At 56.8% G+C, this 228,096-nt stretch carries 167 protein-coding genes, 2 tRNA genes and 2 pseudogenes; 99 read left to right on the forward strand and 72 right to left on the reverse strand.

Annotated features, from left to right (window positions below):
• Positions 1-92: 92 nt before the first annotated feature.
• The 3 genes from IE099_RS03105 to IE099_RS03115 all read left to right on the forward strand — a co-directional run bounded on the left by IE099_RS03105 (position 93) and on the right by IE099_RS03115 (position 5,326).
• Positions 93-356: a hypothetical protein gene (locus tag IE099_RS03105; RefSeq protein WP_189567265.1), complete on the forward strand. Its 264-nt coding sequence runs from the start codon at positions 93-95 to the stop codon at positions 354-356.
• A 54-nt stretch (positions 357-410) separates the two neighbouring features.
• Entirely contained in the window at positions 411-1,280 is an 870-nt protein-coding gene (locus IE099_RS03110; RefSeq protein ID WP_189567266.1) for a hypothetical protein, read from the forward strand.
• Positions 1,281-1,912: 632 nt separating this feature from the next.
• Positions 1,913-5,326 (forward strand): sulfatase-like hydrolase/transferase, encoded by a 3,414-nt coding sequence (locus tag IE099_RS03115; RefSeq protein ID WP_189567267.1) that lies wholly within the window; start codon positions 1,913-1,915, stop codon positions 5,324-5,326.
• Positions 5,327-5,427: 101 nt separating this feature from the next.
• Here IE099_RS03115 and IE099_RS03120 read toward each other — a convergent pair.
• The 8 genes from IE099_RS03120 to folP all read right to left on the reverse strand — a co-directional run bounded on the left by IE099_RS03120 (position 5,428) and on the right by folP (position 12,682).
• Positions 5,428-5,504: transfer RNA gene (locus IE099_RS03120), tRNA-Pro, on the reverse strand.
• Between the two features lie 211 nt (positions 5,505-5,715).
• A complete protein-coding gene (locus tag IE099_RS03125) occupies positions 5,716-6,066 on the reverse strand; it encodes a hypothetical protein (protein ID WP_189567268.1) in 351 nt (116 codons plus the stop codon).
• Positions 6,067-6,086: 20 nt separating this feature from the next.
• A complete protein-coding gene (locus tag IE099_RS03130) occupies positions 6,087-8,672 on the reverse strand; it encodes a DNA topoisomerase 3 (protein ID WP_189567269.1) in 2,586 nt (861 codons plus the stop codon).
• A gap of 69 nt (positions 8,673-8,741) precedes the next feature.
• Positions 8,742-8,933, reverse strand: coding sequence for a hypothetical protein (locus tag IE099_RS03135; RefSeq protein ID WP_189567270.1), 192 nt, complete (start codon positions 8,931-8,933; stop codon positions 8,742-8,744).
• 81 nt (positions 8,934-9,014) lie between these two features.
• On the reverse strand, positions 9,015-10,154 hold the full coding sequence (gene dprA / locus IE099_RS03140; RefSeq protein ID WP_229809364.1) for a DNA-processing protein DprA: 1,140 nt from the start codon (positions 10,152-10,154) through the stop codon (positions 9,015-9,017).
• Positions 10,148-11,536, reverse strand: a complete 1,389-nt coding sequence (locus IE099_RS03145) for a DUF2851 family protein (RefSeq protein ID WP_189567271.1) — start codon at positions 11,534-11,536, stop codon at positions 10,148-10,150. Before IE099_RS03145 ends, dprA begins: the two co-directional genes overlap by 7 nt.
• Before the next feature lie 25 nt (positions 11,537-11,561).
• The gene (locus IE099_RS03150) at positions 11,562-11,822 is read right to left on the reverse strand and encodes a DUF167 domain-containing protein (RefSeq protein ID WP_189567273.1); all 261 of its coding nucleotides are present in this window, start codon (positions 11,820-11,822) and stop codon (positions 11,562-11,564) included.
• Entirely contained in the window at positions 11,819-12,682 is an 864-nt protein-coding gene (gene folP / locus IE099_RS03155) for a dihydropteroate synthase (protein ID WP_229809365.1), read from the reverse strand. The genes IE099_RS03150 and folP overlap by 4 nt, the downstream gene beginning before the upstream one ends.
• Before the next feature lie 171 nt (positions 12,683-12,853).
• Here folP and IE099_RS03160 point away from each other — a divergent pair, with 171 nt between their 5' ends.
• Positions 12,854-16,489, forward strand: coding sequence for a pilus assembly PilX family protein (locus IE099_RS03160; RefSeq protein ID WP_189567275.1), 3,636 nt, complete (start codon positions 12,854-12,856; stop codon positions 16,487-16,489).
• A gap of 10 nt (positions 16,490-16,499) precedes the next feature.
• On the forward strand, positions 16,500-17,303 hold the full coding sequence (locus IE099_RS03165; RefSeq protein ID WP_189567277.1) for a hypothetical protein: 804 nt from the start codon (positions 16,500-16,502) through the stop codon (positions 17,301-17,303).
• On the opposite strand, the gene IE099_RS03170 is transcribed toward IE099_RS03165, so the two are convergent.
• A complete protein-coding gene (locus IE099_RS03170) occupies positions 17,290-18,084 on the reverse strand; it encodes a TIGR03943 family putative permease subunit (RefSeq protein ID WP_189567280.1) in 795 nt (264 codons plus the stop codon). The two genes, IE099_RS03165 and IE099_RS03170, sit on opposite strands and share 14 nt — an antisense overlap.
• A gap of 132 nt (positions 18,085-18,216) precedes the next feature.
• Between IE099_RS03170 and IE099_RS03175 the strand changes: the two genes are divergently transcribed.
• Positions 18,217-18,984, forward strand: coding sequence for an ABC transporter ATP-binding protein (locus IE099_RS03175; RefSeq protein ID WP_189567282.1), 768 nt, complete (start codon positions 18,217-18,219; stop codon positions 18,982-18,984).
• 7 nt (positions 18,985-18,991) lie between these two features.
• Here the strand turns inward: IE099_RS03175 and IE099_RS03180 are convergent, their stop codons facing one another.
• From IE099_RS03180 to IE099_RS03195, 4 genes are all read right to left on the reverse strand, one after another.
• Positions 18,992-19,420, reverse strand: coding sequence for a hypothetical protein (locus IE099_RS03180; protein WP_189567284.1), 429 nt, complete (start codon positions 19,418-19,420; stop codon positions 18,992-18,994).
• Positions 19,421-19,449: 29 nt separating this feature from the next.
• The gene (locus IE099_RS03185; protein WP_189567286.1) at positions 19,450-20,436 is read right to left on the reverse strand and encodes a DUF3500 domain-containing protein; all 987 of its coding nucleotides are present in this window, start codon (positions 20,434-20,436) and stop codon (positions 19,450-19,452) included.
• Between the two features lie 318 nt (positions 20,437-20,754).
• Positions 20,755-21,291 (reverse strand): lipocalin family protein, encoded by a 537-nt coding sequence (locus IE099_RS03190; RefSeq protein ID WP_189567288.1) that lies wholly within the window; start codon positions 21,289-21,291, stop codon positions 20,755-20,757.
• 4 nt (positions 21,292-21,295) lie between these two features.
• Entirely contained in the window at positions 21,296-22,462 is a 1,167-nt protein-coding gene (locus tag IE099_RS03195; protein ID WP_189567290.1) for a cysteine desulfurase family protein, read from the reverse strand.
• Positions 22,463-22,565: 103 nt separating this feature from the next.
• Between IE099_RS03195 and IE099_RS03200 the strand changes: the two genes are divergently transcribed.
• On the forward strand, positions 22,566-22,784 hold the full coding sequence (locus tag IE099_RS03200; protein WP_189567292.1) for a hypothetical protein: 219 nt from the start codon (positions 22,566-22,568) through the stop codon (positions 22,782-22,784).
• Positions 22,785-22,873: 89 nt separating this feature from the next.
• Here IE099_RS03200 and IE099_RS03205 read toward each other — a convergent pair whose 3' ends face one another.
• Entirely contained in the window at positions 22,874-23,824 is a 951-nt protein-coding gene (locus IE099_RS03205) for an autotransporter domain-containing protein (RefSeq protein ID WP_189567294.1), read from the reverse strand.
• A 161-nt stretch (positions 23,825-23,985) separates the two neighbouring features.
• Between IE099_RS03205 and IE099_RS03210 the strand changes: the two genes are divergently transcribed.
• Positions 23,986-26,841, forward strand: a complete 2,856-nt coding sequence (locus IE099_RS03210; RefSeq protein WP_189567296.1) for a PSD1 and planctomycete cytochrome C domain-containing protein — start codon at positions 23,986-23,988, stop codon at positions 26,839-26,841.
• A 9-nt stretch (positions 26,842-26,850) separates the two neighbouring features.
• A complete protein-coding gene (locus IE099_RS03215; RefSeq protein ID WP_189567298.1) occupies positions 26,851-28,278 on the forward strand; it encodes a DUF1501 domain-containing protein in 1,428 nt (475 codons plus the stop codon).
• Here the strand turns inward: IE099_RS03215 and IE099_RS03220 are convergent, their stop codons facing one another.
• Complete coding sequence (locus IE099_RS03220; protein ID WP_189567300.1) at positions 28,279-31,422, reverse strand: glycoside hydrolase family 2 TIM barrel-domain containing protein; 3,144 nt, start codon at positions 31,420-31,422, stop codon at positions 28,279-28,281. It abuts the gene before it with no gap.
• A gap of 256 nt (positions 31,423-31,678) precedes the next feature.
• On the opposite strand from IE099_RS03220, the gene IE099_RS03225 reads away from it, so the two are divergent.
• Both IE099_RS03225 and IE099_RS03230 read left to right on the forward strand, forming a co-directional pair.
• The gene (locus IE099_RS03225; protein ID WP_189567303.1) at positions 31,679-33,076 is read left to right on the forward strand and encodes an alkaline phosphatase; all 1,398 of its coding nucleotides are present in this window, start codon (positions 31,679-31,681) and stop codon (positions 33,074-33,076) included.
• 187 nt (positions 33,077-33,263) lie between these two features.
• Positions 33,264-33,689, forward strand: coding sequence for a hypothetical protein (locus IE099_RS03230; RefSeq protein ID WP_189567304.1), 426 nt, complete (start codon positions 33,264-33,266; stop codon positions 33,687-33,689).
• Positions 33,690-34,324: 635 nt separating this feature from the next.
• Here the strand turns inward: IE099_RS03230 and fabV are convergent.
• Genes fabV through IE099_RS03260 form a run of 6 tightly spaced genes read right to left on the reverse strand, consistent with a single transcriptional unit; the run spans position 34,325 to position 40,518 of the window.
• The gene (fabV, locus tag IE099_RS03235; protein WP_189567305.1) at positions 34,325-35,509 is read right to left on the reverse strand and encodes an enoyl-ACP reductase FabV; all 1,185 of its coding nucleotides are present in this window, start codon (positions 35,507-35,509) and stop codon (positions 34,325-34,327) included.
• A gap of 60 nt (positions 35,510-35,569) precedes the next feature.
• Complete coding sequence (locus IE099_RS03240) at positions 35,570-36,520, reverse strand: metal ABC transporter permease (protein WP_189567306.1); 951 nt, start codon at positions 36,518-36,520, stop codon at positions 35,570-35,572.
• A gap of 1 nt (position 36,521) precedes the next feature.
• The gene (locus tag IE099_RS03245) at positions 36,522-37,883 is read right to left on the reverse strand and encodes a metal ABC transporter permease (protein ID WP_189567307.1); all 1,362 of its coding nucleotides are present in this window, start codon (positions 37,881-37,883) and stop codon (positions 36,522-36,524) included.
• Between the two features lie 5 nt (positions 37,884-37,888).
• Positions 37,889-38,695 carry an ATP-binding cassette domain-containing protein gene (locus IE099_RS03250; protein ID WP_189567556.1) on the reverse strand — a complete coding sequence of 269 codons (807 nt, stop codon included), beginning with the start codon at positions 38,693-38,695 and terminating at the stop codon, positions 37,889-37,891.
• A gap of 37 nt (positions 38,696-38,732) precedes the next feature.
• The gene (locus IE099_RS03255; RefSeq protein WP_189567308.1) at positions 38,733-39,506 is read right to left on the reverse strand and encodes a transporter; all 774 of its coding nucleotides are present in this window, start codon (positions 39,504-39,506) and stop codon (positions 38,733-38,735) included.
• A gap of 28 nt (positions 39,507-39,534) precedes the next feature.
• On the reverse strand, positions 39,535-40,518 hold the full coding sequence (locus tag IE099_RS03260) for a metal ABC transporter solute-binding protein, Zn/Mn family (protein WP_189567309.1): 984 nt from the start codon (positions 40,516-40,518) through the stop codon (positions 39,535-39,537).
• 185 nt (positions 40,519-40,703) lie between these two features.
• Between IE099_RS03260 and IE099_RS03265 the strand changes: the two genes are divergently transcribed.
• The 5 genes from IE099_RS03265 to IE099_RS03285 all read left to right on the forward strand — a co-directional run bounded on the left by IE099_RS03265 (position 40,704) and on the right by IE099_RS03285 (position 46,976).
• Positions 40,704-41,195, forward strand: a complete 492-nt coding sequence (locus IE099_RS03265; RefSeq protein ID WP_189567310.1) for a hypothetical protein — start codon at positions 40,704-40,706, stop codon at positions 41,193-41,195.
• Between the two features lie 165 nt (positions 41,196-41,360).
• Positions 41,361-42,953 carry a c-type cytochrome gene (locus tag IE099_RS03270; protein WP_189567312.1) on the forward strand — a complete coding sequence of 531 codons (1,593 nt, stop codon included), beginning with the start codon at positions 41,361-41,363 and terminating at the stop codon, positions 42,951-42,953.
• Entirely contained in the window at positions 42,950-45,340 is a 2,391-nt protein-coding gene (locus tag IE099_RS03275) for a ThuA domain-containing protein (RefSeq protein ID WP_189567314.1), read from the forward strand. The genes IE099_RS03270 and IE099_RS03275 overlap by 4 nt, the downstream gene beginning before the upstream one ends.
• A gap of 49 nt (positions 45,341-45,389) precedes the next feature.
• A complete protein-coding gene (locus IE099_RS03280; RefSeq protein WP_189567316.1) occupies positions 45,390-46,232 on the forward strand; it encodes an endonuclease/exonuclease/phosphatase family protein in 843 nt (280 codons plus the stop codon).
• A 9-nt stretch (positions 46,233-46,241) separates the two neighbouring features.
• Positions 46,242-46,976: a phosphodiester glycosidase family protein gene (locus tag IE099_RS03285; RefSeq protein WP_189567318.1), complete on the forward strand. Its 735-nt coding sequence runs from the start codon at positions 46,242-46,244 to the stop codon at positions 46,974-46,976.
• 23 nt (positions 46,977-46,999) lie between these two features.
• Here the strand turns inward: IE099_RS03285 and IE099_RS03290 are convergent, their stop codons facing one another.
• The 4 genes from IE099_RS03290 to IE099_RS03305 form a co-directional block, all read right to left on the reverse strand.
• The gene (locus IE099_RS03290) at positions 47,000-51,643 is read right to left on the reverse strand and encodes a S8 family serine peptidase (RefSeq protein WP_189567320.1); all 4,644 of its coding nucleotides are present in this window, start codon (positions 51,641-51,643) and stop codon (positions 47,000-47,002) included.
• A 135-nt stretch (positions 51,644-51,778) separates the two neighbouring features.
• Complete coding sequence (locus IE099_RS03295; RefSeq protein WP_189567322.1) at positions 51,779-52,255, reverse strand: low molecular weight protein-tyrosine-phosphatase; 477 nt, start codon at positions 52,253-52,255, stop codon at positions 51,779-51,781.
• Positions 52,256-52,792: 537 nt separating this feature from the next.
• Positions 52,793-55,327, reverse strand: a complete 2,535-nt coding sequence (locus IE099_RS03300; RefSeq protein ID WP_229809366.1) for a ligase-associated DNA damage response DEXH box helicase — start codon at positions 55,325-55,327, stop codon at positions 52,793-52,795.
• A gap of 161 nt (positions 55,328-55,488) precedes the next feature.
• A complete protein-coding gene (locus tag IE099_RS03305) occupies positions 55,489-60,183 on the reverse strand; it encodes a beta strand repeat-containing protein (protein WP_189567324.1) in 4,695 nt (1,564 codons plus the stop codon).
• 418 nt (positions 60,184-60,601) lie between these two features.
• Here IE099_RS03305 and IE099_RS03310 point away from each other — a divergent pair, with 418 nt between their 5' ends.
• From IE099_RS03310 to IE099_RS03320, 3 genes are all read left to right on the forward strand, one after another.
• Entirely contained in the window at positions 60,602-61,273 is a 672-nt protein-coding gene (locus tag IE099_RS03310; protein ID WP_189567326.1) for a 3-keto-disaccharide hydrolase, read from the forward strand.
• A gap of 113 nt (positions 61,274-61,386) precedes the next feature.
• Positions 61,387-62,646 (forward strand): hypothetical protein, encoded by a 1,260-nt coding sequence (locus IE099_RS03315; protein ID WP_189567328.1) that lies wholly within the window; start codon positions 61,387-61,389, stop codon positions 62,644-62,646.
• Positions 62,643-63,638 (forward strand): phosphotransferase, encoded by a 996-nt coding sequence (locus tag IE099_RS03320; protein ID WP_229809367.1) that lies wholly within the window; start codon positions 62,643-62,645, stop codon positions 63,636-63,638. Before IE099_RS03315 ends, IE099_RS03320 begins: the two co-directional genes overlap by 4 nt.
• A gap of 6 nt (positions 63,639-63,644) precedes the next feature.
• Here IE099_RS03320 and IE099_RS03325 read toward each other — a convergent pair whose 3' ends face one another.
• The gene (locus IE099_RS03325; protein WP_189567330.1) at positions 63,645-64,433 is read right to left on the reverse strand and encodes a dienelactone hydrolase family protein; all 789 of its coding nucleotides are present in this window, start codon (positions 64,431-64,433) and stop codon (positions 63,645-63,647) included.
• Positions 64,434-64,584: 151 nt separating this feature from the next.
• Here IE099_RS03325 and rtcR point away from each other — a divergent pair, with 151 nt between their 5' ends.
• The gene (gene rtcR / locus IE099_RS03330) at positions 64,585-66,189 is read left to right on the forward strand and encodes an RNA repair transcriptional activator RtcR (RefSeq protein ID WP_189567332.1); all 1,605 of its coding nucleotides are present in this window, start codon (positions 64,585-64,587) and stop codon (positions 66,187-66,189) included.
• On the opposite strand, the gene IE099_RS03335 is transcribed toward rtcR, so the two are convergent.
• On the reverse strand, positions 66,186-66,986 hold the full coding sequence (locus tag IE099_RS03335) for a PEP-CTERM sorting domain-containing protein (RefSeq protein ID WP_189567334.1): 801 nt from the start codon (positions 66,984-66,986) through the stop codon (positions 66,186-66,188). The genes rtcR and IE099_RS03335 overlap by 4 nt on opposite strands.
• Positions 66,987-67,077: 91 nt before the next feature.
• On the opposite strand from IE099_RS03335, the pseudogene IE099_RS03340 reads away from it, so the two are divergent.
• Positions 67,078-68,121: pseudogene (locus IE099_RS03340) on the forward strand (STM4014 family protein); the annotation flags it as partial.
• Here IE099_RS03340 and IE099_RS03345 read toward each other — a convergent pair.
• From IE099_RS03345 to IE099_RS03360, 4 genes are all read right to left on the reverse strand, one after another.
• Positions 68,084-68,917: a hypothetical protein gene (locus tag IE099_RS03345; protein WP_189567338.1), complete on the reverse strand. Its 834-nt coding sequence runs from the start codon at positions 68,915-68,917 to the stop codon at positions 68,084-68,086. The pseudogene IE099_RS03340 and the gene IE099_RS03345 sit on opposite strands and share 38 nt — an antisense overlap.
• Complete coding sequence (locus tag IE099_RS03350) at positions 68,907-72,227, reverse strand: hypothetical protein (RefSeq protein ID WP_189567339.1); 3,321 nt, start codon at positions 72,225-72,227, stop codon at positions 68,907-68,909. Before IE099_RS03350 ends, IE099_RS03345 begins: the two co-directional genes overlap by 11 nt.
• Positions 72,228-72,756: 529 nt before the next feature.
• Positions 72,757-73,065 carry a redoxin domain-containing protein gene (locus tag IE099_RS03355; RefSeq protein ID WP_189567341.1) on the reverse strand — a complete coding sequence of 103 codons (309 nt, stop codon included), beginning with the start codon at positions 73,063-73,065 and terminating at the stop codon, positions 72,757-72,759.
• Positions 73,066-73,080: 15 nt separating this feature from the next.
• The gene (locus tag IE099_RS03360; protein WP_189567343.1) at positions 73,081-73,284 is read right to left on the reverse strand and encodes a thioredoxin domain-containing protein; all 204 of its coding nucleotides are present in this window, start codon (positions 73,282-73,284) and stop codon (positions 73,081-73,083) included.
• A gap of 196 nt (positions 73,285-73,480) precedes the next feature.
• Here IE099_RS03360 and IE099_RS21130 point away from each other — a divergent pair, with 196 nt between their 5' ends.
• The 5 genes from IE099_RS21130 (at position 73,481) to IE099_RS03380 (ending at position 79,351) form a co-directional block, all read left to right on the forward strand.
• Positions 73,481-73,627, forward strand: coding sequence for a hypothetical protein (locus IE099_RS21130; RefSeq protein WP_377047606.1), 147 nt, complete (start codon positions 73,481-73,483; stop codon positions 73,625-73,627).
• Between the two features lie 67 nt (positions 73,628-73,694).
• Entirely contained in the window at positions 73,695-74,189 is a 495-nt protein-coding gene (locus tag IE099_RS03365) for a hypothetical protein (protein ID WP_189567346.1), read from the forward strand.
• Positions 74,189-77,170, forward strand: a complete 2,982-nt coding sequence (locus IE099_RS03370) for a DEAD/DEAH box helicase (protein WP_189567348.1) — start codon at positions 74,189-74,191, stop codon at positions 77,168-77,170. Before IE099_RS03365 ends, IE099_RS03370 begins: the two co-directional genes overlap by 1 nt.
• Before the next feature lie 23 nt (positions 77,171-77,193).
• Positions 77,194-78,027: an alpha/beta hydrolase gene (locus IE099_RS03375; protein ID WP_189567349.1), complete on the forward strand. Its 834-nt coding sequence runs from the start codon at positions 77,194-77,196 to the stop codon at positions 78,025-78,027.
• Positions 78,028-78,199: 172 nt separating this feature from the next.
• Positions 78,200-79,351: a hypothetical protein gene (locus IE099_RS03380; RefSeq protein ID WP_189567351.1), complete on the forward strand. Its 1,152-nt coding sequence runs from the start codon at positions 78,200-78,202 to the stop codon at positions 79,349-79,351.
• Between the two features lie 9 nt (positions 79,352-79,360).
• Here the strand turns inward: IE099_RS03380 and asnB are convergent, their stop codons facing one another.
• From asnB to IE099_RS03400, 4 genes are all read right to left on the reverse strand, one after another.
• Positions 79,361-81,316, reverse strand: coding sequence for an asparagine synthase (glutamine-hydrolyzing) (asnB, locus tag IE099_RS03385; RefSeq protein ID WP_189567563.1), 1,956 nt, complete (start codon positions 81,314-81,316; stop codon positions 79,361-79,363).
• A 113-nt stretch (positions 81,317-81,429) separates the two neighbouring features.
• Complete coding sequence (locus tag IE099_RS03390) at positions 81,430-82,542, reverse strand: aspartate/ornithine carbamoyltransferase family protein (RefSeq protein ID WP_189567353.1); 1,113 nt, start codon at positions 82,540-82,542, stop codon at positions 81,430-81,432.
• 138 nt (positions 82,543-82,680) lie between these two features.
• Positions 82,681-84,114 (reverse strand): sodium:solute symporter family transporter, encoded by a 1,434-nt coding sequence (locus IE099_RS03395; protein WP_189567355.1) that lies wholly within the window; start codon positions 84,112-84,114, stop codon positions 82,681-82,683.
• Positions 84,115-84,318 carry a hypothetical protein gene (locus IE099_RS03400; RefSeq protein ID WP_189567357.1) on the reverse strand — a complete coding sequence of 68 codons (204 nt, stop codon included), beginning with the start codon at positions 84,316-84,318 and terminating at the stop codon, positions 84,115-84,117.
• A 397-nt stretch (positions 84,319-84,715) separates the two neighbouring features.
• On the opposite strand from IE099_RS03400, the gene IE099_RS03405 reads away from it, so the two are divergent.
• Genes IE099_RS03405 through IE099_RS03415 form a run of 3 tightly spaced genes read left to right on the forward strand, consistent with a single transcriptional unit; the run spans position 84,716 to position 87,819 of the window.
• Positions 84,716-85,996, forward strand: coding sequence for a Zn-dependent hydrolase (locus IE099_RS03405; RefSeq protein ID WP_189567358.1), 1,281 nt, complete (start codon positions 84,716-84,718; stop codon positions 85,994-85,996).
• A 2-nt stretch (positions 85,997-85,998) separates the two neighbouring features.
• Entirely contained in the window at positions 85,999-86,730 is a 732-nt protein-coding gene (locus tag IE099_RS03410; protein ID WP_189567359.1) for a cysteine hydrolase family protein, read from the forward strand.
• A 51-nt stretch (positions 86,731-86,781) separates the two neighbouring features.
• Positions 86,782-87,819, forward strand: a complete 1,038-nt coding sequence (locus tag IE099_RS03415; protein ID WP_229809369.1) for a tRNA dihydrouridine synthase — start codon at positions 86,782-86,784, stop codon at positions 87,817-87,819.
• A gap of 226 nt (positions 87,820-88,045) precedes the next feature.
• Here IE099_RS03415 and IE099_RS03420 read toward each other — a convergent pair whose 3' ends face one another.
• Positions 88,046-88,402 (reverse strand): hypothetical protein, encoded by a 357-nt coding sequence (locus IE099_RS03420; RefSeq protein WP_189567360.1) that lies wholly within the window; start codon positions 88,400-88,402, stop codon positions 88,046-88,048.
• A 303-nt stretch (positions 88,403-88,705) separates the two neighbouring features.
• Here IE099_RS03420 and IE099_RS03425 point away from each other — a divergent pair, with 303 nt between their 5' ends.
• Genes IE099_RS03425 through IE099_RS03440 form a run of 4 tightly spaced genes read left to right on the forward strand, consistent with a single transcriptional unit; the run spans position 88,706 to position 94,123 of the window.
• Positions 88,706-91,858: a sialate O-acetylesterase gene (locus IE099_RS03425; protein ID WP_189567361.1), complete on the forward strand. Its 3,153-nt coding sequence runs from the start codon at positions 88,706-88,708 to the stop codon at positions 91,856-91,858.
• Positions 91,859-91,878: 20 nt separating this feature from the next.
• Positions 91,879-93,195 carry an acyltransferase family protein gene (locus IE099_RS03430; RefSeq protein WP_189567362.1) on the forward strand — a complete coding sequence of 439 codons (1,317 nt, stop codon included), beginning with the start codon at positions 91,879-91,881 and terminating at the stop codon, positions 93,193-93,195.
• Positions 93,196-93,253: 58 nt separating this feature from the next.
• A complete protein-coding gene (locus tag IE099_RS03435) occupies positions 93,254-93,718 on the forward strand; it encodes a hypothetical protein (protein WP_189567363.1) in 465 nt (154 codons plus the stop codon).
• 51 nt (positions 93,719-93,769) lie between these two features.
• On the forward strand, positions 93,770-94,123 hold the full coding sequence (locus tag IE099_RS03440; RefSeq protein ID WP_189567364.1) for a cupin domain-containing protein: 354 nt from the start codon (positions 93,770-93,772) through the stop codon (positions 94,121-94,123).
• A 9-nt stretch (positions 94,124-94,132) separates the two neighbouring features.
• Here IE099_RS03440 and IE099_RS03445 read toward each other — a convergent pair whose 3' ends face one another.
• The 6 genes from IE099_RS03445 to IE099_RS03470 all read right to left on the reverse strand — a co-directional run bounded on the left by IE099_RS03445 (position 94,133) and on the right by IE099_RS03470 (position 102,878).
• A complete protein-coding gene (locus IE099_RS03445) occupies positions 94,133-97,480 on the reverse strand; it encodes an alpha-amylase family protein (protein WP_189567366.1) in 3,348 nt (1,115 codons plus the stop codon).
• 147 nt (positions 97,481-97,627) lie between these two features.
• On the reverse strand, positions 97,628-99,124 hold the full coding sequence (locus IE099_RS03450; RefSeq protein ID WP_189567368.1) for a DUF7133 domain-containing protein: 1,497 nt from the start codon (positions 99,122-99,124) through the stop codon (positions 97,628-97,630).
• A 23-nt stretch (positions 99,125-99,147) separates the two neighbouring features.
• On the reverse strand, positions 99,148-100,113 hold the full coding sequence (locus tag IE099_RS03455; protein WP_189567370.1) for a c-type cytochrome: 966 nt from the start codon (positions 100,111-100,113) through the stop codon (positions 99,148-99,150).
• A gap of 79 nt (positions 100,114-100,192) precedes the next feature.
• Positions 100,193-100,930 carry a hypothetical protein gene (locus tag IE099_RS03460; RefSeq protein WP_189567372.1) on the reverse strand — a complete coding sequence of 246 codons (738 nt, stop codon included), beginning with the start codon at positions 100,928-100,930 and terminating at the stop codon, positions 100,193-100,195.
• 6 nt (positions 100,931-100,936) lie between these two features.
• The gene (locus tag IE099_RS03465; protein ID WP_189567374.1) at positions 100,937-101,824 is read right to left on the reverse strand and encodes an SDR family oxidoreductase; all 888 of its coding nucleotides are present in this window, start codon (positions 101,822-101,824) and stop codon (positions 100,937-100,939) included.
• A 127-nt stretch (positions 101,825-101,951) separates the two neighbouring features.
• Positions 101,952-102,878: a hypothetical protein gene (locus IE099_RS03470; protein ID WP_189567376.1), complete on the reverse strand. Its 927-nt coding sequence runs from the start codon at positions 102,876-102,878 to the stop codon at positions 101,952-101,954.
• A gap of 526 nt (positions 102,879-103,404) precedes the next feature.
• Between IE099_RS03470 and deoA the strand changes: the two genes are divergently transcribed.
• Entirely contained in the window at positions 103,405-104,718 is a 1,314-nt protein-coding gene (gene deoA / locus IE099_RS03475) for a thymidine phosphorylase (RefSeq protein ID WP_189567379.1), read from the forward strand.
• A 235-nt stretch (positions 104,719-104,953) separates the two neighbouring features.
• Positions 104,954-106,129 (forward strand): aminopeptidase, encoded by a 1,176-nt coding sequence (locus tag IE099_RS03480; protein WP_189567381.1) that lies wholly within the window; start codon positions 104,954-104,956, stop codon positions 106,127-106,129.
• Between the two features lie 12 nt (positions 106,130-106,141).
• Here the strand turns inward: IE099_RS03480 and IE099_RS03485 are convergent, their stop codons facing one another.
• Positions 106,142-111,634 (reverse strand): choice-of-anchor Q domain-containing protein, encoded by a 5,493-nt coding sequence (locus IE099_RS03485; RefSeq protein ID WP_189567383.1) that lies wholly within the window; start codon positions 111,632-111,634, stop codon positions 106,142-106,144.
• Between the two features lie 359 nt (positions 111,635-111,993).
• Between IE099_RS03485 and IE099_RS03490 the strand changes: the two genes are divergently transcribed.
• Entirely contained in the window at positions 111,994-112,710 is a 717-nt protein-coding gene (locus tag IE099_RS03490) for a hypothetical protein (RefSeq protein WP_189567385.1), read from the forward strand.
• Between the two features lie 271 nt (positions 112,711-112,981).
• On the opposite strand, the gene IE099_RS03495 is transcribed toward IE099_RS03490, so the two are convergent.
• The 4 genes from IE099_RS03495 to IE099_RS03510 form a co-directional block, all read right to left on the reverse strand.
• The gene (locus tag IE099_RS03495) at positions 112,982-113,839 is read right to left on the reverse strand and encodes a hypothetical protein (RefSeq protein WP_189567387.1); all 858 of its coding nucleotides are present in this window, start codon (positions 113,837-113,839) and stop codon (positions 112,982-112,984) included.
• 81 nt (positions 113,840-113,920) lie between these two features.
• A complete protein-coding gene (locus tag IE099_RS03500) occupies positions 113,921-114,592 on the reverse strand; it encodes a PEP-CTERM sorting domain-containing protein (protein ID WP_189567389.1) in 672 nt (223 codons plus the stop codon).
• Between the two features lie 32 nt (positions 114,593-114,624).
• Positions 114,625-117,237 carry a cytochrome c peroxidase gene (locus IE099_RS03505; RefSeq protein WP_189567391.1) on the reverse strand — a complete coding sequence of 871 codons (2,613 nt, stop codon included), beginning with the start codon at positions 117,235-117,237 and terminating at the stop codon, positions 114,625-114,627.
• A gap of 355 nt (positions 117,238-117,592) precedes the next feature.
• Positions 117,593-118,009: a hypothetical protein gene (locus tag IE099_RS03510; RefSeq protein ID WP_189567393.1), complete on the reverse strand. Its 417-nt coding sequence runs from the start codon at positions 118,007-118,009 to the stop codon at positions 117,593-117,595.
• 328 nt (positions 118,010-118,337) lie between these two features.
• Between IE099_RS03510 and IE099_RS03515 the strand changes: the two genes are divergently transcribed.
• The 10 genes and pseudogenes from IE099_RS03515 to IE099_RS20755 all read left to right on the forward strand — a co-directional run bounded on the left by IE099_RS03515 (position 118,338) and on the right by IE099_RS20755 (position 129,166).
• A complete protein-coding gene (locus tag IE099_RS03515; RefSeq protein WP_189567396.1) occupies positions 118,338-119,687 on the forward strand; it encodes an efflux transporter outer membrane subunit in 1,350 nt (449 codons plus the stop codon).
• Between the two features lie 31 nt (positions 119,688-119,718).
• Positions 119,719-120,930: an efflux RND transporter periplasmic adaptor subunit gene (locus tag IE099_RS03520; RefSeq protein WP_189567399.1), complete on the forward strand. Its 1,212-nt coding sequence runs from the start codon at positions 119,719-119,721 to the stop codon at positions 120,928-120,930.
• Positions 120,923-124,021 (forward strand): efflux RND transporter permease subunit, encoded by a 3,099-nt coding sequence (locus IE099_RS03525; protein ID WP_189567401.1) that lies wholly within the window; start codon positions 120,923-120,925, stop codon positions 124,019-124,021. The genes IE099_RS03520 and IE099_RS03525 overlap by 8 nt, the downstream gene beginning before the upstream one ends.
• 72 nt (positions 124,022-124,093) lie before the next feature.
• Positions 124,094-125,599 carry a sialate O-acetylesterase gene (locus IE099_RS03530; protein WP_189567403.1) on the forward strand — a complete coding sequence of 502 codons (1,506 nt, stop codon included), beginning with the start codon at positions 124,094-124,096 and terminating at the stop codon, positions 125,597-125,599.
• A gap of 102 nt (positions 125,600-125,701) precedes the next feature.
• On the forward strand, positions 125,702-126,424 hold the full coding sequence (locus IE099_RS03535; protein WP_189567405.1) for a DUF2293 domain-containing protein: 723 nt from the start codon (positions 125,702-125,704) through the stop codon (positions 126,422-126,424).
• Between the two features lie 74 nt (positions 126,425-126,498).
• Positions 126,499-126,984, forward strand: coding sequence for a DUF4365 domain-containing protein (locus IE099_RS03540; protein WP_189567407.1), 486 nt, complete (start codon positions 126,499-126,501; stop codon positions 126,982-126,984).
• Positions 126,981-128,102 carry a hypothetical protein gene (locus IE099_RS03545; protein WP_189567409.1) on the forward strand — a complete coding sequence of 374 codons (1,122 nt, stop codon included), beginning with the start codon at positions 126,981-126,983 and terminating at the stop codon, positions 128,100-128,102. The genes IE099_RS03540 and IE099_RS03545 overlap by 4 nt, the downstream gene beginning before the upstream one ends.
• A gap of 214 nt (positions 128,103-128,316) precedes the next feature.
• Positions 128,317-128,502 (forward strand): hypothetical protein, encoded by a 186-nt coding sequence (locus tag IE099_RS03550; RefSeq protein ID WP_189567411.1) that lies wholly within the window; start codon positions 128,317-128,319, stop codon positions 128,500-128,502.
• Positions 128,503-128,574: 72 nt separating this feature from the next.
• Positions 128,575-128,772: a hypothetical protein gene (locus IE099_RS03555; protein ID WP_189567413.1), complete on the forward strand. Its 198-nt coding sequence runs from the start codon at positions 128,575-128,577 to the stop codon at positions 128,770-128,772.
• A gap of 9 nt (positions 128,773-128,781) precedes the next feature.
• Positions 128,782-129,166, forward strand: a pseudogene (locus IE099_RS20755) (deiodinase-like protein).
• A gap of 192 nt (positions 129,167-129,358) precedes the next feature.
• On the opposite strand, the gene IE099_RS03570 reads toward IE099_RS20755, so the two are convergent.
• Entirely contained in the window at positions 129,359-129,703 is a 345-nt protein-coding gene (locus IE099_RS03570) for a helix-turn-helix domain-containing protein (protein ID WP_189567419.1), read from the reverse strand.
• Between the two features lie 80 nt (positions 129,704-129,783).
• On the opposite strand from IE099_RS03570, the gene IE099_RS03575 reads away from it, so the two are divergent.
• On the forward strand, positions 129,784-130,308 hold the full coding sequence (locus IE099_RS03575; RefSeq protein ID WP_229809370.1) for a hypothetical protein: 525 nt from the start codon (positions 129,784-129,786) through the stop codon (positions 130,306-130,308).
• 30 nt (positions 130,309-130,338) lie between these two features.
• A complete protein-coding gene (hrpA, locus tag IE099_RS03580) occupies positions 130,339-134,124 on the forward strand; it encodes an ATP-dependent RNA helicase HrpA (RefSeq protein WP_189567421.1) in 3,786 nt (1,261 codons plus the stop codon).
• Between the two features lies 1 nt (position 134,125).
• Here hrpA and IE099_RS03585 read toward each other — a convergent pair whose 3' ends face one another.
• From IE099_RS03585 to IE099_RS03610, 6 genes are all read right to left on the reverse strand, one after another.
• Entirely contained in the window at positions 134,126-134,710 is a 585-nt protein-coding gene (locus IE099_RS03585; RefSeq protein ID WP_189567423.1) for a hypothetical protein, read from the reverse strand.
• 12 nt (positions 134,711-134,722) lie between these two features.
• Complete coding sequence (locus IE099_RS03590) at positions 134,723-135,265, reverse strand: hypothetical protein (RefSeq protein ID WP_189567425.1); 543 nt, start codon at positions 135,263-135,265, stop codon at positions 134,723-134,725.
• A gap of 12 nt (positions 135,266-135,277) precedes the next feature.
• A complete protein-coding gene (locus IE099_RS03595) occupies positions 135,278-135,901 on the reverse strand; it encodes a hypothetical protein (protein ID WP_189567427.1) in 624 nt (207 codons plus the stop codon).
• A 27-nt stretch (positions 135,902-135,928) separates the two neighbouring features.
• On the reverse strand, positions 135,929-144,592 hold the full coding sequence (locus IE099_RS03600; protein WP_189567429.1) for an immunoglobulin domain-containing protein: 8,664 nt from the start codon (positions 144,590-144,592) through the stop codon (positions 135,929-135,931).
• Between the two features lie 428 nt (positions 144,593-145,020).
• Positions 145,021-145,650 (reverse strand): LuxR C-terminal-related transcriptional regulator, encoded by a 630-nt coding sequence (locus IE099_RS03605; protein ID WP_189567431.1) that lies wholly within the window; start codon positions 145,648-145,650, stop codon positions 145,021-145,023.
• Positions 145,650-147,830: a sensor histidine kinase gene (locus tag IE099_RS03610; RefSeq protein WP_189567434.1), complete on the reverse strand. Its 2,181-nt coding sequence runs from the start codon at positions 147,828-147,830 to the stop codon at positions 145,650-145,652. The genes IE099_RS03605 and IE099_RS03610 overlap by 1 nt, the downstream gene beginning before the upstream one ends.
• Positions 147,831-148,102: 272 nt before the next feature.
• On the opposite strand from IE099_RS03610, the gene IE099_RS03615 reads away from it, so the two are divergent.
• The 6 genes from IE099_RS03615 (at position 148,103) to IE099_RS03640 (ending at position 155,626) form a co-directional block, all read left to right on the forward strand.
• Positions 148,103-151,573 carry an InlB B-repeat-containing protein gene (locus tag IE099_RS03615; protein WP_189567436.1) on the forward strand — a complete coding sequence of 1,157 codons (3,471 nt, stop codon included), beginning with the start codon at positions 148,103-148,105 and terminating at the stop codon, positions 151,571-151,573.
• A gap of 222 nt (positions 151,574-151,795) precedes the next feature.
• Complete coding sequence (locus tag IE099_RS03620) at positions 151,796-152,638, forward strand: PEP-CTERM sorting domain-containing protein (protein ID WP_189567438.1); 843 nt, start codon at positions 151,796-151,798, stop codon at positions 152,636-152,638.
• A 73-nt stretch (positions 152,639-152,711) separates the two neighbouring features.
• On the forward strand, positions 152,712-152,855 hold the full coding sequence (locus IE099_RS03625; RefSeq protein ID WP_229809371.1) for a hypothetical protein: 144 nt from the start codon (positions 152,712-152,714) through the stop codon (positions 152,853-152,855).
• 199 nt (positions 152,856-153,054) lie between these two features.
• On the forward strand, positions 153,055-153,636 hold the full coding sequence (folE, locus tag IE099_RS03630; RefSeq protein ID WP_189567442.1) for a GTP cyclohydrolase I FolE: 582 nt from the start codon (positions 153,055-153,057) through the stop codon (positions 153,634-153,636).
• 61 nt (positions 153,637-153,697) lie between these two features.
• Positions 153,698-154,225, forward strand: a complete 528-nt coding sequence (gene msrA, locus IE099_RS03635) for a peptide-methionine (S)-S-oxide reductase MsrA (RefSeq protein ID WP_189567444.1) — start codon at positions 153,698-153,700, stop codon at positions 154,223-154,225.
• Between the two features lie 27 nt (positions 154,226-154,252).
• Complete coding sequence (locus IE099_RS03640) at positions 154,253-155,626, forward strand: dihydrolipoyl dehydrogenase family protein (protein ID WP_189567446.1); 1,374 nt, start codon at positions 154,253-154,255, stop codon at positions 155,624-155,626.
• 36 nt (positions 155,627-155,662) lie between these two features.
• On the opposite strand, the gene IE099_RS03645 is transcribed toward IE099_RS03640, so the two are convergent.
• Positions 155,663-156,577, reverse strand: a complete 915-nt coding sequence (locus tag IE099_RS03645; protein WP_189567447.1) for a nucleotidyltransferase family protein — start codon at positions 156,575-156,577, stop codon at positions 155,663-155,665.
• Positions 156,578-156,665: 88 nt separating this feature from the next.
• Between IE099_RS03645 and IE099_RS03650 the strand changes: the two genes are divergently transcribed.
• Positions 156,666-159,800: a DUF7133 domain-containing protein gene (locus IE099_RS03650; protein ID WP_189567448.1), complete on the forward strand. Its 3,135-nt coding sequence runs from the start codon at positions 156,666-156,668 to the stop codon at positions 159,798-159,800.
• 119 nt (positions 159,801-159,919) lie between these two features.
• Positions 159,920-160,549, forward strand: a complete 630-nt coding sequence (locus IE099_RS03655; RefSeq protein ID WP_189567449.1) for a peroxiredoxin — start codon at positions 159,920-159,922, stop codon at positions 160,547-160,549.
• A 1,165-nt stretch (positions 160,550-161,714) separates the two neighbouring features.
• On the opposite strand, the gene argF is transcribed toward IE099_RS03655, so the two are convergent.
• Positions 161,715-162,623, reverse strand: a complete 909-nt coding sequence (gene argF / locus IE099_RS03660) for an ornithine carbamoyltransferase (protein ID WP_189567450.1) — start codon at positions 162,621-162,623, stop codon at positions 161,715-161,717.
• Positions 162,624-162,707: 84 nt separating this feature from the next.
• Complete coding sequence (locus tag IE099_RS03665) at positions 162,708-163,217, reverse strand: protein-tyrosine phosphatase family protein (protein WP_189567451.1); 510 nt, start codon at positions 163,215-163,217, stop codon at positions 162,708-162,710.
• Between IE099_RS03665 and gluQRS the strand changes: the two genes are divergently transcribed.
• Positions 163,216-164,190: a tRNA glutamyl-Q(34) synthetase GluQRS gene (gene gluQRS, locus IE099_RS03670; RefSeq protein WP_229809372.1), complete on the forward strand. Its 975-nt coding sequence runs from the start codon at positions 163,216-163,218 to the stop codon at positions 164,188-164,190. The genes IE099_RS03665 and gluQRS overlap by 2 nt on opposite strands.
• On the opposite strand, the gene IE099_RS03675 is transcribed toward gluQRS, so the two are convergent.
• From IE099_RS03675 to IE099_RS03685, 3 genes are all read right to left on the reverse strand, one after another.
• Positions 164,187-165,017 carry a phytoene/squalene synthase family protein gene (locus IE099_RS03675; protein ID WP_189567452.1) on the reverse strand — a complete coding sequence of 277 codons (831 nt, stop codon included), beginning with the start codon at positions 165,015-165,017 and terminating at the stop codon, positions 164,187-164,189. The two genes, gluQRS and IE099_RS03675, sit on opposite strands and share 4 nt — an antisense overlap.
• Before the next feature lie 75 nt (positions 165,018-165,092).
• Positions 165,093-166,364, reverse strand: coding sequence for a signal peptidase I (gene lepB / locus IE099_RS03680; protein WP_189567454.1), 1,272 nt, complete (start codon positions 166,362-166,364; stop codon positions 165,093-165,095).
• Positions 166,365-166,444: 80 nt separating this feature from the next.
• Complete coding sequence (locus IE099_RS03685) at positions 166,445-167,803, reverse strand: UTP--glucose-1-phosphate uridylyltransferase (protein ID WP_189567456.1); 1,359 nt, start codon at positions 167,801-167,803, stop codon at positions 166,445-166,447.
• Positions 167,804-167,941: 138 nt separating this feature from the next.
• Between IE099_RS03685 and IE099_RS03690 the strand changes: the two genes are divergently transcribed.
• Positions 167,942-168,628, forward strand: a complete 687-nt coding sequence (locus IE099_RS03690) for a hypothetical protein (protein WP_189567458.1) — start codon at positions 167,942-167,944, stop codon at positions 168,626-168,628.
• Positions 168,629-168,831: 203 nt separating this feature from the next.
• Positions 168,832-170,865 carry an ATP-dependent DNA helicase gene (locus tag IE099_RS03695; RefSeq protein ID WP_189567460.1) on the forward strand — a complete coding sequence of 678 codons (2,034 nt, stop codon included), beginning with the start codon at positions 168,832-168,834 and terminating at the stop codon, positions 170,863-170,865.
• A 9-nt stretch (positions 170,866-170,874) separates the two neighbouring features.
• Here the strand turns inward: IE099_RS03695 and IE099_RS03700 are convergent, their stop codons facing one another.
• On the reverse strand, positions 170,875-171,567 hold the full coding sequence (locus tag IE099_RS03700) for a type I 3-dehydroquinate dehydratase (protein WP_189567462.1): 693 nt from the start codon (positions 171,565-171,567) through the stop codon (positions 170,875-170,877).
• A 156-nt stretch (positions 171,568-171,723) separates the two neighbouring features.
• Between IE099_RS03700 and IE099_RS03705 the strand changes: the two genes are divergently transcribed.
• From IE099_RS03705 to gyrA, 10 genes are all read left to right on the forward strand, one after another.
• On the forward strand, positions 171,724-172,338 hold the full coding sequence (locus IE099_RS03705; RefSeq protein ID WP_189567464.1) for an Amuc_1102 family pilus-like protein: 615 nt from the start codon (positions 171,724-171,726) through the stop codon (positions 172,336-172,338).
• An 86-nt stretch (positions 172,339-172,424) separates the two neighbouring features.
• Complete coding sequence (gene mul2B / locus IE099_RS03710) at positions 172,425-174,299, forward strand: Amuc_1101 family PilM-like pilus complex protein (RefSeq protein ID WP_189567466.1); 1,875 nt, start codon at positions 172,425-172,427, stop codon at positions 174,297-174,299.
• 18 nt (positions 174,300-174,317) lie between these two features.
• Positions 174,318-175,316 (forward strand): Amuc_1100 family pilus-like protein, encoded by a 999-nt coding sequence (locus IE099_RS03715; RefSeq protein WP_189567467.1) that lies wholly within the window; start codon positions 174,318-174,320, stop codon positions 175,314-175,316.
• Between the two features lie 15 nt (positions 175,317-175,331).
• Positions 175,332-176,357 (forward strand): Amuc_1099 family pilus-like system protein, encoded by a 1,026-nt coding sequence (locus tag IE099_RS03720; protein ID WP_189567468.1) that lies wholly within the window; start codon positions 175,332-175,334, stop codon positions 176,355-176,357.
• 72 nt (positions 176,358-176,429) lie between these two features.
• Positions 176,430-179,009, forward strand: a complete 2,580-nt coding sequence (locus tag IE099_RS03725) for an Amuc_1098 family type IV pilus outer membrane protein (RefSeq protein ID WP_189567469.1) — start codon at positions 176,430-176,432, stop codon at positions 179,007-179,009.
• A gap of 95 nt (positions 179,010-179,104) precedes the next feature.
• On the forward strand, positions 179,105-181,000 hold the full coding sequence (gene rho, locus IE099_RS03730; protein ID WP_189567470.1) for a transcription termination factor Rho: 1,896 nt from the start codon (positions 179,105-179,107) through the stop codon (positions 180,998-181,000).
• Between the two features lie 181 nt (positions 181,001-181,181).
• Positions 181,182-183,539, forward strand: a complete 2,358-nt coding sequence (locus IE099_RS03735) for a hypothetical protein (protein WP_189567471.1) — start codon at positions 181,182-181,184, stop codon at positions 183,537-183,539.
• A gap of 9 nt (positions 183,540-183,548) precedes the next feature.
• Positions 183,549-184,598 carry a ribonuclease D gene (locus IE099_RS03740; RefSeq protein ID WP_189567472.1) on the forward strand — a complete coding sequence of 350 codons (1,050 nt, stop codon included), beginning with the start codon at positions 183,549-183,551 and terminating at the stop codon, positions 184,596-184,598.
• Between the two features lie 640 nt (positions 184,599-185,238).
• Positions 185,239-187,818, forward strand: a complete 2,580-nt coding sequence (gene gyrB, locus IE099_RS03745; RefSeq protein ID WP_189567473.1) for a DNA topoisomerase (ATP-hydrolyzing) subunit B — start codon at positions 185,239-185,241, stop codon at positions 187,816-187,818.
• Between the two features lie 35 nt (positions 187,819-187,853).
• Entirely contained in the window at positions 187,854-190,472 is a 2,619-nt protein-coding gene (gyrA, locus tag IE099_RS03750; RefSeq protein WP_189567474.1) for a DNA gyrase subunit A, read from the forward strand.
• Positions 190,473-190,570: 98 nt separating this feature from the next.
• Here gyrA and IE099_RS03755 read toward each other — a convergent pair whose 3' ends face one another.
• Positions 190,571-191,239, reverse strand: coding sequence for a lamin tail domain-containing protein (locus tag IE099_RS03755; RefSeq protein WP_189567476.1), 669 nt, complete (start codon positions 191,237-191,239; stop codon positions 190,571-190,573).
• Positions 191,240-191,697: 458 nt separating this feature from the next.
• Between IE099_RS03755 and IE099_RS03760 the strand changes: the two genes are divergently transcribed.
• The 28 genes from IE099_RS03760 to map all read left to right on the forward strand — a co-directional run bounded on the left by IE099_RS03760 (position 191,698) and on the right by map (position 211,994).
• Positions 191,698-193,956, forward strand: coding sequence for an autotransporter-associated beta strand repeat-containing protein (locus IE099_RS03760; protein WP_189567478.1), 2,259 nt, complete (start codon positions 191,698-191,700; stop codon positions 193,954-193,956).
• Positions 193,957-194,067: 111 nt separating this feature from the next.
• Complete coding sequence (locus IE099_RS03765) at positions 194,068-194,763, forward strand: PEP-CTERM sorting domain-containing protein (RefSeq protein ID WP_189567480.1); 696 nt, start codon at positions 194,068-194,070, stop codon at positions 194,761-194,763.
• An 847-nt stretch (positions 194,764-195,610) separates the two neighbouring features.
• On the forward strand, positions 195,611-195,985 hold the full coding sequence (gene rpsL, locus IE099_RS03770; protein WP_189567481.1) for a 30S ribosomal protein S12: 375 nt from the start codon (positions 195,611-195,613) through the stop codon (positions 195,983-195,985).
• Between the two features lie 20 nt (positions 195,986-196,005).
• On the forward strand, positions 196,006-196,479 hold the full coding sequence (rpsG, locus tag IE099_RS03775; protein ID WP_189567482.1) for a 30S ribosomal protein S7: 474 nt from the start codon (positions 196,006-196,008) through the stop codon (positions 196,477-196,479).
• A 34-nt stretch (positions 196,480-196,513) separates the two neighbouring features.
• Positions 196,514-198,664: an elongation factor G gene (gene fusA, locus IE099_RS03780; RefSeq protein WP_189567483.1), complete on the forward strand. Its 2,151-nt coding sequence runs from the start codon at positions 196,514-196,516 to the stop codon at positions 198,662-198,664.
• A 30-nt stretch (positions 198,665-198,694) separates the two neighbouring features.
• Positions 198,695-199,003 (forward strand): 30S ribosomal protein S10, encoded by a 309-nt coding sequence (gene rpsJ, locus IE099_RS03785; RefSeq protein WP_189567568.1) that lies wholly within the window; start codon positions 198,695-198,697, stop codon positions 199,001-199,003.
• A 13-nt stretch (positions 199,004-199,016) separates the two neighbouring features.
• Positions 199,017-199,655, forward strand: a complete 639-nt coding sequence (rplC, locus tag IE099_RS03790) for a 50S ribosomal protein L3 (protein ID WP_189567484.1) — start codon at positions 199,017-199,019, stop codon at positions 199,653-199,655.
• A 33-nt stretch (positions 199,656-199,688) separates the two neighbouring features.
• A complete protein-coding gene (gene rplD, locus IE099_RS03795) occupies positions 199,689-200,294 on the forward strand; it encodes a 50S ribosomal protein L4 (protein WP_189567485.1) in 606 nt (201 codons plus the stop codon).
• A gap of 24 nt (positions 200,295-200,318) precedes the next feature.
• Positions 200,319-200,603 carry a 50S ribosomal protein L23 gene (rplW, locus tag IE099_RS03800; protein WP_189567486.1) on the forward strand — a complete coding sequence of 95 codons (285 nt, stop codon included), beginning with the start codon at positions 200,319-200,321 and terminating at the stop codon, positions 200,601-200,603.
• Positions 200,604-200,651: 48 nt separating this feature from the next.
• Positions 200,652-201,491, forward strand: coding sequence for a 50S ribosomal protein L2 (gene rplB / locus IE099_RS03805; protein WP_189567487.1), 840 nt, complete (start codon positions 200,652-200,654; stop codon positions 201,489-201,491).
• Between the two features lie 30 nt (positions 201,492-201,521).
• Positions 201,522-201,791: a 30S ribosomal protein S19 gene (rpsS, locus tag IE099_RS03810; protein ID WP_189567488.1), complete on the forward strand. Its 270-nt coding sequence runs from the start codon at positions 201,522-201,524 to the stop codon at positions 201,789-201,791.
• 32 nt (positions 201,792-201,823) lie between these two features.
• Positions 201,824-202,525, forward strand: a complete 702-nt coding sequence (locus IE099_RS03815; protein WP_189567490.1) for a hypothetical protein — start codon at positions 201,824-201,826, stop codon at positions 202,523-202,525.
• Between the two features lie 12 nt (positions 202,526-202,537).
• Positions 202,538-203,245 (forward strand): 50S ribosomal protein L22, encoded by a 708-nt coding sequence (gene rplV, locus IE099_RS21040; RefSeq protein ID WP_189567492.1) that lies wholly within the window; start codon positions 202,538-202,540, stop codon positions 203,243-203,245.
• Between the two features lie 48 nt (positions 203,246-203,293).
• Positions 203,294-204,073: a 30S ribosomal protein S3 gene (gene rpsC, locus IE099_RS03825; protein ID WP_189567494.1), complete on the forward strand. Its 780-nt coding sequence runs from the start codon at positions 203,294-203,296 to the stop codon at positions 204,071-204,073.
• A gap of 62 nt (positions 204,074-204,135) precedes the next feature.
• Positions 204,136-204,552, forward strand: coding sequence for a 50S ribosomal protein L16 (gene rplP, locus IE099_RS03830; RefSeq protein ID WP_189567496.1), 417 nt, complete (start codon positions 204,136-204,138; stop codon positions 204,550-204,552).
• A gap of 39 nt (positions 204,553-204,591) precedes the next feature.
• Entirely contained in the window at positions 204,592-204,795 is a 204-nt protein-coding gene (rpmC, locus tag IE099_RS03835) for a 50S ribosomal protein L29 (protein ID WP_189567498.1), read from the forward strand.
• A 21-nt stretch (positions 204,796-204,816) separates the two neighbouring features.
• Positions 204,817-205,095 (forward strand): 30S ribosomal protein S17, encoded by a 279-nt coding sequence (gene rpsQ, locus IE099_RS03840; protein ID WP_189567500.1) that lies wholly within the window; start codon positions 204,817-204,819, stop codon positions 205,093-205,095.
• Positions 205,096-205,146: 51 nt separating this feature from the next.
• Entirely contained in the window at positions 205,147-205,512 is a 366-nt protein-coding gene (rplN, locus tag IE099_RS03845; protein ID WP_189567502.1) for a 50S ribosomal protein L14, read from the forward strand.
• A gap of 23 nt (positions 205,513-205,535) precedes the next feature.
• A complete protein-coding gene (gene rplX / locus IE099_RS03850) occupies positions 205,536-205,769 on the forward strand; it encodes a 50S ribosomal protein L24 (RefSeq protein WP_189567504.1) in 234 nt (77 codons plus the stop codon).
• Between the two features lie 65 nt (positions 205,770-205,834).
• The gene (gene rplE / locus IE099_RS03855) at positions 205,835-206,404 is read left to right on the forward strand and encodes a 50S ribosomal protein L5 (RefSeq protein WP_189567506.1); all 570 of its coding nucleotides are present in this window, start codon (positions 205,835-205,837) and stop codon (positions 206,402-206,404) included.
• A gap of 28 nt (positions 206,405-206,432) precedes the next feature.
• The gene (gene rpsH / locus IE099_RS03860; protein WP_189567508.1) at positions 206,433-206,831 is read left to right on the forward strand and encodes a 30S ribosomal protein S8; all 399 of its coding nucleotides are present in this window, start codon (positions 206,433-206,435) and stop codon (positions 206,829-206,831) included.
• Positions 206,832-206,856: 25 nt separating this feature from the next.
• Entirely contained in the window at positions 206,857-207,396 is a 540-nt protein-coding gene (gene rplF, locus IE099_RS03865) for a 50S ribosomal protein L6 (protein WP_189567510.1), read from the forward strand.
• Positions 207,397-207,407: 11 nt separating this feature from the next.
• Positions 207,408-207,764: a 50S ribosomal protein L18 gene (gene rplR, locus IE099_RS03870; protein WP_189567511.1), complete on the forward strand. Its 357-nt coding sequence runs from the start codon at positions 207,408-207,410 to the stop codon at positions 207,762-207,764.
• Positions 207,765-207,774: 10 nt separating this feature from the next.
• Entirely contained in the window at positions 207,775-208,497 is a 723-nt protein-coding gene (gene rpsE / locus IE099_RS21055; RefSeq protein ID WP_189567512.1) for a 30S ribosomal protein S5, read from the forward strand.
• Positions 208,498-208,523: 26 nt separating this feature from the next.
• Positions 208,524-208,970 carry a 50S ribosomal protein L15 gene (rplO, locus tag IE099_RS03880; RefSeq protein ID WP_189567513.1) on the forward strand — a complete coding sequence of 149 codons (447 nt, stop codon included), beginning with the start codon at positions 208,524-208,526 and terminating at the stop codon, positions 208,968-208,970.
• A 79-nt stretch (positions 208,971-209,049) separates the two neighbouring features.
• The gene (gene secY, locus IE099_RS03885) at positions 209,050-210,549 is read left to right on the forward strand and encodes a preprotein translocase subunit SecY (protein ID WP_189567514.1); all 1,500 of its coding nucleotides are present in this window, start codon (positions 209,050-209,052) and stop codon (positions 210,547-210,549) included.
• Between the two features lie 5 nt (positions 210,550-210,554).
• Positions 210,555-211,175, forward strand: coding sequence for an adenylate kinase family protein (locus IE099_RS03890; RefSeq protein ID WP_189567515.1), 621 nt, complete (start codon positions 210,555-210,557; stop codon positions 211,173-211,175).
• Positions 211,176-211,994, forward strand: a complete 819-nt coding sequence (gene map / locus IE099_RS03895; RefSeq protein WP_189567516.1) for a type I methionyl aminopeptidase — start codon at positions 211,176-211,178, stop codon at positions 211,992-211,994.
• A 99-nt stretch (positions 211,995-212,093) separates the two neighbouring features.
• Here the strand turns inward: map and IE099_RS03900 are convergent, their stop codons facing one another.
• The 10 genes from IE099_RS03900 to IE099_RS03945 form a co-directional block, all read right to left on the reverse strand.
• Complete coding sequence (locus IE099_RS03900) at positions 212,094-212,747, reverse strand: alpha/beta hydrolase (protein ID WP_189567518.1); 654 nt, start codon at positions 212,745-212,747, stop codon at positions 212,094-212,096.
• A gap of 96 nt (positions 212,748-212,843) precedes the next feature.
• Positions 212,844-213,587 carry a hypothetical protein gene (locus tag IE099_RS03905; protein ID WP_189567520.1) on the reverse strand — a complete coding sequence of 248 codons (744 nt, stop codon included), beginning with the start codon at positions 213,585-213,587 and terminating at the stop codon, positions 212,844-212,846.
• Between the two features lies 1 nt (position 213,588).
• Positions 213,589-216,906 (reverse strand): hypothetical protein, encoded by a 3,318-nt coding sequence (locus IE099_RS03910; RefSeq protein WP_189567522.1) that lies wholly within the window; start codon positions 216,904-216,906, stop codon positions 213,589-213,591.
• A gap of 292 nt (positions 216,907-217,198) precedes the next feature.
• Positions 217,199-218,209 carry a chorismate-binding protein gene (locus tag IE099_RS03915; RefSeq protein ID WP_189567524.1) on the reverse strand — a complete coding sequence of 337 codons (1,011 nt, stop codon included), beginning with the start codon at positions 218,207-218,209 and terminating at the stop codon, positions 217,199-217,201.
• A gap of 33 nt (positions 218,210-218,242) precedes the next feature.
• The gene (tpiA, locus tag IE099_RS03920; RefSeq protein WP_189567526.1) at positions 218,243-219,016 is read right to left on the reverse strand and encodes a triose-phosphate isomerase; all 774 of its coding nucleotides are present in this window, start codon (positions 219,014-219,016) and stop codon (positions 218,243-218,245) included.
• Positions 219,017-219,121: 105 nt separating this feature from the next.
• A complete protein-coding gene (locus IE099_RS03925) occupies positions 219,122-220,774 on the reverse strand; it encodes a LamG-like jellyroll fold domain-containing protein (protein WP_189567528.1) in 1,653 nt (550 codons plus the stop codon).
• Entirely contained in the window at positions 220,771-221,355 is a 585-nt protein-coding gene (locus IE099_RS03930; RefSeq protein WP_189567530.1) for a sigma-70 family RNA polymerase sigma factor, read from the reverse strand. The genes IE099_RS03925 and IE099_RS03930 overlap by 4 nt, the downstream gene beginning before the upstream one ends.
• 82 nt (positions 221,356-221,437) lie before the next feature.
• On the reverse strand, positions 221,438-222,190 hold the full coding sequence (locus tag IE099_RS03935) for an NIPSNAP family protein (protein ID WP_189567532.1): 753 nt from the start codon (positions 222,188-222,190) through the stop codon (positions 221,438-221,440).
• A gap of 51 nt (positions 222,191-222,241) precedes the next feature.
• Positions 222,242-222,775 (reverse strand): MauE/DoxX family redox-associated membrane protein, encoded by a 534-nt coding sequence (locus IE099_RS03940; protein ID WP_189567534.1) that lies wholly within the window; start codon positions 222,773-222,775, stop codon positions 222,242-222,244.
• Between the two features lie 8 nt (positions 222,776-222,783).
• Complete coding sequence (locus IE099_RS03945) at positions 222,784-225,765, reverse strand: S8 family serine peptidase (RefSeq protein WP_189567535.1); 2,982 nt, start codon at positions 225,763-225,765, stop codon at positions 222,784-222,786.
• A gap of 139 nt (positions 225,766-225,904) precedes the next feature.
• Here IE099_RS03945 and IE099_RS03950 point away from each other — a divergent pair, with 139 nt between their 5' ends.
• Positions 225,905-227,653, forward strand: a complete 1,749-nt coding sequence (locus tag IE099_RS03950; protein ID WP_189567536.1) for a ShlB/FhaC/HecB family hemolysin secretion/activation protein — start codon at positions 225,905-225,907, stop codon at positions 227,651-227,653.
• 204 nt (positions 227,654-227,857) lie between these two features.
• Positions 227,858-227,948, forward strand: a tRNA-Ser gene (locus IE099_RS03955).
• Positions 227,949-228,096: the final 148 nt, after the last annotated feature.

Consider the following 228,096-nt stretch of genomic DNA (forward strand, 5'->3'; position numbering starts at 1 on the left):
GGCGGTCGTCCAATGCAGAATGCGGTCACCCGCAAGGTGGGCGGCGGCGGAGTTTTCTTGAGAAAGAAGTCCCTTGGGTTAGAACTAGTAGGATGATGAAGTCTCTATGTGCGCTTTTGGTGTTTCTGGTCGCTGCTGCCGAGGGTCAGGGTTTGAAGGGGCAGTGGGAGGTCCCCACCGTTTCCGCGAAGAACTTGGACCAATGGCAGGAGTTCATCTTTCCCAGTGGTCAGGAACTCGCTTGGCGCAACATCCGCTGGCATCGGGAATTGGAGTTCGCGGCGGATGAGGCCAAGGAGCTGGGGCGTCCCGTGTTGCTGTGGACCATGAATGGTCATCCTGCGGGCGAAACCTGAAACAATGGCGTCAAAGGACGCTGGGAGGTCTGGTCAGACCCCGAGGTGCAGGCGTTGGCGAAGGAGTTCGTTTGTGTGGCGGATGAGTGCTGGGATCTTTCCCCGCCGGATTGGTTCAATCGCGAGTGGCTGAAGACCCCGCGCAGCACCCGGCTTTTCGAAAGCTATCTCAAGAAGGCTCCCGAGGGTCTGATTCCGCAGGGCACTTCGACCTTTCAGGGCTCTTACTGCATGACCGCGGAGGGCGACTATCTGGGTGGGGCCTTTGCCTGGGTGGACCGGGACCGCACGGTGCAGTTGCTGAAAAGCTCCTTGGAAAATTTCCGGAAAAAGTCGGATGGCGAGATGAAGCCGGTGCCGGAAAATGAGTTGCCCCTCTACGTGGGCCCCGCGCCCGCGAAGGGTGGCTTGAAGATTCAACTGGCCTACCGCGATTTGCCCCGGGGCAGCAATCGTTACCCCCAGACCGACCGAATCGAGCGTCCCGTCAATCTGGGCTTCTTGGACCTGAAGCCGGAGGAGGTGCGCGAGTTTTTACCCGAGGGAAAGGAGGCCAAGACTCTTTCCCAAGCATTGGTGAAGAAGATCTCGCAGGATTGCCTCAAGGATTGCGCGCGCGGACAATGCAATGTGGATAAAAAGGCCTTCCGAAGCGGCGAGTGGACGGTGAAGGAGTCGGGGCGGCAAGGAAACCTGCGGACTATCGAGTTGCGCGGAACTTCGAGCCTGGATGGCGGGGGAGTGCGCTTCGAGCCGACGATCTACGGTCAGCTGGAATATGATGAGGGGGAGGGAAAGTTCGTGCACTTCGACCTTGTTGCGGTTGGTCAACGCAGTGGGGCCAGTGAGTTCAACTTTCGTCGGGGAGACGAGGATGCGGCCCCGCTGGGAGTGGCATTCCGGCTCTTTGCGCAGAAAAAATGAAAAAGATTCAGAATCTTTGAACGTCAGGCGGGGTTGAGGGTCTTAACCTTTGAACAGCGAGTTGAACGCCGCTGTTCGTCTTCATAAACAAGGGTAATAGCACGTCAGTTTCATCCTTCCGCGAGTGCGGATTTCGGATTGTTTTGACAAGCCGCCAGCTCCGCAAGGACCTGGCGGCTGCTTTGTTTTAAGAGGGAGGGTTATCGCCTCCGATTGGATCTTGCTCGGGGCCCTCTGATGAGAATTTTGGTGTAAAAAGGGAAAAAGATAAAAAAGATCCGGAATCTTTGAACATCAGGTTGAGTTGAGGGTCTTAACCTCTGAACAGCGAGTTGAACGCCGCTGTTCGTCTTCATAAACAAGGGTAATAGCACGTCAGTTTTTCCTTCCGCGAGTGCGGAATTCGGAATGTTTTGACAAGCCGCCAGCTCCGCAAGGATCTGGCGGCTGCTTTGTTTGGAGCGGGAGGGTTGGAAAGGCCTCCATGATTTTACCCTGTGAGACTCGCGGTGCTGAGGAAACAGGGCTATGGGAGAAATTCCAAGGGCGGGTATAGATTGGTCGACTCCGGAGTGTTGATTCCGGTAGTCCGAGTGATCGAATGGTCCGGACTTTTTCAAATCCTCCTTCTAATGCGCATTTTTTTCCTCCTTTTCGGCCTGGTCTCAGCTCTCCAGTCGGCCCCCAATGTGATTTTCATTCTTTGCGACGATTTGGGCTATGGAGATGTCTATAATCTGCATCAGCACACCCGTGACAATGGGGCGGGCGGCGGGATCGCGGGGGATGGTCTCATCAATGGGAGCGAAGAAGCCTTTATCTACACTCCTCACCTCGACCGGATGGCGGCAGAGGGGGCGAGGTTGATCCAGCACTACACAAGCGCCCCTGTCTGCGCTCCGGCGAGGGGGTCGATCTTGCAAGGCCGCGATCAGGGGCATGCGAACATCCGCAACAACTCCTTCGACAAGGTGATCGAAGACAATCACACCCTCGGAACGGTGATGAAGGAGGCTGGCTACTACACAGCCTGCATTGGCAAGTGGGGGGTTGGAGGGGGGACCGCTCCCTACGCCGGGCATCCCAATCGACGAGGATTCGACTACTTTTACGGCTACATGAAGCATGGGCAGGGTCACGAGCATTACCCGGGCAATGGTGGGACGGTCTTGGACCAAGAAGAGCCCGTCACAAGTGGTCTCGATCATGCCTACACCACGGACTTGTGGACTGCTCGTTCGAAGAAATTGATTCAAGAACATCATGCCAACGACCCGGAAACGCCCTTTTTCCTCTATCTCGCCTACGATGCGCCTCACGCCAAGTTGCAGGTCCCGACCCAAGCCTATCCAGCGGGAATGGGGGCGAGTGGAGGGCTGTCCTGGCCACTGAACACGAACTCGGGAACCAACGATTCGTGGATCCATCCCGATTATTCCAGCCTCTCGGATTCACCCGCGCGCCATGCGACCATGGTGCGGCGACTGGATGACTGCGTGGGGGATCTCTTGCAAACCCTTCGCGACCTGGGGATCGATGATGAGACCCTGGTGGTCTTTTCCTCCGACAATGGAACTCACAATGAGGCGGGAGGGGGCGGGACGGTGAAGCATGATCCCCAGAACTTCGACTCCTACGGCATTTTGGAGGGAATCAAGCGCGACCAATGGGAGGGGGGCATTCGAATGCCGACCTTCGCATGGTGGCCGGGTCAGATTGGGGACAACGATGCCACGACTCCCGCGATGGACTCCACCAGGCCCTCCGCCTTTTGGGACTGGATGCCGACATTTGCCGAGGCGGCAGGGCTGACTCCTCCCGCTTGGAGCAACGGTGTTTCTTTGCTGCCTGAGCTGACGGGGAGCGGAAGCCAGCAGGACAAGGGCTATCTTTACTTTGAGTATTATAATAACGGGTCCACGCCGAATTATGCGGATTTCCCAGTCCACCGGCAGACCCGGCGCAATCAGATGCAGGCCATCTTTCTCGATGATAGCGACGGGAAGCGCTACAAAGGCATTCGTTACAACGTGGGGGATCATGAGGGTGATGATTTTCTGATTTACGACGTCTCCACCGACCCAAGTGAGTCCACCGACCTCGCGGCATCGAAGATCGCTTTGCAGCAAAGGATGAAGGACGAGGTCTTGCGCGTGCGGGTGGATGGCGATTATAACCGGAGTTATTTGACCTCGGAATTTGCTCCGCCGGTCACCTTGCCAAGTATCGTCAATGGCCTGAACTACCGGGCTTACGAGGGCAGCTGGCCTTGGGTGCCCGAAACGGACTATCTCACGGCAGTTTCCCGTGGAGAAAGTAGTGGGCTGGACCTGAGCAAGCGTCCGCGTGATGCGCAGTTTGCCCTTGAGTTCACGGGATATCTCCTCGTGCCTTTGGAAGGAGAATACACTTTCGAGATGACTGCCGATGCGGCGGTCGGCACCGATGCTTCGGGGGCGATGCTTTGGATTCACGATGCCAACGTGATCGCGGACGACTTCAATCGTGATGGAAGCGCGCGCACAGGTAGCATGCGTCTGCAGGCTGGCTTGCACCCGATTCGAGTGGCTTATAAACATGAGACGGGAGCGCGAAGCCTGTCTCTCCAGTATTCTGGCCCGGGGGTGCCTTTGCAGGAAATTCCCGCGGAGTCGTTTTTCATCGAGGGCGATGCAGGGCCCGAGCCCGTGGCGAGACCAGACCAAGCGGTCACGACGGAATCCGCTTCCGTATTGATTCCGGTGCTTTTCAATGACACCGATGATGGTGCCCCGGCGGAATTATCAATCTCCGAGATCGGCGAAGCCTCTCTGGGAACGGCAAGCATCAGCGGCAATCGCATCCTTTACGATCCCGTGCCGGGAAAGTTTGGAGTGGACCAGTTCACCTATACGATTACGGATGGGGAGAATCCGGTTCAGTCGCTGGTCACAGTGACGATTGAAGGAAAGGGATCGGTCTTGTCGTCAGACTTCAATGGTCATGGTTCGGTGGATGGGTCGGGTCAATTCACAGGAATTATCTGGCAGACTGATGGCGTCAGCACCCCATCCAGCACGCTGACTCTCAGTGCGGATGCAGAGGTTCAGACTGATGGGGCGAGTGCGAATGTGAACCGGATAGCGGTGGATCGGAATATTGATAAACAGGGGCCCTGGAGTGTGGATATCGGATTCACCGCTTCGCAAAATCTAACCCTTTCCGATCTCACCTTTGATTATGAGTTCATCAGTGGAGCGGGGAATCTCCAGGGGAATGCGCATCCGGGGAGCGGAATCGTCACGGTTTCGCTATTGGACGGGAGTGCGAGCACGACCCTGACGACCGTGACCCTGCCGGCCCTGGGGGCGGAGACTGCCGCCAATAATTCTGGGACGGGGATTGTGGCGGACTTTCCAGACTACAATCTAACGACAGGAAGCTCCTATGTTTTGCGTTTTCACGTCACCAGTTCAGTGACCCTGGGAAATAATTTTTCCTTCGATAATTTGTCGCTGAACAAGAGCGTTGCCACACCCAGTGTTTTCAATTTCTCCGCGTCCCCGCAGGCGATCGCCGGGACGGGGGATGTCAGCCTGAATTGGTCCACCAGTTCTGCGGGACAATTGGTGCTCAGCGATGGCAGCAACGAACTGGTCTCCTATCGGAGTGGTGTGAATGGACAAGAGATCCTGGATTCCGGCTCATATACGCTCACGGGAGTGGACCGGGATACGACTTTCATCTTGCGGGTGGCGAGTGGTGAGGATGGCTCAGGAGGTTGTGCTGTTGTGCTGGCAAAGGTGGTGGTGGGACCCGAGCTCTCGCCCTTGTCAGTGGAAGTGTGCGGCATCGATTCTGAGACGGGTGAGCCCTTTATCCAAGTCACCGGATTGGAGTCAGGGGAGGAGTATCAACTCTTTCGCTCCAGCGATTTGGTGACCTTTGAACCTGCTGGCAGCCCGATGAGTGCTGATGAAGCGGGGTCTTTGGTGTTTTCTGATTCCCTGCCCCTGGAGGTGAGCGTGCATCCCCGTCTTTTCTATCAGGTGCGCCGGAGAGACTGATTCTTCGTGGATATCAGGGAAAAGTTCTGAGGACAATCCAGCCTCAGACTGGGCGTAGTCCCTAGATACACAAAAACCGCTGACGTATCAGCGGTTTAGAGTGGTCGGGGAGACAGGATTCGAACCTGCGACATCTGGTTCCCAAAACCAGCGCTCTACCAAGCTGAGCTACTCCCCGAGTCCCTCGCGGGCGCGGACTTTCTCTTTAGTCGCTTGGAAAAGCAAGCCACAAAAACGATCCTTGGGGCACTTTTTTGTCTTTCTCGGGTGTTGGGGTCAACAATACGCAAATTCTTACGGATTTGCGGTCGGTTTTCGGGCCGGACGCCGGCGAAATGTTGTGAAGACCGACTCCATGCTCACTTCGTCCGGGCCGCTGGGATATTCGGCTACTTGCGCTCGAAAGCTTTGAGCAAATAGAAGAGGGGGATGGCCACGATGGCAATCAGAACGGAGCCGCCTAGACTCCCGCCTCGACTGCAATGCCGGGCCCATTGCTCAGCTGCTTTCTTATCTCCCAATACGCCAATGGCGAAAATTCCCAAGCCCACCAGCGCAAGAACTGTGAGCAGGATGACGGTCCACAGTGGCCATCCCTCTATTTCCTTTCCCTGCCATGCCAGAGCGAAACCAGGGACGGCAAGGAAGATGGCCCCGATGGTGATGAGAAAACACCTCGGCAAACTCAGCCACTCGCGTGTCGCAATGCGAGCAATCCGAATTCTCCAAGGCGTACTCATTACCCTGTCAGCCGAGCGGACTATTCGGCGTCCTTGGTCTCTTCCTTCTTCTCAGCAGTCTTCTTGGCGCCTTTTTTGCCGAACTTCCGGGGTGGGAATTCGAAGGTGGGGCGCTCTTCCTTGAAGTCATAGAGCAGGAAGGCGGCGAACTTGCGCTTCGTTCTGTTAGAGACAAAGTCGTCGATCTTGGCCGTCTTTTCGCCCTTGAGAATGGTGAGGGCTTCCTCGCGGGTGATCTCGTGCGACAAGAGGCGACGGGAGACCCGAATGCCGTCGGGATTCTTGTCGGTCTTGTAGGTCGGGAGGATGTAAGCCTTCTCGGTTTCGTAGATTTTGTGGGTGTCGCCTTCGTGCTCGATGGTGCCGACCACTTGATCGTCGGTGAGGTCCTCGATGTTGATTTCCTCGTCGCCGGGGAAGACAAAGCCGGTCTTCCATTTGCCGAGCTTGCCGGTCTTGGAGACATCTTGCTTCAGTTCGAGGGCTGCGGAGAAGGGCTTGTTAAAGCGCGACATGAAGCCGTCCTGCTCCTCGAGGAATTTCGAGGTGAAAAGGGTCTTGGCCTGATCGGGGGTGAGCTCTTTGCCAGCAATGTATTTGCTGATTTTGAACTTACACTCGGGGTTGCGGCACTCGTAGGTGGCATCGGTGGTGCGAAGGGATTCCGCTCCGCAGTTGGGGCAAGTGCAATCGAGGTCGGGGAAGGACCGGTTGACCATGGCGTCCATGTGCTTGCGGGCGCGACCGACGACGTCTTCGGTGAAGTCGACAATCTCCTTCATGAAGACATCGCGCGAGAGTTGGCCTTGTTCCATCTGGCGCAGTTTGGCTTCCCAGTCACCGGTCATGGAAGGCGAGATGAGGGGATCGATCTTCATCTCTTCCAAGAGGTCGATGAGGCGGAGGCCTTTGCCGGAGGCGTAAAGTTCGCGGGCCTCGCGGGCGACATACTTCTGGCGGATGAGGCCTTCGATGATGTTCGCGCGGGTGGCGGGGGTGCCGAGACCACGCTCGGACATCGCTTCGCGCAGCTCATCGTCGTCGAGCAATTTGCCCGCTCCTTCCATCGCGGAAAGGAGGGTGGCCTCACTGTATCGGGCGGGAGGGTTGGTTTGTTTGTCCTCGCGATGAATCTCGGAGACTTTAGCAGCTTCGTCTTGTTCGACGGGGACGAGTTCGTCTTTGCCGGCGGCCACGCCCAGTGAGCGTCCATAGACTGCCAGCCAGCCGAGTTCGACGAGGACTTTACCATCGGTGCGGAAGGTGTCGGTCGCTCCGGGGGTGGTGATGGTGGTGAGGCGTTTGGTGACCTCGAAGACGGCGTGGGGGTAGAAGACGGCGAGGAAGCGCTTGGTGACGAGGTCGTAGAGCTTGGCCTCTTCGTCCGAGAGCTTGACCACACGTCCGGTCGGGATGATGGCAAAGTGATCGGAGACCTTGGCGTTGTTAAAGACGCGCTTGTCGAAGCGGATGAGATTTTTCTTCAGGGCGTCGTCGGCCCATTGGGAAAGCGGGTGGGATGACTTCTTGATGTCCTCGACGGTGGTCTGGACGTTGGGAAGGTAGTCCTCCGGCAGGTAGCGCGAGTCCGTCCGGGGATAGGTGAGCATTTTGTGGCGCTCATAGAGGGCCTGCGCCAGTTGCAGGGTGCGGCGGGCGGAGAAGCCGAAGCGGCTGGAGGCCTCACGCTGCAGGGTGGTGAGGTCATAGAGCTGGGGAGCGATTTGCTTCTGTGGTTTGGTCTCCTCGCTGACGGAACCGGTCTGGCCGGTACAGCGGGCGATGATGGCGTCGGCGTCTTCTTGCTTCCAAATGCGCTCGGCGCGTCCGTGGGGCTGACTCTCGCTTTTTTGGAAATTCAGGTCGATCCACTTGCCGTCATATTGACCAGCCTTCACGTCGAAGGTGGCGTGCACTTCGTTGTAGGGCTCGCTGACGAAAGCTTGAATCTCGCGCTCGCGCTTGGCGAGGATGGCGAGGGTGGGGGTCTGCACGCGGCCGGCGGCGGTGATATTGAATCCACCGTGGCGGGAGCGGAAGCAGGTGAGTGCGCGGGTCGAGTTCAGCCCGACCAGCCAGTCGGACTCGGAGCGGCATTTCGCGGCATCGCGCAAGTTCTCCATTTCTTTGCCGTCACGCAGCTTGTCCCAGGCCTCTTGAATGGACTTGGTGGTCATGGACTGCATCCAAAGGCGTTTGACGGGTTTGTCGATTTTGCCGATGTCCATGATGTATTGGAAGATGAGCTCACCTTCGCGGCCGGCATCGCAGGCGTTGATGATGAGGTCGTATTCCTTTTTCTTGGCGAGACCGAGAATGTGTTTAAGGCGGGCTTCGGACTGTTCGATGGGTTGCAGTTCGAAGGTACTGGGGATGGCCGGGAGGACGTCGAACTTCCAAGGGAGGTTCTTGCCGTTGGGGCCAGTTGGCATCTTCAGCTCGACCAAGTGACCGACCGCCGAGGTGATGGCGGCGTGCTCGTTGACAAAGTACTGGGAGTCTCTGGTTTTTCCCTTCTTCTCAAACTTTCCGAGCTTGGGTGCCAGGGCGCGGGAGAGGTCGGTTGCGACCGAGGGTTTCTCGGCAATGATTAACGTTTTGGCCATCTGAAGGCGCGACTAACGGACGAATCGGGCCGTTTGCCAAGGTTTTTTCCTAGCAAAGGCCGCGAAACTCTAGCAATCGGACAGACGGCGATGGGCCGGAGTGCCGGTTTTGGTTGCGTGGGTGGCGGGACGGAAGCGTCTCCGCTCGAAGGTGTTTTTGACGGATTGCTCTTCTTGGGTCGCCAAGTCGGGTTCCCGGATTCCGGCTTTCAGTTCCACTTGAATGGGAATGTGGCAGTGCGGGCAGGGGCCGTCTGCCATGGTCTGCAGAATCGTCAGTCGAATTCCACATGCGGGGCATGGGAATGATATTTCGATAGGGTTGACTTGCACGATTTCCCATTAATTAAAGGTTCTGACGTATCTTTGGCCAGCCATTTGTTTGACAAGGCCTTTCATCTCGAGGCCGAGAAGGGTGGCTGAGACGAGATGGATGGGGCTACCGGACCGGTCGGCAATCTGGTCCATGGTGAGTTCTTCAGAGGTGATCTGAGAGTAGATGGTGCTCTCGACCTCGTTGAGGGCGGGGGCGGGGTTCTCCTTTTTGGCGGGGGATTCTTTCTTGGCGCTCTTGGAATTTGTCTGGAAAAGGGGGAGTTCCTGTAGGTCGCGGAGGATTTGGTTGGGCTCGAAGACAAGGCTGGCCCCTTCCCGAATGAGGTCGTGGCAACCCTCGGATTGTGGGCGGTCGATGGGACCGGGGATGGCGTAGACGGGGCGTCCGGCATCTGAGGCCATCCCTGCGGTGATGAGCGAGCCTGAGCGGCGGGGGCTCTCGGTCACGAGCAAGGCGGTCGACCAATTGGCGACGATGCGGTTGCGTTGGGGGAAGGTCTGTTTGTCGGGCGGGCAGCGCAGGGGGAATTCCGAGACGACTGCGCCATGCCCATCGGCGATGCGCTCTGCGAGGTCGCGGTTTTCGGAAGGATAGAGGTTGAGCAATCCAGAGCCCAATACCGCGATGGTTCGTCCGCCGGCGTCGAGTGCGGCTTGGTGGGCTTCAGTATCGATGCCGCGGGCAAGACCGGAGATGATGGTGTAGCCCGAGCGGGCGAGACCACTGGCAAAGTTTCGGGTGGTGGCACGCCCGTAATGAGTGCACCGGCGGGAGCCGACCACGCCGATGGCGTGTTGATCGGCTTCGGTCACCTCGCCCTTCACATAGAGAAGAAGGGGGGCATCGGGGCTTTCCGCCAGCTGGCGGGGCCAGTGCAAGGACTTGGGGGTCAGGATGGTGATGCCGTGGCGTTCGCAGAGCGCCAGTTCGGCATCGGCGTCGGTAAGAGTTTGCCAGTCGCAGATGATGGAGGCCACTTCGGGACCGATACCAGAGACGGACTGCAGGGATGTGGAGGACTGGGCCAGAATGGTTTCGGGATTTCCAAATTGTCGGAGCAGTCGACGCAGTCGGATGGGCCCGACTTTGGGCAAAGCGTTGAGAGTGAGGAGGGCCGAGAGCATGGGGGGAGGATTTTCTACCATGTGAGGAGTTGTTCGGGGAAGGGGCATTGCTGGCAGTCGGAGTGGTCCTTCAGGCAAAAATCCTGATAGACTTGGAGGAGGGCCTGGTGATGCCAGGCTTTTTTGAGGAAGGAGTCTTTGACCGTGCGGTCGCCAAAGAGCCGATAGGCGGCGCGTTGCACTCGTTCGGAGGGGCTGCCTCCCGGGAGCTTGGCGTAGGCAGGCCAGTGGAGATCGGGACTTTCTTCCAGCCGCAAGGGGTGCAGGACGTTGGCCAGAAAGTCTTGGGCCCGCTGGCGTCCGAAGAGGGTGATGGCTTTCGTGGTTGACCTGGAGGTGAGGGTGTAGTGGTGGTCCCAGTAGGGATCGTTGGCATCCTGGAGTTTTTTGGCGAAATCGGGGAGGGATTGGCGGGAAAGCTTTTCCACCGTGGGCCAACTGGCGAGCAGGGTGGTGAGGGCGGCAACTCTCCGCTGGGGGTGGTTGGTGGGTCGAATGCCGGCGAACTTCCAGGGAAGGGGTCTGGGGTCGGGATGGGGGCGGATCTTCCACCAGTTGGTCCACAGCTCGCGCAGCCACTGGTGGGACTCGGGTGGAGCGTGGTCCGGGAGCTCGGGAGAAAGAAATCCAGCGAGGCCGAAGAGGTAGGCCGTGCGCTCGAGAGGGGGAAGGTTGCGCATCTTTGCCAATGGAGCTCTTTGGGAGAGGAGAGTCATCGCGAGCTGGTTCTGGTGATAACCCAAGGCATTGGCGAGGGCTTGCCAAAGAGCCTGGGGGTAGCCGTGGACCTCTTTGACACAGAGGAAGCGCTTCGCCTTCAGATGGGCACGATGGAGTGCTGCTTCTCTGAGCAAATCTTCCACCCGTCCCAGACTCATGCTGGCGAGGGGATGGTAACAGCGCCCCAAGGTCACCGGGGCTTGCCAGCGAGGTGGAGGCAAGACCCCTTCCATGCGCTCGGGAGGGATGAGGACTTGGGGGATTTCGCGATGATCGGTGGTGCGGATAAAGGTCTCCCGACCAGAGGGTTCCACCGAGAGATGGAGAACTACGGAATCGAATTCGGGGTTGGTGGAGTGTCCGTGGGCTTCCCAATCGCTCGGCCGCGTGTCGAGCTCGATGGGGCCCTGTCGGACGACCCCGTCGATGAGAACCGCGCAGTTCAGAAAGTCCGGCCCGGGTCCGTGGTTCCACTCGCCGAATTGCCGGATCTCCACCTCACGTCCGTCCAAAGAGGAGAATGAGCGGCCAAAGTGACCGGCGAAAAAAGAGGATTGGAGCTCGATTTCACTTGGGAGAGCGCGAGGCTCCTCCGCCAGCCAACCCGAACGAAGGGAATCAACGAATCTGGAATAAGAGCCGGCCATCCGGGGAATGGTTTTTCCAAATTCCAAATTGAGCAAGAGAAAAGTGTTCTTCTGAACTTGTTCAGGCGGGTGGTAGTTGGATTTCGCGGGGGATGCGCAATCGCTTGAAACGCGAGGTTTCCCCTTTGTGAAGTTGAATATTGCTCTTCGCGGTTTTCAACTCTTTGGCCAAAAAGGCGATCAGGGCCATGTTCGCTTTTCCGTCGACGGGTGGCGCGGCCAGTTGGATGCGCAGATGGGTCCCATGATCCGGGTGGTCGGCCCAGCCGAGGATCTGGCTCTGTCGGGCATTGGGGCTCACCTTGACGACGAGAGTTCTCATTGCTCCAGTCCTTGCAAGACTTTGAGAAGTTCAAAGCTGCCCTTGACCTCGTGAACCCGATAAATGGCGGCTCCCCGACTGTGCCCGGCGGATACGCAACCTAAGGTGGCAGCATCGCGATCGGCTGGTTCCTTGATTTCAAGAGTTTCTCCAATAAAGCCCTTGCGACCGACCGGGAGAAGGAGAGGGCGGTCAAATCGGGTGAGGCGAGCGAGGTCGCGCAGGACCACGAGGTCGTCCTGAGCGGATTTGGCAAAGCCGAAACCCGGGTCGAGGATCACCTGTTCGCGGGAGAGGCCGGCCTCGTCGCATTGTGCCAATTTTTCCGCAAAGAAATCCTCCATCGAGCTCATCACATCCGGCCAGCGCACGTGCGAGTGATCGACCTTGGGCTCTCCCACGGAGTGCATCACCAAGAGGGCTGCTCCAGACTTGGCACAGGCCAGAGCATTCTGATTATCAGGCAGTCCGCTCATGTCGTTGATGAGTTCCACCCCCATCTCCAACACGGCAGCCACGACTTCGGGGCGCCAGGTATTGGCCGAGAGGACAGGGGGCCAGACCTGTTGGTTGTCGCGTGGCTTGGCTTGGGCCACGACCTTTTCCCATTGCTTGCAAAAGCCGAGGAATCGTTCGATTTCCTCCGCCGGTGAGATGGCCTTGCGATTGGTTCGGGCACTCTCGGCACCCACATCGACGATGTCGGCACCCTCTTCGATCATCTCCATTGCCCGATGGGCGGCCCAGGTGAAGTCGACCTTGCCGTCGCCGGAGAAAGAGTCGTCATTGATATTGAGGATGCCCATCACGCAACCCCGACGGGGCCAGGAGAGGGTGCGGTCGCGCAGCCGGAGAAGCATGAGGGAGCATGGTGCTGTTATTCGGGTTTTTCCAAACAGTTTTCATCACAAAAGCCGGAAGTTTGCTAAAATAGGTCTAGAAACTGCGGTTGAAATCTCGTTACGGAAGCGCCCCTAGTTTCCCCTTGATGTATTGCAATCGTAAATTCATCAATTAGAATATCGGAGCAGTTGAAGTTAAAGATCCAGTCATTGGGCAGTCCTCGCCAGAAGAAGGATTCGTCTCGGGGATTCGCGATGATGGTGACCGTGCTCATCATGATCCTTCTTTCGCTGATCGCGACGGGTCTCTTGACCTTGTCGACGGTGGAGATGCGGGCGGCGAATATCAGCCGCGAGCAGCAGATTGCCCGCTCGAACGCCAAGCTCGCTCTCACTATCGCGGTAGGTGAGCTGCAGACTTATCTGGGGCCTGACAAAAGAGTGTCGGCGCCGAGTTCGATCCTGGAGAATAATGGCTCAGTCAATCACCCTCATTGGACTGGGGTCTGGAGCACGCGGCAGGAAAACGGGGACTCTTTCTGGAGGCGTGATGACAATGAGGGAGGGCTCCACGATGTGCGATATGAGAAGGGATGGGATGCGCGCGATGAAGTGCTGTCCTATTTGGTCAGTGGTAATGAGGGAGGTCGTGGAGCCAGTGAAGGAGGTTTACTGGATCCTTTCGGCCCTGCGGAAGATGATGCCTCGTGGGTCAAGCTGGTGGGGGAAGGATCGCTGGGATTCAACCCGAACCCTCTTGACGAAGTTGTGGTGCCCAAGGTCAAGGTCGAGTCCTTCGATGGTCAGGTCGGAAGTTACGGTTTTTGGGTGGGAGATTTGGGAGTGCGGGCCAACGTGGCGACGCCCAACGTATGGAATCGCGATGGCCGGATGCTGAGTAGGGAAGAGGAGCTTTTCCCTCTGCTGGCCAGCCAAGAGTCGGATGCCACCATAATGGTCACGCCAGATGGGCAGAAGCTTGATTCGTTGACTCGGGTTGAAAAGGGCCGCCTGGCGACCGATGGTCAACTGCCATTGCTCTCGAATGAAAAGTGGGCGCCGGGTCTGTGGCATGACCTGACCACTTGGTCCCAAGGAGTCTTGGCCGATACCCGCGACGGCGGGCTGCGAAAGAATCTAACAGCCTATCTGCAATCCTCCTATTCCCCGGAGCTTGATGTCCTGAGTGATGGTGACAATCTGGTGGGACCTCGGAATCCTGAACATGCGGCCAAGTTGGGGCAATCGTGGTCCGCAGGCCGTTATCGGATGAGCGCGCCCACCTTCGGAATGTTGCGGGATTGGGTGCAGAACTCGGTGGGATTGAATCCCGGGGTCGCGCTGCAGAGAAACTCTGAAACTGCCTACTTGGATAGTACGGCGGCGGGATCTCGCTCGGCCTTTGCCAATGATGAGACCGTCAAGTTGGTTGGACGGACCCGCTCCGATCTGAAGCCAGTCGTAGTCGAGGGATCAATGTATTCGACCTTCTCCTACCACCTCAATCCGGAAGGCTTCGCAAAGAAATACAATATCCGCTTCCATCAATGGCCCCGGGTGGTGCTCTGGAATCCCTACAATGTGGAAATCTCCGTTCCACAATCGGTGATGATGCTGCAGCTGAATTCACGCAACGACTTTCGGACGAGCATCCGGACCGGCGGCTTTGTCGGGACGGTGCAGTGGATCAGTTGGGGAGGGGGCACACGCACTCCACCACCTCGCTCGGGCGAGTCGATTACAGAGAGCGCGAATTATAACGACCCTTATTCGGGCATGCGGTATTTCTCGCTGCCCGCCCAGGTCATCGGACCGGGTGAGTGTCTGGTCTTTTCTCCTGAACAAGCCGCTGAATATAATTCCAGAAATGTTCTCGCCAACCGGTTGTCGGCGAGCGTAGCGCCCGATCCTTCGCGCAACTTTTACATCTCTTCCAGTGAGTTTGATGACGATGATACCGGATCAGGGTTCAACTTTGAGATACTGAGATACTTCTACTACCCCGCGCAGGGACTCGACAATCAGGCCGATGATGCGCGGATGATTTGGAAGGATGCTTCCGGCCTGTTGAATCTGGACATCTACAGTTTTGACCGCTTGCCCCAGTTGTCCTCGGTCTCTTGCTCGTTGCAATATGGAGCAGGAAAAGAACCGAGGCTGGCGATTAATGAAATCAATCAGATCGATGTCGAGTTCACCGATTTGAAGAATCCAGTGATTGCCAATCGGCCGGATGTGCGGAGTCGTGAGGGTTTCCGGCTGCGGTGGTTGGAGGAGCATCTTTCCAATGTGTCGGTGGGGAACAATCCGGCTGGCCCCTATGCCTTCGAGACCGCTCCCCTCGCCAATTGGAATATGCGCGCGAGCTATGCTTTGCGCTCTCCATGGTCGAACATTGCCGGTGATCAGGGAGATGGCATCGCCAGTGGTCCCTGGTTCTTCGGGGCCTACACCCGCGACCTTTACGATCAGGCGGTGTCTTGGGATGAGCAGTTGCCGTTTTTTCACGACGGACTCTACCGGGGGAATCCTTTTGGTCCTCCGCAGGAAGGCCGGGTTCGCAATGTCCTCTTTGAGTTGCCGCGGGAACAGGTAGGGATTGTTTCGATCGCGCAATTGCAGCACGCGAAGCTCAGCGAGTTCATCTGGCATCCCACTTATGCGATTGGCAATTCTTTGGTTGATCCCCGGCTGGAGCTACGAGGGATGGCGGGGACTTCGCCGTCGCTTTTGTCTGAAAGCGACGGGGGCTGGAACGCGGATGCCATCGGGTGGTCCAATGATGTGGAACGATCCGAGGAGCGGGATGAATGGGCCCGCTTCGCGCGCTTTATTGTTCAGGAACTCCCCCAGGATGAGAACCTGGTTTATGACCTGAGCTACGAGGTCAACCACGCCTTGTTTGATGAGTTTTTCTTGTCCTCCGGGGATGAGGATCAGCGCCGGGAATTCGTGGAAGAGGGCGAGCCTCTTCCGAACGGGAGAATGCGTCTTGTTGAGGGTGGGACGGTTGACGACCTGAACAGTATCACGCGCGCAGCCTCCAAGCTGATGGTCGATGGAGCTTTCAACGTGAATTCCACAAGCGTGGAAGCGTGGAAAGCGCTTCTAGCCTCCACCCGCCAGTCGGGTCTTTCCTCCAAGGAGAGCAGCCCTTTCCCGCGTGCTCCCCAGGCGCAATCAGGCGAGTATCTTTCCGGGTCGGGTTTCCCGGAAGACGATGAAGCCTGGTCGGGCTTCCGGAGTTTGAGTGATGCGGAAATCGAGGCCTTGGCCACCGAGATTGTGGAGCAGGTGAGGTTGCGTGGCCCTTTCCTTTCGCTCTCGGATTTCGTCAATCGGGGACTGGTCGGTTATGGGCAAGGGGAGATCGGGACGATGGGGCCCTTGCAGGCCGCAATTGAGGCGGCGGGGCTGAACCGCGAGTTCATCGATCGCTGGGAGTTGTTCAAGCAGGGCGAACTGCCTGATTACAGCCACCCCGACAACATCAGCGACAGCACTCGCATCAGTCAGACGCTCAAGCCCGACTCGAAAGCTTGGGGCGCGCCAGGCTATTTGACCCAAGCCGACCTTCTTCAGGTCATCGGACCGGTCCTAAGTGCTCGCTCGGACACCTTCGTGGTTCGCTGTTATGGTGATGCCAAGGACTCGTCGGGACGAATTACCGCAAAGGCCTGGTGCGAGGCGGTGGTGCAGCGGACTCCGCAGCCGATTGCTCCGGATCAAAGCGGGCTCAATCCCGACCCGAATCATGCCAGCGGGCGATTCGGGCGTCAGTTCGAGGTCCGATCTTTCCGCTGGCTTTCGGAAGAGGAGGTGTAAGGCTTTTGGCATGGAGCGTTTTACTTTAGCCATAGTTCTAATCGTTCTCGGGGCCGGCTTCCTTCCTGCGCAGGAAAGAGAAGTTCCGGCTCGGACGCTTCGGATTCTGGCCGTGGGGGATTCTCCACCTTTCCGGCAGGAAATCCGCAATGGGATTCGCTACGAGTTGCCGCCTCCCGAGGGCAGCGTGCCGCCAATACGGGTGCAGGCCGCGATTCTGGATGCCGAAGGTGCCGAGCAGAAAAGCGAATACGAAATCGACAATCCCGACGAGCCCGGTCTGCGCCTGCGGCTCAACAACGTCACCTCACGGCTTACCGTGCCGGGGGCCGCCCTTTCGGTGACCCTGCTGGACGATGGAACGTCGTGGCACCAGTTCCAATTGCCGGAGGGTGGGGACTATCTACTTGTTTTGTTTCGCGATCCCCAGCTGAAGAGTTGGGGAAAAGCGCGCTCGATTCTCGTGCCTGATGGGGGCAGTTCTTTCGGCGCAGGCGACATGCGGTTTATCAATGTCGGCCCCGTGAACACGGCCTTTACCATTGGGGATCGAGAGCGTTTCGAGTTGGCTGCTGGCAAGGTTCTTTTTCAGACCCTGGGGGTGTCGCAGGGGACTCCTGCCCAAGTGATGTATCAAGATCCCAAGCGGGGTTGGCAGCGGCTTTGGTCCAGCGCCTTGGTGCAAAATCGTGGAGAGCGAAGCACAATCGTGGTTTATTTCGCCGATGGCGAAAAGCCCCGGCGCCCTCTCAAGCTCATTGCCCTGCGCGAGCGCGCGGTGGCTCTCTCCAAGGAGCGTTCTACCAACCCGTAAAGCCGCCTTGGTTGGGCGGGGGAATGGCTTCCATCTTCTCGACTTCGAAAACAGGAAAAATGCCCTCCGGTAGTTCCTCGTAGCGCAAAGTGCCACCCACTCGCACCCAAGAGCGTTCTTGGAAGACGGGCACGCTTTCTTTGAACTCCAACGGAAAGCCCAGAACCATGGCGTCGGCCGCGCAACAGGTCATCAGGGTGCGGTAGATGCGCAGGCGTTTGCCATCCAAGTTGTTGTCGCGCTCGGCGACTACCTGGCCTTCGGTCTCAATCTTCACCCCGCTGAAGACATCCATCATTTCCTCGTCTCCCGCCGAGAAAAAGAGCTGGCTAACGGGGAGCTGGAAGCGGCCCTCGTCGTTTTTGGGAGTCGATTTCTCCAGCATTTCCTTGGTAAAGGGCGGAATGCTGTATGCAGAGCTGTCGAACTGATTGTTATAGAGGCCTTTGCGCTCCAAGACATCCAAGGAAAATCCGCTGGAAGTGTCCGTGGCGAGAGCCGCAGAGAGAGGAAGAATCATCAGCAAAAGAACGACCCATGGATTCTGGTCGTGATGGTCGTGGCCGTGATCACAATGATCGTGCCCGCAATCGGAATCTTCTTTGAGGGTGAGCAGCACGAAAAGGCCCAGCACAATCATCCCCAAACCACCGAGAAGGGTGATGGTGTGAAACTTTGGAACGAGGAACTCGCCCATCCGGCCCGCGGCATAGAGATAAACGATGGCCGATCCCCAAAAGAGGGCGGCCAAAGCGGGCAGGGCATTCTGAAGCAACTTCATCGTTGGAGAGAATCGGACGGGGGAGAGACCTTAGCAAGGAGGAATCCCGAGCACCTCGCGGAAAACCAAAGTCGCGTCCCCTTGCTCCTTCTTAGTTGCCATCCTCTGAACACTCGTCAACTTTCCCTGCAAATGAGCAGCAAGCGAGAGGTCTTTGTATCGATGCGAAACGTCCACCAACGTTTCGGCGATAATCACGTCCTACGCGGGGTAGACCTCGATATCTATCGCGGCGAGACCTTGGTTCTGCTCGGTGGTTCCGGGGGAGGAAAGAGCGTGCTCATGAAGCACATCTGCGGTTTGCTGTGTCCTATCAAGGGCAGCGTGGTCGTCGATGGGGAAACCATTTCCTGCAAGAGTGAGCGCGAGATGGCGGCCGTGCGGCGGAAGGTCTCGATGATGTTTCAGAGCGGTGCTCTTTTCGACTCTCTAACAGTCGGAGGCAATGTTGCCTTTCCGCTGCGCGAAGCTGGAGTTCGTGACGAGACCTTGATTGCGGAACGGGTTGAGAAGGCGCTCGAGATTGTGCGCCTCCCCGGGCAAACCGACAAGATGCCTTCCGACCTCTCTGGCGGAATGCGCAAGCGGGTCGCCCTGGCCCGCGCGGTGGTGGAGATGCCCTGCATGGTGCTCTTCGACGAGCCTCATGCGGGACTGGATCCCGTGACTGCTGACTCCATCGATCACCTGATCAAAGACCTTCAGAACGACCACCAGATGACCAACGTCGTGGTCACTCACGAGATGCGCAGCGTCTTTCGCATCGCGGACCGCGTGGTCTTCATGAAGGAAGGCCTCATCTACTTCGAGGGCACCCCGCAGGAACTGAAGAACAGCGACGACAAGTTGCTGCAGGATTTCGTCGAAGGACGAAGTGCCCGTGGTGGCAAGTGGGAGTAGTCTGTTTCTAATTCGCAGGCTGGGACGTCGCTGATCCCAAGGTCTTGATATAGGCCGTGACTTTCTGGTTATAGCCAAAGATCAGGATGAGGGGGAGGCAGCTTAGGAAAGTGGCGGTGGTGATGATTCCGTAAGGAAGGGTTTCAGGGGATGTCAGAGCGAAGATTCCTCGAAACGAGAGAAAAGCTAACAAGACCGCAAAGAGCCCAACCAGAATTCGTCTATTCTCGATGCCCTTTCGCAGCGCTGCGGGAGCAGTGAAAAAGTAGACGCTGGCGGCGAGCCAGACAGCGACATTGATGAAATTCGAATACACAAAGATGATGCGAAGGGCGCACAAAACTGCGACGACAAAGCAAGCGATGAGCCCTCGTTCGAAGGATTTCTTTGCCTCGTGGTCACCCTTCGGAGCCGAGGGTTGAGTGTCGTTTTCCATGATGATGTTGGGCGTGATCGCCTTCAGAATCAGTGTGCATGGTCGAGGTGCTCTTTCAACACATTGCGGCCGAAGTCGCCGTCGAAGTCGCGCCACACCAGGTGGGCATGATTGGCTCCGTTTTGAATGTTGGCGTATTCGATGAGGAATTGGGGACTTTGGATTCGGAAGTAGTGAGCTTCTCCCGCATCAAACTCTCCCGCCCAGCCGAAGTAGGCTTCATTCAAGCTGTCGGTGGTGATGTTGAGGAAGTCTTTCCGTTGGGACGAGGCGATGAGCTGGGTCAAGACGAGGAACTCTTTTTTAGCTGCTTCGCCTAGTTCGGAGTAGGTGACGCCTTCGTTGTTCAACTTTTTGGCGACGCGGTCTTGGGCGCTGATGATTTCCTTGGGGGGCTCGTTGGTGAAGCGGACGTGCTTGCCTTCTTGGTGGAGCTTGCGTGCCAAGCTGCGGGCCGCGTCCTCGATCTTTCCGAGAGGGCGCATTCCCTTGTGGGGGCCTTCCCGGACCTCCGCCGGGTTGGTGCCGAAGAAGAAGGGGGTGGTCAGCACCACTTTTTCCTCCGCGATGGTGAAGTTGAGAGAGAGGTGATGTCCTTCGAAGCGCCAGCCCCACGGTTTCTCCGCGCTGGGAGTGCCGAAGATGGCGACGGTGTATTTGCCCGGATTGCGGTATTCGGATTGATTGCTTTTTTCGTAAAGCATCATCTCCTGTTGGATGACTTGCTTGGCGGTGGCATGGCCTTGGGCGGAAAGAGACTGTCCGAGCAATTCGTGGGCGGCCTTTTGCTGGGTTTCGTCCATGGCATCGAGACGCAATCCAGCGCGGTCGAGCGGGACGTAGTGCCAGTTCTCGCGCTCCTCATCGGTTAGGTCGAAAGTCGCCTTCTCCTTTTGCTCTTCGTTGAGTAGGCCCAAAAACTTCAGGGCCGAGGCCTTCACTTGAGCGCTTCCTACGGGAGTGTCCGCAAAAAGGGTCAAGGATCCCGACAACAACAAAAGACAAACAGCGCGCATCGTCATCCCGCCATCCAATCAGAAGCAGGGGTCGCACGACAAGGAGAATAGCGGGGCCCAATCGGGGGTGAGGGTGCTTGTTGGTTTTCTTTACTAATCGGGGGACTAATTACTGTGATTTTCAGCCGCAAAGAGGCGCAAAAATCGCAAAAACGAGAATGTGGAAGCTTCTGTCACTGGCGAGCGCTTTTGAATTCTTCGGTGCTCTGATTTTTGTGGCCCCTTCGCGCATTTTTGCGGCTAAAGAATCCCAACCTTTTTACGCTTAGGCGTCCACGTCAAAATGGGGAGGGGCTGGAGGCGATTCGGAAAGGAGAGCTACTCCATTCGCTTAGGATTCCAGTAGATGTCCCCGGTCGCGTAACCCAGGTCTGCGGCAATCTTCAGGAAGGGGGCAAAATCGTCTTTGGTGTCCTTGGCATTCTTCGAAAGTACCCAGAGAAAGTTCTGATTGGGCGAACCAACCAAGGCCTTCCGATAGTCGTCGGTCAGGGCGAGGACCCAGTAGTCGCCAGCGAAGAGGCTGGCGGGGAAAGGGTCGAAACGGACTTTAAGTCTTCCCGGTTGTTTGGGGTCAGGCACGGTGGCTGCTCCCTCGATGGAGGTCTTTTCGCCATCAGCTTTGAGACCGTCATTGGTCACTTTGAGACTGCCGTCTTTCTGGAGGGCGTAGGTTGCCTTGGCCGCCACGAGGTCTTTCTCGAAGCGGTTGGGCAAGCGACCGACCTCATGCCATTCGCCGGCATACTTGGCTGGTTCCAGGCGGACGACAGTGGGCTGCTCGATACCGCTGCCACCGCAGGAGGTGAGGATGGTGGCGATGGCGAGTAAGGGGAGGATGAGGAGTGATTTCATAGTTTTAACGATAGACTTGAACGGGACCTGTGAGCGGAGACTGGATGGCGCGCAGCTTCTTGACCGCCTTGGCGATTGCGTTGGCCGCGGTGTCGATTTCTTCCCGCGTCGTGAAGCGGGAGAGGGAAATGCGGAGGGATGACTTGGCGCGCTCGTCGCTGAAGCCCATCGCCTTTTGGACATGAGAGGGCTGCTGTTTGCCGGTCATGCAGGCGGAGCCGGTGCTGACTTGCACTCCGGCTTCGTCGAGCAGAATCATCAGGCCCGCACCCTCGCAGTGGTCAAAGGAGACGTGGCAAATGTTCCCCGCCCGGTGCTCGCGCGAGCCGTTGAGGTGAACGCCTTCGATCTCGGATGAAAGGCGCTTTTCCAAGTGATCACGCAGCTCGGAAATTTGAGAGTTCCCGGAATTCATAGCGAGCTCGGCGGCTTTGCCCAAGCCCACGATGTAGGGCACGTTCTCGGTTCCGGAGCGGTGCGTGCCCTCCTGTCCGCCGCCGCGCAGCAGGGGCTCGAGGCGGAAGCCGTTGCGCAGATAGAGAGCACCCACTCCCTTGGGAGCATAGAGCTTGTGCCCGGAGATGGAGAGCATGTCGACGGGCACCGCGCGCACGTCGACGGGGACCTTGCCCACGGCCTGAATGGCGTCGGTGTGGAGCACGGCCTTCTTTTCCTTCAAAAGAGCGCAGGCCTCGGCGATGGGTTGGGTGACCCCGGTCTCGTTGTTCGACCACATCAGGGAGGCGAAGGTGGGAATGTCGGCATCGAGGTGTTCCGCCAGCTCCTCCAAGTCGAAGCGCCCGTCTTCGTGAACTCCGATAGTGCGGGTCTCGAAGCCGACCGCGGCCATGGCCTCGATGGGGCGCAGCACGGCGGAATGCTCGATGGCGGAGGTGAGGACCCGTGATTTTTTCCGCCCAATCAGGCGGGCGAGAGACTTCAGCGCCGTGTTGTTAGACTCCGTCCCACAGGAAGTGAAGATGATTTCGTCGGGACGCGCGTTGATGAGAGTCGCGACCTGTTCCCGGGCGGTGGCGAGGGCGTTTTTGACAGGCTTGGATGCTCGATAGCCGGAGGAGGGATTGTGAAAGTGGTCCGTTAGAAAGGGCATCATCGCCTCCAGGACCTCGGGGTGAACCGGAGTGGTGGCGTTGTTATCGAGGTAAATCATGCCGGAAGATTAACCCCGAAGATCGCGGAGAGCACGAAGGATTTTTGAGTCTTTGGCCAGAGACTGGTTGTGTCGTGGTCGGGCCTTCAGTAGCCTGATGGCGATGGAATCGACATTATATCTACTCCCCGGAGTAGGGCTGGGCGTGCTCACGATCTGGAGTCTGGTCACGCGGTCTGTCTTGCTTCCGATTCCTGCCCTTTTCGACCATGGGCTTCGGGTGGAGGAGAACGAGTCGCCGAAGCTCTTTTGGTTTTTCACCACTCTTTACGGAAGCCTCGGGGTGACTTTCCTCATTCTTTTTGTGATGGGTTCTTTTTGAAGGTAAATACAGAAAACCCGTGCCCTTGGTTCACAAGAGGCACGGGCTCTGACTCAACAGTTTATCGTTCCAATGAAAACAGTATCCCGTCAGAATTTGTAGACCGCATCCAGGGTGAAGCGGTCCTTGGTGATGTTGTCTTCTTCATCACTCAAAGCGAATTCGTAGCAAAAACCTAAAGAGAAGTTGTCGTTCAGCTTGCTGCGGAAGCCGACTCCGAGGGTCACGTAGTCCTCCGAACTGCCTGCGCCCCAGTTGAGTAGGTCCGCGCCTTCGGATGGCGCCACTACTGGGACCACTCCGCCCGCCTGACTGGAAAACGCCGCGTTGCCAGCGCCTTCGTCAAAGACGTAGAACCAGTTGAGTTCCACCAAGGGGATGAACCAAGGGTGGACCTCGTAGCTGAGGTGGGCGCTCAGGAATCCTTGGGTGGAAAAGTCGTCGTCCAAGGGGATTTGAATTCCGGTGCCCGCCGCAAACTGCAGGGCGTCCCAAGCTTTGACGGTTTGGAGGGTGAGGTTGATGTTGCCATCGCCGTCTCCTTGGAAGACCTCGTCGCTTCCCCATGGGAATTCGAACATCGCACTGACGCTGGCGGCGAAGGCGTTGGCGGGGTCGTAGATGAACGCGTATTTCAGTCCGCCGCCGATGTTGGCAGAGCCTTCTTCCTCGGAAAAGACAGCGGTGTTGTCGGGATTGAAGTCCACGTAGCCGTCCTTCATCGCCACGATGGAGAGGCGTTCGGTGAGGGCGTATTCGAACTGCAAGGCGTAGAGCTGGAGGTCGCCGCCGAAGTCGATTTGTCCTCCCCCAGCGAGATTGAGCTGGTTCGGAAATTGGTGGTGCATCGCGATGAAGTGCAACTGGGTCCGGGGCACCGCGAGGTCGAACAAGGTCGGGTTCGTCATGGGACGAATCAGGCCGGAGAAGGCATCGGCGTCGCCTGTGAGGGGGGTGAGGGCGGGTGCTTCCACGAAGTCCAGAGAGCCCGCGCCTGCTACCCCGGCGAGGGCGAGGCTGAGGAGTGTTGTCGTTTTCATAGCGTGTTTACTTGTCACGGAAAACAGCATGCCTGAGTTGACGAATTCTGGCTCGGCAGGGCTTGGGAAGGACTGCGCAAATTTTGCTTTTCATGCGTTTTTGACGATTTTGAGCACAAAATAGGCAGGAAAGTCGATTTTGCGGACGTAGTTCTGCTGAAGTGAAGAAAGCGACATCCTTATCCATCCTTCTGATTGCCCCCGCATTGATGGGGCAACCTAGCGATGCTGAACTGGAATTCTTTGAGCGTGAGGTGCGTCCGGTGCTGGCGAACTCTTGCTACGAGTGTCACAGCGTGGAGGCCAAGAAGGTGAAGGCCGGGTTGTGGCTCGACTCGCGCGCAGCCATTCTCGAAGGAGGCGACAATGGTCCCGCGATTGTGCCTGGTGATCCCGAGGCCAGCTTGCTGATCGAGACCATTCGCTATCAGAATGTCGAGCTCGAGATGCCGCCCAAAAGCAAGTTGGCGGACAATCAAATTGCCGCTTTGGAAAAGTGGGTGGAGATGGGGGCGCCCTGGCCAGAGGAAGAGGTGAAGGTCGACGCTCGCAAAAAAGCATTCGATCTGGAAGCCCGTCGCGCGGAGCACTGGTGCTGGCAGCCGCCGGTCCACCGGGCCACTCCGGAGGTTCAGCAGACTGACTGGCCGCTCAATCCGGTGGACTCCTTCATCTTGGCCAAGTTGGAGGAGGGGGGGCTGAAGCCTGCTCCCGATACCGATCGGCGCTCATGGATTCGGCGAGTGACGTTCGACCTCATCGGCTTGCCTCCTTCTCCGGAAGAGGTGAAAGATTTTCTAACAGATGAAGATGAGGGGGCTTTTGAGCGTGTGGTGGAGCGCTTGTTGGCATCGCCTCATTACGGGGAAAAGTGGGCTCGTCACTGGATGGACCTGATGCGTTATGGAGAGGGCTATGGTCACGAGTTCGATTACTCTATTCCGCACGCCTGGCGCTATCGCGATTACCTGATTCAGGCCTTTAACGAGGACGTGCCTTACGATCAGTTTCTGATCGAACACGTGGCAGGAGATCAGATCGAGAAGCCCCGGGTCGATCCCGAGAGCGGGATCAATCAATCCCTGGTGGCGACTGGTTCCTGGTGGTTGGGTGAATCCGTCCATGCGCCCACCGATGTGCGGGGTGACGAGGTCTTGCGGATGGACAACCAGATCGACGTTTTTTCGAAAAGCTTCCTCGGCTTGACGGTCTCCTGTGCCCGTTGTCACGATCACAAGTTCGATGCCATTTCGACCGCTGACTTCTATGCCCTGGCTGGCTTTCTCCAAAGCAGCAGGCGCACCGAGGCTCTGATGGATCCGCATGGGAAGATCGCGGCCGGAGTGGCGCAGTTGGAGCAGATTCAGAGTGAAGCTTCCCACCTTCTAGAGGATGCTGGCATTTTCGACCTGCCGCCAGGATCGCCCGACGCCATCGCCAATTTCGATGGCGGGCTGCCGGCGGGATGGTCGACGGAAGGATTTGCCTTTCCCTCTGCTCCAACCAGTTCTATCGCTGTCGCTCTTGGGGACGCGGAGAATCCGATCGTTCCCCGGGGAGTGGTTCACAGCGGATTGTTAGCGGATAGGCTCAGTGGCTACTTGCGTTCACCCACCTTCACCCTGACCGAGCCGGAGATTCACCTTCGCGTGGCGGGCAAAGGCAACGTTTCAGCCCGTGTGGTCATCGATGGATACTATATGCATAGTTTCCACCAGCTCCTCTTCGGAGGAACCATCCTACAGAGCTCGGCCTTGGATACGGGCGGGAAGTATGAGTGGAAGACCCTGGGAGGAGATCTTCGCAAGTATGTCGGTCATCAGGTATACCTCGAATTCGAGGACAAGGGCGAGGGATACCTGGCCATTGATGAGGTCAGCTATGGGCGGGCGGAACATTCCTCTTTCAATCTCTTGGTTCCCGACCGCTTCGATGCCAGTTCTTTGCAACCCTATCAGAAAAAGGCTGCCGCGATTGCAGAAGGCCTGCCCAATGCGGTGCGGACTCTTGCGCTAGTCGACGGTACTCCCGAGAATGATTATGTCCACATCAGGGGGAGCCACCGGAGTCTGGGGGACGAGGTCACCCGGCGAGGACTGTCCGCCTTGGATGGAGAAGAACTCTCGGTGCCTTCGGATGCCAGTGGGCGATTGCAACTGGCAAAGAGCTTGGTCAGCGGAGGACATCCACTGACCGCCCGCGTCTACGTCAATCGCCTTTGGCACTATTTATTCGGGGTCGGCATCGTGCCCTCGGTTGATGACTTCGGGGTGATGGGGCAGGAGCCGAGCCACCTCGAACTGCTCGATTGGCTGGCCCTTGATTTTGCGGAAAAAGGTTGGTCGACCAAAGAGATGATCCGCCAGTTGGTTCTCTCCCGAACCTATCGTCAATCCTGTGTGGCAGATCCCGCGAACTCTCCTTCTTTGATCGAACAAGTGGACCCCTCCAACATTCTTTTGCACAAGGCTCGCGTGCGACGCTTGCCCGCGGAATCGATTCGCGATTCGATCTTGTCTGTCTCGGGAACTCTCAATCCCAAAGTGGGTGGAGGCAGTGTTCCGGTCTATCTCACTTCCTTCATGGAAGGACGCGGGATGCCGCAGAGCGGGCCGCTGGATGGAGGGGGGAGGCGTAGTCTCTATCTGGCGATCAAGCGCAACTTTCTCTCGCCCTTTGAAGCTGCCTTTGATCGCCCCATTCCCTTCACGTCGATTGGCCGTCGTAGTGTCTCCAATGTGCCCGCCCAGTCTCTTACGCTCATGAACGATCCCTTTGTGATTCAGGAAGCAGCCCGCTGGGGAAAGCAATTGTTAGAGGTGTCGGGCGAAGACAGAATTGCGCGCGCCTTCGAGCAGGCCTTTGCCAGACCTCCTTTGGAAGTCGAGGTTGAGGTCTTTCGGGAATTCCTGACAACCCAGCAGGAGAGCTATCAATGCGGGCCGGATGACGAGCGGTTGTGGGCCGACTTTTGCCACCTGTTGATCAACAAGAAGGAATTCATTTATCTCAAATAGTTTTAAGTTATGCATTGCAATCGATTCACCGCGAGACCCATCACCAGGCGAGAGCTCCTGCAACAGGGAGCGCACGGCATTGGCGCGGTCGCGTTGGCCAGCCTCATGAATGATCGGGCCTTTGGCGCGCAAGGAGGGACAGGCTTGCAACAACTGCCTCATTACCCGCCCAAGGCGAAGAATGTGATCTTTCTCTACATGGATGGCGGGCCTTCCCACATCGACACCTTCGACTACAAGCCCGCGCTGGAGAAATACAACGGACGCAATGCCTCGGAGGTGATGGGCAAGCTGGAGCCGACCCAGTTTGACAACGTGGGAACCATCATGGGCTCTCCCTGGGACTTCAAGCAACATGGTGAAAGTGGGCACTGGGTGAGCAGTCTCTTTCCCCATGTGGCCAAACATGCTGACAAGTTGGCAGTCATCAAATCCTGCACCTCCCTCTTTTCGGAGCACACCGCTGCCAATTACTTTCTCCACACGGGATCGGGCCTGCAAGGACGTCCCAGCATGGGAGCGTGGGTGGGCTACGGCTTGGGTAGTAGTAATCAGAATTTACCGGGCTTCGTGGTGCTCAATGGCGGTCTCATTCCGCCGGGCGGCTTGGACAACTTCAACTCCAGCTTTTTGCCAGCAACCTATCAGGGTTCGATCTTCAAGGCAGGAAAGGAACCGCTGGCGAACATTGTCCCCATGGAGGAAAAGTCCGTCCTGCAAAGAAACAAGCTGGATGCCTTGCGTTCGCTGGATGACCTGGCCGCAGGGCACTTCAATCGGGATCGAGCCATTGAGGCCGCAGTGGCCAATTACGAGACGGCCTTTCGCATGCAAACGGCAGTTCCCGACCTGATGGATCTCCGGGGAGAGAGCGAAGCCACCCGTCGTCTCTATGGTCTGGAGGACCCCTATGATAAGACGCAAATCTTTGGCCGGCAGTGCCTGGTGGCGCGGCGCCTGGTGGAGCGCGGGGTGCGCTTTGTCGAGCTGACTTGTCCCGATGTCGGCGGTGACCGTTGGGACCAGCACAGTGAACTGCGCGAAGGGCATGAGAACAATTGCAAGGCCGTTGATCAGCCCATCGCCGGCTTGTTGACAGACCTGCAGGCCCGGGGTCTGTTAGAGGATACTCTAGTAGTTTGGGCGGGCGAGTTCGGACGCACTCCTTTCGCGCAAGGGGCCAATGGACGCGATCACAACCCCTTCGGTTTCACCGTGTGGATGGCTGGCGGGGGAGTGAAGGGCGGAGTCTCCTATGGCGAGACCGACGAGTTCGGTTACAAGGCGGTGCAAGATCGGGTCGAGATGCACGACCTGCACGCCACCATCCTCTACCTTCTGGGTCTGGAACACGAGAAGAGCACCTTCCGCTTCGGTGGGCGCGACATGCGCCTCACCGATGTGCACGGCCGGGTCATCAAGGAGATATTAGCCTGACTAGAAGCTAATCTCGAATTCGAGTTCTTTGCCGAAGGACTCCAGGCGATACTTGTCCAAGGGTAGCGCCTTGGGCGTCCACGAGTTGTCACCGCCGACGCCCATTTGTCGCTTGTCCAAGTTGACGGTCCAGTAGCCGGCTTCAGTCAAGTCCGTGGGATGGTCGGCCGCTCCCAGGACTTCTTCGGTGTAGGGCCAAATTGAGAAGTCAAAATGGGGTTGTGAGCGGAAAGTAACTTCGGGGAGCTGCTGTCCAGTGAGGGTGAGAAAGCGAACGTCGGCCCGGTTTCCACTTTCCTGAGGGCGGGCGTAATCGTAGCGCAGCTCGGCGAGCGGGGCCTTGTTTAGCTCGAGAGGGGTTCCCGACTTGCGGTCCCAGTAGGTCTCGGTGCGGCCGCGGCCATAGTAGGTGGCTTGCTGGTAGTTCTGCACCAGTCCCATGGTGATTCCGAGGCGAGGGAGGAGACTGTCGAGATTCTCTCTCTTCAGTTTCAGGCGGGTAGTGAGGAGTCCGTTGTCGGTGACAAGGTATTCAACCGTCAAGGTGCTCTGAACAGTGGGCAGTTCATACTGCACGCTAACGCCTGACGCCGTCTTCGCAACCGAGACGACTTTTGCTTCCGCAAGTGCTCCTTTCCATGGGAATTGTGGCAGTCTCTCGAACTTGGGTGCAACGCTTTGTCGGTCGTTGTCAGTCCAGACACGCCAGAAGTGGGGCTTCAGTGGTGCGGCGAGGAGTTCCTTCCCTCCACGATTGATGGAGGTGACGAAGCCGGTCTTTTTCGAAACCTGATAGAGGTTGTTGGAAGCTGAGAACTGAATGGAGTCGCCAGCTTCATCGAAGTCAATCTCCTGAGAAGGCGACTGGGGGCTGGGAGTGTTGCCCTCGAGCACCGCTTCGTCAAAGGCGATGAGGTGACCGGCTGGAGCCCAGCTGGTGGGAGCCTTGAGGCTCCAAGTGACGCGAGCGACGATTTCGCCAGTTCCTTCAGAGAGGGGTTTGGGTGAGGGGAGGGTCGCTTTGGCACCGGGCTCGATGCGGGGCAGGTCGATCTTTTGACTGGAAAAGACGACTCCATCGGCAAGGTGCTCGATGGTCGCTTCCAAGTGATCGAGGGTGCTGAAGAAGTGCCGGTTCTCGACTTCCATGGTGGAGGGATCCTTCCAGCTGACGGTGACGGGCTGGTGAGCCTTTTTCAGTTCCCAGGTTGCCGGCTTGGCGTTGCCTTCGGAATCAACAATGCCATTGATGCAAAAGTTCTTGGTGTTGGGGGTGTCGCCAAAGTCCCCTCCGTAGGCGAGAAAGGACTCTCCTTTTTCATTCTTCTTCCAAACTCCTTGGTCACGGTAGTCCCAGACGAAACCGCCGACCAGACGAGGCTCGCTGCGAATGAGTTCCCAATATTCAGCGAAGTTGCCGAGTGAGTTGCCCATTGCGTGGGAGTATTCGCAGGGGATGATGGGGCGGTTGCCGTTCTCATTCTCCAACATGGCGCGCAGCTCCTCGACGCTGGGATACATCCGGCTGACAACATCCACCCAGTCGGGGTCGTAGGGGTTGCCGTTGTAACGCACGGTTTCGTTGTAGCTCTCTTTATCATTCTGCGGGATGAAGTCGGGATGGAAGGGATCGGAGGACGCTCCTTCGTAGTGGATCAGTCGGGTCGGGTCGGCTTCCTTCATCCAACCTGCCATGGCCGCGTGATTGGGGCCTTGTCCACTCTCGTTGCCGAGTGACCACATGATGATGGAGGGGTGGTTGCGGTCGCGCTCCACCATGCGCAAGCCCCGGGTGAGGAAGGCGGAAGCCCACGCTGCCTGATTGGTCAAGAGGCCCCGCACCCCATGGGACTCCACATTGGCTTCGTCGCAGACGTAGAGGCCATGAATGTCGCAGAGTTCGTAGAAATAGGAGTCGTTGGGATAGTGGGCGGTTCGCACGGCGTTCATATTGAAGCGCTTCATCATCAGGACATCCTTCTCCAAGTCCGCTCGCGAAACCGCTTTTCCCTCGGTGGGGCTGTGGTCGTGGCGATTCACTCCGTAGAGCAGGACGGGCTGTCCGTTGATGAGCAACTCCCCTTGTTTGCTAGTGGAGATTTCGCGAAAGCCAATCCGCAGTGAGGTCGCCTCGATGAGCGTCTCCCCCTGACGCAAGGAAAGCACCAGAGTATAGAGGTTGGGATGTTCCGCAGACCAGAGCTTGGGGGCGTTGATGGGGATGCGGATGAGGTTGCCGAAACTGAGATTTTCCCGCTGGGGATACCATTCGGAGGCGATGCTCTTGGCTCCGAGCTCGGACTTGGCAACCTCCGTTCCCTCCGCATCGAGGAGGCGACTGTGAAACTTGATTTCGTCCCAGTTAGATTCTGTTAGGTTGCTCAGGGAGGGGCGAATCTCGAGGTCCCAGTTCTCCCCGTCCTGCCGAATGGTGCGAGTGGCGACATTGGCGATGCTTTGTTTGGGGCGGGCGAGTAGGAGAACCTCGCGGTGGATTCCGCTCATGCGCCAATGGTCTTGGTCTTCCAGATAGGATCCGTCGCTCCAGCGCCAGACCTGCACGGTCAGCTTGTTGCCGGCGGGCTTGGCAAAGGCTGTGATGTCGAACTCGGAGGGCAGGCGAGCATCCTCCGCATAACCGACAAACTGATCGTTGACCCAGACCCGATAGGCGGAAGTGACTCCGCCAAAGTGAAGAACCACCTGTTGGTCGGCATAGGCCGCGGGCAGGTCGAACTCGCGCTGATAGACCCCTACCGGATTGTCCTCTCCGTCGATGAAGGGCGGATTGACTGGGAAAGGGTATTCGCTGTTGGTGTAGATGGGAGTTCCGTAGCCGCGCATTTCCCAGTTGGCTGGGACATCAATGGTTTCCCATGCGGGGGAGAAATCGGCGGTGCCGACGCTGGCGGGAACATCGGCAGGTTTGGGATACCAGGCGAAGCTCCACTGCCCGTTCAAGCTGGTGTAGCGGCTTGATTGCTCGCGGTCCAAAGTTTCCGCCTTGGTTTCATCGGCATAGGAATAGAGAGCCGCCCGCGCCGGCAGACGGTTAAGCGCCGAGATTTCGGGATCCTGCCACGCATTGAATTCGGCCGCGAGAGGAATGCTGGTTAGAAGGGCTGCAAGAGGGACAAGTCTCATCTTGGGATGATGTTGCCCAGGCGGGGACTTGTGAAGAAAAGTCGTTCCGGGACCATTTCGGTGGATCTACAACCATTTGTTGACTATTTTGACACACGTTCAGGCTTTGGTTTTGCATCCGCGAGTCCAGAGTCGCGGGCGGCGGCTTCACGTCTTACGGCCCAATCACCTGAGGGTCGGAAGTTCCTGACAGTTCGTCTCGGAGAGGCACGTTTTCTCTCTCTTCGATCCACCTTTTAGAATCAGCACCACCAACATGAAGCTCAACCGTCGTCAACTCCTCCAAGCCAGTCTCACCGCAGGGGCAGGAAGCCTGTTTTTTTCCCAATCATCGAAGGGACAGAGCGAGCCCAAGCCGGTGCGCCCCAAGGGCATCGTCTTCATGGTTTCGGATGGCATGAGCCAGGGGGTGCTGCCTTTGACGGAAGCTTTTTCCCAACAAATCCGCGGAACAGGAACGGCCTGGTGGCAATTGCTGCAGGAGCCCAACGCGGTGCTGGGATTGATGGACACCCCGTCTTCCAATTCCCTCGTGACCGATTCGGCCGCTGCTTCCACCTCCTGGAGTGCCGGAAAACGCGTCCCCAATGGTCAGATTTGTGTGGATGAAAAAGGCGCGAGCCTCGAGTCCATCGGGGAGACCCTCGCGAAGGAAAAGGTGCGTCTCGGTCTCGTCACCACAGCGCGGGTGACGCACGCCACCCCGGCAGGTTTCGCCACCAACTCGCCCAACCGCGATGACGAGGACTTTATTGCTCCGCAGTTCATCAATCGGGCGGAAATCGTCTTGGGCGGGGGTTCCGCGCACTTCGATCCCAAGAGACGCCGCGACAAGAGAGACATCTTTGGCGAATACCGGAAGGCTGGCTACGAGGTCCTGGGCAATCGCGACGAGTTTCTCAAGGCGGGGAACGGCAAGCTCTTGGGCACCTTTTGGAAAGGTCACTTGCCCTACACCATCGACCAAAAGCATAGTAAGAGCCTGCAAAAGACCGTCCCCACCCTGGCGGAGATGACGACCGTGGCTCTCGAACGTTTTCTGCAAGGCGACCAGCCATTTCTCCTGCAGGTGGAAGGCGCTCGCATCGACCATGCGGCCCATGCCAACGACATCGGCGGCATCCTCCATGACCAGTTGGCCTTCGATGATACCGTGGCTAAGGTTTTGGCGATGGTCGGTGACCGCGACGATATCCTGGTGGTGATGACCAGTGACCACGGGAACTCCAACCCCTCTCTCAACGGAGTGGGGGCCCGCTATGCGCAAACCAACAAGCACTTTGCTCGCATCGCAGGCCTGAAGTCTTCCCACGAGAACCTCATTTCGAAGTGGAAAAAGAATCAGGGAGGCCTCCAGAAGTGGCAGGCTTTCGTGATGGAGAACTACGGATTCAAGCCCAGTGCCGAAGAAGCGGAAGCCGTGCTGGATTCCATCGCAGGGAAAGAAATCGTGGAATGGAGTCACCAGCTCGACAACCCCCAGGGATTGATGGGGCAGATGGTTGGCAACTATACCAGCACCGGTTGGACCGGCATCAGCCACACCGCCGACCCCACCCAGTTGACCTCGGTAGGACCAGGCGCAAGCGAGTTCGCTGGGTTGGTGCGCAACGACAGCGTGCGCGAGAAACTCTTGAACCTACTATTGGGATAGTAGGTTTCGGCCGAAGGCGAGAGGTTGGTGAGAGCGCTCTCAACCTGCTGCTAGGCTCACTTCTTTTGTGTGCCGCAGACCCTCCACTGAAGCTCTAGAGTGACGACCATGATTGAAACGGGAGCTTGAAGATATGCGTGGCTCGGTCGGTCTGAAAAGAAGTGAGAGTCTTTGGACTCTTCTGGGTATGACCCAAAAGTACCGTGCGGAAATCGAAAGCGATGAGGGCGGCTTCACGATTCACTGGACCCAGAATCTGACAAATCGGAATACGAACTACGAACTTCGTGGGATGGACGGGGGATTGCAACGGTGCGCTCTTTTGTTCGACGGTTCAACCTATCGCATGAATCTGTCGCTTCGAAGTGGTCGGTTTTTGGAGTATCAAGTGGACACCTCGGGCAGCGCGTTATTCCGAACCCGAGATGACGAGGTTTCCACGGCTATAAGGGTGACAGGGAACAAGCGCACTTACTTGATCGACGACATGAAATTCGAGCACGCGGATTACCAATCAAATATGAGATTCCAGTGCTCTCCAGATCGCTTGAGTCAAGCAGCCTTCGTGGCCAACCTCCTTTTCAATCCGCCGCTGCTCAATCAGGATAGCTAACAAGTTTCTACCTGCCAAGTGAGTGGTGGCATTCCGTCCGACGCTCTCATTCGGTGGGGAGAGGCGGACTATTTCTTTAACCCCAAAAGTGACCCTTTGAGCCCCACCTTCATTGACATGCCGATCGGATGCTGGTAACGCTCATTGAGGTCTTCTGGGCGTGCCGTTCGAGAGGATAAAGACGTTCGAATACGAATGATAGCGTTAGTGAAAGAACACCCGATTTGGTTCGGCTTGATACTTCTCACCACGATCTGTTCCTTAAGGTTGGCCATTGGCTTGTGGGTGCTCCCTCAGCACAAGGAATCCAGTGTGGCGAAGCGTCTATTTTGGACTGTCGCAGTCCTCTTTCCTTTCTCTGGGCCGATGTTTTACTTGGCGTTCTATCGGCTCCCTACGAGACACCGACACGGAGGAGCATCGGTCAATAGTGATGCTTTTTACGGCGGTGGTCATTTGTGAAAAACGAGCTCTGGCGTGATTCGTGCCGAGAGCGTGTTTCGCTGGAGCTTAGAATTCTCCGCTGGGCAACTCCAGACCGAAAGGCATAAAAAAGCCGAGAAGTTGCGAAGGGGACAGGCTGGATGGGCTTGTGGGCTTCGCTGTTTTCGCGGCTTGGGAAGGGGTTTTCGGCCTTAGTTGGGCAGGGGACGCAGGGTCTCGGTTTCGGCGTCGTAGTCGATGCCTTCGAGCCCGAAGCCGAAGAGCTTTAGGAACTCCTTCTGGTAGCCGGCGAAGTCTGTTTCGCTGGCGAGCTTTTCGGTGGAGATGCTTTCCCAGACTTTGAGTACGGCGGCTTGCACGTCTTCTTCCATTTCCCAGTCGTCGATGCGGATGCGGCCTTTTTCGTCGAGCTTGGGTCCGTCTGCCGAACAGTAGTGGTCGGTGAAGAGGCGCTGAATCTGTTCGATGGTGCCCTCGTGGTTGCCCTTTTCCTTCATGATTTTATAAAGGATGGAGATGTAGAGCGGGACGACGGGGATGGCGGAGCTGGCTTGGGTGACGAGGGCTTTGTTGACGGAAACAAGAGCGGTCTTTTCGCCGAACTGGTCGTTCATGGCGGCCGCGGTTTGTTCGAGGTGCTCTTTGGCCCGTCCGATGGTTCCGTCGGTGTAGACGGCCCAGGTGATTTCCGGTCCGATGTAGGAGTAGGCCACGGTCTGGAAGTTGTCGGCGAGGACTCCGGCCTCCTGCATGGCGTCGATCCACATCTTCCAGTCTTCGCCGCCCATCACTTTGACGGTGTCGGCGATTTCCTGTTCGGTGGCGGACTCGATGGAGACCTCTTCCACGGTGCCTTTGTCGGTATTGAGAGTGTGCTGGGTGTAGGTGTCGCCGGTGGGCTTGAGCACCGAGCGGTAGGTCTGGCCATCGGTGGGGTCGGTGCGGCGGGGGGAGGCGAGGGAGTAGACGACCATGTCGACCTGCCCGAGGTCCTCTTTGATGGCGGCAATGACCTGCTCCTTCATCTCGTTGGAGAAGGCGTCGCCATTGAAGCTGCGGGCGTAGAGACCCTCGGCCTTGGCTTTTTCCTCGAAGGCCACGCTATTATACCAACCGGGGGAGCCGGGCTTGGCCTCGGTGCCTTCTTTCTCGAAAAAGACTCCCATGGTCGCTGCGCCCCCTCCGAAGGCGGGCACGATGCGGGAGGCGAGGCCGTAACCGGTGGAGGAGCCAATCACGAGGACCTTCTTGGGCGCGTTCTGGAGCGCGGGCTGGCTCTTTACATAATCGATCTGCTCCTGCACGTGGGCAGCGCAGCCATCGGGGTGCGAAGTGGTGCAGATGAATCCACGGATTTTCGGCTTCAGAATAGGCATAGGCGGGGGACTTTGAGCGAGCGGGAGGGCTTTTGCAAGCATAGGGCGGTCCCCGGGGCGCTATCGGCTGGCCGTGGGGCGGGCCTTCTTTCCCTGACTGGGGAGGTCCGGCAGATCGGTGCGTTTGTGGAAGAATTGCGCCACCAGTCCCGTGCGGGGAGCCACGATCCAGACGATGAGAAAGAGGAAGCCGGCCGCGGTGGCCATCATGCCGGAGGTGTTGGTATCCTGAAAGCCGAACCAAGTGGGCACCGTGATGGCTCCGAGGTGTCCGAGGAAGGCGGAGCTCGCCCCAAAGAGGCAGGCCAAAAGGAGCACCAGCCCCAGTCGATGGGTCAGCAGGAGGGCGGTGGCGGCGGGAACGATGAGCATGGCGATGACGATCACACTGCCCACGGCTTCGAAGGCCGCCACGGTGGTGACCGCGACCATGACCATGAGAAGGTAGTGGAGAAAGTGGGAGGAAAACCCGAGGGTGTCGGCGAGCCCCGAGTCGAAGGCGCTGAGACGGAACTCTTTGAAAAGAGCGACAATAATCCCGAGATTGAGAAGAAAGACGATCCCCGAGACCAAGGTGGCGCGGGGGACGAGGTAGCCGAAGAGGGTCACGGTATCGAGGGGGGTGAGCTCGATGGCTCCGTAGAGAACACAGCTGGGATCGAGGTCCACCTTGTCGGCGGCGGATCGAATCAAGACCAGGCCGAGGGCGAATAAGGTGGTGAACACAATGCCCATGGCCGCTCCTTGATCGACATTGCCCAGTCGGGTGATCCATTGGGTAAAGACGGCGGTGAGCACGCCCACCACGGCCGCTCCCAGAAACATGGTCAAGCTGGCGCGGGAGCCGGTGACGAGAAAGGCGGTCGCGAGCCCGGGAAGCACGGCGTGGCTGATGGCGTCGCCCATCATCGACATCTTGCGGAGCACGAGGAAGCAACCGGGCAGGGCGCAGGCCATGGCGCAAAGTGCTCCGGTGAGCACGATCCAACTGTCTTCGGGTATCCAGGTCATCTTAGTGGTTGGGGATGGTGTGGGGGCTGGGCGGCATGGCGATCCAGGCCTCGCGCTCGCGAAGCACGCGTTCCAGTTCGAGCACCAACTCGGGCTCCAAAACGTGCTCGACCATATCGGCATCGCGGTCCACATGGCTGGGGGCGATGTCGGCGTGGGTGATGAGGTAGGCTTCCCAAAGCCGGTGATTGCGGGTCACGCGGGCGGCTTCGCCAAAGCCGGCCTCGCTGAGCAAGACGGTGCCGTCGGGTCGCAGGGTGAGGTGCTCGAGCTTTTGCTCGGCGCGCAAAGTCTTGTGGAGAGAACGGCGGGACCAGGTTCTTTTCGCCAACAGGGTCTCACTGCGGAACGGCTTGTTGTCGACCAGATGCGCGCCGGGGCTTTCGTGATGCTCGTGGTCGCACTGAGTTTCCAGAATCTCGTAAGCGGCGCGTAGCACGTGTTGGCGCGCGACCTTGTGGCGCAGGCGGCGTTGACGCAGGGAGCGTGGAACGACTCCCCGGGCGGGGGCAAAGAGCATGCTGGCAATGAAGAGAGCGGCAGCCACCAGCACGATGAGAGCTCCGGCGGGGAGGTCCTGATAGAGAGCGCTCACGGTCGCACCCAGCCATCCGCTCAAGGCCCCAAAGACGCCCGAGAGAATGGCCATGTGGGAGAGGTTGTTGGTCCAGAAGCGGGCGGTGGTGGGGGGAGTGATGAGAAAGGCGATGATGAGAATCAGGCCCACCGACTGCAGCCCGATGACGGTGACTGCGGTGACGAGTCCCAGCAACGCGATGTCCAGCCACAGCGCGGGCCAACCTTGGGAGGCGGCAAAGCCGTCGTCGAAACAAAGGAGGGTGAACTCTTTAAAAAGGAGAATGGTGGTCAAACAGATAGCGACCGAAACCACCGCGATCAGGATGAAGTCGGAGAGAATGATGGAGGCGGGCTTGCCGTAGATGAAGGACTCCAGGCCAGCGGCACTGACCCCGGGAATCTCCTGCACCATGGTTAGCAGGGCGATGCCGAGCCCAAAGAAAACCGAGAGCACCAGCCCCATCGCGACATCGTCGCGCAGTCTGGTGGTGTGGCGAATGGCCAGCATCAGCAAGACCCCGAGGACCCCGGAGATGGAGGCCCCCGCGAGCAGGACGGGCAGGGATTTGCCATCGAAGCCCCAGCTCGTCATCAGCCCGAAGGCGATGGCGATTCCCGGCAAGGTCGCGTGCGAAAGGGCGTCGCCCATGAGGGAGCGCTTGCGCAGCAGGAGAAAGGAACCAACCAAACCAGTCGCTATACCCAAAATGGTGGTCGAGAGAACCACCACGCGGGTGTTGTAGTTTTGGAGGGACAGGATTTCCCAAAGATCGGAAAGGTTCATCGCTGCTATTTGCCGATCGATTGCAGGGCTTGCACTGCTTGGTTGAGGAGGTTGAGTTGTCCGCCGTAGGTTTTCTCAAGATTCTCCGGGGTAAAGATTTCCGCGGTGGGTCCCGAGGCCACGACCCGCATATTGAGAAGGATGACCCAGTCGAAGTATTTGGCCACGGTGGCGAGGTCGTGATGGACCACGAGGCAGGTCTTGCCCTGGCTATTGAGCTCCTGCAGCAGCTTGACGATGGCTTGCTCGGTCGCGGCATCGACTGCGGCGAAGGGCTCGTCCATGAAGTAGAGTTGCGCATCCTGCGCGAGGGCGCGGGCGAGAAAGACCCGCTGCTGCTGACCGCCGGAGAGCTGGGAAATCTGACGGTCGGCGAGGTCGCCGATTCCGACCTGCTCCAGAGCGTGGCGGGCGAGGTCGCGCTCCTTTTTCCCCACCCGCTTCAGCCAGCCCAGCTTGCGGTAAGTGCCCATCGCCACCACGTCGAGCGCGCTGACCGGGAAGTCCCAGTCCACGCTTTCGCGCTGCGGCACATAGCCCACGAGGTGGCGCTGGTTCTTGTAGGGCTCACCATAGATGGCCACTTCGCCCGAGGTGCGGGGGATGAGCTCGAGGCAGGCTTTCAGCAAAGTGGATTTGCCGGCTCCATTGGGACCGACGATGCCCACGAGCTTGCCATCGGGGATGTCCAGATCAACATCCCACAGCACCGGCTTGCGATGATACGCCACGGTGAGATCGTGCACCGAGAGGGGATGGCCGGCCGGGTGGTCGGACAGGTTCTCGACCGCCGCATCTCCGGCGGGGGACATTTTCTTAAAGATGCGATTCATCGGGGCTGGGTGGTGGTTAGAGCCGGAGGGTGAATCCGGTAAAGAGCGAAAGGTCTTCCGCAGAGGAGTTGAGCCCGAATTGGGCGCCGAGGTCCAGCACGAGATTTTCGTGCACGGTATAGGTCAGCCCGCCTCCGAGGTAGGCTTCGTAGTGATCCTCGGTCACGATGCCAACATATTCGGTAAAGGCTCCGAGCCGCTCCGTGAGGTCGAAACCCAGGACGGCGCTGTGGAGAAACTCCGGCTCGTGGTCTTGCGAGTCCTCGTCGAACACGTAGTCGAACTCCGCCATCAGCCCGAGTCCAACCCCGTTGTAGAGAGTGGTGCCGTAGGGAACAATCAGTCCGCCTTCCCACTCGTCATTGCTCAGGTCGCCGCCGGTCGGGATTTTGACAAAGGGAAAAAGGGCAAGGGAGGAGTCCCCGCCATCGTTCCCCCAAAGGTTGTGCTTGTAGCGCAGGGTGAGGTCGCCGAAGCCACTGCTGCCGCCCCCGGTGCCGAGGTCTTCGCTGAGGTAGGAGTCGAAGACGAACTGCAGGTCCGAGTGGTCGGTGAGGCCCAGTTTGAAATTGATAGCACCAAAGAGGTGGCTCTCGTCGTCATCGTTCTTCGCGAAGTTGTAGAGGCTGGCTTCGATCTGGATGTGTCCGGCATCCACCGTGATGGCGCTCTCGGTGGCGTCGGGCCGATCGGCGGACAGCTCGCGCATTTGGTCGGAAGGGACCGGGTCGAAGAGGTTGAAGCCGCAGAGAGTCGGAGTGAGCAGGGCAGTTGTTAGAAAAGCTTTCATAAGTGTTTTGTTGTTCTGGTTTGTTAGCTTATTGGCTAGAGAGCTTTCCGTTTAATCCTTTCGCAGGCGCCGTGCCACCGAGGGCACGGGTGATGGTGGTGACGTTGTGGTCAATCATGCCGAGGTAGGTGCCTTCGTAGGTGCCGGTCGGACCCATGGCGTCAGAGAAGAGTTTGCCCCCAATCCGGACCTGATGTCCCCTGGCCTTGGCGCCTTCGAGAAGGGCCTTCACGTTTTGGTCGGAGACTGAACTCTCGACAAAGACGGCGGGAATCTTTCGCTCCACGAGGTAGTTCACGAGGTTCTCGATGTCCTTAACCCCCGCTTCCGATTCGGTGGAGATGCCTTGGATTCCTTTCACTTCGATTCCGTAAGCGCGCCCCAGATAGCCAAAGGCGTCGTGGGCGGTGACGAGCACGCGCTGACCGGGTGGAATGGTGGCCAGTGATTCGCGGGCATACTGGTCGAGGGCTTCGAGTTCCTGCGAGAGGGCTTGCGCGTTCTGCGAGTAATTCTCGGCGTGCTTCGGATCGAAGGCGCTCAACTCGTCGGCGACGGTGGTGACTGTGGTCAGCCATCCGGAAACGTCCATCCAGACGTGAGGGTCGGGGTGGGCGGTTCCTCCCATGAGATAATCATTTTTTTTCTGCAAGTCGCGGGTGATGGCCACCACCGGTTTGCCTCTTTTCCCCATTTTCATCAAGGTGTCCTCCATTTTCCCTTCCAGTTTGAGACCGTTGTAGAAGATGACGTCCGCGCCGCTAAGCGCAACCAGGTCGCTGCGGGTGGGCTTGTAGAGGTGAGGGTCGATTCCTTCTCCGATGAGGCCCGTGACCTCCACGTGTTCGCCACCAACCTGGCGGACGAGGTCAGTGATCATCCCCGTAGTTGCGGTGATTGGGACGGGATACTGCGACGGTCCAGTGTTCCCTGTTTGTTCTGCTTTCCGACATTGGGATAGCAAAAGGAGGGAGGCGAGTGCCGCGATGAGCGATGTTGTTTTCTGAAGCATGCCCGAGTATTAGCCTTGGCTAATTTTAATAGCAAGGAAAAACTTTCACCGTTGACTGGGCTTTGATTCTTCTAAATTAGGTTTTAGCTGTTGTTCAAAAAACGTCAGACAACTCCGCTGCACGAAAGGACACTTGAACCTTGATTTGGAGCTGATTTCGTGCTATCCGGACTCCTCACAAGCTAATGTATTTGACACGAAACGAAGCCGAAGGAACCATTATGGTGCGGATGATGCGCCAAGGAGTGAAGTATCAGAAAAACTTCTCGAAAAAGAAATACGGGGGTTGGGGCAAGGCGACCAAGGCCGCCAAAGAGTGGCGCGATGAGCAGCTCAAGATTCTTCCTCCCAAGATCATGAACGAGGAAGGCCGCATGTCTTCCCGTAACTCATCGGGTGTCGTGGGAGTGACTTTGACCCGCGCTGCGTTCACACTTGAGACAGGGAATAGCTACGAGTATTGGAGCTGGAAGGCCAAGTGGCCCGGCTGCAAATACAAAGGAGGCATTGGTTGGGCCGTGAAGAAGTATGGCGAGGAAGATGCCTTTGCCTTGGCCGTGCTGTCGCGCGAACTGCGCACGGTCGACCGGGATGTGATCATGAAGCGCCTCAAGAAGCTGCGCGGCACCAAGAAGCTGGAGAAGATTTTGGAAAGCCGCATGCTTGTGCTGGAATAAGCACGGAGCTGTAATCAGGATTTTAGCATGAGAAGGCTGCGGGTTCACCGCAGCCTTTTTTTGTGGTTACTTAGTTGGCCCCGGGTGTCCAATCGGGCAGGCGGGCGGTAGTGAAAAGGGAGGCGTGTCTGGTGATGAGAACCACATCGGACTAGCCATCCTTTTATGTTGCGAACAATCATTTCTCTTATTCTGGGGCTTTGGGCCGGGGTGGGCACAGGGCTTTTTGCCGAGGAACAACCGACCGGCGAACAACTCTATGGGCTCTACTGCGCCGCTTGTCATGGACCGGACGGCAAAGGCGCGGCCGGAGCTCCCTTTCCGCCGTTGGCGGGTAGCGAATGGGTGCGGGGTGACGCGCGGCGCATGGTCTCGGTGATTCTTCATGGCCTGGAGGAGCCCATTGTGGTGCGAAGCAAAACCTATGATCTGCAAATGCCGCCTCAGGGCTCGGTGTTGAGTGACGAGCAGGTCGCCTCGATCGTCAGTTTCGTGCGCGGAAGTTGGGGGAATCGGGAAAAACCGGTTTCTCCCGAACTGGTGGCCGGGGTGCGCGAGGCGACCAAGGAGCGCGAAGGCCTGTGGACCGCACCGGAGCTTTTGATGGAATACCCGCTCCCGCCCTTGCCGCTGCATCGGTGGGGAGTGCACGACCTCACGGCGACGGTTTATGAGGGCGAGTGGGAGGAGATGCCGGACTTCAGCAAGCTTTCCCCGATTTCGGAGGAAAAGGAAAAGGGGCCCATCAGCCTGAGTCACGCGGGCGGGCGTCGGGAAAACTTTGCCATTGTCTGGGAGGGAACGATGGACAGTCCCGGGGACCACGATAGCAACTTTTTCGCCTCTTCGGTGGGCGGTCTTCGCTTCTACTACAATGGGCAAGAGGTCTTTGACTTGGTGGGGCAGGGGCAACACTACCGGCACACCAGCGCGCGGGCCAAGGCCTCGCGGGGGAAGAACACCTTCCGCTTGGAGTATTTTCAAAAGGGTTCCCTGGGCGGACTGGCGATGCAGCGCAGCGGGGGCTCGATGGGAATGCATCCGCTCACCGATACCGACCGCGACCCGGACTCGGATTCCTTTCCCGATATCCTGCTCAAGCCGGAGGACGGTAAGAGCGCCCTCTATCGCAATACGATAGAAGGCATGAGCCCACGAGCCATCACGGTGGGGCTGGAAGGGGGCGTGAACTATGGCTTCAGCGCCTCAACTCTGGCCATGGAGCTGGTTTGGACCGGGGACTTCATCAATGCGGGGCAACACTGGACCGTGCGTGGCACCGGAGCCACAGCTCCCGCTGGCGAGCAGGTGGTCAGTCTGGGACGCGGCCCCGGCTTGGCCAAGCTTGCGAGTCCCGGCGACAATTGGCCGGGAGGGTTCCATGATGATTGGGAGGCGCGGTTTGAGGGCTATGATCTGGACGCGCAGAACCGACCGACCTTCCGCTATGCAATTGGGGAAATCTCGATCGCAGATAGCCCGCGACAGCAAACAAGCGAAGGACTCAAAAGTCTGGAGCGGACCTTCGTGGTTACTGTTCCTGAGGGCGCTTCCAGCGAGGGACTCTACCTTCGTTTGGCCAGTGGAGAGGAGATTGCGAAATCTGAGAACGGCTTCCTTATTAATGGCTCCATGGAGCTTCACGCCGACCAATCAGCGCGCCTGCTACTTGAGAACAAGTCGCTACTCCTCAGCCTCAGTGACCTTGCGGAAGGTCAGCACACCCTTTCAACTACTTACACCTGGACTGCACCATGATTACCAAACTTGTCACTCTTGCGGGGGCTTTGCTCACGACTGCTTCCGCTGTCACGCAGGACGATTTCTACCGTCGCGAAGTCATTCCGCTCCCCGAAGATTCCGTCTGCGAGCTGGGGAGTATCGCCCTTTTGCCAGACAAGAAGATCGCCTTCTCGACCCGTCGGGGTGAGATCTGGATTGGCTCGGGAGTCTATGAGGAGGACCTTTCCAAAGTCACCTGGACCCGCTTTGCCTATGGGCTGGAGAGTTCGTTTGGGATGTTTTGGAAAGACGATTCCCTCTACGTCACGACCCGCACCGACTTGAGTCGCTTGCAGGATCGTGATGGCGATGGCGAGGCGGATCGCTTCGAGATCGTGAGCCAGGACTGGGGTTTCAATGGGAACTATCATCAGTTTGCCTTCGGGTCCGAGCCGGACCGAAACGGTGATGTCTGGGTCGCTCTTTGCCAACTGGGCGGCGGCGAGAAGTGGCGGGGCTGGGCTGTGAAAGTCAGTCCCGATGGCACGACCACTCCGGTGGCCTGTGGAGTGCGGTCTCCGGGGGGGATGGGCTTTAATTCCAAGGGTGACACCTTCTACACCGATAATCAGGGCACGTGGAATGGCACTTCGTCTCTGCGCCATATCAAGCCCCGGAGCTTTCTCGGCTTCCCGACTGGACTGAACTACTACGACTTGATTCCTGATCTGGACGCGCCGACCCTTCCGAATAGTCCCAGTCGTTTTACCGAGGAGATGAAGCGCATTCCAGAGCTCTATCCGCCCAGTGTTCTTTTGCCCCACGGCCGCATGGGAGCTTCCCCGACTTTTGTGGTTTCAGATGAAAAAGGCGCTTTAGGTCCATTCGCTGGTTCTCTCTTTGTGGGAGAGCAAAGTCACTCTCAAGTTCAGCGCACCTTCGTCGAGGAGGTCAATGGAGTTTATCAGGGGGCGGCGTGGCATTTCCTCGAAGGTTTCGAGAGTGGCTTGGTTCCGGGTAAGCTTGCAGAAGACGGGACTCTCTTTGTGGGAGGAACGAACCGGGGCTGGGGCTCGCGGGGGACGCGGGGCTTTACCTTGGAACGGGTTCGTTGGAACGGGAAAGTTCCCTTCGAGACCTCTCAAATGCGGGCCTTGCCGGATGGATTCGAGCTCACCTTCACCGAGCCGGTGGATCCTGCGACCGCAAGCGATCCGGCCAGCTATGAGATGGCTGCGTGGACCTATATCTACCAATCCAGCTACGGCAGCCCCGAGGTGGATCAATCTGTCCCCAAGGTGGAAAAAGCCACCGTGTCGGCGGATGGCCTGCGGGTGACTCTCAAGGTGAAGGGGCTCGTCGAAGGTCATTTGCACCAGCTCAATTCGTCTGGGGTGCGTTCGGAATCCGGGCAGCCGCTATGGCACCCGGTTGGCTATTACACCCTCAACCAAATCCCCGAAGCCCCCGCGCCACCAGTCAAACCAGTGGCTGAACGCAAACCGCCGAAGGACTGGGTCCGGTTGCCTTGGCCAGAGAAGAAAGAGATCCTCACCGGCCTCTTTGCTCCCAGTGAACCGGAGAAGGCACTCATTGCGCAGGCGCTGCCCACGAAGCCGCAGGTGAAGGTCGAGAAACCCGCCAAGGTGCTCCTTTTTTGGCAATGCCAATATCCCCACACCAGCATCGCGACGGGAAATCACGCTCTGCAGGAGATGGCAAAATCCAGTGGGGCCTATGAGGTGACTCTCAGTGATGATCCGGCTGACTTTCGGTCCGAGCGCTTGCAGGAATTTGACGTGGTGATTTTTAACAACACAACGAGCTACGACGTCACGATCGGGGCCGAGGGGCAGGAGGCTCTGATGGACTACCTTCTTGCGGGAGGAGGCATCGTGGGCATTCATGCGGCTTCGGACAGTTGTCGGAGTTGGCCGGAAGGAGTTCAGATTATGGGTGGAATTTTCAACTGTCATCCTTGGTCGCCTAAGGGGACCTGGGCCTTTAAACTGGAGAGTCCCGAGCATCCCCTCAATGCCGCCTTTGGAGGAAAAGGCTTTTGGCATCAGGATGAAATCTACCTCTATCGCAAGGGGACGTTCAGTCGCGATCTCTCGAGAGTTCTAGTGAGTCTCGATATGTCTCATGAAGAGAACCGTAGTTCGCCGAAGCTCTATCAGCAGCACATCGACTTGATCGAGGATGATGGCGATTATCCGGTCTCGTGGTTGCACACTCATGGAAAGGGGCGGGTCTTTTACACCAATTTTGGACACAACGCCTCGACGTTTTGGGATCCTGAGGTTTTGCGGCAGATTTTGGGGGGAATCCAGTATGCCGCAGGTGACCTTGAGGCTGAGGCCATGCCATCCGCAAAGTTAGAAAGCCCGGCTCCCTGTGCCTGTGCAGCGCCTCATGAATAGCTGAAATCCCAGACTGGTTTTCTCCGCGCTCTTCCAGCAGAGTGAGCTCATGAAAAGGCTCCTTGTGCTCCTCTCGCTCCTGTTCGTCTCGTCTTCCGCCGCCGAGCTCCGGGTGGCGACTTTCAATATTCGCTATGCGGCCAGAGGCGACAAGGGTGAGAAAAGTTGGACCTCGCGGCGGGATTTGGTGGTGGAAACCATTCAGCAGATGAATCCGGATGTGCTGGGGATTCAGGAGGCGCTCGATAGTCAGCTTCGATTTCTTGCCAAGGAGCTACCGGAGTATTCCTTTGTCGGAGTTGGCCGGGATGATGGTCGGAAGAGGGGTGAGTATTCGGCCATCTTCTATCGCAAGAAGCGCCTTTCCCTGGACGCGAATCAGTCGGGGACCTTTTGGCTTTCGGACACTCCTGATGAGCCGGGTTCCGTGACTTGGGGCAACGCGGTGACGCGAGTGTGCACTTGGGGGAAGTTCACTGATCGTTCGAATGGAAAGGAGATCTTCGTTTACAATACCCACTGGGATCATCGGGGGCAGCCTTCGCGTGAAAAGTCGGCACAGCTGATTCGCGAGCACTTTGCGGGACAAAAGGAAGACAAGGCCCCCGTGGTCGTGATGGGGGATTTCAACGCGAGTGAGACCAGTGCGGAACTCAAGATTCTCAGCGAGGGAGAAGGAGGGCTTTCCAATAGTTTTCTCAAAGTGAATCCCGATGAAAAAGAGCGGGGCACTTTCAACGGATGGAAGACCACAGGAACCGGGGGTGCGATGATTGACCACGTCCTCACTTCTTTCGAGTTGGTGATTAGTGAATCGCAAATCGTGCGCCATCATCGCGGGACCCAGGTCCCCTCAGACCATTTTCCGGTGCTCACAATTCTCAAGTGGTAGAAGGTTGGGATGAGAATCATTTTTCTATGCCTAGCCCTCGTTCTGGGCGTCCATTCTGCGGAGGAGAAGTTCGAGCTTCATGGGAAGAGTTTCCGTGTTTTCAAGGCTCAGCCGGAGGACGTTCGCTTGGTCTGGAAAGGCGCGAACGACAAACCTCTCTTTAGTTTTCAGCAGGCGAGACAGGCCCTGTTAGAGGACGGGCAAAAGGTTACGATGCTGATGAATGGCGGCATCTTCGAGCCTCGGCAGATTCCTTCCGGTCTCTATGTGGAAAAGGGTAAGGAGTTGAATCCTCTCAATCTCAAGGACGCTCCCGGGAACTTCTTCCTCAAACCCAATGCCGTCTTTTGTCTCCGTAAAACTGAGGAAGGACTTCGTGCGGAAGTGGTGGAAAGCAAGGCTCTTTCGCAGTGGTCGGCCGAGAAGAAAGCGACCCTTTGGTATGCGGTGCAGTCGGGGCCGGCCCTCTTGTTAGATGGCAAGACTCATCCCGCCTTCAATCGCGGGTCGAAGAGTGAGCTTCTCCGCAATGGGGTGGGAGTGGATGAAACCGGTCAGGTGGTTTTCGTGATTACCGATGGCAAAACCGAGGTCAATCTCTGGACGTTCGCTGATTGTTTTCGCCAGTTGGGTTGTCGCAACGCCCTCTTCCTCGATGGAGATATCTCCCAAATGAAAGTGGACCCTCCCGCCGAAGTGAAGGGTCATGGATTCGCCACCATCTTCGGCGTTGTGAAAGAGTGAGGGTAGTTGTGGGCGGGTGGTCTCTATTCCACCCGCAGGCGGGCAAAGCGCTTGGGTGAACCGCCGACGGGAATGGTGGCCTGGAGGAGTTCCAAGGTGGGTTGGTCGTTCAAGACTTCAATCGTCACCCCGGTGCTCGACCAGCTGTTCGGCTCGAGGGTGTCCGACCACTCGACAATGCCCGAGACGTCGGTCGCGGATTTGAGATGCGCGAAAGTGATCGTCAGGGATTCGGTCCCAACGGAGGCCAAAGTGGGGGCAATGGTCGCATCGGTGACGCCAGCCTGACCCCCGAGATAATACTCTAACAGATTGTCGAGACCGTCGCCATCCGGGTCGTCGTTGGGTCCTGTTAGGGAAACCCCTTCGCCTGCGATCCAGCTCGCGTAACCGCCACTGCCGGCAATAACTTCCAGGGTGAAGCTCTGGCTCACGGTTTCCGAGAAAGTGTTGTAGCGCTCAATTGTGATCGGGTAGTCGCCCACGGTGGCAGAGAATCCAATGGTGCCGCTGATGAGTCCGGTCAAGGGATCCAAGTCGAGACCGCTCGGGAGAACGGAACCGTCTGCCAGCCGGAAGAGCGCGGGCGAATTGAAGGCTCCGCTGCGCAAGTCCTCGACGTAGTTGAGGTTGGCGAGATTGTTGCCTGCGGCAGGGGTCACGCCTTCCGGCGAGGGTTCATCGTCGGTAATGGTGAGGTCGAAACTTCCATCGCTGTAATCTGGTGCGGAAGCGGTGATGGTTGCGAACTGGGTGCCATCCGCATCGCTGTCGTCAATGGCGGCTACTGGGAAGGTGACCGAAGTTTGACCCGCAGGAATGGTGACATTGAGGGGCACGGTGGCGGCGGAACTGTCGCTGCTGCCCAAGGTGACTGTTAGAGATTCACTCAGGCTTTCCGCGATGGAAAGGGTCGCAGTGGCTGCGGTTGCTCCGGCGGATTCCGGGAAGGTTGCCGGAGAGATGGATAGCCCGAGACTATCGGGGCCACCCACGTCGCCTGCGGTGAGCGTGACTTGGTCGAGCTGGATATTTCCAGAGGATTTGGTTTCGTAACGAAAGCGAAGGAAGCGCGCCGAGGCCGAAAGGGAATCGCTGTAGGCGGTATCAGTAGTCGATTGATCGATGATGGTGCGCAGGGGGCTATAGGTCGTGCCGTCGGTGGACTCCTCCACCACAAAGGTGCCGCTGGTCGTGGGGGTGCCACCGGTGTTGCCCTTCAACTGATAACTCAGAGTGCTTGCGGCCGCGTCGAACTCAATAGTGAGGGAGTCCCCGCTGTCATCGAATTTAGCGGATCCCGGGTCGGTGTCGGTGCCCAGATTGCTGCTGTAGGTGCTGGTTCCTGAACTCGTGAAACCAGTAGGCAGGCTGCTCCAGCTTCCGCCGTAGGCGATAGGCAGACTGGTGGGAATTCGCGTTCCGCGAAGCAGGCGGGCGGTGCCTGAGGTGGTGATTTTCCAAGAGCCAGCCGAACTGGCTTCGGCCTCATCATCGCCGATGAAGTAGGCGGACTTGCCTGAACTGATGGCTCCGAGAGAAGGAGAAACCGAAGAGTTGGAACCGTAGGAAAAACCCGCGACCAGTTGCCCGCTGTCATCGCTGAGCCGCACGGAGTCGCCGCCATTGCCAAAGCTCGGCCAACTGCCGGTGAAGAAAGTCTCATCCGTGCTCGCGAGGACCAGCGTACCATCACTGGCATCGAAGTCGTCCGCTGGAAGGAGGCTGTCTTTGCTGGAGCCGTTGTAGATCACGATCAAAGTGCCTGCGGGAATGCTGTCCCAGATGACTTCGTCGCTGAAGGTCAGGGTGGAGCTGTTAGAATCTGCCAGGCTCCAATTGCGCAAAGAGCTTTCGCGGAGAACAAGAATCTCCACCCACTCGGAGGTGCCGGAGACTCCCTGGCTGAACTCGTTGATGATGGCATCGCGGGCCAAGGTCGATTCGCTTCCTCGCAGAACAAGTCCAGAGAGGTAACTGAGGGATTGGCCCGTGCTGGCAGTGGCGGGTGGACGAGTCAGGCTATTGGTGGCGGCGGTGTAAAGTGGCGCGCTCGAGTTCGTGCCATCATTCGCGACCACCACCGCCCGCCAGAGCAAACCGGCTCGCGCGGGGTCCGCGGGGAGGGTGTCGCCGGTGATTCTGGAGTCGGTCCAAGTGACGCCATCGCTGGAGCTTTCCCAGAAATACTCAAAGCTCAAGGACGACTCCTCGGGGTCGCTGGCGGTCAAGTTGGTGATGATGATGGCCTCATCGGAATACGCTTGTGAGGCCGGGCTGAGGCTGGCGGCCGTAACCGTCGGAGCCTGGTCGATTACGCTGAAGCTCACCACGCTGGAGCTTGTGCTTTCCCCTTCGCTATCGATTGCCGTGGCGGTCAGCGAGTGATTGCCCAGATCGGGCGTGAGAGAGAATTGATAGGGAGCGCTCGTTAACAAGCCTTGGGAGACGCCATTGTCAAAGAGCTCCACACTCGTCACCGAACCCGTTGAACCGTCGGCGGTGACATCGCTGGCAGAAACGGTGACCGTCACCGTGGCTCCCGGACTGAAGGAACTGCCCGTGGTAGGGGTGTTGATCGCCACTTGTGGGCCAGGGTTGGTCGGAATGCCCGGGGCACCGTGCGCGGTGAGGGAGAGCGCGGTGAGAGTGCCGGTATCGCTCGCCGCATTGTCCGCGATGCGCACCGTCCAAGTGCCGGCCGAATTCTCGCCCCAATGGCGAACCGAGGAAAAGGTCCAAGAGCTGTAGTTGCTGCTGGAGTCGCTGCGTTCCTCCGCCAAGCGGCTTTCCGTGCCAGCGGGGGAGATGAGGGTGATGCTGAGATCGCCTCGGAAGGAGTGGGTGAGGCTGACGGTGAGAGTGACCTGTTCGCAGCGCAAATTTTCGCCAGTCAGTTCCAAGTTTCGGGTGAGGCCCGCCGGGTTGTTATCCGGGATGGCGAGGGAAAGGCCGGTCTCGCTTGCAGAATCCGAACTGGCCGTCGCGAGATTGTTCCAGCCGTCTGCGAGAGCTACCGCGGCAGTGGCATCAATGAGCCCCGCGCCGTATTTGTGATTGAAGTGAAAGCCCGCTCCATTGTCGGTCCAGTCCCCATCGGAGGAATCGATTTTGGCCGCCGACTGGATGAGGATTTCCTGCACATCACGCCAACCGAGACTGGGATTTTTTTCTAACATCAAGGCCACAATGCCAGCTGCCGTGGGGGTGGAGGAAGAAGTGCCACCAAAGTCATCGGTGTAGTCTTCGTCCGAATAGCCGTTGATTCCGGTCCGGTCGGTGGTGGTGATTCCGAGCGCGGAACCTTGTCCGCTGGAGGGTGCGGTGATGACCAGATTGGCACCGGGCTCGGAGTAGTAAGATTGTCGCCCCAAGCTGTTGGTCGCTCCCACCGCGATGGTGTGGATGTTGTTGGCGTAGCCGTCATAGTTGGAGTTGTCGTCGACCTCGCCGCCATTTCCTCCCGCCCAGAGAAAGATGGAACCCAAGCCGCCGCGACCTGTTTGGGCTGCGAAGCTCAAAGCGCCTTCGGTAAGAGAGCCGGGGGCTTCCAAGGTGCTGCCATCGTCATTCGGGCCCCAAGAGTTCGACTTGATTTCGATCAGGTCGGGGAGATAGGCGAGGGCTTGGGCCTCTTGGCTATCGGTTGCCCCCGCCGCGATCAATCGCATGCCGACGAGGGTCGCTTCGGGAGCAGTACCGGAGACTCCGAGGTTGTTGTTGCCCACTGCCCCCGCATTTCCCGCGCAGGCGGTTCCGTGGTCATCGTCGCCTTCGGGTTCCGGGCTGTTGTCGTCTCCGTTCCAGTCTTTGTCGTTGGTGGTATCGACATTGGCGGCCAGATCCGGATGGGCGGTTTGCAGGCCGTCGTCGACGATGCCAATGCGCACGCCACTGCCTCGCACTCCTCCGCTCGCGCCATACTGCCAAGCGTTCTCGACGTTGACATCACTGTCACTGGAGGCCGAGCCCGAGGCTTTCAAATGCCATTGGTCGCCAATGAAGGTGTCGTTGGGCAAAGTCTTTTTCTGACGTTGCACCGCCAGTTGCAGCTCTGCGTTTTCGACTCCCGGCGCTTGCTGCAATTCCTGCAAGGCCGCCATCGCGGCAAAGGCATCGGTCGCCGAGACCACCACATGCCCAGGGGCGTAGACCGGTCGTTCGGTCACCACGAGGCCAGCTGGCAAATCGATTTCGTCCTCGCCTTTTTCCAATTTCAAGGTCAGGTCCGAGGTGATGATGTGGCGGTAGGCTGCGGTGTGGGGCTTCCCTTCCTCGTAACAAACCGGCCACACGGGATTCGCCGCTCCAGTTTCGCTCAAGCGCTCGGCGAGAGTCTCCAGAGTCGCGGGAGGGTCGAGGGGGACGACCACATCTGTACCCTCGGGACGGCGCTCCATGCCCTCGGTCAAAGAAAGGACGAAGTTCCGGTCTTGGCCCTTGGAACGGGTCGAAAAGGTCGCAAACGGCGCTGGGGTGAGGACCACTGCGACTTCTTCGGTGACGAGCGACCCTGATTTTGCCGCCTTTTCGGTAGAAGATGCTTGGGTGGCTTTCTGTGGCTCGGCGGAAGCTTCCTCAGACTTCGAGTCCAAGCAAAAGGTGAGGATGAGAGCGAGAGTGACAACGGCGACAATCGAGCCGGAGAGGAGGGGGCGGGAGTTCATTTGGGGGTTGGGAGCGGACCTAAGCTACTGGGCGAAAAGAATAGCACCAGCCTGAAGGCCAACTCGCTACGCTAACAGTGATTTCGCGTAACAAGAAAGTTGCGTGCCAGCTTTCACTCCAGCTTCTCCCAAGGTCTACTGAATCTTGCCCAAGCTGCGCAGAATTCCCTCGCAGCCGTCGACCATCATGTCCGCGACTAGTTCGAAGCCTTCGGGCCCACCGTAGTAGGGGTCAGGGACATCGGGGCCTTCGAATTTCTTGGAAAAGCTCAGGAAGGTCCGGACCTTGGCCCGGTCTTCGTCCGTCTTGGCCAGCATGAGCATGTCGTCCTGATTTTCCTCATCCATGGCGAGAATCAGGTCGAATTTGCCAAAATCTTGTGCGCTGAACTTCCGGGCTCGTCCCGTTACGGTGACCCCCCGGTTCTCCAAAGTGGTCGTCATCCTCGGATCGGGGGCCTTTCCAATGTGGTAGCCTGCGGTGCCGGCTGAATCCAGGGAGATCGAATCAACCCCGTGCTTTTGCAACAGGTTTCGCATGGTGCTCTCGGCTGCGGGAGAGCGGCAAATGTTACCAAGGCAGACAAAGAGGATTCGAGTGTGGCGGGCCATCTGCCTGTACTATGGACTAGGAAACGATTTAAACAAGTTCAGTAAAACTTGGTAGAGGCATTGATTGGAGGTCGGAAAAGGATGGTCCGCAGGGTGTTCTCTGGACGCGGAGGGAGCGGGTTGATAAAATGCGCGGAATCGGCTGGGAGCGAAAGTGATTCGGTATTCGGTGGTTTCGGAAACTTGAGTTCAGGTGAGAGATGAAAAATTAATGAGAGAAGTTGGAGATGTCCCAGTTCGGTTTCTAGTTTGTCCGCACTGCGAACAAACGACCCCGCGTGTGCCGGTGAGAAAGAAAGAGGGGCCTTCAGCTAGTGACGTGCTGTTTCTGGGCCATCTTGCGTATCTCCTGCCTCGCAGTCCGAAGGAGGTTTGTCTTTGCCAGAATTGTCGCACGATCTTCGACCCTGGGGAGAAACGAATTCCGCGTAGCCACTATCGCTGGATTTTTCTGGGCCTGTTTTTGCTGACAGTCGTGGTGGTGCTGACTTTGGTTCTGGCGGTTGAGTGGTGAGGATCGCGAGTTCGTGAGCCTTGCTACTTCGCGGAAACCTCCAACGAGGTCAGCATCGCTTCCAAGCGGGTGGCGTAGTCCTTGCCGGTGGTGTTGGCCTGCAAACGGTCGGCCCAGAGAGGGAAGGCGAAGGGGGTGAGGCGCTCGGTGGAGATGATGGTGAGGGGAAGGGTTTGCAAGGTGAGTAGGACGGCTTGCAGGCGGGTGAGCTCGAGCTGCTTTTCGAGAATCTCCTGCTGGGCTTGGCCGAGGAGGAGGTTATGGGGGTCGTAGTTGGTGAAGACGTCGAAGAGGAGGCTGGCCGAGGTCTGGAGCTCGCGCCCGGTCTTCCGCTGACCAGGGTAATTGGCGACCACCAGTCCGGCGACGCGGGCAATGTCGCGAAACTGGCGGCGGGCGAGCTCGGTGGCATTGAGGCAATCGAGCAGGTCATCTACTAGATTTTTAGTAGAAAAAAGTTCCCGCCACTCATCCTCGCTGGTGGGCAGTTCGGCGGGGGAGGAGAGCGAGAATCCGTAGTCGCTCTGGGTGGCCTCCACGGTGGCCCCGGTGTCGCGGGTAATGCGCCAGGCGAGGAGCGCCCCCAGACCTTCGTTGGCCGACCGTCCTGCGAGGGTAAAGGCGAAGAGGTTGTGGAGTCGCTCTTTTTCCAGATAGGTGTGCTCGATGAGGAGCTCGGTGTCGTCGGGAAGCTGGGACCACTTTTTCTGAATCTCTAACAGTGGCTGGAGAGCGCGGGTTTCCGGGCTTTCCGCTGGGTCGCAGTGCAGGCGGTGGGCGATGGCGTGGGTGAGCTCGGTGGAAAGCGACATCTTGGCCCCGTTCCAGGTCGCGACTTGGCCTTTGTGATTCTTGGAGGCGGGGCGAACGGTGGCGGTGTGGGCACGTAGACGAACGAACTCCAAGCGTCGTCCCGCAAAGATGAGCTGCTGCCCGGGCTTCAGCCGCGAGATGAACCCTTCCTCGATGGTGCCAAGCAACTTGCCATTGCCCATCTTGACGAGGATGCCTTGGTCAGAGGTGATGGTGCCGATGGACATGCGGTGGAGTTGAATCTTTCGCTTGTCGGTGACAGTCAGGGTGCCGTCTTCTAAAAGTTCGGCCTTCTGGTAGCCGGGGTAGGCCTTCAGGGCGTCGCCGCCGTGGGTGATGAAGCCCAGCGCCCATTCCCATTCCGCGTCGGTGAGGTGACGATAGGCATGGGTGGTCTCGATCTCGGCGCGAAGCTCATCGGGGTGAGCAGGCTCCCCAATCAATAGGGTGACGAGATGTTGCACGAGGAGATCGAGGGGCTTGCGGAGAGGAGGGCGCGATTCGATGTGTGAGTTCGTGGAGTGGACGTCTCGTCCACTTTTGTTATTGGTGAACGGGACGTCCACCTCACGGGCAGATTCGATGGCATCGCGGGCAGCGGCGAATTCTAACAGTTCCAAGGCGTTGGTGGGGACGCAGATCAGTTTGGAGGTGGAGCCGGGGGAATGACCGGAGCGGCCCGCGCGTTGCATCAGGCGGGCAATGCCTTTGGGTGAACCGACTTGGATGACTAGATCGACGGGAGAGAAGTCGACCCCGAGGTCGAGCGAAGAGGTGCAGACCACGCACTTGAGAGAGCCCTCGCGCAGGCCTTGCTCGACTTTGTCCCTGACCTCGCGGTCGAGCGAACCATGGTGCATGGCGAGTTGGTCTCCCCACTTTTTCCGAAGGGAAGCCAGCTCTTGGTACCAGATCTCGGTCTGGGAACGGGTGTTGGTGAAGAGGAGAGTAGATTTATGTTTGTCGACTTGTTGGGCGACCTGGCGGGCCAGTCGGGTGCCAATGTGGCCAGCCCAGGGAAAGCGTTCCACGTCCTTGGGCAGGAGGGTGCTGATGGAAAGGGCTTTGCGCTCCTTGCTATGAATGATGAGGGGCTGGGAGGTGGGGGCAGAAGTCGGCACCAGCACCTTGGCCGCCTGCTCCAGATTGCCCAAGGTGGCGGAGAGTCCCCAGACCCTGAGCTTCGGATTGAATCGGCGCAGGCGGGCGAGGCAGAGCTCGGTCTGCACCCCGCGCTTGTTGCCGATGAGCTCGTGCCACTCGTCGACGACCACGCAGTCGACGCTCTCGAAGTAGCTACGAGAGTCCTCGTAGGTCAGCAGGAGAGAGAGGGACTCCGGGGTGGTGACAAGGGCGAAGGGAGGCTTTTCGCGAATCTTCTTTTTGCGGTAGCCCGAGGTGTCGCCAGTGCGGGCCTCGACCTCGAGATGGGGGGCCAATTCGGCCACTGGCTCGCGCAGGGACTCAAGGGTGTCGGCTGCTAGAGCGCGCAGAGGAGTGAGCCAGATCACGCGGAGAGTGTTCTTCGGGCTGGGGTTTTCCACTTCTTCGGCGAGGGGACCGAGGAAGGCGGAGAGGGTTTTGCCGAGACCAGTGGGCGCATGAATCAATCCGCTCCGCCCTTCCGCAAAGGCAGACCATGCCTCTTGCTGAAAGTCGAAGGGCTTCCACTTGCGGGTTTTAAAGAAGGGCTGGAGGGAGGTGTTCAGTTGGGTGAACTGAACCGCAATCTGGCGTGAGCGCAAAGGATTTTAGGTCAGACAGGCCTCGCCCTGAATCCTTCCAATCTTTTTTGTAGTTTGGTGGGAAAGGATCTTTCGACAGAAGAAGGGAAAGCGCTGAACACGAAAAACCCCGGGGCCGCGAGCGACTCCGGGGCTTTTTGGATTGTCCGGGAAAGACTAAATTAGTTGCTCACTTTGATGCGGGCAAAGAGCTTCGCGAACGCGCTGCTATCCAATGTGAGGGTGATGTTCTCGCTGCCAGCACCACCAGGTTTGCTGTTGCGTGTGGGCATCACCGAGTCATCCCAAGAGACGAGGTCTTCGGAGACTTCCAAGACATCAGCGCTAGGTGGCACGGACTTGCTGCGAGGATAGCTCAGGGAAAGAGCCGAGCCGTCGGAGGTGAATCCAAAGGGGGAGCCGTCGGAGGCCTCGGGGTTCAAGCCCGTCAACCACTCGATGCCATTGCTCAGTCCATCGCCGTCGGGGTCGCCCATCAATCCACGCTGGGAAAGGGGAGTCGCTGCGGTAAAGTTATTATCCGCCCATTCCGCGAAGGTCTGGAGGAAGAACTCGGTGGCACCGATGTCAACCGCATTGCCTAACAGACGGGCGAAGCCCATGCCACGTTGGTCAGTGGTTAGACCCGAGGAGGCCGCACTGTCGCCAGCATCAACTGCAGGGCTTCCGCAGTCGGGCAGGTGGGTGAGGGTCGCGCCGCCATTGTCGGAGAGTGGGGCCAGCAGTGGATCGACTCCGGTCAAGTTGCTCGCATCCAAGCCCGAGGTTCCGGAGGAGTCCTCCACCAGATTTGAGTTGGCCATCGCAAAGGCACCATTGACGTCGGGGCCATTGCCTCCTGCCGTATTGTCGCCGAAGAGGCTGTTGGCTGCGACGAGGTCGCCCGTCGTGACATTGACGCCTCCGCCATCGGTGGTTGCCGAGTTGTTAGCGAGGGTGACATGCAGGAAGCTCATGGAGCCGCCTTCAATTTGCGCGCCTCCTCCATTGGTGGCACTGTTGCCGGAAACGGTGGAGTTGGTGACGGTGGTGACGCCGGCTCCAGCCTGGTTGAAAAGGCCGCCGCCGTCGGGGGCCATGTTCGCGCTCAGGGTGGAAGTGGTCACTTCCAACGTTCCTGCGCCGGAGTTCCAGAGACCGCCTCCTTCGTTGCCCGCGCTGTTGGAGTCGTAGGTCGAACCCGAAGTGGTGACTTTGCCAGAACCCGAGATATGGATGGCGCCACCGTTACCGGGGGCCGCTGTTCCAGATGGTCCCGCAACGTTTTCGTTGACGATGCAGTCTGCCAAGGTGGACTCGCTGTTCGCGGTCACCTCGAGGGCTCCTCCTGCGCGGTTGGCCACATTGCTCATCAGGACTGCTCCCGTGACGGTGAGGATTCCACCATCGTTGAAAATGCCTCCACCACTTCCCGATGCGCCATCGGCCACGTTGTCCGCGATGATGGTATCACCTTCGACCGTGAGGGTTCCGCCCGCATTGAAGAGCGCTCCACCACCTTGGTCCGCACCGGCGCCACTTGCGATGTTTTCCAAGAGGGAAACATTGCTCACGGTCATTGTGCCGGTTCCGTTCCAGAGTCCACCACCTTCGGAGGCGGCGGTGTTGAGGATAAGAGTTCCGCCTTCGACAGTCGCGTCGCCAGGACCCGTGATGTGCATTGCACCACCGCTACCGGGAGCTGCAACCGCAGGGGCGACTCCGGCGTTGTTAGCCTCGAAAGTCACATTGTTCAGCACCACGCCGAGACCCATTCCCGAGTTGTCTTCGATGCCTCCACCCGCGCGGTTGGCGACGTTGTTGCTCAAGATCGAGCCGGTCACGGTGAGAGAACCGCCCGCGTCATTGAGGATACCGCCACCACTACCGGCTGCGCCATCGGCAACGTTGCCGTCCAGGGTTGAGTCAGTGACTTCGATGATTCCGCCGGCGCTGAAGAGACCTCCGCCCCCTTGGTCAGAGGCGTCACCGCTTGCGATGTTGGCCGTGACCATCACGCCGTTGACGGAAAGGATTCCAGAACCGATCCAGAGTCCGCCGCCTTCCGCGGCAGCCACGTTGGCATTCACAGTGCCGCCTTCGACGGTTACGTTGCCGGGGCCGGTGACGTGTAAGCCGCCACCATTACCGGGGGCTGCTGTCGCAGGGGCGACTCCGGCGTTGTTCTCGCTCAAGGTGGTGTTGGTCAAAAGAATGGCCACTCCCGAGGTGAGGTCGGACTGGTCTTCAATGCCTCCGCCCGCGCGATTGGCCACATTGCCAGTCAGGGTGGAATCTGTCACGGAAACGGTTCCGTTGGTGAGGTTCAGAATTCCACCTCCGCTGCCTGCGGTTCCTGTTGCGCTGTTGCCGGTAAGCATTGCGCCGTTCTGAACGATCAAGGTGCCCCCGTTGTTGAAGATGGCTCCTCCGCCGTCGTCCAAGGCTGGACCTTGTCCAATGTTGTTAGAAAGAGTGCTGCCGTCGACCGTCAGGGTGCCGACGCTGTTCCAGAGGCCACCGCCTTCGCGTGCTGCCACGTTGCCATCGATGACTCCTCCGGTGAAGAGGGCGCTGCCGCTGCCACTGATGTGCAGGCCGCCTCCGTTGCCGGGATTGGCTGTGGCAGGTGCTGCTCCCGCGTTGTTGTTAGAAAGGGTGGTATTGGTCACGGTGAGCCCCAGCCCGTCACCCGAGTTGTCCTCGATTCCTCCTCCCGCGCGGTTGGCGCGATTGTTTGTGATGGTCGAGTTGGTGATTGTGACCGTTCCGCCGGCATCGTTTAAGATTCCCCCGCCACTGCCGGAAGTTCCGTCCGCCACGTTGAGGTCGATCAAGGTGGAGAGGGTAATGTCGACCACTCCGCCAGCGTTGAAGACTCCGCCGCCGCCTTGGTCCGCACCGGCTCCGCTGGCAGTGTTGGCTGTGATGGATGGGCCTACCAGATTCATCCGGCCGGTTCCGTTCCACAGTCCGCCTCCTTCGGAGGATGCGATGTTGTTAGAAATTGTGCCGCCGGTGATATCGATGTCGCCAGGGCCGGAGATATGCACTCCTCCGCCGCTTCCGGGCGCGCCCACTGCGGGAGCTACTCCTGCATTGTTAGAGTCAAGCGTGACTCCGACCAAGGTGATGCCCAGGCCCGCGCCAGAGGCATCTTCGATCGCGCCTCCCGCCCGGTTGGCCAAGTTGCCGGTGAAGGTGGCCCCATTGATAGTGACCACGCCTCCCACTTGGTTGTGGAGCCCGCCGCCACTACCCGAAGTGCCCGATGCGATATTGCGAGAAATTTCGACCACGCCACCAACCGCGTTGATCTCGACTTCGCCGCCATTGTTAAAGATGCCACCACCGCCGTCGTCAGCAGCATCACCAGATGCGGTGTTGTTAGCGACGAGAGTTCCTGCGGTCAAAGTCATCACGGAATTCGCCTGGTTCCAAAGACCACCTCCTTCGAGGGCGGCTTGGTTAAACTGGACCGTGCCTCCGGTAATCGTGGTTGTGGTGGAACCGGAGATGTGGATACCGCCCCCGTTTCCGGGAGCGGCACTACCGGACGGGCCTGCGATGTTTCCATCCGCCGCAGAAGCTCCGCCCAAGGTGACTCCATCGAGGCTCAGTTCACCATCAATCGCCTCGATGCCGCCACCGGCGCGGTTGGCGGTATTGGAGGAAATGATCACGCCACTCAGCGTGACCGCACCATCCTTTGTGAGAATAGCTCCTCCGCTACCTGCTGAACCATCCGCGAGATTGTTAGAAAGTGTTGTGCTCGTGACGGTCAGGGTTCCGCCATTGTTGAACAATCCACCGCCGCCGTCGTGGGCATCTGGTCCACTCGCCGAGTTGCTGGAGATGGTGGTGTCGCTGATGGTCATCAACCCTTTGTCATTCCAATAGGCTCCTCCCTCGCGGGCAGCCATGTTCTCACTGGCCGAGCCACCCGAGATGTCGATCGAGCCTGAACCGGTAATGTGAATGGCCCCTCCGTTACCAGGAGCGGCTGTTGCGGGGGCGACTCCGGCTTTGTTGCCGATAAAGGTCGCGTTGGTGAGCGTGATATCGAAGCCGCTCGTTCCTGCCGACTGGTCCTCAATCGCGCCACCCGCGCGGTTGGCGACGTTGTTTTCAAATCCGGTGTCATTCACCGCGAGTGTTCCGCCGGCGGCATTGAAGAAAGCACCTCCGCTGCCAGCAGCCGCCGTGGCCGCGTTGCCATCGAAGGATGAGTCGATGATCGAGACGCGGGAGCCATCACTATAGATCGCGCCCCCGTTGTCGGCCACGCAGTTGCGAAGCCGAACCGAGTCCAGCGCCAGTTCGTCACCGGGGGAGGTGAGAATCGCTCCGCCGTTTCCTGATACCGTTCCGTTGAGAAGATTCAGGTTGGTGAGCAACACCAGATTGTCAGCGCCTGCGAGAGGGGTGGTATTGGTGACGAAGAGACGGGTGGCGGAAGCCCCGTTGATGGAAGCGGTGCCTCCAAGAGTGAATCCATCGATAGAGAGGTCATCGGTAATCGTGATCTCGGAGGTGAGGGTGAGATTGGGAGCGGAGATGAGGTAGCCCAATCCACCGAAGGTGATGGTGTCGCCATCGAGATCGCCGCTATCGGGAGAGCCGCCGTTCTGATTGGCCAAGGCGACTGCTTCGCGGAGGGACAGACCGGTGCCGTCCATCATCTCGTCGGAAAGAGTGCCGCCGTCGTAGGCTTCGTCATCATTAGTATCAACTACAAAGTTGGTGGCCGAGGCGTGCGATACAAAGAAGCAGAGCGGGAGGGCGAAACAAAGCGACCCGACGGAGCGAAGGCTGCGAGGGGACGTGAAGATATTTCTCCGGAGGGGAGAGCAAGGGGATGGTTTTGGTTCTTTCATGGCAAATCAGAGTTTGGTGACAGGCGACTAAAAACCCCGTCCTGAAGAGCAACGCCTGTCCTCAAATGGCAGATGCATCCTTTTCTGATTTTTTTGGAAAGGGGGAAAAGGCTCTCGAAAGGAGGTCTTTCGCAGAGGAGCAGTCTCATGCTGATAGGGAGCATGAAAACGAGGTCTCGTTTTAAAAAGATGAGGGCCCCCGGAGACCAATCCGGGAGCCCGCATGGATTGCTTGCGGTCGAGAAAACCCATCGGTTCTCCCATCCGTCATTTTTAGCAACCGGATCCTGCGCTCGCGATTCTCATAAATCAATACGGCATCTCAAAAACTCACGGATCTGACGATTTTCGTTAAGTTCGAGAAAAAATTCGCCATTCTCTTGCAAAGTCAATCACCTGAAGGCGGTATCTCGCTTGGATGAAAAATCAGATTGCCACCTTTCTATTGTCTGCCGCCCTCGTCAATGCCGCTGAAAAGTCGCCGGCGGAACCTCTCTGGAAACCGCTCTTTGACGGAGAAACTCTCTCCGGTTGGACGAACGCCAAAGGGAAAGAGGTGAAGGAAGGGAATTGGGTAGCTGAAGATGGAATTCTCACCCGGAAGTCGGGAGGGTCCGGTTCCCTGGTTACCGAGAAGGAGTTTGGAGACTTCGAGTTCGCCTTTGAGTGGAAGATTTCAGAAGGCGGAAACTCCGGAGTGAAATACCGGGTTCAGAACTACGGAAACCAAGTGCTAGGTCTTGAGTATCAGGTTCTTGATGATTCCAAGCATCCTGATGGTAAAAATGGTGGAGTTCGCCAGACCGCAGCTCTCTATGATTTGAAGGCCGCCAACGAGAAAAAGAAGCTCAAACCGGCGGGCGAATGGAATCAATCCCGAATTTTGGTCAAAGAGGGCGTTGTGACTCACTATCTGAACGGCGAAGAAGTGATGCGCTTGGAAATCCCTTCGGAAGAGTGGGAGAAGCGCTTCAAAGCCAGTAAGTATAAGAAAAACGAAGGGTTTGGAGTGAATGTGCAAGGACGGATCATGCTGCAGGATCACGGGAATGAGGTGTCCTTCCGCGAGCTAAAGATTCGGGAGTTTTAGTCTCCTAGGTCCTCAGGGTAAGGGGGCAGCCACCTGTTCGGGGGAGGGTTGGATGATTTGCGGGGTTCTGCCAAGCTGGTCATCTTGCCCAACACGCGCTAGTTTCCCGCTCCGTGATCACTTTCAGCGAAATGGGGCGCTTGGACAAATGGCGCCCGTTCCTTCTCCAGTTTGCCCTCATAGCGTGGGTTACTGGATTCTGGTGGTGTCGTGGTCGTTGGGAACAGGGTCTTTTGTTGCAATGGGTTGTTCTTCCGGCCTTCGCTCTCAACGCGGACCACGCTTGGAACTTGTGGAAAGAGTGGTTTGGGGCGGGGGTGCGACGGTATTTCTGTTGGTGGAGTTTGTTCTCACTCATCGAATGGCAGTTCTGGGTGACCGGTGCTCGAGCCGGCGATTGGTGGGGAGGCGCGGGCAGTGGCAAGGACTTTGTGGTGCTTTCCATCTTAGTCACCTCACTAGCTCTCTTGGGTCAAAACCCGTCCGCCAGGCTGCGGCTCTGGTGGTCGGTGATGGTGGTGGCGTTGGTTGCGATTGGGGCGAGCTTTTTCCATTTCTATCAAGACTATGGGATTTCCGAGCAGCGATTCCGTTTGGTTTGGCGCTACCGGGCGGGTTTCAACGCGGTTACTACGGGAATTCTAGTAGGTTTCGCGCTGGTGGTGTGCTGGGGTCCTTGGGCGCGCCACCGTCGTATCCCAGTGTGGGGGCAATACCTGGCTCTCATCTTTTTAGGCGCAGCGCTTGCGGCTTCGGAATCCCGGGGCGCCCTTTTGGCTGCCTTGGTTGCAGGAGGAGGGCATTTGCTGCAGGGGATTTTGTTGGGAAAAAGTCCTTTCAAGCTCCGCCTTGCCCCCGCTTATGTCTGGCAGAATCTGCTGGTGCCTGTGGCGGGATTTGTCGCCTACTGGGCTATGGCCCTTCAGTTTGGAAAAGCGGAGGGAGATGATTTGATGAGCCGGGGGTCAGCAGGAAGATTGGATGTTTATCAGGAGTACTTGAAACAGCTCTCGGGGTGGGACTGGGCTGTTGGAACGGGGGAGGTCTTCAGTCTGCCTCCCGAAGAACTGGGCTGGTTGGTTCATCACCCCCACAGTGCCTATTTGGGGCAATTGGCGGGCTATGGCGTTTTGGGTTCTTTATTGTTGTTAGTTTTTCTTGGGGTCGCGTTGTGGACGATCCGTCGGCGACCGGAATTGCCGCTTGTTCTTTTTGGACTTGCCGCCGGACTTTTCGATGGGGGGCAGTTCTTCAGCGCCTTTTCAGTTGCGCGCTGGGAGATTCTGGTAGTGTTTGTTCCGCTGGTTGTCGCCTTGAGTGCCCATGAGAGTTTGCATCCCAGCCTTTCGTCTGAAATTGAAGACTTCCAGTGACTGCTCTCTCATCGTTCAATTCCTTTATCTTAAGAAGAACCGGAGCGAGAGCTTTCGCGGTCGTGGACGTGATGCAGGAGCTCTGGAGTGGCTACGGTCAGATTCTTCGTCTGGGGCTGGAGGGAGGAGATCTGAAGACGGTAGTTGCCAAGCACATCGCTCCCCCCGCTGCGGGCAATCATCCTCGTGGCTGGAACACCAGTCTTTCCCATGCGAGAAAGGTCAGATCCTATCAGGTTGAGGACAATTGGTATGGTGACTACAACCCGAAGCACGACCCCAATTGCCGTACTCCCGCAATGTTGGGATCTACTTGCGTCGGGGGGCATACTCTTTTGCTTCTGGAGGATCTGGATGCCGCCGGATACCCTGAACGATTGGATTCTGCCGGATGGGGTGAGGTGAGTCTTTGCCTCCATTGGCTTGCCGAGTTTCATTCGATTCACCTCAGTGAGAGTCCGAAATCATGGCCCGGTCTGTGGGAAGTTGGAACCTACTGGCACCTCGATACGCGTCCTGATGAGCTTGCGGCGTTGCAGGATGACGCCCTCCGCGCCGCCGCTCCTTCGATAGATGAACGGCTGCGAGAGGCCCGGTTCCAAACCCTTGTTCATGGTGATGCCAAGTTGGCCAACTTCTGTTTCTCGAAGAGTTCGGAACAGGTGGCGGGGCTGGACTTTCAGTATGTAGGAGGCGGTTGTGGGATGAAGGATGTGGCCTACTTTCTCGGGAGCTGTTTGGACGAAGGCACGATGGAGCTCCGCGAAGACGAGCTGCTTGACAGCTATTTTCGCTTTCTAACAGGAGCCTTGCAGCGCAGGAGAAGCGGGATCGATTCTGCCGCGGTTGAGGCAGAATGGCGCGAACTTTTCCCGCTCGCTTGGACGGATTTCCATCGTTTTCTCAAGGGCTGGTGCCCGACCCATTGGAAGCTCAATCACTATAGTGAACGAACGGCAGCCGAGGTGGTCGGGGCCATGTTGGCGGAGTGAAATCTTCTATTCCTTGCTCGTGAAGAGCGATGAGAAGAGGTTGTCCATATAGGTGAATGCCCGTTTGGAGGAAGTTTCATTGTATTCCGCCTTACCCGTCATCTTGGCCTCGGGATCGGTGAAGGAGTGGACGGTATTGCTGAACTGAACCAGTTGCCAGTCGACCTCGGTTGCCAGCATCGCTTGCTCGAATTGGGCGACGTCTTCCTGGGGGACGAAGGGGTCGGCCGCTCCGTGGAGAACCAGGACTTTCGCTTTGGTCTTGGCCGCATCATCTTCCAGGGTGGGGGAAACGAGGTCGCCGTGAAAGGACACGATGGCATCCAGGTCAGCTTCGGTGCGACCGAGTTCGAGAACAGTCCCTCCACCGAAGCAAAAGCCGATCGCGGCCGTGCGCTCTTTGTCCGTGGGCGCTTCTTGCTGGAGAAAAGTGTCGAGCGCCAGCTGGGCACGCGACCGCATCATCGCCCGGTCGGCGCGGACCGCGCCAGCTGCTTTGCCTGCTTCTCCAGCATCTGCAGGTCGGACGTCGACGCCATACATGTCAGCTACAAAAACCACTCGATCTTGGCCAGCGACTTCGATTGCTTTCTCGATGGCTGCCTCGGTGACTCCCATCCAATTGGGAACCATGAGAATAGAGGGAGAGGGCTCTGTTAGAACGTCATCATAGACGAGGACGCCTTCGAACTTGGTCTCGCCGCTGGTATAGGAGACCTTCTTTTGAACGATGTCGGCAGAGGAGGTGGCTGCCAAAGAGAGAGAAATCAGAGCGATAGTTTGGAGATTTTTCATAGTTCATTATGAAAGTAGATGGCATCCCTGATTTCGCAAGTCGGTTGGATGGGGGCTTCGACTGACTCGTTCGAATCGGAGAATTGCGAAGGTCCCAAGGCTTGCGAAAAAAAGAGTGCTCTCGAAAATTGGCGAGTGGTAGCCTGTGGCGGTGAAGAAGACGGTGGCGATGGGATTGCTGGGGACTCGCTTGGATCGGGGCTCGAGCGCAGGGCGTTGGAGTGGCTGGCGTCCGACGGTGTCGCTCTTTCAGCATGAGGACCTTCTGATCGACCGCTTCGAGCTCTTGACCGAGCCGCAGTTCGCAGAAATGGCGCAAGAGGTGGCGGCGGATATCAGGCTCGTCTCGCCCGAGACCGAGGTGCGTATTCACGAGTTGTCCTTTGGTCGCGATGCCTGGGACTTGGCGGATGTTTATGGAGCTCTCTTTGACTGGGCCAAGCAGCAGGACTTTCGCCTCGGGGAGGAGGACTATCTTCTCCACATCACCACGGGCACCCACGTGGCCCAGATTTCGCTCTTTCTGCTCAATGAGGCGGGCTACTTGCCGGGGCGCATGATTCAGACCGCGCCTCCCTTTGGCAAGTTGCGGCGGGGGGACTCGGGGGTGGGACGGTATTCCTTCATCGACCTTGATCTCTCGCGCTATGACGAGTTGACCAGTCGCTTTGCGAAAGAGCTGTTAGAGACGACGGACTTTCTGAAAAGCGGAATCGCGACTCGAAATGAGAAGTTCAATCGCCTCATTGAGCGTATCGAGCAAGTCGCGCTTCGTTCCAAGGCCCCCATTCTGTTGACCGGTCCCACGGGTGCGGGAAAAAGTCATTTGGCCAAGCGCATCTATGAGTTGCGGCATGAGCGGGCGGGCTTGGAAGGAGAGTTTGTGGAAGTCAACTGTGCCACCCTCACTGGCGACACGGCGGCCTCGACTTTGTTCGGTCATCGTAAAGGGGCGTTCACTGGAGCGCAGGCCAATCGGCCCGGCCTCTTGCGCACCGCCCATGGGGGCATGCTCTTTCTGGATGAAATCGGGGAACTGGGACTGGATGAGCAGGCGATGCTGCTACGGGCTTTGGAGGAAAAAACCTTTTTGCCAGTGGGGGCGGACAGTCCGGTGAAGAGCGACTTTCAACTGATTGCTGGAACGAATCGGGATTTGGGTGCAGCGGTTAGTGAGGGGCGGTTTCGGGAAGACCTCTTGGCGAGGATTCAGCTATGGACTTTCTCTCTGCCCGCACTCGCCGAGCGGCGGGAAGATATTCCGCCCAACCTGGACTACGAGATTGAACGCTTCACCCAGTCGGAAGGGCGGAGTTTGACTTTCAACAAGGAGGCGAAAGAGGCTTTCCTTCGCTTTGCGCTTTCCGCCGACACCCCGTGGCGGGGAAACTTCCGCGACCTGAATGCCGCCGTCATCCGTATGGGTACTTTGGCGCCCCGCGGCCGAGTGCGGGTCGAAGATGTCGAAGAGGAGGTCGCCCGTTTGCGTGCCAGCTGGCATCGTCCCGTGCAGGAAGAATCCGTTGAGCTCGTTGACCTCACTTCCTTGCTCACCCCGGAGCAATTGGCGGAGATCGATCCTTTCGACCGCATCCAGCTCGCTCACGTTCTCGCGGTCTGCCGGCGCAGTAAAACCCTCGCGGAAGCTGGCCGCGAACTCTTTGCCGCCTCGCGGCTGAAGAGGGCCAAACCCAATGATTCCGACCGCTTGAAAAAGTATTTGGACAAGTTCGGTTTGAGCTTTGAGGGCAATTAGAAGTCTTTGCTTTCAGCGCGGCGTCTTTTCGCGAGCAAGAAGGAGGAAGAAAGTAAAAGAAAGATAGAGCTGGGCTCGGGAACAACTTGAAGTGAGAAGCCTTCGAATTGATTGCCGGATAGGTCAAAAAACGCGGAGGAATATTCGGGTATGACCGGGGCCTCGTTGGTGCCATGTGGGTCGATCCAGACACCGTTTTCGAATCGGCTGACGAGGTGGCTTCCGCTGGGTTCTACTTGTAGAACCGCATCGCCCTCTGAAGGGCTTCGGCCGATTAGGGTTGAAAAGTCTGCTCCGAAAATGGGGTTCGGATTGGCGACAAAGTGGATGTCGTTGCTGTAAGGCCCACCTCGGGATTGAGTCGGTTGGACAGCGGTGGTCGACGAATTCTTTAAGTCGGATAAGAAATCGGTAATAACCAACTGACCGGAGGTGATAAATTGGAAAGACTCTGGGACCCAGAGAACCACTCCTTCCCACGGGAGAATTGAGAGGGAATGCGAAGGGTCATTCAGTTCATCATCTGACCATCCTGAGCCATCGTACTGAAATGTTTCAAATTGCCCGTTTTTCCAAAGGAAAAACTGCGTGCCTGCGGGCCAAAGTTCGGTTAAGAGTTGTTTTTCCAGAACGCTGGCAGTGGGAGAGTCTTTTTGGTGGAAAGGGGAGGCGATCAGATTGTAGCCGGCTTCCAGATCCGAGGTGACATATCCGACCACTGGGGAAATTGCTTGGCCCAGTAGTTGAAAGGTCGTAATTGCATACACGGACAGCAAGGTGTTTCGGGTGCGGGACATATAGAGGAAGATTTCATCTTCTCTATATTAGGAATAGGAAAAAAATTCGTTCAGCCCTGTTTAGTGGCGGGGATGGGGAGTCACCAAGTGGCGGGAGGTGTTGACCAATCCGGATCGCTTGCAGGAGGCGATGCAGTGGGCCGAGAGTTTGCGAATCGAATCGCCGGGGGAGAATTGGGAGGTCGAAAAGGGGATCTTGCGCTTGGGGTCTCAGCTTCCCGGTGCCTTGAGTGGGGAGGACATTGATCAGCTCCAGTTTGATCGAGGGGCCTTGCGTTTGCAGAGACAGTGGCTGTGGGGATGGCAACAGCTTCTTGATCGCCTCAGTGTTTTGGCGAAGAACGAAGGCGTCTTCATGTGGAGCTCGGGCTTATCGATCGGCAAACTCTTCGATAAGGTTCTTTGCCATTTTCTTTTCAATAATGGCAATATTCCTCGTCCGAGAGGAGTGGCTTATTCGCCAGAAAACTTAGCAGGCGTTCTCGCCAAAATGTCCGAGACGAACTGCTTGCGCGTCTTCATCAAGCCTCGCTCGGGGTCGTCGGCTTCGGGCGTGATCGCTCTGCAACGTCGGGGAGAAGAACTGCGAGCGACCGCGCCGATCGAGATTGAGAATGGGCTTTGCTACAATTCGCTGCGGGTGCGGACTTACACCAGGCGTAAGGAGGTCGAGCTGATCGTGGACACGGTCTGTTGGCAGGACGCGATTGTGGAACGCTGGTTTCCAAAAGCAGGGTTCCGGGGGCGGACTGTGGATCTGCGCGTGGTGACGATCGCGGGGGAGCCGACCCATTGGATATTGCGCGCTAGCAAAGGTCCGCTGACCAATCTGCACCTCGGAAACGAGCGAGGAGAAACCGCAGCCTTTCAAGAGGCGATGGGCGAGGCCTGGGGGGAGCTGTTAGAACTTTGTCGAAAGACCGCTTCGCTCTTTCCTGACATGCTGACCCTGGGGATCGATGTGCTGGCCGCGCCCTCGTTGGACCACTTCGTGGTGGCCGAGGTGAATGCCTTTGGAGATCTCTTACCTGGCATTCTCGATGAGCAGGGCCTTTCGACCTACGAACGTCAAGCGGCTGAGATGAGAAGCAGGGAGCCTAGGAGGCTGAACGGCGCAGAATCACAATCTGCATGAAACCTCCCGCAGCCCCGTCGCTTGAAAGGAAGTAAGAGTTGTCGCTTTTCAGCACGATGAGTTGAGTCTGCTCGGTGGGGCGAACGGGGATCACATTGTTTTCTTGGATTTCCCATCCCTTGGGACCTTTGTAGGAGAGCTCGTAGACGGCTCGTCCATTGGCTGCATTGATGACGCTGTCCCGGCCGGGCTTGAGGTCTGCTTTTTGTTTGCCGCTAAACCGCATCGAGATGTCGAAGGGTGAGAGGTTGTGAACCCTTAGCTTACCTGGGGGAAGTTTGCTGGGGTCGTCGTTGATCACGTAGGGTTGATAGAGTCCTCCTCCCGCAGGAGCCAAGAGGACGGTGGCGCGTTTGGTGTTGGTGGGGAGCTTGACGAGGGCGACGAGACTGGGCTCGGTTTCGCGGCGTCGGAATAGTTCGCGGACGATGGGATCTTTACTTTTCGAGAGGTCTTCCAAGTCTTCGGGCTTTTGTTCCACCACCAGAGGTTTGGACTCGTGCTCGGCATCTTCCGCCGAGATTTCCTCGTCATTTCCAGAGCTGTTTGAACCGCCTTTTTGATGGACTTCCATCAGGGCAGGTCCCGTGTATCTGGCAGGTGTTGAGTAGGTAAAGGGAAGGGCAGTGAGGGTTTCTCCTTTGCCTTCGGTCTTCAGGCTAAGTCCTTCGATGGTGTCGCCCCAAGCGACGAGGTCGACGGTCATGGCGACCTTGGCTTCACCCTGTGCGGAGAGAGGGAGCAAGGAGGCGGCGAAGAGAGCAAGGAATGCCGGGAGTGCGACGTTAAATTTCATTTTCGGAAAGCCAGCGGAAAGAGATGATTTTGAATTTGCGTCCAAAGGTTATGTTTGTGCCGTTGAGTTTGGAAGGTGCGGTTTCGGGTGGATCGGATGGGTCCAGATATTCGATCTGTCTCTGCACGGTAGCTTCCGCATAGGCGGTGGCGAGGATTTTTCCTGCAGGGCTGTAGGAACGACCACAGGTTCGAATGGTGAAGGTGTCCGAGCGGACTGCGAGAGAAGGGGCTAGCACTTGCAAGAGGTCGCCTTGGGTCATCCAGCCGGGAATGGCGGTCGAGCGGTAGCCCTGCTCATTGCTGGTGGTGGAGTCGTAGAGCATTTCATCATCCGCGAGGATGCTGGCTACGGCGCCGAAGTTGTTGTCCCGCGAGGTGACGGCCCAGTCCTTTTTCCGACGGCTGAAATCCGAGGGGCGGTCCGAGGTGTCACTACCATCGAGGTCGGCGCGGGGAGCTCCATTTTTGTGCGCGAGGGTAACCCGGTCCTGATTGGCCGAGATGCCGGAAAAGCCATTGCGTGCTCCAGTGTGACTGATGTTGACGCCGCTCTCGTCCAGGGCCTGCTGCAGGGCTCCACTTCGGCTCAGGGCCGGTTTATCGGAGATGTCAGCCAAGGCGCGGTTGACGAAGTGTGACATGGAAAGAAAGGGTCCACGCATCCGCACCTGGCGAGTGATCTCTGTGGCGAGTTCTTCGACCTCGCTGTTGGTGAGAACACGGTAGCCGGCGTACGAGTCATCCGAGTTTCCGGTTGGAGGGGTAGAGGGCCTTTCAATTTGTTCCAGGCTTCGAGGGAAGCTGGCTTCACTGGATTCTTCTCCGGTGGTGGGATGGACCCGATAGCGGGTGGAGGAAAGCAAGGCCTTCCAAGCATTGACGTTTGTAGAGCTGACGTTGAAGGCACCTTCCACGAGCAATTCTTTTGCTACCAAAGACGGATCGGAAAGGGCGCTGCTATCTTGCAATGAGTCAGCAAGAATCAAGTTCGGATTGCGGGGAGTACTCGACCTCTGATCCAAGGTGGAAAAGTAGTATCGGTCCCACAAGCAGGAGTTGAGAATGTGAGCCATGTCGAAGTAGGTGCGTCGCAGCTGGGTGGCACCGCTGTGATTGGGCGCGCCGACGAGCTCGTAATCCGCTCTCAACTCGCTGATGGAATCGCGTTTGACGAAGGGGGTGGCGTAGGAGTTGCCAACAGCATAGGCAGGTTGGTGCCCGATCGAGACCCGTTCTTCATCATTGGTGAGATCGGCGTGTTGGAACTGGGCAAGAGAGGAGAAGCTACGGGGGACGGTGTAAAGGATCGTGGACTCGGAGCCCCGCACGTTGGAGTAACCCCAGCGGACCGGGTTGAGCCCCAGGTTGCGGGTGAAGCCGGTTCCCGTGTCGCCACCTGGGGCGACAAAGGGGAGTAGGGCTGCGCTATCGTTACTTTCCATAAAGAAAGGAGGGGGATTGTAACTGGCAATGGGCTTGCTGAAGTTTGTGGCTTGCAGGTTGAAGTCTGCGAAGGTGCGCAAGGTCGATCCTCGTTGGCCGAGCTCGTAGTCACGAGGCATCAGGTTGATATAGTCCATCCCCGGCTGGCTAATCTGGAAGGCATAGAGCATCAAGGGGACCGGACCGGTGAGGTTGGGGGTGACGCTGCGGTCAAAGTTGCGGGCGGTCGGATTCCAGTAGCCGTTGTCGAGCTCGAAGCGTTCGATGCGTTTCAGGAATGTGCCGCGGGAGTTGTCTTCGGTCCTCATCTCGAGGGCAACAAGTGTGGTCTGCCAAGACTCGCGGATATCGAGCTTCTGAGGCAGGGTCATGACGGCGGTAGTTTGCAGCTCAAGACAACTATTGAAGTCGAATGGATTGACCGAGTCGACCGGGGCCATGGGTACACTGATTGCGCGTGTGGCGGTTCTGGCAGTTCGCACGACCTTGCCGGAATTGGTGAAAGCGTAGGCTTCTCCCGGGGCCAAGCTCCCGGCCGGAATGGTGAAAACCGCCTGGTTAAAGACTGCTGCCTCGCGGCTTGTCCGGGTCAGGGTTTCATCCGCAGGGAAAAATATACAGGTGGAGTTGTGCTGCCAGATCCGGGCGGGCAAGTTGCCGGTTGGAGTTTGGCTTTTGAATTGAAACTGGAGATCATCTTCCCACTTCAATGGCACGGAGTAGGGATTGGCGATGGTGATGGCAACTTTGGCGCAAGGATAGACGCGATATTGGGTCTCGGATTGCTTGACCGTTCTGACGCCTAACAGAAGGCGCACGTCGATGATGGAGGGAGCTATGCTGATGGAATCGTCGCCGCCATCGCCGCTTACGATCAAAGCGCCTCCGTCGAGGTTTTCAGCTCGATTCACAAAGTCACTGATGTGGTCCCAGGTCAGGTTATCGAGACGGGAGAAGGGCGTGCCGGTTGCCTGGGGAATCACTCGTCCGCCTTGGATGGGGTAATTGTCGTAGGCGTCGGATGGAGGGCTGGAAGAGAGCCCGTTGACCAAGCCGGTGGTGAGGTCGACCTTCAACCCTCCTTCGAGAGTATTGGTCAGCAAGCCGCGGCTGGTCGTGGAGGCCGAATGAAAGAGAGTTTCCCCGCCGGATTGACCCGCCTGGGGCTTGCCTAGCAAAAGCTCGCTGGACGGCAGGGTGATGATGCTGGTGAGACGGCTTTGCTCGGCATCACTCGGGGTGGGGTAACCGGGAAGTTCATCGGTTGACTCCCAACCCCGGCGCTGGGCGGTCAGGGTGTCGTAATCGTCCGGAAACTCGGTTTGTTCGCTGATGTTGATGCGGGATTTCACTCCCTCATCGCCGACCCACCAGGCATAGGCTCCCGTTCTGACCGTTCCATCGTTTGAACGAATGGGAACCAGCGGCGCAGAGACGTAGGAATCCATGGTCCCGCCGTTGTTGCCAAAGGTATTGGCTCCCACCAGGACAATTGCGGCGTCCGAATCGGCGGGCGATCCGTTGTTGCCGACCTGATAGCGTGAGTTGGCAGGATTGACATCCGCGTTGTTGCCATTGTCGGTAGGGGAGCTGACCAACCACCGAAGCAGTTCGGGGCTGGGGGTCTTTTCATAGATGAGAGAGGGGTCGTCATTGTTGGCAAAGACGCCGGTCCAATAGCGGGTCCCCGCCTGCACGCCAGTTAGCCCCTTCGAAGTTCCGTCCAGCGAAGTGTTGTTGCCCGGGCTGGCGCCATTGGCCAAGGGTTCGCCCAAAGCTGTTCCGGCGATATCGGCGGTCGCGGTCACTCTCTGGTCGGGGCCGGCATATTGCTGGAGTTCACCAACCGCTATCATCAGTGCCATACGGGCGTTTGCCCGGGCCTCTGCTCTCGCGGTCCCATTTTGAGAGCTTCGGATGGAGGTTGAAGACAGTGACAGGAGCCCAACTGCAATCAATGAGAGTAAAATCAACATCGTGATAGTCACCACCAGAGAAAATCCGGACCCCTGTGCTGGGCGGGTTGATTTATTTTGTAAATTCATTGTGTATTCAACTCATTGCAAAATACCCCCCGAAATCGAAAAGTTAAGCTAAATCTGTCGAAAAACGCATGCTCGACTCAGATCGCAGGCTTGTGGATGGGTTTCTCCCTCTATCTGAACCTTCAACCACCCTTGGCTTCAGCTCTTTACGAGAGATTGCAAATATTTGGATTTTTGATTCGGAAGATATGTATCTGTTCGGAGTCCTGTGCTGCAAGGACCCGAAAGGGGGGGATCATCCCGACTTCTTTCTGCTCGTTTCGCGCACCCTGCCCCCCAAAAAAAATCCCCCATCAAACCCGTGTGCGGGACGATGGAGGATTCGTGAGTGAAAGTCGGAAACTCTGCTTCAGTTCAGCTTGCCAGCCCGGTGCTTGGCCACAGCCTCCAGGGCGTGATCAATGTGCTTGGTCGGGGTGACGGAGTGGTCGACCCAGATAAGCTTCTGATTGTGAAAGAGGTAGCTGAATCGTGCGGGCCTGTTGTTGGGATGCGGCACCTCAAAGGCATCGCACATCGAGCCATCCACGTCGCAGAGCAAGGGGAAGGTCAGATTGTATTTGTCGGCGAATGCACGCTGCTTCGAGATCGAGTCCATGGAGACTCCCAAGGCGCGGACGCGGGCGGCGGAAAGTTTCTGTGCTGAAGACTCCAGCACTTTACACTGCTTGATTCATCCAGGGGTGTCCGCTTCTGGATAGAAGAAGACAAGGAGGTAATTGGTGGCGCCGTAATCCCGCAGGGAAACGAGGCGGTTGTATTGGTCGCGCTCGAAGAGATCGGGCAACCGGGACTGCTTCGCCTCGGGGACGAATTTGCCCGTATTCATAGCGCAGCCCACAAGGAGCAAGGCCATGGCGAGGGAAAGAAGCTTCATGCCGCGGCTTTTAAACTGCGAAGCAGCAATTGGCAATAGGGAGTCGAGGGAGAGTCTGAATTGGGTCTACAGGCTCGAATTGGGCATTGAGCTTTGTGGGCCCTCGTTCTAAATTGCTCCCGTGGAAATCACCTCGGAACAGATTCGCCAGGAAGCGGCGGAGTGCGATGCTCGCAAGGTCGAGCAGGCGCGCCGAATGAGTGGTGCCGAAAAGCTTCGCGCTGGGGCGGAGCTTTTTGAAGAAGCGTGTGCCATGAGTCTTCGAGGCATTCGCTTTCACCATCCAGAATGGACGGACGAGCAGTGTCGAAGAGAGCTTACCCGGCGGGTCTTACTTCAATAGGAACATGACGGGAGACGAGGCGCTATTATCTCTGTTGCGGCTTTTTGCGGAGCTGAAGATCCCTCATATGCTCGTTGGGTCGTATTCGACAAACTTCTACGGGATTCCTCGCGCTACCAAAGATGCGGATTTGGTTCTTCAAGTTGAGTCCCAGAAGCTGGCGACTCTTTTTAGAAAGTTGCCGCCTGGAATCCGGATGGATGAGCAGAGCTTTTTTGAGATGGTGACGGCCACCCGCAAGGAGCTGCTCCATGTCGAGGGGAGTTCTTTCCAAATCGAATTGTTCCATCTGAGCGATGATGAATTCGACCAAACACGTTTCGAGCATCGGGTAGCGGTTGACTATCACGAGGGCGTTTCTACTTACCTCCCGCGCGTTGAAGATGTGATCGTCCAAAAGCTGCGCTGGGCAGAGGGAGGAAAGAGACAAAAGGATTTCGACGATGTGGTCTCGGTCCTCAAGGTTCATGAACCCATCGATTTCTCTTACATTGAGGCTTGGTGTGCAAAGCATAACAGTCTCAAATTTCTCGCCGAGGCCCGCGAGGCTGCCGGAGTGTAATGAGCATTGAATTATCGGAGAAGGTCCTGATGGACATGGCGGGGTGGAAGGTGATGAAGGAGGCCCGTGGCGTCTGGCGGGCGGGGGTCGTGCGCGAGGCGAGCTATCGGGGGGGCATTCTGGAGGGCAAGGTGCCGGGGGCGGGAAAGACGGGCAAAGCCAAGCTTGTGATTCGTTCTGTTAGTGATGTTGACAACGAGTGCGGCTGCTATGCGGCGCGCAAGATGGGGATTGTGTGTGCGCACGTCGTCGCGGTGGCGTTGGAGACTCTCGACCCGCAATCCCAACCCAAGGAGGAGAAAGCACCGGTGGCGACCGGACCCAGGATTTCGCCCGATTGGCCGCAGTGGACGGTGGAGGAGAAAGAGGAAGCGCGGCCCGTTCGCTTGCGCGTGATGCTCCCGCTCAATATCGAGCGCAGCTGGCAGGCGGGGCAACTGATGGTGGGGGTGGAGGTCGAGGACTTGGATTCTGGCGAAACGGTGATGTTAAATGCATTGGCTGGTTCGGAATTGCTCTTTGTGAGCGAGTCGGACGCTGCGGTGCTGGAGGTCTTGCAAAATCTTTCTCCGCTGGAAGTTCCTGGGGTAGGCTTTTTGCGCCCGCAGGAGTTTCTGGATTTGCTCGAGGGCTTGGGCGGTCATGGTCGCGTGGGCTTGGGAAAAAAGGAGCCACTGCGAGTGCAGGTATCCAGACGTCCTCTGCCTGTTCGACAGAAGGGTGACCGGGTCTTTGTCGACTTCGCGGGGGGCGTTCCCTTGTTGGAAGGTCGTCGAGCCTGGTGGCTGGGACCGGAGGGCGGCACAACGGCGCAGTTGTGGCCCGTGGGGGTGGGGCTAGAGGACGGCTTGGAGCGAGTCTGGGCGGTGGGTCTTTCGCTGGAAGCGGCGGGAAAGCATCGCGCGGCTCTTGAACGGTGCTTCGACTTGTCGGCGGTGGAGGACTCGCTGCCGGTGGTGGTGACGCCGACCATTCGATTGACGCTCGAGGGCTCGCTCAATCACTTGGAGGCGGAGTTGGCCTTTGACTACGAGGAATCGAGTAGCGGGAAAGCGTTTCTTCGCGACGAGGAGGCCGAGGTCGCGGCACGGCAGTTTTTGCGCAAGTGGGGGTTCGAAAAAGTCCGCTCCAACTTCGCCATCAAAGACAAGGACGACGTTGTGCGTTTCCACGCCTACGGGCGGAAAGAGGTGCCCGCCCATTGGCTGGTGCGCGAGGGCGAGCGTTATCGCCATGCCGCCAGCCAGGTGGTGGAGGTTTCGCCGGAGATGAGCTTTACCAGCAGCGGGGAGGATTGGTTCGGGGTGAGTCTGGGCTATCGATCCAGCAACGGCAACCCGCTGGCGGCGGCGGAAGTGCGACGAATTTTTCAAGGTGGGGAAGGCGGGCAGCGCACGCTTCCCGATGGTCGCGTGGTGGTGATGGAGGAGTCCGTCGCGCGCGAGATGGAGGAGCTGCAGCGCGACCTCGAAGGCCAGCAGACCGGCGGGGGAGTCACCCGAATCAATGCCGCCCAGGCCGGCTACTTGCGCGAGGCGGTTAAGGACGGCGTGCTGCGCGCGGTGGGCGAGGAGCCTTGGAAGGCTGAGGAGTGGGACTGGGACTTGGGTCCGGGAGAGAAGATTCTACGCAGTTACCAGCGGGTGGGGGTGGAGTGGATGCTCAAGCTTTCCAGCATCGGGATGGGTGGCATTCTGGCCGATGATATGGGTTTGGGAAAGACGCTGCAGACCTTGACCTTCCTTCATGCCACCGGTGGTCAATCACTGGTGGTCTGTCCGTCCTCGCTGGTGTCCAACTGGGTGGCGGAGGCGGAAAAGTTTTTCCCCGAGATGAAGGCGCTCGCCATCGAGGGTCCGAAGCGGAAGAAGGTCTTGAAGGAACAGGGCGAGGCCGCCGATGTGCTGGTGACCAGCTATGCGTTGCTGCGAATCGATAGCGACCTGTGGCAGGAGTGGGGATTCACTTCCGTGATTTTGGATGAGGCGCAAACGATCAAAAATCCCGAGGCGCAGGTCTCGAAGGCTGCCTATCGGCTGAGTGGCGAGAACCGCTTTGCGCTCACCGGAACCCCGGTCGAGAACTCGGTGAAGGACCTCTGGAGTATCATGAACTTTGTCCAGCCGGGCTATCTCGGCAAGCGGGCGGACTTTGCGGAGCGCTATGAAAAGCCCATGAGCAAAGGCGAGGAGCCTGCCTTGCGGGCGCGCTTGTCCCGGCGTCTGCGTCCTTTGCTTTTGCGTCGCATGAAGACCGAGGTCGCCACCGAGCTCCCCGAGAAAATCGAGCAAGTGCGCTATGTCGAGCTCGGCAAGCGCCAGCGCGAAGTCTACGAAGCCATCCTCCGCGAAAGCCGTCAGCGGGTTTCCGATGCCCAAGGCGGCGCGAAGCGCATGATTGCCCTGACCTCCTTGCTGCGCTTGCGCCAAGCCTGTTGTGATCTGCGCCTAACGGGTCTGCAGGAAGAGGAAGTGGGCGCGAAAATCAAGCTGTTGGAGGAGCTGTTAGAAGAAGCGGTTGAAGGCGGCCACCGTGTGTTGGTCTTCTCCCAGTTTGTGCAGTTCCTGCAAGCGATGGTTCCGATGTTGGCCGAGCGGGATTGGAAGTCCTGCTACCTTGACGGCTCGACCAAGAATCGGGGCGAAGTGGTCAAGCGCTTCCAAGAAAATGACGACATCCCCGTCTTCCTGATCTCGCTCAAGGCCGGGGGCGTGGGTCTCAATCTCACTGCGGCCGACACCGTCATTCACGTCGACCCGTGGTGGAACCCGGCAGTGGAAGCGCAAGCCACGGACCGTGCCTATCGCATCGGACAGGACCGGGTGGTCACCAGCTACAAGCTCATCGCGCGCGGCACGGTGGAGGAGAAGATCCTTTCTCTGCAGGAGAAAAAGCGGGGACTCATCGACTCCCTCGTCGACGGCGATGCGGGCTCGGCGGGAATCTCGGAAAGCGAAGTGATGGATATCTTGCAAGGGTGATGAGGGGGAGGTTGTTAGGTTTAGTGATTCGTTCTTTGGAGATTGCTTCCGCAATGATCAAGGGGCCGACTTATAGTGATTTAACTTACGCGGTGGTCGAGGGGCGGGAGCTCTGTCTCGATCTGTATCTTCCTTTTTGGACCAGAAGCTGTCCTTTGGTGGTATTCTTTCATGGGGGCGGTTGGAGCGACGGGACCTACAAGCGTCCGGGGCTCGAATGGCTGACCGGCTATGGGTTCGCGGTAGCTACCGTGCAGTATCGTTTGACCAATGTGGCGACCTTTCCCGCCCAACTTCATGATGCCAAAGGTGCGATTCGCTGGTTGCGGGCTCATGCGCCAGAGTATGGCTATGATGCGGGGCGGATAGGGACGGTGGGATTTTCCTCGGGGGCGCACTTGGCGATGATGGCAGGGCTTGCGCAAGGAGATGATTTTCTTGAGGGAGTCATTGGAGGCAATCTCGAGGCCAGTTCGGTCGTGAATGCGGTGGTGGACTATTATGGCGCCACCGACTTCATTCTTCGCGCGCAGAGTCAACCCGAACAAACCGAGAAGCCGGGGTCTGTTGTCTACAAGTTGTTAGGCTCCGCCGTGAGTGAAAACGAGTCTCTCGCCCAGCAGGCCAGTCCCGCCTATCACGTGGGTGAAAACGCCCCTCCCTTGTTCGTGATTCACGGTGAACAGGACCCGCAGGTTTGCGTCGACCAGGCGCACCGCATTGTCGCCTATTACCAAGAAAATCAAAAAGAGGTCACGGTCGAGATTCTTCCCGAAGGGGGCCATGGCGGGGCCGAATTTTTCTCGCAAAAGTATCGTGAACAGGTCGCCGCGTTTCTGCGTGAGCATTTATGTTAGCTTCTTGAAGCTCGACAGCAGTAGTTTGTCTATCCATAGATGAGATATGTCCAAACGTTGGTTAATCGTAGCCGGGTTGGTTTTGCTCTCGGCATTGCTGTTGTTTTTCAAAAGCAGCAGAGACAGGGAGGAGGAAAAGAACGTTCGCGCGCCTTCCACCAAGTCTCAGCAGATGACCGCTAGCGGACGGCAGCAGGCATCGAAGACCCGCGCGGACCACCTGCGGGCTATGGTCACTCCTTCTCCTAACTTCGAGCCTGGAGAGCATAAGGTGGAGGACCTGGGTGATTTCACGCTTCCCGAGTTGAAAGTCCCTCAGGCCACCTTTGAGGAAGCATTGGATGCCCTGCTGGAGGAGTATACCTTCATCTGTTTGCGGACCCGACAAGAGCCTTTGGATTTTCGGTTCGAGGTTCCGGAGGGGCTTGACCAGCGACAAGACATTCACCTCACCAACCGTTCTTTTCAACAGGCTCTGCAAACTTTGGCGATCGCCTACGGGCTGAAGCTGAATTGGAAGGAAGATGGTCAGTTTGATTTGGTGAAAATCTCAGACTTGCCCCCGTCGAATAAGAGTCCGATTCAGGGACGACAGTGGGCGCTGCCTTCAAATTTCAAGAACTACTTAGAGCCCTATATGACGCCGAATGAATCTGTTGCGACGGACGAAGGTTCGACTGATATTTCAACTACATTGAAACGTTTTGGTTGGCTGCGAGGAGACGAAGTTTCGGTCGAGCTCTTTCCTACTAGTTCGCAATTAATAATGAGATCCAATCGCGTTGAACTTGCAGAGCTGTACCAACTCATGGAGACATTTTATGGCTTAGCTCCGTCCCAACAAATCTTTAGCAATTGGATGGTTACTTCTCCTGACGAAATCGCTTTGTTGGAGAAGGGTTTTCTCACCTTGGCGGAACTGGATGAAGCCATGCCTCCTCACGCGGAGGTTCTCTCCTTGCCCGAAGTAGTTGCTCGTAGGGGCGAAAGCGCCGAGGTGTCCTTGATTCAGGGCGATGTTGAAAGCGATTGGACCGGATTGACCTATTCCGTGAGCTCCGAGGGTTACGGTTTCGGGGTTCGTGAGTCGTCGCGCTTTGAGTATCGACCAGGAGGGGAGCCGATTCAGTTGGGCGAGAATGGAACGGCTTTTGAGCTCCCGTCCCAAGTGGTGAAAGAGAACTCCGACATCGCGCCACCCCAACGCCACGCCTTGGTCGAGCGCATCCCGACCGATCAAGGCGTTCTCTACATGGTGACCTCCACCATGGCCATTGATGTGACTGGCCGCGCAGTTTATCCAGAAGACTTGGCTGGCGAGTAGCAGGAAGTTCTAAGCTACGAACTGATGATGAAGAATGTGGAGACAGAGGAGGTGATTGAGGAGGGCGTCTTTTCTCACGAGAGAAGTGGGATCAGTGTCGGCTCGGTAGTCGTTGAGGAACTGGGTGACGCGCTCCGGTGAGAGTAATCCCGCGTCGCGCACGGTGTCTTCATTGAGGAAGGAGGAGATGAGTTCGCCGACCTTCGCCTTTTTAGCTTCATCGGTGTGTGCGGGCGGAGCCATGAAGGCGAATTTTTCGCGTTTGTAAAGGACCTCCGGAAGCACGCCTTTGACCGCTTCCCGCAGTATGTGTTTCTCGGTATTGCCCTTGATGCGCAGGCTGGGTGGGACGTGCACGGCCGCTTCCGCAAGATGATGATCGAGGAAGGGTGGGCGGGATTCCATGGAGTTGGCCATGTCGACGCGGTCGCCGCCCCAGTTGAGAATCTGGCCTTCCAGCTGGCATTTGGACCAGGTGTATTGAGCAATATCGAGAGGGTGGCGGCCTTCTAACATGGAGCCGTCGATGCGGTCCGCGATGGCCGCGATGGGGTCGTAGTCGCGAAGCTCGTGCGCGACGTCGTCATGGAGCAGAGGGCGGGCGAGGTCGAGAGTGTCCATCCACGGCTGCAGCCAGGAGGGGGTGAATCCACACAGCGACATCCACGCGGGATGAATGCGCTCGTTCTCGGAAAGGATGGCCCCTTTGAAAAGCGAGTTCGTCTTTTCCAAGGCTTGCTGATACTCCGCGCGCACGCTGGCGGGTTCGTGGCTGATGCCGTGCAAGAACATGTCGCGCTTGAGCGCCGGATAGCCCGCGAAGAGTTCATCCGCGCCTTCGCCGGTGACCACGCAACGATAGCCGGATTCCTGCACCTTTTTCGACATCAGGTTTTTCGCCACTCCGAGGGTGTTGTAAAATGTCCGTTCGGCGTGCCAGACGGTGTCGATGAAGTTCTGCCCGTAAAGGTCTTCGGCCTTCAGGTTGATCACGTTCTGCTCCGCGCCCATGGACTCGGCCATCTCTTGGGCGATGGGGGCTTCGTCGTATTGATCGTCGTCGAAGGAGATGGTGTAGGCCTTCACCGGACTCTGCATCGCGCCGCTGGCAAGACCGAGAATGCAGCAGGAGTCGATGCCGCCCGAAAGGTAGCAGCCCACCGGAACGTCGGCTTCCAGACGAATCACGATAGCATCGATGAGTTCCTCGCGAATCCGTTCGACCTGATCTTGCTCGTTCACCTCCTTGGGGCGCTCTTCCTCGGTTGGAAAGTCGAAGTCCCAGTAGCGCTCTTCGGTGATGTCGAGACTGCCGTTGCGCTTGCGGATGCGGAGAAAATGTCCGGGCGAAAGAGAGTGCACCCCGGTGAAGGCGCTCATGCCGGGGACGATGGTTTGCATTAGCTGATGCAGGGCCGCTTTGGGATCGAGGCGAGCTTCCACTTCAGGGTGGGCGAGCACCGCTTTGGCCTCTGAACCCCAGACGAGGGTGTCCTTGTTACTAGAGACGTAGTAGAAAAGTGGGCGCACCCCGAAACGGTCGCGCGCGAGGAGGAGTTCGTCCCTTTCCTGATCATAAAGAACGATGGCGAACTCTCCGCGCAGCTCTTGCAGGAAATCGATGCCGAACTTGCGATAGAGGCCGAGGGCAATTTCGGAATCGGACTTGGTTAGGAAACGCTGGCTCTCCGCCATGAGGTTGGAGCGGTGGCGCTTGAAGTTATAGAACTCCCCATTGACGGTGAGGTAGTGGCTTTTGTCGGGAGTCGCGAGGGGTTGGGCTCCGTGTTCGAAATCGTTGATGATGAGCCGCGAATGCCCGAGCGCCAATCCCCGCTCGCGGTCGAGGTGGGCATTGAAGCTGTCAGGCCCACGGTGCTTGATGCTTTCCAGTTGGGCGTCGACAATTTCGGAGGTGTTGTCGGGAAGGGGTTTGGTCGAGAAGAAGCCGGCGATTCCGCACATGAGTTTGTTAGGGTTGGGGTGGTAGGTCTTGGGTCGGTTGGGAGAAGGAAGGGAAAAGAACGTGATCCCACCGCGCATCGTCGCGATGGTTCGAGCTCTCTGAGAAGTCAGAATTAGTCTTGGTCTGCCAGTTTGCCGGCATGCTCCAGGTCGGGGAGGCTGTCGAGGCGGCCGAGGGTGGCGACCAGAAGGGCCTGTCGAATGAAGACCGCGCCATGGGCCTGCGAGAAGTAGAGGTTATGCGGGGTCTTATCGAGTGAGGTATCGAGCTCGTTGAGGCGGGCGAGAGGGTGAAGGATGACCGCGTTGGGCTTGAGCGGACTGTTGGAATCCAGCTTGTAGCGCGCATCCAAGGACTTGTAGGAGTCGCCGAGGAAGGCGATGGAGTTCATGTAGATTACGTCCAGATCCGCGATCGTTTCCTGAATGTCGTTGGTGACCTCATAGGCAATGTCCGCTTCGGTCAGGTGACTGATGACGTCTTCGCCAAAGGGGTCGGCCATCTCGGAGATGACGGTGACCTTGGCGATGTGATCTTTGAAAAGGAGGGAGAGCAGTAGGAAAGACTTCACCGCGCGCATGGAACCCGGGGTGCCGAGAATGCCCAAGTGGAGTTTGGGTTCGTCGGGTAGTTTGGGGGCGGCCAGTTCGGGTTTCCACTTCAGGAGGGCGAACCAATCGGCGAGAGCCTGGGTGGGATGTTCCCCCGAGCCGTTGCCGGCATTGACGAGAGGGATGCGCATGTTGTCGAGGATTTGCTCGGGCGCGGTGGTCTCGGTGTGACGCATCACGACCAGGTCGGCGTAGGCGTTGAACATCTCGCCAATGTCGCCGAGTGATTCTCCTTTGGCCTGTCCGGTGGTGGTACCGTCGGCGATGGAAATCACTTTGCCACCCAGACGATGAACCGCACTTTCGAAAGAGATGCGGGTGCGGGTCGAGGGCTCGAAGAATGCGGTGACGACGATCTTTCCGTCGAGGGGGTGGTAGGGCCAGATTTCGATTTTTTCGAGAACGGCCGCCAGTTTGCAGAGTTCCGCTACCTGGTCGAAGGTGAACTGGGTGGCGCTCAGAATATTCTGGCCCGCCAGTTCTCCGAGGACCGCTAGGTTCACGGGATTGTTATTGAACAGGCCGGAGGGCTCGGGCCGGGTGGCCTCCGAGTCGAGGGGTGGGGACAGGAAGGGCGTCTGCTTGTTTTCGGCAATAGGCTGGGAGTCGTTCATGGCTTACCAGAGGTTCTTGTTTTTAAAGTCGCGAAAGAAGAGGGCCGCTAAGACGACAAAGGCCAAGCCGGTCCAGAGGAGTGAGCCGTAGATGATGAGCTGCAGGGCGGTGGGGGAGAACATGGAGCGGCGGAGGTCTTAGGCTTTTTGAGGAGAGGGGGAGGCGTGTTGAGAACCTCGCGCGGCGAGCTTGGCAGTCAAACAGAAGAGCATGGAAATGGCTGCTGAAATGAGAGAGGCGGTATACCATCCGAGGGTGAAGTAGGCGATGAGCCCCAAGGTCGCGGCTGCCACGATGCCTGCCAGAACGAGTCCGCGGCGATAGCTTTTCCAATAAATGCCCGCGATGACCGGCCAGATGAGAGCTGCCACGAGTGGCCCTGAAGCGTAGAGAACTTCGTAAAGAGGCCAGCGTGGAACCGACAGTCCCCACGCCAGAAAGCCGGTGCCCATGATGACGATGGCGGCGGCGCGGCGGAATTTGGATTCGGGCAGATCGCCTTTACCCAGATGTTTGGGCACGTCCTTGAGGATGAGGTCCGAGGTGGCCGCGAGGAGGGAGTCGATGGACGAGGCGATGGAGCAAAATAGCACCACCAGAATGAGAATGCCCGCAGCAGGACCGAATCCGGCCTCGGCGAGAACATGCTGCGCCACGGCGGGGCCGACCTGATTGGTGTTGGTGACATTGAGCCCGAGCGGTCCGGCGGAGAGCGCAATGAAACCGGCCGCGATGGGGATGGGGAACCAGCAGAGTCCGGCCAGAATGAAAGCCTTGGGAGCAACGCCCTTTCGCATCGCAAAGGTGCGCGACCACCAGACGTTGTTGTGAAAGACTTCCCCGAAGCCGAACAACATGATGTTGAAAAAAGACAACAGCGCCACCGGCATGTAGGTCTGCAACAGCATCGGCTGGCGTTGCGCCAGTTGGGCGTGGGTGTCGTCGAGGTCGAGATTGGTCAGCACCAGCGCCCCAATCACCACGATGCCGAGGAGGATAATGAGGCTTTGGATAAAGTCCGTTCCCACCACCGCATAAAGTCCGCCGAAGAGGGTGTAGAGAACACAAACTAGCAGAATGATGGACATTCCCGTGAGGTAGGGGATGCCGGTCAATACGTTGAGCAGCTCGCCCCCTGCCACCGCCATGGTGACCAGCCAAGAAAGGGAATAGGTCAGGGTGATGATGAGGAAAAGGAGCCAACCTGCTTTGCCATACTTCAGGTGGAAAAAGTCGCCGGCCGTGGTGCCCTTGGGCAATAGCTTGCGGATTCGCATCGCCATCGGGGCGAAGAGAAAGAGTCCGAATGACGCGGTGGCGTAGGCCAGCACTCCCCATAAGCCCTTGGTGTAGGCGAATTGCGGGGCCAGCATGATGGTGTTGGAGGTGACCCAAGTCGCCATCACGGTCGCGGAGCCGAGCGCGAGTCCGATGTTGCGCCCGGCCAAAGTGAAGCCTTCCGAGTCCTTGGCCTTTCGCCCCCAATGAATCCCAAGAGCGACCCACAGTAAGCTGAGCAAAATGACAACGGTCCACCCGGTAGCGGGGGAGATGGAGGCGGCGAAAAGCATTTAGGAAGTCTCTTCAGGTTCGGAGCGGGAGGTGAGGTGGCCGTGCACGATGGCGGCCCCAGTGGCAAGCACGACCAGGCCGCCGAGAAGGAGCAAAAGGTTCACTTTCTCGCGGGCCATGTAGTGGCTGGTGACTTGAGCTGGCGCGGACCAATCGGAGGCCCCCGCCGCTTGCACGCGGAAGCGGTGATCGCCCTCCGCCATGCCAGTGATGACCGTGGAGCGATCTGTTCCGGTGGAAAAAGTAAAGGACTCGCCCGAGGGGGGAAGGTGTTCGATGAGGTAGGTCGTGTCTCCTTCTTCGTTGCTGTTAGATTTTGACCAGCTCAGCGAAACGGTGCCGTCAGTGGTTTCGGAAGGTGGCTCGAGAAAGCTAGTAGGGTTCCCATGGGCCCCGTCCGCGAAGCAGACGATGGCGAGTAATGTGAGGATGACTTTGGGTCGGTAGATAGCTCGTGGTGACGTCTAAGATTCTGTCCTAACGGAAGAACGCAATGGTCTCGGGCGGAAAGAGCCAAACAAATGTCAGGGCAGGTGCAAGGGATTTTTTCTGACGATTCGTTGCCAAGCGCTTCGATTCGTGCGAGGGCTTTGTATAGAGATGGTTGAAACTAAAGAGAGAGCAGAGGTCTCTTTGCCTCGTTTGCAGCGACGGTTTAAAGAGTTGAGTGACATCGGGTTGGACCCGGAAGTGGGAGGGCTTTACCGCATGGCTTTCACCCAGGAAGACATGGAGGCGCGCAGTTGGCTGGAGAAGGAAATGGAGGATGCTGGACTGGTGGTTGCTCGCGATGGCGCCGGAAATGTCAGTGGGGTGTTGGAAGGGCGGGAGCCGGATTTGCCACGTATCTTGATTGGTTCTCACCTCGATACCGTACCCTGTGCGGGCACTTTGGATGGCTCTCTCGGGGTGCTTTCCGCCTTGGAATGTTTGCACGCGATGAACGAGGCGGGTTTCAAGCCGAAGCACTCGCTGGAGGTCATTTCTTTTTCCGATGAAGAGGGTCGTTTCGGTGGCATGTTTGGTTCCCAGGCCGTTACTGGTAAACTCACGCCCGAGACGCTGCACAATGCAAAGGACTTAAACGGAGTGAAGCTCGCCGACGTTCTCGAGCGTCGGGGGATGGATCCTTGGAAAGCGCTGGAGGCGGTGCGGGATCCGAAGAGTTTGGAGTGTTATTTGGAGCTGCATATTGAGCAGGGACCGGTCTTGGATGTCGCTCGCGAGCAGGTGGGATTGGTGGAGGATATTACCGGTCTATTCAAGTGGTCGGTGACGCTGCGCGGAGAAGCGAATCATGCTGGCACCACCCCGATGGACATGCGGCAGGATGCCTTTTTCGGAATGGCGGAGTTTGCCTATCAAATTGATCGCGTGCTGGAGGAAAACGGGAGCGAGCGTTCGCGGGCCACGGTGGGGAAGGCCGAACTGCTGCCCGGTTCGGCGAACACGGTCCCGGGCGAGGCGAACTTCTCACTCGATGTGCGCGACACCGATCCGGAGATTTTGCGGCAGCTCTCTGATCAGTTCCGGCGCGCGCTTTCCGCCATTGCGCGGCGACGCAATCTGATGTTCGAGTTCACGGTGGAGAGCGAGATCGAACCCGTGGCGTGTTCGCGTCCGATGCTGGATGTCTTGGAAGAAAAAGCCAAGGACTTGGGCCTCGCCTATCGCCGTATGCCCTCGGGGGCCGCGCATGATGCCCAGATGATGGCGACCATCACGCCGACCGTGATGCTCTTTGTCCCCTCGCGGGGCGGAAAGAGTCATTCGCCGCAGGAGTGGACCTCGTGGGATGACATTTTTGCAGGGACCAACCTTCTGATGGAGACCCTGTTAGAGTTGTCCGAGACCGGAGTCACCGATAGCCAGGAAGCCTGATTATGCTCAATTTAAAAATGGGAAAAGGGGAGCAGCGGGCGGATTACATTGAGGCCTTCCTCTGTCACCCCGAGCGCACGCGGGCTCTGCGCGAGCGCAAGGCGGCGCTGGTCTGCATCGATGTGCAATATCTCGATGCCGCCCCGGGTTATGGGCTCTTCACTGACCCCGAGGCTTCGGGAGTTTCCAAGCAGGGCAGGGACTATTACTTCTCCCGGCTGGAGGATTTGGTGATGCCAAATATGCGGAGGCTGCAGGAACAGTTTCGTGATTCCTCTCTGGAGGTCATCCATTGCCGCATCTGCGCGCTGACGAAGGATGGGCGCGATCGTTCCAGCGGGCACAAGCGCTTGGGTCTATTGGCTGCCCCGGGATCGAAGGAGGCCGAATTTTTGCCCGAAGTGGCTCCGGTGGGTGATGAGATCATCATCAACAAGACCGCGAGCGGGGCTTTCCCCTCCACCAACTTGCACTTCGTGCTGCAGAACATGGGCATCGAGACCCTCTATATGGTGGGGGTCTATACTAACGAGTGTGTGGAAACCACCGCGCGCGATGCTTGTGACTTGGGCTACTTCGTCACGGTGGTGGATGATGCCTGTGCGACGGTTTCGCAGGAGCTGCACGACGCCTCGCTGGGGGTGTTGAAGTTCCGCTACGCGAATGTGATGACTACTCAGGAAGTGCTGCACGAGGTGCGGCGCGAGACCAACTTGCCCCGGGGGGAGCGCTGAAGAAGCATCCCGTGCTCGTCAAGGGCAGGGAATTGAGCCATAGCTTTCGCGATGGTCGACCTACCGCAGCCTTTCACCGTTCTCGCCCCCATGCAGGAGGTGACGGATTTGCCGTTTTGGAAGACCCTGATGCAATGTGGGGGAGGGGCGGATCTCTACATCACGGAGTACTTTCGCGTCCATATCCACTCCACTTTGGAAAAGGATATTCTCGCAAGCCTCCTGCAAAATCCCACTGGTCGGCCCGCCATCGCCCAGATGATTGGGCAGGACGTGGCCGAGATGCGTCGCACCGCTGCAGCTCTGTTAGAGCACGAGGAAGTGGCGGGAATCGATATCAACCTGGGGTGCCCGGCGCCTGTGGTTTGCTCCAAGCAGGCGGGCGGGGGACTGCTGCGCGATCTGGAGCAGGTGCACCGGTTGTTAGGCGGACTGCGCGAGCAGTGCGGGGAGCGCTGGTTCACGGTCAAGACCCGGGTCGGGTTCGAGAGCGAGGAGGAATTCGGTGAGCTGTTAGAAGTCTTTGCCCGTCACGAGATCGACATGCTGAGCGTCCATGGCCGCACCGTCAGAGAGCGGTATCAAACTCCGGTCCATGTCGATGTGGTGCGGACGGCGGTCGAGCGCTTGGCCTGCCCGGTGGTGGCCAATGGCAATGTGGTCGATGTGGCGACCGGGCAAAGCTATCTCCGCCAGACCGAGGCCGCGGGACTGATGGTGGGGCGTGGGGCGATTCGCAATCCGTGGATTTTTCCCCAACTGCGAGCCGCTTTTTCGGGTCAGGAACCGGAGCCCGTGGAGCGCCGCCAGCTGCTCAACTACATTCTCATCCTCTGGGAGGAAACTGCCCGAGCCCGAGTGGAGTTTCGGCAGGGCTTTGAGGAAAAGAAGCATGTGCAAAAGATGAAGCGCTACCTCAACTACATCATCGCGGGACTGGATGATGACTTCGAGTTTCGCATGAAGAGAAGCCGCGAGAAGGAAGAGCTCTTTGCGCTGCTCCACGACTTTCTGGACAACGATGAACATGTTCCCGCGCTGCCACCCGAGCGCTCGAAGCTCTTCTGTGGTTTTCGCGAATTGCTTTGAGGCCCCAGAGGGATGAGGGGAGGTGGCCATGATAGGGAGCCTCGAGAAAATCTGAAATTCCGAACAAGACGAAGGAGGGAACCGCTGGCCAAGCTCATTTGCGTCGGGAGGACTCGAGCTTCCGGATGCGGGCCCAGAGATAGCACGCGATGAGAATCCACAGGACCCCCTCCACCCAGTTGAACAACGCGTAGTGCTCGGCCGAGAGGGGGGGGGGGGCAATTTGTTAGAATAGAAAGATCAGGCAAAGGGCGATTCCGAGGAGAATAAGTCCCAGCAGTGCGGTCTTCAATGCTTCGGCCTTTCTCTTGGAACCAAGATAGCAGACTCGGGAGAGGAAGACGATGAAGCCGGAAACTAGCTTCAAGGCCCACAGCCAGTCGGGTAGTTTCTCGCCAAACTGAGGCGCTTCAATGAAATCAGAAATCGCAAAGGCACAGAAGGCGGGAGCGGAAAGGAAGACCCAGAAAACCTTTTTCCGGTCGAATTGGGACCGGCGTGAGATCAGGAAGTACGCCACCCAGATCCAGGCGATGCCCTCCATGATGTTGAAGAGCCCGTAGACATAGCTCGAGATGTCCATGTCCTAAAGAAAGCGTGCTGGTGCGCCGGAAGGAGAGAGGCCCGATGGCCGGGTTAGGGAAGGTTGCGAGGACGTGATGAGCTGATTCATTGGAGATTTCCGAATAGAAAATGAGACTGATTGTTAAGTGCTGGCAAAGAGAATCTGCTCTTGAAAGTTCAATTGTTCTTATTTTTATAAAAAATCGTATTTTTGGTTTTAAATTTTTAGAATAACCCTGTAGACAGTCAATATTGTCTGAAAGTCTCGAGGGTTACCTCGGTTTTCAAGCAGTGCTTCTCGTGTTCCCCCCCTTTGTTTCCAATGATTAAATTGTCCGGTATTGTGCCGTTTCTGGTGGCTGCTCTCGTATCGACGGCGTCCTGCCAGCCAGCTGTTGCGTCCCCTGTAGGAATTCAATCCGACGGTAGTGGTGGTCTCCAATTGTCCTATCTCGGTGTGTTGCAAGAGAGTACGGACCTCGTGAATTGGACGGATATTACTCCGCAGCCACCTTCTCCCTGGAGCGTTCCCACGACTGGGGACGCTTGGTTTGTGCGGAGCAAAGCGGTAGCTGGAAACGGGCTCTTGGAGATGCCTGAGATTTTCACCGACTTCATGGTTTTACAAAGGGAACAGCCGGTTCCGATTTGGGGGTATCTGCCTCCGACGGCGGAGGTGGAGGTGAGCTTTGGCGGAAACACCTATCGCGCAACTGCCGATGCCTCCGGGCGCTGGGAAGTGATTTTACCCGCGATGGGAACCAATTGGGGAGGGCGCACCATGACGATTCGCACCGGTTGGGAAACCCGCGAAATTGACGAGGTGGTGGTGGGTGATGTGTGGTTCGTTTCGGGCGGTAGCAGCATGAACCTCACTCTGGAAGAGTTGGGAACCGCGGAGGCTGATGCGGAGCTCACCGATACCTTCGACGATATGTTGAGGGTCTTTGTGTTGGATGAAGCCGCAGCACGCAATCCCCGGACGGTAGCGACTGGGGATTGGCACCCCAGTGTGCCGGGGGCGCTCGAGCCCGTGGCGGCTGTGCCCTACTACTTTGGGAAAAAGCTCCGCAGCGAGGTCGGCATTCCTATCGGCATCATCGAGTGTGCGCGAGATAGCCAGCCGATCGAGAGCTACCTCTCGGACACTGCGCTGGGGACGTTTTCCCAAGGACAAGCCGAGCTCTATGCCAAGAGTCAGGCTTACGCCAATTGGGCTAGCGGTGCGACCCAGAGTGAGTATCAAAGCGAGTTGGCCGCCTGGGAGGACAACCCCGTGGGACCGCGTCCGACAGCACCGCTGGATCCCGCTCTGCGTCCCGAGATTGCGGGGCAGACATTCAATGCAATGATCAACCCAGTGGCCGATTATGAGGTGCGCGGCCTGTTGTGGTATCAGGGGGAAATCGACGCCACTTGGAGCAAGTCGATCTTTTATCGCGAGTTCTTGGAAAATCTGGCCAGCGATTTGAGGGGGCGCTTTGGAGCGCAGAAGCCTTTCTACTATGTTCAACTCGCGAACTTTGAACAACCCGGCGAAACGGGCGGAGGCCTGACTTGGGTCACGACTCAGGACGAGATGCGGCGGGCATTGCCCACGATCAGTCTGGCAGGCAACGCCGGCATGGTGGTCGCCAACGACATTGGTGACCCGGGCGATATCAATCCCTCTAACAAAAAAGAGATTGGTGAGCGCCTGGCGCGCTGGGCTTTGCGCAATGAGTATGAAAAGTCCGCAACCAAACGTTCGGGGCCGGTGTTCAAGTCTTCGGTGATTGGCGGATCGACAGTTGAGCTGAGCTTCGACCACAGCGCGGGGCTCGCTTCGAGCAATAGCCAACCGCTGTCAGGCTTTCAGGTTCGCGCTGCCGGGCAAGCTTGGGTGAATGCCGACGCGGTGATCTCGGGGAACAAGGTGGTGGTGTCTGCAAGTCAAGTGAACGCCCCGGTGGCAGCCCGCTATGCTTGGGATGACAATCCGACTTTCGCCAATTTGACCAATGCATCCGGATTGCCTGCCGGTCTGTTTGCCACCTCCCAAGGGCTGGAAATGCCTGCGATGTTTTCGGACGGGATGATTTTGCAGCGGGAAAAGGGTGCGAAGATCTGGGGGTGGGTTTGTGGAGGCTGTTCGGTCTCAGTGCAGTTCGATGGCCGACAGTGGGAAACCACTGCCGATGATCTCGGTCGCTGGGAGGTGGTTCTCGACAATCTGGCAGCATCCTCGGTCGGCCGTGATCTGGTGATCACGACCGATGAAGAAGTTCGCACCATCTCCGATGTGTTGGTGGGCGAGGTGTGGTTGGGTGGCGGGCAATCCAATATGGAATTCCGCTTCTCCTACTTGCCGACTCCGGCGAACAATGCCGAGGCTGCAAGCGCGAATGATCCTTTGCTTCGGGTCTTTGTCGCCAACGAGCAGGCCCGCAAGGATCCCCAACGTCTCGTGCAGGGGGACTGGCTTCGTGCGCAGAGTGGAGATATGCCGGACATGCCTCTGACTCCCTATCATTATGCCAAAGTGTTACGTGCCCAGTTGGGGGTTCCCGTGGGGGTCATTGAGAATGCCTGGGGTGGCCAGCCGATCCAAGGCTACATCGAGGAGGAAAAGCTTCTCACCTTCCCAGAGGGTGTCTCTATCTTGAATGAAAAGACCGCAGCTTACGCCGCTTGGGATCAGGCGCTTGCTGACTACGAGGCAGAGCTCGCGGCGTGGAATGCGAATCCGCAGGGACCCGCTCCCGAGCCACCTACTGGCGACCCGCAGTTCGAAGCCAACCTAGGGGGGCAGTCTTTCAACGGAATGGTCGCACCCATTGCGGGCTATGGCGTTCGGGGAATCATCTTCTATCATGGCGAGGCGAATAGTTTCGGTTTCAGCTCCAACGACTATCGGGAATTGTTTGTGGCTTTGGTGGAAAACTGGCGGGAGAAGTGGGGCGAGGATTTGCCTTTCTATTACATGCAGTTGCCGAACTTTGACCACGAGGGCGCGCGGCCTGGTTGGGTACGCGTGCAGGACGAGCAACGTCTAGCCTTGGCGAATCTGACCAATGTGGGAATGGCCATCGGCAATGATATCGGTGATCCGAATGATGTGCACCCGGCGGACAAGACCCAGATCGGGGACCGGCTTTCCCGCTGGTCTCTGGTCAATCAGTATGGACAGAGCAAGGTTCTAACAGGCCCGATCTATCAGTCGCACAGTGTGAAGGGGGCGACTATCGAGGTTCAGTTTCAGTATGGAGAAGGTCTGAAAACCAGTGACGGACTTGCGGTTCAGTCGCTAGAGATCCGGGAGGCCGGAGGGGCCTGGACCGCGGCTACTGGAACAATTGTTGGAGATATGCTTGTGATTTCTGCTCCGGGAATCAATAGCCCGGTCAGCGCTCGCTATGCTTGGGATTCCAATCCGACTACGGCGAACCTGCGCAATGGAGCCGACTTGCCCGCAAGTCTTTTCATCACGGATTAAACCTTAACCCCTCGTAGCGAATGAATCGAATCACTATTTCTTCCAACCCTTTGTTCAAAGCCTTGGCCTTGAACGAAAAGGGGAGTGATGTAGCCCCTCCAACCAATCTTGGTAAGGGACCGGGAAGGGTCAACAATCTCGATCTCATTCGACTGATTGTGGCGTTGCATGTGGTTTGCACGCACACTCTTCACTACGACGGATTGAGTTCTCGTCTGGATAGCACGGGGGCCACTTTGCATCGGCTGTTTCTTTTGATTCCGGCCGTGCCGATCTTCTTTGTGATTAGTGGCTTCCTCATCGTGGCTTCTTTCGAGAGAAATCCGAAGGACCTCAAGGGATACTTCTGGCGGCGGGGATTGCGGATCTATCCCGCGCTTTGGGTCTCGGTGTTGGTGTCTCTCGGGATTCTGACTTGGGCAGGGTATTTGCAGCGGGACTTTGTTGCCACTCCGACTTTCTTGGCCTGGCTGGCGGGGCAGGTCTCGTTTGTTCAGTTCTGGAATTTGGAGCACTTCCGGGGCTTTGGCATGGGGGTGGTCAATGGTGCGCTCTGGACCATCACCGTGGAGTTGCAGTACTACCTTTTTGTTCCGCTTTGGTGTCTGCTCAGGGGCTTCCTCAAGCGTTATCGCTTCGTTAATCTTGGATTCGATGGAGTGCTTTTTGTCACCTCGGTGGCGGCGAACTTGTTCATGCGCTATCACGTCAACGTCGCGGGAGAGTTCGCTCTTGTCGCCATGCCGATCAAGCTCCTGCACATGACCTTGCTGCCGCATCTTTGGATGTTCATCCTGGGGGTCTATATTTATCGGCACTTCGACTCGCTACGTAGTATCTTGGAAGGACACTTTCTCGCCTGGGCCGCAGCTTGGGTGGTGGTAACTGGCGTTGGGGAATTGCTCATCGGTGGAGAGACCGCAGTCGGCACCGCATTGTATGTGGTGGCCCAGTGTTTGCTGGCCTTTGTGACCATTTCGCTGGCCTACACTTTACCCGCTCTTTCGGGCAAAGTTCTAAGGGGGCAAGACCTGTCCTACGGAATCTATATCTTCCACTTCCTCATTCTCAATGTCCTTATTGAGCTGGGTTACATGACGACCCTATATGCCATCCCCGTTATGCTGGTGGCTTCATTCCTGATGGGGTTCCTGAGTTGGACCTTCATCGAAAAGCCGGCTTTGTCCCTGAAGAATTTCCGATTTGGAAAATCCTCCCTGACGACGGGAGCGGTTCCCGTGAGAAGCGATGCGCCCCCATCCGGGACGGCCTATAGTATGCCTAAACCGCGAACGGCGTTGGAGAATACCGACTTGTCGGCGCGCAAGCAGGATTAAGGACGTGGAAAGAAAGGCGGGAGCTTGCCCTGATGCTTCGGCCGGTCCAATCTGAGCCATGCTTTCTGCCAAGGCCCAGCTTCTCACCAAGGTCATTGCCGTGCTTCGCGAGGAACATGAAGAGTTCGCCCGCGTGTTAGCGGATACCAGCGCGGCGGCCACTGATCCGGATAGCAAGGCCGAGAGCAAATACGACACGCGCAGTCTGGAGATGTCCTACCTCGCCGCAGGGCAGGCCAAACAGGCCGAGCAGTTGGTGGAGGCTCTGGACCTGTTGGAAAAATTCGAACTGCCCGAGTTCGCGGTGAGTGACCCGATCGACCTGGGTGCCTTGGTGGAATTGGAGCTGGAGGGAGTCTGGAGCTTCTATTTTCTTTTGCCGGCGGGCGGCGGGATCGAAGTCTCGGAGGGGGAGATTTCCGCTACGACCTTGACCCCGGAGAGCCCACTTTTTTCCCTGATGAAGGGCAAGCGAATCGGCGAGCCCTTGGAAAACGGTGCGACCGTGAGCGAGGTGAGCTGAGCGAGATTTCCGGGTTTTACCTTCCCGTCGAATTGAGGCAGCTTGGCCACGATGACCATTCGCAAGATTTCCGAGCAAGCGCCGTTCACCACGAAGGATGGCTCGACCATTCGAAGCATTCTCGATCTATCCAATGCTCCGGTGAAAATGCAGAGCTTGGCCGAGGCCACCGTGCCGGCCGGAGGCGCGACGGATCGCCATTATCACAAGCTCAGTGAGGAATTCTACTTCCTGCTGGAGGGCAAGGCTTTGATGGAAATTGATGGGGAGGAGAGCGAGGTTGTCCCGGGAGATGCCATTCTCATCCCCGCCGGAGCCTGGCACCAGATTACCGGTATCGAGGAGACCCGGTTTCTCTGTTGCTGCGCCCCACCCTATCAGCACGACGACACTTACTTTGAGTGAAAGGGCTTGTTAGGGAAGGGTGACGATTAGTCTGTAGAAGCGATTGCTGTCGACGCCGGGCGCAGACCCGGTCTCGCTTCCGTCATCCGTGAGAAGGAAGGCGGGGTCGCCCGTGAGTCCGGTGCTGTCGGTGGCTGCTCCCATCTTTTCCCATGAAGTCATTCCGTCATTCGAGAATTCAATCTGATAGCGGCGGGCAGGAATCAGTGGGAAGGTCAAGTCGACGGACCCGTCGGTTCCGCGTTCGATACAGAGCTGAAACTTTTCGCTGTCGGCTACGATGGGATTCAGTCCGGCCAAGAATTCTTCCGCGTTGGTGAGCTGGTCGTTGTCAGGATTGCCAGCCGGTCCGTCGTCGCCCGTTGCTCCTGTGGCGATGCTGTTGTCTAACCCGTAGAGGACTTCCCAATCATCGGGAAGCCCATCCCCGTCTTGATCAGAACTGGCTGCAGAGGTGTCGATGAGTCTGAGGTATTGCGCTTGCCCAAGTTGGCTTAGGGACTGGTCAAGGATGACGGTGAGACCGTTGTCGATGAGGTCTTGCCCCGTGCGGTCAGTGCTCCAGAGATATTGGGTGTCGTCGCTGGCAAGTAGGTTGATAACATTGTATTGGTGAGAAGGCTGGATGCCGAACCAATTGACCCCGGGAGAGGACTCAGGGGAGAGGTCAAAGGTTTGCATGCGATTGCTATTTGCAAGCGGGTCGTTGTTGACGAGGGCGAAGACCACATCCTGGGAGCTGGCATTGACTCCAGCACTTTCGAACTTGGCGACGGCCATGATGTCGTCGTCGAAATTGCCGTCGCTCAGCTTGCTGAGAAAGTATTCTCCGTCGCTGCGAAGCGCCGGGCTGCCGAGACGGGCTGTATTGATGCGCCCATACAAATTCTCCAAGATGGCGTCCGCATTTTGCCAGACACGGGTCATGTCGTTGTAGCGCTTGAAGTTCGGAATCGTCTTTCCAAAGTTGTCTTCATACACGCTCCAGTTGTGGTCGGAGTTGGGAATGGCTCCGGTGAAACCATACTTGACGAAGTCATTGAGCGCTCCGGCTTCCTGCCCATACATGACCATGGGGATACCTTTGAAAGCCGCGAGCTGGGCGTAGGTGTTGAGCAGTTCATAAGGGTGATCGCTGGGGAAGACCTCGTCGTGGCTCGTTAGATTGTTGAGTAGAACGACGTTGTCATAGGCCTCCCGGCGCTGGCGATAGGCGTCGAAAGTGCTGAAAGTATCCTTGGTCCCGGTGCCGCCAGAGCCCGGACCGTCGGCGGGATAGTCGAACCAAGTGTCCCGCCAGTAAAAGACGATGTTCTCGTTGAGAATGTCGAAATGGCGGGCGCTGCGATAGCTCACCCCGTGACGAGGATTGCCGGCCACATTGTTGAACCCGTCAAGTGACTCGGCCATGAAGAGAAAGTTCCACTTCACGCTGCGGGTTTTGTTGATGCAATATTCCCAGAACTCGTTGGGAAGGCCCTGTGCAAAGTCGCAACGCATTCCGTCGATGCCTTGGTGGGATTGGCTGGGGGGCGTCCCGATTGGGTGCCCCGTCTTGTCGAGCCAGTAAATGGGATAGTAGGCAAAGTAATCCCACAGTTCCTTCGTAGTGGCTGACAGGGGCTCGAGTTTGTCTCTTTCCAGAAGATACTCGCGCGTATGGGAGTCGCTGTCGTATTTCACCAAGGCATCGTAGTTGCCGAAATAGAGTTCGCGCACATCGACAAATTTTCCAAAGTCTCTTCGGTCGGGTGCAACGGCTTGTTCGGATGCGTTTTCTGCCGGTTTGCTGTAGTCGCCGGCCTTGGCATACCAGCTTGGACGGACATCGCGGATTAGGTTGGCGGGATTCTGTCCGTAAAGGTCAACCGCACCTTGTCCCAGAATCGCGTCGGGGGACGAGTGGTTGAAGGTGCCGTCCACCATGACGCCGATTCCGTGGCGGTCAAATTCGTCGACCATGGTCTGGAATTCCGCCATCGCTCCCGACTCAGTATTGTCTGCGCCCAGGAAGGGGGCAACTTGCCAATAGTCTTTCACCGAGTAGGGGCTGCCCGGGTCGTAGTCCTGGTTCGTAAGGGGATCAGTTTGTCTGCCCTCGGTGCCGATGGGGTGGATGGGCTGGAGCCAGATCATGTTGATGCCCAGTTCGGTGAACTTCTGCGTGCTGACGGCATCGGGTCGATCCGTGTTTTCCATCCAAAGATCGCGGAAGGTTGAGCGACCGGAGGGAGTGCTGTCCACCGCTTCCACAATGGCGGGATTGACTTCATATAGAATTGTGTCCAGCGCATTGTTGGGAGAGACCACGATGGCGAGGTCCCGCCGCAGGCCTCCGTCGGTGAAGTAGAAAGGTCCCTCGCCATCAATGAAATAGCGCACCGTAGCCCGATAGGCTCCGCAGGTGTCGACGGGTAGGGTTGTCGTCCAAGTCCCGTTGGATTCGCTCATGGGGTAGGCGCGGTAGTAGGTTTCGGAAGAGGTGGTGGCGAGGTCGCGATTTTCCTGAATGACGGCAAAGTCGCGGCGGTTCAGGTTGGTGATGACCTCGACCTGACTGACGGTTTCGTCCGGGTTGGCATGAGGGGTGAAGTTTAGGCTGAGAGATGCGCTCTCGTTTGCTTGTTCGTCGATAAAGAAGCGCCGCAAGCCATAGTTGGCATCCGCGAGATTGCCATTCACCTCGCTTGTCAAGGTTGGTGCTCCCTGATCGAAGTGTCCATCGAGATCCTCGTCGCGAATGGATTCCACGGTCACGGGAGCCATCTCCATGATGTCCAGATTGTCGTCTTGCCAGAAAATTGGAGTCTGCCCCACCATGGCATCTCCGGCGTTGGTTCCGTAAGCTAGCGCGGAGAGGTAGACTGTTTCGGGCATGGTGCCAAAGACCTCCTCGAGGTCGATCACTCCTTCGAGAACTCCTCCATTAGGTCCTTCGGCATGTTCGCCCGATGCTCCTCCGTTGTTCAGGGTGGCGTAGTCGTTGTCACCTTCCGCCGCCAACCAGGGCCACTCCGCGAAGTAGTAGTTCAGGGTGCCAGCCTTTCCCCAGGGGTGTCCTTCCGGATTGCCGAAGGTGGTGGAGCAAAGCACGAAGTGATCGCTGGTTCCGCCTTCGGTCGACCAAGTGGCCAAGTAGAGTTTGGAGCCCTTGACGGCAGCCCATAGTCGCATCCCGTTGTCCGTGATGAGGTAGTTGGCGCTGTCGAGGTCGCCGTCGAGGACAAAGCATGGCTCGCTATCTGGATCGCGGGCTGCTTTCGACTGAACTTTTTCTTTGGTGGTGGAGTCCTGTGCGGCCAGAGGAGGAGAACAGCAGAGAATGCCGCCAATCAGGGCGAGGAGGAGCGTGGGCATGGGAGTTTTTTTGGAGTAAAAAGAGGAAGTCGCGCGATAGACAGCCGTGCAAACCACTTTCGCTGATTGCAGAGGTCTATCCGTGACTGTCTGGTTTACTCCAATTTTCCCTTTTTTCGAAGCAGGGAAGTGAACCCCAGCCTTTGCCTATTCTCCTGTCGGGATCTGGTTGGCGGTGTAGTAGAAGAGTTGATTCTGGATTTTCTCTCCCTTGGAACTCTCCATCGCCGGCAGATCCAGTTGATACACTTTGCCAGCTTCGAAGCCCTCGAGGGCTACCGAAAAGGTGCGCCCATCGACCGGGACGATTTCCGTGACTTCGTGCTGCGCCTTGTTTTCGGGTGCAGAACCGTAGGTCCATTTGGATTGATAGGTGAAGGAGTTGAACTTCAGGTCCCGGGCTTGAGGCTGCTTCGAAAGTTCCCGGGTGAAGGTGAGCTTGAATCCCTTGGGGGTGATTTCGAATTTCTCGATATCAAAGGGCATTTCTTGGCTGGCCGGAGTGATGCGCTGGATCCCTTCTGCCGGTTGACCCCAGCCTCGCACCGTTTGGCCAACGTAGATCTGTTGGCCATCGGGGCTGAAGCGGATGCGGTGGTTGCCCGAGCGCAAGCCACCATTGTCGAGGAAGTGGGTGCAGGCTCCCTGGAACTCGCCATTGACTTCTTCCAGCATGATTCGGGTGATGCGGGTGCCGTTGTTGTCGGGCAGTAGCATTTGGCCTGGAAAGTGGGGGAAATTGTCGGGGATGACGTAGGGCTCGCCCGCTGAACGGTTGATCTCCTTGTGCGGGATTTGCACCACCGGAAGGGTCCGGTGCGCATTGTAGGCCGCCAAATCCTCTCGAAAGGTTGCGAGGGGATCCTTGTTGGCCGGCCACGTGGGATCCCAGACCAAGCTATTGGGGTGTCCATAGAACTTGCCTTTCTCGAGGTGATAGAGCGGGGTGGTTGCCCGCCAGTCGCCCTGATTGTCACCGCACCACAGGTTGCCGTCTTGATCGCGATGAATTCCGTTGTGCATGCGGAAGCCGTAGCAGTAGGGGGTCAAGTTGCCCTCGGCATCGCAGTGCAGGGTGGTGCCCCGCCATTTGACGGCGGCGAAGTTGCGTCCCCGGCGGCCGAACTTGGAGTAATCCCCAAGGGTATGCTCGCCGGTCGGGCCATTGTGGGAGGCGGTGCCCACGGCGATGTAGTAGCCGCCCGCGCCATCATCGGTGATGGTGTTGGTCTCGTGATAATTTCCCGACAATCCCCATCCGGAGGCAAAGATGCGGTATTGGTCCGCCGTCCCATCCCCATCGGTATCGGTCGCTTCAGTAAAGTCGGCCATCTGGGTGACTCGCACTTTGTTCCGGGTCACGGCATCCAGTCCGCACCCGTTGTGGAATCCGCTGGCGAACAACTGCCAGTCCCATTTCTCCGGATCGGATTGTGGCTGGGCGCGAAAGACATCGCCGCGTCTCAGCACCACGAAGAAGGTGCCGTCTGGAGCGAAGTCAATGGCTCCGACCTCGGGAGGGCAATTGGGGGGGAGGGCGATGTTCTCGACCTGATAGGGTGAGGCTCCCACAGTGGCAGCTCCTGTTAGAATGAGTCCAAGTGTGAAGACCTTGTTCCAGCGGCTGTGTTTGATTGCGTTCATCTGCGGTAAAATTTTCTAACAGGTTAGTCCCGGGTCACTTCTGCGGAGGATTTGATAAAGAGAATCACTGAATCGAGTTCCTTCTCGTTGAGCTGATAGGGTGGCATGTAGTTGGGCGGGAAGCCTTTTGCGGTTTTGGCATTGGGTGCCAGGATGGACTCGCGGAGATAGGCTTCGTCTGCGGTGATCGTATCGCCTCCTTCGATTTCGCGTTCGCTGCCAAAGAGGCCGGCCAGAGTCGGTCCGTGCCCCACGGAGCCGTCGGTGGAGTGGCAGGCAATGCAGCCGTAGGCGAGAAAGACCTCTTCGCCTGCTTTGGCATTGGCATCCGCGATCTTAATCTCGCGATCAAAGCCCTGATGGCGCGAGAGCAATTCGCCGGAAATGTCTTCGGTCGTCTTCTGCCCTTGGGTGGTGATGACCCTTTGGAAAGTCAGCTTTTCCTCACTGGGCAGGATGGTTTCGGCAAACTCCTGCTCTCCAAGGCGGTAGCGGAAGGTCGGAACGCCGTTCTCGGAGAGATCATAGCCGATGAAACGGGGTTCAGCCTGCTCCTGTGACTGGGCGAGATAAAAGAGATTGCCGACCAGGCGGGGAACGTAGTCAAAGGAGCGGCGACCTCCCTTTTCAGTATCTCCCCAATATGGATACATATCCAGGAAGCCTCCTTGCCAGGCATACATCACGCGGCATTCGATGGTATCGAACACATAGGAAAGTGCTGGCCCGTGATTGACGGCAATTGCTGCCGGCAAGACCTTGATCATCTCATACTCACCCGCCACGTCGCGGCCTTTGCCCGCATTGTATTTCGGAGATTTGGCGGCTTGGCCGTGATGGGACAGCACCGCGGGATCGAGTCCGGGGTCGGGGACGTAGGTCCGGAGGATCAGTGGCTTTTCAAGGACTCCCAGGGGGTTGGAGTCGTAACCAAGGGGCTCGCTTTGCAAAGCGGCAATCAGTAGGACAGCGGGTAAGATGAGGGGCACCCTCTGGTTACCGCGCTGCTACTGAGAATTTTGCAGCAAAATTGCTGGGAACGGTCAACGTTCGCCGAGCGTACCCAGTCTACTCGATGCCGATGGTTGGGTCGATTTTGTCCGGGGCGCCGCTGGGAGCGGGGATGGAACTGGGCACGGCCGGGGCTTCGGGCAACTGGACCGGGCTGGGAGAGCCGCTGGTTGGAATGAGCACTTCGGTCGGCTTGCGTTCCGGGGACTCGATGACGACGGGGTCGGGGTCGGGGCTTGCGCTGACGCTCGACGGCGGCGGGATGAGAGAGGAGCCAGAAGGTTGCAGGGGTGCCGGAGCCAGGCTCGCGGGGGCCAGGTCACTGCTACTGCTGCGTTGCAAGGGAGCGGAGGGCGGCGGCGGCAGGAAGGGGGAGGTGTCGTCGCTGCTGGAGGGCTCGGCCACCATGATAGTGGGGACGTAGCCCACGGAGCCGCCTTCCAATTCGACTTTCAAGTGCGAACCCTTGGTGGCAACGACCTTCAGTGGAGTTCCCAGGCTCAGCACCTTGTCGGCGGTCGCGTTGCCTTTCGGGATTTTATTAAAGAAAGTCGCATTGGGGGTCGCGGTCTCAACCCATGTGCCGGCGCTGTAGGTGGGGCCGGTGGGCTGAAAGCTGTTCGAGCGCAGACGGGGTGAATTCGGGCCATCCAGCGGGTTGTAATCGCTGGTGATTGGCTCTTGGAGAGTGGAGGCAATCTGCGCGCAACTGGCGAGGGAGAGTGTTGCTGCGAGGGGAAGCAATCTGCTGCTTTTCATGCCGCAAAGGATGACCTCGGGGCGGGGTGCGGTCAATGCGATTTAGAATGTGGGGTGGGAATTGTTAGATTGAAGCTCTGTGACCCGTTGGCGCAGAACGTGGGTCCAGTCCGCCATCTCATGTCCCAGTGAGCTCAATTTGGCCGGAGTCATGGCGGTATGGACGGGGCGATTGGTCCGCAAGACCGGAATCTCCTCCATCCGGCGGGGGGTGACTGGAATGGGCCCCTCCGTTAGGCCCAGCTCGTGGACCGCAGCCGAGACCTCCACCGCATACCGGTGCCAACTCACTGGCTCGGCCGCCGTTTGGGTGAGGTGAAAGAGACCGTGCGACCGCGAGGCAATCAGGAAGTCGAGAGCCTTCGCCATTTCGGTCGCGGAAGTGGGCACGGAGTATTTGTCCGCGACCGCCTCCAGCGCGACTTTTTCCTGAATCTGCCGAAAGACCTTCTCCAAAAAGCCTTCTCCGGCGGAGCCAAAGACCCAGGAAACCCGCGCCACGATGGCCTCCGGATGGGCGGCAGTGACCTCCTGCTCGCCAGCCAGCTTGGTTCGTCCATAGAGGTTGTTCGGCTGGCAGGGCGAATCTTCGGCCTTCAATCCGGCCTCGCTGCCATCAAGCACGTAGTCGGTGGAGAAGTGGATGAAGGGCACCCCCTTTTCCCGGCAAATCCGGGCCATCGTGGCGGGGGCTTCCACATTCACTTTTTCCGCGAGCTCGGGCGCGCTTTCGCATCCTTCCGGGGTCGAGACCGCTGCTGGATTGACGAGCAGATCGAAGTCGCTCTCTTCCAGAAAGCGGGACAATTGGGCGGTGTCGGTAAGATCCACTACCGAACGGGGGCAAGCGGTGACCCGATGCAGGTCCTGCCAATAATCCGCCAAGTATCCTCCCACCTTACCAGTTGTTCCGGTCAGAAAAATCTTCATGGGAGAAGTCTTTAGCGAGAGGAGACACTCGCGGCCAGAACCGTTCTTCGCTCAAGTCGGAACAAAAAAATCCACCTTGGTATGAGCAACCAAGATGGATTTTTGGATTGCGGGAAAGGGGGAGCTGCTAGCGCTTGACTGCTCGGAAAAATCTCTTGGGGTCCTCGTTGAACACGATGGGAACGGTGATGGGCGAGCTGGCGTTGACCTCGAAGGTGTCCCACTGATTGAGGTCGGTCGAAACTTCGATGTCGATGACTCCGGAGCCCCCGGTCCAGCTCAGTTCCACGGAGTCTTCGGAGCTTTGCTCGATGGAAAGGATCAAGTCTTCGAGAGGTTCGTTGACCGAAATGACGGCCAAGTCGGCAAACTTGAGGACGGCTTGAGTCCCGTTTCCCCCGGGAGCGCTCACCGAATTCAATACTCCCAAGTTAACCAAACCATCAGAGTCGAAGTTAATATCAATGGTGGAGGAGTCTTCGGTAGCCTGGAAGGGGATCTCGATATCCAAGGCCTCTGATTCAGCTAAAAGAGATATGTCGACAAGGTCCAAAAGGTGAATGTTCACTCCTCCCACCCCATTGGTGTCAGTCACCGAACCAGCAATTGAGATTTGAGTGTTTGCAAGAAGGCCGGAAATGTCGATCAGGCTGTTGTCAGGGATGACCGTGCAGCGCAGGACATAGTTTCCTCCCTCCAGGAGATCGGTGTCCAAGGTGAGGTCGGATTCCCAATTGCTCATGAGGTCAATCTCAAGGATTCCTTCTATCAATGCGCTCAAGTCGACCCCCAGAGCGGTTCGGGCTTTCTGTTCCCGCCCGAAGATGAGGCTCGTTCCATCAGTTTGCGTAAAAGTCCTGATTTCCAGGCAAGCGAGGCCCAGATTGAATCCGGCAGCTCCCGCTACATGATGAGTCCAAGTAGCAGTCTCTTCCAGATTCGTAAAGGTCTTCGATACGATCTGATCACTGGAAGTCTGAAGAGCAGAAAGACTGGTTGTTACCGGATCGCATTCTTCAAACAGAGAAGAAAGAGGAACATGTGCGTTTACCATTGAGTTAGAGAGCACAACGAATGACATAACTTTTACTTGAACATGGAACTTCATAGTTCTTCATTTTTACTCCTGTTTTGATTTTCTGTAAATATATATTTTACAATGCTAAATTGTAAGTGTTTCCAGGAAGAAATGTTTAGGGTCTTCCTAGTTCCTGTAAATTTATGCAAGTGCTTAAACCCTCTTGGTTTTAGGGTTCTTTAATAAGAGTTATTTGCCGAGAGTATCAATAAATCATCAGTGAAGAAGTGCTCTCTCTGGATGGGTTTAATGAAAATTCCTCAAAAAGGAGATGGGAGAGAGCTCGCTCCTCGCCAAAAAGGGCTCGTTTCCGGTCGCTGTTTTCGTTTTTTTTGCGGGGAAAAGGGAATTTTTTCGAATTTCCAACACTTTTTTAAGGAAGAAAAACCAGAAAGATTGAGATTGTTGCCCCCGGGTTGCTTGTAAAGTTCCGTGACTGAAGAATTCAATTCTCGCCCAACAACTCTGGGCATTTCCTCAGGGAAGTTCTATGCTCCTTCCCATGTTACCGCAGGAAATCATTCGCAAGAAACGAGACGGCAAGGCGCTCAGCAAGGACGAGGTCCTCTTCTTCGCCTCGGGAATTGGCGACAATTCGATTTCCGAAGGGCAAATAGCGGCTTTTGCGATGGCGGTCTTTTTCAAAGGGATGAGCCTCGACGAGCGGGTGGCTCTCACCGAGGGGATGCGCGATTCGGGCTCGGTGCTGCGCTGGGAAGGGATGGATGGTCCCGTCATCGACAAGCATTCCACCGGCGGGGTGGGCGATAATGTCTCCCTGATGCTGGGGCCTCTCATCGCGGCCTGCGGGGGATTTGTGCCCATGATTTCGGGGCGCGGACTCGGGCACACTGGGGGCACCCTCGACAAGCTCGATAGCATTCCCGGCTACAACACCTCACCTGACGAGAAGGTGCTTCGCAAAGTGGTGGCCGACTGCGGGGTCGCCATCATCGGGCAGACCGGCGAGCTCGCTCCGGCAGACAAGCGCTTCTACGCCACCCGCGATGTCACTGCCACGGTGGAGTCCATCGACCTGATCACCGCCTCCATACTTTCCAAGAAACTCGCCGCCGGATTGCAGGCGCTCGTCATGGATGTGAAGACTGGCAACGGCGCCTTCATGGCGACTTACGAGGATTCGCATGCCCTCGCGGAAAGCATCGTCGGCGTGGCCAATGGCGCGGGGGTCAAGACCAGCGCCCTCATCACCGATATGAACGAGCCTCTCTGCAGCGCGGCGGGCAATGCCCTCGAGGTGCGCGATGCCATTTCGTATCTAACAGGCTCCAACAAGCGAAGCCGTCTCCACGAGGTGGTGATGGAGTTGTCGGCGGAACTGCTCGTGCTGGGAGGCCTGCATCAGGACAACGAATCGGCCCGCACTGCCTTGGAGGAGGCCCTGTCCTCGGGTCGCGCGGCCGAGGTTTTTGCCCAAATGGTTTCCGGCTTGGGCGGACCGACTGACCTTCTGGAGAAGGTCGACGACTATTTGCCCGCCGCTCCCATTGTGAAGGACGTGATCGCACCCTCCGCCGGCTATCTCGACGCCATCGATACCCGGGGACTCGGGCTGGCGGTGGTCGAGCTTGGAGGTGGCCGGCGTCGCGCGGAGGACTCCATCGATTACGCGGTGGGGCTCAGTGATTTTGCGGAGAGAGGCCAAGCGGTAGCCGCGGGCGACTTGCTCTGCCGGGTCCACGCCCAAAGCGAAGACACCGCCGAAGCCGCCATCCAGCAAGTCCTCGCCGCCATTCCAATGGCCGAGCAAAAGCCCAGCTTGAGCGACCCCGTGAGCGAGGTGCTCCGCAAATAGTTTTGTATATTGTTGAGTTTTTTCCCGATTTCGCTTGTCTTGAGGTCGTGAGGAAAAATCTCCAGCTAAATTCCTCCGTCCTGTCTTGGATGGGGGCTGGCACCCACGCAGTTTTTGCGGATTCAGAGGGTCGACCAGTCGGGGTCTTTGGTTCTGGGGGGAGGCTTTCTCACGAAACAGTCCGTCTCTTTTCTCAGGCCGTCTTTTCCTCTACCGAAAACGCAAATCTCTCAAAATGATCACCAATACACATCTTCAACGCTGGGCCGACGTTCTGGTTCGGCACGCGACTCAAGTTCAGCCCGGCGACGTGGTTCGGATTACTTCTGTTCCTGCTGCGGAGCCTCTGCTGGAGGCTGTCTATCGGAAGGTCTTGGAGGCGGGGGGATTGCCGGTGGTGAATTGCCGTCCGGAGTTTCTGGGCGAAGCTTTCTATGAGTTGGCCAGTGAGCAACAGTTGGATTGGGTCAATCCACTTGTTCAGGCAGAGACCGAGTTGGTGGATGCGACGATCAATCTGGGCGGCTCCACCAATCTGCGGGCGTTGGACAAGTTTGATCCGAAACGGATTCAACGGGCAGCGCGGGCGAACAAGGCGAGTCGCGAGCTCTTCTTTCAGCGGGCGGCAGTGGCGGATGACCCTGGTATCGACTCGGAACTGCGTCCATTGCTCTGGTCGACCACTCTTTTCCCCACCAACGCATATGCGCAGGATGCGGGGATGAGCCTGCGGGACTATTGCGAGTTTGTGGTGAAGGCCTGCCAGCTGAATCAAGAGGATCCGGTCGCCTTCTGGCAGCAATTGGATGCCTGGCAATCGGCGTTGGCGGAGTCTTTGATGAAAGGGAATCAGCTCCGTTTCCAGACTCCCGCCGGCACGGACCTCACGGTTGATGTCTCCGGGATGCGTTGGCTCTCTAGCCCAGGGAGAAAGAATTTTCCGGACGGCGAGGTCTACTCTGGGCCGAACCTTGCCGCCGAAAATGGCGGCGCGGAGGGGGTGGTCGTCTTTGACAAGCGCTGCGTCTATCAGGGGCACGCCGTTCGAAATGCCCGCATCGTGATGGAAAAGGGCCGGGCCACCGAGGTACAGGCGGAGGAGGGAGAGGAGTTCCTCATCTCCATGTTGGATCAGGACGAAGGCGCGCGCCGTATCGGTGAGGTCGCCTTTGGAACCAACCGGGCCATTGACCGGGCGACGGGTCAGATTCTCTTTGATGAGAAGATGGGCGGCTCTTTCCACCTTGCCTTTGGCGCGGGATATCCCGAGACCGGCAATACGAACAAGAGCACCTTGCACTGGGATCTCATCGCGGGTCTGGGTGAAGGATCACGGGTGACCCTGGATGGAAAGCCGTTCTGCATAGATGGCCGCTTTGTGGAGATGCCACCCGAGGTCGAGTGGCTTTAGGTGAGGTGTTTGTTAGGGCGAAACTCTAACAATGCGGAAGAAATTCTTGGGCTTGGTGACGGGGTCAATGGGGAGCGCGAAGGTCTCCGGTGAACCGTTGCCAGTTCTGACCTCAACCTCATCCCAGTCGTTGGACAAGAGGGTTTCGCTTTCTTCGACTCGATACAGGTAACCCGGAACCGTGGTCCACTGTAGCGAAGGACCGGCCACCATTTGGCAGGAGAAAAAGGAGTTGGCGTCGTCCGGATCGGTGAGCCAGGCAAACTCCTCGGCCAGGCTGCTGCCGTCACCGTCGCTATCGATGGTGGGATCGTCGTCGGAAGTGGGATTCAGGCCATGGTTGAGCTCCCACCACGCGGGGAGCCCGTCTTCATCCCCGAAGAGGCTTTCTGAATCGCTACCATAGGCAATTTCTCCTCCAAATTCGTGGGAGCCGGGCTCGATTCCGTTTTGCACTTGTCGGATGAAACCCCGGCCATCCCGCTCCGGCGGTTGGGCCACCCCAGCCCCAATATTGGTGATGAAATTGTCGAAACCTGTTAGAGGTAAGTAGGAGTAGGTGGGCCCATAGCCCCCATAATCTGCGAAAGGTCGGAACGCTGCCGAAGAAACCCCCACCGCATCTGTGGCGGTGGCAAAGCCTACGCTGGACTGACTGAAGAGGTTGAAGGCCGAAGTGATATCTGTCCCGAAGGAGACCGCGGGTCGTGCGATGTCGTAGAAGTGACACCCGTAGAGATAGAGGGAAGAGCTGGAGATTAAGTCGATGACTCCTCCGCTGGGGCTGGAGCATTCTCCGAAGGTGCAGAAGGAGATCCGGGAGTTTCCTCCCTCGATTTTAATTGCGGAGGCTTGGGCAGAAGCTGAGAGCTGGGCAAAGGTGCAGTTCTCCAGCATCATGTCGCCTCCAATCGAGATCGCGCCCCCGAAGTCAAAGCCCGCGTTGCCTGAAAAGGTGCAGCTGGAGGCGACCAGGTTGGCAGCGGGAAGATGGAGCGAGCCCCCATTGCCGGATTCGGCGAACGAATCACGGAAGTGGATCCCGTGGCAGGCTATGGTGATGTCCGGGCTCGTGGTATACGCTCTCCCCACCAAGTCGATGCCCGAGGGCAGGTCCGTGGCGTCCATGGTGAGAGTCTTGGAAAGGGCGAGATTGTCCAGCGTGATCGAGGCATTGTTCAGCGAGGTGTCGAAGAGGATTGTTCCTCCGGGGGCCAGGTCGCGAATTGCTTCCCGCAGGGAGAGGTTGGGGCCTGCCGGGCTGTCGTTCTCGTCAGCAGTCGTATTTACGACCAGGATGTTGTTAGGGATGTCGGTTGCTCCTGTCGTGGTCGCGAAGATTGGGCTCGCGGCGAGAGGTGGTGATTCCAGAACGCCATCACGGTCATAGTCGAAGAGAGGGGCCAGGCGTGCGCTGTAGTAGGTTTTGTCTTCGCTGTTTTGTAAGAAGGAGTCTCCGAGGTCAGAGAGGTTATCACCTTCGGAAAAGAGGATTCCATTTGGGTTGTTAAAGGCCGAGGACCCATGATTAGCGGCGAAGAGAGTGGACTTGATGGACGTGTGGGCGAGCGAACCCGCGTTCGCCGGATTGCTGCCATTGCGATACCAGGTGCAGTGGCGCATGCGGGTGAACCCAGTATTTTCCAGCATTCCTTCAAGAGACTCGTTTTCGGCGATCGTGCAGTGGTCGAGAAACAAGCGGGCGGCGGTTGAGGCTTGGACAAAGATTCGGGTGCTGAGGTCCGAGCTGGTATTGCGGGTGAACGAAGAGTTCTCCACACTCATGTCGGCAGAGACTTTCGTGAGAAAAAGAGCGGCATCACTGTCGAAGTTGAGTTCGTCCGCGCGGACCCGGGTGGCGAGGGCCTGGCTCGTGCCAGTAGCGCTGAGGTAGCCCAAGGCTGCGGTTTCAAATTCGCAATCGTGGAGGTGGAGATTGCTATTCTCAGAGAGAGAAAAAGCGATTCTATCGCGCGGGGGTTGGAGGGCGGTGGAGTTCAGATGGAGGTAGCTCTCTGCGCTCAGGCTGACCTGGTTAAGCGCGTTTGAGATAAAGATAAGGGTGAGATCCTTGCCGGCGAGATTGAGATCAAGAGAGTGCGGACCAGCGAGTGAGATTTCCGAGTTGATCTTGATTTCACTAATCGTGGGATCGACCGAGATGCTGACTGGATCGAAGTCGCCTCGGGCGAGACATTCCCGCAGCGAATCGCCATCGCCCAATCCCAGACCTCCATCGTTTTCGTCCTTGTGGGTTGTAACCATGAGGGGAATACCTGCTTCCACGGCCCCGACGTCAGGGAGAACAGAATTGTTGGAATCGCCATCGATGTATCGGATGGTTCCCCGTCCATCGGTGATGCCTGCGGTGCTTGGCAAGGCACTGTCAATCGCCGGGGAACCGGGCTGCAAGGTGTAGTGTCGGGTGCCATTGCGTCCCAGTGCCAAGGGACCGAGCAAAGGATCGGTGTCGACTTGATCAGAACCCAAGGTCCCGCTCTGCGAAGAGTCGAACAAATTGCCTCCGCCCGAGTTGATTCCTGATAAATTGGTGGTTACCAGGTTGTTCGAAAATATGGAGTTGGAGATTGAGAAGAAATTCGTCGGGTAGCTTGAAGTCGAAGCGGTCAGCAGGCTTGTGTTGGCAGGTCCGCCAAGCGTGTTGCCTGCGATCGTTAAATGGTCGAAGAGGATGAACCACGGAACGCTGTAGCTTTGGCCGTCAATCTCGAAGAGGGAAGGCTGGAGATAGTTCTGAAAGGCGGTTGTGGTCAGAACATTGTTGGCAAAGGTGCAGTTGCGAATTCTCGAGATGATGGGCTGGTCGCGTGAGAAGGTGGTGAATCGGATGAGGGCGCCACGTCCTGATGAATTCGACGCGATCTTTTGTTCGATAAAGGATGAGCGCGAGATGAGAGCAGGGCTACCGATGTCGACAAGCACGTGGTCTCTGGCAGGCTCATTAAGGCTGAAATGTGTGTCGCGAATCGTATGGGCGAGGCCGTCGAGAGAGAGACCCTTTTCAGATGAATTTTCCCTGAACTCGCAGTGGGACAGGGAGAGCCTCGAGTTGGCGAGGCACTGGATGGCCGAGTTGTTGGAATTGGGGTGATTGCGCACTTCGCAGCGATGGAGGCTGAGGGAACTGGGGTTGGATGGCGCGGATGGGTTGGTGACGCTGAGGAAAGCATTGTTGTAGCCCCCCGCATCGAAGTCGATGCCATGCAGGGCAACTTCGGAGGTAGAAAAGGAGAGGCGAAGTTCGGAGAACGTGGTGGGCTGCAGGGCTTCGATGAAAATCATGCTTCCCGTGGGGATATCCGGTACTGAACTGAACTCGATGCGAGGGGTATTGCTAATACGGATGGTGCCCCCTCGCGCGACGCTATTGATGGCGGTTTGAAGTCCCTCCTCATCGGTATCATCGAGCAAGATGGTGGGCGCAAGCTCCACCGCTCCAATATCATCGTAGTCCAAGCCCGGGAGGCCGGAGTTCGTTGTGGGGTCACCGTCCTGGAAGCTGGCGATACCCCGGGCATCCAGGGGGGAGGCCGCCCCGCCTTGAATCGCGGCGTCGATGAGCGGCGAACCGAGCAAGGGCATGCAGGTGCGCACAAAGCCCCCGTAGTAGCCAAGGTCCGTGAGAAGAGGGTTGGCGTTCTGATAGTCAGTTCCCAGGGTGAAGCCCATGTCGCTGCCCGACTCCAGATTATCGCCATAGCTCACCGTGCCGCCCGAACCCAATGCGATAAAGTTGTTGGGATGGCCTTCGGCAGTATTGTGAGCCACACAGACCCCTTGAAAGGCAGGATCTGCCTCTCTGACCGCAAGGGCTCCTCCCCCGGCACCGCATCCGTTCTGATAGAAAGTGCAGTGGGCAAAGTTGAAAGAGGCTGTAAATCCGTCGGCATTGATTGAGTCTTCGTAGACTGCACCTCCATTGCTGATGGCCAGGTTTTGAAAAAAGGTGCAGCGGGAGAACTGCAACTGGGCTGGGGGAGAGGAAGTCGACGAGCTGTTTTCGGCCGCGATCGCACCGCCATTTACAGCGGTATTGGCGTCGAAGGTGCAGGCATATAGTTCGCACTCCACCCCGGCGTTGGCCACGATGGCGCCGCCGTTGCTTCCCACCGCTTCATTCTCGGCAAAGTCACAGGACGAGAGCTGAACTTCAGCTTCGCGAAGGGAGAGCGCACCGCCTACCGAGCTGCTGGAGCGATTAAGCCAAAGTTTGCATCTTTGCATTGTTAGCTTGGCGTCTGTTCTAGCAGCGATTGCTCCCCCGGCGGCGCGTGCCAGATTGCTCATGAAGTCGCATTGATGGAAGTGAGCCTCGCTTTCGGCCCCTTTGATGAAGAGGGCACCCCCTTCGTTGTTGGAAAAATTTTGGCTGTAATCGCAGTTGTTAGCGACAAGCGAGGAGTCGCCTTCGACATAAGTTGAACCTGCGGCACCGGCCGCAAATAGATTTTGACTGGCCCCGTGGGAGAAGCGAAGATCGCAGAGTGAGAGATGGCTTCCGTTCTGTATCAAGAGATGCCTGACCTCGCCGCCGCCGTAAAAGCAAGGCCGAGCAGCGATAGTCGACCCGTCGATTGCGAGGTTGCGATTGCTGAGGGTGATGCGGGATCCTTGTCCACCGCCAGAGGACGAGAGGTCAATCAGGGGGGCGACACTGGTGGAGAAGTCGAACTCGATGCGCCCACCATTGGGCGTATCGCGAAGAGCTTCGCGGAGCGAGGTATTGGCCCCGGGGGGATTGTCGAACTCGTCGACGATGGTGTCCACTGTGGTGACGGGGGGGCGGATGAGGTAGGCGCTGTAGGGCGGGATGCTGTTGGGGGTGTCACAGGCAATATTCAGCCCGATAGTGGCGTCGGCATTTTGGATGCCAGTTGTGGAGCCAGAGCCGGCCTCGGGGTTTCCTTTTTCAAACTGAAGAAGAATGTCAAAGTTGTCGAAGAGAAGGGCCTGGAAGGAGAAGCGGGTGCTACTGCCAGTGGCGTGATGCATGTTTTGCCAAGTGATGACGTGGACCCCGCAGGAGTGCAGGGGATGGGGTGAACTTGGGAAATATTCGTAGAGAACTTTTCCGGTTGAGGTGTCGAGTTCCAGATTGTCATTGAGCACGTAGATGCGATTGCCGCCTCCAACTGATGGAGTGGCGGGCAGGGGACAGTCGTTGGTCTCATCGTTACCCGACTCGGTCAAAAGGTCGGTGATGTAGCCGTTGCGTGAGATGCGCAAGGTCTTGGTTTGTGCGCCATAGATCCCACCCCATGGGACAGTCAGGTCGACGTTTCCGGCCGTGGCGGTGTTGTTCTCCAGCACCAGGCTTGCCTTGGGGGTGTGCTTGATGAGCTCGTAGACGGGGCCTTCTTCTTCGTCAGAGTTGATCCAAGTGTAGCCGTAGCCATCCGGACCTCCGCTGGCTGCCGGAAGGGATTGGCAGCAGAGAAGGAACCAGAGGAACAAAGTAAAAAAAGAGTGCTGATTGGGATTCATGGCATTGCGGGTTAACGGATTGGGCGACTTTCTTGTGGGGCTGGTTTCTAAAAATGGGTTGTTGTCCAAGGCTCACGATGATTTGTGGGACAAATAACAAAAAAAGTTTCGATTTTCGATTCTCCGAACAAGCAGATCTCCGTCCACTCTACAATTCCAAAGCCCAGAGGTTCTGAGATAAACCGAGATTCCGAAGCGCGGGGTAGCCTGTTCGAGCTCGCCTATCTCATCCCGTCGACAGGCTTTGAATTGGCTTCGGAGTCTTTTGTTTAGCTTGATTAAATATTAGAAATCGCTAACATAGGAGCGGTTTTTCTAGGTATCTCGTTTTGATACCAATCCCCATTCGACAACGCTCCATGAAAACATTCTTCTACTCATCAATCGTCGCTTCCGGACTAGTCCTTCAGGGTCAAGCGGTTTCACTTTTGACTATTAGTGACTTCGATTACGATTTTGATAACAACGGAGGCCAGACCTATCCATTGAGTCAGGATTTCAAGGGCGTGGGGGACGTGACCTTCACCTTTTTGCCCGGCAATCCATCAGGCAATGAGAATGGGAACTACATCGCCGACTTTAGCGATGTGTCGGCTCATCCCCCTCTGCTTCGCGACGAAATCCGCTTTTTTGAGTTTACTCCCCATGCTTTGGAAGTGGCCTTTGCCATGGATTTCGCGATTCCGCTCGAGGCAGGCGATCTTCTTCTCTTCTTGGATTTTGATTTGATTGAAGAAGGGGTTTCCATCAAGGCCTTTGACCCCGCGGGCAATCCGATTACGGACCTTTCGACCTGGGCCTTCAATGAGTATCCGGGCAAGACCGGGGTGATGGACAATAGCCACCAATGGGACGCTGGGACCGCCCGGATCTCCACTGATGCTGCAATTGCCGGGAATGTGGAGCTGCCGCTGGCGACTTTGACGGTCGATCAACCAGTGGGGCGTCTGGAATACACGATGAGCTATGCGACCGGGGGGGGAACCAGCTTTCAAGTGGCAACGATTGTCCCGGAACCCAGCAGTGTGTCGCTCTTGGCTTGTCTTGGTCTATCTCTTTTCCGGAGAAAGCGTTAGGAGCAGAGTGAAGGTCGAAATTTTTCGATAGAAAAGGGGCAAAGGCGACCAAGCCTTTGCCCCTTTTATTGGATTGTCCCGGAAATTTTTCGGCCGTTCGGCTGTCGGTTTTGACAAAATTTAGCATTTACCGTTCCAACTGCTTTAGGCTTGGGAAAAAATGGTTCCCAAGCCTGCATTGAACGAGCGTTCAGCTGCCGGTTGGGATGCTGGGAAGACCTCTCGGCCTCTCGGTCGAACGGGAAGCGCGATGAGCAACAGCTCTGTTGAATCAGAAGCGCCAGGTCAGAAGGGACTGCACCGAGAGGTCGGCTGAATCCGGGGTCAGTCCGGTTGCGGTGCCGAGGGTGATGGAAAAGGAGTCGTTGGGGTAGAAAGTGGAGGTGAGATAGAGGAGGTGTTCACCATTGCTGTCGAAGTCCCCGGTGGCCTCGAGTCCTGCGGAGAAGAGCTCGTTGAAGCGGTGGCGATAGGCGAGCGCGTAACCAAAGGCGGGGTCGCCATCCTCGGGAAACACCGCGATTAAGTTGCTCGCGATCTTGTCGCGCTCTCCCAGCTCCAGCTCCGCGATCAGCCGGAGAAAGCCATGGCTCTCCCCGTGCCGGTGGATGCCATCATGCGAGTGGCCATCTTCATCATGAGAGTGGTTGAGGCGTTCCTCGTTGGCGAGGAGGCAGGCTTGATAAAGAGCGGGAATGCCGATGAGGCTCGAGCAATCTTGTAGGGCCAAGTCGCCTCCGTGGGAATGGTTGCTACTTGTCCCTCTGGTCGGGATTTCCCAGCCTAACGCGAATCCCAGTGACAGCGACGAGTGCTCGCCCCACTCCAGTTTGGCTCCATTCCATTGTAAGGTTGGAGTGATAGATTCGCTGGCCCATTGTCCGCTTCCCTCGTCGCCGATGCGGTACGAGGCGCCGGCCGTGAACCCGCCGGGCAGCCCCAGGGTGAAGCCCTGCAGGAGAGAGATTTCTTCTTCGCTACCTTGCTTGCTGTAGTCGAATCCACTCGTGCTGAAAAGCTGCCAAGGGTGCGGAGTCGCCGTGTCCAGAGTGACGAGAAAATCTTGTCCGTGATGACCGAATACAACGGTCGCGGAGGCAATGAAAAAGAGTGGAGCAGTGGTTTTCATAGAGCGATAGAAAAAGAAGGATGGAGAGAAAGCAGGGGGAAGGATGAGGTGTGCCTCCTTCCCCCTGATGAATGCCAATGACTATCTTCGGCGGCGAAGCAAGCCGATGGAGCTAATCGCGATGAGCACAAGGCTGCTGGGCTCGGGGATAGCCGCTGCGCTGATGGTGGCACTGTAGTCCGTGGGGAGAGCGGTTAGGCCAACCTGCGAAGCGGTGTTGCCACCCATTGCAAAGGTGTAGCTTCCCGCGGTCAGCGTGAAGGATTGGCTAGCACTGGATTCGGTCGTGTTGTCGACGTGTCCAACGTATTCCAACACAATGGCGTCGGGATGAATCTGGGTATCTGCGATGTTGTTAAAGATGTGACGGTCCTCATTGACCGCATCTCCATCATTCAAATCAGAGATGTCGGAGATTCCCCGATACAAGGTGAAGGAGGGAAAGAGGCTTTCCGCGTTGGCGCTATTGGGCCCATCCGTCACCCGGTTCAGTTCGAAGGTAATCAGCGCGTCGGTGGTCAGAGTGAGCTCGAACCAATCCGCAGTGTGCCGCCAACCCACGTTGCTGCCCAAGTCGGTATCATGCCAAGCCCATGAGCTGAAGTCGCCGGAGAAGCTGGTGCTGTCACCGGCAGCCATCGTGGCGTTCCAGAAGTTGGAGTGAGCACCGGCTGCTGCGCCGGGGTTGGTGGTGACGACCGCAGCTTGAGAAGCGACCGCCGATGTGAGAAGGATGATTGTTTTTAGTTTCATTGTCGTGTTCGTATTTTCGTTTTTTTGAATTCCTACCAATTGCGTTGCAGGCGGAAGAAAGCGTTTTCGTCATCAGGTCCCGGCACCGTAGTCAATGTGTCCGATTGGGTTGCGGGTGCGGTGTGGGGCGACCAGAGAGAGAGGTTGTTGCTCTTCTGGAGGTGCCACCCTGAAAATTCACGAGACCAGGCGAGCTCTCGATCCGTGTCGATGGTGAGCTCGGGGAGCGCTTCCTCCCGGTCGGCTATCTGGTTGTTGTTTCGGTCGGTGGAAAAGCGGCTTGCGCTTCCCAAGGGGACTCCTGTCGCGATGAGAACGTCACCACTTTGCATCTCCTCATAGAGCTCCGAAAAGGTCTGTGGGATGACGCTGTTGGAATCGGACTCATACTTTTCGGACTGCGGATTGAAGCGGAAACTCCGCCGCTCACCTTGGAAGGTCCCCCTGAGAACGAGGTCTGAACTGGCAAAGTCACCGAGGGTTTGATTTTGCAAAGTGATGAGTTCTTGGAGCTCTTCCACACGGAACCCCGCATCCTTGCGAAAGGTGACTTGGGCACCGACGGAGGGAGCGGTTCCGGTGTCGAAGGAAAGCAGGAAGGCTGTGAGGTCGAGCTTCTCTTGGTCCCTCACTGCCTGCGGTCTCGAGGGCTCGTCGAGTATGTGCAATGAGTAAGGGTGTACGATGGGAAAGTCCTTTGCGCTGCCGCTGCCGTCGGAGAGCATCCCAAATCCGGTGATGCTGGTCTCCCCGCTGGCCGTGTTGAAGAATTGGCGCTGGTAAAGGGTGCGGAGCGGAGGGTCTTTGAGCGCTTGGAAGGAGCTCACCGTGCTCGGGAGATCGAGATTGTTGCTGGTGCCGGAGGGGAGGCTGTGACACTCGATGCAGTGGTTGTCAAACTTGGCGAAGACTGCCACGCCAGCCAGAGGGTCACCCCCATTGATCTCGTCCGGAGGGCTGCGGTCGAGGTTGAGATTGGGGTTGGGATGGTGATTGAGAGTGAGGAGGTAGTTGGCCACTTTATCCATGTCTTGACTAGCCAAGCGACTTCCTCCCATCAGGTTGGGGAAGGTGGAGTTGAAGGACTGGATGGAGGCCTTGTCTCCGCGCCAGTGAAGTTTGGTCTGATCTCGCAATCCTATTAGGGTTTGCGTGGTCATCGGACCTTTCATGGGATGGAGGGAATGGTTTACGGCGGTGTCGTAAAGGTGCACCGAGCGGAGAAAGCCGGTGACAGTGAGCATCGAGCCGGTCGGGTCTCCCAGATCCCACGCCATGCCGTCGCGCTCCAGGTCCAAGTGACAAGTGGCGCACGAGACCGAGCCATTTCCGGACAAGCGGGCGTCTTGCAAAAATGCACGACCCATCTTGAGGTCGGGGTCGAGATCGGGAAAAGAAGCGAGGTCTACTTCGCCCACGACAAGGTGGCTTGTCGTATTAATGATGCTGAGAGTGTGGGAGAGCTTGTTGTAGCTGTAGAGAAAGGGAGCGCTGGGATGGAGCGCCAGACCGCGTGGTCCGCGAACTGTCTGACCGTCGCGAGGAGCTGCCGGTGCGTCGAGGGCCCGCAGATCAATGCGCTGGAGAATGGTCGCGGTATCGGTATCCACCAGAGCCAGACGGTCGGAACCATAGGCTGCCAGCCAGACTTGATCGTCTTCCGCGGCGAGGAGTGCCATGGGTTGGGCTAGCGCACTGGCGGCAGAGCTGCTCTCGATGAGAGGGAAAGTGAGGTCGGGGTCGTCATTGAGATCGAGTTGGCTGACTCCACTGGAACTGATGTTCGCCAGCCGGCTTCTCGCGAAGCGGGACCGGAGCTCGGGCTCGAAGGAAATCAGGTTGCGGGCTTCGGAATTGGCGGCTGCCAGCGAGCCGTTTTCCAGTGTGGTGAGTGCGAGAATGTTGGTGCCGATTCCACCCTGATAGACAACCGAATCGGTCGCTACCGCGATGGTTGCGATATCGTGATCGAGCACCGTGTAGTCGATGGCCGGATCGTCGATTGAAACAATCTGGGCCACTTGCGGCGGAGCGGGAAGAGCAGGGTTGGCGTATTCCGGAACGGTCTGGGCCGGTGCTTCGGTACGAGGCAGAATGGTGGTGCCGTTGCTGGTGTGCTGGAAGCCGACATGAATCTGTGTGCCATCGGCGGACGGGGTGATGGCGCGGGGAAGGAGTCCTTCCAGAGCGAGGGTGTTGGTTTTTTCCCGCGTGACGACATTGAAGACTTCCACCGAGTTGTCTCGTGAACAAGTGACGTAGGCTTTCCCTTGCGAGAATGCGACATCGGCCGGTTCATCCCCAGTGTGAATGGTGGCAATGGTGTTATTGTTAGAAAGGGAAACGATGGAAATGGTATCGGAGAGCTCGTTCACGACCCATGCCTCGTCGTCATTCAAGAGCCGCACGCTGACCGGCACCAGTCCCACTGGAATCTCGGAAATGAGGAGGGGCTGGACATGTTCGGCGGGGCCAACCGCGAACACTGATAGACGACCCTCTGCGGGATTGACCGCCAGAAGCCGGGAACCATCCGAAGTGATCGTCAGGGGGTGAACGGGCCGGGGCTCGAAGGTGCTGTCGGCGCGGGCCAGCGAGAGACCGAGTGCGCAGAGAAGTAGGGTGGTTTTGAATAAAGTGGGCATGACTAGTTAAAGGAGTTTCCCCAGTAGAGCCCAGAGGGCCCTCTCCTGAGGAGAAGTTGAAGAGAGAGAAGGAACCGTGGTGGATCCTTGGGCGCAGGGAACCATTGAGGATGGTTTCAAGAATCCGGGCCACTGAGCGCGGACTGCCTGATGCTTTGGTTTCCGGATGCCGAATTCGCGCAATCGCTACGACGCTTCAAAAGCAATTGTTAGAGGTCTTGCCCGCCAAGGACGAAGGCGTCAGAACTCGTGAATAACCGGCTCCATTGAAGAGCGCATGGCGGTCGCAAAAATCCAGACCCGAGGGGGCCTTGGGATTGGGCTCAAGACAGATCTGTTGCCAGAAACCAACCGGTTAAGCCTGGGGAGGTGGCGAAGGAATGGAGGCGGTGAACTCGCACGCTGCGAGGAGTCGCTCTCCGGCCGAAGGGCTTGACTGACTGCTGAGAGCCCGACCGCTTTCGGTCCTGATCTTGGCCAAGGGATAAAGGTCCAGACGAAGCTGTTCCTGTTGCTTGGGATTATTGGGTGCAGCCGGTTGTTCGGACTCTTCTTCCTTTGCTTCCGCGATGGCACAGCAGAGGGAGCAGGGGTGGTCGCCATCGAAGGTCATCTCGACTGCTTCGGCGATCGTGTTCTCCTGCGAGTAGTCAAAAAGCATGCTCGTCCAAGCTGCAATTTGCAGCAGATTCATCGGCCCCACCGCAACGTGGAGGCAGCCGAGTAAAAGAAAGATGGAGCGGAGCGCCTTCAGGACGCCGGAAGAAAACAAGCGGAATCATCAAAAGTCAAGAGTGGTGGCGCTCAATTCTCGCGCGACGTCCCGTGAGCTGGCGGGAACCGGACGGTGAGAGTGACTCGGCCGGAAAAAAGAACCTCAGTTCGTTTTGTCGGAAGGACTTGAGACCCAGGTGAATTTTTAGCGCTCGTTTGTGATCCTTTGGATACGAGATTGGGATTTTACTCTTTCGACTTTATCTTGGGAAGATTCCGTTGTGGGGTTCGTAAAACTCCACGGGGTGTCGGTGTTGAAGAATACTTCAGGACCTGAATTTTTGCGTAGATTTGTGAGGGACTCAATAAAGACAAATATCAAGTTGGTGTTACTGCTGGTGACTTCCGCCGGACTGCTGTCCTGTCAGTTAGAGCGGGGGGAGCGACCGCGTGCTGACCTTTCGCTGCCCGGGCAGTTTTCGGGAAGTGGCACTCAGGCCGTGGGGGATCAGTGGTGGCGGGCCTTTGGCGATGGGGACTTGAACACGCTGGAGAGTCGCGCGCTGGCGGGGAATTTTTCTTTGGAGTCGGCCGCCCAGCGCTTGCGGCAGGCCGAGGCGGTGTTGCGTCAGACGAAGTCGGAGCTGGGGGCGAAGGTGGATGGCGAGCTGTCTGGCTCGGTCCTCGATGTCAGTGAGGGGTCCATTGGCGGGTCGTATGGCTTGGGCCTGGGGGCTTCCTATGAGGTGGACTTGTGGGGACGGATTCGCACGCGGGTGTCGGCGGAAAAGCTGCGCACGCAGGCCAGTGGCGAAGACTACCGCGCGGCGGCGATTTCGCTTTCGGCGGAGGTGGCCACCACTTGGATGCAGCTATTGGAGGCGCGCGCGCAGCAGGAGCTTTTGCAGGAGCAAATTGGCACGAACGAGAAAGTGGTGCAGTCCTTGGAAGGCCGCTTTGTCGAGGGGCAAGGTCGGGGAGTTGATATCTTGCGCCAGCGCCAGTTGGTGGAGGCTACACGCGAGCGACTGACGGTGGCGGAGCTGCAGAGCGAGATCCTGGAGCATCAATTGCAGGTGCTGTTAGGTCGCGCGCCGGGCACTGGCGGGTTGCCGACCGGAGGGAGTTTGCCCAGCCTGCCCGCGAGCCTGCGAACAGGTCTGCCGGTCCAGCTGTTAGAGCGTCGTCCCGATGTGCGGGCGGCCTTTGCCCGCATCCGTGCGGCAGATGCCGAGGTGGCGGCGGCGATGGCGGACCGGTATCCAAGCCTTTCCCTCGGGGCCTCGATTGGCACCTCAGAGGGAAACAGTGCTTCCGACCTCTTTTCGAATTGGACCACCCAGCTGAGTGCGAATCTGATCGGGCCCATCGTGGATGCCGGCCTGCGCCAGGCTGAGGTCGACCGCAACGAGGCCGTTCTCCGCGAGGCCATTGCGGACTATCGTCAACTGGTGGTGGAGGCCATCGGAGAAGTGGAAAATGCTTTGGCGCGGGAGCGCAAGCAGTTGGAGCGCATCCGGCAATTGGAGCGGCAGCTCAGTCTGGCCGAGCGAAGCTCCCACCAATTGCAAAGGGAATTTATCAATGGGGTCACCGAGTATCTGGACGTGCTCACCGCGCTGGATGACGAGCAGGAGTTGCGCCGCACCTTGCTCTCGGCACGGCGCGAGCTGCTGGAATATCGCATCGCGCTCTATCGATCGTTGGCCGGGGGATTTACCTTGGGAAAGGCTTGAAGGAATCATCTAACAGAATAAGGGGAATACAATGTCAGAGGAAGTAAGTGAAAAGCCACCCATGACGGGGAAGTGGTGGTTGACGGTTTTGGGTTGCCTGGGTTTGGTCGTGGGTGGCTGGCTCCTGATGAAGTGGATCGACTCCACCGAGCCCACTGCCGAACGAAGCCAAGCAGCTAAAAAGACCGCCATGCTGGTGCAGGTGATCACGGCGGAGGCAGGTGACTACCAGCCCCGCATCGAGGCCTTGGGGGAGGTGCAGGCCGCGCGCGAGGTTTCGCTGGGGGCACGGGTCAGTGGCGAGATCATCGCCCGTTCACAAGCCTTTACCGAAGGGGGCATTGTTCCGGAGGGAGAGGTGCTGGTACGCATTGACCCGGTGGACTACGAGAAGATTCTCGCCCAGCGCAGAAGCGAGTATCTGCAAGCCCAGGCGGAGATTGATATCGAGGCGGGACGGCAGAACGTGGCCCAGCTCGATTTGGAATTGTTAGAAGACACTTTGGAGGTCAAGGACAAGGCCCTCGTCTTGCGCGAACCCCAATTGAAGTCGGCCCAAGCGGCTTTGGAATTGGCGGGAGTGGCTGTTGAACAAGCGCGGCTGGACCTGCAACGCACGGAGGTTCGCGCGCCCTTCGCCGCCCAAGTGATGTCGCGGGAAGTGGATGTGGGCGCCCAGCTTTCGGCCGGAACCCGCATCGGACGTTTGGTGGGATTGGAGGAATACTGGGTGGTGGCCACCGTCCCACAATCGGCGCTGCGCTGGATGCGTTTCAAGACCGGCGAGGAGGCCATGTTGGCGGAGGTGCGGGATGCGGCCGCTTGGGGCGAGGATGTTTTGCGAATGGGGAAAGTGGAGCGTCTGTTAGGTGAGCTCGACGAAGAAACCCGCTTGGCCCGGGTGGTGATTGTGGTGGAGGATCCACTGGGACGGAACAGCGAGGAAGCGGTCCCGAACCTGATTCTGGGCTCGCTGTTAGATGTCGTGATTCTGGGCGAGACGATTCAAGATGTGGTGCGTCTGCCGCGCGAGTATTTGCGAAAGAACGACACCGTGTGGGTCAATGCCGATGGCAAGTTGAACATCCGGGAGGTCACGGTCACCTTTAGCGACAAGTCTTTTGCCTATCTCTCCGAAGGTTTGGAAGCGGGGGAACAAGTGGTGACCACCAGTCTGGCGTCCGTGACCGAGGGCGCGGCCCTGCGAACCGAGGGCGTAAGCGAAGGAGGAGGCGATGAATAGCGAAAGCAATGGAAAGGGATTGATCGCGTGGTGGGCCCGCAACTCCATCGCGTCCAATCTGCTCATGATGATTCTGCTGGTGGGCGGAGTCTACACCGCGCTGAAGATTCAGAAGGAGGTCTACCCCGACTTCGCCATCGACATTGTGGAGGTCGAGGTCGGCTACCCCGGTGCGGCCCCCAGCGAGGTGGAGCAGGGGATTTTGCTGCCGGTGGAAGAAACCGTGCGCGGCGTGGAAGGCATCAAAGAGATGAACTCCGAGGCTCGCGAGGGCAGTGGGGTGGTGAGGATCGAGCTCATTGCCGGGGCCGACCGGATGAAGGCCTTTCAAGATATCGACCAGGCGGTCTCGCGAATCCGGACCTTCCCCGATGATGCCGAGCAACCGGAAGTGCGCCTCCAGGATCGCACCCGCGGGGTGATGAACGTGGTGCTCTTTGGCGAAGCCGATGTCTTTAGTCTACGAGTGCTGGCCGAGCGCTTGCGCGATCAGTTGCTCAGTGAGGAATCCATCACTCAAGTTGAACTCCACCGCGCGCCCAATTACGTGACTCACGTGGAGATTCCGCGCGCCAGGCTGCGGGAGTATGGGCTCACCCTCGACCAAGTCGCGGCCTTGATTCGGGCCTCCAGTGAGGATGTCGCCGCGGGCACGGTCGAGACTCGGGCGGGCGAAATTCTTTTGCGCATGCGCGAGCGCAAAGAGGTGGCGAGGGAGTTTGCCGAGATCGAGATTGTGGCGGCTGCCAGTGGGGCGACCGTGACCCTGGGGGACTTGGCCACCATTACCGATGGCTTTGAGGAGGGCGAGTTTCCCTCCCAGTTCAATCAGGGCCCTTCGGTGGAGCTCAATGTCTTTCGCGTCGGAGACCAGTCACCGCTGGATATCGCTAGTGCGGTGGAGCGGGTGATGGCGGACTTCGAGACCGGCCTGCCGCCGGGCATCCATTGGCGGATCGATAGCAATAGCGCGGAGGACTTCGCCGACCGGATGAGCCTGTTGTTAGAAAATGGCGTGCTGGCAATCGTCATCGTGATGGGCATTCTGGCGCTCTTTCTCGAGATTCGCCTGGCCTTCTGGGTGATGATGGGGATGACCGCCTCCTTCATCGGCGGCATCATGCTGCTGCCCTTGGTGGGAGTGAGCGTGAGCATGGTCTCCATGTTTGCCTTCCTGATCGTCTTGGGAATCGTGGTCGATGACGCCATCGTGGTGGGGGAGAATATTTATGAAAAGCGCCAATCGGTGCGCGACCCCCTCAAGTCGGCGACCTTGGGCGCGACCGAGATTTCCAAGCCGGTGGTCTTCAGTATTCTCACCACCATTATTGCCTTCATCCCCTTGTTATTTATTCCGGGGGAAACGGGAAAATTTTGGAAGCCTCTGCCCTTGGTGGTGATCGTGGTGCTGTTGGTTTCCCTTGTGGAGGCTCTCTTTATCCTGCCCTCCCACCTCGCCCACGTCCCGCGCAAGACCACTCGGCGGGGACCGGCTCTTTGGCTGCACAACTTCCAACAAGCCTTTGCCAAATGCTTCGATTGGTTTGTCCACCACATCTATCGACGCTTCCTGGATGCCGCGTTGCGCTATCGGTATCTCACCATTGTGGCGTCGGTGATGATGTTTCTAGTGGTGGGCAAATACGCGACCAGCGCGCACATGGGGATGATTCTCATGCCCGAGGTTTCCGCTGACGAGATCGAGGCCGGGGTGCGTCTGCCCGTCGGAACCACTCCCGAGCAGGCCGCCAAGGTGGCCAACGAAGTCACCGCCGCGACCCGCCGCATGTTCGACGAGCATGGACTGGAAGAAGCGTCCGAGGGCATCAAGACCAACGTGCGCCGGGGCACCTTCGTCGATGTGGAAATCGTGATGAAGCCACCCGACGAGCGCGAGATGACGTCGCAGGATGTCATTCGCATCTGGCGCGATGAACTCGAAGACATCGCGGGTGTGCACCAGATCACTTTCCAAGCGGAAAGCGGTCCCTCCGGTCCACGTCCGGACATCACGGTGAGCCTCAGTCACAATGAGACCGACGTGCTGGAGGCTGCCAGTCAGGTCCTTTTGGCGAAGGTCGAGGAGTTCGACTACACGCGGGACGTGAACGACGATTTTAACAAAGGAAAAAGCCAGCTCGACTTCGAGATTCTCCCCGAAGGTCGGGCCTTGGGTCTGACCGCCACCGACGTCGGACGTCAGGTGCGGGCCTCTTTTTATGGAGCCTTGGGGCTGCGTTATTTGCGCGGAACCAATGAAGTCGAGGTGCGGGTGAAGTTGCCGCAGGAGGAGCGCATGGACCTTCACAATCTGGAAGACCTCGTCATCCAGACCCCCTCCGGAACCGAGGTGCCGCTGATGGAAGTGGTGCGGGTGAAATCCGGGGAAGCCTTTACCCGCATCCTGCGCCGGGATGGTCGCCGGGTGGTGAATGTGTCCATGGATGTCGAGCCCAAGCGGGCCATCACCCAGGTCATCACCGCCCTGAATACCGACGTGCTGCCCCAACTGCGCGCCGATTACCCCGGCATCACCTGGACCTTCGAAGGGAGCGAGGCGGATATGCGCGAGTCGACCTCCGCGCTGTGGAGCGGCTTCACCATCGCCATCCTCCTCATCTACGCCCTCCTAGCGGTGGCTTTCGGGAGCTACATCCAACCGCTCATCGTTCTTTCCGCCATTCCCTTTGGGCTGGTGGGAGCGATTGCGGGACACATTCTGTTAGGTTTCGACCTCTCGCTGATCAGTCTGATGGGCGTTATTGCTCTCAGCGGGGTGGTGGTCAACGACTCCATCATTATGATCGACTACGCCAACCAGCTGCGGAAGGAGAAGTCGGTCTTCGCGGCGATTCGGGAGGCGGGACTGCGCCGTTTCCGGCCCATCTTCCTGACCACGCTCACGACCTTTGGCGGGCTGACCCCCATTATTCTGGAGCGTTCCTTGCAGGCGCAGTATCTGATTCCCATGGCGATTTCCCTGGGGTTTGGAATCATCTTTGCCACCGCCATCATCCTCGTGCTCGTGCCTTGCCTCTATCTTTCCACGGAGGAGCTCAAGGAGCGATTTGGGAAAGGAAAGAAGGCCTGAGCGAGTATAGATTCCATTGAGCCTATTCACCATCTGGGGCGCGAGTCTTTCCCTCGCGTTCTTTTCAGCCTTATGAAAACCTTATCACTTCTCACCCTCTGCGCCTTGAGCCTTCCTTCGCAGGCGGCTTTGCAACTGGCCTCGCCCTTCACCGATCACATGGTTCTCCAGCGCGACCAAAGCGTTCCGGTGTGGGGATGGGCGGATGCGGGCGCGACGGTCGAGGTCGCCTTTTCCGGACAAGTGAAGGAGGCCAAAGCCGATGCTTCCGGGCACTGGCGGATTGACCTCGAGCCGCTCAAGGCCACTTTTGAATCCACGGCGTTGTCAGTAAAGGACTCGTCCGGAGACCAGGTCACCCTCAATGATGTGGTGGTGGGGGAGGTGTGGATTTGTTCGGGGCAATCCAACATGCAGTTTGGGACCAATGCGGTGCCGGAGCTCAGAAGACTTCTTCCGAAGGCCAAGAATCTCCGTTCCTTTCACGTTTCCAATACCGTGGCCTTTGCCGAGCAGAAAACCTGCGAAGGCACTTGGAAGACCGTGCCGCCGAGTAGCGCGGTGGCCTTTGGCTTCGCCTACTTCCTAGAGCAATCCGCGAAGATGCCAGTCGGCATTATCCAGACCTCTTGGGGCAGTTCGTCGATCGAGGCCTGGATGCCGCGCGACATGACCGCGACCGTGCCGCACTTCCAGACCATGATGGAGGAGTTCGATGCCGACACCGCCACCCGCGAGAAAATCCAGAAAGCGCTCGATGCCAAGCCCTGGAGCGGGCAGCAAGACGTCTTTCTTCGCCGCCAGCCGAACATTCTCTACAACGCCATGATGAAACCGCTCGCGCCCTTCGCTTGCCGGGGGCTGGTTTGGTATCAGGGGGAACGCAATACCCAGTCGATGGAGGGCATGGTGAAGGAGCCGTGGTTCTCGCGGAACTCCGGGATGCTGCGTTACGGCGAAGTGTTAAAAAAGTGGATTGAGCGCTACCGTCAGGAGTGGGGGAATGAGGAGATGCACTTTCTCGTCGTGATGCTCCCTGGCTATGGACAGACCCTGCCCTCTAGTCCGGAAAAAGGTCCCGAAAATCCCGCCGCACATTCCTGGGCCTGGCTCCGCGATTCGCAATTGCAGGCGCTCGACCTTCCGCACACCAGCGTCGCCAACACCGTCGACCTCGGGGATATCAAAAACGTGCACCCAAAAGATAAACTGCCCGTCGCGCAACGACTCGCCCTCCTCGCCGAACGCGATACCTTAGGCAAAGAGGTCATCGCCGAAGGCCCGATGAAAACGAAAGTGGAGGCCAAAGGAGACTCCCTCGTCGTCCACTTTAAAAACGCGGAAGGACTCACCACTACAGATGGCAAAGCGCCGACCGGATTTTGGCTAGCCGACAAAAATGCAAAGTGGGTCCCCGCCACCGCCCGTATCGAAGGCGAAACCGCCATCCTCACATCCCCCGACCTCAAGAAGCCTCTCTACACTCGCTACGCCTTCGCCGGAAAGCCCACCGTCAACCTCGTCAACGGAGCAGGCCTCCCCGCCTATCCCTTCCGCAGCGACGACTTTAAGCCGTGAGGTTAGGTGGTCCAACAGAGAAGTTTTTGTGGGTCTGTTAGAACACAGGGTGCAGGCTGGTCTTGCGCGCAATAGGATGTGAGGTTTCTGTTGGGGACAGCGATGAGTAAGACTAATCAAGAGGCGATTGAGGTTCGTCCGGGCGAGGAGGACGGCTATGTCTCCAGCGTTGAGGGGAAGCCGATGAAGATTCCTACTGACTGGGGGCTTCTGCCTCCGGGAGATGCGGCTTTGAGCCGGAGAGTGAAGATGGAGGGCCCGAGTTGGACGGTGGTGGAGTTCAAGCGACGTAAGAAATTTTCTCATGGGATCTTTGCGCCCGCGGATCGGATTGAACAACTGAAGGCAGAGCGCGAAGCGGAGAAGAACGATCCCGCCTATCTCAAGAAACTCGATGCCGGACGTTCGCGCCGCGCCAAGGCGGAGAAGGCCTATGCGGAGGAGTTTGAGCAGGCGGTGTTTCAGTTTCTCGATTTTCATGAAGAGCATCTGGAACTGGCCAATCAGATCGCTAAAGCGGTGGCCGAGCATGCCGTTCCGGTAGGGAGTGGCACGGTGGCTCGCACGCAGCGCATCCCTATCGAGCAGCGTGCGGAATCCGCGGTGATCGCCTGGATGCGCCATCAGACGACCGCTTACGATCACATGCTGATTCCCCGCGAGAAAGGGGCCCGCCGTGAGGTGCGCCGAATGCTGGCCAAGGAGTCGCGCCGCTTGCTGCAGGATTATCGCAGCTCCGGACAGCAGGGGAGCAAGGATTGCCCTTTAAGCCGTGCGTGTGGCAGGTTTTGCAAGCCAAAGAAGGATGATTATCGTTCTTGCTAGCTTCCCTCGAAAGTCCTATTCACTTGGCAAATTTAGTATCTCACAATCCGTCGCTTAGGCTGCCGTCAACGAAGATGACTTTAAATAACCAAAAAGAACAGTTCAGCTCTGCGTATGCACAAGCCGTTGCAAGCGTGGCTGGTTTAAAGATATCAAAATGCGAAGTGGATGACGATAGCATCGACATCACGATCGAACGGTCTGGCGGCCTCGCCGAAAGATTAGACATTCAGCTCAAATGCACCGCCTCTTCCATTCCGGTTAGCGGAGACCTGAGCTTTCCATTAAAGCTCAAAAATTATGAAGATCTCTCACGGGTGACAATCATGCCCAGAATTTTGGTAGTTCTCTTCGTTCCAAAAGACAGCCAAGATTGGATGAAGATTACGGAAGAGCAGGCTCTCATTCGTCACTCCGCTTGGTGGGTCGATTTGAAAGACTCCCCGTCCACAGACAATGATACCTCAGTGACAGTGACGATTCCACGCGACAATCTTTTCCGCCCAGAAATTCTGACCAAATTGCTCGACGAAACTCGTAACCAATTCACCCCAGCATGACCGGTAGCTCTCATCAGATTGACCATCTCACTTCGCACGACGTAGCGGCCTACGTGCGCTCGTCCGGATGGAAGCACATCGGGAACTACGGCCAAGAAGCGAGCGCTTTCGAGAAAAATGAACATCAGCTTCTTATACCCCTCGCCACTGACTTTGCGGACTACGGTCGCCGAATGGCCGAAGTTGTCAGCAGCCTTGCTAAATTTGAAGCGCGTTCGTTGGACGCGGTTCTGAGAGATTTGGCCTATGCATCTGCTGACGTCTTTCGTATCCGACTTCAAAATCCACTCTTTGAGGGTGGCGAAGTCACTTTAGACCAAGGGATTCTTCTCTTCGACAATGCCCAGAAGCTGGTTCATGCGGCAGCCCGCTCAGCAATCAACCCTAAGGCCTATCACCTTGCTCGGGCAGGAACCCAAGCCGAAGATTTTCTCAAGAGAGTTAAACTCGGTCAGACGGAGATTGGCAGCTATATTCTGACTATCGTTTTCCCTATCACCCCAGATCTCTTGGACGATCAAGACGAAGAAGCATCACTTCCTTTTGAGAGAAAAGTTACCCGGGGAATCGTTTCCGGTCTGAATTCGCTTGAAACGGCTCTTCGGTCTCAAGTGGCCAAACCCTCTTTAGAACCGTTTCTGAAGCTAGTGAAAAAGGGAGTCAGTGCGAATCTCTGTGAAGCTATATCCAATATTGGAGAGAAGACAGAAGGAACGATGATCGACACCCAACTCACTTGGGCTAGGAATCGGCGAGCCCCAGAGATGAACACAAAGGCACGCTTTCAAGCTGGAGATTTTTCTTACCTCCGTTCAGCGGCAGAAAACTTGAAGGAGCAGGCTTGGGACGAGGAACTTGTTGTAACAGGACCTGTGACTCGGATCGAAAGTGACGCGGCTCTTTTCGGAGGCGATGTTTTCGTTAATGCTCTCATCGGAGAATCAGTCCGGCGGGTAAAACTCAATCTCGATCAAGACCAATATCAACAAGCGAATCAAGCTCACCTTGCGGGCCAAGCTATCGAAGTGAGGGGGAAAATTGAGAAACAGGGTCGTTACCTCACAATGGTTTCACCTGCTGAATTTTCAGTATTCGAGATAAAGGAAGAGGACCAATAATAAGGAAATGAACAGCGGTGCTTTCAAAGAAGAAACGTCTGGTCTAGGCTGAAGTCTATTCCTTGGGGCCATTCGTCCAGCGTTCAGGTAAGTTCGCACATCGCCACTTTTTTCATCCTATTCAACAGTGCTATTTGAATTATGAAGTAGGTCTGGTTCTGGAAATGGAAAATGAAAAAATGTCTGACCCCTTACAAAACTCTTTGATGAGAAAATGGGAGGTTCCTTCCACTTGGCCTTCGGGGCCGGCTATCCCGAGACTGGGAACACCAACAAGAGTGCCTTGCATTGGGACTTGATCGCCGGGTTGGGCGAGGGTTCTCGAGTCACCCTCGATGGCAAACCGTTCTGTGTGGATGGGGTCTTTGTCGAGATGCCGCCAGAGGTTCAGTGGCTCTAGCTGATGACCCGCGCGGCGGGAAAGTTTGACCAGAGTTGCAACTCTCCCAAGTGGCGGGGTTGAACTTGTCAGATGAAAACGCCGCTCCTCTCTCTTCTCCTGTTGCTTTCCCTTCCGCTCGCTGCGCAATCGCGGCGGGGCACTGACATCGCGCCCAAGGTGGGGGACGCGATTCCCAAGGTGGAGGTGGTGAAGTTGGAGGGCGAGGGAAAGGTGGATCTTTCCAAGCCGGAGAAAGTCACCGTTCTCATCTTTGGCTCCCACACCTGAGGACCTTTCATGAGGCTGGCCGGGCGCCTGCAGAAGCTTTACGAAACCTACGGGGAAGATGCCGATTTCTGGTGGATCTATATCCAGGAAGCTCACCCCACGGATGGTCGCCGTCCCAGTAAGACGGTCCAAATCGAGTCGCACAAAACCTTCGACGATCGGCAGACGGCTGCTGAAGGATGTTCCAATATCGGTGCTGAAGGTCCCCGTCTTGCTGGACGATATGAATGATTCCGCCGCCACCGCCTATTCCGCGAGCCCGGAGCGATTCTTCATCTTGGGAGCCGATGGAAAAGTGGCGTATGCCGGTGAACGCGGCCCATTCGGAGTGGATATCGATGCTCTCGAGGCACGATTGAAGGAATTGTTGGTTGAGACGTGGAGTTCGCAATAGCTGGCAAGCGTGGAGGGTGAAACGGGGTTGTTGCTGAGGACGCAACACCTTTGGTGTTGGGGGATTTGAGGGAATGGTGACCCAGGGTAGGCTCCGCCAGCCCTAGGCTGAGAGACGCAACACCGTTGGTGTTGACGAGGGCAAGGTGGGTGGTTTTGAAATGGAATCGTTGGCTGGCTGAAGTATGAGGTTTCAGGTGACGGGTTTGTCTTTGGCGCGCGGACGGCGGCGGGTGGAGAAGAGGGAGGTGCGGCGTTCGAGGGGAATAGACTCGTAGCAGACGGCGACGAGCTCTCTGAGGCGGGGTGCGACTCGTGATTTGGGGTTCCAGCTGTAGACGAGAGTTCGGCCTTGTTTCTTGGAGACGAGGACACCGGCTAGGCGAAATTTTTCCAACTGTCGTTGAATCGGTTCGAGGCTAAGATCGAGGTCGTTGGAGACTGCTCGTCCGTAGGTTTCGCCGTGGTGGAAGAGGTGGAGTAGAACTGCTTCGGCTGAGCGGCTACCAAGAATATCCCCCAAGGCTGATAAATTCATGACTTGAAAATAGGGTCAAATGACTTTAATTTCAAGTCGAAATGAATGAATCTATATCAGAGCCCAATTGGGCAGTCGCTATGGAGGAGGACGTCTGGAGGTTTCTTGCGTGGCATCTGCAGAAGGCTGGAATCGAAACGGTGTTGGTGGGCGGCGCGGTAGTCGCGATCTATACTGAGGGGCTCTATCAGTCGGGAGACCTAGACATGGTTCCTGATGAATTTGAGCGGAAACGAATTGAAGAGGTTTTGACGGCGATTGGCTTTGAGGCTCGGGCGGGTAGGTATTTCGGCCATCCCCAATGTGAGCATCTTCTGGTCGAGTTTCCGAAGGGGCCAGTCGAGCTAGGGGAAGAGTTTCCGGTGACGCCTGCAGAGGAGTTGGTGTCGGGTGAAATTCTGAAAATTTTATCACCAACCGACTGTGTGAAAGATCGGCTGGCAGGTTATATCCACTGGCAGACCCGTGACACGTTTGACCAGGCGGTGTTGGTTTGTAAGAAACAAGCAGAGAGAATCGACTGGAGTGTCTTGAAAAACTGGTGCAAACGCGAAGGCGCACTTGGGGCTTACGAAGAACTAGAGAAAGCGGTGCAAAGAGAGTAATAGGGCTTTAGTCCCGTCCTGACATCATTGATGAAAATCACCTATCCAGAACTCCCGGTTTCTTCTCGCAAGGAAGAGATTCTGGAGGCGATGCGCTCGGCGCAGGTGGTGGTGGTGGTGGGGGAGACGGGCTCGGGGAAGACGACGCAGTTGCCGAAGATGGCGCTGGAGTTGGCTTTGGCCGAGGGCAAGCGGGGGATGGTGGGTTGCACGCAGCCGCGTCGATTGGCGGCGACCAGTGTGGCCAAGCGGGTGGCAGAGGAGCTGAAGGTTCAGCCCGGCAACGAGGTGGGCTACGAGGTGCGTTTCGACAAGCGGACCACGAAGGATACCCAGCTGAAGTTCATGACCGATGGAATCCTGCTCGCGGAGCTGCAGGGGGACCGGGACTTGCGCAAGTATCACACCATCATCATCGATGAGGCCCACGAGCGGTCGCTGAATATTGACTTTTTGCTGGGGATTCTGAAGCAGCTGTTAGAGCGGCGGAAGGATCTGCGGGTTGTGATTTCCTCGGCGACGCTGGACGCGGGAAGTTTTTCGAAGTTCTTTGCCTCGGGTGGTGGACGTTCCGTCCCCCTTGATTCTGGAATGGAACGCGTGGACGAGACGTCCACGCCACAGGCTCCCATGGTGCTGGTGGAGGGGCGGACCTTTCCCGTGGAGGATTTCTTTTTGCCTCCTTCGAGTGGTGAGTATCTGGCGGACCAGGTGGTGCGTGGGGTGGAGTGGGTGGATGCCTACGACAGGACCGGTGATGTGCTGGTCTTTTTGCCCGGGGAACGGGAGATTCGTGAGGCGGCCAATGCGGTGGAGGATAGAGGGTTTCGCGATACCGAGGTGCTGCCGGTTTTTGCCCGGTTGTCGATGGGGGACCAGCAGCGGGTTTTTTCACCCAGTCGCAAGCGACGCATCGTGCTTGCGACAAATGTGGCGGAGACTTCGCTGACCATTCCGGGCATTGTCTATGTAATCGATAGTGGGCTAGCGCGCGTGAGCCGGTGGTCGCCGCAGCGGGGGATTCAGCGTTTGCAGATCGAGCAGATTTCGCAGGCCAGTGCCCGACAGCGACGGGGGCGATGTGGGCGGGTGCGCGATGGGGTGTGCGTGAAGCTTTATGATGAGATGGATCTGGAGGAAGCTTCAGAGTTCACCGACCCGGAGATTCGGCGCAGTTCCTTGGGCGGGGTCATTCTCAAGATGAAGGCTCTGGGCTTAGGCGAGATCGAGGACTTTCCCTTTGTCGACCCGCCGAACAGCAAGGCAATCAAGGAGGGGATGAAGACCCTCGAGGAAGTCGATGCCTTGCAAGCCGATGGACGTAATGGGCTTTCCGAGGTGGGTTGGCGGCTGGCGAAGTTGCCGCTCGACCCGCGCTTGGGCCGCATGTTGGTGGAGGCCGAAAAGCGTGGGGTGCTGGCGGAGATGCTGGTGATCGTGGGCGGACTGTCGGTGATGGATGTGCGCGAGCGACCCGAGGGCAAGGAGGATGCCGCCAATCAGGCGCAGGCAAAGTTCCGCGACGGTCGTTCGGACTTTGTCGCGTTGTTGAAGATTTGGAATGCGGTCTCGAAGCTGCGGGATGGCAAAGGGCGTTTTCAGCGGAATCAGTTGCGCAAGTTTTGTCAGAAGAACTACTGCAACTTCCGGAGGTTGGTGGAGTGGGACCAGGTGGTGGGGGAGATCGAGCGCAGCTTTTGTGGAAAAGGGCAAAGGCCCGATCCGCGTAAGCTGACCTTCGAAGTGGAGGTTGGTGAGGGGAAGGGTTCGCGCAATCGGGCGGCCAAGTATTATAAGGAAATTCACTGTGCCTTGCTGGCGGGAATGCCGCGTTCGGTGGGCCTGTGGGACAAGGAGAAGAAGCTCTACAAGGGCGTGGGAGGAATGGGCTTTGCCATTTTTCCCGGCTCGGGATTGTTCAAGGAGAAGAAGCGGCCGGAGTGGGTGATCGCCTTCGAGCTGGTGGAGACCTCGCGTCTGTGGGCGCGCAAGGTGGCGTGGATGCAGTCCGAGTGGGTGGAGGAAGTGGCGCCGCATTTGTGCAAAAAGCGTTATCACTCGCCGGCTTGGGACGAGAGTCAAGGGGCGGTCTATGGCAAGGAGACTGTTCTGTTAGGCGGGCTTACCGTAGTGCCCGGGCGGGCGGTGTTCTTTGGCCGGGTTTCGCCCAAGGCGGCGCACGAGGTCTTTATCCGGGAGGCGATTCTGGAGGGGCGTTTGGTGAAGGGCGGAGGAGCGGTTCCGCCGTGTCTGGAGCGCTTGGCGAAAGTGCGTCGACAAGTGGCGTCGGCGGAGCGGAAGTTGCGGCGCGTGGGCGGGATGTGGCTGGAGGAGTATGCCTACGATTTTTACTTCGCGCGTATTCCGGTGGAGGCGACTACGGCGAAGGCCTTTCATGCCTGGCGTCGGCAGGACCAGAATGAGGAAAAGCTCATGATTGGGATTCGCGATGTCGTCTGGGAGGAAGGCATCGAAAGCCGTCTCATGCTTTTTCCCGATGTCGTTGAGCATGGGGGACGCGAGTGGTTGGTGGAGTATGTCTGCGATGTGGAGGCCGATGATGATGGCTTGGTCTTCGAGCTGGAATTGGCGGAGCTGCCGCATCTGCCCGACTACCTACCGGGCTGGGTGGTACCGGGTCTGTTAGAAGAGCGGGTGGAGTTACTGATCCGCAGCCTGCCCAAGGACTGGCGCACGCGGTTCCAGCCCGTGAAGGGAACAGCGGAGGATTTTCTAAAAGAGTGGACGGGGTGGGAGCCTCAGGTTGACCTGTTAGAAGCGCTTGGCGAGTTTTTGTCGGGAATCGCGGGAGTTGTGATCGAGCCCACCATGTTCGACGAGTCGCGCTTGCCCAAGTGCCTGCGCCCAACGGTGACGGTGCGTGATGAGAAGGGGAAGGTGCTCGCGTTCTCGGAAGATGTGCGGGAGGTGAAGGAGAAGCTCGCGGGGCTGCTGAGGTCGCGACGCGAGGCGGCGGCGAACGAGGAGTGGGAGATGACGGGCGGAACGTTCTGGTCTTTCGGTGATTTGCCGCAGGAGGTGGATGGGGTCTATCCGGCTTTGGTTGACGAAGGGAGTTCGGTGGGGACACGGGCGTTTCTTGATCAAGAAGAGGCGGAAGAAAGTCACCGTGCGGGGGTGGTGAGACTGTTTTGGTTGGACCACGGGTCCATGCTGCGTGGGCATCTGAAGCGCGGGTTCCTGCGGCCTTTGGCGAAGCTGGTGTTTGGGCCGAATCAAAAGGAAGCCCTGGATGAGCAGGTGATGCGGGTGGCGGTGGAGGGGGCCTTTCTCAAGAAATTCGACGAGTTGCCTCGCACGGCGGAGGAGTTTGCAGCGGCCTCGGAGGTGGCGCGGGGCTGGGTTCTGGACGTGGCCAAGTCCATCGCGTCCCAACTGGAAGCGGCGGCGGAGAGCTACGAGAAATCGAGTCGGTGGATTCGGAGCAAGGCTGATGAGAAGCTCTACATCGAGACCGTGGCGGACCTGACCGAGGAGCTGGAGTGGCTTTCGCGAGATGGCTTTTTGTGGAAAGCGGGAGCTCATCGCGCGCTGCGTTATGCGCGACACTTTGATGCCATCGAGGAACGACTCAAGCGCATGGACAGCCTACCGCTAGTCAAGGATGAAGAAAAGCGACGCCAGTTGGATGTGCTGTGGCTGGACTGGCTGAAGCAGTGGCGTGCCCGGCCGGAGGCGGCGAGGCTTTGGCGGGTGGGCTGGCTGTTAGAGGAGTGGCGGATTCAACTCTTTGCCCCTGGCGTGCCGCGCGAAGGCAAGGTGAGTGAGAAGATTATAGCGAAGGCCCTGAAGTGATTCACCAGCCCACTTTGGAGAAGCGTTCGGGAGACTCCAGATCGTTGAATTCGGTCTGAAGACGGTAGTAGCCCACGCGGCCATCGGGGGAAGTCAGCGGGAAGGCTTCGGTGGCCCACATCTCGCCGTTGTTGCCGCCGGAGGTCTCGATGAAGAACTTCACCTCCTGGCCCATGATGCGGGTGGATTGCCACTCTTGCGGGGTCGAGGGACCCATGCCGCCCATCGGTGGCGGGGTTTCGCCGAAAGTGAGGAGGGGTTCAGGTGAGCCGGTGATGGTGAAGTTGTCAAAGGAGCTCTCGGGGTCGTTGTAGTAGAGTCGGTAAAGTCCCTCGGGAGAGGTGAGGATCTCCGGCTTGCCCCATTTCTTTTCCAGAAAGGATGATTTGAGAATGGGGACCTTGATGGCGGTGAGGGATTTGGCCTCTTGGAGTGATTCGCGGAGCTCGGCCTGATGGGCTTGCCACTTTTTCTCGGTGGTTTCGGCTGGGGCCGCTTCAGGTTGGGTGCTGTTGGTTGAGCAGGCCCAAGTGATGCAGCAAAGAATGCCAGCCAAGCCCACAAGGGAGAAGAGAGGGGATTTCATCGTTTTTTGATTCTACCAGCCAACCTTCGAGAAGCGGGCGGGGGCGGCTCCGGTCACGCTTTCGATAACAAGCCGGTAGTAGCCAGTTTTTCCTTCCGGAGAAGTGAGAGGAAATCCTTCCGTGGAGTAGTAGCTGCCGTCCGCACCATCAGCGACATCCTCCTGATACCAACGAACGGTTTGGCCCATGACTCGGGTTGATTTCCAGCTCTGGGGAGTCTTGATGCCGGGGTCGTCTTCGTAGAGACCATCCCGCGAAGGAGTGGTCAGGACGGGCGGCTTCGCCCTTTTGGGAAAGGGCTTGGTGGAGCCGTAGATGACGAGTTGCTCAAAGGGGTCGCTCTGATGTCGGTAGCGGATTTCGTAGGATTGGCCGTCGTTCGAGACCGTCTGCCATTGCTGCTCCCAGCCCTTGCCCAGTCCCCGGGCAGTGAGAACCGGAGCGTCGACATCGAGGGTGGTCGCGGGAAGGTTGGCGTTTTCGGGAGTGTCGGTCGAGCTGCAGGCAGCCAAACCGACAAGCGCTGTCGCGAGGAATGGGAGAAGGGTTTTCATGGCGGAAGAATTCTACCAACCCACCTTGGAAAAGCGAGCCGGGGCTTGTCCGGTGATGGTCTCGATAACAAGCCGGTAATAGCCAACCCGGTCATCGGGGCCAGTCAGACGAATTCCCACGGTGGAGAAGTATTCGCCATCCGCCCCGCCGCCGGTGCTCTCAATATACCAGGGCACGGTTTGGCCCAGAACGGTGGTGCTCTGCCAGCGCTGTGTTTTTTCCACCGTGCCCAGTCCGCCATTGACCATCTCTTCAGAAAGAATCTTGGGCGGAGCGATGGGACGGGGGAACGGCTTGGGCGAACCGTAGATGAGGAGGCGTTCGAAGGGACGGTTGGGGTCTTCGTAGGTCAGGCGGTAGAATCCTTGGGGAGAAGTTTCCACCGAAGGCTTTCCCCACGAGGACTCCAGGGAAGGAGCGCGCAAGACCGGGATGGAAAGAGCGGCGAGGGAGCCTCCCTCGTTGAGACTGCTCATCACAATCTCATTAGCCTTTTCCCATGAGGGGTCGATGACCGAGACCGAGCTCTGCGGCAGGTTGGACAGGGTGGTGCGCGGAGTGGTGGGGCCGCAGGCGGTGGCAAGGACACCGAGGCAAAGCGCTCCAGCGAAGAACAGGGTGGTTGTTGTTTTCATACCTTTGTTAGATTGAGGACTATCGAACTAGCGGCTTCCCACGACCCGGGCATAGGCGGTGGGGGCGACGCTCAGAGGCTGATCGTAGGCGTAGGTGCGGATGTCGTAAAGAGCGTTGAAGGACGCGCTTTCCAGCAAGACCGGATCGATGGTGCCGTCTCCAAAGTTCTGGAGATTGGTGGAGGTCTCCACTTCGAGGGTGGTGCCTTGCAGATCCTTTGGCACCAGCACGGTGAAGGTTTGGTATTGCTCGCCAGCGGCGAAGCCCAAGGTTGGATAGGCGGTGCTGAGGTCGTCACCGGTGCTGGTCCCCGTGTCGGATACCACCTCGGGGGAGGGGCCGGTGGAAGGATCCGTAGAGTAGATGAACTCTAACAAATTGGGGAAGTCGTCGCCATCCGGGTCGTCGTTTTCCCCGAGCTCGTTGGCTGGGAGGTTGAAGTTGGCGAGGTAGTCGAGATAGGGATCCGAGGGGGAGTCCAGGTATCCGTTGAGCACTACGATTTTTCCGACGTTCTCGCCATTGTAGGTGTTGAATCCTCCTCCACACCAAATACGGCCTTGCGCGTCGACCTTGATGACCTCCGGGTAGCTGCCATCGAAGCCGGAGCCGGGATTGAAATCGGGTTCGGGCACTCCATCGCTGTTGACGATCACTATGTTGTTCATCGTCTGTCCGCTGTAGGTGGAGAACTGACCAGCGATGATGCTGCGGGTGCTGTCGAACTGAGCGAGTTCGTAGACGCGGGTGTTGGGGCCGCCGGAGTTGGCGAGGCTGGGCCAAGTTGCGCTGCGGTTGCCGCTGGCGTCGACTTTTTCGATGTAGGGATAGCTGATGCTGCCGGTGAGCACTCCGCCGTCATTGGTTGGGATGACATCGGAGATGGTGAGGTTTCCATTGTAGGTGTAACCGGAAACGGGGGCTCCTGTCGCATCGATGCGAACTTGTCGGGTGCTGCCGGGATAGCCTCCGCCTGCCAAATAGTAATCGCTTCCTACGCAGGTGATGTCTTCGACAGCGCTTGTCGCTTGTGAGACGAAGCTGGTATCGACGCTACCGTCTTCATTCAGGCGACAGACATATGCCGTGCCAGATTGGCCCGCGAAGCTCGTGAAGTAACCTGTGACCATTACCTGATTGTTAGGGAGAACTTTGACCTGGAGGATGTCACTATTCGGTCCGGTCCCCGGGTCGAAAGTGGAGTCGATGGTGCCATCGGAGTTGATTCGTGCGATGTAGTTGATGTTAACAAAGGACCCATTGGCATTGAGTTGGGTGAAGCGACCACCCACGAGATAGCGACCGTTGGAATCGATATCAATGGAGGCAATGTTACCGTTTCCGACGACCTGTGGGAAAGTGAGGTCCGGGGTTCCGTCGGCATTGATTTTGGTCAAATACCGTCGACTGGACGAGCCGTTGGGATGGGTGAGCGAGGTGAAGAAGCCACCTGCCACAAAGCTGCCGTCATCATTGGGATAGAGTGCGCGGACAGTGCTGTTGAAACTGGGCAAAACAATCGAGCGATCCCGCGAGGCGGGAAGGCGCACGACGTCGAGGTCGACGGTGAGGGAGTCAACGCTGCCAAGACCGTTGGAGATGCGCACGAAGACGGTTCCGCTGTCTTCGAGAGAGAGGTCGCTGAGAGTGAGCTCGGCGGTGGTGGCGCCAGTGATATTCGTGTCGTCGCTAAGGGGGGAGCCGTCCTTAAACCATTGATAGCTGACCGGAGAAGCCCCCCGCGCATCCACCGTGAAGACGGAATCAAATCCCGTCTCGACCGTGAGGTCCTCGGGCTGGGCCAGGATTTCGGGGGCGCCCAGCACCACGAGTTCGGCGCTGTTGGAGGTGAGGGTTTCGTTGGTCGTACTATGGGTGACGATCACGCGGTATTCGCCCTCGGCGTTCTCGTCGGCATTGGCAATGCTGAGGGTGTTGGAGGTCGTTCCCGAGATGTCTCCAGTGTCCGTCAAATCAGAGCCGTTCTTTTGCCATTGATAATTGATGGTGTCAGTGGCGGCAGCGGTGACGGAAAAGGTCGCGGTCGTGCCTGGATCGATGGCCGTGGAGGATGGGTGGGAGACGATTGCGAGTTCCAATGGATTGCCATTGAGTAGGACGAGTCGCGAGGCATCAGATCCCCGATAGGTGGAAAATCCACCCCCAAGCCAAATTCTGCCGAGGGGCTGGAGGGCAATTGCTTGGACGACGCTGTTGGCTCCGTCCTGAACGTCGAAGCTGGTATCCGTCGTTCCGTCGGAATTGAGCCGGGCGATGGAGCTGGAGCTTTCGTTGTTCGCTTCCGTGAAGTTACCGCCAACGAGGATTTTGCCAGCCGAATCCACTGCCAAACTCCAGGCGTCTCCATTGAGAGAGGTTGAGAAGGTCGGGTCCTCGGTGCCATCGTCGAGGAGGCGGCGCAAGCGCCCGAAGCGTCCGGCGAGCAGCAGTTTGCCGTCAGGTTGCAGGGCCATGGTGTAGACATGATTGGAGTGGGTTCCCTGATAGGAGGAATCGCGCGTTCCGTCCGAATTGAGACGGGTGATGTAGCTCCCGCTCGCCACAGCGGAGAAGGCTCCCCCCACAAGAACCTGATTGTTCGGGAGGGGGATAACCCGGTAAATGGTGTTGAGAGAGGGAGGGCTAAAGTCCTCATCGAGGCTTCCGTCGGCATTCAGTCGGACGAGATAGGCGAAGTTGCTGTCGGAATTGAATTGGTTGAAAATACCACCCGCCAGCACTTTGCCATCGGCAGTGGGTTGAAGGTCGTAAACCGTGTTGTTGGCACCCACCCCGGGATCGAAACCCGGGTCGATGGACAAGTCCGCATTGAGGCGGGCGACTCGTCGACGGGTAGCGCCTCCAATGGATTGGAAGGTGCCGCCGACGAGAATTTTTCCATCGGGGGTCAGAGTCAGGCAACGGACCTGACCATTGGGGTTGAAGTCCATGGTGGTATCGAGCGAACCATCGGCATTGAGCAGGGCGAGCTCGTCGATGGGGTAATATTGTCCATCGAAAGTGATGCTGGAAAATCCACCGCCGACCAGAGTCCGTCCGTCGGGCAAGGGAAGGATAGCATAGATGGTGCTATTGAAGACGAGGCGGTCGTCGAAGTCCGGGCTGATTGCGGCGGGTGCGAAGACCACGGTGACGGTCACCGCATCGGAGCTGGTATCGCCGAAGCTATTGGTGACCACAACGGAGTAAACGCCGGTATCGGTTTCCTCGGTCATCGAGATTGCAAAGGTCTCCGAGGTGGCGCCGGGAATGTCCACGCCGTCTTTTTTCCATTGATAGGTAAGAGTGCCCGCGCCTTGGGCCGAGACGCTCAGTTCGAGAGCGTCGCCGACTTCCAGGTCGAAGGTCGTTTCGGAAAAGGTCAGGATCTCTGGTTCCGCAAGCACTGTGAGAGTTGCGGCCGAACTCGTGCGGTCGCGCCCAGTGATGGTGTTGGTGATGACGACTTCGTAGCGGCCCTCGTCGCTTTCCTGGGCGTTGGCGATAGTCAGGGTGGCTGAGGTCTCACCAGTGAGCTCCAGGCCATCCTTCAACCATTGGAAAGTGACCGGCGCACCACCCAGACCACTTGCGCTTATGCTGAGTTCCGCAGTGGAACCGAGGTCGGCGAAGGTATTGCCCGGCTGCTCAAGAATGATCACGTCGACCGGGTCGCCATTGAGGAGGGCGTATCCATAGTGAGTGACTCCTTTGAAGGTGTTGAAGCCGCCGCTGACCCAGATTTTTCCGTCTTCGGTGACCTCGATTTTACGAATAGGGCTGTTGAATCCAGTCCCGATATCGAAGAGAGGATCGGGGGAGCCGTCGGAGAGCACACGCGAGAGGTAGGGGGCTTGCGAGTGGGCGGTGAGGTATTTGCCATTGGGCTGAACCGCGATGTCGTAGAGAGTGTTCGAGCCAGTGAATCCCAAGTTGTCGATGGTGGAGAGTAAAGTGCCATCCGCCGAGAGCTGATGGATTCTTTGCGCGGTGCTATTGGCAGCCGCCAGATGGATGTGGCCGTCCAGACCAACATCGAAGGTTACGTAGGCCGGGGTCGTGCCGATGCTTGGATCGAGGATGAAGGTGGTATCGAGTGAACCGTCGGCGTTGAACCGCTGCAATGAACTTGAGGTCATGACGAGCAGTTTTCCATCCGAAGTGAGCATCATCTCCAGCGGAGTGCCCGAGAAGGTCGGGGCGTAGGTCGCGTCGAGAGTGCCGTCGGCATTCAGTCGGTCGATATTGTTGAAGCCACCCAGATAGACCCGGTCCAGAGAATCGACGGCAACCAGTCCGAAGGCAGTGTTGATAGCGGCATCAGCATTGGTGGTGAAGGGCTCGTGGTTCGTGCCGTCCGCATTGAGCTTAACCACATGGTAGTAGTTTCCGTTAATCAGGAAGCCATAGCTGTTCTGGGTGCTGACGAGGATCGGGAGGCCGCTGGAGTCGAGGGCTGCGTCAGTGGAACGGTTGGCGCTGCCGTTGTTAGTTGCCGGAGCAAAGGAGGTGACGGGGGCGCCGCTGGCATCGACTTTGGCGAGGCGATCATTGAACGCTCCGGCGGGATGGGTGATGTTATAGAAGTTTCCGCCGAGATAGGCACCGCCGTCAGGGGTTGGCGTGATGTGCTCCGGGTAGGAAAGCATATAGCTCGCGGGCACGAAGCCATCGACGAGTCCGGTGGGGTCGGGAATGAACTGGATGTTGGCGGGGACCGTGCTGGCCGAGCCCAATGCATTGGTGATGGCGAGGGTGTAGTTCCCCGAGTCTGTGAGCTCGCTACTAGATATCTCGTAGGTGGCGGAATTTGCCCCGGGAATATCAACGCCATTTTTCTGCCATTGCAGGGTGTAGGGACTACTGGCGTAGAACTTGGGCTGGAGGGTGATGCCATCTCCAACGATGAGGGTCTTGGACGCCGGAGACTCTCTCACCTCCGGTGCTCCCAGCACGATGAGTTCAGCGAGGTTGGATGGGAGGGTGAGGTTGGTCTCGGTATTGGTGACGACTACATCGTAGAATGCGGAATCACTTGGAGCGAGGCTACCTACGGTGAGGGTCGATCCGGTTTCGCCGGGAAGGTCGACTCCGTCCTTTCGCCACTGGTAGGCGATGGTGCCGGAGGATACCGCGTCCACGCTGAAGCTCGCACTTTCCCCAACCTCGGCAGCAACGAGTGAGGGGTGTTCCACGATCGCCAGCTCACCGGGGGTGCCGTTGAGCACGACGAGGTGAGGGACGGGATTGCCATTCAAGGTGGTGAAGGCTCCTGCGACCCAAACTCTCCCCGCCTGGTCAACTTCGATGGAGGATACGACATTATTGAAAGGTCCCATCTTGGTGGTGAAATCAGGATCTCCATTCGAGACTGCCAGGTAGGGGGTATTGGCCCGCGGTGAATAAATCGTTCCATTGTCATCGACCCCCAGATCGAAGTAGCTCAGGGAACCTAGAGATGCGGGCGAGGTGTCGAGGCTGCCGTCAGGGTTGATGATCCGAACCCATTGGCTAACGGTGCCGAAGCTCTGCTGGGCGAGGATGGCGAGCTTCCCGTCGTCCATTTTCTCGATTGCGAGAGGCAGGACGTTGGTCGTGAAGTTGAAGCTCTCGTCGCGGGTGCCGTCATCATTCAGTTTGGTGAGGTAGTTCCCCGCGGTTCCGGTGCCGGACGAAGTGAAGCGACCCCCCACGTAGATATGTGAGCCGTCGACCAGGATGGACTCGATGTTAGGGTTGTAGCCAAAGCTCACTTGCGGAAAAGCCGCGTCGAGGCTGCCATCGGCATTGAAGCGGTGCATCGTTTCGTAAACGCCGCTGGTGCCTTCGCCCACGAGGATTCGCCCGGCGTCATCGACTGCGATCACCGAGGGCCGCTTGGTCAGGTTGCTGGTGATCTGTCCGGTGGCAAGGGTGCCGTCGGGATTGAATTTGGCGATAAAGGATTGGCTCTGCCCGTTGACAGTGGTGAAGTATCCGCGCGCGGCTACCCCTCCTCCAGGTAGTGTCACGACCTGTTCGGCCTGTGAATTGAGAGTGATGGTGACCACGGGGACGGTCGGGTCGAGCGAGACTTTTTGAATGATGAATCCCAAGGTCGAGGACTGTCCCGCAACCCACGCGGTTTGATTGTCGATGAGGGCGATCGAGAAAATATTCTGGTCGAGATCGGGAGTAGGGGGAGCCGCCGTGGCGAAGTAGGGAGCGGGTTTCACAAGGACCTCCGCGGAGTCACTGGTAACCGTACCTGCGGCATTGGTGACTTCCACCGTATAGCTTCCGGAGCCCGCGAGGGTGACTGGATCGAGGGTCAGGGTGGCCGCGACTTCCCCCGGCAAAGGCGTGCCATCGCGCAGCCATTGATAGCTCAAAGGTGTCGGGCTGTCTGCCGTCACCGTGAGGGTGAGGGTTTCGTCTTCTTGCAGCTGCTGCGACGGGAGGGGCTGGGTGGCGATTGTGAGAGGGGTGTCGTCGTCGAGGATCTCGATTAGAATCGAGCTATTCGTCCCGGGCCGGGCGTCGGGTGAATAATTCACGAGGACAAGCTGGAGAGTTTCGGTCGATTCAATCTCGCTATCATCGGTGAGGGTGACGGTAATGGTTTTGTCGGCGAGGTCTCCGTCGGCCCAGGAAACAGTTTGGGTCGCGAACGAGTAGTCGGCACTGGAAGCGGTGCCCGCGAATGCGGTGACGTCGACCGAGACCGCGTTCACGGAGGAACCGGAGCGGGTTAGGGTGACCTCGAGGGTGCCATCAGATTCGATGGCCGAGGTCGAGGAAAGGGCAAAGGAGAGATCGGCGGGATCTTTGACCACCACGGTTGCGACCGCAGAGGTGACGGTGCCGTTCGGGTTGGTGACGGTGACCGTGTAATCGCCATCATGCTGGGCTGCGTTGGCATTGGTGGCGAAGTAAAGTGGCGAAGTTGCTCCCGAAATGGGCGAGCCATCTTTGAACCACTGATAGGTCGTGGGGTCTTTGCCGGAAATGGCACCTACTGCCAGTTGGAAAAACTCAAAGGGAGGCACGTAGAGTGGAGATGGTTCGGCAATGATGAGCGGGGGCGAGTTGGAATCGATGATGGTGGCGTAGGTTTCCACCGTGGTCCCGAGCGTGGCGCCTGTGGGGTTGCTGAGAGTGACGGTGAAGACTTCAAGAGTTTCCACCAAGGCGTCAGCCGTTAGAGCGACGTCGATGTATTTCGTTCCCGCTTCTCCCGCCGCAAAGCTGATTGTGCCTGCAGTCGTTGTGTAGTCGCTGCCGGCGGTGGCATTGATGTCGGCAAAAGAGTAATCAACCGTGGCCGCGCCGGTAGCTCCTCCGATGCGGGTGACGGGGACCCGCAAGGTGAGGTCGCATTCTGCAGCCGACACTGCGAAGGTGCCCATTTGGATCGTGCCGGGCGAGTTGGGGATGTAGTCGCCCTCGAAGGCGGCAATCTTGATGGTTGGTTCACCATTGACGCCGCTAAAGCTTCCTCCAGCATAGATCTTGCCGGTGGGAGAGGTGATGGATTGATTGAAGTAGGCAGTGTTGTTGCCCGTGATTCCAGTGCCGGAAGCATTGAAGGTCGCATCGAGCGAACCATCATTATTGATTCGCACCAACTGGGTATTCCCGAGGCTGGGGTCTCGCTTGGAGAGAAGGAAGCGGCCCAGCGGATCCTGACGGAGAGGACGGGCTGAGACTTTTGGCAAAGAGGCGTCCAGCGTGAAGCTGCCGGAGGGAGAGCCGGTCTCGGTGAAGCGCCCCATAAAGTTGTTGCTGCTGGCAGTATTTCCGTAGGACCCGAGTGCGACGATCGTTCCCGCTGGCTCGAGCACCACCCCGGAAAAAGAATCGACGCCCTGAGGGAAGCTGGGAGCGAAAGAACCATCCAAGGAGCCGTCGGAATTGATGCGGGCAAGGATGGGCGCGCTATCCGAGAAGGTGCCTCCCGCAGGACGGGCGCTTCCCACGATGTAATACTTTCCATTCGCGGTAGGAGCAACTTGTCGGATAAAGAGGGTTCCGGCATCGAAAGAGCCAAGTGAAGAGGGGACCACCTGGAAGCTTGTGTCGAGCGAACCGTCGGCATTCAGGCGAGCAATTCCTTCGCGGGAGATGAAGGAGCCACCCTGATTCCGAACTGAATTGAAGCCGCCCGCAATGATGATCTTATCATCGGAGGTAGTGACGACTTCGTCGATGAACTCGGTGTCGATTCCCGCGCTCTGGAAAGTGACGTCGGGGTCTCCGTTCGCGGTGATGCGGACGATGCCGTTGGAGATGAGGGCGTTGGTCGAGGAGCCCGTGGTGACGCCATCCCTCATGCCCTGCATACAACCGACCGCAATGATCTTTCCATCTGATTGCAGCGCGAGTCCATGGACCTCGGGCTGGCCCGGGAGGTCGTAGAAAATGCCCGAACCCTGACCGTTGGGAGTCGCGTCTGCGTGGAAAGTGTGGTCTGTCGTTCCATCCAGATTGAAACGGACCAAAGGAGTGTAAAGCGTGCCGTTCTGGGCCGACATCCAGTTGGAACCCACCAGTAATTTTCCGTCAGGTTGAATCAACATTGAGGCTGGGCCTCCCAGTTGGACCTCGTCGTAGAAGGAGCCTGCGGTGCTGGCAAAGGCCTGGTCAACGGTGTCGGGTGCGGCCCGCAAGGGGAGGCTAAGAAGGGTGAGAGACAGAAGAAGTTTGTTCATTGTCAGTGGGTTGTTGGGTTTTTGATTATGCTGGGATTGGGAAATCTGCTCAAGAGTGAAATCGGATAGCACCTGGTCGGCCAAGGTTCCGATTGAAGGTCGAGGTAGATGTCTGAGGGCAGTGGCTGGAAGTTGCTGCCTTTCAAAAAATGAATCCCCCGTCTTTCGGGCTGTTCAATTCCGTGAGTTTTAGGTTTGTCCAGTTGTTCTGCATTTGCTTGTGAGAGAATGGCCATCCCCGCGAGAAACGCGGAGATGGCGTTATGAGAGCAACAGCCTTATCGTTGTTCGATAGGGAGGTTGCGTTGCTGTTCCCAAGAGACGGATGGTCGTTACCCCTTATGGCAAAGAAGGTTAGTTCCACGCTCTTGCATGAACGTAGATCCGGAATCGGAAACCCGTCTATCCCCTGAACAGGTGGGAAAGCGTTAGAGGCCGAATTTGGTGGCGTAGAACGAGGCCTCCGCTCGCGAGGAGATGGCGAGCTTTTGGTAGATGGACTTGATGTGGGAGGCGACTGTGTTCTCGCTGATGTTCAGTTTTTCAGACACGTCCTTGTTCCGAAAGCCGCGTGAGATCAGGGCGAGAATTTCAATCTCGCGTGAAGTCAGCCCACTGTCTTCCGCCTTCTCCGGACCGGTTTGGCGGAAGTGGTCAATCAGGCGTCTCGCGATAGAGGCGGAGAGAATGGGATTGCCCTGCTCCAGGCGCAGGAGGCTTTCCTTCATCTCAGCTGCGCTTTGTTCTTTCAGGAGATAGCCGGCCGCTCCTGCTGAGAAGGCCGCGAGTAACATCTCGTCTTCCGCCATCACGGTCAGTACCACGGCCAGAGTCTTGTTCTGTTGCCGTTGCAGGTAGCGAAGAATATCCAGGCCCGAACCATCCGGTAGACCCAAATCGACGAGCACCATGGGATGGCAGTCTTTCTCGAGGACACACAGCGCTTCATTGAGCGTGCTCACAAGGGTCGCCTTAATCTCAGGAAAAGCCTCCTCGACAACCCGGCGAACCCAGTTCGCGGTTTCCGGAATATCTTCAACAATCAGTGCCTTCTTCATCACGAACGTTCAGCAAGGGGGAGGCTCACGATGATGACCGCACCCTTTTCCGACTCGGGAAGTGAAAGCTCTCCACCCAATTCTGCAAGTCGAGATTCCATGTTTTTCAACCCATTGCCCGAGTTCCCTTGGATGGGGGGCAGGCCTTTGCCGTTGTCGCTGATGACCGCTTCGAGGTGCTGCTCCCGACCTCTCAACTCGATAGAGGCTCGGGTCGCTTCGGCATGTTTGAGAATGTTGGTGAGTGCTTCTCTCAGGATGGAGCTCATCGCATGCATGGCAGTTCTATCGAGCTCGATTTCTGCCAAGCCAATCTCTTTCCACTCCAAGGCGAGGCCTCCTGTTTCGGCCCGTTGTCGACACTCATTCTCCATGGTCGCGAGGAAGCTGGTGAAGTCTCCTCGCTCCACGGGTTGGTCGTTGATGATTTGGCGGAGCTCGCGGATGCTGTTTCGAATCTTCTCATCCTTCGAGTCGGTTTCGCCTTGATGCAGGGCGCTGAGAAGGTTGCCCATGGTGTTGTCGTGTACGTCGCGGGCGATGCGCTTTCGCTCCTGCAGGATGCCTTTTTTATAAGAGTCGAGGCTATCGAGAATATGGTTCAGCATGGAACGCATTTCCCGGGTCTCCGCGATGTCGCGGGGATGGAACAATCGTCGTCCCTCGCTGGCATGACTGAGGCGAATTCCTGCTTGGCCTAGAATGCCGGGCACCAGTAAATCCAGCCCGTTGCGATCCAAGCCCGCCTCGTTGACTTCGTCAGTCAGGGCGGTGACTTCCAGTGCGGAGAATTCCTGCTGCAGATGGTTTTGCCAAGCTTCCTGCTGCGCGGTGGAGCCGTGGGGGTTGGCGGCGATGGCCATTAGCTTATCGAAGTGAGCGCGGAAGCCTTCCTTCTTTCGCCGAGTAATCATCTTCCAGAGCCAGGCTCGAAATGGCAGCCAAAGTAGCCCCGAGATGAGGAGGGAGAGGCTGAGCGAGGCCCCGGTTGACAATTTGAGTCCATAGAGAAACAGGAGGTCTAACAGCACAAGAAGCAGCACCGCTCCGGTCCAAGTCAGAATTCCCCGCCACCAGTCCCCAATCTCGAAAAGGCGAAAGCGCAGAATGCCGAAAGCGAGTCCCCCATACACGAGGAGAAAGAGTGAAAAGGCGTATCCCTGAATCGAGGAGGTATCGATGCCGAACATCTGCGGTAGCAGAATGAAGACCGCAAAGAGGCTAGTGCCGAGGAGCCATGAGAGGAGGAACCATTGTAACGACGCACGGGCCAAAGGTTCCTTGCGAGTGACGAACCATTGCACCCCTGCAAGGATGAAGGTGGCGAGAACCCCGAGCATTACCAGGAAGCGGCGTGCAAACACCATGGACTCGAAAAAGCCCAGCTGCTGGAGAACAAACCAAAGGACAAAAAGAGAGACCACCGCGATCCCTACCCAGCGGGGAGCAATCTTGCGGGGGTAGTAGAGCAGGAGCGCGACGAAGCTGGCAGCGAAGAGGCTGCCCCCGAGAAAGTTGATATCGCAGGCCCAGCGAAAGGTCTCGCCATCGAAGCCGAGTTCGCGCGTGGTGTAGCATGCGGCCGCCGTGGTGAAGACGAGGGTTGCGGCCCCGCTCAAGAGGAGATAGCGCGCATTCTGTTGCCGGGGTCGAAAGATGAAGACGGAAGCCGAGACCATCCAAGCGAGAAACCCAACAACAACCTGAACCCAAAAATCGGGAGGCAGGCTGGAGAGAGGGCGTCCTTCGGCATCGGGCTTAATGGGGTAAACGGTGCCGTCTGCGGCAATGAGATCAAAGGAGTTGTTTTGGCCGTAGCTCTTGATCTGCGCGATTTCATTTTGGCGGAGAAGAAAGCGACCATATTCCGCAAAGTCTTTCATCAGGCCATCGGGCTCGGTGATCAGGTCGAAGGGCTCGAGCTCAATGCGGTGCTTCATTGACTTTAGAGCCACCACTTCCGTTCCGACCGGAATGTGCTGCGAGGGCCCCTTGGCTGTCACGACCACAATTTGGCTCTCGCTGCCTTCAGCCAATCCCAGCCGGAGACCCATCCACGGTTGACTGGCGGCGATGAAAGTCGACCATCCCGCAACGACCATGCCTATGGCCAGGGCGACTGCCATCCAAGTCTTGGCCGGAAGGTGCAGTTTGAAACTGAGGGTTTTGTGTGAAGGCACAGGGCTGGAAATAGTGAAACCAAGCCAGATGGCAAGCCCAAGCGTAGCAATTGGGGCAATCGTTCGAGGGCGTTTGCTTGGAGATGCAACTTTGTGCATCGTTTCCTGCGGTAGCTCTCAACTTTGAGATGAGCGATTGCTGAGCAAGAAAGTTAGTTTGTATTTCCTGTTTGAGGAGTGGTCAAAATTGTCAGGTGTTGAATCCTATTGCTGAATGAGAAGGATGTAGGTTGAGGCTTGAAAGGTTCAGCCAAACAGATAGTGATTTTCAGGTGCGAATCCTATCCCTCCGAAAGGTTGCTTCTCTCAGTGGCGCCTTGCTCTGTTTACCCCAAGTCTTCGGCACTAGGATTGAGAGTGCCACTCCGATTGCCTTGCCCGCTGGCGAAACGATCACTTTGACGGGGTCGGGGCTGGCGAATACGACCAAGGCGACATTCTTTTATACAGGGGAAGGAGAATCGGCATTTTTCACCGGAGTTTCCGATACTACGGTGGAGGTGGTTTATACTCCTTCCGCAGTCAATCAAGACAACCAGCTCTTCATCGAAACAGCCTCCGGTTCGACTCTGACTTCACACTTTCACGGAGATGAAATACGTGAGTTTACCGGCACGGGGCCACTGACCTTTAGTCCGCAGCAAACTCTACCAAAACTGCTAGTTGTCAAAAGTGGGGCTGTTTTTCAAGGATTACAGGTGCCAAGTGGCTTTGTTCAGATGGTCTATGTGGAGTCTGGAGGAGCCATTACTGGTTGGTCGGGAGCTTCTACTGTGAACATTTTTGCTGAGGACGGGGCCTTACTCGACTTTCGGACATCCAACTTTAGTCCGAACCCATATACTTCATTATTCTATAGTCCCGCGACGCAGATACTAGGGACGATGCCGACTATTCCTCCTCCACTGATCTCAGACCCTTACGGGCGCCAGACGACCTCCATCTCCCTTTCTGTTGGAGTAGGGCCCTTTACGAAAGCCTTTGGCTTGGAAGTTGAAGTTGTCGGTGACGGAAGCGTGACACGAGATCCAGCGGGCCCCTACTATCAGAATGGAGATGTGGTGGAACTGACTGCAGAGCCGGGTGTTGGTGGCTCTTTTAATGGATGGACTGGCGGCGTAACCTCGAACGGGTCCACAATTTCGGTGACGATACCCACTTCGAAGGTTACCGCGAATTTCTCCACTGGTCGCACACTTTCGACCTACTCGGGCGCAGGTGGAAGCATTCTTAAGAGTCCGGATTTGGAGGTGTTTGCAGATGGCGCAACCGTGACGCTGACCCCTCAGGCAGTGGCGGGGTTTGAGTTTTTAGGCTGGGGAGGGGATGTGAGTGGGACTGACAATCCCCTGGTTCTAACAATGTCTCAGGACCTTGAGGTTATCGGTATTTTTCAATCAGTCGAACAAGGCAATCTCGCTACTCTTTCAGCGGTGGACTTGCCCTATGCTCCGCTTGGGGAAACCATCACTCTGACTGGTAGTGGCCTGACTAATCCTACTGCAGCTAGTTTTCTCATTCATGGCGAAGAAGACGTTGCTACCACTTTCAGCAGCTTGTCCGATCTCAATATGGAGGTTGTTTTCAATGCGAATGCTGGTAGAAGCGCTCTTCTTGTGGAGACCGGTGCAAGCTCTACCTTAGCTATTGATTTGACGGAGGCTGAGTTGGGTTATTTTCAAGGGCAAGGAAGCTATTCAGGGGAGGACAGAATTCTTGTGGTCGCTCCAGGCTCAGTTTTGGACGAAATTCCCAGTTTTCATCCCTCGAGGTCCTTGGAGGTGATTTATGTTAGGGCTGGAGCGATTTTTCGAGCTTGGGAGCAATTGGCCTCGGTAAAGGTATTTGCTGAGCAGGGGGCTGTTCTTGATTTCCGAGAGGGCGCGAGCCCGTTGGCAGGGAGAACCTCTGTTTATTATAGCCCGGCCACTGAAATTCTTGGAGAAATGCCCGTTAACGTGGAGATTATCGGACAATCCTATGTCTCATACTCTCGGCAGTTGACTCCAATTTCTCTGTCGCCCGCAGTTGGGACTTTTGGCCGCGGTTATGAGTTAGAAGTCGAGATTTTGGGTAATGGCACTGTGAGTCGCGATTTGGATGGGCCGTATTATCCTCCGGGTGTAGATGTTGAGTTGACTGCCATCTCGGGCGAAGGAAGTTTCTTCACTGGCTGGTCTGGTGGGGTCATCTCGGAGCACTCCGTAATCTCTGTTCGTATTCCTAAATCGACAATCACTGCCAGTTTCTCCTCTGGGCGTAAGCTGACCACTTTCTCGGGGCTGGGAGGTTCGATTCTTCGCGATCCGGATTTGGAAAGTTATCCCGATGGAGCTGTTGTCACCCTGACTCCTCAACCTGCGTCGGGCTACGAGTTTGTGTCGTGGGGAGGCGAAGCGGACTCAAGTTTCAATTCTCTGGAGCTGACTTTGAATAGCGACGTGACGGTTGTGGGCGTTTTCCGTCTCTCGAATCAAGATTCGCTGGCAAAAATTACCAGTAGTTCGCCTGAGGTTGTTCCGGTGGGAAGCCCTCTGATGCTTGAGGGCGAGGGGTTTGTTGGACCTGCGACAGCGCTCTTTCTGGCTCAAAGCGATTCAGCGTCAGCAGCAAGCGAGGTGATTTCTCAAACCGAAATGGAGGTAATGTTCCAGTCGAGTGGGAATCAGCCTGAGATGCTGTTGGTCGAGACGGCAAATGGTACCAGTCTGGCCGCAGGATCGATTGTCGACTTTGAATATTTCGAGGGCGTAGGAGCGCTTTCCTCAAGCAATCGGGTCGTGGTGGTGCAGTCCGGATCGATACTGGAGTCCGTTGCTCCGGGATCAGCCTTTACCGACATTGAAGTCTACTACGTGAAAGCGGGCGCGGTTTTCAAGGCTTGGAACTCCCTCGTTTTCGGTCGGGTCTTTGCAGAAGATGGTGCGATTTTGGATTTGCGTGATTCAACCCTCAATAGTGTTCGGGGGACTCGGGTTTTCTATGGCCCTGGCGTCGAGGTCTTGGGTGACTTTCCCGGGAGTGTTTTTCCTGGGGACGATCCTTTTGCTCGGCAGACGACTTCGCTTTCCTTGTCTCCTGATGTGGGTTTGTTTGAGTCGGCCTACACTGTTGCGGTCACTTCGGAGGGGCCGGGAACCGTTACGGTGAACCCTGATAAAGAGTATTACACCAGAGGTGAAACGGTGACGTTCACTGCGGTGCCTGATGAGGGGAACTACTTCATCCGTTGGAATGGCAACTCGTCGGTGACGAATCCCGAGCTGACCTTTACTGTGAGCCGGAATTTGCAGCTCAACGCTCGCTTTTCCCCTTTGGCCGATTTTGTTTCGAGCTGGCGTTTGGAGCATTTTAGCCCAGAACAACTCGCTGATCCTAATGTGTCAGGACTTTCGCAGGATCCGGATGGCGACGGACTGACCAATACTGCAGAGTATGTCTTCGGAAGTGATCCGCTTGTGATCGATAGTGGCGCGGATCTCCGCCTACATTCTATCGATCCGGAGGCGAAGTTGATTCAGTTCTCCTACCTGCGACCCAAGTTGGTGGCAGATGTGGACTACCTCTACTTTGGCAGCACGGATTTCATCAATTGGAACAATCTTTCGGAAGGGGAGATGGCCGAGGAAGTGGCTACTGAGGACGCGACGGAGGATCTGGAGAGAGTGACCATCCAGGTAAGCTTCGGAGCAGAGGATTTTCCGAAGAGCTACACTCTGCGGCTTGGCGCCGAGTTGTTGTAGAAGTATTGATTCCGCACCGGCTCTCTACTTCATGCCGGCGAGATGGGGCGCTGGTTCTTGGGGTGGTTTGGTTTGTTGGATAATCAATAAGCGGGGGCGGGAGGATTTAACGATTTTCGTCAAATAGTTGGGTGGAGATAGTCAGTTTGCCTTTGCTTCTTGTCACATTTCCGTTTTTGGGAGGGACTGATGGTTACTCGCATTTTTGCGAGGAAAAAATCCATGAACTCAAAAACAACAATCAGTTTGCTGTCAATCCTCGGAGCGGGGACGGGCTTCGGAGCGCTCTCCGTCGGGACTTTGATAAATATCGACTATCACAACGGCAACGGAGTGCACTCCGGAGCAGGTGTGGTGGGTGGAGCCGGTGATACTTGGAATTACGTCACCAACCCCGCTACAGGAAGTAGTGGCACCTTGCTTACCCACTCGGGGGCTTCAACTGCCATCCAGAATTATTCCGATGGTGTTCTAGGAGGAGGACGAGGCTCGCATTCGTGGGGTACCGACACCTTGGCACAGGATTATCATTATCTGCGTGACAACAGCACGGGGACAATCGCGCTTCCCAACGGGACATTTGCCGGGGTTGGACGGCGCATGACCATCTATGACCAAGGGGCATCGACTGACCTTGATTCGAGTCAAACATGGAACCTCCATTTGATTGCCGCAGGTGACAATGGACTTCAGGGTGCCAATTTTCTCTTGAAGCAATCGGATGGCGCGGGTGGATTTGTCTACTTGAGCTTGGCGAACTCAGGCGGGCCGGCCTACTCGGGAACGCTTGATGAGGGAGTTCATTACGGGACTTTCGAGAATGTAGTTCCAACAACTTGGGGCGGTTCCAATCACGAATTCGAAATCTATTGGTATTGGACAGACCCTGATACAAATATCATCGAGGACCCGCTGAATCCCGGGGTCTTCATTCAGGACTCCAGTCCCGGAGGAGGAAATAGCTTTACTGGGTTCAATGGCGTTCAGCTGGAGCTGATTCCCGAGCCTTCGTCCGCGTTGCTGCTATTCGTTGGACTAGGTTTCAGTCTTCGTCGGAAGCGTTAAGCGATATTTTCGACTTTCCGTAGTCCAGATGCTGGTTGGTATTCCGAATGCGAAAAGGGAGAGGATGAAAATCATGAAACCATCCCTACTGTTACTCGCCCTTTCTTTCGGAGCCCTTGCTCTTTCGTCCTGTGTTCCTCTCGCTGCGGGCGCGGCCGGGGGATACATTATGGCGGAGGAAGGCGTTGAATTCCAATCGCCTGTGAAGACCAATTAACGGTTGCCAATCGTCGCTACCTTGGGGCTGAAAAGCCTGAGGGCACGCTGGTGCGGTAGCCGTAACTTTCTTAGGAATGGCTGCCGCAACTTGCACGATTGAAGTGCAAGCTGCATCTTTCTCCCTGACTGGGCCTCCGTTTTTTTTTCACGACTGGGGATCGCCAAGCGCGGGTTGAGCATGTAAAGCGGGGCCGACGATGAGCAAAGAGGTTGACCACGAACGGATCGCGAAGGCGGTGAAGGAGATTTTGGCCGCCATTGGTGAAGATCCGGATCGCGACGGTCTCTTGGATACTCCCAAGCGAGTGGCGCGCTACTTCGCGGAAGTCTGCGGTGGCCTGCAAGAAGAGCCCGCCGAGCATCTCAACAAGACTTTCGAAGTCGATCATGATGAGATCATCATCGTGCGCGACATCACTTTTTACTCCATCTGCGAGCACCACCTCGTGCCCTTTTTCGGGCGTGCCCATGTCGGGTATTTGCCGGAAGCCAATGGGCGAATCACGGGGCTTTCCAAGCTGGCCCGCTTGGTCGACGGCTATGCCAAACGTCCTCAGGTTCAGGAGCGGCTTACGAGCCAAATCGCGGATGCCATTGAGGATAAACTCAGTCCACGGGGGGTGGCGGTGGTCCTGGAAGCCCAGCACATGTGCATGTCGATGCGGGGCATCAAAAAGCCCGGGAGTGAAACCGTGACCTCATCGATGCGAGGTCTCTTTCGGGAGAATGCTTCCTCGCGCCAAGAGGTCCTTCAGTTGATTTTGCAGGGCGGCCGATAGATGGTCCCCGAGAGGGATTCGCTATTGCTAAAAGGGATTCCTCTCGTTCAGTCTCTGCCCTATGAAGAAAGCGACTTTTGGAGGCGGGTGCTTTTGGTGCACCGAGGCGATGTTTCAGCAGCTCAAAGGAGTGGAAAAAGTGGTGAGCGGCTACTGCGGTGGCGACAAGGTGGACCCGACTTATCAGGAAGTCTGCACCGGCGAGACAGGGCATGCCGAGGTGATTGAGCTGACCTACGACCCCGAGGTGATCTCCTTCGAAGAATTGCTCCGGGTTCACATGGGTTCGCATGACCCGACCACTCTCAATCAGCAGGGGGCTGATGTCGGGACCCAGTATCGCAGCGTGATTTTCTATCGCGACGAAGAGGAAGAGGAAATCGCGCGCCAAGTTTTGACGGAATACGAAGACACCACCGGCAACCGGGCCACGACCGAGATTGAGCCCTTCGAGGTCTTCTATTCCGCGGAGGACATGCACCAGAACTATTACAACGACCACACGCAGGCTGGCTACTGTGAGGCCGTCATCGCACCCAAGCTACGCAAGTTTCGCGATACCTATCGGCACCTTTTTGCTGGGGAGTAAGGTCATCCCTGTTATTCATTCTCTTGAATGAAGCACTACGATCTCGTTATCTTGGGAGGAGGCCGCGCGTCTGGTCTGGCCATCGCGGCGGCAAAGGAAGGAAAGTCCGTGGCCTTGGTCGAGCGGGATCGTTTGGGGGGCACTTGCCCCAACACCGGCTGTGTCCCTTCCAAGCTGCTGATCGGCTATGCGGAGGCTGCCCGCCGGGTGCGGGAGGCCGACCGACACTTTATCAAAGCCACACTGGAGGAGATCGATGTGGCCCGCATCTTTCAGGAAGTTGGTGATTGGGTCCAGGGGGTTGATCCTCGTTATGAAAGCCGCATGGAGGGAGTCGACCTCTATCGCGGGCACGGGCGCTTTGTTTCGAACAAGGTGGTGGAGGTAAATGGCGAAGAGTTGGCCGGTGAGGTCATAGTTGTGGCCACCGGAACCAAGCCCCGGCCCACCCCGTTCGCGGATGTTTGGACCAACGAAAACCTCTTTCCGCTGAAGGAAAAAGTGCCTCGTTCCATCACGGTAGTGGGTGGTGGTTTCATCGGCTGCGAACTGGCTAATTTCTTCGAAGCTGTGGGCATCGAGACACGGTTGTTAGTTCGCGGGGAGACTTTGCTGCCTATCGAGGACGAGGATATCGAGGCGGTCTTTCGCGAGGAATTCACCAAGAACGTCCCGACCTCATTCGGGACTACGGTGGCAGGCTTGGAAAAGAACGAGAATGGATTTTTGTTAGACCTCACGGGTCCGGATGGCTCCACCAGCAGGCACCAATCCGAGCAAGTGCTCTTTGCCATCGGGCGCGTGCCGACGACGGACAATTTGGGCATTGAGAATACGGACCTTCAGCTCGACCAGCGCGGCTATCTAGTGGTGGACGATTCCTTGCGCACCAATGTCGATGGCATTTACGCCGCCGGCGATATCGCGGGCCGCTATCAATTGCAGCACGTGGCCAGCTACGATATTCACTACCTGCGCCAGCAGCTGCTCAAGGGAGCAGAGGGCCCCATTGACTACGGAGCAGTGCCCCATGCCGTCTTCACCGATCCCGAAATCGCGGCCGTCGGAGCGACCGAGGCGGAGCTGGTGGAAAAGGGGACTCCTTTCGTGAAAATCTTTCAGGATTGGAAAGCCAGCGCCCGCGCGATGGCCTCGCGCTTGGACTACCCGCGAATCAAGCTGCTAGTGAGCCCCGACGACTATTCCATTCTCGGCTGTCACCTCGTCGGACCCGACGCCTCCACCGTTCTACACGAAGTCCTCGCCATCATGCGTCTGAAGAACGACGTGCGCGAAATGGCTGCGATGATGTATATCCATCCCGCCCTCCCCGAGCTCCTCCTCGATGCCGCCGTGCAAGCGATTAAAGAGGTGAAGAAGTATCGCAGGGGAGTGGACTGAAGAACCGCGGTCCGTGGTGGAAGGTCGAGGCCTCTGTTAGAGGTCCGCGTTGGAGTGGCTTCCTTCCACGGGGGTGGGGGAGTGGACGATGCAGTTGGTGAGACTGGCACCGGCTTCGACTACTGTGCCGGGCCAGAGAATGGAGTCGGTGATGTCGGCATCGCGGCCGACTTCGCAGTCGGGTCCAATCCAGGAATTGGTGATGGTGGCTCCGACTTCGACGCGCGCGGTTTCGTGGATGGGCTCGAGGTCTTTTCCGGTTTCGAGAGGGGCGCCAATGCCGTGGGTTTCGAGATAGGCCTCGCGGGTGCCGAGGTCGAGCCAATGCCCGGCGTCAGCGTCGAAGGCGCCGAGCTTGCCCTGACCGGCGAGGATCAGAAAGGCGGGGATGATGGAGACCTTTTCGTTGGCGGGAATGAGTTCGAGGACCTCCGGATTGATGCAGTAGATTCCGGTGAACTGGTGGCTGCCCTCGGAGACCTCCAGCATGTTGCGGATGTCGATAATTTGCGAGCCCCGGACGGCGAGGTGTTGGCCCGGGCCGTCGGTTCGGGCGGCGAGGGTCGCGGTGTTTTCGGAAGCGGTGTGGCTGGCGATGAGCTCGTCGATCCGGATGTTGGTGAGGATGTCCCCGTTGTAGACCAGGATGGGATCGCCTGCGATGAAGGACTCGATGTTCTTGATGCCACCGCCGGTCTCGAGAAGGTCCTTTTCGTGGAAAAAGTGAAGCTTGAGGGCCTGATAGCGACCCTTTGGAAAAGCGCGTTCCCATTCCTTGTGCAGGTGGTGGGTGTTGATGGCGACTTCCTCAATGCCTGCTGCGGCGAGGTGATCGAGGGCGTGGGTGGCGAGGGGACGATGGAAGACGGGGACCAGCGGCTTGGGCGCGGTATTGGTCATCGGGCGCAGGCGGGTGCCGAGTCCGGCTCCGAGGAGAAATGCTTTTTTCATCTGCTGCGAGCTTGGCCTGAGTGCTAGAAAGAGGGAAGAGGATTGACAGGAAGGCCTGTCTGCAGGCGTATTTGCGGCTCAGTTTTTGATGAAAAAGTCTCATTGTTTGCCGATTTTCGTATTTTCCTGCAGTTTTGTTTCCCCGATTCATGCCGAATCCGCAGGAGATGCCGATCCTGCAGCCGAGGTCAAATCCCAGAATCAAGCGGCTGTTGCGCTGACCGAGGGCACGGAAGTGCTGGTCGACGGTTTTCAGACAACCGTCTTTGCGCAGCCCTTCGACGTGGAATATCCTACGGCTCTGTCCGCAGGACCCGATGGGACGGTCTATGTCTCAGTGGATTGGGATGGTTCATTGGGTCATGATTACAGTGGCAAGGTGGTGGCTTGTCGCGACGAGGATGGAGATGGGCAGGCCGACCGCTTCTGGGACTTTATCCCCGAGGTGGAATCGCCCCGCGGAGGTCATATGGTGGATGGTAAGTTCTATCTGATTCACCCTCCTTTCCTGAGCGTCTATTGGGATGAGGATGGCGATGGGGTGGCCGAAAAGTCCAAGCAGTTGGTTGATGGTCTGGGGGCAAGTGTGCAGGAAGAGCGCGGAGGTGATCACACGACCAATGGAGTCCGCATGGGGGTTGATGGCTGGCTTTACATCGCGGTCGGGGACTTTGGCATGAGCTCTTCGACGGGGACTGATGGCAAGACCATTACCCTTCATGCGGGTGGGGTTGCCCGGGTTCGTCCCGATGGCACCGAGCTGGAGGTTTATTCCTACAATACGCGCAATCAGTGTGATGTGGCGATTAGCCCCTATCTCGACCTCTTTGTCCGTGATAATACGAATGATGGCAAGGGCTGGAACATCCGCGTTCACCATCAGACCAATCTTTCCAATCACGGCTATCCCCGCTTGTACAAGAATTTCAACGACGAGGCGGTCAAACCCCTGTTGGATATCGGGGGCGGCAGTGGCACAGGCGCGCTCTATTTGCATGAACCCGGCTTTCCTGACGGCTTGGGCGACACCTTGTTCACCTGCGACTGGACTACGGGAAAAATTTACAACCACGACCTCGAGACCAACGAGGCGACCTTCCGCGCCGAGCAGGAGGAGTGGATGAATCTTGTGCGAGCGACCGACATCGACGTCGATGGCGAGTCCCGTCTCTACACCTCCGACTGGCGGAACGGCCGTTTTGCCTTCCAAGGCAAAGGGGTGAAGGTTGGGATGATTCATCGTGTGGTGCCGACTGGTTACGAGGCTGAAAAGTGGCCTGACCTCGAAGCCTTGGAGTCGGCCGAACTCGTGTCGCATTTGGCCCACCGCAGTGCGGTTCGCCGATTGGAAGCCCAGCAAATCCTGGTGCGCCGTGGAGGCAATGCCAAGTTGACTGAAGCTCTCCTCGATTTGATTCAGGGAGATACTCCTCTTTATGGAAAGGTCGCTGCCATTTTTGCTCTCAAGCAGATGGATCCCAAGGGCTCTAATCCCGCGCTTGTTTCTTTGTTGGAATCCGAGGACGTGCGTGAGTTTGCGCTCCGGGCGGCAGCTGATCGCCGGGGTCAAGTGGCCGAGATTCCTGGCAAGACCTTTGAGTCTTTGTTGAATGACGAAAGCGCGAGGGTTCAGCTGCAGGCGGCAGTCGCGATGGAGCGCGGAGGGCGCAAGGATATGGCTCCCGCACTCATCAAGGCGGCGGCAGCCAGCTTCAATCAACTGGCGAGTCTGAAGGGGCAGGACGACTATCGTTTTCCACACACGGCGGTGGAGGTGCTGGGGTATCTGCAGGCGGTTGATGCCTGTCTGGCTGCGGTGTCGGACGCCGAGACTCGCGGGGTCGCGTTGGGAGCTCTCAAGTTGATCTCATCTCTGGAGGTCGTTGAAGGCTTGGAAGAAATTTTGAAAAACGCTGGCAGTGATCATCAACTTCGTCTGGAGGTGATGGAAGTGATGGCGCGTCAGGTTCACCGTGAAGGTCCCTGGGACGAGAAATCATGGTGGGGAACCCGTCCCGATGATCGGGGGCCATACTTCACCCTCGTGCGTTGGGAAGGGAGTGATCGGGCGCTCAAAGCTCTCGAGGAATCCTTCACCAAGTTGGAAGGAGGAGATAAGGAAAAGGCTCTCGAAATGATGGCCGCCAATCGGCTGAATGTTCTGGAGATGGACTTGGGGGAGCAGGACCCGGTGTTGTTGGCCTTGGGCTTGCAAAACCCGGGAGAGGGGCAGATCAAGTTGCTCATCGGAGCGGCTCTGGACCCTGAGCGCAAATGGGAGCAGCGCCTGGCCGCCTATCGTGCCGTCTCCCGATCCGATATGAAGTCCAGTCTGCGAAATCAGCTTGAGATTCTTGCCGGGTGGAGCAGTGAACCCGAACTGGCCGAAGAATCTGCGCGTGAGATCAACGAGTTTATCAACGCCCCTGCCTTGATTCTTAAAATCAAGGAATTGGAAAAGCTTGGGAACGAGGCTTCCCCCGAAGTGAGCAAGATCGCGTGGAAAGCGATTCTGACCTTTTCCCGCAGCCCATTGATCAAGGAGCGCTTTAAAGAAAATGCGATGGCCATTGCGCAGAATGACCCTCGCGCATTGGGCTATTTTCATGCTCTGGCGGAGATGAAGTTGCCAGGCTTTGAAGGGCCCATTGCCAAGGCGATGGAAGGGGACAATCAGGCTCTCATCGATGCTGCCAAGGCCGCGCAGGAAGCGATCGAAGGTGCGGCGGTTGAGAGTCAAGGCACGCTTGTTGCAGCGTTGGATGCCAAGGAGGTGACCGCCCAAGTGATGGCTGGGGCCGGCAAGGGTGATATCGAGTTGGGAAAAACTCTCTTCACCCAACAGGCTTGTGCGAGTTGTCACGCCATCAGTTTGGATGAGGTGCAGAAGGGTCCTTACCTGGGTTCTGCCGGAAGTAAGTTTACCCGCGATTACCTCATCGAGTCTATCCTCGAACCCGGGCTGACCGTCGCGCAGGGATTCCGTACCGAGATGGTGACGATGAAGGATGGGGCAGTTCATCTGGGCTTCATTACCCGCGAGGAAGATGGGGAAATTGATCTGCGGAACATTGGTGGAGTCGTCACCACTCTGCAGACCGGGGAGATTGCCAAGCGGGAAGAGCAGCCTCAATCCATGATGCCGGCGGGGCTCGCCTCGAGTCTCACTGTGGACCAGTTCAATGCCTTGATCGACTACTTGGGTAGCTTGAAAGAAGAGTAAAAGCGCCGGTGTTCGCAATCCTTCCGGAAAGTCTGGCAAATCGACTTGGCAGGTCTTGACGCGTGGCTTCGGTGAGCTTATCGCAGCCGCGCTCTTAGCAACCCCTATCACAAAGAACTATGCCTGTACTCGTAGGAAAAAAAGCACCCTCCTTCACCGCCAAAGCGGTTCAGGGAGAAAACATCATCGAAGAATTTTCACTCGAGCAATACCTCGGGAAGAAGTACGTAGTCTTCTTCTTTTATCCCAAGGATTTCACCTTCGTCTGCCCGACTGAGCTTCACCGTTTTCAGGAAGAGTTGGCCGAGTTCGAAGCTCGCAACGTTGCGGTGGTTGGCTGTTCGACTGACTCCGAATTCTCTCACTGGGCTTGGCTCAATACGCCTCGCGAAAAGGGTGGCATCCAGGGGGTCAAGTATCCTCTCGTTGCCGATATCAACAAGACCATCTCGGAGGACTATGACGTGCTCTCTGGTTTGGAAGATTTTGATGAAGAAGGCCGTCGCAGTGTCGAGGGTGAGCTGGTGGCCTACCGTGGCCTTTTCCTGATCGACCTTGAAGGTGTGGTTCGTCATCAGGTCGTCAATGACATGCCTTTGGGGCGTTCGATTCGTGAGTGCCTGCGAGTGGTCGACGCTCTGCAGCACTTTGAGCAGCACGGAGAAGTTTGCCCAATGGATTGGCAAAAGGGAGACAAAGGAATGACCGCCGATCACGGTGGTGTTTCTGATTATCTCTCAGGCAAGTAATTCTGCGTTCCGGATTTTTAGTTTATAGGCCGCTCCGAGTGAGCGGTCTTTTTGTTGATAGGAGCAGGGACATTCCTGTCCCTGGGACGGTCCGTCCACATCAAACCGTCCGCACCGAATCCGTCTCGACGAAAGCTCTGACACCCCGAGTCACTGCTCATGGACAGGAGTGTCCATGCTCCGGTAGGGTTCTTTTGATAAAAGGACCGCGAGAGTTCCGGGATGTTTGAAAGGCTCTTTCGCGGACGACGGCCGGAGGCCTGGGGACCTTCCCCAAACCTTCGCGGCTGTTTTGGCAAAACAGCCCTACCGACGGAGCAGGGACATTCCTGTCCCTGGGACGGTCCGTCTACACCAAATCGTCCGCACCGAACCCGTCCCCACGAAGCTCTGATACCCCGAGTCACTGCTCATGGACAGGAATGTCCATGCTCCGGTAGGGGCCTTTTGCTAAAAGGACCGCGAGTGTTCTGGGATGTTCGTAAAGTTCTTTCGCGGACGACGGCCGGAGGCCTGGGGACCTTCCCCGAACATTCGCGGCTGTTTTGGCAAAACAGCCCTACCGACGGAGCAGGGGCATTCCTGTCCCTGGAACGGTCCGTCCGCACCGAATCGTCCGCACCGAACCCGTCCCCACGAAGCTCTGACACCCCGAGTCACTGCTCATGGACAGGAATGTCCATGCTCCGGTAGGGTCCTTTTGATCAAAGGACTACGAGAGTTCAGGGATGTTCGAAAGGTTCTTTCGCGGACGACGGCCGGAGGCCTGGGGACCTTCCCCGAACCCTCGCGGCTGTTTTGGCAAAACAGCCCTACCGACGGAGCAGGGTCATTCCTGTCCCTGGGACGGTCCGTCCACACCGAATCGTCCGCACTGAACCCGTCCCCACGAAGCTCTGACACCCCGAGTCACTGCTTATGGACAGGAATGTCCATGCTCCGGTAGGGGCCTTTTGCTAAAAGGACCGCGAGTGTTCCGGGATGTTCGAAAGGCTCTTTCGCGAACGACGGCCGGAGGCCTGGGGACCTTCCCCGAACCTTCGCGGCTGTTTTGGCAAAACAGCCCTACCGACAGAGCGGGGACATTCCTGTCCCTGGGACGGTCCGCCCACACCGAATCGTCCGCACCGAACCCGTCTCGACGAAGCTATGACACCATGAGCCGTTAGATGGCCCAGGCGTTTGCAAGGGTTGCGAGGACGGCCTTTTGGGCGTGAAGGCGATTCTCGGCTTGTTGAAAAATGACGTCCGCGTGTTTCTCCAAGACTTCCTCGGTGATTTCTTTTTCGCGGTAGGCGGGCAGGCAGTGCAGGACGATGTGTCCGCTCGCAGCGCCGGCGAGAAGTTCGGCATTGACCTGATAGGGGCCAAAGAGCGCTTCCTTTTCGGTCTGTCCTTCCTGTCCCATCGACAGCCAGACATCGGTATTGATGACGTGAGCGCCGTCGGTTGCAGCCTTCGCATCGCTCGTGACCGAGACATTGGGCGCGTTGAGCTTTTCCATGAATTCCGCCGGGGGCAAGTGTTCCTGAGGCCCTGCCACCACGAGCTCAAAACCCAAGTGTTTGGCCGCCCACATCCAGGAAATCGTCATGTTGGAGAAGCCGTCCCCAATGAAGGCGATCTTCTTGCCCTCCCAAGTGCCAAGCCGCTCGCGGATAGTGAGCAGGTCGGCGAGAATCTGGCAGGGATGCTCATCGTCGGTGAGGGCGTTGATGGTCGGGATTTGGCCGTATTCGGCGAACTGAACGACGTCATCTTGGGCAAAGGTCCGGATGATGGCCCCATGAACCATGCGACCGAGCACGCGGGCGGTGTCCTTGATGGGCTCGCCGCGTCCGAGTTGAATGTCGTTTTTGGAAAGAAACATCGGCGCGCCTCCCAGCTCGCGAACTCCCACTTCGAAGGAAACCCGGGTGCGGGTGGAGGCCTTGGTGAAAATCATGGCCCAAGTCTGTCCCTCGAGCGGCTGGAACTCGTGATTGCCGCGGCGGGTCTTCATATTGACTGCGCGGTCAACCAGTTGTTGGAGTTCCTGAGGCGCGAGTTCTTCAATAGACAAGAGGTTCTTCATGAGGGGAAAAATGGGAAGCGGAGAACGTGGCAGAGATGGGCAAGAGAATCAAGATTAAGCGATGACCTTACCGCCTGCTGCGGACTACTGTCCGGCAGGCCAGTCTTTGACGAACTGACGTTGCGCGGCAGTTTCGGGTGAATCACGGGTCGCGGACTTGGGGCACGTTTTCCAGATTTGTTGCAGGCGGGTGTAACCAGCGCTGCCGCCTCCGTGATGGCGGGCCAGCCAGCAGCCGACGATGGTGCCAGTCCGGCCGATGCCGCCCCAGCAGTGGACGTATACGGTTTCGTCCTTCGCGATGGCACCGTCGATGACATCGAGAATGCGGGCGGCCTCGGCTTGATTGCGGGGAGTGGAAACGTCGGGGATGGGGAGGCGCTGATGAGTGGCTTCGCGAATCAAGTGGGTGTAAGGGAGGAGGGGATTGCGCCCTTCTCCTTCTTCGGTCAAGTCGAGGAAAAGGGAGACTCCGGCCGCGAGGAGGGAGTCGATCTTCTTTTGAGAGCTCTCTTCCTCCAAATCGCGGGGATATTCACCGGCAATGAGTTTGCCGGGCTCGACGATGTAACAATTCGTGATGGGTGCTTTCATGATTTCTAACAGAACCTGCCCGTTCGAAGAGCGAGTCGGCAAGGCCTATATTTTCATCAATCGATTGGGCGCGGGGTTCGCCATTGCCTGGGTGGTGGAGGATGGGCTACCAATTGAGAAGTCTATGACAACTCGTTTCGCTCCTTCACCCACTGGCCGCTTGCATCTGGGTCATGCCTATTCGGCTTGGCTGGCTTGGGAGCGTGCACAGGCTCAGGATGGCCGGTTTTTGCTGCGGTTTGAGGACATCGATCACACTCGGGTCAGGGAGGAGTATTATGGGGGAATTGAAGAAGACTTGCGATGGCTGGGGATCTCTTGGGAAGGGAAGCCTTTGCGACAATTGGACCGCTTTGAGGACTATCGAGAGGCTCTTGAGAAGTTGAATCGTTTGGGGGTGCTCTATCCATGCTTTTGCACGCGCAAGGACTTGGCGATCTCTGCTCCACAACGGGGAGACGGAACGGCGCTCTATGCGGGAACCTGTCGGGAGATGCCGGTGGCGGAGCGTGAGAAACGTTTTGCGGAGAAGACCAGTTGTGCCTGGCGCCTCGATATGGGGCGGGCTTTCGGGTTGGTGGGTGAACAGACTTTTTGGGATGAAAGAAAGGGCTTGGTGCGGGTGGTTCCGGATCTGTTGGGGGATCCCGTTTTGGCTCGGAAGGATATTGCGACCTCCTATCATTTGGCGGTGGTGGTGGACGATGCGGCACAAGGGATCACCGAGGTCATCCGGGGGGAGGATTTGTTGGAGTCGACTCATGTGCACCGCGTTCTACAAGGCTTGTTGGATTTGCCGGAGCCGCATTATTTTCACCATCGTCTGGTGGTGGACGAGGCTGGGCAGAGGCTGGCGAAGCGTCATGATTCTTTGGCCATCGCGACCTTGCGGGACAGGGGGGTGAGCCCAGCGGCAGTTCTGGCGCGGGCCCGTGCGGAGTTGGAAACGAATTTGGGGGATTCGGCTTGTTAGAACCGGACCCGCAGTCCGTGGATGACGAGGGTGCCGAGCTTGCGGGCTTTCGAAAGTTTGTAACGGCGGTCGAAGACGCGGAACTGGTCTTCTTCCATCTTTTCCAAAAGTCGCTGATAAAGTGAGCGCATGATTTCCGCCGCCATCAATGGCCGTCTATCGGAGTGGGGGAGGAGCTGCAGGGCTTCGGCAAAGAGTCCGGTCGCGCGGGCGCATTCGAACTGCATGAGGGCCTTGAAGCGATCATCGTAGATATGATTGAACAGGTCCTCTTCGCTGTAGTCGAATCGCTGCAAGTCCTCGATCGGGAGGTAGACGCGGCCTTCGTTGTCGAGGTCCTCGCTCACGTCGCGCAGGATGTTGGTGAGCTGGAGTGCGTGACCCAGCTTCTCCGCATAAGCAGGCGAGCCGGGGTGCTTCGCGCCGAAGAGGGGGAGGCATACCAGGCCCACCGTGGAGGCGACCCGATGGGTGTAGGTCTGCAGGTCCTCCCAGGTCTGAAAGCGTTGGGGCTCCAAGTCCATGCGGCAGCCACGAATCAGGTTGATGAAGTGTTCCTTGGGGATGTCGTGCTTGGCTCGTAGTCCCAGGACGGCGGCCTCCAAACTCCCGGGGACGGCGTGGTCGTCTTCGAGAACCTTTTGCCAGGCATCGAGGCCGGCGGCTTTCTCCTCGATCGCTTGATCGGGTTCATCCGCGATGTCGTCGATGCGTCGGCAAAAAGCGTAGAAAATCGTGACGTCGTCCCGGTTCTCTTTCGGTAGACTGAGAAGAGCGAAGGCCAAGTTGGACTTGGCTTTGCGGGTGATCTCTTGGGCTTCGGACAAGGGGTGAATGGGTGGCTCGGATTATTCGGGGGGACGGGCTCAATGCGGCAGTCGGGCAGCCGGAGGACGGGCTAACTAGCGGATGAAGCCAAAGTTCTCAATGGGCCAAAGAGTGAACAGACCGGGACCAACGAGAAGGTATTCGTCGACTGGTCCCCAATAGCGGGAGTCCGAGGAGTTGGCGGAGTTGTCGCCCATGGCGAAATACTGGTCCTTGCCATTCCCCTTCGCGAGTTCGATCTTCGAGGTCGGGGTGTTCAGGGCGGTGCGGTATCCCTGCGGCCTTTTTTGTGTCCTGCTGACGATTTCCGGAGCATTGAAGTAGCCCTGATAGCCATCCTCGAGAGACATCACCCGCTTCATGCCGGGTTCCGAGGCCAGCTTGCCGTTGATAAAGAGTGAGGGCGCCTGAACCTGCAGGGAGTCGCCCGGCACACCAACGAGACGTTTGATGTAGTGGGACCCCCGGTTCTGATCGTTCATGCGGGCTTCGCTGACGATGCGCTCGATTCCCCGGGTCTCGAAGACGAAGACCTCACCCCGCTTGGGCGTGCGGAAGTGATAGGAGAATTTGTCGACAAGGACGAGGTCCCCGGTATCGACCCAGCCTTGGGCCAAGACCTGGCCTTTCTTGACAGGAAACCGTCGGTTGCCCCCGGCGACGAATCCGTAGTTCTCGCCGTCGTTGCTGTAGAAGTTGAGCTTCTTGCCCATGCCCAGTCCATTGATGACCGCGTTGGGGGAGCCGTTGAGGCGAATCTTTTGCCCATTGGCGAAAAAGACATCGGTCTTGGTGAAGAACCAGAACCAGCGCTTCTCGCGGACGTCGACGATCTCCGTGTCCGCGGGAGCGATCGCTTTCACGTAGGTGCGACCTTCAGTGAGCTTTTCGAAGCCTTGCTTGACGATGTTGGGCTTCTTCCAGTTCGGGTCTTCGATGCTGTTGCCAATGATTCCGTTCAGGGTCGGCTGCATTGAGCCGGTCGGGATGCGGAATGGTTGGACGTAGTAGGCGCGAATCCCCAGAGCGACGGCGATGGCGACGAAGAAGACCTCCAGATTGTCCGCAAGGGCATCGGGGGGGCGATAGGATTTAAGCGAGTGCTCGCAGGTGCCCTGCAGCTGTTTGCAGGCTTCCTTGACTCCGTCCTGGTCGCGCTTGCGGATGACTTCCTTGAGATCCTTGATGCGGGATGAGATTTCGTCCACGCGGTCCTGCTCCAAGAGGTCCCGCTTGTAATTGAGAAATTTCTGTCCGCCCTTCAGAGTTCCGAGGGCTTCCTTCTTCCACTTGGGTTTCCAGAAGTAGTCGCGGACTAGGAGTGGGATTTCAGCAGCATTCGACACGGCCTCTAATTGAGCGGGACAAGCGCAGGGAGCAAGGATTTTATGACTCTGCCTTTGTAGTCAAAAAGGCTTGAAAAATTCTAACTTCCGTATGTGCCGGGGGCCACCTCGCCGCAATTGTCGAACTCGGCATTGCCCTTGATGACGACCCCTTCCGCGAAGTGCACCCTGCCCTTGATGACCAGCGATTCAGCTTCGATCAGAGAAGGGACCGCGCCGAGCTCGGCCAGGGAGTCGACCAACTTGTATTCGTCGGACAGCTTCACCACTGGCGGCTTGCCCGCGCGGACACCCACCAGGCCGACACTGCCATCGGCCCGCTTCTCGTAGGCATCGCTACGCAGGGCGAAGAGGTCGGCGGTGGTCTTGACGGGAGCAAATCGTGAGCGGGGGACTTCCACGGCGGTTGCCCCGTCGAAGCACTCGATGGCAGCACCCATTGCGGTCTCCAGTTGCCATACCGCGGTCGAGGTCTTGTCGCGGGGATCGACGGTCTTGGCATTCTGAATAACTGGAAGCGGGAGAACGCCATTGGACGCATCAAGGGCTTCCTTCAGGGCCGGGAGGTTGAGCCACAAGTTATTGGTATTGAAAAAGCGGTGGCGAGAGATGTCTTGGAAAAAGTCGAGGTCGGCATCAGGGCATTGCGCCACTTCACGCAGAACCAGGCGCTCGTCGCTGGTGCGGAGGGCAAGGTGCCCGCCCTTCTTGTCGGCTTCGGTGCGGCGCGTCACTTCCATGGCGAAGGGAGCCTGGCTTTCGGCAAACCAGCTGAGCAATCCTCCGTCCAAAGTGGCTCCAAGATTGTCGCTGTTCGAGACAAAGGCGTATTTGACCCCTGCCTCCAAGAGGCGATCCAGCCAGCCACTGCCGACCAGAGCGGGATAGAGGTCGCCGTGTCCAGGAGGGCACCACTCGTGGTCGGGGTCGGCGGGCCACTCCACTGGCGTCATGGTCGAGGCGTCAATTTTGGGGACCTTGTTCTGTAGCATTTCCACCTCTTCATCGCCGAGGGGGCCGTCTGCCAGCGCGGCGAGGGTGTCTTCGCTGGTGGAGAAAGAGTTCATGAGCAGGAAGCGGACTTTTGCTCCAGTGCTTTGTCTGAGGTGGGCGATCTGTTCTGCGATGAGGTCGAGAAAGGTTTCGCCGCTTTTGACCTCGAGGAGGCTTTTGGCCTTCTGCAAGCCCATCCCGGTGCCGAGCCCGCCATTCAATTTGATGACCGCTGTTTGGGCCAGGAATTCCGCGTTCCACTCCGGGTGTTCCGAGGCGACCATGAGGTAGTTCGGGACATCGGTGGCGGGATGAATGCTTTCCTCGCCCAGCAGGCCCTTTTCTCCAGCCGATAAGAGAGTGAAGCCGCGCTCGAAGGCTCCAATTGCCGATTCGCCCAAGCCTGCTGCGACCATTTTTTCCCGAAAGGGTGTAAAATCACTCATACCACGTCCAGATAGCACTCCCATGATTGGTTTCAAGTCCTCATGGGCAATGCAACGAAGAAGACACCAAATAAATTTCTGTCGCGAATTGATTTTGACGTTTGCAAACCGTCTCACAAAAACGAAGACTGCAGCCGTATGTCAGAGGAACAGAATGCCCCGAAGAAGGCAGCCCGCAAGCGGGTTGTAAAAAAAGGGGTTCGCGGCACGCGGGCACCCCGCAAGAAGACCGTTAGTAAGAAAGAGGACTCTCCCGCAGAAGCGGAAGAAGCCGCTCACGAAGATTTTTCCGCCGAAGAGAACGAAGTCACCTACTCTTTGGAGTCGAGCGAGCCAGTCGAGGCTCCCCAAGCCGAAGCCCCTCCCGCGGAGGAGCCCGAGCAGGAGCTTAAAGTTGTCGAGGAGGACGCCCCGAAGAAATCCGACGAGCGTCCACGCAAGAATTCCAAGTCTTCGAAGGATAAAGAGTCCAAGGACAAGGAGTCCCGCGAGGATCGTCAGTCTGATGAGGAGAGTTCTCCCAACGCTGAGTCCGGGGAAAAGAGCTCCGAGGATTCGGGCGATGAGGAAGAGCGCCGCGAAGGTCGTCGCCGCAACCGGAATCGCCGGGGCGGGAAAGACAGGGATCGTGAGGATTCTTCCCAAAAGTCCCGTAAGATTGATCGGGAGGAAGCCGCGGCGAAAGCTTGGGAAATCTATCAGGGTGAGCTGGAAGAAGAGGGTGTTTCTCTCGTTGATCCACGACGCGCCCGCGAGGTTGCTCGTCGCTGTCTGGAGCTTGCCACCGTGTTCTGTGAAGAGCGCGACCGCTATCTGGAGCGTTGACCCATGCCTCTGGAAGGCGTTCGAATCTCGCGCGAGTTGCTGGTCGATTTCAATCGGGAGCAACGGTCGCGAGGTCTTCTGGGAATGATTTCCGTGGTTTGGCTGACCTCATTGCGAGGTGGGTAAGGGGGAAATTTTTAGGAGCGGTCTTTGGTGCCACGTTTGTCTGACCGTGATGGTTGCGGGTTGGCTGTCGGGCGGCTATGTCTCGCGAAGTGATATCGGTATCGGAGAGCGGGGGCGCCCCCCATTGGTTGACGGCGGAGATGGAAAACGCCTTCTCGGCAAATGGTCCCTTGTCGGCGTCCGATGATTTCGAATACCGACCCCAGCAGCAGGAAATGGCGGTGGCTGTGGCCGAGGCCCTCGGGCGGGACAGCTGCTTGGCAGTGGAGGCCGGCACCGGGGTGGGCAAGAGCCTGGCCTATCTTCTGCCGGCGGTTCGCTTCGCCATTGAGGAAGGGCGCAAGGCCATCATCTCGACCCACACCATCAACTTGCAGGAGCAGTTGGTGCGCAAGGATTTGCCATTGGTGAAAAATCTTGTGCCTGGTGACTGGGATGCGGTGCTTTTGAAGGGGCGGGCCAACTACCTTTGCCCCATGCGGCTGCGGAGGGCCTGGGAGCAACAGGGCGACCTCTTTGGCCAAGACGAAACCTCCGAATTGAAGCGAATCTGGGATTGGGCCGAGGGAACGCAGGAAGGGACTTTGAGCGATCTGGATTTCCAGCCATCACCCAAGGTCTGGGCGCAGGTTTGTAGCGAGTCCCAAATTTGCACCCAACGATTTTGCGGGGTGAAGGGGAACTGCTTTTTTCAAAAAGCTTGGAAGCGGGCGGGAGAAGCCCGGGTGCTGGTGGTGAACCACACGCTCTTTTTTGCGCTCGCGGATTTGGATGGTCTTGTGGAGCCTGGTGGCGAGGATGGGGGCTATCTTTTTCCCCGTGACTTTGTGGTCTTTGACGAGGCGCATACCCTGGAGAATGTGGCTGCGAGCCAACTGGGGATTCGTTTGGCGGAAGGAGGCATGCGCTTTGACCTGCAGAGGCTCTACAACCCGCGTTCGCGAAAAGGAATACTCCGGGCAATGAACGATTCGACTGCGATCCGGGGTGTCGAGCGGGTTTTCGAGGAGATGTCCGAGTTTTTTCAGCTGGTGGGGCATGTGGTGGACTTCAAGGGCGAGTCCCGCGAAAGTCGGGTGCGGCATCCGGATTTGGTGCCCAATACCTTGGCCGAGCCGTTGCGCGATTTGTGGACTCGGCTGGAGGAGATGGCTGAGGGAATGGAGAAAGAAAGCTCCAGTCGCGGCGAGCTTCTCGACGGTGTCAGACGTCTGCGCGAAGCCCACGGAGCCCTGAGGGTCTTCCTCGAGCAGGAAGATGAGGGAAGTGTCTATTGGGTCGAGCGGGGAGGGGCGAATCGCGATGCGATCACCCTGCGGTCTGCACCTATCGAGGTCGCCGAGCGATTGCGAGATAGTCTTTTCGGACGGGGAAAACCCGTGATTCTCACCAGCGCCACTCTGGGAACGGGTGATCGTGATTTGGGATATTTTCGAGAACGATTGGGGGCGGAGGACGCTCGACCGGTTCGGATTGGCAGTCCCTTCGATTATCGCAAGCAAATGCGGGTCTTTGTGGCAAAGGGGATGCCCGAGCCGTCGGACCCGAAATTCGCCGATGAGCTCCCCAAGTGGATCGAGCACTTTATTCGACAAACGGACGGCAAGGCCTTCGTGCTGTTTACCAGCTATGGACTGTTGCGAAAGACGGCAGAAGCCATGCGCCCGTTTTTCAAGCGTGAGGGGCTCAAGTTGCTGGTGCAAGGTGAAGGGATGCCGCGCCACCATATGGTCAGCGAATTCCGGAAGGATATTCACAGCGTGCTCTTCGGAACAGACTCATTCTGGACTGGAGTGGATGTTCCCGGGGAGGCGCTTAGCAACGTCATCCTGACCCGATTGCCATTTGCGGTGCCGGATCATCCGGTGGTGGCTTCGCGAATCGAGGCGATCGAGTCATCGGGAGGAAATCCCTTCATGGACTATTCCGTGCCGGAAGCGGTCGTGAAGCTGCGCCAGGGGGTGGGTCGTTTGATTCGCTCCGCAAAGGATCAAGGCATTGTTGCGATTTTGGACAACCGCGTCGTAACCAAACGCTATGGTCGAATCTTCATGGAGGCCCTTCCCTCGGAGGCTCAAGTCGAATATTTGGGCGAGCTTCCGGGCAAATAGAAGCTGCTATCAGTTTTTCACTGCGATCGCGGGGGTGTTGGCAATCACTTCCTTGAGCAAACGGGCTGGCCACTGTCCGGGCGCGGTGGGCTCATCTCCGAGAAAGCCGTAGTTCAGCAGGGAGCCGTGTTGTGCCGCCAGAATCCGGGAGATTGGTCCGTAGGCTCCCATCCCCATCAGCGAAAAAGGAACTTCGCCCAAGCCCGCGACAAGTGACTCGAAGAGGGTTAAGTCCACCGGATCACGCAGAGTGACGGCGGCCTTCGCGACATCCGCTCCGGCCGATTGGGCAAGCGAAAGCCTTTCAAGCGTTGCCACGTGGTCGAATCCCACGAAGTCGTGGGAGGATAGCACAACCTTGGTGCCATTGGCGCGAGCCTCGCCTAAGAAGTCGGAATAGGCCTCCGCTTGGGCAACCTCCACGTCAACGGCCGCCGCATAGGGCAAGAGAATTTGGAGAAGCTCCAATCGTTTCTCGAAGGCCAACTGGTTGGCTCCTCCTTCTTCGGGAGTGCGCGCTGTGATGAGAAGCGGAATTTGACCGTGATGACGCTGGGCGAAATCAATGACAGCTTGGCCCGAACCGAGGGCGTCCAGCCGCAATTCCACGAGGTCGGCGCTTTCGGTTCCAAAGTTTCCAGCCAGCGCTTTCGCATCTGTAATGGCACCAACTGTGAGCGGATGAGAGGAAAAACTAAGCACGGGAAAGACCATTTAACGAAGTGGGGAGGAAAGCGAGTGCAACTTTCTGAATGGACCATGTCATTACGAAGAAAATCAAAAAATTTTTGCAAGATTTCTGCTCGCCAAGCGACGATAGGAGCGCCTAGTTTCTTAGAAACTCCCATTGGTCTTTTTATGCAAACAAGCACACTGAAAAAATCCGTTAGCCTGCTTTTGGGGCTCTGTTTCTTCGCTACGAGCGCCCTCGCGCAACGAGTCGAAGTCACCGCTGATAAGCCTGAGTTCGACGACTTGCAGTCGCCTGAACTTGGGGGAAATACTGGTAAGAAAAAGTGGGATCCCAAGGACTGGTTGGAAGTGGAAGTGAAGTTGAAATTGCAAGCGAAGCCAGAGCCCAAGGATGGTTTCGTGGACAATCTCCAGATTCGCTGGTTCGTCGCCGTTGAGGATCCCGTTGGAAAAGGTTATTTTCTCCTCGAGAAAGACGTGACTTACGTGAATATTCCGGTTGATGAAGAAGTTTTCGCCTCGGTCTATCTTGCTCCTTCCACGATCAAGCGTCTCACTGGTGGGGATCGCGCAGGCAAGCAAGCTGTCTGGGGAGTTGCTGGCGAAGTGACATACAACGGCACCAAGGTCGCGGAGTTCAGTTCCAAGCCTACCAAAGAGTGGTGGAAGTCCACCAAGCTTGCCCGCACTGACAAATTTCCTCTCATGAGCAAAGGCGACACTCCCTTCAAGTTCCTCTGGTGGGACCGCTACTTGCAAGAGCAGGAGGGGCGTCGATAGGGCTTCCTTGTCCCAGACGACTCGCTTCATAATTTCTCTGGCCCCGGTTTTCGGGGCCCAAATCCAAGACCTTAGAACACACACCTATGGCTGACTCCCAGTCGACTATCGCACTCAATATTGGCTCGCAGCGCATTTCGATGGCTGTTTTCTCCCCTAAAAAAGGGGGAGGATTGACTCTTAAAAAATATCAGGAAATCGACATTCTCGCGGATCCCGCTGCTGAATCGATGCGCAACGCAGAAGTGCGTGGTGCCATCGCCCAGTTGGCGAAGTCCCTGAAGACTGGCAAGGACAAGATCCGGGCCAGTGTTCCCGGGCATTCCGTAATCACCAAGTTTGTCAAACTTCCACCCATCGACAGCGACGATTTGTCCGAGCTGGTAACGATGGAAGCTCAGCAGCAAATTCCTTTTCCATTGGATGAAGGCGCTTGGGATTGGGCCGCAGTCGAAAGCGGGGGGATTGAGAAGGAGGTGATTCTGGTCGCTATCCGTCAGGAAGTTCTCGATGACATCAGCGAGTCGGTCTCCGGCGCGGGTCTGAGCCTCAAGGAGGTCGATTCCGCACCGACAGCTCTCTACAACGCTTTTCGTTTCAACTATCCGGATGTCAATGAGCCCGTGCTTCTGGTTGATATCGGAGCCAAGTCCACGGAGCTGATTTATATTGAAGGCAAGAAGCTCTTCATCCAAGGGGTGAACTCACCAGGAACAACTGGTGCTAGCCTGACCACTGCGATTTCAAAAGAGTTTGGAGTCACTTTCGCAGAGGCAGAGGCCCACAAGGTTGGCTCTGGAGTCGTAAGTCTTGGCAGCACCGAGGGCATGGACGAAGCGACCGCCGCTTTGGCGTCCTTTATCCGCAATGCCGTGAACCGTCTTCCCGGTGAGATTTCCCGCCGGACGAATTTCTACCGCTCGCAGCAAGGTGGCAATGCGCCAACCAAGGTCTATCTCGCGGGTGGGGGAGCGAATCTGGGTTATCTGGTCGACTTCCTACAGGAGAAGCTCTCTCTGCCAGTCGAGCCATTCAATCCTCTCCGCAGGGTTGGGGTCGCTGACGAGTCTTTGGCTGCCAAAGCTCACCAGCTTGGTGAATTGGTTGGGTTGGGCGTCGAAGGGGCAGGCAAAGCCGAGCTCCACATCGACCTTGTGCCCACTTCGGTTGGTGCCGAGCGGGCCAGTGCCCGTCGGAAGCCTTGGCTCTTGGCTGCTTCTGGAATCGTTCTCGCTGGTCTCGGTGCTTGGGCAGGAACCAAGTTCGTAGCCGCCGGCAAGGCCGAGGAAAGATTGGCTCAAATCACCGAGAGGGAGAGCGAATTGGCTCCTTATGCCGATATTTTGACCAAGTGGAATGACTCGGTGGAGGTCATCAGTAGTGTCGGCGCGGAGTATGCCGGATACCAGGAGGCTCGCACGGAATGGATTGGAATCTTGAACGAGATTCGCGATTATTTCGCAAGCGAGACCGTCTGGATTACCGAGCTCCGTCCCTACGTGAACTACAATCCCGGTTCTCCGGATTCCGGCAAATCTTACGCTAAAGGAGGCTTTGATCGCTTGGCCTTTGGTGAAACCTTTGTCGACGCAAAAAGCCGCGAGGGCAAGGACGTCGTCGGCGAGCCTGCTGTAAACGCCATTCGTATCGATGGGTTCTGGCGTTCCGGCGTTGATGGGAAAGATCATCGCGCTGTGACTGAGATTCTTGAGAACATCAAGAAAGGCGTCGCGGCAGCTGAGAAGGCAGCGGAAGACAATGGCACCGAGCCGGACACCTACTTTTCACTAACGAAGGAGGACTATGATTCAGGTGACATTTTGTCTCTCTCTGACGCGGAAATTTTAACGAACAACAACACTACCCTTGCAGAGGCTACTTACGGTGCGCCTTTCACCATGATTCTTCCGCTAAGGGAGCCAATCAGCTTTGCCGAGGTCACCGAGGGTAAGAAACTCTAAAGAATTTAAGGGAATAGAATGAAAGAAAACGGATTTGCAATTGGATTGCTAGTGGGGACCCTCGTCATCGGAGGTGGCTTGGTTGCCCTCGGAATGGGTCAGAGTAAGAAGTATGCTGAACTGCAAGGGGAGTACACTTCGATTAAGGCTAATGTGGAGCAAATGGCTCGCGTGACGCCTTTTCCAACTGAGGAGAATCGCGATGAGCGCAAGACTGAGGTTGTCGCCTTTTTGGGTAAAGTGGAAGGGCTTCAGAAGGCCATGCAGGGCTTCCGGCCCGAGAATCTCGAAAAAATCTCGCCCTCAGAGCTTCAGAACCGCTTGGTGACCAAGACCGAGGCCGTCAAGGCTCTCTTCGATGAGAAGGAAATTGACTACCCGGAAAAGTTTGCCTTCGGCATGGAGTCTTATCTCGACTCTTTGGCGAATCCAGAAGCGACCGCCAAGTTGAATTACCAGCTTGAAGCGACCGAGTGGCTCTTTAAGAAGCTGGCGGAATTTGAAAAGGTTTACGACGTTCAGAACATTGTGCGCGAACCTCTCCCGTCCGAGTCAGGCCAGGATTGGACTCTCATTTATGATGAGCTTCGTGAGCCCGTCCCGTTGGCGCAAAGCATGCCGATGGAGCTGGTGTTCTACGCGGATGAAGCCGCAGCGAACGAGTTCATCTCTTCATTGGTTTCATCCAAGGAATATTTCTTCACAATCGATATGGTTCGGATTGGGAATGCCAAAACTACCCCTCCAACCCGTGCTGATGCCGGATTGGAAGAGTATGAGGAAGACGAGGAGGAAGATGCGGGAGGCGGCTTCGGCGGCTTCGGCAACTTCAACTTTGACGAAGAGCCTGCGGAAGGAGATGCCGCAGAGGAAGAGGAAGTGGAGCCCGAAGAGGCTTCCGTCGTGGACGAGGGAATCGTGTTGGGTCAAATCGCAGGTGAAGAAGGTCTCTTCGTCGGTCTGCAATTGCGTCTCCTGCTTTTCTCCGAGGAATTTAAGCTTCCAGAATTCAACTAGAACTCCCTTTAGACAATGAAAGATAAATACGAAAAAGTTCTCTTAGGTGTCGCAGCCCTGATTGCGGTCGCAATGATTGTTCTGGGAGTGATGAAGCTCGGAGCAGTTGAGGAAGATTTTCCTGAAGCGGCTGAAAATCCACGTGATGCGGATGCCATCGCAGCCGAAGAGGTCGTCGCGGATGCCGCCAGCGCCTTATCCAAGCCGCCGATTCTCGCCAAGGTGAGCACGCCAAAAGGGCGCGAAGTGAAGTCCTTCACTCCAGTAAACCTCTTTGTGCGCAAAGGTGCGCCCATGAATGAGACGGTTGATCCCGAGGCTCCGGGCGAAAAACCAGTTCACCCGCCAATTCCTAACAGCTGGTGGCTGAAGTATGGAATGGGTAAGGAAATGGGTTATGGCAATGCGCCACAACGTGACTTCGATGGTGATGGCTTTTCCAACCTTGAGGAATACAAGGCGAAGACCGAACCTAACAATAAGAACAGCTTCCCATCCCTCTTTGCCAAGTTGAAGGTGGCGAGCATCGAGAAGGAGCAATGGTATCTTCGTTTCTCCAACTTCGGTGGCGGTGCGTTGAGTTTCCGGATTGAAGGAATTCAAGGCGGAAAAAAGGTGGAAAACCGGATGCGTGGCGGGCTCGCCGTTCCTCCTGGAACTGAATTCTTCGAAGAAGGACCTTACCAGAAACGCTTCAAGTTCGTTGAACTGAAGACTGAAGAGAAAAACGGAATTCCAAAGGACATCGCGATGGTCGAAGACCTGAAGCCGGGCAAAGAAGGAAAGATGTATAGTATTCCTTCTGGTAGCCACAAGACTTTCCAGAATGATTACACTGGGCGTCTTTACCTCGATACTCCCGATACCAAGGATAACGTTTTTCCGGTCGAAGAGGGGATGTCTTTCTCTCTCCCGTTTGACCCGGATGCCGCAGAAAAGCCGTATACCCTGAAAGAGATCAGCGGCGACGGAACCACGGCACATTTACTTTGGCTGGACAATGGCGAGACGAAAGAGCTCGAATTGAAGGTTGAAAACTAGAAAACTTCGTATCTTCAAAAAATAGACTTCACAAACCCCCTCGTTTTGAGGGACTCTATCACACACCAAATCATGCAGCACACCACAACGCGCTTTCACGCAGGATTACTGGCGCTCGCCTTTGCAGCGACGCCTCTCACTTACAGCCCGGGCCAAAGCCTGTTGGCTGAGGAGAGACTCCGCCGGGAAGCAGCGACAGAACAAGCCGTTGACCTTCTGATGCAAGGTCGTAAGTCCTATGCTTCCAAAGATTACGAAGAGGCGGTTCGCCTTTATAAGGAAGCTCTCAATGTTCTTCCCATCGGTCCAAAGACTGAAGTGAAGCGCAACGAAATTATCGCTCACCTCGGTGACGGCAGTGTTGCTCTTGCGCAACAGTATCGTCGGACTGGTAAGTATGATGAGGCCAAAGGACTTCTCAATGATGTCTTGGTTGCTGATCCCGATCGCTTCCAGGCTGAAAAGTCTCTCGAGTATTTTGATGATCCTATCCGGGTGAATCCATCTTTGACTCACGAGCACTCACAGAATGTCGACGAGGTTCGTCGTCTCCTCTATCAGGGTGAAGGTTTTTACAATCTTGCTGACTATGATAAGGCTGAAATGAAGTTCCATGCCGTTCTTCGTATCGACCCTTACAACAAAGCTGCTCGCCGTTGGTTGGAGCGTTGTGCCGCAATCAAGTCTGACTACTACCGCGCTGCTTACGACCACACTCGGGCTCAGCTTCTCATGGAAGTAGACAAAGCCTGGGAATTGACCGTTCCTTCTATCGCGGAGCAAGGGCAATTCATCGGAGGTGGAGGCCAAATCAACAACGGTCGCTCTCTGAACATCACAAACAAGCTTCAGAACATCATCATCCCGCGGGTTGACTTCGCAGATACCCCGCTTGATGAGGCCATGGAGTATTTGACTCAGAAGTCAATCGAGCTCGATACCGACCCGGATCCTACTCGCAAGGGGATTAACTTCGTGATCGAAAAGGGCACTGTTTCCGGAAGCGGAGGTGGAGTGGACGAGTCTCTTGATGGAGGCGGTCTCCTTCTAGGTGACGACCCATCCTCGAAGACTATCGACGTTCTTCGTCTACGCAACGTGCCTTTGGCGACTGCCTTGGAATACGTGTGTAACAAGACTGGTCTTCGTTACCGTGTTGATGAATACGCGGTTACTCTTTTGCCAATCGGCTCCTCCGGAAGCGCTGACCTCGTGACTCGCACGTGGACTGTTCCTCCGACTTTCAAAACTGACCTTTCTGATGGTGATTCCGGCGGTGGCGGTGATTCCAGCGATCCATTTGCCAGCGACGAAGGTCTTGGTGGTGCTGGCCTCTCAGTGAGAAAGACAGTGAAGGAGTTGCTCAGCGACAGTGGTGTTGATTTCCCCGACGGAACCAGCGCCCGCTACATCTCCAGTTCTTCCAGTTTGATTGTGAAGAACACTGTTTCCAACTTGGACCTCGTTGACCAGATTGTTGAAAACCTGCTGAAGGAAACTCCCAAGCAGATTCGCATCATGACCAAGTTTGTGGAAGTTGCTCAGGAGAATACTGACGAGCTCGGATTCGACTGGTTGGTAAGTCCTTTCGGAGTTTCCAGTGAGTTCTTTGCTGGTGGTGGAACTACTAGTAATGGTGCAGCTCGCACAGGCGGTGACTTTGTAGGAACTGTTGGAGCATTCACTCTACCAAACGTTCCTGCCGACACCAGCGCGGCCTTGACTGGCGGCACTGTAACAAGCGGTCTCCGTTCCGGTGATTATGCCGTATCCAAGAACAGCATCGATTCTGTTCTTAATAATCCCGACCGCACAGCCCAGAGCAACGCGGTTGCTCCCGGCATCCTTTCTCTCACAGGCCTCTTCACAGATGGTCAAGTGCAGATGATTATGCGCGGATTGGCTCAGAAAAAAGGAACTGATATTATGACCGCTCCTAGCGTTCTGGCTCGTTCCGGTGAAACTGCGACTATCGAAATTATTCGCGAGTTTATCTATCCAACTGAATACGAACCACCAGAACTTCCTAACCAAGTTGGTGCTACTGGTGGTATCGGTGGCGGAACAGGAAGCGGAATCTTCCCCGTAACTCCTTCGACTCCGACTGCTTTCGAGACCCGTAACACCGGTGTTACTCTCGAGATTCAGCCTACCATTGGTGCGAATGACTACGTGATTGACCTTCGCTTCGCTCCCGAGATTGTGGAGTTTGAGGGATTCATCAACTACGGCAGCCCCATCACTTCGCCTGCTTCGGATGCCTTCGGTAACCCAACAAACGTGACGATTACCGAAAACCGCATCGAGATGCCGGTCTTCGCAAGTCGCCGGGTCAACACTGGTCTGACTATCTATGACGGCCACACTGTGGCAGTTGGTGGTCTGATGCGTGAAGACGTCCAACGCGTCGAGGATAAGGTGCCAATTTTCGGTGACCTTCCTTGGATTGGCCGTCTCTTCCAGAGCAACTCTGAGAACCACATCAAGAGCAACTTGATTATCTTCGTGACCGCGCAGATTATCGACGCTACTGGTCGTCCAATCAATGGTGGCAACACCGGACTCGGTGACCCAGGTGCAGGTGTATCAGACTTCGCAGCACCCGCTGGTATGGACGGAATGGTTCTTCCTTCCATCACTGATGAGAAGTAAGAGTCTCACTCTTAAGTTCTAGAATTTTACCAAGTCTGATGGTTTCGGCCATCAGGCTTTCTTTTTCCGACCGATCTCTTTTTCACACAATCGTAATGATATCTCTCGTTCTGACCGGTGGCGTCGCCAGCGGCAAATCAACTTTGGCAGGTCTTCTTTCCGAAAGGATCGAGAATATGTTGCTTTTTGATAGCGATGCCGAAGTTGCCGAGCTCCTCAGTGAATCTTCTGTTCTGAAGGAGGTTAAAGAGGCTCTGGGCTCCGACTGCTTTGACGGGGATCAGTTGAACAAAGGTGAAGTTCGGAAGCTCATTTTTTCCGACTCGGAGGCTCGTAAACGTTTGGAGGAAATTCTTCATCCCAAAGTGCGCGAGCGTCTCGGTGAGATGGCTCGTAAAGGTCAGCGTGAAGGGGTCGACGTTCTTTTGGCTGATATTCCTCTCTACTTTGAAACCGGCTGGAAGTGGGATAATCGGGGAGTGATCGTCACCGCCTGTCCACGGGATGTGCAGAAAGAAAGATTGGTAGAGCGCCCGGGTCTGGATGAAGAGGTCGCGGAAGCGATTCTCGCTACCCAATTGCCTTGGGAGGACAAGCTGGCTGCTGCCGACCAAGTCTTCTGGACTTCAGGTCGCGCTGATTTTCTCTCCGAACAAGTCGAGGTTTTCGTTACCAAGATGAAGGGGCGAATCGAGCATGATCGGGAGAAGAGGGGACCGGTATGTGATATCGAATTACCCGCTATCGCAGACTTGAATGAACTCAGAACTCGTCCTTTGGCAGATCTCTTGAAGCTGGCTTCCGATTTATCGATTCGTAATACCGGAGCCGAGAAGGGGAAGTTGGTATTCGATATCTTTTGTAAGCTGGGGAACTTCGGATGTGATTTGCAGGCCCTGGGGGTACTGGAGAAAGCAAAGGATAGCTTCGCGATGCTTCGGGATCCCGGTCGTAGCTTTAAGCCTGGACCAGACGATGTTTATTTAGGTGCTCACCTCGTCAAAGAGCACGGATTGGGCGACGGAAATATGGTGAAAGTCCGAGTTCGTCCTCCACGGGGTCGGGATAATTACCTTTCTGTGAGTGAGGTGTTGGAAATCGAAAGGCAGCCAGCACATCTGTTTGATCCGGGTGACGATTTTGAGAATCTCACTTCGGAATTTCCCGAGGAGCGCTTTCATCTCGAAACCAAGGATGAAAAGGACATGGCAGTTCGACTGGTTGACCTTGTCGCACCGCTTGGCAAGGGGCAACGAGGTTTGATTGTGGCGCCGCCACGCGGAGGGAAGACTGTGCTACTCAAGCAGATCGCTCGTTCTTTGCAGAGCAACCATCCCGAGGTTGAATTAATTATCCTGCTATTGGATGAGCGACCTGAAGAAGTTAGCGACTTCGAGGATACCGTTGATGCTCAGGTTTATAGCTCAACTTTTGACGAGACCTCGAAGCGGCATGCTCAGGTCTCGGATCTGGTTTTGGCTCGGGCTCGACGCCTTGTCGAAAATGGCAAGGATGTTGTCATTCTTCTCGATAGTTTGACTCGTTTGGCCAGGGGATACAATAATGCGGCTAGCGGTGGACCAATTGGTTCGGGAGGAGTGAATCCAGCAGCATTGGCAAAAGCCCGCAAGTTCTTCGGAGCGGCTCGCAATGTCGTCGATGGCGGGAGTTTGACGATTCTTGCGACCTGCCTGGTTGAGACTGACAGTCGGATGGACGACGTTATTTTTGAAGAATTGAAGGGGACGGGAAATATGGAAATTCGACTCGATCGAGATCTTGCCGAACGACGTGTTTTCCCTGCAATTCATATTCAGCAGAGCGGAACTCGTAATGATGACCGCCTTTATCACAAGGAAGAATTGCCTCGGGTCATTGACTTGCGCCGCCAGCTGGCCTCCATGCCGGTTGGGGAAGCAGTCGAGACACTCATGAAGCAATTGAAGGGAACCGTGTCTAACGCGGAGTTTTTATTGAAGGGCCTCCGTTAGGAGGTTCCTGTAGGCTGGGGGAGGTTGTTAATGTGCTCTTTACGAGTGGGTTGGCTGACTTTTTCTCCAGGATTTGACAACACACGCCACACCACAAAAGTTGAAAAGTTATCTAAAAAATTGTCCCGATAGGGGAGAATCGTCTTGCAGCATGAATTCAAACGGGCGACATTTCCCTCGTATGCGAAACTTTGCCCGTTCTGCTTGTGCACTTATCTTGGTCGGACTTTCGGTCCCGTCTTCAGCTACGCCATCCATTGCAGTCGCGAATGACCGGATTTACCGTGCAACATCGGGCACCTCGTTCACCTACGAAGGTGGTCAATTGCTCTTCTTCATCTATGACGGCAATGCCCTCTCTAACACGGAGTGTCCAAGTCTCGCCGCTGGTGTTGGTTTGCTTCCTTATTTTCCTGGCGACCTTCCTTGTCCTGCTGGACACAATGCCTTTGTAACCCGCCGGTTTGGGGACCGCGATCGGGATGTGAGTAATTCCTGGCACCGCTTGGGTTCAGTCGATGAGGCATCACGGATCCCGGCCCGAGTCCCGGAATACATCCGGCTCGTTGCCGCTCCGATCACTGACCTTCCCCGTCCTTCGAATGAATTCAAGGACCGCTCAACTTTGGTTTTGCACGACCTTCAGTCGGCCACCTTCCGCGAGAAGGATGCGACCCGCTACGAAATGACCCGTGAGTATCTGGTCAGCGATGCGGATGCCAACGGTGACGGTATTCTGACTGATTTGGAGCGTGAACTTCATAAGCAGCAGGCAAAAGTTGAGGAGATTCGTCACTTGCGCGAAACAATCATCAACACTGGCAACACCAACGGCTACCTGTTCACTTACCCTATCCGGCCTTGGATCGAGTTGAACAAGGATTTGGATGTCAGCTATGCTCCCACCGACGAAATCGCAGTCAACCAGCTCCAGTTCATCGAGGCTTATCCCGGTATTTCAAACCGTGCGGGTATCACAAGCACTCGCAAGGGTTTTCGATTCACCAATTTGAATAATATGGGGACTGACTACGACGGTGATCCCGCTGTTCTCGTTGACTATCGTTCCCCTGGTTCAATTTCATGGTCTGGAAATGATTTTTCAAACCTGATCCAAGGGTTGGACCAAGCATTCTTGAAAGTTTTTGAGCGCCGATTCACTTCAGAAGGAACTCCGATTGCTTACAATGGAGTGGGCGAGATTGCTGTGACTGTTGTTGAGCCCGGGGACGCTCCAGGTGATCCAGCTGTTGCAACTGCGCTCGGGCATGGGCTTGAGGATGGAGAGGAAATTACTCTCTACCGAACCGGGTTCTCGGCTCTTGATGGACAGCGGTTTTTCGTGAATCTCCAATCTGACAAAGTCGGTTTTGATGCAGCCAACCAGTTCGAGCTCTTTATTGATGAGGGTCTCAACGAGCCGCTTGTCCTCGACATCATTCCTGACGGCACTTTGGGAGTTCTTAACCCGATGGTAGATGGAGCTCCAGATATCAGTGATATTGCAATCACTCCTGGGGATCCGGTGACCATTACCACCCTCTCTCCCCATGGCCTTGCAGACGGTGATTCTTTCACCATCGACGATTCTGGTCTGACTTCGTTCGAAGGACAGGCATTCTACGCTGGGAATACTACGGACACCACTTTGGAAGTGTTTACAGATGTGGACCTCACCGAGGCATTCGTCTACGCCGCGTTCCCGAATCCTGCGGCACTGTTTGATGCAGCGTTCCTTGGAAATGAGCAGAATGATTTCGAATGGCCCATCTGGCCATTCCCCTTCGTTGACCAGAACTTCGGCGGGCAGCTTCTTCTGCCGAGTGTGTTCGACAACGGCTATGAGTTCCCAAGTGTGGCATTCAGCCTGTTCTACGGGAGTGAGTTCGGCGCGCAGAATCTTGCGGCCTTGGCTGAGCCTCCTCGTAACGACTTGATTATGCGAATTCGTTACTCTCGCAGTGTTGCCACAGCTGACCTATCTGGCTCGCAAGCCCTGGTTCCTGGTGACTTGAGCCGCCGTGACTTCGAATTGGAGTTGGTCCTGGTTGATACAATTTCGGGTCTGACAAGCGCTCTCGGAACGCTTGGTGCCAAATCAGTAAAAGGTGCTAAGTCTGACGAGGCTGCCACTGAGTTTGGGGGTGACCTCGATGGTGATGGGCAGTCCGACTTGTTCGAATTCGCTTTTGATGCTTCTGCCGCAAATGAATTCCAGAATCCTCCTATTGCCGATGCCAACTCTCAGGTGTCAGCGCAAGTTACGGTTGAGATCGACCCTGAAACTTCCCTTTGCGAGCTTACAGTCAAGAAGCGTCCCGGCGTTCGCGAGTATATCCAATACTACTTCGAGGAAGTGGGGCTTGATGGTCAAGCAGCTTTGATTGACTTCAGCGACCCTGAAAATCCAAATACTGAATGGAAGGTCGTTAAAGATGACAACTTTGAATACAAGATTGTGAGCACCTCACCGGTTTCGGGATTCTCTTTATTCCGCGCCTGCGCTCGCGAAAATACATTCGGCGTTGTTACTCCTTAATACTCCACTGTGTCGGAAGAACTAGGAGTCGAACCAGTAGTTTGGGGTTACGACGAAGAACTCCTTCAAGCAGAATTGCTCGGCCTCGATCTTGAGGCCGACAGTCTGTTTCGGTTCAGTGAGAAGATTTGCCTGGTTCAAATTACGGACGGCAAACGAGGAGTTTTGGTTGACCCGCTGGAGCAAGATTTGAGCGAACTCGCTCAGCGTCTTCTCTCGCGTCCGCTATGGATGCATGGAGCCGATTACGATATGGCCCTCATGCGTCGCGATTGGGGAGGGGTTCCAGTCAAGGTTTGGGATACTCAAATTGGAGCGCGATTGCTCGGTTGTCGAAAGTTCGGCTACGCGAATTTGGTCGAAGAGTTCTTCGGGGTAGTTTTGTCCAAAGGTTCTCAGAAAGCCGATTGGGGGAAGCGGCCCTTGCCTGACAAGATGGCGCAGTACGCCCTCAATGATGTCAAATATCTCATCCCGATGGCACGCAAGATTGAGGCCGGGTTGAGGGAGTTGGGGCGCTTTGAGTGGTTCGAAGAGAGCTGCGATTGGGATCGCGAACGAGCGCTTGAGCGTTCAGATAACAAGGACAACGCATGGCGAATCAAAGGCTCTGGGAAATTCGATCGGAAGACTCTCGCTTTTTTAAAGGCGGTCTGGACGTGGCGAGAATCGGAAGCGGCCAAATGGGACCGTCCTAGCTTCATGGTTGCAGGGAATAAAGATCTCTTGGCTTGGAGTATTGCTGCGGCGAACGGAGAGCGGTTGGATTTAAACCGTTCGATGCGGCCGGATCGACGTCGCCGGTTGCTGGAAGGGGTAGAGGCTGCCAGATCGTTGAAGCCAGACGAATGGCCGGAGAAGGTTCGAGCTCCTCGTCGTGAAAGAGATCGCGAGCGCGAGAAGCTGGTAGATGCGTTTCTTGCCAAACGTGAGAAAAAGGGGGAAGAGCTTGGGATCGAGCCCTCGGTTCTGGGTTCCCGGGCAAGTTTCGAGGCATTTGCATCGGGGGATTCTTCCAAATTGATGAGGTGGCAGAAGTCGGTAATGGAGCTGGCTTGAACGCGACTTCCTCTTTTCAAAGTGACTTCGAGCTTTTACTTTTCGTGAATGGCTCGGAGAAAGAAAGGTTCGACTCTTCACTTTAGCTGCGACTCGTGTGGCACTCATTTGGGTTTCGATGATTCTCTGGCCGGCCTACAAGCGCCCTGCCCAAAGTGTGGCAGCTTGGTGAAGGCTCCAGAGCTGGAATCCCCTTCACTTTCGATTCCTTCTTCTGGTGTTACTCGGGGGATATCGGCCGAGGGTGGACTTCGCTCTGGCATGGGAAGAGGAGAGGCTGTCAGGGGGGCTTCGGGGCGGGGAAAACGAAGGGGAGGGCGGGTCTACCCCGCCAATGGTCCTATGCCGATCGAGGATGAAAAGGCGAACATGGGCGCTTTGATTCGGATCCTCGTTGCTACTTTTCTAGTGGTTATAGTGGTGGTTCTTGTGGTTTGGTATCTCCGTAACGAATAGGCATCAGGGCATTCGCGTAGCTTTTCAAATCTTCTTTGTGGGATGCTATTTCCGAAGGCATCGGGATGGCGAATAATCGCGATGAAATTGGGGATTTGTGGGGTGAAAAAAACTCTGTTTTTTGACGCAAATATAAGGAAACAGCCTTGTGTGAACCTTTTCAATTTCAGACTCTTTCTTCTATATGGCGCAAGGCGAGGAAAGCGAAAAACCAGTGGAGTCAAATCCATCGGAGGAGGCAAGCACGGGAGTCGGTGCAGAGCAGGAGTATGGAGCTTCTCAAATCGATAAACTCGAGGGTCTGGAAGCGGTCCGGAAAAGACCCGGAATGTATATCGGCGACCCTGACGTTCGTGGACTTCACCACTGTGTATTCGAGGTATTGGACAACTCGATTGATGAGCACTTGGCTGGCTACTGTAAGAAGGTTTCGGTTTCCATCAATGCGGATGGTTCGGTCTCGATCGGGGATGACGGCCGGGGCATCCCGGTTGATATGCACCCAAAGTTCAACATGCCTGCAGTGGAGCTGGTGCTGACCAGCCTTCACGCGGGTGGTAAGTTTGGGCAAGGTGCCTACAAGTATTCAGGAGGTCTCCACGGGGTCGGCGCGAAGTGCGTCAATGCGCTTTCCGATTGGTTTCGTGCAGAAGTCCATCGTGATGAAAAAATCTATGCCATCGAGTTCGAGCGTGGCAAGACAACCAAGCCTCTGGAAGTGATTGGAAAGGTCGGACCGAAGGTTACCGGCACCACCATTACGTTCTTTCCTGATGCAACCATCTTCGTCGATACCATCGTTTTCGAGTTTGACCGTCTTGCAACTCGTCTCCGTGAGCTGGCTTTCTTGAATCCCGGGCTGACAATTGAGCTTGAGGATGAGCGCCCCGATTCTGCAGAGAAGGCCACCTTCTACTATGCGAAGGGAATCGAAGAGTTCGTCACTCAGTTGGGCGAGAACAAAACTCTCATTCACGACAGTCCTGTTGTTCTCCGCGGCAAGCGTGACGTCGAGGTTGATTATGATGGGAAGGTCACCAAAGACGATGTCTTTGTGGATGTGGTATTCCAATACAACGACAGCTACAACGAACAGATTCTTTGTTTCGCCAACTCGATTCCCAATGCTGATGGCGGGACTCATTTGACTGGTTTCCGTGGCTCTCTGACCCGCGCCATTAATCAGTATTCCCGAGCTAACAAGCTGCTGAAGGAAAAGGATCCCAACCTGTCGGGTGAGGATGTCAGAGAAGGAATCGTTTGCGTGATTTCGGTTAAAATGCCCAACCCACGATTCAGTTCCCAGACGAAGGACAAGTTGGTCAATGCTGAGATCGAAGGGGTGGTGAATTCGGTGGTCTACGAGGGAATGCAGGCATACTTCGAAGAAAACCCCAACCTCGCCAAGCAAATCATCGACAAGGCTGTCAATGCCGCTCGCGCACGGGAAGCCGCTCGCAAGGCGCGTGAGACCGTAAGAAAGTCGGTGATGTCAGGGGGCGGACTTCCCGGTAAGCTCGCTGACTGTTCAGAACGAGATCCGAAGAAGAGTGAAATCTATATTGTGGAGGGTGATTCCGCCGGGGGATCCGCCAAGTCCGGGCGCAATCGGGTGAATCAAGCGATCCTTCCTCTGCGAGGCAAGGTGATCAATGTTGAAAAGGCTCGTCTTCACCGTGCTTTGCAGAACCGGGAGATCCAAGCCATGATTACTGCGATTGGCGCTGGAATCGGTGATGGTGATCAAGAAGGAGCCTTCGATATTGAAAAGGTTCGCTATCACAAGGTCATTATCATGACGGATGCTGATATCGATGGTGCGCACATTAAGACCCTTCTACTGACTTTCTTCTGTCGCCATATGCCTGATTTGGTGAAGGCCGGTTATCTCTATATCGCCCAGCCGCCGCTCTACAAGGTCACCCGCAAAAAGCGTGAGGAGTATGTTGCGGATGATGCCGCGCTAAACAACATCCTGATCCGTCTCGGTTCCGAAGATGTGGTGATTCGGAAGTATGGCACTGACAAGACGCTTGAAACAGATTTGCTGAAGGAAGTGTTGGCGCATCTCGCAAACTTACGACGCTATGTGTCTATCGTTGAGGGACACGGTGGAAATTTCCGGACTCTTCTTTCCAAGCGTGAAGGGAGCAAGCTTCCTCAGTTTTTGGTTCGGGTTCGTACCGGAAATGAAGAGGAAGTCCTCTACTTTGCCGATGAGCGTCAGTTGCAAGCCTATGCGGAAGAGAATCGTGATCTCCGTCTCTTTGGCGAAGAGCTGAGCGACGAGGAGGATAAAGTTTATAAGGAGAAATACTCTGGAGCGATGCGACGGGCTGTGAAGAAAGAGCTTCATGAGGTTCATGCGATTGACCGTCTCCTGGCCCGTATCAACGAGCTCGGAATCGATACCGATGTCTTTTTCTCAGACGATACTCCCATCTACGAGGTAGTGGACGGGGTTGGCGAGGATCAGGAAGTTACTCCGCTTTTCAACCTTTTCGAAATGCTGACGAGAGTGTTGGAGGTTGGACGCAAGGGGATGCGTATCCAACGATTCAAGGGTTTGGGAGAAATGAACGCGAAGGAATTGTTTTCCACCACAATGGATCCTGAAAAGAGGGTGCTACTACAGGTTCGTCTCGATGAAGACAATGCCTTGGAGGCAGATAAGATGTTCGATGTCCTGATGGGCGATGTCGTGGAGCCTCGCAAACGATTTATTGAGGACAATGCGCTCAACGTGCGTAACCTCGATGTTTAATTCAAAATTTTTACTACTAGATTTCCCGTAATTCAATGGCTTCTGATGAAATTAAGAGTGTAAACGTGGCTGACGAGATGTCGGGCGCGTTCCTCGACTACTCGATGTCCGTGATCATCTCGCGTGCGCTACCTGACGCGCGCGACGGTCTCAAACCTTCCCAGCGCCGCGTGCTTTACGCGATGCACCATGACCTTTCGCTCACTCCGGCCAAGCAACACCTGAAGTGTGCCCGTATCGTTGGTGAAACGATGGGTAAATATCACCCGCATGGAGATAGCTCGATTTACTCGACTTTGGTGAATATGGCTCAGCCATGGACGCTCAAGGAGATCTTGGTTGATGGGCAAGGTAACTTTGGCTCGGTGGAGGGCGATGCTGCTGCGGCCATGCGATATACCGAGGCCCGCATGACTCATATGGGGTCGGCCATGATGATCGACCTTGAGAAGGAGACGGTCGATATGACCGACACTTACGATGAACGCGCGCTCGAGCCTACTGTGCTTCCGGCATCGATCCCCAACCTGCTCGTGAACGGGGGAACCGGGATTGCCGTCGGGATGGCTACCAACATTCCGCCCCATAACATGGGTGAGGTGATTGACGGGGTCTGTGCTCGAATCGACAATCCAACCATCACTCTTGATGAGATGAAACTGATCATCAAGGGACCCGATTTCCCGATGAAGTGCCAAATCCGAGGCACCAAGGGGATTGATAGTTACTTTGCCACCGGGCGGGGAAGTATCAAGATGCGCGGGGAAATCGAGATCGATGAGAAGGATTCCGGCGCTTCCATTCTAACCATCACCCAGGTTCCCTTCAACGTGAACCGGGCGACTTTGCAGCAGCGAATCGCCGAATTGGTGAGAGAGAAGATTCTAACGGATATCTCCGGAATGCGGGATCTATCAGACGATCAGACACGCATTGAAATTTCTCTCAAGCGGGACGCCCGTCCCCAGGTGGTTGCCAATCAGATTTTCAAGCTGACCGCGATGGAGACCTCCTTTGGGGTCAATATGTTGGCAATTCATGAGCGTCGTCCCAAGCAAATGGGTCTTCTGGATGCATTGGATGCCTTTATTGAGCATCGCCGCGAAGTGATCATTCGCCGCACCCGTTACCTCCTGCGCAAGGCCGAAGAGCGGGCGGAGACATTGGAGGCTTTCCTCTTGGCGCTGGGCCATCTTGACGACTTTATCCGTATTATCCGCGGTTCCAAGAACCGGGATGAGGCACGAGTGAAGCTGAAGGCTTACGAGTTCTCGACAGCTACAGCAGAGCAGTTGGGGATTTTGATTCGTTCCCAGCCATCAATTCAAGGCGACCGTTATGTTTTCACTGATCGCCAGGTCAATTCCATCCTGGAGCTCCGTCTTTATCAGTTGACTGCGATGGAGCAGGATAAGGTCAAGGGGGATTACGATGCTGTTCTTGTGGAGATCAAAGATTTTCTCGATATCCTTGGTAGTGAGCAGCGCGTGCTCAATATCATCAAAGAAGAGCTTCTTGCGATTAAGGAGAAGTTTGCCACTCCGCGTCTTTGTGAAATTGTTCCTGACGATGGAGACATCGCGATCGAGGATTTGATTGCCAACGATGGGATGATCGTCTCGCTCAGTCACCGGGGTTATATCAAGCGCACTGCGGCGAGCGAATACCGTACGCAATCCCGCGGTGGTAAAGGAATGCGCGGAATGGAGACGCGTAGTGCCAACGACGACGAAGATGACTTTGTGGAAACTCTCTTTAGTGCGGGTGCCCACGATTACCTCATGTTCTTTACCAACACCGGGAGGGCCTATGTCGAACGGGTTTATGATATCCCGGAAGGTTCCCGTGCGTCGAAAGGCCGGAACATCAAAAACGTTCTGAACCTGCAGGCGGACGAAAAGATTGCCACCGTTCTCCGGGTGGAGCGCAAGCTGAACGAGAATGGCGAGGATCATACCTTCGACGAGGGGATGGGCTTCGTTTTCTTCGCTACGCGCACCGGCAAGGTGAAGAAGACCGCGCTCAATGATTTCCGCAATTTCCGCAAGGATGGAATCATCGCCATTAAGCTGGAGGAGGACAACGAGCTCATTGGCGTGCGTCTGACCAGTGGTAACGATGAAGTGGTGTTGGTTACGAACAACGGGCTCAGTCTCCGCTTCGATGAAACCCAATCCCGCAGCATGGGACGAACTGCGGCCGGGGTCGCGGGAATCAAGCCGGTGAAAGGTGACTTTGTCGTGGGGCTGGCTATCGTGGATAGCGAAGCGACTCTGTTGGTAGCCAGTGAGAACGGGCTTGGGAAGCGGACGACTTACGAGGAATACCGGAGCCAAACTCGGGGCGGTAAGGGCATCATTACGATGAAGGTGACCGAGAAGACCGGACCTGTGGTTGGCGCTCTGGCGGTGAAGCCTGAGGACGAGCTTATGCTGATGACCACTGGTGGCCTGAGTATTCGAATCAAAGTTGACCAAGTGCGCGAGACAGGAAGAAGTGCACAGGGCGTGAAGTTGCTGACCCTCAAAGAAGGGGAAAAGCTACAAGGAATCGCCCGAGTTGTTCCTGATGCGGATGGCTCGTCACAAGATGACGAGGAAGGCGAGGAGACCGCTTCATCCGAGGCAGCTCCTGAAGAAACTTCAGAAGAGTAGGTTCTTCACAAACACGTTTAATAGAACAGGCCCTCTACCTCTGTGAAAGCAGGGGAGAGGGCCTCTTGTTTTTTCGAATATTAAAGGGGCGGACAGCGCTAGCGTCGGCGTCGGAGAATAGGGAGAAGTCCCAGGAGCAAGAGGGCTGCACTACTAGCTTCAGGCACGACAGCGAAGCCTGGGGATGCGACATCTGTTCCGGCTCCAGCTGGGTCGGCTCCATCGCTGATGGCTACGAAGGCTTCGTTCTCTCCTGCAATGCTGAGATCCAAGCTCGTGCCAGAGGTATCCCACTCGAAGCTCGAGCCTTCGGTCGCAGTTCCGAAGGTGGCGGAGGCCACTAGATTCGCGGGACCAACATTGGGGTCTGAATCCCAAATTTCGATTTGGTCTCCGCCGGAACCCAAGCCTGAAAAAGGATCGTTCCCGCTAAAAAGTTCCTCCGAGTAGGCGATGAAACCACCTCCCCAAGCTGCAACGAAGTCGGGAATGTTTGCGATGCTTTCGGCCACAATTACGATGGATTCAGACGGCAAAAGTGTGATGGCTGGAAAGAGAGCTCCATCATTGCCTGTTGCTCCATCGTCGTCCCAATAGTAGCCGGTCAAGTCCACACTGAGGGAGCCGGTATTGGTCAGCTCGAACCAATCACCATTTGCCGCGCCGCCAGCGTGGCTGCTGCTCGACATGACTTCGGTAATCATGAAAGCGGCCTGTGTTGAGCTAAAGGCCGCTGTGGAAAGGAGAAGGAGGCTTATATTTTTCATCTTCGGGCTAACTCAAGCAAGGAATCGTGATTTTGTAGAATTAAGATTATGTAAAAATAGTGAGTTTTTCTTGGAGTTGAAGTTGTTTGTTTTGGTGGTGGTTTATATTGAGTGTTTTGTGGTTTTTAGTCGATTTTCGATATCACTAATCTAAATCTCCAAAAGCCCTCGAAGCAACACGTTTCAAAATCACTTCTTTACAGTGATTTTATTTGTTTCTTTTTTGTTTCGAGCCTGAATTTTGGTTTTTCACCCGTTATTTTCGGTTTGTTAATTGGGTTGTAACTCTTTGGCGGTAATTTGTTTGTGTTGTTTTGTTCTTCGCGTTTCGCGCGGGGTGGATTTTTTTCTCTGCCGCCTTCGGTAGGCATGCGCCTTGCTGATTCAATTCGAACTTAAGGTCTTCATTTTTGCTCGAAAAAGCGAGGTGAAAGGCCCCTAAAAATACTTAATTGAATATGTCTGATATCCGTAAGGTGAAGTGTTGTAAATGTAATGTTTCGGTATTGTTGGCTTCGGCTGCCGTTTTGCCGGTTTTTCTATCGGAAACCCTGCTCGGTGCGGAAATTGCGAAATGGGATTTTGTGATTTCCGGTGATTCGGCCCAAGTTGCGAATTCCCACTCTTCGGTGCTTGTGACGCCGGTTACAATGGCGGGAGGAGTTTCTCATACGCAAGACTCGGACAGCGGAGCTTGGAGGACCCGGGGTTATACTGGTGGAGAGGGTTATGTTGAGTTTTCGATCACCGCTGGGATGATTCAGCAGGTGACTCTCGAGTCCTTGGAATTTGCGGCTTTTGCTCGGGCAGCAAGTTCTTCGGGTGGGGCGTGGTCGGAGCCTGAGATCATTCTCGAATACGATGTTGAGCCCGCCTTCTCCAACCCGGTCTTTGCGGGAGCTCTCGACATGGGGGATGACTTGACCGAGGGAGCTGGTGAGGGGCCAACTTATACGAGTGATGCATCGACGTTTTTTTCCTCCGATTTGGTTATCGAGCCGATGGAGACTTATTACTTCCGGCTGCGGGCATCCGATGCGGTGGGGGCCACGGCATCGCGAAATCAAATCTACTTTAATGCGACAACTGACCTGACGCTGAGTGGGCAGGTCAATGTCGCCTCGCCGGCATTAACTTGGACTGGGAGTGAGAGCGCGAACTGGAATACGATAGAGCTCAACTTCTCCGAAGATGGTTTGCCTTCTCTATTCGAGACGGGGGATGGCGTGACGATTGGGACTGCAACCGACATTGTGGTGGACGCGGGTGGCATCACTGCCGGAGAGCTCTACATCACGAACAACTCTACCGCTACTTTCGAGCTGCAGGGTGGTGACTTGGTTACAGATGGAGTTGTGAAGGCTGGAAACAGCAACTTCGAGATCAAGGGGAATGTGGACACGGGGTCGGGTGTTACTTTGATTGCCGACGGAACTTTGCAAGTGGATGGCGGCACTTTGACGACTTCGGGATTGGTGTTTTCCGGGGGCGGCGAGTTGCGGATTGAAGCCGGTGGTTCTGTCACGAATTCCGCCGATAGCTATGTTCTGGCTGATATGGAGGGGGCGAATCTCCGCACCAATTCCAATATTACGGCAAGCGTGGGGCGGGTCGTATCGGACCTCCGTGGTTCGCGGTTCGCCAAGCAGGGCTCAGGCGAGCTCATCGTCACGGGTGATTTCACCTCGAGTGACGGCGGTCCTCTTCATCTCGACTACAATGGGGGAGTCATGACTTTCGACGGGGCGAACGCGGTCGCGCTAACCGATGGGGAGGACTATAGCTCGTGTCAGGAGGGGTTGAACTTCATCGGGTCTCAAGTTTCTTTCCATGGTTTGAAATTGGGTCGCAATGAGGAGGAACCCTCGGACGATCGGGACGGGTTGGTAGTGATCCAAGGAACCGGAACTCGAATTGAGTCCGCTTTGGACGAGGGGGAAAACGTGATCTATGAGGCTGTGCGCATTGACACAGCCCTGGAGCTCTTCGTGCCTTTCGGGAATAACGACTTCTACTTTGATTTTCCCATCATGGGAGTGGGCGATTTTATTAAAACTGGAGAAGGTGAAGTCTACTTTGATGCGGAGAATACCTACACTGGAGATACGATTGTTCAGGCTGGAACTCTACTCTGTGCGGAGCCTTCCTTCGGGGATACTTCCCGCATTGAGATCTCTGGCACCGGGGGCATTGTGCTGAGCTTCACCGGCGAAGATCAGGTTGGTAAGCTTGTGATTGAAGGTGAAGAGATGCAGCCGGGGATCTGGGGGCCGCGTTTTACCGATGCTCAGTTTGAGTCGGATTATCTCTTTGGCACTGGGGTCTTGCACGTAACGGGAGCCGAGCCATCTGATTATGATGATTGGGTGGTTGAGTTCGGTGTCGAGGGCGAGCCTGCAGAGGATGATGATTTGGATGGAGTGAGCAACGCTGCCGAATACGCTTTTGGAACCGAGCCGACCAGCGCGGGATCGGTGAGTCCCTACCAAACCGATTTGGATAAGGCGACAGGCTTGTTGAGTTACACTCGGCGAAAGCCAGCTCTGTCCGACCTAACTTATACTTACGGATATTCGACCACGCTGGAGGGTGAGTTCACAAGCTTTGCCCCTATCGAGTCGTCGGACGGTGGTGATCCCGTCGAGGTGATTACTTTGACGCTGCCGTCAGCCTTGCTCGAGGAGGACGCCTTGTTCGTAAGGGTCTTCGCAAACTGAATCTCAAATCAGTTCACTCAAATGTGGGTTAAATATTTCTCCTTTTGAAGAGGGATCTCCGAGGTGGGGCTCGCATTGAGTGGACGCAAAAACAACAAACCAGAAAGATAAATGAAATATACAAAGGTGGCTCTCGGGCTGATTGCAGCGAGCTTAACTGGCGAGATGATGGCGGCCACGGTCCTATGGGATTTTCGCAATAGCCAATCTCCCGGGCAAGCGCTGGATTCTCCCGATGCCAATCGAGTGAGTACCGCTACGGTGGATGGGGTGACAATTACCGCTACCGCAACTTCGACCATCGGCGATCAGACCGCTGTATTCAATGCCGGGTCGAATGTGGCGGGGGTCAATACGGATGGGGCAGGGAATAGTGTTGAAAGCTCTACTGCCATTGACTCTGGCGAGGTCCTAACAATCACCCTGACCTTCGGGCCCGATATCAGTGAAGTGATCCTAATGGGGATTGGGTTCGACCGCTTGGACAATGGAACCGGGGCAGAAGCCGCGGTGCGGTATCCCTCGGAGACGGGCGGAACAGGCACGACGGGAACATCTCTTTCCCAAGGGGAGTTCAACTTCATTGCGGATACAACCTATCAGGGAATTAGTGGTGACTGGTGGTATGCCAACCCGGACCCTGTGTTCGAGAATGGCGATTTCATCACTTTCGCGAACAGCGGGTCATCCAACTATAATATCAAGGCTTTCTACCTCGATATTGTGCCGGCTCCTGTCCCCGAGCCCTCGGTGTCGTTGCTAATGGGGTTTGCTTCTTTTGCTTTCCTAGTGCGGAAGCGTAAGTAGCGGTCAGCGGAAATCACTAATTTCAGCCCAGCTGTCTGCCCCGTATCGAGGGGTGGGCCGCTGGGCTTTCGCGTTTTGGGTGGTGCGAGTTGACGTAAATGAAAGCGAGGAGGCTTTCACATTGGCGTCGTTTCTCGAGGGATCTAGGAATAGTGACTATGTCAGCAAGCAATGAGAGCGGAAGTTGGCGGTCTCTGGCAGGAAGCAATCGGGGTCAATATTGTCTGCCCGTTCTGGTGTCACTTGTTCTCCAGTTCTTGTTTCTCGGGGTGGGTGCTCTGGCAGTGGACGGGGGAGAATTTCTGAAAATCGTCGAATTTTCGCTTTTGGCTACTTGGGTGACCACAATTTCTGTGATTTGGCGAAGGGCAAAGAAACCAACGGAGTTCGATTTGTGGGTGCTTCAATTTTGCTTTCCCGTCTTTCTTGTGCTATTTGAAAGAGTCTCTCGTTTCGGCTGATTCCATTGCGCGACAAGGAGATTTTGTCCTCTTCGGCTTCAGTTCCGGAGGGTTGGAGCTGTGGTAAAAGGATTTGAACTCACGGGGTTGGAAATCAAATGATCCGAATCATCTGAATTTTTTCCGCGAAATTACAAACTTTGGTCTTGTCAGTAAGCCCGCGATTTCTATAGTCCGCGCCCCGCCAGTCGTGACTGGGTGTCTTTTTGGCCCCGGTTGCTTCGTTTTTTAAATACCTATCGGGTTGCTTCCGGACAAGTCAGCTGATGCGAGTGAGATTCTCGCACGTTGTTTGGTCGCAAGTGCTCAGGGTTTTTGGAAAGGCGGGGAGAGTGATATCCTCCAAATTTAACCGATTTTTAACCAAAAGCTGAGAAGCAGAGATTATGCCGACCATTAACCAACTCGTGCGAAAGGGACGTAAGAAAATTACCGTCGCTTCCAAGTCACGCGCATTGACGAATTGCCCGCAACGTCGTGGCGTGTGTTTGCAGGTTTACACCCGCACACCTAAGAAGCCGAACTCCGCCCTCCGTAAAGTTGCGAAAGTCCGCCTCACCAACGGCCACGAAATCATCGCCTACATCGGCGGAGAAGGCCACAACCTTCAGGAGCACTCCATCGTCCTCGTGCGTGGTGGTCGTGTGAAAGACCTTCCTGGTGTCCGTTACCACATCGTCCGTGGTGCCTTGGATACCCTCGGTGTTGATAAGCGGATGCAGTCCCGCTCCAAGTATGGCGCCAAGCGTCCGAAGAAGTAATTTTTAACCATTTTTGAACCATGGCTCGCAGATCACGCAAGTATAAGAAGGACCCAGTCCACGACTCGAAGTTCGACAGTCCTCTCGTCGGCAAATTCATCAGTATGGTGATGAAGGAAGGCAAGCGTTCCCTCGCGGAGCGGATTGTCTACGCTGCCATCGATAAGGCTAACGACGGAACCGACACTGTTGATCCTCTTGAGATCGTCAACCGTGCGATTGAAAACTCCAAGCCTCGCGTTGAGGTGAAGAGCCGTCGTGTGGGTGGTGCTACTTACCAGGTGCCTCTCGAAGTGGATGCCGACCGGTCCGAGGCGCTCGCAATGCGCTGGATCGTTGGTTACGCCCGTGGCCGCAAGGGAACACCCATGCACCTCGCGCTCGCTAACGAGATTAAGGATGCTTCCAACAACACTGGCAGCTCCGTCCGCAAGCGTGACGATGTTCACAAGATGGCTCAGGCGAACCGCGCCTTTGCTCACTTCCGTTTCTAATTGACCCCCTTATAGTAAAGAAAAACGACCGTCAATGTCCGCCAACCCCTCCAGTCCTGACCGAGCTTTCCCATTGCTGCGCACGCGCAACATCGGGATCACGGCTCATATTGACGCGGGGAAGACGACCTTGACGGAGCGTATTCTTTTCTACACCGGGATGATTCACCGCCTCGGCGAGGTTCATGATGGTGCGGCTACGACCGACCACATGGAGCAAGAGCGCGAGCGCGGCATCACCATTCAATCGGCCGCAGTCACTTGTTCTTGGGAGCAAAAGCCCGAAGAGGGAGTGACCAAGCTTTTCCAAGGGGAAGAGCAGCGCGTCAATATCATCGACACTCCCGGACACGTGGACTTCACCGCTGAGGTAGAACGTTCCCTCCGGGTTCTCGATGGTGCCATTGTGGTCTTCTGTGGTGTTGCCGGAGTGCAGCCGCAGACCGAGACCGTCTGGCGCCAAGCCAACAAGTATTCCGTCCCGCGAATTATCTTCGTGAACAAGATGGACCGTGTTGGTGCTGATTTTAATTCCGTCGTGGAGGAAGTCCGCGAAAAGTTGGGAGCGACTGCGCTCCCAATTTTGATCCCGCTCGGTTCCGAAGATTCTCTTCGTGGTCAGTTGGATGTCATCAATCAAAAGGCCGTCATCTACACCGAAGACGATACCTTGGGTTCCACTTACGAAGTTCGTGATTTGGAAGGTGACGAGGTTGAGCTCGGGAAGCTCGCTTACGCCGAGTTGCTGGAAACAGTAGCGGGTGTCAACGAAGAGTTGGGTGAGAAATTCCTCATGGAGGAAGAGATTACCGTGCTCGAGTTGAAAGCGGCTTTGCGCGAGGCGACCATTGCGAATGAGATTGTCCCTGTTGCTGGAGGTTCCGCCTTCAAGAACAAGGGAGTGCAATTCTTGCTCGATGCCGTTGCTGATTATCTCCCCAGCCCTCTCGATATCGCTGCCGCAAAGGGAATGAGTCCCGATGACGAGAGCAAAGAGATTCTCGTTGAGACTGACGACGCTGCCAAGTTCTGTGCTCTGGCCTTCAAGCTCACCAACGACAAGCACTTCGGAAAATTCGTTTTCTTCCGAGTCTACTCCGGGTCCGTTTCCAAAGGGGACCAGGTTTACAACCCCCGCACCGGGAAAAAGGAGCGCGTTGGACGCCTGATTCAGATTCAGGCCGATTCCTTCAAGGACATCGACACCTGTTACTCCGGTGACATTGCCGGCATGGTGGGGCTGAAGCACACCGCGACTGGTGATACTCTTTCCGACCCTTCGCTCAAGGTTGCCCTCGAGCGTCCGGTTTTCCCTGAGCCCGTCATTGGAATGGCTGTTGAACCCCGTTCGACTTCCGACTCCGAAAAGATGTCGCTCGCTCTCAGCCGCTTGGCAGATGAGGACCCGACTTTCGTTGTTTCCAAGAACGAAGAGACTGGCCAGACCATCATCTCTGGCATGGGTGAGCTTCACCTCGAAGTCATCATCGACCGCCTCCTTCGTGAGTCCAACGTGAACGTTCGCGTCGGCAAACCCCAGATTTCTTACCGCGAAACCATTTCGCAACCCGCCACTGGCGAGGGCAAGCTCGAGAAGCAAACCGGCGGCACCGGCCAATACGGTCACGTTATTCTCGAGGTGAAGGCCAACAAAAAGGGGAGTGGCAACACTTTCGAAAACACCGTCAAAGGCGGCGTGATTCCCAAAGAGTTCTTCGGCGGAATCGAGCGCGGTCTCAAAGAGGCCATGACGACTGGAATCGTAGCGGGTTATCCCGTGGTCGACGTCCACGTCAACGTCAAGGACGGCTCCTTCCATGAGGTGGATTCCAACGAGAATGCCTTCCGCATGGCCGCCATCTTCGCCATCCGCGATGCATTCGTGAAAGCGAACTCGATTTTGCTTGAGCCTGTGATGGATGTCGAAGTAAGCACCCCGCCCGACTATCAAGGAGATGTCATGGGCGACCTCAACCGCCGCCGCGCCCAGCTCGGCAGCATGGAGACCAAAGGCACCATCTGCACCCTCAAGGCGCAAGTCCCACTCTCCGCGATGTTCGGTTACATGACCGACCTCCGAACCCTTTCTTCCGGCCGGGCCTCATTCACCATGGAGCCCAGCAGCTTTGAACCTGTCCCCGATAAGCTGGTGGACGAACTGACGGGCCGACGCCCCGCCGCATAACCTGAACGAACGACCAACTTTTTCAATAAACTGATGAACCAGAAAATTCGCATCCGACTCCGGGCCTTCGACCACCGCGCGATCGACCGCTCGTCCGACGAAATCGTGGAGACTGCGAAGCGCACAGGCGCTCGTATTGCCGGCCCGATTCCTCTTCCAACCCGGATCGAGAAGTTCTCCGTGAACAGTTCCGTCCACGTAAACAAGAAGTCAGCCGACCAGTTCGAGATTCGGACTCACCGTCGTCTCCTCGACATCGTGGACCCAACCGCTCGCACCGTTGACGAACTCAAGAAGTTGAACCTTCCCGCTGGTGTGGACATCACCATTCAAATCTGACCCCCTTAGAACAATGGCTTTAGGACTTATTGGTAAAAAATTGGGCATGACCCGCGTCTTCGACAAAGAGGCCGGCTCCATGATTCCTGTCACCGTGATCGACGTCACTGGTAACGAATACGTACAGACCCGCACTGTCGAGAAGGATGGCTACTCTGCTATCCAGGTCGCATATGATGATCAAAAGGAGCACCGCCTCACCGGCGCTGCCAAGGGTCACCTCGACAAGGCAGGCGTTGCGCCCAAGAAGAAGCTTCTCGAATTCCGTTTCGAAGAAGGCGAAGAGCTCCCCAACACTGAAGAAGCTCACCCCGGTGCTGCTCTTTTCGAAAATGGAGCATGGGTTGATGTCATCGGCACAACCAAGGGTAAAGGTTTCCAAGGCGTGATGCGCCGCTACAACTTCCAGGGACAGCCTGCGGCTCACGGCCACATGATGCACCGCCGGACAGGTGCTGTTGGTGCCGGTTCGACTCCTGGTCGTATTTGGAAGGGCCAGAAAATGCCCGGTCGTCACGGTAACTACCGTCGCACGACACAGAATTTGAAGGTGGTGCAGAGCCGCCCCGACGACAACGTCGTGCTGATTTCCGGCGCCGTTCCTGGTGCCAAGGGCAACTACGTTGTGATTCGCCCCGCGTTGAAGAAGTAAACGCAAACTGTAAGAATTTAGAAAGGAACGAAGATGGCTAAAACATTGAGTATTGATGAGGCGAAAGCCGCGAACCTGACCCTCGAAGAAGAGGGACGGGGAAGTCAGGCTGTGCACGACCTCGTAGTCGCGTATCAGGCCAACCGCCGCAGTGGCACAGCTTGTGCCAAAACCCGGGGAGAAGTTTCCGGAAACAACAAAAAGATGTTCCGTCAGAAGGGAACTGGTAACGCCCGTCACGGCACCAACAAAGCTCCGATTTTCGTGGGTGGTGGTGTTGTCTTCGGACCTCGCCCCCGTAGCTATGCGAAGACTGTCCCACGGAAAGTCCGCAAGCTCGCCCTTCGCCGCGTGCTCAATGACGCCATTGCCGAAGGCAAGATTGTTTCGGTTGACAGCTTCGCGATTGCCGACGGCAAGACCAAGTCTTTCCTCAAGACCGTCAACGAGACCTGTGCCGCGAACACTGTCCTCATCATCGGCAAGTCCTTTGACGAGAAGACTTACCTCGCCGGTCGCAATGTTGCCTGGGCTCAGTTGGAAACTGCTGAGAACGTCAACATCGAGCAAATCATGAAGTATCAGGGAATCATCCTCGTCGAGGATAGCTTCGAAACTCTCGCCGCTCGCACGGCTTAATCCCGCAGTAGAACCCCAAGGAAAATGAAAGACATTTACCAAGTGATCGACACCATTCAGATGTCGGAAAAGGCCGCTCTCTTGCAGGAGACCAACAACGAATACGTTTTCAAAGTCGCTCGCGCAGCCAACAAGATCGAAATCAAGAAGGCTGTTGAGAAGTTGTTCGCCGTCAAGGTGGAGGACGTCCGCACCTGCAACTACGAAGGCAAGCTCAAGCGCAAGCGTCGTGCCGACCAAGGTCGCACTGCCCGCTTCAAGAAAGCTTATGTCCGCCTGAAGGACGGGGATACCCTCGACCTGGTGTAAATCAAGACACCTGCCTAATTACCTAACCAACTTTCAACCCGAATCGAGATGTCTCTGAAAACATTCAAGCCCATCACTCCGACCAACCGGTATAAGGAACACCCCGACTTTGCGGAGGTGACCAAGTCCACTCCGGAAAAAAGCCTCACCCGTCCTCTCAAGAAGTCTGGTGGCCGCAACAACCAGGGTCGTATCACCTGCCGTCACATCGGTGGGGGACACAAGCGCAAGTATCGCGTGATCGACTTCAAGCGCTCCAAGCGCGACGTCGAAGCCACCGTTGTTGGTATCGAGTATGATCCCAACCGCACCTGCCGCATTGCCCTTCTGGAATATGCTGATGGCGAGAAAGCTTATATCCTTGCTCCTGTTGGTTTGACCGACGGCGCCAAGGTGGAAGCAGGCGAAAACGCGGCTCCCAAGCCCGGCAATGCCATGCCTCTCAGCAAGGTCCCTCTCGGAACCGCTGTTCACAACATCGAGCTTCAGCCTGGTGGTGGTGGCAAAGTGGCCCGCTCCGCTGGTCAGCAAGCCATCCTTTCCAACCGCGACGGTGACTACGCACTTGTCCGCATGCCTTCTGGCGAAATTCGCCGCTTCATCGCGACTTGCTACTGCACCATCGGTCAGGTCGGCAACCGCGACCACATGAACGAAGTTTCCGGTAAAGCAGGCCGCACCCGCTGGCAGGGCACCCGCCCAACAGTGCGCGGTATGTGTATGAACCCAGTCGACCACCCGAACGGTGGTGGTGAGGGTAAGTCCAAGTCCGGTGGTGGTCGTCAGCACTTGAAGTCTCCCTGGGGTCACACCAAGGGTCAAAAGACTCGCAAGAAGAAGAAGCCTACCAACACCTTCATCGTTGAGCGTCGTAAGAAGAAGCGCTAATCCCCGAAACCACTCGAACAGAATTTTACTATGCCACGTTCACTGAAAAAAGGACCCTTCGTCGATCAGAAGCTTCTCGCGAAAATCGATGCTGCGGTTGAAAAGGGCGACAAAAAGCCCATCAAAACTTGGAGCCGTCGCTCGATGATCACGCCTGACTTCGTCGGCCTGACCTTCTCGGTTCACAATGGAAAGACCTTCCTCCCCGTCCTCGTCACCGAGAACATGGTTGGTCACAAATTGGGAGAATTCTCTCCCTCCAAGAACTTCAAGGCTCACGGTGGTGTGGGTAAGAAGTAAGAACTGACCTGAAACTGACAATTCTTCGCAAGATGACTATCCGCCCGCAACTGCCAACCGTGCTCGCTACCCTTCTGGGGATGGCCACGTTGGCGAGTGGGCAGACCGGTGACTTGCGGGGAGAGCTCAATCGTCTGCGCCGCGAAAACGTCAACTTGAGCGAAAGCCTGGTTGCCGCCAACAAGCGCGCTGACGAAAGCACCGCCAAACTCAACGACATCAAGCTTCGCCTTGAGGCGATGGGTTCCGGTTTACTCGATGGGGGGGATGACCGCCTTGTCAAAGCCGTATCCGACCTCGAAGTGATGGCTCGCAAGCTTAAGGAGATGGAGGAAGCCGCTCTCGCGCTTTCCGCCAGCACCCAGAACTATCTTTCCACCGCCATCGCCGCCGACCCGGAAGCCCGGGTGGAGGTCGAGACCCGCCTCCGCGCTCTCGATACCGTCATCGGACTGCGCGAAGCACCCCGGAAGGATCGCCAGATGGGCAATCTCCAGCAAGCCGAAGTCGTCAGTGTTGATAGCGAGTCCGGAGTGGTCGTAGTCAATGTTGGACAAAAAGAGTCTGCCGTAGTGGGGATGGCCTTCGAGGTCTACCGCAACGACAGCAAAGTGGCCGAGGCTCTCGTCGCGCAAACTCGCAACGATGTCAGTGCCCTGTTAGTAACGAATTTAGAAAACGAAGAGAATCCCGTTCGCAGAGGCGACCGGGTCTCATTTAAACGCAGCAATTAAGGAAGAAGAATCATGGAAGTCCGCGCGATACATAAATATGCGAGAATCTCAGCCAAAAAGGCACGGGATGTGGCTCGGGAAATTCAGGGAATGCCTGTTTCCGACGCTCTCGATACACTGACCTACACGCCCAAGAAGGCCGCTCTCCTCATCGGAAAGACCCTCAAGAGCGCTGTGGCCAATGCCGAGAACAATCACGAGATGGTCGCCGAGACCATGGTGGTCAAGGAAGCTCACGTGACCGATGGACCGACTTCACGTCGCTTCAAGCCCCGTGCCCGTGGTTCTGCCGCTGCCATCCGCAAGCGCACCAGCCACATCTACATCACCCTCGCGGAAGCTCCCGAGGAAGAGGAAAAGCCCAAGTCTGCCAAAGCAGCGAAAAAGGCCGCTCCCAAGCAGCCAGCGAAAGCTGAAAAAGCTCCCGCGCCAGCCGCTGAGGAAGCCCCCGCTGCTGAAGCCAACAAGGAAGCTCTCGGATTCGTCTACGACGAAGCGCCCGAAGCTGCCGACGACCTCAAAAAGATTTCCGGCGTTGGTCCTGCACTCGAAGCGAAATTGCACGGGTTTGGTGTTTACACCTACCAGCAAATCGTCGATTGGACCCCCGAGAACATTGCCGCCTTCGATGACCTGCTTTCCTTCAAGGGACGCATCGAGCGTGACAATTGGCAGGAACAAGCCAAGACACTTCAATCTGAAAACGGAGGCGAGGCTTAAACCCCACGCAATCGCAACCGAAACAACTTAACTTATTTAACGAACGATATGGGACAGAAAGTCAATCCAGTGGGTTTCCGACTCGCCTTCAACCGCGACTGGCGCTCGAAGTGGTATGCTAAAGGTGATGATTACACCACCAAGCTCCACGAAGATCTCCAGGTGCGCAAATACATCAAGAACCGCCTCCAGTTCGCCGCCATTTCCAAGGTGGTGATCGAGCGGGCTTGGAACAGCGTGCGCGTCACGATCCACACCTCTCGCCCCGGTCTCGTGATCGGCAAGCGTGGTGCGGAAATCGAAACCATGACCAAGGACATCTCCAAGATTTGCAAGGGAGCCCAGGTCAAGATTGATATCCTCGAAATCCGCCAGCCGGAGCTCGATGCCCAGCTCGTTTGTGAGAACATCGCCGTTCAGCTTGAGCGTCGTATCAGCTTCCGCCGCGCCATGAAGCGCGCGGTTCAGACTGCAATGGACTTCGGTGCTGACGGCATCCGTGTTCGTTGTGGAGGTCGCCTCGGTGGAGCGGACATCGCCCGTGCCGAGCAATACCGTCAGGGCAAAGTCCCACTTCAAACTCTTCGTGTCCCTATCGACTATGGTTTCGCGGAAGCGAACACCGTTTACGGAATCATCGGCGTCAAGTGCTGGTTGAACGTGAAGGAAGAGAAGCTCAAGGGCGGCCAAGGTGGCGGCCAGCGTCGTGGTGGCCCAGGTGGTCGTCGTGATGACCGTCGCGGAGGTGGTGATCGTCGCGGAGGCGGCGGAGACCGCCGCGGAGGCGGAGACAACCGCGGTGGCGGTGGGGGAGCACCCCGCGGCTAAACCGGCTGCTACACACAATTTTTTCGAACGAACCCAAACTTTTACAAAGGAGGACCTAAGATATGCCACTCATGCCCAAGCGGACCAAGTTCCGCAAATCACATCGCGGAAGCCGCGCTGGTAATGCCCAGCGGGGAACAGACGTTAGCTTTGGAGATTTCGGTCTTCAGGCGCTCGACCGTGGTTGGATGACCAACCGCCAAATCGAGGCCTGCCGGATTTCCATCAACCGTTACCTCAAGCGTAAGGGTAAAGTCTGGATTCGTATCTTCCCTCACAAATCCACCACCGCACGTCCCCCTGAAACCCGGATGGGTAAAGGTAAGGGCCCCGTTGCAGCTTGGGTAGCCGTGATTCGTCCCGGTGCCATGCTCTTCGAAGTGGCTGGTGTGCCTGAGTCCCAGGCGAAAGAGGCCATGCGCCTCGCATCCAACAAGTTGGGTATCCGCACCCGCTTCGTGGTTCGTGGTAACCACTAAGGCACCCGCAAAACATTTTTAGAAAGAAAGACAGTTATTATGGCAGCGACAAAAGCAAAAGACCTCCGCGAAATGAGCAGTGAAGAACTGACCAAGCGCCTGCAGGATCTCAAATCGGAGGGCGTGACCCTGCGCATTCAGCAAGCAACCGGACAGTTGGAGAACACCGCTAGCATTCGGACCGTGCGTCGTGATGTGGCACGGATATTGACCATTTTGAACCAACGTCGCAGCCAGGCGTAACCGATAAGAATTAAGAACGAGATGAGCGAAGAAACCAAATCAGCAGAAGAGACCGGCCCCGGCTTGCGCAAGCAGCGCGTCGGTATCGTGCGCTCGACCGGCATGGACAAGACCATCGTGGTCGAATACACCAACCGTGTCCCACACCCCCAGTTTAAGAAAATCGTGAAGCGCTCGAAGAAATTCTACGCTCATGACGAGAAGGAAGAAGCAGCTGTGGGCGACAAGGTCCGCATCGAAGAATGCCGTCCTCTCTCCAAGAAGAAGTGCTGGAAGCTCGTAGATGTTCTTACGCACTAATCTTCCCCCTCATTTTTTTAGTAACCAAATTTAACCGAAAGGAACGAAGCGATGATTCAGATGGAGTCCAAATTCGAGATTGCCGATAACACCGGCGCTCGTCAGGCAAAAATGATTGGAGTATTGGGCAAGCGCTCACGCTCGGCAGATGTGGGTGACATCATCACCGCACACATTCGGGAGTCGATCCCAACCGCTTCTGTGAAGAAGGGGACTGTGGTTAAGTGCGTGATTGTGCGCACCGCAGCTCCTATCCGGCGTGCTGATGGTTCGATTCTCCGCTTTGATAGCAACGCGGCAGTGATTATCGACAAGGACGGCAACCCCAAGGGAACCCGTATCTTTGGCCCAGTCGCCCGTGAACTTCGTGAAAAGAACTTCATGAAGATTGTGTCCCTCGCCCCCGAGGTGCTCTAAACCCAGTAAAGAAACTTTACGAGATGTCCCGCATTAAAACACACGTCAAAGCAGGTGATGAAGTTGAAGTCATCGCCGGCAACCATCGTGGAAAAAAAGGCAAAGTCCTTTCCATCGATGCCAAGAAGAATCAGGTGGTCGTCGAAGGCGTCCGCGTGATGAAAAAGTCAGTCCGTCGCTCCGAAGAAGCACCCGAGGGTGGAATTATCGACAAAGACGGCCCGATTCATCTTTCCAATGTCAAGAAAGTGGGCTAACCCCCGCACCTCGCAGAGCAATCTGCGGTCCTAGCGCTTAAGCGAGAGAAAGCTGACCCGCGATTATGAATAACCAAACTAAAGAACTATACACCAGCCAAGCGGTGCCTCAGTTGAAGGAGCGCTATGGTCTGAAGAATCCCAATGAGGTGCCGAATCTTGAGAAGATCGTGCTCAATACCCACATTGGACGTTACATCAACGACCGTAAGGTAGCCGTGGAAGATGCTGTCGAAGACCTCGGCAAGATCACCGGGCAAAAGCCAAGTGTCGTCTTCGCTCGCAAGAGTGTGGCGAACTTCAAGGTCCGCGAAGGAGAAGCCGTCGGAGCCCGTGTCACCCTTCGTGGGGAGCGCATGTGGGAATTCCTCGACCGCTTCATCAACATCACTGCTCCCAACGTGCGCGACTTTCGCGGTTTCCCGTTCAAGAGCTTTGACGGCCGTGGCAACTACGCCATGGGCATCAATGACCAGTCCATTTTCCCTGAAATTGAACTCGACCAGGTGAAGCGCCAACTCGGCTTCGACCTCATCGTGGTCACCACTACTAACAGTGACGAGCAAGCGAAAGCACTCCTTGAGATGCTTAACTTCCCGTTCCGCAAGCCGGCTGAAAAGTCAGAAGCCGCCTAACCAATAGAATTTAAACGAGGACAATATTATGGGAGTCATTAGTGATCCAATTTCCGATTTTTTGATTCGGTTGAAGAACGCCTCACGGGCGCAGAACGACCAATTCACCGCCCCTTTCTCCAAGATGAAGGTCGAGCTTGCTCGCATTCTCAAGGAAGAAGGCTACATCTGGAACTACGAGGTGGACACCACCGGTAAGTTTCCAGTCATCAAAGTGACCGCCAAGTATGTGGACGGCACTCCAGCTTTGACTGACCTCAAGCGTGTTTCACGCCCCGGTCGTCGCCACTATGTCGGTGCGGGCGATGTGCCCCGCGTGTTGAACGGTCTCGGTATCTCCATCCTCTCGACTCCTCGCGGAGTGATGACTGGAACTCAGGCCAAGCGTGAAAACGTAGGCGGCGAATTGCTGGCCAAGGTTTGGTAACCCTCAGACAGAAAGAACGAAACAGATGTCACGAGTAGGAAACAAATCAATCGCTCTTCCCGACAAGGTGAAGATCGCAAACGACGGCCCCCACGTTACAGTGGAAGGCCCCAAGGGTAAGCTGGAATGGACTCTCCCCGAGGGAATCTCCATCTCCCAGGCCGACGGCGAATTGACCGTCACCCGCGAGAACGACAAGCGCGAAAAGCGTGCCCTCCACGGCACCTCCCGCAGCTTGGTTCAGAACATGATTACCGGAGTTTCGGAAGGCTTTGTCAAAGAGCTCGAAATCCAGGGGGTTGGTCTCCGTGCCGCTTTGAAGGGCAAAGACCTCGACCTCAGCTTGGGTAAATCTCACCCCATCATCCACCCCATCCCCGAAGGTCTTACCGTGACTGTCACCGACAGCACCAAGATCAAGGTGGAAGGTATCGACAAGCAACTCGTAGGACAGTTCGCCGCCGAAGTGCGTCGCTTCTATCCACCAGAGCCCTACAAAGGAAAAGGTGTCCGCTATGTGGGCGAATATGTGCGCCGTAAGGCCGGTAAGAGCGTGAGCAAGTAAGGACTAGAACGATGAGTATTTTAAACAGAAAGAAAGTGCGCCAGCGTGTCCATAAGCGGATTCGCAAGAAGGTGATTGGAACCAGCGAGCGTCCTCGTTTGGCCGTCCATTGCTCCAACAAGAACCTTTATGTTCAGTTGATCGACGATTCAGCCGGCAAGACCATTTGCCAAGCCTCTACTCTCGATAAGGAAGTAGAAGAAAAAACGACCAACAAGGACGTGGCAACCAAGATTGGCAAGCTCATCGCTGAGCGTGCTCAAGCTGCCAAAGTTTCTGATGTGGTATTTGACCGAGGTGGTCACCTCTACCACGGCAAGATCAAGGCTTTGGCCGACGGTGCCCGCGAAGGGGGATTGAAATTTTAATTGAAGAACGATGTCAGAAGATAACGACAAGAAACCAACAGACGCCCCGACTCCAGAGCCAGCAGCTTCCGCCGATACGGCACCTGCGAAAACCGAGGCCGCCGCAGAAAAACCTGCTGCCCCTCGTGGAGATCGACGCGCCCCGGAACGTCGCGATGACAATCGTGGAGGTGGAAACCGCGGAGGCGGTGACCGTCGTGGAGGTGGCCCGGGAGGCCGCCGTGATGGAGGCCGTGGCCGCCGTGACGAAGAGGAAGATGATGGCATGGTCGAGAAGGTCGTCTTCATCAACCGATGCGCCAAGGTGGTGAAGGGTGGACGTCGCTTCAGTTTCTCCGCCCTCGTAGTCGCTGGTGACCTCAATGGTAAAGTTGGCTTCGGATTCGGTAAAGCGAACGAAGTGGCCGAGTGCATCAAGAAGGCGAGCGAAATCGCGAAGAGAAGCTTGGAGAAGATGGACCTCGATGGAGATTCCATTCCTCACGAAACTTATGCTGAGTTCGGCGGTGGCAAAGTTCTTCTTCGCCCCGCTTCACCCGGAACCGGCGTTATTGCTGGTGGTGGTGTCCGTGCCGTCTGCGAAGCAGTCGGGATTAAGGACGTCCTCGGTAAGTCCCTCGGTTCTAACAATCACGCCAACGTGGTGAAAGCCACTCTCAAGGCCCTCTCTGAACTTCGTAATCGCGACGAGATTTATGCTCTGCGCGGTAAGAAGAAGAGCAAGGCTATTTAACCTCAATTTAGAAAGCTAAAGGCAAAATGAACTTGCACGATTTACAACCCAATCCCGGCGCCAAGCACCGGACGAAGCGTCTCGGTAAGGGCGAAAGCTCCGGACTCGGAAAGACTTCCGGTAAGGGACACAAAGGGCAGAAGGCTCGCTCCGGCGGCACCATCCGCCCCGGATTCGAAGGTGGTCAGATGCCCCTTCACCGTCGTCTGCCCAAGCGCGGATTCAACAACTTCACCTTCCGTGACAAGATCGCGACAGTGAACTTGGCCCGCATCGAAGAGAAATTCGAAGACGGGGAGACCGTTAGCGAAGAGACTTTGCGCGAACGGAACCTAATGAAAGGTGTCTACGATGCCGTCAAGGTTCTCGGACAAGGAGAGATCACCAAGAAGCTGACCTTCAAAGTCGACCTCGTGAGCGCATCTGCTCAGGAGAAGATTGAGAAGGCGGGCGGATCGGTGGAACTCGGTTAATTCTCGTTGATCATTCACTCCCAAGTTGAGCCCTGGATTTCTCCGGGGCCCTTGGGATTTTTCCATAGATATACTATTCATGATTTCGGCTTTTGCTAACACGTGGCGGGTTCCCGAATTGCGGGATCGCATTATTTTCACCCTGGTAATGATTGTGATCGTTCGTTTGGGCGTGAACATCTCTCTTCCGGGAGTCGACTCAACCGTTATCAAAGAATGGTTGGAGATTCGGGCCAATGAAGAGGGAACAGGAGCAGGCGCCCACCTTGGGGCCCTGTTGAACGTGTTCTCGGGAGGGGCGCTACAGAATGCGGCCCTTTTTGCACTCGGCATCATGCCTTACATCTCGGCATCGATTATGATGCAGTTGATGGCCGCTGTTGTGCCCAAGCTTGCCAAGCTCCGTCGCGAGGAGGGCGGACAGCAGAAGATTAACCAATACACCCGCATCATGACGATCATCATTGCGGCGGTGCAGGGGTTCCTCCTTGCCAAGTCATTGGAAAATCCTGAGGCGATTATTTACATGGACGGGATCGAGAAAGTGGGGCGTCCATTGGTTCCTGATTGGGGTTGGGGCTTTGTCTGTATGGCGGTTCTGACCATCATTGCCGGCACCATGTTCTTGATGTGGATCGGTGACCAAATCACCGAACGCGGGATTGGTAATGGTATTTCTTTGATTATTTCGGTGAACATCATCGCGGCCTTGCCCGGTGGTTTGACCCAAGCGTGGACGCGTTTTATCGGAACGGATGGCTCGTCAAGTCCGTTCCAGGCGATGACGCTGGTGGGATTGGTGGCCTTCCTCTTGTTGATCACCGCAGCCATCATCGCCATTACTCAGGCCCAACGCCGAATTGCGGTCCAGTATGCCAAGCGGGCTAGCAACCGTAGCGCCAAGCAGATGACCGGACACACCCAATATTTGCCCCTAAAGGTGAACTATGCCGGTGTGATGCCCATCATTTTTGCGAGTGCGGTTTTGAACCTTCCTCTCTTGTTGTTGAGTCAGATCTTTCCCGATGCGGCATGGGTTGCAACTTTCCAGCAGTTCTTCAATACCGGCGCGTGGCCATATTACGTGATCGCCGGCATTATGATTTTCTTCTTCAGCTACTTCTGGGTCGCGACCATGTTCCAGCCGAGCGAGATTTCGGAGAACTTGAAAAAGGGCGGGGGTTATATTCCTGGTGTTCGTCCTGGTAAACCCACTGCGGACTTCCTTGATTTCACCATGACCCGTCTCACCTTCGCTGGTGCGATTTTCTTGACCATTATCTTCGTTCTTCCCGGATTGGTCACACACATCTTCCAGCTGCCCGGCTTGGTTTCCCAGTTCTTTGGCGGCACCAGTTTGCTCATTCTTGTGGGTGTCTTGCTTGACATGATGCGCCAGATTGAAACTCACCTGCTGCAGCGGAACTACGATGGCTTCTTGCGCAAAGGGAAGTTGAAAGGTCGCATCGAGCGTCGTCAGGCCTCCGGACAGTCAGCCAATGGAGGTCTTATCCTCTGGTTGCTGGTGTTCGTTTCGGTCATGATTGTTCTCGGAATTGCGGCTTGGATTGCTAAGTAAGGGCAATGCCTGCTGACGTTCGTTGCTTTACGATGCTGGGTCCACCGGCATCTGGCAAAGGAACCCAAGGGCGGCTCCTCGCTGAAAGGCTGGGAATCGCCTATCTCAGTACCGGAGCCCGCCTTCGCCGCGAGATCGAAGAAGGTTCGCCTTTAGGACAGCGGGCCCAGGTTTTTCTCGATCGCAATCAGTACGTTCCAGACTCGCTGGCGGTAGAGCTGGTGAAGTCATGGGTGCTGCGGCATGAAGAGGGATGGTTGCTCGATGGTTTTCCTCGAAGCATTCCCCAAGCCGAGGCTCTTTTGGAGTTCGCGCCCCAGGCTTTTACAGTGATTCATCTCTCGGTTCCCGAGGAAGAGCTTCGAAGTCGGGTCGTTACCCGAAGGGAGTGCATTTCTTGTGGATTTGTTTCCACCAACGACCATAAACAATGTCCCAAGTGTGGAGGTGAACTCGAGGCTCGGGCTGATGATTCGGCAGAGGGTTTTGAAAAACGCTTTCAAGCTTACCAATCGTTGACCATCCCAGCTCTTGAGTTATTAAAAACCCGCACGACAGTTGTCACCATCGAGGGATTGGGCTCTCGGGAAGAAGTGGCTGGCGCAATTCAAGATCAACTCACCTAAATGGCTAAAAAGAAGAAAAGTAGGATCCCAATCAAGACCGCAGAAGAGATCAATTTGATGCGGGCCGCCGGCGAGACTGCGTCCGAGATTTTACAAGCCACCGCGGCCTTCATTGAGGCCGGGAAGACGACCCGTGAGATCGATGAGTTTGCCGCACGCGAAATCGAGAAGCATGGATGCACTAGCGCGTTTTTAAACTACCGGGGATTTCCTGGGAATGTGTGTGTCGGCTTGAACGAGTGCGTGGTCCATGGAATCGGTGACGAGCAGGAAGTCAAAGAGGGAGATATCGTGAAAATTGATGTCGGGATTTTTAAGAACGGCTGGATTGGTGACAACGCCACTACCGTCCCCGTTGGGAAAATCGATGATGCAAGCAAAACCTTGCTTGCTGCCACCGAGCAGTCTCTTTTCAACGCCATTGAATATGCTGTGGAAGGCAACCGGCTTTGGGATCTTTGCGGGAGCGTGAACAGCTACGTGCGCAAATTCAAATTTACAGTTGTTCGCGACCTCGTGGGTCATGGGGTGGGGAAAGAGCTGCACGAAGAGCCTCAAGTGCCAAATTACCGGCCGATGGGAAAACGCTCTCCCGTTCTCAAAGCGGGCATGATTCTGGCAATTGAGCCGATGGTGAATGCAGGCACCTCCCATGTTGAAACTTTAGCCGACGGCTGGACGATGGTGACCGCGGACCGGGCGAACTCCGCTCATTTCGAGCACACTGTTTTGGTCGGGAAAGAGGCTCCGGAGATTTTGACCTGGCGGCCACGGACGGCGCTGCCCGAGCAGCTTGGAATCCCCGAACTGGCTCTTTAGGAGTCAGGGTGGTTTTTAGGGCTGGGTTAGGGGTAACTCCGCTATCGAGGAGAGTTTTGGTGTTGCCGCTTTCGCTCAGAGCTTCTCGCTCAGGTTCTTTTAACTATGCTGTATCAGCCATTCGAATAGGTCTTGGACTTCGGCTTGATTCACCGAGTGGCCCAAGTGAGGGTAGATTTTGAGAGAGGGAGAGTAGCGATTGGCTTTCAGGCTGGCAAATGACTCTTGGGCTGCCTGAAGAGGAACGACTTCATCATCATCGCCGTGAAAGAGGCCGACGGGGATGTCGCGAGCGGGACTCGGGACAGGGTGGCTGTCGTCTTCCAAAAGATATCCTGACAGTGCAAGAATCCCTGCGATGGAGTTCTGATTTTTGAGCCCGACTTGAAGGGCCATGGCCGCTCCTTGGGAAAATCCGGCGAGGAAGACTTTCCCGGCTTTCTCTTGCCGAAGGAGTTCTTCAATTTGTTGTTCGCTCTTGGTGACGGTCTCCCAATCGACTGCCCGTGGATGACTGAGGGCAAGAATATCATACCAAGCGGGCATCGTCATTCCCATGTTGATCGTCACGGGGATGGTTTCCGCATGCGGGAGCACGAATCGCCACGCTTGTGGGCGGGCGGCTTCGCAAATCATGTGAGCGACATCAGCGAAGTCGTGTCCATCTGCGCCAAGGCCATGCAACATGAGAACGGTGACTTCGGCTGTGTCCCGGTCTGCACCGAATTCAAGAAAAGGGAGTGCGCTCGGCATGGCGCGACTCTAGGAATTTGAGCCCCGAAGGAGAAGGAGTTTTCTTTCCGGGAATCATTTGGAAGTGAGTTCAGTAGTTCGAATGGCGCCTACGAGTTACTCGTCTCGGGCTGGTTCATTATACTTCCTTTGCATCTCAAGGTCATAGCCTTCGCGCGGATGGGAGAGCGTCAGGGTGCGGACTGATAGATTTTTGGTGGCTCCAGTGAGCAGGAGAAGTTTCTGCGACTTGGGCACAGCAGTTGTTAGGTAGGTCTTGCGCGGCTTCCACTTTTCTCCATCGCGGACACTGAAGAGGAAGCGGATGGCGTCTCCTTGTTGGGGGGTGGCTTTGTAGATGAGTTTTTGGCCCTTCTTGATGAGTTGCTGCTTGTTCGCACAACGAAAGGCGAGGTCCTGGGCGCTGATATTGAGGAGACAATGAGAGTCCTTGGGGATGTCCTTGGTGGAAATGTTAAAGGCTTTGAATTGAGGTCTGCCCTTGGAATCTGGAGCGATAAAGACCAGCTGGTTGGAACTGGAGTCTGTTAGGGATACTTTGCTCCAGAGCTTGAAAGCTTCTTCCTCTTCGCTATCGGACTGGCTGCGATAGATTTCGACTGTTGCTGCGTCGGAAGGAATTTCGATATCGAACGAAACTGTATTTGGATAGAGGGTGACTTTCTCCATGGCACTCGCTCCTTTGGCAAAGAAAGTAACCATTGCCTTTTCGCTGAGTTTTCGGTCTCGGCTCACTTCTTCCGGAGCCTGATAGAAGAAGAGGAGTTTTCGCGCGTCCTTGGCGAAAAGGCCACAGGAGCTTGCAAAGAGAATCAGGAGGGTTGCGATTGTATTGCTCATATTAAACTTCGTTTTCGTTCAGCCAGCGGAAAGAGACTAGAGAGAAACGGCGACCGTAATTGCGATTGATTTTCGATAGGGAATCGAAGTCTTTCGTTGAAGCGAGGTCGCTGGGGTCGACGAATTCGGTTTGTCTCTGCACGACTGCTTCACAATATGCGGTTGCCAGGATTCGTCCATTTTTGTCGCGTGAGTCGCCGTAGGTGCGGATTTTGAAGGTGTCTCCGCGAGCTGTTAGAAATGGTCCAATGCGGGCGAGAATGTCGGATTGCATCAGATAGCCCGGAACGTTGGTGCTCAGCTTGCGGCTGGTGAGGGCTTTGACGGACCCGTCGCTGACGATGACCTCATTGAGCAATTCAAAGGTTGCGATGGTGTCTTCAAAGTTGCCGTTGATGGATTCTCCTTCCTTGTCTTCGACGTCGAGGGCCTGCTGAATGATTCCGCTATTGGCGAAAGCGAGATTGCTTCCATCTCCATCTTCGAGCGAGCGGTTGATAAACTCTGCGAGGGAAAGGTGGGGGCGGCCTTTTGCCACACAACGTTCCTGATTGAAGCGGGCGATGTTCTCCGCCAGTTTTCCAATTTGTTCGTCGCTTAGAGCGCGAAACGAAGAGTAGGCACCCGGCTCATCGGTGGAAGGGCTTTCACTGAGGCCCGAGCCGAGCGGTTGGTCGAAGCGGGTGAGGGGATGGGTGTCACTGTTCTTTTTATCGTTTACAGTTTGGTCGCGGAAAGCGGAGAGGACGGCCTTCCAGGCGTTGGGTGAGGCCGAGTTGACATTGAAGCCTCCTTCAACGGTGAGGTGGGCGGCAATGGTTGAGGAATCGATCGACTCCTCATCAGTCGCATCAAAGTGATAGCGTTCGTTTGCCAAGGAAGAGGGTGAGCTTGCGCCTTTGCCGTAGGTCGAAAAGAAAAAGCTGTCCCAGAGTTCCTTGTTGAGCTTGTAGGCATAGTCGTGGACGAATCCTGTTTCTCCCCCTTGACTCTTGGGGGAGTGGTCCACTTCGATCTGGTCCAATGGAACGAGAATGGGAGCATAGGAATTGCCGATGGCATACGTCGGGGTGTAGGCGATGGGGGAGTTGTTTTGTCCCCAATTATTACGGGTGTCTTCGATGTTGAAGAGGTTGGCCTGTGCAAGCTCACCAATGGACCGGAAGACTTTTTCCTCCCGGGGATATTCGAAGAGGGAGTATTCGGTGGGGCCGAATCCATAGTCGATGGAGCTGCCAAGACTGAATGTCCCGTCCCCTCCACCGATCCAAGTGGTGAAGGGCTGCCCCAGACTATTGTTTACGCCCCCGGAAACGTAGATGGGCGAGGATGAGAATGGTCGGCCGGGATTGGGCGAAGCTGCCATCCGGGTGAAAAAGGGACTGCGAATGTTCCCGATACTGAGCATGTCGATTTGGAAAGAGCGCGACGCTTTGTTCCGCCAATTGATAAAGCTCTGGGGATTTGCAATTTGGTCTGACAGAGGGAAGGGCATGAAGTATTGGAAGCCGAGGAGAAGTTCATGCATGGACTCCTGATAGGTCGGTTCATGGGGCTGGGTCGCGGGCGGGGAGGTCGTTCCATATCGCAAGGTTGCTCCTTGTCCCCCCAAGCCGGGGAGATCCGCCATGCCGATGAAGGTCGGGCGGATACTGAGGCCGTTGCCAATCAGATCCACATCAGCTCCAACATGATTGATGGAGACCAACTTGGTGTCTTGGGAAAACTCGGAAGACTGGTTGAGGGAGCTATGAGCATTCCAAAAGTTATTGGAGAATTTGACCAGCGAGTTGGCAGTATTTCGGTAGCCCCAGATAGAGCTCGAATTGGTCACCTCGTTGTAGAATCCGCCGACTGTGAGGAGGTCGTCGACCCCGACGAGTTTGTTGACCTTTGCGTTGCTACTATAGGGCTGGTAGCCCTGCACCCCGAACCGTTTGGTGCTCCCGGCCTTGATGACTCCAGGCGCCAGAGACATGCGGAGGACCGGGGCGCCCTCGTTGTCGCCGGGTTGACGCCCGGCGGCGGGAAAGGCTTGGAGAACTGATCCTCCCGCATTCACGTTGAGCCCTTGGAAAGTGTGTTGGAAGTAAAGTTCACCCACCGACATATCGACATCATATGGATTCCAGAGGACGAGTGAGGGGCAAACATAAGTATAGAATGTTGCTCCGACGTAAGAACGTATATCCGCCGTGGTGATGGTTTGCACGGGGGTGCCTTCCTTGTGGGGAACGGAGTATACCTTGAAGGCCCACTGCATCAGTGCCACTACTGGAGCGAAGCCCGAATCCTCATTAGTGGGGGGGCGGGCCTCCACGACTTGACTCCGCGAGGAGACCCGGTCGTTTAGATAATTTCGAAGTTGTTCCCACTTGGGGCCGCCGGGATCTCCCCCGGACCCCGATGATGGAAAGATGAGCTCCTGATAGGGGGTCTTATCAACAAATTTGCGGAAGTTGGATTCCGAGCTTTCCAGAGCGAGGGTCAGATCGGTCTTGAGTCCTCCATTTGCAGTGTCTGTCAGGAGACTGCGAGAAAAGGCGGTCAGATCATTCTCAAAATGAACTTCCGGGTTCACCTTGTTTTTGATTCCCATGGTTGCCAGGGTGGCATAGCGGCCACTCTCGTCACCTTCCAACCAGTCGGAGTTCAGGAAAGGTGTCTCGCCGTCGAGCTCTATCAGCTGCGGGTTCACGGCGGTGGCGTAGAGGGAGCGGTTTTCACTGCGTTCCGAGCTGGTGACATTGATGTGCGCTTTGATATTTTCATCGGAGACGGCATAGCCGAAAGCCCCCGTGATTTGATTGGGGGAAGAGTAGACGCCTTCCAAGGCGACCCGCAGCTCACTGTGATCGGAACCGGAAGATCCACCTGCGGAGGAGAGTGAACTGAGGGAGCTTCCTGAACGGGCTTCTGAGAAGAGGGTGATTTCCTTTGCTGATGAGCTGCCGACAGTGGAGTAGGTGGCGATCTCCTTGCTGCGGTCGACCTCACCGCTGCCGCTAACCAGCCAGATTGGCTTGTCCGCCGTGAGCTCCTTGTTGTCGGCCAGATGGTCGGGATTGCTCGCCCACACTCCGGTCCACCGCGAGGTGGAGGGATTGGTAGAGCCGGATGCAGGGGTGACGAGCTCGGCCCGGGCAGTGACCCGGGTGTCGGGACCGGCGTGCTTTTGAAGTTTTCCGATCGCGATTTGCAACGCGAGGCGGGCATTGGCGCGGGCAATCTTCTGGTCGTCACCAGAGCGGGAGGCGCGAATCTGGGTTGCGGAGAGCCCAAGGATTCCCACAGCGATGAGTGAGAGCAGAATCATCATGGTAATGGTCAGGATTAGGGAAAATCCTTGCCGCGGGTGGATACCTGACTGGCTGCCCCGTGATAATTTGCGTTTGCAATGCATAGTAATGGTATATGCCTGCGAGAGGAGTGTTTGCGCAAAAATTGTCGAAGTATTCTGAAAGAAAAATTCTCAGCCGGTGTTCCCGCCTGTTCTTGGAGCCTCTTCCCGGGAGCTCGTTGTCCTCCAAGTCGAGGGCTTCAGACCATTCGGCTGGGGCGGGAGCGATGCCGCCAACCTCGAGGGAATTCGTGAGTGTGCCCGCGAGCTATTAATTCCCGAGGGGTTGGGGGAGGAATCCGAACACTCGTTTGACGGCTTCCCGTTTGAGCCGGAGTTCGCGCCATTCATTAACCAGGCGGCTGGGTTCGATCACGCCGCAGCCGGCGGGGATTTGCACTTCCTTTCCTTGCCACAGCGTCATGCGGATACCAACGAGAGCCTCGAAGGTGCCGTCGATGGAGAGGCCAAAGGGAGCTCCAAACCACCTGGGACAGCCCAGTCGCTCGCGCCAATCGTAGAGGGTGGCGAGGGTTTCCGAGGTGCGTGGAAGGGGGCCGAGCGCGGGTGTGGGGTGCAGTCGGCGCACGAGGTTGTCGGCATTCTCGCCACGATAGAGTTCCACCTCAATGGGGGTGTGAAAGTGGATGAGCTCTCCAAGGTCGAGAATTTGCCTGTCCTTTCGCCTTACCATCCCGAAGTCGGCGAGCTTGGCCATCAGGGTCTGGGCGACGAATTCGTGCTCGCGGATTTCCTTTTCGTCGACCCCGAAGAGTTCGCGTTCTTCGCTGCGAGCGGTTCCCGCGAGGGCCATGGTGGTTAGGAGGCCGTCCTCGAGGTGAAAAAGTTGCTCGGGCGTCGCGGAGAGCACCCCGCTATCGCCATCAGCCCAGCCGAAGAGTCGCATGTCTCTGGCAAGCCGTTTCGGGAGGTCGGCCCATGTGGCGGGCGGGCCATTCCATTGTCCGGTCTCGGTGACAACGGGGACGGACTTTTCCAAGCCGCCGCCCCGGATGCGTTCCATCACTTCGCGAAAGACATTGGCAAAGAGCCCGGCCTCGGGGTCTTCCCATAACACTTCACTTTCCTGACTGGAAAAAAGCCCTGCGAGCGAGTCGACTACTTCCCAGCTTGTGGGCTGGAGCCAAGGCTTGTCGATCTGCAGGGCAAAGTCGTTCCGATAAAAGGCCACCCCTTCCTGCGGGCAATCGGCCAGTTCTTCAAAGGGTCCCCTCCCTAGAACGAGGCGACCGTCCGCGGTGGCGAAGCAAGCCCAGTCCATTGTCGGTGTGAGGAGAACCCTGCGAAGGGAGAGTTATTGAGCGGCTGCGCTCGAGCCGTTTTCGATGATTTGCAAGAAGCTGCCCACTTCCATGCTGGCTCCTCCCACGAGGGCACCGTCGATGTCGGGTTGGGCGAGGAGTTCAGCCGCGTTGTCAGGCTTCACGCTGCCTCCGTATTGGATGCGCACCTTGTCGGCGACTTCACCTCCGAAGCTTTCCGCGAGAATCACGCGAACTTTGGCGTGGGCTTCTTGAGCTTGCTCCGGGGAAGCGGTGACGCCGGTGCCGATGGCCCAGACGGGCTCGTAGGCGAGGACGGTTTCGAGAACGTCTTTCTCCGAGAGTCCCTTGAGACCTTCAGTCAACTGACGGCGGAGAACTTCGTCCAGCTGTCCGGCTTCGCGCTCTTCGAGGGTCTCGCCGATACAGAAGATGGCTTTCAGATTGGTTTCGCGCACTTTGTGCATCTTGGCGTTGAGGACTTCGTCGGTCTCACCGAAAATAGCGCGTCGTTCGCTGTGGCCAATGATGACGTAGGGCACGTAGAGCTCCTTGAGCATCATGACGTTGATTTCGCCAGTGTAGGCACCCGCATCGTATTGAGAAACGTTCTGGGCCGCAACGGAGACATCATGACTGGCGAGGAGCTTGGTCGCAGTTGGAAGGCTCACAAAGGGGGGGGCGATCACCACATCGCACTTGTCAGTGGCTTTGCCGATTTTGGAGATGAGTCCTTTCAAAAAGTCCTCCGTCTCAGCGGGGCCTTTGTTCATCTTCCAGTTGGCGGCAATAATCGGCTTTCTCATAAATGGTGTTCGGGGTGCTGTTCCGAAACTCCCTTTACCCCGTCAGAGGGGTGCAGGCAAGACTTGAAACAAGACTGCTCGCTCGTGGTGAGCTGTTCGCATGTGCTAGGGTCTGCCTGTTTCCCAAAGTTCGTGGATTTCCTCGTTGGTCCACGCCTTTTTGGAAATGACAAATTCATCAATGATTCCGTCCAGGTTCCGCACTTCGAACTCGGTTCCCTGGGCCCATTCCCGGTAAGGCCAGTTCCCGATGTCGGCGATACCAATGTGCAGGGGATGAACCACTTCAATTGGTCTGGACCCGAGCTGCACCCCGTTCTGATAATGGCGCACCTGACGTTCCTCGGAATCGTAGACGAGGGCGAAGTGGACCCAATCTCCCATTCTGGTCCCGTTGGGGCGCAGGAGGTTGTGGTGGCAGTGATAATGAGTGCGAAGTTCGCGGTCGTCCTTCATCCCAATCTCCTTTCCGTAGGTTTCGGAGAAGTGGATGTGAAGCCCGTTGGTCACGGTTTGCACCAGGGTCCAGTGGATGTAGCTGGTCTGTCGGGTCTCGGGGTGGAGGAGAGAGACCTCCGTCGAGTTGATTGCGTCGAGACGAACCCAGGTGGCCAAGGTCAGGGAGTCGTACTCGCCGGGCACGTTGAGGCGAACGCGGTTGGAGGAGTTGCGAAAGGAAAGGGCACCCTTGCCCGGCCAGCGTCCCTCGGTCCATTCACATCCGACGACTGCACCGTCGGAATCGATTGGCCCCTGCAAGGCGCGGTTGCGGACCGTGCGTTCCCACGCGGAGTCTCCGGCGAAGAGATAGCCGATGAGGATGTCATCCCGAGCCATCAGCTTGCGCTGGAAATTTTGCCACTCGGCGAACCGTTGCCGGGACTTCTGGTCGAAGGCTTGTCCGGCGGGAAAGAGATCGGAACGCGCAGCGGTGGCGGTGCTTTCCCCGTTGGCGGCAATCTCGAGTCCCTCTCCGGTTTTCAGTTCGATCTCCGGGCCGTTGTGGGGTTGATAGGTGGAGTTGCCAGCTAGAATGTGAAGTTTCGCGCTGCCGTCTTCCTGGCACATGAGGCCGAATTCTCCACCGACGCCCTCCACTTGGAAGTGAGCGTTCCGGAGGATGAAGCCGCTGGCGGGAGAGGGAATGTGTCCTCGCAAGGTGCCGTATTCCACGCGGGCCATTTTAGGAGACTTCAAGTTCAAGCGAGCCGGTCCTTCGATGGTCAGGACCGCCCCCGAGTAGAAGTCGATTTGCACAATGCCCTCATAGAGCTCGATGATGCCCTTCCCGATCGGAGCGCCAGCTCGAATGGAAGTGCGTGAGACGGAGGAGTCGCTGCCCCAGACGGCCTCGCTGGTGTGGGAGATGACGGCGATGCCGATGAGCTCTTGTTGCGCCATTTGCTTCGGGGTGAGTCCGGCTGATTTCTCCTGAGGAGGAGAGCTTTCAATGGTCTGCAAGAAAGGGCGCAAAATTAGAATCAGGCCGATGAGGCCGACTACAAAGAGGAGGCCCAGTAGCCAGCGCGGCGAAGTGCTGTCGGAGCCAGACAGCTGCTCGTCCCGTCCGCTCCAGGTTTTGATGGTCTCGCGCAGGGCGGCGCCGAGGTAGAGATGTTCGACCAGACGCCGGCGCTCGGCAGGGTGGTTGCGAATGATTTCGCGGATTTCCTCGGCGTCACTTTCCTCCACCCGGTCGTCGCGCAATTTTTCCGCCAGACGGTCGACTTCTTTTTGGGAAAATTTTTCTCGGCTCATAGGGTCCCTCCCTCACTGGATTTTTGCCGGGACTCGGCACGACTTTTGATGCAGTCCAAGAGCAGACCATGCGCCTTTTCGAGTAGGAAGTAGATGGATCGTACGCTCATGCGCTGTTGCGAGGCGATTTCCTTGACTGGAGAATCCTTCTGGTAGCGGGCCCAGACGACCTGACGGCAGCGCTGGGGCAGGCGGCCGAGACAGTGGACGAGGTCGTCGCGCTGGTCTTCAACCCCGCAGGCTACTCCGGCGGCTTCGTCGGCGAGAGCCATTAGCTCGCTATCTTCCAAGGAGAGCGGGAGGCGGGCTTGCTTGCGGCGCCAGTTGAGGGTGCAGAAGCGGGCGATGCTCATTGCCCAAGCGGCAAAGTCGGTCCCCTCCTCGAACTGGTCAAACTTGCGCCAGAGGACCATGGAGACCTCCTGGAGCAAATCCTCCGATCCCTGGTGGTTGTGGGTCAGGGAGTAAACAAAGCCGTAGATGCGATGGCGGTTGGCGATCAATAGTTGGGAGAAAAGCTCTCCGCGTTCTCCTTGATTGGGGGAGGCGGCCTGTTCGTCTTTGCTGGGTGGGTTACTCACTGAAAATGGGGAGGTTGAGCCGGTGGGCGGGGGTGGGAGGAACTCTACGGGCGGAATCCCGGTTTTTTTCCGAGGAAAATCCTTACTTAATCGGCGAGTAGTCGGTTGGCTGAAGGTAGACAGCCTCGACTCCGCCTTTGACTAGGATGCGACCGCCCGCGTCTTCTTCGGATTTGGCTGCCACTTTTTTCCATTCAGGATCGGCGCGGAAGCCGTCCCAGGATTTTTTGGCTGCTTCCGCATCCTTGTGAGCGAGGAAGTAGAGCAAGGTTTGCTCTGCCTTGTCTTGGTCGGCTAACAACTCGAAGTAACTCAAGTTGCTCATGCCGTGTTTCTGAAAGAGCTTCATGGTATGATCCCGGAAGCGTTTGTGGAGATGAGGGAGCATTCCTTCCGCAGTGGTGTAGGTGCGCATCTCGAAGAGGCGGGTGCTTTCGCTGGGGGTAAAGGCGGCGGAAAAGTCGGTTTCCTTGAGAAAGACCGAGTCGATCTTGCCAACGAGCCGACCTTCGGCAGTCGAGGCTTTGAACGCGGCTTGCCAGTCGGGATCCGACATGAAGCCTTGCCATGACTTTTCGCGGGCTTCCTTGCTCGGATAGGAGAGCAGGTAGATCAAGAGGTTCTTCTCGTTCTTCACCGGCGTCCAATAGGCGACATTGGTCATGCCGTGTTTTTCAAAGAGAGAGACAGTGTGGTCACGGAAGCGGGCGTGCAGCGCATCGAGCTTGCCTTCATTGGCGTGGTAGGTCCGGAGCTCGAATACCTTTTCCGAAGGCTCGGCGGAGAGCAGGGCGGAGCTGACGGCGACGAATAGAAGAGAGAGTCTGCGCAACATGAGAAAGAAACTGTAAAAGGAGAGGACTGGCGAGGGCGAGGACTTTCGCGGTTAGATTAGTAGCATCCCGACCGCCATGGCTGCCATTCCCACGTTCTCAACCACTGCCACGGTGGAAAGGGGGACATTGAGGGCAGTTCCCATGCAGGCACAGCGAATATCCAGTCCCTTGGCGAGAGCTAGAAAGACCCCGATGGCCCCGAAAGACATAAGAAGGATGGTTGCGAGGTAGACGGTCTGCGGTTGCCACTGTGAAAGATAGCCCAAGGCTAGAGAGAGCTCCAGAAAAGGATAAAGGAGGGCGTATCCGCGCGCTCGGCCCGCCAGAAGATCATACTTCTGAAAGCCACCCGCGAAGCCCGGGAGGTCGAAGAGCTTCAGCATGCTGAAGGTGAGCAGAAAGATCCCCATGAAGTCGTGCATGGCTGACTGGGGTGCCCACGCGCCATAGTGCAGCTGCTTGGCTGCCGCCGCAAGCAGGGCCAACGTGATGAGGGTGAACAGGGGGATGTAGCGCCGCCAGCGCGGGGGCTGGGGCGGCTTGGTGGAGCAGCAGGAGTCTTGGCCTGCGGGAGAGCTTTTCATCTCCCAACCTACATGCCCTTCAGCTCAATTCGAAAGAATTTTTCTGCTGCCAGAGAGGTGTCGATGGTGAAGCTGAGGTAGCTTTGGAAGTCGCAACCAACCCCCGGGGTGAGGGTCACGGAAGCCGGGGGGAAGTTCTCCAAATCAGTGGAAGAGGTGACCGTCAGTTTCGTGGCTCCATCGTGGAGGAGATAGGTGGGGCCAGTGGCAGTGGTATCCCATAGCCACCAGGCGATCGGGAAGCCCATCTCCAGCATCGGAGGGGAATAACCATCGATACCAAAGCCGTGGGGATAGTGGTCTGCCTCCGTCGGATCGAAGTCGAAGACATACTCCTGCAGGTTGTTGTAGAGGTCGCCATCGTCGTTGCCTTCGTAGCTGGTGTCCAAGAGGTCGAACCAGCTGGTCCAATGAAGATATCCCGTTACGCAGGGAGGCCGGGCGGCGCTGGCAGCCACCTGTTTGTAATTGAGGGTCCCGTGGTTGATGGTATCCGCGTGGACGCAGTGGGCGATGAAGGAGTTGACCAGGTCGCTCCCGCGTAGCCACGGATTGGAGGATTGGAATTGCAGAAGGGCTCCTGCGGCGAGAGCGGCGGAGCCTGAGGTGCCGCTGAAAAGTGTGGTGCTCTTGGCGCCTCCGAATTCAGTCGCGACCGTGAGGTTCTCGCCGGGGGCCACGAGCTTGAGCTCGGCTCCCGAGTTCGACATCCCCGAGAAAGCGCCAGCCTCCGTGGATCCGCCGGTGCAGATTATGCAGGGGCGATTGGCAAACTGTGCCGGCGCGTAGTCGGCCGCCAGGGCACCATTGTTTCCCGCCGACATCACGACGGGAAACTGGGCATCGCAACAAGCTTGCAAAGCAATTTCCAGAGCGGGCAGCTCCTCGGGAGAAGTGGGACTGATGGTGTTGGAGGCGATGAGCATGACGGCGGGAGTCAGCTCGTTGGCGATGCTGAGCCGGTCTTCCAGCGCGAGTAGAATCGCATCAATGAGCGAGGAGGCCCTCGCCGTGCCCAAGGTGGGGTAGATGTCGTAGACCTTGGTCGTGATGGGGGTGTCGGGCGCGACACCCTCGTCTGGTCCTACGACCAGTGAAAGGAGGTTGGTGCCGTGTTCCGAGGTGACGATCCCGGCGGTGTCGGAATCCGAACGAATCAATTCCCCGTAGCCTCCGTCCACAGGATCGAGAATGGTAAGTTTACTATTGCTGGCAAAGTAATTCCCGCCGGGGTCGGAGATGGCGGTGTCGATGAGGTAAAATCTCACCGCTTGGCACATTTCGGGAAAGCTATAGCTGTAGGGAGGGCTGGCAGAGGAATCGTTGAGTTTGGCCAAGTTGTATGGGGCGGGCGAAGTGGTGCCCGAGCGGAATAACTCAAAGTCTTCTTCCACCAGATAAAGGCCGCTGCTCTCCAGGGCGTCAATATCCTGCAAGGAGATGAAGGCCGCATAACCGACCACCCCCAAGCTCGCGCCCGTTGGTCCGATAGCGACGTTGGGATAGTTAAATTCCCGGTAAATTTCCGCCGGGGTGGAGATTTGAGGGGTAACGCCTGGTTCGGACTGAAGCACTGCCTTCAGGTTGGCCAGGAACTGGGCTGGCGGGGTATTGTCGTTCTCCGGTTGGCGAACGATGAAGCAGGATTGGCCGGGGATTTTTTTCGTAAAAGCCGCAAAGAGTCGTCCAGGATCACCCGGCAGCGTGTGGTAGCCGAAGGTGATGTCGGAATTGCCTTGATAGTCTCCCACCAGAACTTGTTCCTCTCGTGAGTAAGCGGCCACTCCCCGACCTGTTGCATAGGCATCGCCCTGCGATTCCAGAAAGTGGTAAGGCACCCCGCCATCTCCCACGCTGAGGATTCCGGTCTCGCCCTTTCCATCGCGGGTGCGGCCTTCAAAGGTAAAGGGGCCCTCGAAGTTGACTGCGAGATGGACATTGCCCCGGGGATCATGGGCGAGGTCGGTGGAGAGCATCTTGGACACCGATCGGTCTGCCACGGCGGCGCGGGTGGACCAGACGAGAGAACTATCGGGGCGGAGACGAACGACGTAGACCTCCTGCGCATTGGTGTTGGAGGGCTCGGCCAAACGCTTGCCTTCATAGGCGATATTCTGATTCGAGGAGGCCACCGAGAAGGAGATGTATCCTTGCTTGGAAACCCCCAGGCCGCCGGCAAGGTCGTGCGACGGGGAAGCGGTGATCTTTTCCCAAATCGGCGAGCCGTCCGGCGCTAGCGCCGACAGCCAGACATCCCGACCATCTCCGGATGAAAGCCGGGTGGAGAGAACATAACTGAACGCCTCGCCATTGGGGGCCGGCCGCGTGGCGATGTGATGATGCTCGATGGTATCGCCCTGGGCCCCGACGTCCCAGATATAGTTCCCTTCATCATCGAACTTTATGGCGAGCTTGCCCGGGCCGGTGATGTAAAAGGAATCGGCGGAATCGATGGCGACGGATTGCGGGATGACATCTCCCATTGGATAGACATCCAGCCAAGTTCCGCTCAGGAGATGAAGTTTGGCGACGAAGCCCTCAATATTGCCATTCCCTGGATTCGGGAGATAGACCCCCGTATTGTCGCCGAAGAAGACCTCCTCACGATAACTTCCGGCTACATAAATCAGGTTGGTGTCTTCTCCGAGGACGAGATCGTTGAATATCACATCTCCCTTGGAGTGAGCTTGTGCCGTCCATGTTGCTTTCCAACCTCCAGCTGTCAGATCGGGCGAAAAGCGGGCCACTACGCCGTCGAACTCGGACTCCGACTTCAGCCCGTTGGGCATGCCCGGCAAGGTGAGGGACTCCTGAAAAAAGCCGCAGGCATAGGCGTGTGGCACACTTGCATTCGGGCGGTTTTCCACCGCGGTGAAGGTCGCCTTGGGGGAGTCGCGGCCGGAGCTGAGCGCGAAATCCCATTCAACAATCTCGCTGGCAGGGAGAAAAATTGTGCTAAGGGCTAGGGAAAAGAGAACTTTGCGTAGCATGGGTTTGGGTGTTGTTGTGAGGAGACATCGAGTCCTTTCAACCGCTGGGCCTAGCTGCGATTTCCAGATATTTGACAATCCCTCCCGAGTTTTTCCGGTCTCAGTAAAGATGGGAAAGAGGGGGGCGAAAAGTCGAAAGGTGCCGGATTCCGCTTGGGAGGTGGCGCTTTTTCGAAGGGACATCTGGCGGGATTACGCTTTCATCATCTTTGTGAAGTTTGCTCCTTTCCTCCTCCTGGGCCTCTCGGGCGCAGCATGGACCTATGGTCAGGAGGAATTTCTGCCCACGATTGAGAACTCCACGCCCTCTGGCGCCTTGCCTTTTGGAGGCAATCAGCCGGTTGCGGGAGATGACCGCGAGGTGCTGGTGCCGGCGGTTTCGACGCTGGTGCTCTCCACCTCTGACGTGACAACGCTGTTTGATGCGGGCGTCGTCCGGTTTTCCGGCGTTACGGTCGCCAATGGAGCTGAGCTGGCGTTCGAGCTCAGGTCATTTCTCAACCGGCCTCTTACCGAACAATCCCTCCTCACGCTCACCGAGATCATCGTCAGTCATTACGAGGAGAATGACCAACCGGTGGTCGAGGTCTGGGTGCCGCCTCAGGACGAGCGCTACCCCGGCCAATTGGTGGTGCGGGTTGTGGAGGGACGCGTGGGGCAGGTTCAGCTTCGGGAGACCGTCCACTTCAACAATGCCCGCCTTTCCAGTGCCCTTCAGTTGCAAAGTGGCCAACTTTTGCGAGCCAGCGACTTGACCGAGACCACGGCCTGGCTGAGCCGCAATCCCTTTCGCAAAGCCGAACTCTTCGCGGCAGCCGGCTCCCGGGAAGGTGAGGCTGACCTCGTCTTTGCCATCGAGGAACAAAGACCTTGGCGCGCTTATGCCGCCTATGAAAATACCGGCACGAAGGCCACGGGGGAGAGCCGCTTTCTACTAGGAGGGGTGTTGGGGAATGCCTTCGAACAAGACCATATCCTCGCCTATCAGGCCACCCTGGGGGCGGATCCCGGCCAGTTCCAAGCCCATGGATTGTCGTGGGAAATCCCCATCCACCATCGCCATGAATTTTTGCGTTTTTCGGCCAGTTGGGCCTCGGTTCATGCGGATTCCTCCACCGACTTGGGGCCGGCGGATATCGAAGGCACCTCTTGGCAAACAAGCTTGCAATACGGTCGCCAGATCCTGCTGGACGGCTGGCAAGGAGAAGTTTTCGGCGGGGTTGACTTCAAGCGCTCCGACACCTTTCTCACCTTCGGCGACTTCGTGGGACTGACTTCCGATGCCCCGGTGGAAGTCGTGCAGTTCAAGCTCGGCGGCCTGCTTCGCAAAAGCGCGGATCGTGCCGCCGGATGGAATCATCAATACCGTGCCGAGTTGGTGGCTAGCCCCGGAGGGTTGAGTGGACGCAATCACGACGACGATTTCGCCGCCTATCGTTCCGATGCCGATCCGTCCTATTTCTATCTCCGGGCCAATGGCAAGTGGTCGCGTGGCTGGCGCGATTGCACCGTATTGTTGCGAGCGGAAGCGCAACTGGCCAGCGGGGCCTTGCTTCCCAGCGAACAGCTCGGGCTGGGTGGAATGCGCACGATCCGCGGCTACCGCGAGCGCGACTACCTCGCCGACAGCGGTTGGTGGGGGAGCATCGAGGTGCGGGGACCGGCTTGGAGCACTGATCTTTTGGAAAAAGAGCTAAGCGCCCAAGCCCTCGGCTTTCTCGACCACGGCTTCACTTGGCGGGACGATGAGGATTCCGATCAGCTTCTCAGCTTTGGAGTTGGTCTACGGGCGCAGTGGGGGGCTGCTACAGTGTCTGCCGATTTTGGAATCCCCTTAACCGAAGACGCCGACCCCCGGGCCCATCTCGGCTTAACTTATCTTTGGTAACCGTGGCCATACTCCCTCGTTTCGCCGGCGGGGAGCGAGGGGCTTCATTATTCAGGTAAAGGCCCAACTTTACCGCTGCTCGACCCGCCGGGACCCCTTGGATTTCCAGAAATTCCGAACTTCCCGGCCACCTGCACAATAAATCGAGAGAGAAGATTGACGAGGGGCGGGATATCTGATTTTCTCCCCGTCCCCTCAACAACTGGACCGGTGGCTGAGTGGTCGAAAGCGCTCCCCTGCTAAGGGAGTATACTCCAAAAGGGTATCGAGGGTTCGAATCCCTCCCGGTCCGCCATCTTTCTAATTCGCTGCAATCATCTCGATTGCAGCGTTTTTGGGGTCTACACCAAAGTTTGGGGACGAGACGTTTTTTTGAGGTTTCAGGGGTTGTTTAACCGCACTGGGCGATGACTCGAAGTCGGTAATTGTTGAAGTTTTTGAAG

It is taken from the genome of Roseibacillus persicicus (assembly GCF_014651675.1).
Taxonomy (GTDB): Bacteria; Verrucomicrobiota; Verrucomicrobiia; order Verrucomicrobiales; family Akkermansiaceae; genus Roseibacillus; species Roseibacillus persicicus.

Coding starts and splice junctions, on each gene's coding strand:
- IE099_RS03105 (WP_189567265.1), top strand. CDS start 93: ATGATGAAGTCTCTATGTGCGCTTTTGGTGTTTCTGGTCGCTGCTGCC.
- IE099_RS03115 (WP_189567267.1), top strand. CDS start 1,913: ATGCGCATTTTTTTCCTCCTTTTCGGCCTGGTCTCAGCTCTCCAGTCG.
- IE099_RS03125 (WP_189567268.1), bottom strand. CDS start 6,066: ATGAGTACGCCTTGGAGAATTCGGATTGCTCGCATTGCGACACGCGAG.
- IE099_RS03130 (WP_189567269.1), bottom strand. CDS start 8,672: ATGGCCAAAACGTTAATCATTGCCGAGAAACCCTCGGTCGCAACCGAC.
- IE099_RS03135 (WP_189567270.1), bottom strand. CDS start 8,933: ATGGCAGACGGCCCCTGCCCGCACTGCCACATTCCCATTCAAGTGGAA.
- dprA (WP_229809364.1), bottom strand. CDS start 10,154: ATGGTAGAAAATCCTCCCCCCATGCTCTCGGCCCTCCTCACTCTCAAC.
- IE099_RS03150 (WP_189567273.1), bottom strand. CDS start 11,822: ATGAGAACTCTCGTCGTCAAGGTGAGCCCCAATGCCCGACAGAGCCAG.
- folP (WP_229809365.1), bottom strand. CDS start 12,682: ATGCTTCTCCGGCTGCGCGACCGCACCCTCTCCTGGCCCCGTCGGGGT.
- IE099_RS03165 (WP_189567277.1), top strand. CDS start 16,500: ATGGAGCGTTTTACTTTAGCCATAGTTCTAATCGTTCTCGGGGCCGGC.
- IE099_RS03170 (WP_189567280.1), bottom strand. CDS start 18,084: ATGAAGTTGCTTCAGAATGCCCTGCCCGCTTTGGCCGCCCTCTTTTGG.
- IE099_RS03175 (WP_189567282.1), top strand. CDS start 18,217: ATGAGCAGCAAGCGAGAGGTCTTTGTATCGATGCGAAACGTCCACCAA.
- IE099_RS03180 (WP_189567284.1), bottom strand. CDS start 19,420: ATGGAAAACGACACTCAACCCTCGGCTCCGAAGGGTGACCACGAGGCA.
- IE099_RS03185 (WP_189567286.1), bottom strand. CDS start 20,436: ATGCGCGCTGTTTGTCTTTTGTTGTTGTCGGGATCCTTGACCCTTTTT.
- IE099_RS03190 (WP_189567288.1), bottom strand. CDS start 21,291: ATGAAATCACTCCTCATCCTCCCCTTACTCGCCATCGCCACCATCCTC.
- IE099_RS03195 (WP_189567290.1), bottom strand. CDS start 22,462: ATGATTTACCTCGATAACAACGCCACCACTCCGGTTCACCCCGAGGTC.
- IE099_RS03200 (WP_189567292.1), top strand. CDS start 22,566: ATGGAATCGACATTATATCTACTCCCCGGAGTAGGGCTGGGCGTGCTC.
- IE099_RS03205 (WP_189567294.1), bottom strand. CDS start 23,824: ATGAAAACGACAACACTCCTCAGCCTCGCCCTCGCCGGGGTAGCAGGC.
- IE099_RS03215 (WP_189567298.1), top strand. CDS start 26,851: ATGCATTGCAATCGATTCACCGCGAGACCCATCACCAGGCGAGAGCTC.
- IE099_RS03220 (WP_189567300.1), bottom strand. CDS start 31,422: ATGAGACTTGTCCCTCTTGCAGCCCTTCTAACCAGCATTCCTCTCGCG.
- IE099_RS03225 (WP_189567303.1), top strand. CDS start 31,679: ATGAAGCTCAACCGTCGTCAACTCCTCCAAGCCAGTCTCACCGCAGGG.
- IE099_RS03230 (WP_189567304.1), top strand. CDS start 33,264: ATGACCCAAAAGTACCGTGCGGAAATCGAAAGCGATGAGGGCGGCTTC.
- fabV (WP_189567305.1), bottom strand. CDS start 35,509: ATGCCTATTCTGAAGCCGAAAATCCGTGGATTCATCTGCACCACTTCG.
- IE099_RS03240 (WP_189567306.1), bottom strand. CDS start 36,520: ATGACCTGGATACCCGAAGACAGTTGGATCGTGCTCACCGGAGCACTT.
- IE099_RS03245 (WP_189567307.1), bottom strand. CDS start 37,883: ATGAACCTTTCCGATCTTTGGGAAATCCTGTCCCTCCAAAACTACAAC.
- IE099_RS03250 (WP_189567556.1), bottom strand. CDS start 38,695: ATGTCCCCCGCCGGAGATGCGGCGGTCGAGAACCTGTCCGACCACCCG.
- IE099_RS03255 (WP_189567308.1), bottom strand. CDS start 39,506: ATGAAAGCTTTTCTAACAACTGCCCTGCTCACTCCGACTCTCTGCGGC.
- IE099_RS03260 (WP_189567309.1), bottom strand. CDS start 40,518: ATGCTTCAGAAAACAACATCGCTCATCGCGGCACTCGCCTCCCTCCTT.
- IE099_RS03265 (WP_189567310.1), top strand. CDS start 40,704: ATGTATTTGACACGAAACGAAGCCGAAGGAACCATTATGGTGCGGATG.
- IE099_RS03270 (WP_189567312.1), top strand. CDS start 41,361: ATGTTGCGAACAATCATTTCTCTTATTCTGGGGCTTTGGGCCGGGGTG.
- IE099_RS03275 (WP_189567314.1), top strand. CDS start 42,950: ATGATTACCAAACTTGTCACTCTTGCGGGGGCTTTGCTCACGACTGCT.
- IE099_RS03280 (WP_189567316.1), top strand. CDS start 45,390: ATGAAAAGGCTCCTTGTGCTCCTCTCGCTCCTGTTCGTCTCGTCTTCC.
- IE099_RS03285 (WP_189567318.1), top strand. CDS start 46,242: ATGAGAATCATTTTTCTATGCCTAGCCCTCGTTCTGGGCGTCCATTCT.
- IE099_RS03290 (WP_189567320.1), bottom strand. CDS start 51,643: ATGAACTCCCGCCCCCTCCTCTCCGGCTCGATTGTCGCCGTTGTCACT.
- IE099_RS03295 (WP_189567322.1), bottom strand. CDS start 52,255: ATGGCCCGCCACACTCGAATCCTCTTTGTCTGCCTTGGTAACATTTGC.
- IE099_RS03305 (WP_189567324.1), bottom strand. CDS start 60,183: ATGAAAGAACCAAAACCATCCCCTTGCTCTCCCCTCCGGAGAAATATC.
- IE099_RS03310 (WP_189567326.1), top strand. CDS start 60,602: ATGAAAAATCAGATTGCCACCTTTCTATTGTCTGCCGCCCTCGTCAAT.
- IE099_RS03325 (WP_189567330.1), bottom strand. CDS start 64,433: ATGAAAAATCTCCAAACTATCGCTCTGATTTCTCTCTCTTTGGCAGCC.
- IE099_RS03335 (WP_189567334.1), bottom strand. CDS start 66,986: ATGTCCCGCACCCGAAACACCTTGCTGTCCGTGTATGCAATTACGACC.
- IE099_RS03345 (WP_189567338.1), bottom strand. CDS start 68,917: ATGAAATTTAACGTCGCACTCCCGGCATTCCTTGCTCTCTTCGCCGCC.
- IE099_RS03350 (WP_189567339.1), bottom strand. CDS start 72,227: ATGGCACTGATGATAGCGGTTGGTGAACTCCAGCAATATGCCGGCCCC.
- IE099_RS03360 (WP_189567343.1), bottom strand. CDS start 73,284: ATGAAGCTTCTTTCCCTCGCCATGGCCTTGCTCCTTGTGGGCTGCGCT.
- IE099_RS21130 (WP_377047606.1), top strand. CDS start 73,481: ATGAGTGGTGCCGAAAAGCTTCGCGCTGGGGCGGAGCTTTTTGAAGAA.
- IE099_RS03365 (WP_189567346.1), top strand. CDS start 73,695: ATGCTCGTTGGGTCGTATTCGACAAACTTCTACGGGATTCCTCGCGCT.
- IE099_RS03370 (WP_189567348.1), top strand. CDS start 74,189: ATGAGCATTGAATTATCGGAGAAGGTCCTGATGGACATGGCGGGGTGG.
- IE099_RS03380 (WP_189567351.1), top strand. CDS start 78,200: ATGACCGCTAGCGGACGGCAGCAGGCATCGAAGACCCGCGCGGACCAC.
- asnB (WP_189567563.1), bottom strand. CDS start 81,316: ATGTGCGGAATCGCCGGCTTCTTCTCGACCAAACCCCTTCCCGACAAC.
- IE099_RS03390 (WP_189567353.1), bottom strand. CDS start 82,542: ATGAACGACTCCCAGCCTATTGCCGAAAACAAGCAGACGCCCTTCCTG.
- IE099_RS03395 (WP_189567355.1), bottom strand. CDS start 84,114: ATGCTTTTCGCCGCCTCCATCTCCCCCGCTACCGGGTGGACCGTTGTC.
- IE099_RS03400 (WP_189567357.1), bottom strand. CDS start 84,318: ATGGCGGAGGGCGATCACCGCTTCCGCGTGCAAGCGGCGGGGGCCTCC.
- IE099_RS03405 (WP_189567358.1), top strand. CDS start 84,716: ATGGTTGAAACTAAAGAGAGAGCAGAGGTCTCTTTGCCTCGTTTGCAG.
- IE099_RS03410 (WP_189567359.1), top strand. CDS start 85,999: ATGCTCAATTTAAAAATGGGAAAAGGGGAGCAGCGGGCGGATTACATT.
- IE099_RS03415 (WP_229809369.1), top strand. CDS start 86,782: ATGGTCGACCTACCGCAGCCTTTCACCGTTCTCGCCCCCATGCAGGAG.
- IE099_RS03420 (WP_189567360.1), bottom strand. CDS start 88,402: ATGGACATCTCGAGCTATGTCTACGGGCTCTTCAACATCATGGAGGGC.
- IE099_RS03425 (WP_189567361.1), top strand. CDS start 88,706: ATGATTAAATTGTCCGGTATTGTGCCGTTTCTGGTGGCTGCTCTCGTA.
- IE099_RS03430 (WP_189567362.1), top strand. CDS start 91,879: ATGAATCGAATCACTATTTCTTCCAACCCTTTGTTCAAAGCCTTGGCC.
- IE099_RS03435 (WP_189567363.1), top strand. CDS start 93,254: ATGCTTTCTGCCAAGGCCCAGCTTCTCACCAAGGTCATTGCCGTGCTT.
- IE099_RS03440 (WP_189567364.1), top strand. CDS start 93,770: ATGACCATTCGCAAGATTTCCGAGCAAGCGCCGTTCACCACGAAGGAT.
- IE099_RS03445 (WP_189567366.1), bottom strand. CDS start 97,480: ATGCCCACGCTCCTCCTCGCCCTGATTGGCGGCATTCTCTGCTGTTCT.
- IE099_RS03450 (WP_189567368.1), bottom strand. CDS start 99,124: ATGAACGCAATCAAACACAGCCGCTGGAACAAGGTCTTCACACTTGGA.
- IE099_RS03465 (WP_189567374.1), bottom strand. CDS start 101,824: ATGAAGATTTTTCTGACCGGAACAACTGGTAAGGTGGGAGGATACTTG.
- IE099_RS03470 (WP_189567376.1), bottom strand. CDS start 102,878: ATGGTAAACGCACATGTTCCTCTTTCTTCTCTGTTTGAAGAATGCGAT.
- deoA (WP_189567379.1), top strand. CDS start 103,405: ATGTTACCGCAGGAAATCATTCGCAAGAAACGAGACGGCAAGGCGCTC.
- IE099_RS03480 (WP_189567381.1), top strand. CDS start 104,954: ATGATCACCAATACACATCTTCAACGCTGGGCCGACGTTCTGGTTCGG.
- IE099_RS03485 (WP_189567383.1), bottom strand. CDS start 111,634: ATGAATCCCAATCAGCACTCTTTTTTTACTTTGTTCCTCTGGTTCCTT.
- IE099_RS03490 (WP_189567385.1), top strand. CDS start 111,994: ATGAAAACATTCTTCTACTCATCAATCGTCGCTTCCGGACTAGTCCTT.
- IE099_RS03495 (WP_189567387.1), bottom strand. CDS start 113,839: ATGAAAACCACTGCTCCACTCTTTTTCATTGCCTCCGCGACCGTTGTA.
- IE099_RS03500 (WP_189567389.1), bottom strand. CDS start 114,592: ATGAAACTAAAAACAATCATCCTTCTCACATCGGCGGTCGCTTCTCAA.
- IE099_RS03505 (WP_189567391.1), bottom strand. CDS start 117,237: ATGCCCACTTTATTCAAAACCACCCTACTTCTCTGCGCACTCGGTCTC.
- IE099_RS03520 (WP_189567399.1), top strand. CDS start 119,719: ATGTCAGAGGAAGTAAGTGAAAAGCCACCCATGACGGGGAAGTGGTGG.
- IE099_RS03525 (WP_189567401.1), top strand. CDS start 120,923: ATGAATAGCGAAAGCAATGGAAAGGGATTGATCGCGTGGTGGGCCCGC.
- IE099_RS03530 (WP_189567403.1), top strand. CDS start 124,094: ATGAAAACCTTATCACTTCTCACCCTCTGCGCCTTGAGCCTTCCTTCG.
- IE099_RS03535 (WP_189567405.1), top strand. CDS start 125,702: ATGAGTAAGACTAATCAAGAGGCGATTGAGGTTCGTCCGGGCGAGGAG.
- IE099_RS03540 (WP_189567407.1), top strand. CDS start 126,499: ATGACTTTAAATAACCAAAAAGAACAGTTCAGCTCTGCGTATGCACAA.
- IE099_RS03545 (WP_189567409.1), top strand. CDS start 126,981: ATGACCGGTAGCTCTCATCAGATTGACCATCTCACTTCGCACGACGTA.
- IE099_RS03550 (WP_189567411.1), top strand. CDS start 128,317: ATGGGAGGTTCCTTCCACTTGGCCTTCGGGGCCGGCTATCCCGAGACT.
- IE099_RS03555 (WP_189567413.1), top strand. CDS start 128,575: ATGAAAACGCCGCTCCTCTCTCTTCTCCTGTTGCTTTCCCTTCCGCTC.
- IE099_RS03570 (WP_189567419.1), bottom strand. CDS start 129,703: ATGAATTTATCAGCCTTGGGGGATATTCTTGGTAGCCGCTCAGCCGAA.
- IE099_RS03575 (WP_229809370.1), top strand. CDS start 129,784: ATGGAGGAGGACGTCTGGAGGTTTCTTGCGTGGCATCTGCAGAAGGCT.
- hrpA (WP_189567421.1), top strand. CDS start 130,339: ATGAAAATCACCTATCCAGAACTCCCGGTTTCTTCTCGCAAGGAAGAG.
- IE099_RS03585 (WP_189567423.1), bottom strand. CDS start 134,710: ATGAAATCCCCTCTCTTCTCCCTTGTGGGCTTGGCTGGCATTCTTTGC.
- IE099_RS03590 (WP_189567425.1), bottom strand. CDS start 135,265: ATGAAAACCCTTCTCCCATTCCTCGCGACAGCGCTTGTCGGTTTGGCT.
- IE099_RS03595 (WP_189567427.1), bottom strand. CDS start 135,901: ATGAAAACAACAACCACCCTGTTCTTCGCTGGAGCGCTTTGCCTCGGT.
- IE099_RS03600 (WP_189567429.1), bottom strand. CDS start 144,592: ATGAACAAACTTCTTCTGTCTCTCACCCTTCTTAGCCTCCCCTTGCGG.
- IE099_RS03605 (WP_189567431.1), bottom strand. CDS start 145,650: ATGAAGAAGGCACTGATTGTTGAAGATATTCCGGAAACCGCGAACTGG.
- IE099_RS03620 (WP_189567438.1), top strand. CDS start 151,796: ATGAACTCAAAAACAACAATCAGTTTGCTGTCAATCCTCGGAGCGGGG.
- IE099_RS03625 (WP_229809371.1), top strand. CDS start 152,712: ATGAAACCATCCCTACTGTTACTCGCCCTTTCTTTCGGAGCCCTTGCT.
- folE (WP_189567442.1), top strand. CDS start 153,055: ATGAGCAAAGAGGTTGACCACGAACGGATCGCGAAGGCGGTGAAGGAG.
- msrA (WP_189567444.1), top strand. CDS start 153,698: ATGAAGAAAGCGACTTTTGGAGGCGGGTGCTTTTGGTGCACCGAGGCG.
- IE099_RS03640 (WP_189567446.1), top strand. CDS start 154,253: ATGAAGCACTACGATCTCGTTATCTTGGGAGGAGGCCGCGCGTCTGGT.
- IE099_RS03645 (WP_189567447.1), bottom strand. CDS start 156,577: ATGAAAAAAGCATTTCTCCTCGGAGCCGGACTCGGCACCCGCCTGCGC.
- IE099_RS03650 (WP_189567448.1), top strand. CDS start 156,666: ATGAAAAAGTCTCATTGTTTGCCGATTTTCGTATTTTCCTGCAGTTTT.
- IE099_RS03655 (WP_189567449.1), top strand. CDS start 159,920: ATGCCTGTACTCGTAGGAAAAAAAGCACCCTCCTTCACCGCCAAAGCG.
- argF (WP_189567450.1), bottom strand. CDS start 162,623: ATGAAGAACCTCTTGTCTATTGAAGAACTCGCGCCTCAGGAACTCCAA.
- gluQRS (WP_229809372.1), top strand. CDS start 163,216: ATGATTTCTAACAGAACCTGCCCGTTCGAAGAGCGAGTCGGCAAGGCC.
- IE099_RS03665 (WP_189567451.1), bottom strand. CDS start 163,217: ATGAAAGCACCCATCACGAATTGTTACATCGTCGAGCCCGGCAAACTC.
- IE099_RS03685 (WP_189567456.1), bottom strand. CDS start 167,803: ATGAGTGATTTTACACCCTTTCGGGAAAAAATGGTCGCAGCAGGCTTG.
- IE099_RS03690 (WP_189567458.1), top strand. CDS start 167,942: ATGTCAGAGGAACAGAATGCCCCGAAGAAGGCAGCCCGCAAGCGGGTT.
- IE099_RS03695 (WP_189567460.1), top strand. CDS start 168,832: ATGTCTCGCGAAGTGATATCGGTATCGGAGAGCGGGGGCGCCCCCCAT.
- IE099_RS03705 (WP_189567464.1), top strand. CDS start 171,724: ATGCAAACAAGCACACTGAAAAAATCCGTTAGCCTGCTTTTGGGGCTC.
- mul2B (WP_189567466.1), top strand. CDS start 172,425: ATGGCTGACTCCCAGTCGACTATCGCACTCAATATTGGCTCGCAGCGC.
- IE099_RS03715 (WP_189567467.1), top strand. CDS start 174,318: ATGAAAGAAAACGGATTTGCAATTGGATTGCTAGTGGGGACCCTCGTC.
- IE099_RS03720 (WP_189567468.1), top strand. CDS start 175,332: ATGAAAGATAAATACGAAAAAGTTCTCTTAGGTGTCGCAGCCCTGATT.
- IE099_RS03725 (WP_189567469.1), top strand. CDS start 176,430: ATGCAGCACACCACAACGCGCTTTCACGCAGGATTACTGGCGCTCGCC.
- rho (WP_189567470.1), top strand. CDS start 179,105: ATGATATCTCTCGTTCTGACCGGTGGCGTCGCCAGCGGCAAATCAACT.
- IE099_RS03735 (WP_189567471.1), top strand. CDS start 181,182: ATGCGAAACTTTGCCCGTTCTGCTTGTGCACTTATCTTGGTCGGACTT.
- gyrB (WP_189567473.1), top strand. CDS start 185,239: ATGGCGCAAGGCGAGGAAAGCGAAAAACCAGTGGAGTCAAATCCATCG.
- gyrA (WP_189567474.1), top strand. CDS start 187,854: ATGGCTTCTGATGAAATTAAGAGTGTAAACGTGGCTGACGAGATGTCG.
- IE099_RS03755 (WP_189567476.1), bottom strand. CDS start 191,239: ATGAAAAATATAAGCCTCCTTCTCCTTTCCACAGCGGCCTTTAGCTCA.
- IE099_RS03760 (WP_189567478.1), top strand. CDS start 191,698: ATGTCTGATATCCGTAAGGTGAAGTGTTGTAAATGTAATGTTTCGGTA.
- IE099_RS03765 (WP_189567480.1), top strand. CDS start 194,068: ATGAAATATACAAAGGTGGCTCTCGGGCTGATTGCAGCGAGCTTAACT.
- rpsL (WP_189567481.1), top strand. CDS start 195,611: ATGCCGACCATTAACCAACTCGTGCGAAAGGGACGTAAGAAAATTACC.
- rpsG (WP_189567482.1), top strand. CDS start 196,006: ATGGCTCGCAGATCACGCAAGTATAAGAAGGACCCAGTCCACGACTCG.
- fusA (WP_189567483.1), top strand. CDS start 196,514: ATGTCCGCCAACCCCTCCAGTCCTGACCGAGCTTTCCCATTGCTGCGC.
- rplC (WP_189567484.1), top strand. CDS start 199,017: ATGGCTTTAGGACTTATTGGTAAAAAATTGGGCATGACCCGCGTCTTC.
- rplD (WP_189567485.1), top strand. CDS start 199,689: ATGGCTAAAACATTGAGTATTGATGAGGCGAAAGCCGCGAACCTGACC.
- rplW (WP_189567486.1), top strand. CDS start 200,319: ATGAAAGACATTTACCAAGTGATCGACACCATTCAGATGTCGGAAAAG.
- rplB (WP_189567487.1), top strand. CDS start 200,652: ATGTCTCTGAAAACATTCAAGCCCATCACTCCGACCAACCGGTATAAG.
- rpsS (WP_189567488.1), top strand. CDS start 201,522: ATGCCACGTTCACTGAAAAAAGGACCCTTCGTCGATCAGAAGCTTCTC.
- IE099_RS03815 (WP_189567490.1), top strand. CDS start 201,824: ATGACTATCCGCCCGCAACTGCCAACCGTGCTCGCTACCCTTCTGGGG.
- rplV (WP_189567492.1), top strand. CDS start 202,538: ATGGAAGTCCGCGCGATACATAAATATGCGAGAATCTCAGCCAAAAAG.
- rpsC (WP_189567494.1), top strand. CDS start 203,294: ATGGGACAGAAAGTCAATCCAGTGGGTTTCCGACTCGCCTTCAACCGC.
- rplP (WP_189567496.1), top strand. CDS start 204,136: ATGCCACTCATGCCCAAGCGGACCAAGTTCCGCAAATCACATCGCGGA.
- rpmC (WP_189567498.1), top strand. CDS start 204,592: ATGGCAGCGACAAAAGCAAAAGACCTCCGCGAAATGAGCAGTGAAGAA.
- rpsQ (WP_189567500.1), top strand. CDS start 204,817: ATGAGCGAAGAAACCAAATCAGCAGAAGAGACCGGCCCCGGCTTGCGC.
- rplN (WP_189567502.1), top strand. CDS start 205,147: ATGATTCAGATGGAGTCCAAATTCGAGATTGCCGATAACACCGGCGCT.
- rplX (WP_189567504.1), top strand. CDS start 205,536: ATGTCCCGCATTAAAACACACGTCAAAGCAGGTGATGAAGTTGAAGTC.
- rplE (WP_189567506.1), top strand. CDS start 205,835: ATGAATAACCAAACTAAAGAACTATACACCAGCCAAGCGGTGCCTCAG.
- rpsH (WP_189567508.1), top strand. CDS start 206,433: ATGGGAGTCATTAGTGATCCAATTTCCGATTTTTTGATTCGGTTGAAG.
- rplF (WP_189567510.1), top strand. CDS start 206,857: ATGTCACGAGTAGGAAACAAATCAATCGCTCTTCCCGACAAGGTGAAG.
- rplR (WP_189567511.1), top strand. CDS start 207,408: ATGAGTATTTTAAACAGAAAGAAAGTGCGCCAGCGTGTCCATAAGCGG.
- rpsE (WP_189567512.1), top strand. CDS start 207,775: ATGTCAGAAGATAACGACAAGAAACCAACAGACGCCCCGACTCCAGAG.
- rplO (WP_189567513.1), top strand. CDS start 208,524: ATGAACTTGCACGATTTACAACCCAATCCCGGCGCCAAGCACCGGACG.
- secY (WP_189567514.1), top strand. CDS start 209,050: ATGATTTCGGCTTTTGCTAACACGTGGCGGGTTCCCGAATTGCGGGAT.
- IE099_RS03890 (WP_189567515.1), top strand. CDS start 210,555: ATGCCTGCTGACGTTCGTTGCTTTACGATGCTGGGTCCACCGGCATCT.
- map (WP_189567516.1), top strand. CDS start 211,176: ATGGCTAAAAAGAAGAAAAGTAGGATCCCAATCAAGACCGCAGAAGAG.
- IE099_RS03900 (WP_189567518.1), bottom strand. CDS start 212,747: ATGCCGAGCGCACTCCCTTTTCTTGAATTCGGTGCAGACCGGGACACA.
- IE099_RS03905 (WP_189567520.1), bottom strand. CDS start 213,587: ATGAGCAATACAATCGCAACCCTCCTGATTCTCTTTGCAAGCTCCTGT.
- IE099_RS03910 (WP_189567522.1), bottom strand. CDS start 216,906: ATGATGATTCTGCTCTCACTCATCGCTGTGGGAATCCTTGGGCTCTCC.
- IE099_RS03915 (WP_189567524.1), bottom strand. CDS start 218,209: ATGGACTGGGCTTGCTTCGCCACCGCGGACGGTCGCCTCGTTCTAGGG.
- tpiA (WP_189567526.1), bottom strand. CDS start 219,016: ATGAGAAAGCCGATTATTGCCGCCAACTGGAAGATGAACAAAGGCCCC.
- IE099_RS03925 (WP_189567528.1), bottom strand. CDS start 220,774: ATGAGCCGAGAAAAATTTTCCCAAAAAGAAGTCGACCGTCTGGCGGAA.
- IE099_RS03935 (WP_189567532.1), bottom strand. CDS start 222,190: ATGTTGCGCAGACTCTCTCTTCTATTCGTCGCCGTCAGCTCCGCCCTG.
- IE099_RS03940 (WP_189567534.1), bottom strand. CDS start 222,775: ATGAAAAGCTCTCCCGCAGGCCAAGACTCCTGCTGCTCCACCAAGCCG.
- IE099_RS03945 (WP_189567535.1), bottom strand. CDS start 225,765: ATGCTACGCAAAGTTCTCTTTTCCCTAGCCCTTAGCACAATTTTTCTC.